The 193516-nt window shown below is 47.8% G+C and carries 179 protein-coding genes, 1 tRNA gene and 1 pseudogene (1 of these 181 running past the window's edge); 86 read left to right on the plus strand and 95 right to left on the minus strand.

What is annotated here, in order from left to right:
* Window positions 1-1384: the 5' portion of a M28 family peptidase gene (locus RIG61_08145; GenBank protein ID MEQ9619128.1), read on the minus strand. The gene continues 425 nt to the left of window position 1, outside the view; the window shows 1384 of its 1809 coding nt (coding positions 1-1384); the start codon lies at window positions 1382-1384; its stop codon lies off the left edge, out of view.
* 215 nt (window positions 1385-1599) lie between these two features.
* Between RIG61_08145 and RIG61_08150 the strand changes: the two genes are divergently transcribed.
* The 7 genes from RIG61_08150 (at window position 1600) to RIG61_08180 (ending at window position 8270) form a co-directional block, all read left to right on the plus strand.
* Window positions 1600-2364 carry a prolipoprotein diacylglyceryl transferase gene (locus RIG61_08150; protein MEQ9619129.1) on the plus strand — a complete coding sequence of 255 codons (765 nt, stop codon included), beginning with the start codon at window positions 1600-1602 and terminating at the stop codon, window positions 2362-2364.
* A gap of 19 nt (window positions 2365-2383) precedes the next feature.
* Window positions 2384-3709 (plus strand): Trk system potassium transporter TrkA, encoded by a 1326-nt coding sequence (trkA, locus tag RIG61_08155; GenBank protein ID MEQ9619130.1) that lies wholly within the window; start codon window positions 2384-2386, stop codon window positions 3707-3709.
* Between the two features lie 56 nt (window positions 3710-3765).
* Window positions 3766-5160, plus strand: coding sequence for a TrkH family potassium uptake protein (locus RIG61_08160; GenBank protein MEQ9619131.1), 1395 nt, complete (start codon window positions 3766-3768; stop codon window positions 5158-5160).
* 282 nt (window positions 5161-5442) lie between these two features.
* A complete protein-coding gene (locus RIG61_08165) occupies window positions 5443-6363 on the plus strand; it encodes a bifunctional riboflavin kinase/FAD synthetase (protein MEQ9619132.1) in 921 nt (306 codons plus the stop codon).
* 39 nt (window positions 6364-6402) lie between these two features.
* Window positions 6403-7251 carry a shikimate dehydrogenase gene (locus RIG61_08170; GenBank protein MEQ9619133.1) on the plus strand — a complete coding sequence of 283 codons (849 nt, stop codon included), beginning with the start codon at window positions 6403-6405 and terminating at the stop codon, window positions 7249-7251.
* A gap of 149 nt (window positions 7252-7400) precedes the next feature.
* The gene (locus RIG61_08175) at window positions 7401-7658 is read left to right on the plus strand and encodes a hypothetical protein (protein MEQ9619134.1); all 258 of its coding nucleotides are present in this window, start codon (window positions 7401-7403) and stop codon (window positions 7656-7658) included.
* 123 nt (window positions 7659-7781) lie between these two features.
* Window positions 7782-8270 (plus strand): hypothetical protein, encoded by a 489-nt coding sequence (locus tag RIG61_08180; GenBank protein ID MEQ9619135.1) that lies wholly within the window; start codon window positions 7782-7784, stop codon window positions 8268-8270.
* Between the two features lie 67 nt (window positions 8271-8337).
* Here the strand turns inward: RIG61_08180 and RIG61_08185 are convergent, their stop codons facing one another.
* Window positions 8338-9309 (minus strand): D-glycerate dehydrogenase, encoded by a 972-nt coding sequence (locus tag RIG61_08185; GenBank protein ID MEQ9619136.1) that lies wholly within the window; start codon window positions 9307-9309, stop codon window positions 8338-8340.
* Window positions 9310-9387: 78 nt separating this feature from the next.
* Window positions 9388-10695 carry a hypothetical protein gene (locus RIG61_08190; protein MEQ9619137.1) on the minus strand — a complete coding sequence of 436 codons (1308 nt, stop codon included), beginning with the start codon at window positions 10693-10695 and terminating at the stop codon, window positions 9388-9390.
* A gap of 209 nt (window positions 10696-10904) precedes the next feature.
* On the opposite strand from RIG61_08190, the gene RIG61_08195 reads away from it, so the two are divergent.
* Window positions 10905-11594 (plus strand): hypothetical protein, encoded by a 690-nt coding sequence (locus RIG61_08195; protein MEQ9619138.1) that lies wholly within the window; start codon window positions 10905-10907, stop codon window positions 11592-11594.
* Between the two features lie 71 nt (window positions 11595-11665).
* Here RIG61_08195 and dnaJ read toward each other — a convergent pair whose 3' ends face one another.
* The 3 genes from dnaJ to RIG61_08210 all read right to left on the minus strand — a co-directional run bounded on the left by dnaJ (window position 11666) and on the right by RIG61_08210 (window position 16477).
* Window positions 11666-12754: a molecular chaperone DnaJ gene (gene dnaJ / locus RIG61_08200; GenBank protein ID MEQ9619139.1), complete on the minus strand. Its 1089-nt coding sequence runs from the start codon at window positions 12752-12754 to the stop codon at window positions 11666-11668.
* Window positions 12755-12954: 200 nt separating this feature from the next.
* A complete protein-coding gene (gene uvrA / locus RIG61_08205; GenBank protein ID MEQ9619140.1) occupies window positions 12955-15687 on the minus strand; it encodes an excinuclease ABC subunit UvrA in 2733 nt (910 codons plus the stop codon).
* 94 nt (window positions 15688-15781) lie between these two features.
* Window positions 15782-16477, minus strand: coding sequence for an HAD family hydrolase (locus tag RIG61_08210; protein MEQ9619141.1), 696 nt, complete (start codon window positions 16475-16477; stop codon window positions 15782-15784).
* A 223-nt stretch (window positions 16478-16700) separates the two neighbouring features.
* On the opposite strand from RIG61_08210, the gene dacB reads away from it, so the two are divergent.
* The 11 genes from dacB to RIG61_08265 all read left to right on the plus strand — a co-directional run bounded on the left by dacB (window position 16701) and on the right by RIG61_08265 (window position 29435).
* Window positions 16701-18143 (plus strand): D-alanyl-D-alanine carboxypeptidase/D-alanyl-D-alanine-endopeptidase, encoded by a 1443-nt coding sequence (gene dacB, locus RIG61_08215; protein MEQ9619142.1) that lies wholly within the window; start codon window positions 16701-16703, stop codon window positions 18141-18143.
* A gap of 289 nt (window positions 18144-18432) precedes the next feature.
* Window positions 18433-19374, plus strand: coding sequence for a type II secretion system protein GspC (gene gspC / locus RIG61_08220; protein MEQ9619143.1), 942 nt, complete (start codon window positions 18433-18435; stop codon window positions 19372-19374).
* Window positions 19375-19487: 113 nt separating this feature from the next.
* Window positions 19488-22181 (plus strand): type II secretion system secretin GspD, encoded by a 2694-nt coding sequence (gene gspD / locus RIG61_08225; GenBank protein MEQ9619144.1) that lies wholly within the window; start codon window positions 19488-19490, stop codon window positions 22179-22181.
* Window positions 22182-22196: 15 nt separating this feature from the next.
* The gene (gene gspE / locus RIG61_08230) at window positions 22197-23885 is read left to right on the plus strand and encodes a type II secretion system ATPase GspE (GenBank protein ID MEQ9619145.1); all 1689 of its coding nucleotides are present in this window, start codon (window positions 22197-22199) and stop codon (window positions 23883-23885) included.
* A 44-nt stretch (window positions 23886-23929) separates the two neighbouring features.
* Window positions 23930-25135 carry a type II secretion system inner membrane protein GspF gene (gspF, locus tag RIG61_08235; GenBank protein ID MEQ9619146.1) on the plus strand — a complete coding sequence of 402 codons (1206 nt, stop codon included), beginning with the start codon at window positions 23930-23932 and terminating at the stop codon, window positions 25133-25135.
* Window positions 25136-25150: 15 nt separating this feature from the next.
* On the plus strand, window positions 25151-25579 hold the full coding sequence (gene gspG, locus RIG61_08240; GenBank protein ID MEQ9619147.1) for a type II secretion system major pseudopilin GspG: 429 nt from the start codon (window positions 25151-25153) through the stop codon (window positions 25577-25579).
* Window positions 25576-26091, plus strand: a complete 516-nt coding sequence (locus RIG61_08245; GenBank protein MEQ9619148.1) for a type II secretion system protein — start codon at window positions 25576-25578, stop codon at window positions 26089-26091. The genes gspG and RIG61_08245 overlap by 4 nt, the downstream gene beginning before the upstream one ends.
* Before the next feature lie 217 nt (window positions 26092-26308).
* Window positions 26309-26518, plus strand: a complete 210-nt coding sequence (locus RIG61_08250; protein MEQ9619149.1) for a hypothetical protein — start codon at window positions 26309-26311, stop codon at window positions 26516-26518.
* Entirely contained in the window at window positions 26478-27149 is a 672-nt protein-coding gene (locus RIG61_08255; protein MEQ9619150.1) for a prepilin-type N-terminal cleavage/methylation domain-containing protein, read from the plus strand. Before RIG61_08250 ends, RIG61_08255 begins: the two co-directional genes overlap by 41 nt.
* 43 nt (window positions 27150-27192) lie before the next feature.
* Entirely contained in the window at window positions 27193-28299 is a 1107-nt protein-coding gene (locus tag RIG61_08260) for a general secretion pathway protein GspK (GenBank protein MEQ9619151.1), read from the plus strand.
* Window positions 28284-29435, plus strand: a complete 1152-nt coding sequence (locus RIG61_08265) for an AAA family ATPase (GenBank protein MEQ9619152.1) — start codon at window positions 28284-28286, stop codon at window positions 29433-29435. Before RIG61_08260 ends, RIG61_08265 begins: the two co-directional genes overlap by 16 nt.
* 76 nt (window positions 29436-29511) lie before the next feature.
* Here RIG61_08265 and RIG61_08270 read toward each other — a convergent pair whose 3' ends face one another.
* A complete protein-coding gene (locus RIG61_08270; protein ID MEQ9619153.1) occupies window positions 29512-30531 on the minus strand; it encodes a zinc-binding dehydrogenase in 1020 nt (339 codons plus the stop codon).
* Between the two features lie 106 nt (window positions 30532-30637).
* On the opposite strand from RIG61_08270, the gene RIG61_08275 reads away from it, so the two are divergent.
* Window positions 30638-30910 carry a hypothetical protein gene (locus RIG61_08275; protein MEQ9619154.1) on the plus strand — a complete coding sequence of 91 codons (273 nt, stop codon included), beginning with the start codon at window positions 30638-30640 and terminating at the stop codon, window positions 30908-30910.
* A 68-nt stretch (window positions 30911-30978) separates the two neighbouring features.
* Here the strand turns inward: RIG61_08275 and RIG61_08280 are convergent, their stop codons facing one another.
* Window positions 30979-31464 (minus strand): acyl-CoA thioesterase, encoded by a 486-nt coding sequence (locus RIG61_08280; GenBank protein MEQ9619155.1) that lies wholly within the window; start codon window positions 31462-31464, stop codon window positions 30979-30981.
* Window positions 31465-31604: 140 nt separating this feature from the next.
* Complete coding sequence (locus RIG61_08285; GenBank protein ID MEQ9619156.1) at window positions 31605-32267, minus strand: class I SAM-dependent methyltransferase; 663 nt, start codon at window positions 32265-32267, stop codon at window positions 31605-31607.
* 73 nt (window positions 32268-32340) lie between these two features.
* Here RIG61_08285 and RIG61_08290 point away from each other — a divergent pair, with 73 nt between their 5' ends.
* Entirely contained in the window at window positions 32341-32565 is a 225-nt protein-coding gene (locus tag RIG61_08290; GenBank protein MEQ9619157.1) for a hypothetical protein, read from the plus strand.
* Window positions 32566-32684: 119 nt separating this feature from the next.
* On the opposite strand, the gene RIG61_08295 is transcribed toward RIG61_08290, so the two are convergent.
* A complete protein-coding gene (locus tag RIG61_08295) occupies window positions 32685-33353 on the minus strand; it encodes an ATP-binding protein (protein ID MEQ9619158.1) in 669 nt (222 codons plus the stop codon).
* A 120-nt stretch (window positions 33354-33473) separates the two neighbouring features.
* Between RIG61_08295 and RIG61_08300 the strand changes: the two are divergent.
* Window positions 33474-34331: pseudogene (locus tag RIG61_08300) on the plus strand (neutral zinc metallopeptidase).
* 34 nt (window positions 34332-34365) lie between these two features.
* On the opposite strand, the gene RIG61_08305 reads toward RIG61_08300, so the two are convergent.
* Window positions 34366-35607 carry a dicarboxylate/amino acid:cation symporter gene (locus RIG61_08305; protein ID MEQ9619159.1) on the minus strand — a complete coding sequence of 414 codons (1242 nt, stop codon included), beginning with the start codon at window positions 35605-35607 and terminating at the stop codon, window positions 34366-34368.
* Window positions 35608-36018: 411 nt separating this feature from the next.
* Between RIG61_08305 and RIG61_08310 the strand changes: the two genes are divergently transcribed.
* From RIG61_08310 to RIG61_08320, 3 genes are all read left to right on the plus strand, one after another.
* Window positions 36019-36747 (plus strand): hypothetical protein, encoded by a 729-nt coding sequence (locus RIG61_08310; GenBank protein ID MEQ9619160.1) that lies wholly within the window; start codon window positions 36019-36021, stop codon window positions 36745-36747.
* A 291-nt stretch (window positions 36748-37038) separates the two neighbouring features.
* Window positions 37039-37437 (plus strand): DUF3568 family protein, encoded by a 399-nt coding sequence (locus tag RIG61_08315; protein MEQ9619161.1) that lies wholly within the window; start codon window positions 37039-37041, stop codon window positions 37435-37437.
* Window positions 37438-37582: 145 nt separating this feature from the next.
* Window positions 37583-37912 (plus strand): nuclear transport factor 2 family protein, encoded by a 330-nt coding sequence (locus RIG61_08320; protein ID MEQ9619162.1) that lies wholly within the window; start codon window positions 37583-37585, stop codon window positions 37910-37912.
* Between the two features lie 40 nt (window positions 37913-37952).
* On the opposite strand, the gene RIG61_08325 is transcribed toward RIG61_08320, so the two are convergent.
* A complete protein-coding gene (locus RIG61_08325; protein MEQ9619163.1) occupies window positions 37953-38576 on the minus strand; it encodes a DUF924 family protein in 624 nt (207 codons plus the stop codon).
* A 406-nt stretch (window positions 38577-38982) separates the two neighbouring features.
* Between RIG61_08325 and RIG61_08330 the strand changes: the two genes are divergently transcribed.
* Together RIG61_08330 and RIG61_08335 are read left to right on the plus strand one after the other, a co-directional pair.
* Window positions 38983-41472 carry an adenosylcobalamin-dependent ribonucleoside-diphosphate reductase gene (locus RIG61_08330; protein ID MEQ9619164.1) on the plus strand — a complete coding sequence of 830 codons (2490 nt, stop codon included), beginning with the start codon at window positions 38983-38985 and terminating at the stop codon, window positions 41470-41472.
* A 140-nt stretch (window positions 41473-41612) separates the two neighbouring features.
* Window positions 41613-41933 (plus strand): hypothetical protein, encoded by a 321-nt coding sequence (locus tag RIG61_08335; GenBank protein MEQ9619165.1) that lies wholly within the window; start codon window positions 41613-41615, stop codon window positions 41931-41933.
* Between the two features lie 204 nt (window positions 41934-42137).
* Here RIG61_08335 and RIG61_08340 read toward each other — a convergent pair whose 3' ends face one another.
* Both RIG61_08340 and RIG61_08345 read right to left on the minus strand, forming a co-directional pair.
* Window positions 42138-43319, minus strand: a complete 1182-nt coding sequence (locus RIG61_08340) for a sigma-70 family RNA polymerase sigma factor (GenBank protein MEQ9619166.1) — start codon at window positions 43317-43319, stop codon at window positions 42138-42140.
* A gap of 270 nt (window positions 43320-43589) precedes the next feature.
* The gene (locus tag RIG61_08345) at window positions 43590-44201 is read right to left on the minus strand and encodes a superoxide dismutase (protein MEQ9619167.1); all 612 of its coding nucleotides are present in this window, start codon (window positions 44199-44201) and stop codon (window positions 43590-43592) included.
* Window positions 44202-44521: 320 nt separating this feature from the next.
* On the opposite strand from RIG61_08345, the gene RIG61_08350 reads away from it, so the two are divergent.
* From RIG61_08350 to RIG61_08380, 7 genes are all read left to right on the plus strand, one after another.
* Window positions 44522-44950, plus strand: coding sequence for an Rrf2 family transcriptional regulator (locus RIG61_08350; protein ID MEQ9619168.1), 429 nt, complete (start codon window positions 44522-44524; stop codon window positions 44948-44950).
* A gap of 10 nt (window positions 44951-44960) precedes the next feature.
* The gene (gene sufB, locus RIG61_08355) at window positions 44961-46397 is read left to right on the plus strand and encodes a Fe-S cluster assembly protein SufB (protein ID MEQ9619169.1); all 1437 of its coding nucleotides are present in this window, start codon (window positions 44961-44963) and stop codon (window positions 46395-46397) included.
* Between the two features lie 55 nt (window positions 46398-46452).
* Window positions 46453-47217, plus strand: a complete 765-nt coding sequence (sufC, locus tag RIG61_08360; protein ID MEQ9619170.1) for a Fe-S cluster assembly ATPase SufC — start codon at window positions 46453-46455, stop codon at window positions 47215-47217.
* Between the two features lie 14 nt (window positions 47218-47231).
* Window positions 47232-48578, plus strand: a complete 1347-nt coding sequence (sufD, locus tag RIG61_08365; GenBank protein ID MEQ9619171.1) for a Fe-S cluster assembly protein SufD — start codon at window positions 47232-47234, stop codon at window positions 48576-48578.
* 43 nt (window positions 48579-48621) lie between these two features.
* Window positions 48622-48936 (plus strand): non-heme iron oxygenase ferredoxin subunit, encoded by a 315-nt coding sequence (locus RIG61_08370; GenBank protein ID MEQ9619172.1) that lies wholly within the window; start codon window positions 48622-48624, stop codon window positions 48934-48936.
* 324 nt (window positions 48937-49260) lie between these two features.
* On the plus strand, window positions 49261-52374 hold the full coding sequence (locus RIG61_08375) for a hypothetical protein (GenBank protein ID MEQ9619173.1): 3114 nt from the start codon (window positions 49261-49263) through the stop codon (window positions 52372-52374).
* Between the two features lie 48 nt (window positions 52375-52422).
* Window positions 52423-52806 carry a DUF488 domain-containing protein gene (locus RIG61_08380; GenBank protein MEQ9619174.1) on the plus strand — a complete coding sequence of 128 codons (384 nt, stop codon included), beginning with the start codon at window positions 52423-52425 and terminating at the stop codon, window positions 52804-52806.
* Between the two features lie 91 nt (window positions 52807-52897).
* On the opposite strand, the gene ilvD is transcribed toward RIG61_08380, so the two are convergent.
* Window positions 52898-54571, minus strand: coding sequence for a dihydroxy-acid dehydratase (ilvD, locus tag RIG61_08385; protein ID MEQ9619175.1), 1674 nt, complete (start codon window positions 54569-54571; stop codon window positions 52898-52900).
* A gap of 223 nt (window positions 54572-54794) precedes the next feature.
* Here ilvD and RIG61_08390 point away from each other — a divergent pair, with 223 nt between their 5' ends.
* Complete coding sequence (locus tag RIG61_08390) at window positions 54795-55250, plus strand: hypothetical protein (protein MEQ9619176.1); 456 nt, start codon at window positions 54795-54797, stop codon at window positions 55248-55250.
* A 109-nt stretch (window positions 55251-55359) separates the two neighbouring features.
* Here RIG61_08390 and RIG61_08395 read toward each other — a convergent pair whose 3' ends face one another.
* From RIG61_08395 to RIG61_08405, 3 genes are all read right to left on the minus strand, one after another.
* Window positions 55360-55878 (minus strand): OmpA family protein, encoded by a 519-nt coding sequence (locus RIG61_08395; protein ID MEQ9619177.1) that lies wholly within the window; start codon window positions 55876-55878, stop codon window positions 55360-55362.
* Window positions 55879-55946: 68 nt separating this feature from the next.
* Entirely contained in the window at window positions 55947-56483 is a 537-nt protein-coding gene (locus tag RIG61_08400) for a hypothetical protein (protein MEQ9619178.1), read from the minus strand.
* 164 nt (window positions 56484-56647) lie between these two features.
* On the minus strand, window positions 56648-57814 hold the full coding sequence (locus RIG61_08405; GenBank protein ID MEQ9619179.1) for an aminotransferase class V-fold PLP-dependent enzyme: 1167 nt from the start codon (window positions 57812-57814) through the stop codon (window positions 56648-56650).
* Window positions 57815-57938: 124 nt separating this feature from the next.
* Here RIG61_08405 and RIG61_08410 point away from each other — a divergent pair, with 124 nt between their 5' ends.
* Both RIG61_08410 and RIG61_08415 read left to right on the plus strand, forming a co-directional pair.
* Window positions 57939-58157, plus strand: a complete 219-nt coding sequence (locus RIG61_08410) for a cold shock domain-containing protein (protein MEQ9619180.1) — start codon at window positions 57939-57941, stop codon at window positions 58155-58157.
* A gap of 156 nt (window positions 58158-58313) precedes the next feature.
* Window positions 58314-59072, plus strand: coding sequence for a DUF4159 domain-containing protein (locus RIG61_08415; GenBank protein ID MEQ9619181.1), 759 nt, complete (start codon window positions 58314-58316; stop codon window positions 59070-59072).
* Between the two features lie 539 nt (window positions 59073-59611).
* Here the strand turns inward: RIG61_08415 and RIG61_08420 are convergent.
* Entirely contained in the window at window positions 59612-60397 is a 786-nt protein-coding gene (locus RIG61_08420) for a VOC family protein (protein MEQ9619182.1), read from the minus strand.
* A gap of 402 nt (window positions 60398-60799) precedes the next feature.
* Between RIG61_08420 and RIG61_08425 the strand changes: the two genes are divergently transcribed.
* Window positions 60800-61216, plus strand: a complete 417-nt coding sequence (locus RIG61_08425) for an EamA family transporter (GenBank protein MEQ9619183.1) — start codon at window positions 60800-60802, stop codon at window positions 61214-61216.
* A gap of 33 nt (window positions 61217-61249) precedes the next feature.
* On the opposite strand, the gene epsC is transcribed toward RIG61_08425, so the two are convergent.
* Both epsC and RIG61_08435 read right to left on the minus strand, forming a co-directional pair.
* Window positions 61250-61954 (minus strand): serine O-acetyltransferase EpsC, encoded by a 705-nt coding sequence (epsC, locus tag RIG61_08430; GenBank protein MEQ9619184.1) that lies wholly within the window; start codon window positions 61952-61954, stop codon window positions 61250-61252.
* 38 nt (window positions 61955-61992) lie between these two features.
* Window positions 61993-62649 (minus strand): glycerophosphodiester phosphodiesterase family protein, encoded by a 657-nt coding sequence (locus RIG61_08435; protein ID MEQ9619185.1) that lies wholly within the window; start codon window positions 62647-62649, stop codon window positions 61993-61995.
* A gap of 145 nt (window positions 62650-62794) precedes the next feature.
* On the opposite strand from RIG61_08435, the gene RIG61_08440 reads away from it, so the two are divergent.
* Window positions 62795-63628, plus strand: coding sequence for a decaprenyl-phosphate phosphoribosyltransferase (locus RIG61_08440; protein MEQ9619186.1), 834 nt, complete (start codon window positions 62795-62797; stop codon window positions 63626-63628).
* Here the strand turns inward: RIG61_08440 and RIG61_08445 are convergent.
* Both RIG61_08445 and cofE read right to left on the minus strand, forming a co-directional pair.
* Window positions 63563-65368, minus strand: a complete 1806-nt coding sequence (locus RIG61_08445; protein MEQ9619187.1) for a tetratricopeptide repeat protein — start codon at window positions 65366-65368, stop codon at window positions 63563-63565. The genes RIG61_08440 and RIG61_08445 overlap by 66 nt on opposite strands.
* A gap of 106 nt (window positions 65369-65474) precedes the next feature.
* Window positions 65475-66254, minus strand: coding sequence for a coenzyme F420-0:L-glutamate ligase (gene cofE, locus RIG61_08450; protein ID MEQ9619188.1), 780 nt, complete (start codon window positions 66252-66254; stop codon window positions 65475-65477).
* A gap of 227 nt (window positions 66255-66481) precedes the next feature.
* On the opposite strand from cofE, the gene RIG61_08455 reads away from it, so the two are divergent.
* Both RIG61_08455 and RIG61_08460 read left to right on the plus strand, forming a co-directional pair.
* Entirely contained in the window at window positions 66482-66913 is a 432-nt protein-coding gene (locus RIG61_08455) for a hypothetical protein (GenBank protein MEQ9619189.1), read from the plus strand.
* A gap of 151 nt (window positions 66914-67064) precedes the next feature.
* The gene (locus tag RIG61_08460; GenBank protein ID MEQ9619190.1) at window positions 67065-67706 is read left to right on the plus strand and encodes a DUF1579 domain-containing protein; all 642 of its coding nucleotides are present in this window, start codon (window positions 67065-67067) and stop codon (window positions 67704-67706) included.
* A 15-nt stretch (window positions 67707-67721) separates the two neighbouring features.
* Here RIG61_08460 and RIG61_08465 read toward each other — a convergent pair whose 3' ends face one another.
* A complete protein-coding gene (locus RIG61_08465) occupies window positions 67722-68597 on the minus strand; it encodes a sterol desaturase family protein (GenBank protein MEQ9619191.1) in 876 nt (291 codons plus the stop codon).
* A 161-nt stretch (window positions 68598-68758) separates the two neighbouring features.
* The gene (locus RIG61_08470) at window positions 68759-69313 is read right to left on the minus strand and encodes a thioredoxin family protein (GenBank protein ID MEQ9619192.1); all 555 of its coding nucleotides are present in this window, start codon (window positions 69311-69313) and stop codon (window positions 68759-68761) included.
* A 313-nt stretch (window positions 69314-69626) separates the two neighbouring features.
* Here RIG61_08470 and RIG61_08475 point away from each other — a divergent pair, with 313 nt between their 5' ends.
* Together RIG61_08475 and RIG61_08480 are read left to right on the plus strand one after the other, a co-directional pair.
* Window positions 69627-70208 carry a TetR/AcrR family transcriptional regulator gene (locus RIG61_08475; GenBank protein MEQ9619193.1) on the plus strand — a complete coding sequence of 194 codons (582 nt, stop codon included), beginning with the start codon at window positions 69627-69629 and terminating at the stop codon, window positions 70206-70208.
* A gap of 65 nt (window positions 70209-70273) precedes the next feature.
* Window positions 70274-71353, plus strand: coding sequence for a methyltransferase domain-containing protein (locus RIG61_08480; protein ID MEQ9619194.1), 1080 nt, complete (start codon window positions 70274-70276; stop codon window positions 71351-71353).
* A 72-nt stretch (window positions 71354-71425) separates the two neighbouring features.
* Here RIG61_08480 and RIG61_08485 read toward each other — a convergent pair whose 3' ends face one another.
* The 12 genes from RIG61_08485 to RIG61_08540 all read right to left on the minus strand — a co-directional run bounded on the left by RIG61_08485 (window position 71426) and on the right by RIG61_08540 (window position 85660).
* Complete coding sequence (locus tag RIG61_08485) at window positions 71426-71692, minus strand: hypothetical protein (GenBank protein ID MEQ9619195.1); 267 nt, start codon at window positions 71690-71692, stop codon at window positions 71426-71428.
* A 27-nt stretch (window positions 71693-71719) separates the two neighbouring features.
* Window positions 71720-72463 carry a prepilin-type N-terminal cleavage/methylation domain-containing protein gene (locus tag RIG61_08490; protein ID MEQ9619196.1) on the minus strand — a complete coding sequence of 248 codons (744 nt, stop codon included), beginning with the start codon at window positions 72461-72463 and terminating at the stop codon, window positions 71720-71722.
* Complete coding sequence (locus RIG61_08495) at window positions 72403-77307, minus strand: PilC/PilY family type IV pilus protein (GenBank protein ID MEQ9619197.1); 4905 nt, start codon at window positions 77305-77307, stop codon at window positions 72403-72405. The genes RIG61_08490 and RIG61_08495 overlap by 61 nt, the downstream gene beginning before the upstream one ends.
* A 51-nt stretch (window positions 77308-77358) precedes the next feature.
* Complete coding sequence (locus tag RIG61_08500) at window positions 77359-77988, minus strand: hypothetical protein (protein ID MEQ9619198.1); 630 nt, start codon at window positions 77986-77988, stop codon at window positions 77359-77361.
* Between the two features lie 28 nt (window positions 77989-78016).
* Complete coding sequence (locus RIG61_08505; protein MEQ9619199.1) at window positions 78017-79246, minus strand: prepilin-type N-terminal cleavage/methylation domain-containing protein; 1230 nt, start codon at window positions 79244-79246, stop codon at window positions 78017-78019.
* Between the two features lie 21 nt (window positions 79247-79267).
* Window positions 79268-79996 (minus strand): prepilin-type N-terminal cleavage/methylation domain-containing protein, encoded by a 729-nt coding sequence (locus RIG61_08510; protein ID MEQ9619200.1) that lies wholly within the window; start codon window positions 79994-79996, stop codon window positions 79268-79270.
* Window positions 79997-80229: 233 nt separating this feature from the next.
* Window positions 80230-81771: a methionine--tRNA ligase gene (metG, locus tag RIG61_08515; GenBank protein ID MEQ9619201.1), complete on the minus strand. Its 1542-nt coding sequence runs from the start codon at window positions 81769-81771 to the stop codon at window positions 80230-80232.
* An 80-nt stretch (window positions 81772-81851) separates the two neighbouring features.
* Window positions 81852-82859, minus strand: coding sequence for a DNA polymerase III subunit delta' (gene holB / locus RIG61_08520; GenBank protein MEQ9619202.1), 1008 nt, complete (start codon window positions 82857-82859; stop codon window positions 81852-81854).
* A 51-nt stretch (window positions 82860-82910) separates the two neighbouring features.
* A complete protein-coding gene (tmk, locus tag RIG61_08525; GenBank protein MEQ9619203.1) occupies window positions 82911-83525 on the minus strand; it encodes a dTMP kinase in 615 nt (204 codons plus the stop codon).
* Between the two features lie 126 nt (window positions 83526-83651).
* A complete protein-coding gene (locus tag RIG61_08530) occupies window positions 83652-84374 on the minus strand; it encodes a pseudouridine synthase (GenBank protein ID MEQ9619204.1) in 723 nt (240 codons plus the stop codon).
* 27 nt (window positions 84375-84401) lie between these two features.
* Window positions 84402-84788: a hypothetical protein gene (locus RIG61_08535; protein ID MEQ9619205.1), complete on the minus strand. Its 387-nt coding sequence runs from the start codon at window positions 84786-84788 to the stop codon at window positions 84402-84404.
* Window positions 84789-84835: 47 nt separating this feature from the next.
* Complete coding sequence (locus RIG61_08540) at window positions 84836-85660, minus strand: hypothetical protein (GenBank protein ID MEQ9619206.1); 825 nt, start codon at window positions 85658-85660, stop codon at window positions 84836-84838.
* A gap of 135 nt (window positions 85661-85795) precedes the next feature.
* On the opposite strand from RIG61_08540, the gene ndhC reads away from it, so the two are divergent.
* Genes ndhC through nuoD form a run of 4 tightly spaced genes read left to right on the plus strand, consistent with a single transcriptional unit; the run spans window position 85796 to window position 88375 of the window.
* Entirely contained in the window at window positions 85796-86152 is a 357-nt protein-coding gene (gene ndhC, locus RIG61_08545; protein MEQ9619207.1) for an NADH-quinone oxidoreductase subunit A, read from the plus strand.
* Entirely contained in the window at window positions 86143-86628 is a 486-nt protein-coding gene (locus RIG61_08550; GenBank protein MEQ9619208.1) for an NADH-quinone oxidoreductase subunit B family protein, read from the plus strand. Before ndhC ends, RIG61_08550 begins: the two co-directional genes overlap by 10 nt.
* Window positions 86625-87146, plus strand: coding sequence for an NADH-quinone oxidoreductase subunit C (locus RIG61_08555; GenBank protein MEQ9619209.1), 522 nt, complete (start codon window positions 86625-86627; stop codon window positions 87144-87146). Before RIG61_08550 ends, RIG61_08555 begins: the two co-directional genes overlap by 4 nt.
* Complete coding sequence (gene nuoD, locus RIG61_08560) at window positions 87146-88375, plus strand: NADH dehydrogenase (quinone) subunit D (GenBank protein ID MEQ9619210.1); 1230 nt, start codon at window positions 87146-87148, stop codon at window positions 88373-88375. The genes RIG61_08555 and nuoD overlap by 1 nt, the downstream gene beginning before the upstream one ends.
* A gap of 123 nt (window positions 88376-88498) precedes the next feature.
* Here nuoD and RIG61_08565 read toward each other — a convergent pair whose 3' ends face one another.
* The 13 genes from RIG61_08565 to RIG61_08625 all read right to left on the minus strand — a co-directional run bounded on the left by RIG61_08565 (window position 88499) and on the right by RIG61_08625 (window position 99936).
* Window positions 88499-88834, minus strand: coding sequence for a hypothetical protein (locus tag RIG61_08565; protein MEQ9619211.1), 336 nt, complete (start codon window positions 88832-88834; stop codon window positions 88499-88501).
* A gap of 25 nt (window positions 88835-88859) precedes the next feature.
* Window positions 88860-89537, minus strand: coding sequence for an outer membrane lipoprotein chaperone LolA (gene lolA / locus RIG61_08570; protein MEQ9619212.1), 678 nt, complete (start codon window positions 89535-89537; stop codon window positions 88860-88862).
* A complete protein-coding gene (locus tag RIG61_08575; GenBank protein ID MEQ9619213.1) occupies window positions 89534-91834 on the minus strand; it encodes a DNA translocase FtsK 4TM domain-containing protein in 2301 nt (766 codons plus the stop codon). The genes lolA and RIG61_08575 overlap by 4 nt, the downstream gene beginning before the upstream one ends.
* A 269-nt stretch (window positions 91835-92103) precedes the next feature.
* Window positions 92104-92829, minus strand: a complete 726-nt coding sequence (locus RIG61_08580) for an MBL fold metallo-hydrolase (protein MEQ9619214.1) — start codon at window positions 92827-92829, stop codon at window positions 92104-92106.
* A 165-nt stretch (window positions 92830-92994) separates the two neighbouring features.
* Window positions 92995-94458: an NADH-quinone oxidoreductase subunit N gene (locus RIG61_08585; protein MEQ9619215.1), complete on the minus strand. Its 1464-nt coding sequence runs from the start codon at window positions 94456-94458 to the stop codon at window positions 92995-92997.
* Window positions 94459-94578: 120 nt separating this feature from the next.
* Complete coding sequence (moeB, locus tag RIG61_08590) at window positions 94579-95382, minus strand: molybdopterin-synthase adenylyltransferase MoeB (protein ID MEQ9619216.1); 804 nt, start codon at window positions 95380-95382, stop codon at window positions 94579-94581.
* A gap of 11 nt (window positions 95383-95393) precedes the next feature.
* Window positions 95394-95810 (minus strand): M67 family metallopeptidase, encoded by a 417-nt coding sequence (locus RIG61_08595; GenBank protein MEQ9619217.1) that lies wholly within the window; start codon window positions 95808-95810, stop codon window positions 95394-95396.
* Complete coding sequence (locus tag RIG61_08600; GenBank protein MEQ9619218.1) at window positions 95801-96748, minus strand: cysteine synthase family protein; 948 nt, start codon at window positions 96746-96748, stop codon at window positions 95801-95803. The genes RIG61_08595 and RIG61_08600 overlap by 10 nt, the downstream gene beginning before the upstream one ends.
* A complete protein-coding gene (locus RIG61_08605) occupies window positions 96748-96984 on the minus strand; it encodes a sulfurtransferase TusA family protein (GenBank protein ID MEQ9619219.1) in 237 nt (78 codons plus the stop codon). Before RIG61_08605 ends, RIG61_08600 begins: the two co-directional genes overlap by 1 nt.
* Before the next feature lie 339 nt (window positions 96985-97323).
* Window positions 97324-98037, minus strand: a complete 714-nt coding sequence (gene purQ / locus RIG61_08610; protein ID MEQ9619220.1) for a phosphoribosylformylglycinamidine synthase I — start codon at window positions 98035-98037, stop codon at window positions 97324-97326.
* 1 nt (window position 98038) lies between these two features.
* Window positions 98039-98290, minus strand: a complete 252-nt coding sequence (purS, locus tag RIG61_08615; protein ID MEQ9619221.1) for a phosphoribosylformylglycinamidine synthase subunit PurS — start codon at window positions 98288-98290, stop codon at window positions 98039-98041.
* 22 nt (window positions 98291-98312) lie between these two features.
* Window positions 98313-99152, minus strand: coding sequence for a ParB/RepB/Spo0J family partition protein (locus RIG61_08620; GenBank protein MEQ9619222.1), 840 nt, complete (start codon window positions 99150-99152; stop codon window positions 98313-98315).
* Complete coding sequence (locus RIG61_08625; protein MEQ9619223.1) at window positions 99130-99936, minus strand: AAA family ATPase; 807 nt, start codon at window positions 99934-99936, stop codon at window positions 99130-99132. Before RIG61_08625 ends, RIG61_08620 begins: the two co-directional genes overlap by 23 nt.
* 395 nt (window positions 99937-100331) lie before the next feature.
* Between RIG61_08625 and RIG61_08630 the strand changes: the two genes are divergently transcribed.
* Both RIG61_08630 and RIG61_08635 read left to right on the plus strand, forming a co-directional pair.
* Window positions 100332-101162, plus strand: a complete 831-nt coding sequence (locus RIG61_08630; GenBank protein MEQ9619224.1) for a M23 family metallopeptidase — start codon at window positions 100332-100334, stop codon at window positions 101160-101162.
* 8 nt (window positions 101163-101170) lie between these two features.
* The gene (locus tag RIG61_08635) at window positions 101171-101617 is read left to right on the plus strand and encodes a polymer-forming cytoskeletal protein (GenBank protein MEQ9619225.1); all 447 of its coding nucleotides are present in this window, start codon (window positions 101171-101173) and stop codon (window positions 101615-101617) included.
* Window positions 101618-101637: 20 nt separating this feature from the next.
* On the opposite strand, the gene RIG61_08640 is transcribed toward RIG61_08635, so the two are convergent.
* Complete coding sequence (locus RIG61_08640) at window positions 101638-102096, minus strand: copper chaperone PCu(A)C (protein MEQ9619226.1); 459 nt, start codon at window positions 102094-102096, stop codon at window positions 101638-101640.
* Window positions 102097-102138: 42 nt separating this feature from the next.
* The gene (locus RIG61_08645; protein ID MEQ9619227.1) at window positions 102139-102747 is read right to left on the minus strand and encodes an SCO family protein; all 609 of its coding nucleotides are present in this window, start codon (window positions 102745-102747) and stop codon (window positions 102139-102141) included.
* Window positions 102748-103333: 586 nt separating this feature from the next.
* Between RIG61_08645 and RIG61_08650 the strand changes: the two genes are divergently transcribed.
* Window positions 103334-103405 (plus strand) — tRNA-Met (locus RIG61_08650).
* Window positions 103406-103455: 50 nt separating this feature from the next.
* Here RIG61_08650 and RIG61_08655 read toward each other — a convergent pair.
* From RIG61_08655 to RIG61_08675, 5 genes are all read right to left on the minus strand, one after another.
* The gene (locus RIG61_08655) at window positions 103456-105735 is read right to left on the minus strand and encodes a Stf0 family sulfotransferase (GenBank protein MEQ9619228.1); all 2280 of its coding nucleotides are present in this window, start codon (window positions 105733-105735) and stop codon (window positions 103456-103458) included.
* A 363-nt stretch (window positions 105736-106098) separates the two neighbouring features.
* Window positions 106099-106500, minus strand: coding sequence for a peptide-methionine (R)-S-oxide reductase MsrB (msrB, locus tag RIG61_08660; protein MEQ9619229.1), 402 nt, complete (start codon window positions 106498-106500; stop codon window positions 106099-106101).
* A gap of 218 nt (window positions 106501-106718) precedes the next feature.
* A complete protein-coding gene (locus RIG61_08665) occupies window positions 106719-108296 on the minus strand; it encodes an MFS transporter (GenBank protein MEQ9619230.1) in 1578 nt (525 codons plus the stop codon).
* A 633-nt stretch (window positions 108297-108929) separates the two neighbouring features.
* The gene (locus RIG61_08670; GenBank protein ID MEQ9619231.1) at window positions 108930-109781 is read right to left on the minus strand and encodes an SDR family NAD(P)-dependent oxidoreductase; all 852 of its coding nucleotides are present in this window, start codon (window positions 109779-109781) and stop codon (window positions 108930-108932) included.
* A 51-nt stretch (window positions 109782-109832) separates the two neighbouring features.
* On the minus strand, window positions 109833-110318 hold the full coding sequence (locus RIG61_08675) for a MarR family winged helix-turn-helix transcriptional regulator (GenBank protein ID MEQ9619232.1): 486 nt from the start codon (window positions 110316-110318) through the stop codon (window positions 109833-109835).
* A 183-nt stretch (window positions 110319-110501) separates the two neighbouring features.
* On the opposite strand from RIG61_08675, the gene coaBC reads away from it, so the two are divergent.
* Entirely contained in the window at window positions 110502-111704 is a 1203-nt protein-coding gene (coaBC, locus tag RIG61_08680; protein ID MEQ9619233.1) for a bifunctional phosphopantothenoylcysteine decarboxylase/phosphopantothenate--cysteine ligase CoaBC, read from the plus strand.
* Here coaBC and RIG61_08685 read toward each other — a convergent pair.
* Both RIG61_08685 and RIG61_08690 read right to left on the minus strand, forming a co-directional pair.
* On the minus strand, window positions 111697-112074 hold the full coding sequence (locus RIG61_08685; GenBank protein ID MEQ9619234.1) for a response regulator: 378 nt from the start codon (window positions 112072-112074) through the stop codon (window positions 111697-111699). The genes coaBC and RIG61_08685 overlap by 8 nt on opposite strands.
* Window positions 112075-112370: 296 nt before the next feature.
* Window positions 112371-112664, minus strand: a complete 294-nt coding sequence (locus RIG61_08690) for an HU family DNA-binding protein (GenBank protein ID MEQ9619235.1) — start codon at window positions 112662-112664, stop codon at window positions 112371-112373.
* A gap of 210 nt (window positions 112665-112874) precedes the next feature.
* On the opposite strand from RIG61_08690, the gene RIG61_08695 reads away from it, so the two are divergent.
* Together RIG61_08695 and RIG61_08700 are read left to right on the plus strand one after the other, a co-directional pair.
* Window positions 112875-114008: an efflux RND transporter periplasmic adaptor subunit gene (locus RIG61_08695; protein ID MEQ9619236.1), complete on the plus strand. Its 1134-nt coding sequence runs from the start codon at window positions 112875-112877 to the stop codon at window positions 114006-114008.
* Between the two features lie 16 nt (window positions 114009-114024).
* Window positions 114025-117150, plus strand: coding sequence for an efflux RND transporter permease subunit (locus tag RIG61_08700; protein MEQ9619237.1), 3126 nt, complete (start codon window positions 114025-114027; stop codon window positions 117148-117150).
* A gap of 60 nt (window positions 117151-117210) precedes the next feature.
* Here RIG61_08700 and RIG61_08705 read toward each other — a convergent pair whose 3' ends face one another.
* Both RIG61_08705 and RIG61_08710 read right to left on the minus strand, forming a co-directional pair.
* Complete coding sequence (locus RIG61_08705) at window positions 117211-117771, minus strand: hypothetical protein (protein MEQ9619238.1); 561 nt, start codon at window positions 117769-117771, stop codon at window positions 117211-117213.
* Window positions 117772-117985: 214 nt separating this feature from the next.
* Window positions 117986-118132 (minus strand): hypothetical protein, encoded by a 147-nt coding sequence (locus RIG61_08710; protein MEQ9619239.1) that lies wholly within the window; start codon window positions 118130-118132, stop codon window positions 117986-117988.
* Between the two features lie 126 nt (window positions 118133-118258).
* Here RIG61_08710 and RIG61_08715 point away from each other — a divergent pair, with 126 nt between their 5' ends.
* The 5 genes from RIG61_08715 (at window position 118259) to RIG61_08735 (ending at window position 122762) form a co-directional block, all read left to right on the plus strand.
* On the plus strand, window positions 118259-119455 hold the full coding sequence (locus RIG61_08715) for an ArsA family ATPase (GenBank protein MEQ9619240.1): 1197 nt from the start codon (window positions 118259-118261) through the stop codon (window positions 119453-119455).
* Between the two features lie 150 nt (window positions 119456-119605).
* The gene (locus RIG61_08720; GenBank protein ID MEQ9619241.1) at window positions 119606-119986 is read left to right on the plus strand and encodes a hypothetical protein; all 381 of its coding nucleotides are present in this window, start codon (window positions 119606-119608) and stop codon (window positions 119984-119986) included.
* 112 nt (window positions 119987-120098) lie between these two features.
* Window positions 120099-120737, plus strand: coding sequence for a phosphatase PAP2 family protein (locus RIG61_08725; protein MEQ9619242.1), 639 nt, complete (start codon window positions 120099-120101; stop codon window positions 120735-120737).
* A gap of 42 nt (window positions 120738-120779) precedes the next feature.
* Window positions 120780-121766, plus strand: coding sequence for a glycosyltransferase family 1 protein (locus tag RIG61_08730; protein ID MEQ9619243.1), 987 nt, complete (start codon window positions 120780-120782; stop codon window positions 121764-121766).
* Window positions 121767-122189: 423 nt separating this feature from the next.
* Window positions 122190-122762: a hypothetical protein gene (locus RIG61_08735; GenBank protein MEQ9619244.1), complete on the plus strand. Its 573-nt coding sequence runs from the start codon at window positions 122190-122192 to the stop codon at window positions 122760-122762.
* Between the two features lie 110 nt (window positions 122763-122872).
* Here RIG61_08735 and RIG61_08740 read toward each other — a convergent pair whose 3' ends face one another.
* On the minus strand, window positions 122873-123901 hold the full coding sequence (locus tag RIG61_08740) for a glycosyltransferase family protein (GenBank protein ID MEQ9619245.1): 1029 nt from the start codon (window positions 123899-123901) through the stop codon (window positions 122873-122875).
* 925 nt (window positions 123902-124826) lie between these two features.
* Between RIG61_08740 and RIG61_08745 the strand changes: the two genes are divergently transcribed.
* Complete coding sequence (locus RIG61_08745) at window positions 124827-125687, plus strand: GNAT family N-acyltransferase (GenBank protein MEQ9619246.1); 861 nt, start codon at window positions 124827-124829, stop codon at window positions 125685-125687.
* A gap of 150 nt (window positions 125688-125837) precedes the next feature.
* Window positions 125838-126452, plus strand: coding sequence for a lysophospholipid acyltransferase family protein (locus RIG61_08750; GenBank protein MEQ9619247.1), 615 nt, complete (start codon window positions 125838-125840; stop codon window positions 126450-126452).
* 195 nt (window positions 126453-126647) lie between these two features.
* Here RIG61_08750 and RIG61_08755 read toward each other — a convergent pair whose 3' ends face one another.
* From RIG61_08755 to RIG61_08785, 7 genes are all read right to left on the minus strand, one after another.
* A complete protein-coding gene (locus RIG61_08755; GenBank protein MEQ9619248.1) occupies window positions 126648-127910 on the minus strand; it encodes a class I SAM-dependent RNA methyltransferase in 1263 nt (420 codons plus the stop codon).
* A 14-nt stretch (window positions 127911-127924) separates the two neighbouring features.
* Entirely contained in the window at window positions 127925-128932 is a 1008-nt protein-coding gene (gene queA / locus RIG61_08760; GenBank protein ID MEQ9619249.1) for a tRNA preQ1(34) S-adenosylmethionine ribosyltransferase-isomerase QueA, read from the minus strand.
* Between the two features lie 10 nt (window positions 128933-128942).
* Window positions 128943-130151, minus strand: coding sequence for an argininosuccinate synthase (locus tag RIG61_08765; protein ID MEQ9619250.1), 1209 nt, complete (start codon window positions 130149-130151; stop codon window positions 128943-128945).
* Window positions 130152-130278: 127 nt separating this feature from the next.
* Window positions 130279-130728 (minus strand): hypothetical protein, encoded by a 450-nt coding sequence (locus tag RIG61_08770; GenBank protein ID MEQ9619251.1) that lies wholly within the window; start codon window positions 130726-130728, stop codon window positions 130279-130281.
* Window positions 130729-130821: 93 nt separating this feature from the next.
* The gene (gene pgeF, locus RIG61_08775) at window positions 130822-131505 is read right to left on the minus strand and encodes a peptidoglycan editing factor PgeF (protein MEQ9619252.1); all 684 of its coding nucleotides are present in this window, start codon (window positions 131503-131505) and stop codon (window positions 130822-130824) included.
* A gap of 3 nt (window positions 131506-131508) precedes the next feature.
* Window positions 131509-132474, minus strand: coding sequence for an RluA family pseudouridine synthase (locus tag RIG61_08780; GenBank protein MEQ9619253.1), 966 nt, complete (start codon window positions 132472-132474; stop codon window positions 131509-131511).
* Between the two features lie 34 nt (window positions 132475-132508).
* The gene (locus RIG61_08785) at window positions 132509-133615 is read right to left on the minus strand and encodes a hypothetical protein (GenBank protein MEQ9619254.1); all 1107 of its coding nucleotides are present in this window, start codon (window positions 133613-133615) and stop codon (window positions 132509-132511) included.
* 202 nt (window positions 133616-133817) lie between these two features.
* Between RIG61_08785 and RIG61_08790 the strand changes: the two genes are divergently transcribed.
* From RIG61_08790 to RIG61_08805, 4 genes are all read left to right on the plus strand, one after another.
* Window positions 133818-135185, plus strand: a complete 1368-nt coding sequence (locus tag RIG61_08790) for a prolyl oligopeptidase family serine peptidase (protein ID MEQ9619255.1) — start codon at window positions 133818-133820, stop codon at window positions 135183-135185.
* Window positions 135186-135188: 3 nt separating this feature from the next.
* Window positions 135189-136130: an alpha/beta fold hydrolase gene (locus RIG61_08795; protein ID MEQ9619256.1), complete on the plus strand. Its 942-nt coding sequence runs from the start codon at window positions 135189-135191 to the stop codon at window positions 136128-136130.
* Window positions 136131-136224: 94 nt separating this feature from the next.
* On the plus strand, window positions 136225-137049 hold the full coding sequence (locus RIG61_08800; protein MEQ9619257.1) for an alpha/beta hydrolase: 825 nt from the start codon (window positions 136225-136227) through the stop codon (window positions 137047-137049).
* Between the two features lie 337 nt (window positions 137050-137386).
* A complete protein-coding gene (locus RIG61_08805; GenBank protein MEQ9619258.1) occupies window positions 137387-137812 on the plus strand; it encodes a hypothetical protein in 426 nt (141 codons plus the stop codon).
* Between the two features lie 76 nt (window positions 137813-137888).
* Here RIG61_08805 and RIG61_08810 read toward each other — a convergent pair whose 3' ends face one another.
* The gene (locus RIG61_08810) at window positions 137889-138656 is read right to left on the minus strand and encodes an SAM-dependent chlorinase/fluorinase (GenBank protein MEQ9619259.1); all 768 of its coding nucleotides are present in this window, start codon (window positions 138654-138656) and stop codon (window positions 137889-137891) included.
* Window positions 138657-138728: 72 nt separating this feature from the next.
* Between RIG61_08810 and RIG61_08815 the strand changes: the two genes are divergently transcribed.
* Window positions 138729-139478 (plus strand): ribonuclease Z, encoded by a 750-nt coding sequence (locus RIG61_08815; GenBank protein MEQ9619260.1) that lies wholly within the window; start codon window positions 138729-138731, stop codon window positions 139476-139478.
* A gap of 81 nt (window positions 139479-139559) precedes the next feature.
* The gene (locus RIG61_08820) at window positions 139560-140441 is read left to right on the plus strand and encodes a nitroreductase family protein (protein ID MEQ9619261.1); all 882 of its coding nucleotides are present in this window, start codon (window positions 139560-139562) and stop codon (window positions 140439-140441) included.
* A 15-nt stretch (window positions 140442-140456) separates the two neighbouring features.
* Here the strand turns inward: RIG61_08820 and RIG61_08825 are convergent, their stop codons facing one another.
* The 4 genes from RIG61_08825 to gap form a co-directional block, all read right to left on the minus strand.
* A complete protein-coding gene (locus RIG61_08825; protein MEQ9619262.1) occupies window positions 140457-141587 on the minus strand; it encodes a glycosyltransferase family 9 protein in 1131 nt (376 codons plus the stop codon).
* A 205-nt stretch (window positions 141588-141792) separates the two neighbouring features.
* Window positions 141793-142878 carry a class I fructose-bisphosphate aldolase gene (locus RIG61_08830; protein ID MEQ9619263.1) on the minus strand — a complete coding sequence of 362 codons (1086 nt, stop codon included), beginning with the start codon at window positions 142876-142878 and terminating at the stop codon, window positions 141793-141795.
* Between the two features lie 126 nt (window positions 142879-143004).
* Entirely contained in the window at window positions 143005-144225 is a 1221-nt protein-coding gene (locus RIG61_08835; protein ID MEQ9619264.1) for a phosphoglycerate kinase, read from the minus strand.
* Window positions 144225-145232 (minus strand): type I glyceraldehyde-3-phosphate dehydrogenase, encoded by a 1008-nt coding sequence (gap, locus tag RIG61_08840; GenBank protein MEQ9619265.1) that lies wholly within the window; start codon window positions 145230-145232, stop codon window positions 144225-144227. Before gap ends, RIG61_08835 begins: the two co-directional genes overlap by 1 nt.
* 187 nt (window positions 145233-145419) lie before the next feature.
* Between gap and argC the strand changes: the two genes are divergently transcribed.
* Entirely contained in the window at window positions 145420-146460 is a 1041-nt protein-coding gene (gene argC / locus RIG61_08845; protein MEQ9619266.1) for an N-acetyl-gamma-glutamyl-phosphate reductase, read from the plus strand.
* A 21-nt stretch (window positions 146461-146481) separates the two neighbouring features.
* On the opposite strand, the gene RIG61_08850 is transcribed toward argC, so the two are convergent.
* On the minus strand, window positions 146482-147663 hold the full coding sequence (locus RIG61_08850) for a cysteine desulfurase family protein (protein ID MEQ9619267.1): 1182 nt from the start codon (window positions 147661-147663) through the stop codon (window positions 146482-146484).
* 63 nt (window positions 147664-147726) lie between these two features.
* Window positions 147727-148662, minus strand: coding sequence for a LysR family transcriptional regulator (locus RIG61_08855; GenBank protein MEQ9619268.1), 936 nt, complete (start codon window positions 148660-148662; stop codon window positions 147727-147729).
* Window positions 148663-148826: 164 nt separating this feature from the next.
* Here RIG61_08855 and katG point away from each other — a divergent pair, with 164 nt between their 5' ends.
* The 5 genes from katG to tilS all read left to right on the plus strand — a co-directional run bounded on the left by katG (window position 148827) and on the right by tilS (window position 156428).
* Window positions 148827-151031, plus strand: a complete 2205-nt coding sequence (katG, locus tag RIG61_08860; protein MEQ9619269.1) for a catalase/peroxidase HPI — start codon at window positions 148827-148829, stop codon at window positions 151029-151031.
* A gap of 646 nt (window positions 151032-151677) precedes the next feature.
* Window positions 151678-154089: a phenylalanine--tRNA ligase subunit beta gene (pheT, locus tag RIG61_08865; GenBank protein ID MEQ9619270.1), complete on the plus strand. Its 2412-nt coding sequence runs from the start codon at window positions 151678-151680 to the stop codon at window positions 154087-154089.
* A 22-nt stretch (window positions 154090-154111) separates the two neighbouring features.
* Window positions 154112-154396: an integration host factor subunit alpha gene (locus tag RIG61_08870; protein MEQ9619271.1), complete on the plus strand. Its 285-nt coding sequence runs from the start codon at window positions 154112-154114 to the stop codon at window positions 154394-154396.
* A gap of 3 nt (window positions 154397-154399) precedes the next feature.
* Window positions 154400-155089: a DUF502 domain-containing protein gene (locus RIG61_08875; GenBank protein ID MEQ9619272.1), complete on the plus strand. Its 690-nt coding sequence runs from the start codon at window positions 154400-154402 to the stop codon at window positions 155087-155089.
* Window positions 155090-155117: 28 nt separating this feature from the next.
* A complete protein-coding gene (gene tilS / locus RIG61_08880) occupies window positions 155118-156428 on the plus strand; it encodes a tRNA lysidine(34) synthetase TilS (protein ID MEQ9619273.1) in 1311 nt (436 codons plus the stop codon).
* On the opposite strand, the gene RIG61_08885 is transcribed toward tilS, so the two are convergent.
* Window positions 156425-157396 carry an ROK family protein gene (locus RIG61_08885; protein ID MEQ9619274.1) on the minus strand — a complete coding sequence of 324 codons (972 nt, stop codon included), beginning with the start codon at window positions 157394-157396 and terminating at the stop codon, window positions 156425-156427. The genes tilS and RIG61_08885 overlap by 4 nt on opposite strands.
* 92 nt (window positions 157397-157488) lie before the next feature.
* On the opposite strand from RIG61_08885, the gene RIG61_08890 reads away from it, so the two are divergent.
* From RIG61_08890 to RIG61_08900, 3 genes are read left to right on the plus strand one after another with little or no spacing between them, the layout of a single operon-like run.
* A complete protein-coding gene (locus RIG61_08890) occupies window positions 157489-158628 on the plus strand; it encodes an acyl-CoA dehydrogenase family protein (GenBank protein MEQ9619275.1) in 1140 nt (379 codons plus the stop codon).
* A gap of 4 nt (window positions 158629-158632) precedes the next feature.
* Complete coding sequence (locus tag RIG61_08895; GenBank protein MEQ9619276.1) at window positions 158633-159787, plus strand: thiolase family protein; 1155 nt, start codon at window positions 158633-158635, stop codon at window positions 159785-159787.
* Window positions 159788-159816: 29 nt separating this feature from the next.
* Window positions 159817-160734, plus strand: coding sequence for a sucrase ferredoxin (locus RIG61_08900; protein ID MEQ9619277.1), 918 nt, complete (start codon window positions 159817-159819; stop codon window positions 160732-160734).
* A 44-nt stretch (window positions 160735-160778) separates the two neighbouring features.
* On the opposite strand, the gene RIG61_08905 is transcribed toward RIG61_08900, so the two are convergent.
* On the minus strand, window positions 160779-161288 hold the full coding sequence (locus RIG61_08905; GenBank protein MEQ9619278.1) for a nitroreductase family protein: 510 nt from the start codon (window positions 161286-161288) through the stop codon (window positions 160779-160781).
* Between the two features lie 139 nt (window positions 161289-161427).
* Between RIG61_08905 and RIG61_08910 the strand changes: the two genes are divergently transcribed.
* The 6 genes from RIG61_08910 to clcA all read left to right on the plus strand — a co-directional run bounded on the left by RIG61_08910 (window position 161428) and on the right by clcA (window position 167578).
* A complete protein-coding gene (locus RIG61_08910; protein MEQ9619279.1) occupies window positions 161428-162090 on the plus strand; it encodes a DUF5752 family protein in 663 nt (220 codons plus the stop codon).
* Window positions 162087-163328: a glycosyltransferase gene (locus tag RIG61_08915; protein ID MEQ9619280.1), complete on the plus strand. Its 1242-nt coding sequence runs from the start codon at window positions 162087-162089 to the stop codon at window positions 163326-163328. The genes RIG61_08910 and RIG61_08915 overlap by 4 nt, the downstream gene beginning before the upstream one ends.
* A 70-nt stretch (window positions 163329-163398) precedes the next feature.
* Window positions 163399-163866: a peroxiredoxin gene (locus RIG61_08920; GenBank protein ID MEQ9619281.1), complete on the plus strand. Its 468-nt coding sequence runs from the start codon at window positions 163399-163401 to the stop codon at window positions 163864-163866.
* A 211-nt stretch (window positions 163867-164077) separates the two neighbouring features.
* A complete protein-coding gene (argH, locus tag RIG61_08925) occupies window positions 164078-165460 on the plus strand; it encodes an argininosuccinate lyase (GenBank protein ID MEQ9619282.1) in 1383 nt (460 codons plus the stop codon).
* 92 nt (window positions 165461-165552) lie between these two features.
* On the plus strand, window positions 165553-165981 hold the full coding sequence (locus tag RIG61_08930) for a PPOX class F420-dependent oxidoreductase (protein ID MEQ9619283.1): 429 nt from the start codon (window positions 165553-165555) through the stop codon (window positions 165979-165981).
* Window positions 165982-166213: 232 nt separating this feature from the next.
* Window positions 166214-167578, plus strand: coding sequence for a H(+)/Cl(-) exchange transporter ClcA (clcA, locus tag RIG61_08935; GenBank protein MEQ9619284.1), 1365 nt, complete (start codon window positions 166214-166216; stop codon window positions 167576-167578).
* Window positions 167579-167706: 128 nt separating this feature from the next.
* On the opposite strand, the gene gshA is transcribed toward clcA, so the two are convergent.
* From gshA to RIG61_08980, 9 genes are all read right to left on the minus strand, one after another.
* Window positions 167707-168969, minus strand: a complete 1263-nt coding sequence (gshA, locus tag RIG61_08940; GenBank protein ID MEQ9619285.1) for a glutamate--cysteine ligase — start codon at window positions 168967-168969, stop codon at window positions 167707-167709.
* A gap of 7 nt (window positions 168970-168976) precedes the next feature.
* Complete coding sequence (locus tag RIG61_08945) at window positions 168977-169732, minus strand: RDD family protein (protein ID MEQ9619286.1); 756 nt, start codon at window positions 169730-169732, stop codon at window positions 168977-168979.
* A 314-nt stretch (window positions 169733-170046) separates the two neighbouring features.
* A complete protein-coding gene (locus RIG61_08950) occupies window positions 170047-171171 on the minus strand; it encodes a thioredoxin domain-containing protein (GenBank protein MEQ9619287.1) in 1125 nt (374 codons plus the stop codon).
* Window positions 171172-171284: 113 nt separating this feature from the next.
* Window positions 171285-172577 (minus strand): adenylosuccinate lyase, encoded by a 1293-nt coding sequence (purB, locus tag RIG61_08955; GenBank protein ID MEQ9619288.1) that lies wholly within the window; start codon window positions 172575-172577, stop codon window positions 171285-171287.
* Window positions 172574-173332, minus strand: a complete 759-nt coding sequence (locus RIG61_08960) for an MBL fold metallo-hydrolase (GenBank protein MEQ9619289.1) — start codon at window positions 173330-173332, stop codon at window positions 172574-172576. The genes purB and RIG61_08960 overlap by 4 nt, the downstream gene beginning before the upstream one ends.
* A 344-nt stretch (window positions 173333-173676) precedes the next feature.
* Window positions 173677-174192, minus strand: coding sequence for a hypothetical protein (locus RIG61_08965; protein ID MEQ9619290.1), 516 nt, complete (start codon window positions 174190-174192; stop codon window positions 173677-173679).
* A gap of 125 nt (window positions 174193-174317) precedes the next feature.
* Complete coding sequence (locus RIG61_08970) at window positions 174318-175859, minus strand: glycosyltransferase family 2 protein (protein ID MEQ9619291.1); 1542 nt, start codon at window positions 175857-175859, stop codon at window positions 174318-174320.
* A gap of 36 nt (window positions 175860-175895) precedes the next feature.
* Window positions 175896-177062, minus strand: a complete 1167-nt coding sequence (locus tag RIG61_08975; GenBank protein ID MEQ9619292.1) for an LL-diaminopimelate aminotransferase — start codon at window positions 177060-177062, stop codon at window positions 175896-175898.
* A gap of 152 nt (window positions 177063-177214) precedes the next feature.
* The gene (locus RIG61_08980) at window positions 177215-178006 is read right to left on the minus strand and encodes a 1-acyl-sn-glycerol-3-phosphate acyltransferase (GenBank protein ID MEQ9619293.1); all 792 of its coding nucleotides are present in this window, start codon (window positions 178004-178006) and stop codon (window positions 177215-177217) included.
* A 96-nt stretch (window positions 178007-178102) separates the two neighbouring features.
* Between RIG61_08980 and RIG61_08985 the strand changes: the two genes are divergently transcribed.
* The 4 genes from RIG61_08985 (at window position 178103) to mnmE (ending at window position 182423) form a co-directional block, all read left to right on the plus strand.
* Entirely contained in the window at window positions 178103-179245 is a 1143-nt protein-coding gene (locus RIG61_08985; protein ID MEQ9619294.1) for an SAM-dependent methyltransferase, read from the plus strand.
* Between the two features lie 212 nt (window positions 179246-179457).
* Window positions 179458-180039: a TetR/AcrR family transcriptional regulator gene (locus RIG61_08990; protein ID MEQ9619295.1), complete on the plus strand. Its 582-nt coding sequence runs from the start codon at window positions 179458-179460 to the stop codon at window positions 180037-180039.
* Window positions 180040-180066: 27 nt separating this feature from the next.
* Window positions 180067-180768 (plus strand): carboxymuconolactone decarboxylase family protein, encoded by a 702-nt coding sequence (locus tag RIG61_08995; protein MEQ9619296.1) that lies wholly within the window; start codon window positions 180067-180069, stop codon window positions 180766-180768.
* Window positions 180769-181016: 248 nt separating this feature from the next.
* Window positions 181017-182423 (plus strand): tRNA uridine-5-carboxymethylaminomethyl(34) synthesis GTPase MnmE, encoded by a 1407-nt coding sequence (mnmE, locus tag RIG61_09000; protein ID MEQ9619297.1) that lies wholly within the window; start codon window positions 181017-181019, stop codon window positions 182421-182423.
* A 243-nt stretch (window positions 182424-182666) separates the two neighbouring features.
* Here mnmE and RIG61_09005 read toward each other — a convergent pair whose 3' ends face one another.
* The 4 genes from RIG61_09005 to RIG61_09020 all read right to left on the minus strand — a co-directional run bounded on the left by RIG61_09005 (window position 182667) and on the right by RIG61_09020 (window position 189105).
* Window positions 182667-183479, minus strand: coding sequence for an aminotransferase class IV (locus RIG61_09005; GenBank protein MEQ9619298.1), 813 nt, complete (start codon window positions 183477-183479; stop codon window positions 182667-182669).
* Between the two features lie 36 nt (window positions 183480-183515).
* Window positions 183516-184766, minus strand: a complete 1251-nt coding sequence (pabB, locus tag RIG61_09010; GenBank protein MEQ9619299.1) for an aminodeoxychorismate synthase component I — start codon at window positions 184764-184766, stop codon at window positions 183516-183518.
* A 169-nt stretch (window positions 184767-184935) separates the two neighbouring features.
* On the minus strand, window positions 184936-186936 hold the full coding sequence (locus RIG61_09015) for a (Fe-S)-binding protein (protein ID MEQ9619300.1): 2001 nt from the start codon (window positions 186934-186936) through the stop codon (window positions 184936-184938).
* A gap of 1041 nt (window positions 186937-187977) precedes the next feature.
* Window positions 187978-189105: a lytic transglycosylase domain-containing protein gene (locus RIG61_09020; protein MEQ9619301.1), complete on the minus strand. Its 1128-nt coding sequence runs from the start codon at window positions 189103-189105 to the stop codon at window positions 187978-187980.
* A 365-nt stretch (window positions 189106-189470) separates the two neighbouring features.
* On the opposite strand from RIG61_09020, the gene RIG61_09025 reads away from it, so the two are divergent.
* Window positions 189471-190217 (plus strand): hypothetical protein, encoded by a 747-nt coding sequence (locus tag RIG61_09025; protein ID MEQ9619302.1) that lies wholly within the window; start codon window positions 189471-189473, stop codon window positions 190215-190217.
* 11 nt (window positions 190218-190228) lie between these two features.
* Here the strand turns inward: RIG61_09025 and RIG61_09030 are convergent, their stop codons facing one another.
* The 4 genes from RIG61_09030 to radC form a co-directional block, all read right to left on the minus strand.
* On the minus strand, window positions 190229-190846 hold the full coding sequence (locus RIG61_09030; protein MEQ9619303.1) for an exosortase H-associated membrane protein: 618 nt from the start codon (window positions 190844-190846) through the stop codon (window positions 190229-190231).
* Window positions 190809-191372 carry an exosortase H gene (gene xrtH / locus RIG61_09035; protein MEQ9619304.1) on the minus strand — a complete coding sequence of 188 codons (564 nt, stop codon included), beginning with the start codon at window positions 191370-191372 and terminating at the stop codon, window positions 190809-190811. Before xrtH ends, RIG61_09030 begins: the two co-directional genes overlap by 38 nt.
* 133 nt (window positions 191373-191505) lie before the next feature.
* A complete protein-coding gene (locus tag RIG61_09040) occupies window positions 191506-192159 on the minus strand; it encodes a cation transporter (GenBank protein ID MEQ9619305.1) in 654 nt (217 codons plus the stop codon).
* Window positions 192160-192182: 23 nt separating this feature from the next.
* On the minus strand, window positions 192183-192869 hold the full coding sequence (gene radC, locus RIG61_09045) for a DNA repair protein RadC (GenBank protein ID MEQ9619306.1): 687 nt from the start codon (window positions 192867-192869) through the stop codon (window positions 192183-192185).
* Window positions 192870-193516: the final 647 nt, after the last annotated feature.

A 193516-nucleotide genomic window follows, 5' to 3' on the forward strand; every position in this document is an offset into this window, starting at 1 on the left:
GGAGACCCGTGAAAAATTGGACGGCCGGTATTTCATGCTCATAAAACGGCAATTGGTCACTCGGTGCGAACACCGAATCCTCTAATGTCAACTCCAGATTCAAGCCTGAACCCGCCTGAGCGATGAGACTTTGCCATTCGGGGGAGGATGAGACTCCGAACACGATCAGTTTATTTTCATTAAGTCTTCCCATCATATCCATATTAATCATGGCGACAGTATTTTCATGTGAGACGGCAGGGTGATCGATATAATAAGTCGAGCCCAGGAGCCCGAGTTCCTCTCCCGAAAACGCTATAAACAGGAGGCTCCTCTTCATGGAATTATCCGCATCTGAAAAGTATTCGCTCAGCTCCAGCAGTCCCGCAACGCCGGAGGCGTTATCGTCCGCGCCGTTAAATATCTCTCCCTCCGCAGCCCTCTCCGGGTCTTTGTACTCCCATATGCCTCTGCCCAGATGATCATAGTGAGCGCCTACGACAATCACCTCATCTTTCAAAGCCGGGTCGTTACCGGGTATAAAACCCAGCACGTTTGCGCTTGCTCTCTTCTCCTCTATCAGCTCCGTGCTGATCTCCGCCTCGGCCCCTCTAATAGCGAAAGGACCACCTTTTTTTCCCGAGAGCGTTTCTTCAAGCTCGCCAAGCTCCTTTCCCGCTGCGGATAATATTTCTTCGGCTATCCCGCTTCTTACTATCACCGCCTGAATCCCCGCTCGCGGCGCCGGGGTTCGAAAAAGAGAAGAACTCAATTCATCCTCCGAATCTTCCGAATCGGGGGTGGTAAATATAACTGCGGCCGCCCCCTTTTCCTCGGCATTGGAAACCTTGTAACGGAGGTCCGCGTAATCGTAAAAGGGGCTCTCGATGTCGAGCCCGTCGGGTGTAAAGCGGAGGACAAGTACAATTTTCCCCTCCACATCGATGCCCCTGTAATCATCGTAATCAAGCTCGGGGGCGGTAATCCCGTATCCGGCGAATATTATCCCGCCCGCGGCCTCGCCGTTTGCCGAAAAGCCGAGAGGAAAGTAATCCTTGCCCGGCTCAAGCTTTTTCTTGTCGCCGCTAATAGTAAGCGCAAGGGAGTTTAACTTCCCGGGCTCAACCCCGCCTGAGAGCGGGAATCCTTGAAAGTACGTTCCGTCATCCCCGAAAGGCAAAAGTCCCGATTCCTTGAAACACCCGGCAATGTAGTGCGCAGCCCTGTCGCCCCCTATGGCGCCGGTCATCCTCCCCTCAAGCTCATCGGAAGCAAGATACTTAATATGCGAGAGGATTTCCCGAGGTGTAATGTCCGTCTCTCTGTAATCCGCACATCGCTCACCGGACAGCGAGTGAATAGGCAGAGCTATCAATAGCAGGATAACGGTCAAACTGATACGCATAGTTAAATAAATTACCACAACACGCGAGCTCAGGTCCGGGAATATTTGAAATATCCGGTACCAATCAGGGACTAACGAAACTTCATTTAAGGGCGCGCCTATGCCCGAACCGAAAATATTCCGATTAACCGGCCTTCCCGGGTTTGTTTTAGTGTTTGCGGATGGGTGCAAACCATGTAAGACTTATCTTCCACAATAACGCAAGGGAGCAAAATATGTACCCCACTCTATTCAGAATAGGAGATATATACGTTTCTTCATTTTCAGTGATGGTTCTGATTGCCTTTCTGGCTGCGTATATACTGGGAGAATCGGAATTCAAGCGAAAAGGCATGAACGGCAATCTGAACGATTTGCTTCTGATAGCATGCGTAGTCGGGGGACTCGGAGGCGCGAAGCTTCTTTTCCTCTACCAGCAGGTGAGCTTTTCAGACTTTATAGGCGACCCCGTAAGATACATGGCATCCGGATTTACATTCCTGGGCGGTCTCCTGGGAGCGTTGATTCTGATATGGCTCGTAACGCAGATGAAGCGCGTCAGCTTTTTGGAAGTAACGGACACTATAGCCCCTTTACTCGTAATCGCATACGCTATAGGGAGAGTCGGCTGTCTCCTGGTCGGAGATGATTACGGAATTCCCTCGAATCTCCCCTGGGCCATATCCTTCCCCGACGGCTCCCCTCCTACATACGAAAGAGTCCACCCTACTCAAGTGTACGACACAATAAGCATGACGATTATATTCATATTCCTCTGGAGCATTCGGAAGAAGAATTATCCGACCGGCTGGCTGTCGGCTGTTACATTTATTATTTTAGGAGTTCAGCGATTTCTTATAGAGTTCATCAGAAGCACCACTCCAAGCTTCATACCGGGATTCTCGCAGGCTCAGCTAATTTCAATCGGGCTTGTGCTGCTGGGCCTTGTAATGCTCTACAAGATAAAATCACGCCCCGCTGAGGCCGGAGAGACTATATGATCGTGAGGTTTGAGCATAAATGCGCATAGTAATAATCGGCGCGGGCCAGGTCGGATCTTTCCTTGCCAGAAATCTCTCGCACGAGCACGATATAGTGATTATAGAAAAGGACTGGGAGACGGCCGACAGGTTCAAGGAATCTCTCGACGTGCTTATCATAGTAGGTGACGGCGATAACCCCAAGGTGCTGAAGGAAGCCAGAATAGAGAAAGCGGACGTTATGCTCGCCGTTTCAGGGGACGACAAGACCAATATACTTGCTTCTACCTATTCGGCATACGTAGGGGTCCCGAAAATTATCGTGCGAATCAGGGATAAGGATTATCTTGAGTATCCGGGTACCCTTGAGAAGTCGGAAGTCGATATAGTCAATCCGGGCTCCATCATATCGGAGAAAATTACGAGCCTTATAAGTTCACCCTTCGCATGGAAATCCGAAACCCTTGCCAGGGGCAGGATTAAACTCTTTAAACTTAAGGTGGAGGAAAATACACCCATAGTGGGACAGAGGCTCGCGGACCTTGGTCCGGCAAGGGCCTGGATATTCGTCGCTATTTCGAGAGACGGCAGAATAACTATCCCGACAGGAGAAACCAGGCTCAGGAGCGATGACTACGTCTTTGCCCTCGGGAATACAGACGTACTCGATAAACTTAAGCAATTGTTCGGCGTGGAAGAGGAATATATAAAATCCGTGGTAATAATGGGCTGCGGGAGGCTGGGGATGGGGGTTGCAAAAACACTTTCGGATAACGGGATAAAGGTAAAGCTAATCGACCACGATCCGAAAAGGGCGCAAAGAGCGGCAGAGGAGCTTCACAAGGTTCTGGTGTTCAAGGGGGACGCCACGGACTCGGAGACTCTAAAAGAGGCGGGAGTCGAGTCGGCGGACTATTTCCTGGCCCTTACTGGCGATGATGAAAAAAACGTCCTCAGCGCGTTACTCGCAAAAAACCTGGGAGTCAAAAGAACAACGGTTCTCTACACGAAACCGGACTATATCGACCTGATTGAGGTCATAGGTGTCGACAGGGCTATAAGCGTGAGGCTTGCTTTAGCTAATGAAATTCTGAGTCTCCTCCATATAGGAGGGGTGGCGCACGTCGCTCTTGTGGAGGAGGGCAGGGCTGAAGTTCTCGAATTCAACATTGACGAGAATACTAAAATTCTTGGGAAAGCGCTAAAGGACGTTCACTTCCCCGAGGGATCGATAGTGGGAATCGCGCTCAGAGACGACGAGATCATCATACCCAAAGGAGACTATATGCCCGAGTTCAATGACAGAGTGATTATATTTGCTCTTCCGGAAGCTATAAAAAAAGTCGAGAATATCCTAGGCCAGTGAACTTAAGATTCACATTGCACATATTCGGGAATATTTTGAAATTTCTGGGGCTATTGATGCTCGTCCCGGCGGTATTTCCGCTATTTTACCGTGAAGACGATCTATGGGCATTCGTGGTCTCGGCTCTCATTACATCTTCTCTGGGCTTTACACTGGAGAAACTGACCAGACCCTCAGACGCAGCAAATGAAATAGAGAGAAAAGACGGTTTTCTCATAGCCACCTTAGCATGGTTCGGTGCGAGTGTTTTCGGCGCCATCCCTTTCATGCTTTACGGGGCATTGACAAATCCTGCGGACGCTTTTTTTGAGTCGGTCGCGGGATTTACCACAACAGGGGCAAGCGTAATCACCGATATAGAGTCCCTACCTCACGGAATCCTCTTCTGGAGAAACTTCAGCCAGTGGCTGGGCGGTATGGGAATAATAGTTCTCGCAATAGCGATTCTTCCGAGGCTCGCGGTGGGCGGCATGCAGCTTATGGGGCTTGAAGCACCCGGTCCTACAACTGAAAAAATCACTCCGAGGGTCACTGAAACGGCAAAAAAACTGTGGGTTGTATATCTGGGATTATCCATGGCGCTTGTTCTGTTTCTCGCACTTGCGGGAATGCCGGTATTCGATTCCGTGCTTCATTCGTTCAGCACAATGTCAACCGGCGGCTTCTCACCGAAAAATCTCAGCATCGCCTCTTACAACAGCTCTCTTATAGATGTAATTATTACTGTTTTCATGTTTATCGCAGGCATAAACTTCGTCCTGCTCTACTGGCTTTTACACGGAAATTTCAGACGGCTGACACAAAACTCCGAATTCAAGTTCTATCTTCTCCTCAACGTAACCGCGATCCTGGTAATCTCCCTTGAGCTCTGGCGGTCGGTTTATATGAGTTTCTTCGAGTCCCTCAGATATGTCGGTTTTCAGGTCCTTTCCATAAGCACGACAACCGGATTCGCAACCGAGAATTTCGACCTATGGCCCTCATTCGCTAAATGGTTTCTTCTGCTCCTGATGTTTTTCGGCGGGTGCGCCGGCTCCACGTCCGGCTCAATAAAAATTATCCGAATGATGGTTCTTGCCAAAAAGGGCTACAACGAGATGCATAAAATTATCTATCCGAGAGCGGTCGTGCCTATCAGAATTGACAAAAAACCTGTCAGTGGAGACGTACTATCAAGTATTACGAGCTTCTTCCTGATATACCTTTTTATATTTTTAGTCGGCACTCTTGTAGTAATGGCGGCCGAGGATCTCCCCATTATTACGGCAATTTCGGCTTGCGCTGCGACTCTTGGGAATGTAGGCCCGGGTCTTGGAGAGGTCGGCCCGGCGGGGAATTACGCCAACCTTAGCAACGTTACCAAGGTTGTCTTTTCATTTCTCATGCTAACCGGAAGGCTCGAGCTGTTCACCGTGCTCGTTCTTATAACGCCCGCGTTCTGGAGAAAGTAAGCGTCCGCTTAAATTACGATGCCTATTAATTCTGAATTTATTCGTCCGGACTAAAACTAATCACAAATTATCCGTGAATATTCCACTTTGAGTACGTTATGGTAATATTTTCCACATTTATAAATCGGCGAAATTTAAATAAATCTGCCGAGTTGAGCATTTCCCCCGCACAAAAAGCTCAGAAAATGGAGATTACGGACTAAGAACCCTCTCACGCAAACCATTTACATAAAGCGTGTATTGATATGAAATGAATCAGTATCTTTTCCGATAATTAACGCTATGAAAGTAATATTCGACCCTGAAGAGCCAATAGACGACCATACATCCGCTACCATAGGAAACTTCGACGGAGTCCATGTCGGGCATAAGAAGATTATAAAATCGATAAAGGATATAGCGGGGAAAAAGGGCCTCAGCACCTGCGTTATAACATTCCATCCTCACCCTCAGAAGGTGCTTCAAAATATCGACGTACCATTATTGGTTCCTATCAGGGAAAGACTCAAGCTGCTTGAAAAAGAAAGTGTGGACTACACCGCGTGTTACACATTCACCAAAGACGTCTCCAAAATACCGGCAAAAGATTTCATAACGGATATACTGGTCGGCAAGCTCAACGTAAAACATCTGATCGTAGGACCCGATTTTTCCTTCGGCAACAAAAGAGAGGGAAACGCCGAGCTTCTTCAGAAATTAGGAAAAGAGAACGGGTTCGAAACAGAGGTCATAGGACCCGTGCTGATAGACAATGAAATAGTGAGCAGCACCGCTATCAGGAATCTCCTTTTGAACGGAGATACAAGAAAGGCGGCCAAGTTTTTGGGCTATGACTTCTACATCGAAGGTCAGGTAAAAGAAGGCGAAAAAAGGGGAAGGAAGATCGGCTTTCCAACAACCAATCTGGAAACGGATTGGGATATACTCCCCAAAACAGGCGTTTACGCGACACACGCGTTTATTGATAATAAGAAATTCGACAGCATAACAAACGTAGGATTCAGGCCCACTTTCGGGGAAAATAAACTCCTTATCGAAACACACATTTTCAATTTCAATTCCGATATTTACGGCAAACGCATCAAGGTCGAGTTCGTGGAGAGGATAAGAGACGAAGAGCGCTTTGAAAGCGTGGACGCGCTGGTGGCTCAAATAAAAAGAGATGTGGAAAGGGTAAAAGCGGCCCTGACGAAATCCGATTAACATATTACGTGTTAATATTAACGGCAGGAATCTCCAACATTGAAAGTAAAAGCAACGACAAACGTATACGGCATATTCGGTCACCCCGTACGACACAGCCTTTCTCCCGTAATGCACAATAGCGCATTCGAGGCGCTGGGACTAGATTGTGTTTATGCAGCTTTCGACGTAAATCCTGAAGACATAGGACAGGCCGCGGAAGCAATAAGAGCCCTGGGAATAAAGGGGATAAACATAACGATTCCCCACAAGGAGAGCATCATTCCCTTTCTCGATGAAATTGCGCCCGACGCAAAACACACAGGCGCGGTAAACACCGTCATGAACAGCGACGGAAAGCTCTCTGGCTTCAACACCGACGTGGGCGGTTTTCTGAGAGCGGCCCGGGAAGACCTCGACTTTAAGCCCGATGGCTCGAATGTTCTGTTGCTTGGGGCGGGCGGCGCGGCGCGGGCCGTGATGTCCGCATTTTGCATGAACGGCGCCAAAAGGATATGTATCGCAAACAGAACGTTAGGAAAGGCGGAAAACCTGGGAGCGGTATTCCGGTCGCATTTTAAAAATGTAGAAATAGAAGCGGTAGCACTGAACGATGAGGAAAAAATAAAATCCCGCGTCTTCGATACGGACATAATAGTAAATTCGACATCCGCCGGGATGGAAGGGGCGGGCGCATTGGAACTGCCTCTGGAATCGCTCAAAGAAAGCGCCGTCGTATATGATCTCGTTTACAAACCCCCGGTGACCAAACTGGTAGAGGAAGCCCGAAAGAATGGACATAAGGCATCCGGAGGACTGAGTATGCTTCTTTATCAGGGAGCGGAGAGTTTCGAGATCTGGACCGGAATGGATGCGCCTGTGGACGTGATGAAAAAGGCAATTCTGTAAACCTCTCTAACAAACACATCAATTATCTCTCCACAATTTAAAACACGCCTCACCGATTTATCCGCGCCGGAATACCTATTGGCAAACAGCAGGGCTTTGTGAGATAATGTAAACAGACTATTCACAGCTTTACTAAAATTGGAGGTGTCATGAAGGTTACAAGCCCGGCAGGTGACTTTGAAATAAAGGTAAACGACTCGTCAGTCGAAGGGGATTTCGTTGTTTTAAGCGGCCAGATGGGCGTGTGGGATTCTAAAATTTACCTTACCCCTTCTGACATGTGGCAGTTTACGTCTATTTTTCTGCGCCCGTCCGTTCTTCTCTTTATACTGAAGATGCCCTTTAAATCATTATTCGGGTCCGGCGCCGGTAAAACGCAAGAGAGAAAGGATAAAAATCAGTCTTAAATCTCAGCCGGTCATAAGGCGTGACAGGAGGTGAGGCGATCGACAAATAAAAAAGGGCTTGAAACTTTAACCGAGAATTCATAGAATTTTAATATATAAACCTTTTAAAGGAGGGTGACCAGGATGATAGATAATTTCAATGATTATGATTCCGATATACCGGTTAACTACCGGGGCTTTGATCTCTCCGATATTGATTATAGCGACCTGCCCGGACTCATGGAGAAAATAGATATTATTCATGAAGACATGAGCAGGATTAAGAGCCTTTCGAACAAGCTGATTACGATATACGAGTCCGCCGGCCCCGATGCGAAAAAGGAGCCCGAATCAACAAATACAGTCTATGAGAAATTTCTCGAGGAGGGCATTAAAGAATACGGCGAGGATAGAGGCAAAGAGCTGATAGAATCGCTTCTGGGCGGCCCGCACGAACCGCCAAAGCTTCAGATTGCAAAGGCAAAAGCGCTCCTGATTTCCTACGAGAGAATTTTCGAGGATGATGAATCGGAACCCATACATCCGTCCCAATTCGAAGAGAGCGATATTTTCAAGACCATAAAAAAACTCACCGGCAACAGGAACATGTTCCCGACCCTGAATTCCCAGTAACGGGGTCTTTTAAGGCAGAAAGGAGATTTATCAAGCCCGTGCAAATTCCCCCACCGGGAGAGTCTAATTACCGTTTCAGCACTTCCGGATTTACAAGATGCACGGGAGCTTTGCCCCCCAGAGCCAGCTCCACGCTCCTGACAGCCATATCGATCATACTCTCCCTCGTCTCCCGGGACGCGCTGCCGATATGCGGCAGCAGAACAGTGTTTTCAAGCCCGAGCAACTCGCTGTTCACCCGAGGCTCATTCTCGTACACGTCGAGACCCGCCCCCCATATGAGCCCGTCCCGGAGGGCTGACGCAAGCTCGTCTTCTTTTATTATCGGCCCTCTGCCGACGTTTACTATAATCGAGGTGGCTTTCATTCTACGGAATTCCTCAAGTCCGAAACGCCCTCTCGTCTCTTCATTTAAAGGGGATGTAATAACAATGAAATCGGATTCTTCGAGCAGCCGGGGAAAATCCGCGTACACCGCCCCCGTCTCTCTCTCGGATTCTTCCTTTCTGCTCCTGCTGTGGTAGATAACGCTAATATTAAAACCCGAAGCCCTTCTCGCCACCGCCGTGCCTATACGCCCCATACCGAATATGCCGAGCGTCTTACCGTGTACGTTGCGCCCCATGAGGAGCGAAGGGTGCCAGCATTTGAACTCGCCCCCTCTGACATGGGCATCCCCCTCGACCACCCTTCTCGCCGCGGACATCAGCAGCGCCCATGCCAGGTCGGCTGTTGTTTCCGTAAGCACGTCCGGGGTGTTGGTGACCATTACTCTCTTTTTAGTCGCGTAATCCACATCTACGTTCTCATAGCCCACGCCGCAGTTGGAGACTATCTTCAGATCGGGGAGCATATCGATAAATTCCTTATCGACCGCATCTGAAACGGTCGTTATTACGGCTGAGGAGCCCCGGGCGCCCTCGAGAAGCTCCTTTCTCGTTGGCAGGCACTCTCCCGAAAACTCGCTGACCTCGTACTTTTTTTTCAGCCGCTCAATCGAGCCTCCCGGATATCGAGCGCTTACATAGATTTTTTTCATTTATCAATTTCACCGGTTATTGCGAGCGTTATCGCAATCGTCCCTTTCATCAACCTGATACCTGCGATTAAGTTAGTCTTATTTTTCAAACGGGTCGGGAATCTCCGGGTGCCACAGTTTGAAATGATTCTTGTGATTCTCGGTATAGGCCCCCGGCGGATAATACTCGTCATAGAAGTCCAGATCCAGGTGGTGAGCCTGTACCATAAACCTGAGGAACATCGGATCCGAAAACGCCGGGAATCGTCCGTAGGTATCGTATACGTAATTGCATATATCCTTTACGACCTGAATTTCCTCCCTGCTCGGCCTCTCGACTTCCTGGAGAATCCCCTCGGGATTTTTGTACGGCATTGTATGGGATTCCCAGTTGGTCCATTTCGCATCGTTAAAGGCCTCTACCGCCTCACCCATATCCTTATAGTAAGGCGGGCAGAACGCCTCGAATAAACCGTCCTTGCCGACAGCCACCGGATTCGGATTGCCCGTCTCACCCTTTATCTCGGGTGTGGTGAACCTGAAACCCAGTCCCCTGTTGAAAGGGGTGCCGCCCAGCATGAACATGCTCGCGAATCCGCTAAAGAGCCATCCCCCGAGCCCAAGAGTCTGAAGGGTGAGCGCCATGTTCTGACCCATGAACGCCTGCTCGGCGATATACCCGTTCGCGAATCTTAGCTCGGCCTCTATGAGCGGCATCCTTTTACCCTCGTCGAGAAATCCCTTTTTAAGCCACTCGGCCGTTCCGGGCGGTCTCAGTCCGTGAAGCTCATCGACGAAGTTGAACCTGTGATCCGGCCTCATATAGAAGAAGTACAGGTTGATTATGCACGCGGAAAGATCGGTCACGGGCATAAACAATGTAGTCCCCGGTTTGTTGACGTTCCAGAGGTTATGGGCTGCGATACCAGGGGGCTTGGAAGGAAGATCGGCCCGTTTGTCTTCAAGCGTTACCCTCGATTCCCTGAAGAGCTCGAGTATACGGTCCACCCTCTCCTCGCGGCTCAGCGCCTCTAGGCCCCTAAAATCATCGGGCTGCTTGTCGTGCAATTTAACCATGTAAGTGCCTTCGTCGTTGGTATAGAAAAGCTCGGTTCTGTGGACATCGCCCAGGGCGGGGATCGTCCTGCTTGTAAACTGCATTTCGAGATCGAGCCCCACGTGGGGCGGGAAATCCGACAGGTTTATGTTTTTTATGCCGAGCCCGTTCCAGACTATAATCGCCTCTTCAAGCTCCGTCAGAGGCACGGGCTCGTGCTTGGATTTATAAGAGAGCGGACCCCTCTCTATCTCCATTCCCATGCCGAACCGTCTCGACCTCCTCTGAAAAACAGCGTCCATGAATTTATAATCGACTGTAACGTCCAAGCCAGGCGGATATTTACCCATCTTCTCCCGATCTCCTTCTGATTTTTGATGGTTATTGTAGCAAATGTGGATGTTTAATCCAAATCAGAAGCGGGTCAGGTAAAAATTTCTCGCAACCCTACTATTCATTCATTATACTTTTTCCAGTGCTCGGTAAAGCAACAAGTGTCAAGTTTTCCAAAATGTTAAAACCATTTATCCGACATCCGGTTTTTTATCTTAGCCTTTTGATGCTGGCAGTACTTTCAACCGGCTGTTATCCGGCGGGGTATTACCGCCCTCAAGAGCCGAAATTCAACCCGACGCCTACTATTCACACGAGCGAGGACGGGGTGAGGGTAACCGTTATCCCGTCATACTGGACGGGCTCGCCGCGCAATCTCGAAAGCTACGTAACGCCTTTCTATATCGAGATTGAGAATTTTTCGGATAAAACGCTCAGCTTCACTTACGAAGATATCGTTCTATTCGACGAATTCAGGACGCAGAGCGCTCCTCTTGGGCCGGAGGCTGTCGCGGGAATTCTTGCTTCATCGGAAAAAGCTTACGCGTACCCCTCTTATCCCAGGGTATCGATCGGCATAGGAGGGGGATATTACGGTGGTTATTACCGCGGCGGACCATGGGGTTATTACGGACCGTATTACAGACCTTACGGATTTTACTCCTACAGCCCTGTCTGGTACTCCCCGCCCGCCCCGTATTACTACTCCAGACCGGTCAGCACAAAGGATGTGGTAACCGAGGCGCTGAGGCCGGGCATAGTCTATCCGAGGGCGGCTGTGAAAGGCTATGTTTACTTCAAGCGGATTCCGGACGAGGTAAATCACGTAACTCTTGACGTCGCATACGGAATCGAGAGAACAGAGGAGTACCGCACGCTTAGTTTTCCATTTTCCGTCGGGTGGGAAAGCTATTAATTAAATACGCCGTCTGCTGATTAGGGGAGGAGTTTGTCAATTTCTCGCGATAGAAATTGACCGTCCTTATATTAATTTACTTTATCGGCGGATAATTCCTTTAGCCGCTCGTATAATTTCTTTTCCTCGGAAGAAGGCTTTTTGGGTATTTCGACCTGAATCCTTATATAAATATCCCCCCTCCTCCCGCTTCTGAAATTCGGAAGGCCCTCATTTGCAAGCCTCATGACCGTGCCGGGCTGTGTGCCGGCGGGTATTTTAAGTTCTACCTCTCCGACCAGAGTGGGAACATCGAGTTTCGTACCCAGGACAGCGTCCGCGACGTGTATCTTTTCCACCTTGTGCAAATGGTCGCCCCTCCGCTCAAACCGGGGGTCATCCTCGGTTCTGATTACGACTATCAGGTCCCCGGGAGGGCCGCCGGGCTCAGGGCTCAGATTCCCGTGTCCCGTTACGCGAAGCGCCATGCCTTCCTCGACTCCCTCCGGAATCTTGATTTTCATCTCACTTTCGCGTTCTACATTCCCCGTTCCTCTGCATTCCGGGCACGGGTCATCTATTATCACTCCCCTTCCGTGGCAGGACGGACAAACAGCCACCTGCTGAAACGTCATACCCTGCTGCTGGGTTGTATAAACCTTTTGTCCCGCGCCGCCGCATTCCTCGCAGCTTCTGGGCTCCGTGCCCTTTCTGGCCCTCGATCCGTCGCACTCGGGACAGGTAACCGACCTGCTATACCTAACGGTTTCCTCCCCTCCGGTGAGAATCCTCTTTAAAGGCACGACTATCTCCACCTCTATATCCCTTCCCTTGGCCGGACCTCTCCTGCGCCCGAAACCGAATATCTCGTCGAATATGCTGCCGCCGAAACCGCCTCCTCCGAAAATATCCCCGAAATTTATACCGCTAAAGATGTCCTCGGCGGACATTCCGTCAAGCCCGGAAAAGCCTCCGCTGTCGTAGCGGGCTCTCTTTTCGGAGTCTGATAAAACCCCGTAGGCCTCGGAGAGCTCTTTGAACTTTTCTTCGGCTTCGGGCTCATTATTGTGGTCCGGGTGGTATTCCATCGCAAGACGGCGGTACGCCTTCTTTATTTCCTGAGGGCTCGCGCCTCTCTCCACCCCCAGCACTTCATAATAGTCCCTTTTTCCGGTAGCCATAGTAAATCACCCCTTTTTAAATCTTAAGTCTTATATATAGATTAATTTCCGGTTTTCAAGTTTTTCAAGGAGACAAATACCTTTTTGAATTTTAAATACAAAACAACTCGGAATAAATTATTTTATACAATAAAACGGTCCATGCCTAAAATTAAGCCCATTTTCATCGGGGAACGAAATACTGGGAAAAAAGAATAATTCTAAGAGGACAGCGCGTCTTTCAGATACCGCCCGGTATATGACTCCGAGGAATTCGCAATACTCTCAGGGGTCCCTTCCGCAATTATTCTGCCCCCGGCCTCCCCGCCTTCGGGTCCGAGGTCTATCACATGGTCAGCGGACTTGATTACATCGAGATTATGCTCCACCACAAGCACGGTGTTACCGGCCAGTACAAGCTTGTTAATCACCGCGAGGAGCTTTTTCACATCCTCCGCATGAAGACCTACGGTCGGTTCGTCCAGGATATAAAGTATATCCTTACCGCCTCTTCTCCCGAGCTCCCTCGCTATCTTTATCCTCTGCGCCTCTCCTCCCGAGAGCGTAGGGGCAGCCTGACCGAGTCTTATGTAACCGAGACCGACGTCCTGAAGTATTTTGAGCTTTCTCCCGAGGGCGGGGACCTCGAAAAAGAAGTTGATTGCCTCATTTACCGTAAGCGTCAGTATCTCGTCGATGTTCCTGCCCTTGTACCTCACGGACAGGACTTCCTTTCTAAATCTCTTTCCGCCGCACTCCTCGCAGGTCACATGCACATCGGCCAGAAAATGCATCTCGATTTCCTGCACCCCCTCTCCCTCACATACCTCGCACCTGCCTCCGGGCACATTGAAGGAAAAATGAGAAGGCGTAAGGCCCGCAGCTTTCGCCTGATAGGTTCCGGCCATGGTCTTCCTTATCTCGTCGTAGGCCTTGATATAGGTGACCGGGTTGGACCTGGAGCTTTTCCCTATTGGGTTCTGGTCGAGCATGATTACATCGGACAGATGCCCGGTGCCCTTGAGCTCGCTGAAAGCTCCCACCCTCTCGACGTCGCCTCTGAATTTACGGGCCAGGGCGGAATAGATAACATCGTTTACAAGCGAGCTCTTGCCCGAGCCCGAGACGCCGGTTACGCAGATAAAGGTCCCGAGCGGGATAGATACGGTGAGATTCTTAAGATTGTTCTCGCTTACTCCGACAATAGTCAGCGTCTTGCCGCTTCCCCTCCTCCGCTTCCCCGGGGTATCGATCCTTGCGTCTCCGGTTATATATTTCCTGGTAAGTGAATCGGAAGAATTCCTCAGAAGTTTTTTGACCGGCCCCTGAAATATTATATCCCCTCCCCTCTCCCCCGCGAGCGGCCCGAGCTCGACTATATGGTCGGCTGATTTGATCATGCCGAAGTCATGCTCTATCACCACGACCGTGTTATCGCGGCTCCTGAGCTCTTTTATAAGGGAAATAAGGCGGTCAACGTCCCTAGGATGAAGGCCGATCGAGGGCTCGTCCATGATGTACAGAGTCTCAGTCAGAGTAGAACCCAGCTGACAGGCGAGGTTTACCCTCTGGGCCTCGCCCCCGGAGAGTGTCCTTGAGAGCCGCGAGAGCGTGAGGTACTCAAGCCCTACCTTAATAAGAAACTCAACCCTTGAATTAATCTGTTTCAATATTTCATTTGCAACGTTCTTTTCGTAAGCGCTCAGGCGAAGTTTACGAAAAAAGTCCCCCACCTTTTCTACAGGCAGGTCCGTAAGCTCGGCTATGTTTCTACCACCGACCCTGACCCACAGCGCCTCTCTCACCAGCCTTGATCCCCCGCAGACATCGCAATTAAAAGCCGACCTGTATTTGCTCAGAAACACCCTTACATGCATCTTGTAGTTCTTACCCTCCAGATACCTGAAAACTCCCTTTACGCCCGGAAATCCGCCGTCGCCCTCGAATACGAGGCTCCTCTCCTTTTCGGTCAGATCCTGGTACGGTTTATCCGTATATATTCCCTTCTCTTCGGCAAAGGTAAGGAGTTTTTTCATATAGTGCCTGAGGGAAGGTTTCGTCAGGGGCTCGACCACCCCTTCTGAAAGACTTTTTTCAGGATTCGGGACAATCAGATCGGGGTCTATTCCCAGGATATTGCCGAACCCCTTGCAGGCGGGACACGCACCCTGAGGGCTGTTAAAGGAAAAGAGAAGAGGGCTCGGTTCGTTAAAACGTCTATGGCAGGAAGGGCATTCGATATCTTTTGAGTATCTTAGTATATCCCCTTCGATAATTCGTGCGTTCACATGCCTGCTTTCAGCCAGCGCGAGCTCAAGGGAATCCACAATTCTGGAAACTGACTTTTTGTTAAGAACGACCCTGTCTAAAACAATTTCGGTCCCTCTGGGCAGCGCGTCTATTTCCTCTACGTCTATTATCTTCTCACCGGACAGTATTCTCGTAAATCCGTTTGAAAGAAGCTCTGCCGGAGTCAGGTTCTGATTTCCGGGGGGGAAGGTGATCAGGGCTCTCTTACCGGCATGATACTTTATTAGCTCATCCGCGATGTCTCCGGGAGATCTGCGTTTTACCTCCGCGTCACAATCAGGGCAATACGTTTTACCGATTTTGGCGTACAGAAGCCTCAGATAATCATATACCTCCGTGGTCGTTCCCACTGTGGAGCGGGAATTCCTGACTGTATTTCTGCTCTCGATGGCGACTGCGGGCGGGAGTCCCGAAATGTCATCCATATCGGGACGGTCTACGCGCTCCAGAAACTGCCTTGCGTAAGTAGAAAGGCACTCTATATATCTCCTGAGACCTTCCGCATAGAGGGTGTCCAGAGCGAGCGAGGATTTACCCGAACCGCTCAAGCCCGTTATGACGGTAAATTTATGCCACGGAATAGAGACGTTTATGTTTTTGAGGTTGTTCTCTCTGGCCCCGAGAATTTTAATCTCGCCTTTCATAGCTCCTACCTTTTATAAAGCCTGTTAATGGAAATATATGAACTGTTCCCGCGGAGGCAATACGGTATTCAGACCCTGTAAAAACCCGCAGCATTCAATCGATGAGATTTATTATTTCAGCCAAATCAGCCACTTCCGTTGCTTCATTCTCGTTTAACCTTTCTATTTTTCTTTGATTAAACCAGATTACATCGAGCCCCGCGTCCGTGCCCCCAAGGACGTCGGTTCCGTACATATCGCCCACGTGCACGGCCTCTTCGGGCGAAATGCCGAATTTTTCCAGAGCGAATTTGAATATGCCGGGGTCGGGTTTAACGAGCCCTAAATTTGTAGAATCGAAGACGTGATCGAAATATTCCCTGATCCCCACCTCCTCGCACTTCTCCTCGGTCCTGCCGTCATTGTTCGATATGACAGCCAGCCTGTAACCCCTCCCCCTGAGATCATCCAGGATTTCCGGCACTCCGGGGAGCGCGGCCCTCGTAAACTCAATTTCGCTCATCGCCGATCTTACCCTCTGACGAAACTTCTCTATTCCGTCCGGAGGCAACAGTGAGTTATATATGATAGGGAAAAACCATTCCCTGTATTTTTCAGGACTGATGCCCCCCATGGATTTATGCTTTAAATAGAGCTCATAATCCGCTTTCAAAAACTCAATCTCAAATTCCCTGTCGGAAATATCCAGACCCGCCTCTCTCATCGCCATAGCAATCCTGAATATGTAAGGCGGGTCAGTCGACGCCAATGTATCGCCGAAATCCAGAAATACCGCTTTTTTGGAAGGCATTTTATCGCTCCTTATACGAAATGAGTCCTTCCGTGAACCCAATTCGAGCATATGAAAAAAGATAGCATAAATGTCAATTTAAGCCATCGGATACCTTTACGGGACAAAAACGCCGCCATATTAGACAAATACGCATATACCCATGAGATTTCAGATTTACTCGTTTCGATGAATAAACTCCTTTGCATTGAATAAATGCAGGTGTTAGAATATTATCCCTGATATGAGACCTTTTTTAGCCCTGATTCCAGCCCTGATCCTGTTTACATTTTCCTATCAAGCCGCATTATCGGTAAACTCCACACACCAGGCGTACACCTCACGAATCGAAACACTCCTCCCGAAAGAGGCCAGGAATAACGGCAAGCTCGGAGTAGTGGTCAAATCGCTTACCTCTGGGGAGACCATTTTTAAACACAACGCCCAGAATCTGTTCATCCCGGCCTCCAACGAAAAAATCATCACTTCCGTAGCCGCTCTTTCCCTTCTTAAGAGAGATTACAGATTCAAAACTGATTTTTATTCAGGGGGCGGGATATCTGACGGCGTACTGCACGGCGGACTATACGTGAAGGGTTACGGAGACCCCACACTGGCAGGACCGCACCTGGGCTACATAGTCTATCAGCTCAAAAAAAGAGGGGTCAAAGAGGTAAAAGACGGAATAACGGTCGACGATTCATTCTTCGGCAATGTCAGACGAGCGCAGGGGTGGAAGGCCGAGTGGGCCGATGATTTTTACAGTCCTCCCATAAGCGCGCTCTCATTCAACTATAATATTATAGAGATCAAGGTTTATTCCTCAAAAACGGGGCAGAAACCCGCCGTCAAAATAGAACCCCCGGGTTCCGGGATCAGTGTGGTAAATAATTCTGTCACCAGTACGAAAAAGGGCGCTCTCACCACCTCCTGGCAGAATGACCGGACAATAGTGCTTGGCGGAAGAATCAGGCCCAAGGCGACCGTCATACTGAAAATTCCGGTTAAAAACCCCGCGCTTCTTACCGGAAATGTATTAAAAAACGCCATTGAAGAGGCAGGCATCAAGGTCTCGGGCCCTGTTGTCGCAGGGGGTGTGCCCAGATGGGCAACAGTATTTTATACCCACTATTCTGACCCCCTATCTTCAATCATTACCGAGTACAATAAAAACAGCGTCAATATAATCGGCGAAAATTTAATAAAAGCGCTCGGAGCGGAATTCAAAGGAGCCCCGGGTACCTGGGAAAACGGTTCTTTGGTTATTTCCCAGTTTCTCAATGAAATCGGCATAAAAGACGGCTTCAGAATCGTTGACGGCTCGGGCCTTTCGCTCATGAATCGTGTATCGCCCGAGACCCTGACCGATGTTCTCAGTTACGCATACCGCACTCGGCTTATATCGACCGACTTCATAGACTCTCTTCCCATAGCCGGCGTGGACGGCACGCTTAAAAAGAGGTTCAGACAATCCGATGTTCAAGGAAGGGTTATCGCAAAGACCGGCTACCTTAACAACGTGAGGGCGCTGTCCGGATATGTTTTTACGAAAAATGGCGATGTTCTTGTTTTCTCGATACTGGACAACGGACTCGGGTGGAAAACGAAGGAGTATCAAAACAATCTGTTGAGTGAACTCGTCGGGTGCTGTGTTGCCGGAATGGGCAACAACACAAATCTAAATTAATACATGCCTGGTAAACCGAAATTGATTTTTAATGAAAAGAAAGTAAAGTGTAAGATTGAGAAATGGATACGTCCCGTAATCCTGTGATTATTTAAACCGGGACGTCATTACACATTTTTGCGGCACGCGAAGTGGTTTCCGAGAAACCGGGATACACCGCACGATGCAGCACAGGGAGATGGCTCTTAATTATTTACATTCTCGGCGGTTTTTCCACACATAGATATTTTGCTTGACAGATAAAGTAAAAAACTTTATTTTTTTAGGTAAATTTAACTATTCTACTTAAATGTTCGTTACGATTCTAAAAAAGTATATCTGGGTTGTGAATCTGTTACTGCTCACGGGGCTTGCCTACCTGGCCGCACTCACCGTAAATCAAAAACTCGAGGGTATGGTTACTTCATCGGGAGCGATAGCGTCACAGCGACTCGCGCCTCCGGAAGATACAGACGCGAGAGTATCCAATGTTCGTCATCCTTTAACTTACTATAATGTAATTCTAAAAAGAAACGTTTTCGGCATTTCCGGCTTATCCGAAGACTCGACACACGGAGGAAAAGGCGAGTCATTGCCGGATACGACTCTCGATGTAGTGCTTCTCGGAACGATAATCAACTCCGACGGCTCATCCAAGGCGATTATCAAGAATCCCGCCAACAATAAAGTAAACGGCTACAGCGGCGGAGAAGAAATCCATATAATAGAAGCCGAGAAAGTGACGCTGGTAGAGGTAATGAATTGCAGCGCGGTGATCCAGCGTCAAAAAAACGGCCGTGAGACTATTAAGTGCAGGAATCTGGGAGAGGAAGTGTCAAAATCGGTCAAGACACCTACGAGCAGAAGAGCGGCGCGATCGAGAAATCCGGCGGGCAAAAGGAATACCCGGGAGGCTGAGGATTCGGAGGGTATAAATAAAATAGGCGAGAGTGAATACGAGATAAGCAGAGAGCTTCTGGAGGATTTACTGAGTGATCCTACGAACATAGTTCAGCAGGCCAGAGTAATTCCTCAGAGTGACGGTCTTAGATTCTTCGGCATCAGGTCTAACAGTATATTCTGGAAGATCGGCATAAAGAACGGCGATACGCTGCACAGAATAAATAACGTCGAACTCAACGATGTAGAAAGAGCGCTTGGGGTATTCGAGGAGCTCAGAGCACAATCTTATTTCACAATAGATTTCACGAGGGCTGGTAAAGAGTACTCATATGAGTACACTGTTAAATAAACCGACATGCGGGCATTACGGGTTATTATCGACTTGCCGATTCGTCCTGGACATGAGCTTCCTATTCCAAATGAGGCTATCAGTGGCGTGCTTAACATAGTGAGGATTACACAATGAAAGGATTGCTGATCAATGTTCTGATTCTCGGTTTTTTACTGACACTCTACGTATACGTTAATACCGACCACGAACAAACGGTTATCAGGGAAAATTCCGCCGAAACAATGGAACTCGAGCGGGAATCCGGAATTAATACCTCGAAGAGCGATGATATAAGCTACAAAATACAGGCAGGGGACACGCTGTCGCAGATCGGCGAGAAATTTCAGATATCCGTGAGTGATATAAAAGAATTAAACGGTTTGACCGGGGACCAGATTGTTGTCGGAGATTATATAGACATACCCCGGAAGGATACGCAAGACCCCGAAGACGGCCGGGACTACGGTTCTTATGATGACTTTGAGAATTCGACTATAATGACTCAATCACTCGAGGAATATGAAACGCAAGCGCAAAACGGCGGCGACTCCGAACAGAGCAGAGAGGAACGCAAGGCGGAGATTGAAAGAAGGCGGCAGGAACTGCTATTACAAAGACAGCAAAAAAGACAGAAGATCAGAAACGGACGCACACAACCAATACAATCTCTCGAGGAAGCTACTGAGCCGGAAGAATCCGAACCCGTTACCGGGGACACCAAGCCTGAAATAGTCATAACCGATGGTGAAATAGTAAACCTTCAGGCTGAAATGGATGTTCAGGACCTGATCCAGACAATAAGCGAAATAACAGGCCAGAACTTCGTACTCGATGAAACTGTCAAGGGAAAGAAGATAACAGTGATAGCGCCCGGCGGATTCAAAAAAGAAAACGCAATGAGACTTTTCGAGACCATCCTGAGCTTAAACGGGTTCTCGGTGGTAAAGAAGAACGGCACAAATATTGTAGTCCCGAAAAGAGATATTAAAATCAGCAGTATTCCAACCGAGGTCGGAACCGATTACGCGGAATCCTCCGACAGATACATAACCAGGCTCATACAGCTCCAGAACGTGAACGCAAGCGAAGTCGCGAATATTCTGAAACCGCTAATATCCCGTGAGGGGGACATAGTGGTTTATCCGGCCATGAATATGCTCATCGTCATAGAAACGGTGGATAATCTGAACCGTGTGCTCAAGATAATCGAAAATCTCGATGTCGAAACCGAAATAGAATTTATAAAAATACATAACGCGGATGCCGCCGAAGTAGCGGCCAAACTAGTAGAGATATTCGGGGGCACGGCTTCATCCGGCTCGAGCGCGCAGCCTCGGACAAACCAGCAAACGCAAAGACAGCAATCAACATCACGCACCAGGCGTAATCTTCCCGGAAGCTCCGAGAGACAGACGCAGGCCGCGATCAGCTCTCAAACAACCGGCCAATCCGCGGCAGTGGGATTCAAGGTGATAACGGACGAAAGGACAAATTCTCTCATTATCATCGCTTACCCCGATGACATGGCGAAGATTAAGGCCGTAATTGAAATACTGGATGTCGAGACAGACGAGCCGGAAGAGGGAATTTTTGTAATTCGCGTGCTCAACGCCGACGCTGAACAGCTCGTCTCCGTCCTGGCCAGTCTTTTCGGAGGCACAGGGGGGGGCGGCTCTCTGGTATCATCGGGAAGAGCGCAGACAACCTCGGGAGTCGGGGCGGGGTCCTCCCCGTTCGGAGGAACTAGCACTACGGGAACATCATCCGCCCTATCACGTCAGGCAATACAGAGGGGAGCCGTTTCGGGATCGAGTGTTGTGGCGGAAACCGACGAGATCCGGGTTACAGCGGACCCGGCTACAAACTCTGTAATCATTATAGGATCCAAGAGAGATTATGAAACTATAAAAAAAGTTATCGAAGAGCTGGACGTTCGAAGAAAACAGGTATTCGTGGAAGCCGCGATACTGGAAGTGAGCCTCGATAAACTCAGATCATTCGGCACCAATCTGAGCATAGGGTTTACGGTCAATGACGATACTCTGGGATTCGGGGGGACTGTGCTGCCGGGCGTACCGAGCCTGCTCGGGGTTGCGGCGGACCCGGAGGCATCCGTCAACCTGCTTGGAAGTCTCTCAGGTCTTTTCCTGGGCGTTGTCGGGGAGGAAGTAGACCCCGACGGTTCGGGCCCGATTCCGCCTATCCCTTCATTCAGCGCGCTGTTCCAGGCACTGACCTCGCTTACCGACGTGAATGTCCTCTCCACACCCAGCATTATTACGACAGACAACGAACCGGCTGAAATTATCGTGGCCGATGTCATACCGTTCCCCACGGGGAGCACTGTCGGGGACAGCGGCGTAACCGTGCAGACAATTCAGAGAGAGCCCGTGGGTATAAGACTTTCGATCACCCCTCAGATAAGCGAAGGGGATTTTCTGAACCTGAATATACTGACCGAGGTGTCGGCGATCAGAGATACACCGGTACAGGGATTAAATACCGCCCAGTTTGGTATCGCAACTACGACCAGAACGGCGGATTCATCCGTGGTTGTTAAAAACGGGCAGACAATCGTAATAGGAGGCTTGGTTCAGGATAGAGAGAGCGTCCTTCAAAACAGGGTGCCGGTTCTGGGAAGGATCCCGGTCCTGGGCAACTTGTTCAAATTCAAGCAGCGACAAAGCACCAAGATTAACCTGATGATTCTGCTTACCCCCAGAATTGTTGAAAACGAGCTGGATATGCAGCGCATACTTGAAGAAAGGCAAAGGCGGAATATGCTTCTACAGGAGAGGGGATTTAACAGAGAGGAAGATAACTGATATTTCCGTACAGTCATGAAGAGCATACAAGAAATAATAAGCGAAAGGAATCCCGAGGCAGTCCTCAAGATAGAGCAAATTTTAGCCAAAAACGGAGAGAGTCTTGAAGAAGCCCTTATAAAATCCAACATTCTGGATGAAGAGGAAACGCTGGAAGTCCTGTCGGAGTTTTACGAGTTCCCTTACACGCTTACGATTCCGGAAAAAGACATCGATTCCGAGCTGATAAAAATCCTTCCAATAAGCTTCGCGAAAAAATTCAGGATAATACCTTTTCAGAAGAAAGACGGCAGGGTCACAATAATTTTTGCCCCTCCCCTGGATCTGTATGCCCTTGATGAGATGAAATCGCTTTTTGAATGTGAACTGGACCCCGTTGTGGCTCTGAATCACGTCGTTCTCGACAGCATCAACCGTGTCTATGAGCGCGGTAAAGAAGTTGAGGAGGGAATAGAAGACGACTCAGCGGGCATCTCGGAATATGACATACAGGAACCGAAGGACCTCCTCGAAGCCGAGGATGAAGCCCCTATTATCAGATTCGTCAATTCGCTTATGTTTCAAGCGGTAAAGGAAAAAGCAAGCGATATTCACCTTGAGTGTTTTGAGAAGGAATTGTCGGTGAGATACAGAAAGGACGGAATACTTCACGAAATCACATCCGTACCTAAAAAGCTTCAGGCATCCATAATTTCCAGGGTAAAAATTATGGCAGAGCTGGATATTGCCGAGAAGAGAAAGCCTCAGGACGGAAGAATACGCGTAAAAGTAGCCGGAAGGGACGTCGATGTGCGTATTTCAACAGTCCCGACCATATGGGGGGAAAGCGTTGTCATGAGGCTTCTGGACAGGTCGTCGGTGCTGCTCAGCCTGGAGGACCTCGGGCTCAAAGGCAAAAAACTGGAGACCATTGAAAGGCTCATTCACCGTCCTCATGGAATAATACTCGTAACAGGGCCTACCGGTAGCGGTAAAACCACGAGCCTCTACGCCAGTCTTGAGAGAATCAATTCGCCGGACAAAAAAATCATTACGGTTGAAGACCCGGTTGAGTATCAGATTCAGGGTATAAATCAGATTCAGGTCAACCCTAAAGTAAACCTTACTTTCGCAAACGGTCTCAGGTCAATCCTCCGTCAGGACCCCGACGTTATTCTCGTGGGTGAGATTAGAGATAAAGAAACCGCCGATATCGCGATTCATGCCTCCCTGACAGGACACCTGGTTTTTTCCACGCTTCACACTAATGACTCCGCAAGCGCAATAACCAGGTTGATAGATATGGAAATCGAGCCTTTCCTCGTCGCCTCGTCCCTAATGGCTGTAATAGCGCAGAGACTTCTACGTTTTTTATGCAGTCACTGCAAAGAACCCTATGAACCCCATGACGATGAACTCTTAAAGATCGGAATAAAACGTGACCACCTGAAGGACGGCATATTGTTCCGCGCCACCGGATGCGAGAAGTGTTTTGATATGGGGTACAGCGGAAGAACCGCAATTTTCGAAATCCTCCTGATAGACGATGATATCAGAAACCTGACATTGGGCCATGTCGATTCAACCAAAATCAAGAGAAAGGCGATGGAGCACGGAATGACAACGCTGAGATCGGACGGTGCAGAGAAGATACTCCAGGGGTTAACCTCGATCGATGAAGTGATGCGCGTAACCGAAGAGGAGAGTACCGTTGATCCGACTTAACGGGTCATGCGCCGGATTAGAGCTTGCCGAATTTTTATTAAGAAATGCCTGTATATAAATATAAAGCTATCGACGAGACAGGAAAGACCGTTCAGGGTATCGTAGATGCGGAATCCCCGAAGGGCGCAACCGACAAACTCAAACGCCAGGGCGTTTTTCTATCGTCTCTAAATGAAGTTAAGGAGGGCAAGTCCAGAATATTTATTCCGTTTAGAGGAATAAATATCGCGGAACTTGCGGTCACTACAAGGCAATTCTCCACTTTAATTTCCGCGGGCTTGCCCCTGGAGGCCTCTCTCGCAGCGCTCTCGGAGCAAACCGAGGATGCGAGACTCAGCCAGGTTCTTACCCAGGTCAAGGATAGGGTGAGCGAAGGAAGCTCTCTCGCAAACGCTTTGAACGAGCACAGAAATATATTCTCCGATCTGTACATAAATATCGTCAGAGCCGGCGAGGCGAGCGGAACGCTCGACATCGTGCTGCTACGGCTCGCCGATTTTCTCGAAAAGCAGGCCGCCCTTACCTCACGGGTAAGGAGCGCGCTCATCTATCCGATATTCATGTTTTTCATCGGCGGCGGCGTACTGTTTTTCACCATGACTTATGTCATACCGCGTATAGCAAAGATTTTTGAGGACAGCGAGAAAGCACTGCCTCTCATGACCGTTATACTTATAAATATAAGCGGATTCTTCAGCAACAATATACTGCTGCTGTTGCTGATTATTCCGATTATCGCATTCGCCGCTTACAGATTCAACGGGACCGAACGGGGGAAGATGTTATTCGACCGCCTGTCATTGAAGCTGCCGGTTTTCGGCAAAATAAACTCTATGGTAGTAGTATCGAGGTTTACGCGGACCCTGGGAACCCTGCTTGCAAGCGGTATCCCCCTTCTGGACGCGCTTAAGATAGGGGAGGCCGTTATGGGAAACCAGGTCTACGGCAAAGCCCTTGAAGAGGTCAGAATAAATGTAAGAGAGGGAAGCAGCCTGGCTCAACCCCTCCGGCAGAGCGGTGTATTTCCCCCTCTTGTAACAAGGATGATCGCGGTCGGTGAACAGACAGGCGAGATGGAACAGATGCTTACAAAGGTAGCGGATATTTACGATCAGCAGGTAGAGACCATGGTGTCTACACTCACATCCCTTCTCGAACCGGTTATGATAGTAATAATCGGCGCCGTCATGGGGTTCATAGTGTTCGCGGTTCTGCTGCCGATATTCAATTTGACACAAACTATAGGCTAAAAGGAGGTATAAGAAATGAGAGCTCAAGGTGGTTTTACGCTAATTGAGATAATGGTTGTACTTCTGATCATCGCGGGGCTTGCGTACATCGTAGGGACCAATGTTATCGGGAGATTCGGAGAGGCCAAAAAAGAGGAGACAAAAATTCAGATCAAAAATCTGGAGTCCGCCCTGAAGCTGTTTAAGCTAGATAACGGTTTTTATCCGGAAACACAGCAGGGTATTAGTGCGCTGATTCAGCCGCCGACTGTGGGCAGAGAGCCCTGCTGCTATGCCAGGGACGGATACCTGGAGGGCAACCAGGTCCCGCTCGACGGCTGGAAAAACGAATACATTTATATAGGCCCTGACCAGACAGGCGACGGCACCTACGAAATAATCTCCATCGGAGAGGACGCGGTTCAACAAACGGAGGACGATATTTCGAGCCGCAATATACAATGAGCCGCAGGAACGGTTTTACGCTTATCGAGCTTCTGGTTGTGATTATTCTCATCGGCGCTCTGGTTTATATTGCCGTTCCCAAAATCAAGAGCGGTACGGAGATAAATATAAAGAGCGCGTCCCGGAACCTGAGCGGCACGATAAGGTATTTATACAACGAGGCGGCTTTTAAGAAAAACATATACAGGCTTGTGTTTGACGTCGAAAACGATGAATACTGGATAGAGTATTTGAACCAGAATGAGTACGTGCAGTCCGCCGATCCGTATCTCAGAAGAAGAAAGCTTCCGAGCGGTGTTCATTTCAGAGACGTAATTACGGAGCGGACTCTCGGCAAGAGTTCGCTCGACGATTCAAAGGAATTCATACTGTTTCTGCCCACGGGCTTTGTAGAGCCCGCTGTTATTCATCTCGCAACCGACAATGAGGACTATTACACACTTGAGACAAAACCCTATACGGGCGGAACGAGGGTATATAACGAGTATGTAGAGCTTCTCAGGAGTAATTAAACTGTATTCAAGTACGAATAACCGATTATCTACAAAATCAGGCCGCCGGGATAAAGCTGCCGGCTGTCGCACGGGATTCACGCTGCTCGAAGTTATTATCGCCGTTGCGATAATAGGCTCAACCCTGGCGATACTTCTGGGGGCCGTTAACAAAAATCTCATACTGGCTTCCCGGTCTAAAAACCTTTCCGCGGCGTCCTTCCTCGCACAGAGAAAAATGGGAGAGATAGAGAGCGAGGGGTTCCCGGAAATCGGCAACAGGGAAGGGGTATTTGAGCAAGACCCCGATTTTAAATGGTATACGTCTGTGCAGCCCTATAATATAGAGCAGCTCGGCACGGATATAAGAATAGTAATTTTAACTATTACCTGGAATGAGGGGAACAATGAATTTACTGTCGCAACGGCTATCTCAGACTACAAATAAAGGCTTTACGCTTATCGAAGTGCTGATCGCGATATTTATCGCTTCAATAGTGCTTACGGTGCTTTATTCCTCTTTCTTTCAGATAATCAAGGCTAAGGAGAATATCGAGGAACAGCTGGAGCTATACCATGAGGCGAGAGTCGTTATGTCGAAACTTACAAAAGACCTGGTTACGGCGTTCCCGAGAGGGCTCGTTAACTCCGACACAACAAACATTGCTGCGCCCTTCTTTTACGCAACAAAAGAGGGCGGGCAAAGCGAATTGAGCTTTACATCCCTGGCGAGAACCCCGACTCAGGGTTCACGGGAATCCGATCAGACGCAAATCAGTTATTTTACGGAACCGATCCCTGATACAGACCTCTACGCGCTCATCAGAAGGGATAATCCTACGATTGAAAACGAGAACGGAGGTACTCAATATCCGATATCGGAGCGCATAGTGGCGCTTAATCTTTCATATTTGTTTACCAGCACGGAGGGAGACGGCGCTCAGGAATTTACGGCTGAATGGAACTCGAACGAAACTCTGGAAATTCCAAGCGCGGTTAATGTGGAGATAGTCATGCGAACCCCGAGGGGGGAAGATCTGGAATTCAGCACACTGGTAATAATACCGGTTGTTAATTAATATTATCAACTTTGAGAGCAAAGTAATGAACCCGAGCAAGATTATGGGAAAAAGTAATTCAACGAGCATAAATAAGCGAGATTCCGAAAAGGGTATAGTTCTTGTAATAGTTATCATCATCTTAGCAATTCTGATGATACTTGTTACTGATCTTATATATTTCACACAAATAGACACCGAGATCTCCGCTAATACGAAAGACGAGATAAAAGCGCGCTATATTGCGAAGTCTGGAATTCATGTCGCAGCAGGGACACTAAAGGCAAGGCCGCTTGAAGAGCTATCGGAAATAACGGCGGCTTTTTCCGGTCAGAACGAGAACTCGGAGGGCTCCTGGGCAATCAGTGTCCCCTATTTCCCGGTAGGTGACGGAAGCGTATCCGTTACTGTCGTCGATGAGAGAGCAAAGATCAACCTTAACTCCCTGGTTAACCCGTCCACAAACCAGGTCGACCAGCAGGTGCTTACCGAGTTAAAAGAGCTTTTCCGATTCCTTGAGGTAGACGGCGCTAAATCCGACAGATTTACCTCCAGCCTTATTAACTGGACGGACGCTCCCATTGAGGGGGCCCCGAATGACCAGGACTCATCCGGCGCGAACGGTGATTTTTACTCCAGCCTCGAAGATCCTTACAGAATAAAAGACGGCCCGCTCGACACTATTCATGAGATACGCATGATCGACGGGATGGACGATGAATTTTTTAATCAGATCAAAGATTACGTTACCGTATATCCGGGTGATAAAAAAATAAATTTCAGCACCGCTCCGAAGGTGGTATTGATGGCAGCGATAAAAGGCTCTGCCGTTTCGGCGATAGGGGGAGAGGAAAACCCGTCGGAAAATGAAGTTGACGATGACGTGGCGGAGCAGATAGCTGATGAAATAATCGCCGCCAGGGAGGACGAGCCGGTTATAGACCAGCGAAAAGCCAGGGAGCTGGCCACGAACATAGACCCGACCGCCCAAATAAGCGCCGGTCTCGTCGGTGTTGCTCTCGGCAGCGGTGAAAGCGAAGTTTTCTCGGTAACGGCCATAGGCAGCCTGGGAGAAGAAAACCCGACAAAGAGAATAATAGAAGCGGTACTGAAGAAAGAAAGACAAAACAGGGAAGAGGTTGTAGATATACTGACATGGAAAGAGCTCTAGAAAAATTAAATCAAATACGGAATGATTTGAAGGCAAGCTACTATGAAAGGGACGAGGTCATAGACGGATCTCTCTGCGCGCTGCTTACAGGGCATCATCTGCTCCTGATAGGTCCCCCGGGCACGGCCAAATCACAGCTGGCAAATGAAATATGCCGCAGAATCGGCGGAGCACGTTATTTCCAGTGGCTTCTTACCAAATTCACCACTCCCGAGGAGCTGTTCGGGGCGGTTAGTCTGAAAGGGCTTGAAAACGATGAATACAGAAGGGTGATATCGGGCAAGCTGCCCGAAGCGCACATCGCTTTTCTGGACGAGGTGTTTAAAGCAAGCTCATCCATTCTGAATACCCTGCTCACTATCATGAATGAAAGGATTTATTATAACGGGACTGAAATATTGAATATACCGCTTATTTCATTGTTCGGCGCCAGCAATGAGCTCCCGTCGGAAGAGGACGAGCTCGAGGCCCTCTATGACCGCTTTCTCCTAAGATACGTGGTCGATTACATAAAAGAGGATTTCAGATTCCTGAAAATGCTGAATACGGAATCGAGAGTCAGCGAGGATATGGCAATAACACCTCAAGAACTCGACTACCTTAAGGTGGAGGCGAATAAAGTCAGCGTTCCATCGAATATATTGAAGCTTATATCACGCATAAGGAAAGAGCTAGGGAAGAAAGGCGTAACCCCGTCCGACAGGAGATACAAGCAGTCAATATCGCTGCTCAAGGCCAGGGCCTACCTCGAAGGAAGAAATGAAATCTCCGAGGATGAGCTCCGTTTTCTGGAAAATGTGCTCTGGAGGGAGCCCGGGGAAAAACCCGAAGTTCAGTCCGTAATCCATCAAGCACTTCACGGATACAGGGACAGGCTCAGGGAGCTTCTCATACAGGCGAAAGAGCTCGACTCATACTCAAAGCGAGACTGGGAAAACGAAGAGATGCTTATAAAAGCCAACATAGAATCCCAGACAAAATTAAAGCAGATAGTCTCGAAGCTCGAAGACCTGGTAGAAGAATGCAGGGAAAGGGGAAAACCCGCCGATGAAATTTATAAAGCGAAAGAAGAGATTGAGGGTATTCAGAGGGAAATTCTCGACAGGCTGGTGTCGGGGAAGGAGGAAATGGCGTAGCAGGCATTGTGATATTTCACCGGCTATTACGGATACGGGCAATATTCATCTTTTCCACGCCTACAATTAATAAACTTCATCCGCCTATTCTCAATAGAACCTTGCCGTAACTCTTTCGGGATTCAACATATTCATGCGCGGCCGCCGCCTGATCGAATGGAAACACCTTGCCGATTACAGGCTTTATATCGTGTTCCGTGACGAACTTTTCCAGCTCGGAATAAATCAGCTCCATCCGCCCGGGCTCCCGGTCCAGCAGATGCCCCAGGTGGAAAGACATTACGGCATGAGACCCCCGAGCGAGCTCGCCCACCCCTACTCTGGGAATATCCCTCCATGTTTTTATCCAGGACAGGGGATTCCGCCTGTTTAGATCCAAGCTTGCAAACCCCGTTACAACAACTCGGCCAAAGGGAGTCAAAACCTGCATGCTTCTTTTAAAGACATTACCCCCGACCACCTCAAGCACCGCGTCCACTCCCCCGCTTACGCCTAGAAGCTCTTTAAAACAGTCAGGATTACGATAATTAAAAGACTCCGCCGCTCCAAGGGATTTGATCAAGTCTAGCTTTTCCCGCGAACCGGCCATACCGTAGACCTCGCACCCTGCCCGGGACGCGAGCTGAGCCGCGGCGGTCCCGACTCCGCCTGCAGCCGCTGTAACGAGCACCTTTTCCCCCGGGCGAATCTTAGCCATTTTGAAAAGCGCAACCCAGGCAGTCATATAATTAACGAGGAAGGAAGCTCCATCCTCCATACCAAAACCGGGGGCAAGGGGCACCGCGCTTTCTTCAGGCACAGCTATTTTCTCCGCATATGCTCCGTGCTTGGCACCGACCATTACACTCCGGCCTACACGTGAAGGATCTACCCCTTCTCCGACCTGCTCGACAATTCCCGAGCACTCCATACCCAATATGTAGGGAAGCTTCGGAGCCCATCCGTAGAGTCCTTTACGAGAAAGAATCTCGGCGTAATTAAGGCCCGCGTAAGCTGTTTTTACGAGCACCTCCCCCCTGCCCGGCACCGGCTCTTTCACCACAGCGGGAGCAAGCACCTCGGGACCGCCGTGTTTTTCAAGCAGAATAGCTCTCATCAGCAAACCCCTTTTTGGAATTGAAAATTCAAATAATGTAGCTTATTATGATTGTTCGAGATTGCAACGGAACAGTGCTGATAATAATTAAAAAGGCGGTGAGTATATGAAACGATTTCTGATAATTCCGGCGGTCATTGCTGGTCTGCTCTCATGCGGAAACCCCTATGAGATTCAAACCCTCCAGGAGCAATCCGTAACCCAGATTCCGTGCCCTCCGGACAGGATCGAAATCATCGAGCATGTAATTCACCAGGACGGGAGCGCCTCGTGGACGGCTCTCTGCCAGGGGAGAACGTACAGCTGCCGGAGGGCGGCGGGAGAGGCATCAAATCCCGAGGTCAGCTGCTCGGAGATGGAATCACAGATGCCGGAGTAACCGAACGGACTTTCAAGGCAGAAAGGGTAAAATCCGAATCGGGCATATTGAGATAAGTACAGCCGATCTCACGAGTGCTCCTCCTCGGCGGCGCGTCTTTCCGCGCTTCTTTTCTTGATATTTTCACCGAGCTTCCAGTATTTCTCGTCCTCTTCCGTGAGGAGCTTGAGCGCGGGGACCGGCCTCGGCTCGCCGTTTGCATCGACTGCGACAAATACGAGATATCCCCGGCACGTGAAATCCTTTCCGGGACTGAACTTGCCGACCCTGAAAACGTCCACTTTTACCACCATTGATGTACGCGCCGAGTAGATCACTTTAGCCTTGAGCTCCACGATGTCGCCCGTTTTTATCGGCTTCTTGAAATCCACGGCCTCGATAGATGCCGTCACAGCATCCTCATTCGCAAACTGCATTGCCGCAAGCGCCCCTGTCATATCCATGAGCTCAAGAACCCTTCCCCCGAATATCGTACCGTAATGGTTGGTATGGGTCGGGAATACGAGCTCTGTATTTATTACTTCCACCGCCTCTTTTATCGACTCTTTTTCCAATTTTCATCCTCCCGCTCAATATCTCGCAAATTGTTCTGTAAGGTTATGAAAATATACCAGAGAAGCTTTCGCCTTTTTCAAGCCGGATTTCTCCTATTATTTTTTCCACTAAGCTTTTTTATTTTTTTCTTTTGTCAGTTTCACATCTCCCCGTAAACGATAAAATGCCTGTCGCTTACCCTCTCCACTTCGAGATGGCTCAAATCTGCACCGGTCAATTGCTCCTTTATTTCATCTGTTTCAAATGCCGAGAGAAGAGAGTTATAAAAGTCCCTTTTCAAAATCTCGGGCTCACTTGAAGAATACAGCTCGACGAGCGACTTCGCCTCATTCACATCCTGAGGCCTGAGAAGGTCCATCACGAATATATAAGTTCCTTCGGAAGAGAGACGCTTTATCATCTCCCAGAAGACTTCAGGCACTTTGAGATGATGAAGGAGACTGTTGCTTATGATAAGGTCGTACTCTCGTTCGCCCCAGAAATCCTGAATCATGCTTTGGAAAAATCGAACTCTCTCATCCGGACCGGGGCTCTCACCGAGCCTCTTTTTCGCGAAATCGATCATCGCCCCGGAGCCGTCAACCGCGTCTATTACAGCTCCTGGTAACGCCCCCGCGATCCTGAATGTTATATCCCCCGCGCCGCATCCCGCGTCGAGGACGGATTTTCTTTGATCCGGGGAAGGACAGCATCTGTGCAGCAGCTTTATGAAATTGGAGTGAGGCTCCTCGAAGTCGGCCCTGCCGTAAGCTAAAACCTGTTCGGGATCAATCATTAATTCAGGTTCCGGTGTCCTTTTCATTTGACTTTATTCCGGGGGCTTTTCTTTTTTCAATTCTTATTCATTATTATTACTCAAAAAGCGGAGCAAAAAAATGAGCGAAAATTCAAAATCTTCAAAAATCATTGAGCTTATGCAGCTGGGGTTCAATGTTTCACTGGATGCGGCGGAATATCAGGACGAAATGGACACGATCCTGGAGACAGCCAGGATGTTTAACTCCACTCTCGTCCTGAGAAATTTTCCCGAATCGATGCTGAGCGAAAAATTTCTAAAAAAATTAAAAAGCCACTCCAATAAGATTATAATTGAAGTCTAGAGCAGCGGATAAATAGATATAATCCGAGGCGAGTAGATCTCGCGTTAATTTCACGAAACAACCTCTAAACTCTATCCACCCGCGTGTAGTATTGAGATTAGTAATTCTAAGAGACTAAATTAAAGCGGAATAAGGTCGCAATAATAAAATCTGCTGTCCCTGAAAACAATATCTCCTTTACTAAAGTCAATTCTTTCATTAAAGACGGGTCCGTCATACACGAAGGTGTGGAATTCCCCGTTTTCACCGCACGGATCTACGCCCTCTGGCAGGTCGGATAAAAAATCATAATCGTAATCTCTTCCGGCGAAACTCCCGTCAAGCGCTTCAGAATCAACGCAAATAGCAACGGCTTTAAAGCCCGAATCTATAAACCTCCGAGCGAGTTTTCGCGTATCCTTTTTCCAGATCGGGAACAGGCACTTAATACCAATACCGCCCAGTTGTTTTTCGCGGTATTCCCTTATGTCTTGAAGAAATATATCTCCGTATATTACCGTTTCCACGCCGAGTCCCCTGTATTTCAATAATACGCTCTTGAAAGCTGCCTCGTATTCGTTATTATCGGCATTTTTAGAAATAAGTACTTTTTCAAGCGGATACCCGAGCGACGTTACCTGCCTATCTAGTAAATCGCATCTGAGCCCGTGCATGCTTACCCTCCCGTAATCGGAAGTGACGGTTGTGATCAATGCGGCAATCTCGTATTCCCCGCCGCTCTTGGCATATTCGAGAGACAGGGCGCTGTCTTTACCCCCGCTCCACGAGAAAAGGGCTTTTTTCTTCATCGGAATATTTATATTACCGGTTTCTCGAAGAAATGTGATTCGCCCCGCTTAAGTTTTTATAGATATGAAAATTAAAATATGTTACTTTTTGAAACTACAATCAGCCTGAGGGATAGATAAATGCGATGGAGAATGGGCCGCAGAAGCTCAAACGTGGAGGACAGGAGGGGAGCGAGAATATCGAGAAGGACCGCTGGCGGCGGAATCGGGCTGCTCGTCATCGTAGTAATCGCAATCCTGCTCGGAGCTGACCCGGGCAAACTTCTTAATGAAGTCACATATACTGGAAGCGAACCAACCTCTCATTACGAACAGACGACATCCTCTGAGGGAGACGGGCAGCTGGCCGACTTTGTATCGGTTGTTCTTGCTGATACCGAGGACACCTGGAATGAATTATTCAGAAACTACGACGGCGGGTACCGGGAACCTACTCTCGTACTTTTCTCAGGCGCGGTCGATTCCGCCTGCGGCTTCGCTCAATCCGCTATAGGCCCGTTTTACTGTCCCCGCGATGAAAAAGTCTACATAGACCTCAGTTTTTACAGAGACCTTAAATATGAACTGAATGCGCCGGGGACTTCGCTCAGGCCTATGTCATCGCCCACGAAGTAGGACATCACGTTCAAAACCTGCCTCGGAATAAGCAACCAGGTATATAACGCACGTCGCGGGTTGAGCGAAGCGGATTCAAACAGGCTGTCGGTAATGCAGGAACTGCAGGCAGATTGTTTTGCCGGTATCTGGGCGCATAAGGCCGACAGAACCAGAAATATACTCGAGCAGGGCGATATAGAAGAGGGTTTAAATGCCGCAAGCGCCATTGGAGATGACCGGCTGCAAAAACAATCGAGGGGATATATCGCTCCCGATTCATTCACACACGGAAGTTCCGAGCAAAGGGTCAGGTGGTTTAAAAAAGGACTGACAACAGGTGACGTTAATTCCTGCAATACATTTGAGGCAGAAAGTTTGTAATCGTCAAATTGGACAGGAAAAGTTAAATGGTTTCCTAAGTCTTTTGAGTGTCGATATCGTCCCTTCCGTCCTCAAAACGGTCAATTACCGCGGCGCCTATGCAATCCCCCCAGACGTTTATAGTGGTCCTGAACCTGTCAAGCAGCCAGTCTATCGCCAGAATAAGCCCTATTCCCTCCATAGGAAGACCGACCGCCTTTAATACAAGTACCATTGTTACAAGCCCCGCCTCCGGTATACCCGCAGCGCCTATGGCGGCAAGCGTGGCGGTAAAAAATATAATCACCATCTGTGCCATTCCAAGCTCGATCCCGTAGCTCTGAGCTATAAATATCACGGCGACGGCCTCATAAAGCGCGGTGCCGTCCATATTGATTGTGGCTCCGAGAGGCAAAACGAATCTGCCCACCTTCGGGCTTACCTTCGCCTCCTCTATCACTCCCTCCATCGTCAGGGGCAGAGTAGCCGAAGACGAGGCGGTAGAGAACGCCGTGAGCAGCGCCTTTCCAAGATGGGAGAGGTATTCGAGGGGATTTCTTCCGGCCAATAATAAAAGTATAAGAGGCAGTACAATAAAACCGTGAACGGCAAGGCCAAGCACGACACTGAGCACGTATTTACCGAGCTCCATCGCAAGGGTTATGACTTCGCTACCCCCTCCGGCCAAGCCGATTCGCTCCGCTATCAGACTGAATATGCCCACGGGTGTGAATATCATTATCCAGTGCACTATCTTCATCACCGCCTTATCGAGCAGGGTGAATATATCGAGAATAAGCTTGCTCTCCTTTCCGAGGCTGGCGAACGCCGCGCCGAAGAGAATGGACGCTATGATGAGGGGCAGTATTTCGAACTCCTCGGCCGCGTCGAAAAGATTCGGGGATATGAATTTCAATACAATAATATCGATGAGACTCATATCCTCCTTCCCTTTTAGAACTTCAGGCATCTGGCCGGAAACAATCGCGCTTCCCTCGCCCGGATGTATCAAATTCACAATCACGATGCCGATGAACACTGCAATCGCGGTCGTGAACAAATAATAAACAAGGGTCTTTAAGCCCAATGACCCCAGATTTCCCACTTTTATTATGCTGAGAGTAATCGAGATAACTATCAGAGGGAGCACTATCATCTTCAACGCGTTCAGGAACAACTCCCCGAGAAAACCGAGCTTGACAGCCGTCTCCGGCAAAAATGAGCCGACGATTCCGCCCAGAACCACGCCTATCAGAATTCCTACAATCAGATAATGTCCTCCGAAAAGCTTTTTCATCTTTTACCCCGGATCTATTATTTTCAGCTCGGCTTCAATCCAACCTACGACAGTGTTAAACAAGAAGTTTTGTATTCTTACCGAAAAAAGCCCAATTGAAAACACCCGCCATGAGTTAGTGCTTAGAGGAAACCAGACATGATTGACACATCCAATCCGAAATACTAGCCCGAATCCGCCGGAAGAACTCTACACAGCGGTCGTCATCAACGATCAATTGATGTGCTATCCTTTTTAGTAAGTTAATAACTTGCACCGGTCTTATGCTCTCTCCGGTAAAGAAAAAGGAGAATAGAAATGCCTCCAATGCTACACAGCCATATTCGAGTGAAACGCAATGGAAAAAATTACCTCCTTATTACGGTTCTAACCCTTGTGTCATTTCTATTTAATCCGTTCCCGGCGCTACCGATGAGCGTTCCTCCACTGAGTAAAAAGGAAGAAGGCTCCTTTGTCACTTTCTATAAAGAAGGGGGCAAAAGATGGGAAGCCAAGTGGGAAATGGAAGAATTCGAAGAGAACGGAGTAAGGATGATAAGGATTACTATGAATGCAGAGGGTCTGACGAGCCCCTTCACGAGGGATATGAAATGGGAGTCCGTGTCCGTGTGGAGAGCAGACGGCAGCTTCACACCGCTTAAAGCCGAGACGGAGATCAGAGATATGGAGGGAAATCCGGTCATGACAGAAGAAAAAACAATTGACACTCAGAACGGGACTGCGACATTTACACGTAAAGATTACGAGGGAGACGGTTCTCTTGAGAAACAATTCGGAGTTTCACCCGATTTATTGATAGTCGAAGGACTGGTAGTCGCCCTTCGTTCCCTCCCCTTTAAATCAGGCGGGACCATCAAGACACAATTCCTGACAAACGAGCCTGAATTGTACAACGTTGAATTCAAGCAAAGCGGGATTGAAAAAGTCAAAACCCATGAAGGCGAAATCGAATGTTTTAAGGTCGAACTCGTGCCGAAACTGGGCATTCTCAATGCGTTTAAGGTATTTTTTCCGAAAACATATTTTTGGTTTACCATTGCGCCCCCTCACAGGTGGGTGAAGTATCAGGGATTTGAAAACGGTCGCGACACACCCGAAGTCGTGATGGAAGTTAAGAGCTTCAAAGAAATCGGCCGATAAGGTTGAATAAGCTTAAAGGAAACCGGCGAAATAAAACCATGGTAAAATATTAATCCTCCAAAAATGAACCTGTGCCGCGATAAAATCTTCCCTCTTTTTTTCATTAGAAACTATAATCCCTGTCTGAATCGAAAATTTAAAATATCGCGAAAATCGAGATCTTGTCGTATATCTCTTTTTTTCAGGGAGATTTTAGCAGTTGCCTTTATCAATCATCACCGGATATAATTGAATGTAGGAACATTGAGAACCTTCTGGCAAAAGATAATGAATCCTCAAGGAGACAGGATAATGAAAAAACAGAAACTACTGATTGTACTGTTGCTCGCTGCAAGTCCGTTCATACTGACCGGATGTCTCGCGGCGGCGGCGGTAGGAGGAGCCGCGGCGGCAGGCGCGGGTACGGTCGCTTATATAAAAGGGGAGCTAAAAGCAACGGAGGAAGCCTCTCTCGAAAAAACATGGGAAGCGACAGTCGGAGCAGTCGATGAGCTGGAGTTCCTAGTTATAAACAAGATTAAAGATGCTGTCTCAGCGGAGCTTGAAGCCAAAACGGCAGACAATAAAACGGTTAAGATAGAGCTGAAGAGGGTTTCCGATAACCTGACCGATATATCAATCAGAGTAGGGACTTTCGGTGACGAATCACTTTCACGCTTCATACTAAGCAAGATAGAAGCAAGGCTGTAATTCATAACCGTTGCTATTATCCGGTTTTAAAATTTCGTCTTGAAAAACAGGAGTCCCGGGGCATTCCAGTAAAAAGGTCCCGGGACACTCTTAAGCAAACAGCAGGAAATCGGAATTTAACTCAAAAACCTTACTCCGTAATTGAATGATTACTAAAGAGGCAGCGGAGCAATTCGCGAAAGAATGGATCGAGTCGTGGAACAGGCATGATATTGACTCTATCCTATCTCATTACGCAGCCGACGTAGAGTTTAGCTCCCCGTTTGTAGTCAAACTCATTGGTGAAACCTCGGGTACCATAGAGGGAAAGGAGGAGCTAAGGAGCTATTTCAAAAAGGGCCTCGAGGCTTATCCGGATCTACAATTCTGGCTTCTCAAAGTACTCGCAGGTGTAAAGAGCGTTACGCTTTACTCCAGGAGCGTAAGGGGAATGCTCGCCGCGGAGATCATGGTCTTCGACGGGCCAGTCACTTAACAAGTTTCCGAATAATCAACCTTTTGGTTGATTATAGCGCTCAAAAAGAAGAACCGGGTTTCGTTAGAAATTCTCTTTCCTCATCAGTGGACCCTCTGCCCAGTATTTCATTCCTGTGCGGGTATCTTCCGAATCTCTCGATAATTTCACAGTGTCTCTCGGCATATTTCCTGTTCCCGGAGAGCATCTCAGCGAGTTTCGGAGGAGAATTAAACGACATTTCAAGATCCCCGAATAACCGGAGAGACTTTCTCTGCATACCCGGATCCTCCGAGTGCATAAACGGCATATAGAAGAAAGTCCTTTCAACGGGGTGCAACTCCTTATCAAAACCCTTTTCGATCCCTTCGAGCGCGATACCCAGCGCCCGCTTGTCCTGCGAGAAGGCCCCGGGAGTGCCCCTGTAAATATTCCGTGAGAACTGATCGAGCAGGATTATTAACGCCAATGCGCCTTTTGGGGTGTTTTCCCAGCCTCTTAATTTCCCGTTTTTGGCCCTGACAAGGTCGGATTCGAAGTTGGACCTGATATATTCATCTGTCTCTTCATCCTTTGTCCACCACATCTTGCGCAATTCACCAGTCGGGACCTCGCCCTCTTTTAATTCGCCAAACCAGAATTTCAGTATCAGTTCCTGTCTTTGCCCGCGCGTTTCAATACCCATAGCCTCTATCAGTATAACAAAATAATTTTGCCATATTTTACTTAAGCCGAGCAGGAATCCCATCAACGGTCAAATTTACTCATGCCTACTTGCAAAAAAATTAAAAAGATGCTATTATGAGCAAACCTTTTACTTAGCCCGCAAGAAAGACCGAGTATAATCCGATTTAATATTCAGAATACAATTGAGCTTTATTCAATTCATGCTTTAAGAATCTCTTTCAACTATCCTTGTATCAACATTTTTTCAATCGCAAAAAATTCTTTTATTGATAAGCCTCTGAATTCATTCGATTTTATTTTTTCTTTAGATTTATAAAAAAATACCCTATTGACAACCACAATATATTGTGGTTCAATCGATTCATAACACAACATGTAATAAAAATTAATAGGAGGATGGCTAGATGGCTTCTGATAAACTCAATCCCACTCAGATAAACGGAAACGGACATGGAAATAATTTGGCAGGAAACGAAACCTTGAAACCCCAAACTGAAGAAACCATTTCTGAAAACACAGAACAGCAGAACGAAACAGTTCCCCAAGTAGAAGGCGTTATGGATCTTCCCCAAAAGACAATAGATGCGTTCGGCGGCGACGAGCTTCGCGCGAGGGTTTTCTACGAAAAATACGCTCTTCGCGACAAAACGGGGAAAATCGTGGAGCTGATACCCGAAGACATGTGGCACCGCGTGGCAAGGGAAATAGCCTCTCCTGAAAAAACAAAAGAGCTAAAGAAGGAATGGGAAGACAATTTCTTCTGGCTGCTTTCGAGTTTTAAATTCATACCCGGCGGAAGAATTCTCTTCGGCGCGGGACAAAACAGAAGGGCTACGCTGCTCAACTGTTATTATATGCCGATAAAAGAGGACTCCATCGAAGGAATATTCGAGTGGTGCAAAGAGGCTGCCAGGACATACTCGTTCGGAGGCGGCGTGGGCACCGATATATCCATACTGAGACCCAAGGGGGCTCCCGTCAATAATTCGGCCATTTACTCAACGGGCGCGGTATCGTTCATGGATCTCCTTTCCACAACGACCGGGACCATTGGCCAGGCCGGGAGGAGGGGCGCTCTGATGATAACCCTTAACGTCAACCACCCGGACATCATAGATTTCATCGACGTGAAAAACGATGAAGAGAGATCGAAAGTCAAATTTGCAAATATTTCAATAAAGATAACGGATGAATTCATGCAGGCTGTCGAAGAAGATACAGATTTCGAGCTCAGGTTCGATAACGAAAAGGTAAAATTCTCCAAGACCATACGCGCAAGAGATCTATGGGAAAAGCTCGTAAAATCGGCCTGGTCTTCCGCCGAACCCGGCGTTATATTCTGGGACGCCGTAAAGAGATACTCCCCCACCGAGTATAACGGTATGGAGGTAAACGGCGTAAATCCGTGCAGCGAGCAGGCGCTTGAAGACTACGGGAACTGCTGCCTCGGAAACATCAACCTGTCGCCTTTCGTAAAGGATCCCTTCACGGATGAAGCGTCTATTGACTGGGAAAACCTCGAAAGGGCTTTCAAATACTCCGTCCGCTTCCTCGACAACGTGCTCGATTACAACAAAAACAAACACCCTCTCGGATTTCAGACAAAAGCCTCCATGCATTCGAGGCGCATTGGAGTGGGTTTCACGGGTTTTGGCGACATGCTGTCAAAACTAAACATAAAATACGACACGGATGAAGGCGTAGAATTCGCGGACAAGATGTTTGAACATATAAAAAACACCGTTTATGAAGCGAGCTCCGACCTTGCGGTAGAAAAAGGGACTTTCCCCGCTTATAACAGGGACAAGCACCTTTCCCGTCCTTTCCTGAACACGATTGATGAGCGTGTGCTAGGCAAGATTAGCGAGCAGGGCGTGAGAAACGCGTGCATACTCACGGTACCGCCTGTCGGCAGCGGCTCCGTACTCGCAGGAACCACTAGCGGTGTTGAGCCCATGTTCGCGCGCTCATACTTCAGACGCTCCAAATCCCTTTCCAAGGGTGAATTCAAGGTATACCACCCGCTCGTCGGCGAATATATAAGCATGTACGGCATTAATAATGAGAATGAGCTGCCTTCGACATTCGTGACATCTCACGAGATAAAGCCCGAAATGAGGGTTCGCATGCAGGCTGCGATTCAGAAACATATTGATTCATGTATTTCGAGCACCGTAAACCTGCCCGCTGACATAACGCTCGACGAAGTGGAGAAAATCTACTTCCTCGCGTGGAAGCTCGGCTGCAAGGGCATAACGGTTTACAGAGAAGGCTCGAGAGAGGGCATTCTGATCACTGAGGATCAGGCCCAAGAAACCAAAGACGCAAAAAAGCTTCCGACCCAGACCCAGGACGAGGGGATGAAAAAAACCCATCACCCCAACCCCATCTCATCCCTTCGTCCTACCCAAATGCCGGAGATAAAACCGATAAAGAGGCCTCCGTTTCTGGAGGGGTTTACAGAGGTTATAAAGACGGGATACGGAAACCTATACGTAACTATCAACACCTATGAGGGCAGGCCGTTTGAGGTCTTCGTTCAGATAGGAAAGTCGGGGTACTCTACGATGGCCGATGCGGAGGCTACGGGGAGACTCGTGTCGCTCGCGCTCAGGTCAGGCATAAGCGTAAAGGACGTAGTCGAGCAGCTCGAGGGCATAGGGGGCTCGTCTCCCGTGTTCTCCGAAGGCAAGCTCGTGATGTCCATACCGGACGCGATAGCCACAGTGTTGAAAAAACACTTCGTATCTACGAACGAGACAGAGACGGAAACGGCGACAAAACGCGCGATGGATCTGAATCTTGAACGCTGTCCTGATTGCGGAGACCGTGCCCTTGCGTTCGAGCAGGGCTGTATGACCTGCAGGAGCTGCGGTTATTCCAAATGCGACTAATGAAAATCATAAAAGCTCTATAAAAAGAGGATGATGGCATAAGGAAAGCCCAATCTCTCATGCGGAGGTTGGGCTTTTTGTCAGTTTAGGATATTTTTATAGTTAAGCACTCAAAAGCAGAGGGGCAAGGACCACAGACAATGAGTAAGAATAAAAAGGGAAGCATTCTGGCCGGGTTATTCTGGATGCTGCTCATATCCATTCTTCTTTTCTGGTTGCCCTCGCTCGGGCCTTTGATTGCGGGAATAGTCGGCGGGAAAAAGGCGGGGGGCGTCGGTAACGCAATAATCGCAGCGCTGCTGCCGGCGATCTTGCTGGGCGTACTATTGTTCGTATTCACCTCGGCCCTTACAGGCGCTCCGCTTATAGGATTCGTGGCGGCGGCGGGGGGCTTTGTACTTGTCGTATCGAACGTCGTGCCTCTACTCATCGGAGCCGTAATAGGCGGAATACTGGATTAAGTGTTCACAATTTTAATTTACAACAAAATCCCGCAAGTCTAAGCGCCGGAAAAAACGCTTCTCAATCGGTGAAAATTTATTTTCACACATTAGCCTCCACGGAGCGAGGCAAGTATTTGGCTATTCAGCTATAATTCGAATTTTGGATTCCCACAGAAGAAAAACAGATACACGGTTTATAGCAGTCCGGGGTGAGGAAATTACCTATTTTAAAAAACTCGCCAAATGATCTTTTATATCAGAGTTGGCAAGTTTTCCCAAAGCAGCTTTTTCAATCTGCCTTATTCTTTCCCGGGTCAGGTTGAATCTCTTTCCTATCTCGTCGAGCGTGTATGTGCTCTGCTGGTCTATTCCGAACCTGAGCCTCAGTATCTCCTCTTCTCTCGGGTTCAATAGTGTAAGAGCCTCTCTCAGCTTGTCCGTCAGGTCGGATTTGGCGACAAGGGAGTCCGGAATAACGGTTTCATTATCCGCGATCGAATCGAGGAGCGTTGTTTTCTCCCCGTCCAGAATAGGGGTATCCAGACTGATCGCGTCCTTTGTTGATCTCAAAATGCGCTTGACCACCTCCACAGATATCCCCGATTTACGGGCTATCTCCTTCGGGGTCGGTTTCCTGCCCAGTTGCTTCGCGAGCACAGCATTGACCTTATATACCCTGTTTGCCTGTTCCAGGAGATAAACCGGTACCTTGATCGTTCTCGTCTGTCCCTGGAGCGCCCTTAAAATTGCCTGATGTATCCACCAGGATGCGTAGGTCGAAAATTTAAAACCCTTTCTGTGATCGAATCTCTCAACGGCGCGCATGAGCCCCATATTGCCTTCCTGAATAAGGTCTGAAAGCGGAAGTCCCCTTCCCATATACTTTCTTGAAATCGTTATAACCAGCCTCAGGTTAGCCTTTACAAATCTCTGCTTGAGCCGTTTGGCATTTTCAGAATAGACTCTGACAAAAGCATTCAGGCTCTTTATTCGCTTCTCTATATTGTTACCGTTCAGTTTCCGGCCGTTTTTATGCCCGTTTCGCCTGACTGGACCAATTTTTCCGTCACTCAGCTTAGTTATAACTCCTGCCAGCTCTCTCGTCCGGGACTCGCATTTTTTAATCTTCGCCGAAATTTCTACTTCTTCCTGCGCAGTGAAAAGCGGCTCGACAGACATATCCTTGAAATAAACATAAAGAAGCCTGAGCTGCTCATCCGGGGTATCATCCGATTTCGACTTTGTCTTGACGGTTCGCGGACTGTATTCACGTTCAACGCCATTTTCCTGATTATAGCTGTCTTTGAACTTTAAGGATTTAACGTCATCGTCATCCTCTCTAACGAAATCTCCGTATTCACTCACGGATACAGTATCTTCGAACTCATTATATTTTGTCTCCATATCGCATTCCTTCTAAAGGAGAATCAGTCGTCAAAAAAATAGTCAAGACAACGCTTGATTCGATTTATTCTAGTTAATTTTTGGAACATTCGAGGGAGGGAAATTATACTACCTCCTAAAATAAACCCTAAACAGCGTAGAGCAGTACTTTTATACAATCGTGCGCCTTACTACTTCTCAATTTTATAAAATAAACAATGTTCCGAAGATCTTAACTGATCTACCTTCCGGTTACCGCCAATTCTATCAAATTCTCGATGTTAATTCAACTTATTTCGCAGAAGAATAATTAGCAGCTACCTGCTCCCAGTTTACGACGTTCCACCATGCTGAAATATAATCGGGTCTTCTGTTCTGATAATTCAGATAATAAGCGTGTTCCCAAACATCCAGTCCGAGCACGGGGATCAGGCCTTCCGACAGAGGGCTGTCCTGATTCGGAGTCGATGTGACAATAAGTTTGCCGCCTCCGTCCACCGACAGCCAGGCCCAGCCGCTTCCGAACCGTCCCGCAGCCGCAGCCGAGAACTGCTCCTTGAAGGACTCAAAACCGTCGAAACTGGAATTTATAGCCTCGGCGATATCGCCCGCAGGCTCTCCTCCTCCGTTCGGTCCCATTACGGGCCAGAACAGACTGTGGTTGGCATGGCCGCCTCCGTTATTCCTGACAGCCGTTCTAATATCTTCCGGTACGGAATTTAAATCTTTAAGCAAATCTTCAACGCTTTTCCCTTGCAGTTCCGGGTGCTTTTCGAGAGCCGCATTCAGCTTGTCCACATAGCCCTGATGGTGTTTTGTATAATGAATTTCCATAGTGCGGGCATCTATGTGAGGCTCTAGAGCATTATAATCATAAGGAAGTTTCGGTAATTCGTGTGGCATAGTTGCTCCTCCCATTTTAAAATTTTTCAAATGGAGAACCGGTTGAACGGGTATTTCGCATTCAAAAATTGAATAAATTTCACTAAATCAAGAAGTTTTATTAATTTATAGATTGTAACCTAAAAACTGTGTTGTGTCAAAGTCTTACCTTTGATTCCAGGATAACATAAAGAATAAAGCGCGAAGCTCGTCTATACTGTCTCCGGATCATGTACATTTCCGTGATTGACAGCTCATATTTTAGCTGGTAATTTTTATAAGTCAGCTATTTGCATATCCTGGAGTCATAAAGTCCATAATATATTGGGACGTTAAGAGCCATGCAGGTAACAAAAACATTAGACTACGCAGTCAGATCCTTAACATATATGGGGAACGAACCTGTAGTCAAACATAGCATGAAAGAGATTTCAGAGCAGCAGCATATACCTGTAAACTACCTGGCCAAAATAATGCGCAGGCTCGTAAAAAAAGGACTGGTAAGGTCGATGGTTGGACCTGACGGAGGCTACACGCTCAGGAGACCTCCCGGGGAGATAAGCCTGAGGGAAATATACGAGGCTATCGAAGGCGAGATAAGGATGGTAGATTGTATGGACAAAGATTCTATATGCTTTCTGCACGAAACATGCCCTCAGCTGCCCGTTTGGGACAGGATTCAGCTATCCATGATCAAGATACTTGAAGAGACGACTCTCGAAGATATGCTGAGCGAAGGAAAACTGGCACGGGTTTCAAAGGCTAATTAAGGAGGCTTTTATGAGTATTGATCTTGAAAAACTGGCGGAACAGGAATACAAATACGGCTTCTTCACCAATATCGAGCAGGAAATTGCGCCGAAAGGATTGAATGAAGATACTATAAGGCTTATTTCGAGCAAAAAGAAAGAGCCGGAATGGCTCCTCGAATGGAGACTTAAAGCCTACGAAAACTGGCTAACAATGAAAGAGCCGAAGTGGCCTCATGTCACCTATCCTCCTATCGATTATCAGAATATTAGCTATTACGCCGCCCCGAAACAAAAAGACAGGCCCAAGAGTCTGGATGACATAGATCCGGAAATAAAAGAAGCATACGACAAGCTCGGCATTCCCCTTGACGAGCAAAAGATGCTGGCCGGGGTGGCCGTAGATGCTGTATTCGACAGCGTATCGGTTATCACTACTTTCAAGGAAAAGCTGGCGGAATCCGGGGTAATCTTCTGCTCAATATCGGAAGCGGTTCAGGAGCATCCCGAGCTGGTAAAAAAATATCTCGGTTTTGTGGTTCCGCACAATGATAACTTCTTCGCGGCTTTAAACTCGGCGGTCTTTACGGACGGATCATTCGTATATATACCGAAGGGAGTCCGGTGCCCGATGGAGCTATCAACCTATTTCAGAATTAATGCCGAAAGTACGGGACAGTTTGAAAGGACCCTCATAATCGCCGAGGAAGGGAGCTACGTAAGCTACCTCGAAGGATGCACGGCGCCCAAGAGAGACGAGAATCAGCTTCACGCGGCTGTCGTAGAGCTAATCGCTCATAAAGACGCTACAATCAAATACTCCACTATTCAGAACTGGTACCCGGGCAACGCGGAGGGCGAGGGCGGAATTTATAATTTCGTGACCAAGCGCGGAAGGTGTCTTGGAAGAAACTCCCACATTTCATGGACGCAGGTAGAGACAGGCTCCGCGATAACCTGGAAATATCCGAGCTGCATACTCGAGGGAGACAATTCGGTCGGCGAGTTTTATTCGGTGGCGCTCACCAACAGGCGACAGCAGGCGGACACGGGCACGAAGATGATTCATATCGGAAAAAACACCAAAAGCACTATAATATCCAAGGGAATATCTGCAGGGCACGGACAAAATACGTACAGGGGTCTTGTACAAATCGGCAAAGACGCCTCAGGATCCAGAAATTATACACAGTGCGATTCCATGCTGATCGGGGACAAGTGCGGGGCGCACACTTTTCCATATATAGAGGTAAAAAATTCAACCGCTCAGATGGAGCATGAGGCATCCACATCAAAAATCGGCGAAGACCAGATTTTCTACTGCCAGCAGCGCGGGCTGTCGGCTGAGGACGCTGTTTCCCTTATAGTGAACGGTTTTTGCAAGGAAGTATTCAGGGAGCTGCCGTTTGAGTTCGCGGTGGAGGCTGAAAAGCTGCTGAGCATTAGCCTTGAGGGAAGCGTCGGATAATATTTGCCGCCCGGATTTTCTCAACAAAAAGATACACTAGCCAAGGAGACTGGACATGCTGGAAATTAAGAATCTGCATGTAAACGTTGCGGATCAGGAAATCATTAAAGGACTGGATTTGAAAGTAAATGCTGGCGAGATGCATTCGATAATGGGTCCGAACGGGTCCGGAAAAAGCACCCTGGCACAGGTGCTCGCCGGCCGCGAGTCGTACGAAGTAACGGAAGGTGAAATCACATTTGAAGGTAAGGATCTCCTGGAGCTCGCCCCTGAGGAAAGGGCAGGCGAGGGTATATTCATGGCGTTTCAGTACCCTGTGGAGATTCCAGGGGTGGCTAATACCTACCTGCTCAGGGAGGCGCTCAACTCGATAAGGAAATACCGCGGACAGGAGCCCTTGAAGCACGTGGAATTCGGAAAATTCGCGAAGGAAAAAATGGAAATGATGGGCATGGGGGATAACCTGCTCAAACGTGCCGTAAACGAGGGATTCTCGGGGGGAGAAAAGAAAAAGAATGAAATCTTCCAGATGCAGATACTTGAGCCGAGGCTCGCGATTCTGGATGAGACGGACTCGGGTCTGGATATCGACGCCCTCAAGGTAGTGGCCGACGGGGTGAATTCACTGAGAAATCCTGAACGAGCTTTCATCGTGATAACACACTATCAGAGATTGCTTGACTACATAGTTCCCGACTTTGTACATGTACTTGTTGACGGAAAGATAGCCAAGTCCGGCGGAAAGGAACTCGCGCTTGAGCTTGAGGACAAAGGATATGGCTGGGTTGAAGAGGAAGCCAGGACAGCTGTTAATAACTAAGGAGAATTACGCATATGAGCGTTACGTTAAGTACCGGCGGGAACGACGGTTTTTTAAAAGTATTTTCAGACTTTAAGGAACACGCATCCGGAAAGGGCATAGGATGGCTCGACTCAATTCGTGAAAAGGGTATTGCAAAATTCTCCGAGCTCGGTTTCCCGACCCCTGATAACGAGGACTGGCGCTTTACGAATGTAACACCGATCGCGAGAACGAATTTCGGCATTGAAATGAACGGCCGTCCCAAAGTTTCCAAGCAAACGGTCAACCGGTTTATCTTTCCGGATTTAACATGCAGTCTCCTGGTTTTCATAGACGGGCGCTACTCTCAGGAATTGTCTTCGATTTCAGAACTGCCCGAGGGAATAAAAGTTCTCAGTCTCTCTGAGGCTTTTGACCGGGAAGAAGAACTATTACAACAAAGTCTTTCGGCTTACGCGGATTTCGAGAACGAGGCTTTTACGGCTCTCAACGCCGCTTTTATGGAGGACGGCGGGTTTATTTATCTTCCCGATAAAACGGTCCTCAAAAACCCTGTACACTTGCTTTTCATTACGACTGAAAAGGAAAAACCGGCAATAACAAATGTACGAAATCTGATTATCGTCGGCGACAACTCGGAGGCAAATATCGTTGAGCACTATGTTTCGCTCAATGACAGCGTATACCTCTCCAATGTTGTCACTGAGCTCGTTCTTGGAGAAAACAGCACCGTGGGCCATTACCTGTTAGAACAGGAGAGCAAAAAGGCATTTAACATATCTACCCTGAGAGTACAGCAGGCGCGCAGCTCCAATCTAAGATCGCACTCCGTACTTCTCGGAGGGGCGCTTGTGCGGAACAATGTTCACCCCGTCCTTGCTGGAGAGGCGTGCGATTCACTCATTAACGGCCTATTCATGCCGACGGGAAGACAGCATATGGATAACTATATGGTAGTCGAACACGCAAGCCCGCACTGCGACAGCAGGCAGTTTTATAACGGAGTTCTTGACGGAAGGTCGAGAGGCGTCTTTCACGGGCGGATAATTGTTCACAAGGACGCGCAGAAAACGGATGCCAAACAGACGAACAGGAATCTTCTCCTTTCAGACAATGCGCAGATCGACACCAAGCCGCAGCTCGAAATTTACGCGGACGACGTTAAATGCACCCACGGAGCCACTATAGGACAGATGGACGAGAACGCAGTCTTCTACCTCCGGTCCCGCGGTATTCCCGACGAGACGGCAAGGGATATATTAATGAGCGCATTCACAAGCGCGACTCTTGAGAGCATCAAAATAGAGCAGATTCGAAGTTATTGCGAAAAACTAGTAGCCGACTGGTTCGTCCAGAGAAAACTGTCAAAGAAAGCTTGAACCTGATTGTATAACTAACTTTAAATATAAAACGACTAATCCAATGTCCGATTTCGAGAAAATAGCTAAAGTATCCGAGGTGCCTCCGGGGGAAGTCAAATCTTTTGTGGTAGGGAACGAAATGGTCGCTGTGTGTAACGTAGACGGTAAATTTTACGCGTTCAGGGATGAATGCACACATCAGGCGCTGCCCCTTTCGGACGGCATTCTTGAAGGCAATAAAATCACCTGTATTTATCACGGGGCCGAATTCGATGTCGAAACAGGCGAAGCCCTATGCCTCCCTGCTACTGACGACGTCGAGACTTACCCAGTGAAAATAGAAGGTGAAGATTTACTTATACTGATTGAAGACTAAATGAATACCTTCCTGATTTAATACCATAAGTAGTACTGGCTAAGAGTCTAAATCCACCATCAAGCCTTTCATATCTTATTAAGAATTAACATTTCATCACCAAATAGTACGGCGAATACAAAATCCATAAAACAGTCCTAGACATATTTTTAGTTACGTCAAATTGTGCTAATATAAAATCATCGTTGTACTTTGTACAGACGCTTTACTTGATATACATTAGTGCTTATCTCAAGTATTAAGTACTTGGAAAAAATCTAAATTTTCTGCGTTTCATTAGATCTGCGTGTCATTAATTTGTCATTAATCCAAGGAGGAAGACACTTGGAATTTGAAAATATTATCTTTTACCCTCTAATTTTTATATTCCTCATATCAATCGGGTGTGATAACTCCGGCTCAGGCGGCGCACCGGACACGGGCCCCTTACCCCCGAATCCGAACGAATGGGTCTGCCCGGGCTCTGTAATAAACCTGAGCCAGCAGGAAATCGACGCCTGGTGCGAAGTCAACATGGATAGAGGAGAGCCGGCACCCCCTGCTTTCAGAAACCCGCCACCGCTTTCTGATTTAGCAATGAAAAATATATTTGACGAACAGTTCAGAGAATTTGTTCGAGAAAGGCGGTACGCAAATGAGCTAGATTGGAACCGTGATTTAAACTGGAGAGTGACCGGACCATACCTGGGAGCAATCGGCTTTGGTTCATTCTTTGGCGTTCATTCCTCGGCAGTACGTATTTTTTACTCACCCGAAGTAGTACAATGGCTATGCGGCGGACGAGTGGGAGAAATCCCCGACGGCGCTATGATAATTAAAGAACAGCACCCGATCAATGAATCACTGGGTATCGTCACAGATGAGCGGGGTTGTATGGAAATACCCGTAAATGTTAACCCCACAAACTGGACCACTTACATAAAAAACAGCAGCGCTTCTTTTGACGGCTGGTACCAGGGCAGCTTCAGGTCCGGATTTGTTTCTATACCCGCCCCCGAATGGCAGTTAGGCAATCCCCCAATACTGGACGCATCAGCAGTAACCAGTCCCGCTTTCTTTGCCAATACAGGAAATCCGCCTTTTGAACGCGACCCCAACTGGTACCCGACGGGTTATTTATTTCTTAACGATGAACAGATCCAGGGCGACAATAAGTTTCCGGACACTATTTGGGCCTATAACCAATACGGAAACTTCTGCATTAACTGCCACGCTTCAGCCACGAGCGAGTCCACTTTCTCAAGCCTTGATAATATAATTACGCCGGGCACCCAATTTCTACAATTCAGCCCTGATCTTTTTACTACTATAGGAATGAACTTTGAAGGAGATCTCCATTTACCTCAAAGGGTTGCTCTCGAGTTTTTACAGTCTGAGAACATTGCGAGCCCCGGAATTCCATTTACCGATCCGCTTTCAGAACCGACTCCCGAATTCATAGAATTTTACGATCAGATTGAACCTGTCTCCTTTGAAAGGGCGTGGGAAGTGAGACTACCGGCCGAGACATACGACCATCAGGTGTCTACGGCTGAGGGGCCTGACCAATTTCTTACCTCGGACCAGTGCATTGGATGCCACGACGCAACTTTCACCAACTTGTTTTTGCCCAATATGATATTTGAAGAATTCGATGAAGAAACTGCCACCGACAAACTATACAACCTCTCTCCTTATGCTGAATGGAAGGCCTCGCCTTTGGGGCAGGCGGGGCGTGACCCGATCTTCTTCGCCCAGGTCGAGGGTGAAACTAATTTCTTCTCGGAGGTGGGACTCGCTGGGCTTCCCGATCCAACAATTTGTTTTCAGACCACCTGTCTTCACTGCCACGGAGTGATGGGGCAGCGCCAGTTTCAGATCGACACCGAGGGTCAGGACGACGAGGGCTGTGCCTCTCTATTCGGAATTCCGCCCCCGCCGGAAGTCCCCATTGGAAAGCCTCTTAGCGCAGAAGCGGTTACTGAGTGGCCTGGTGCGGAAAACAACTCTCTTCAGAGGTACGGAGCTCTGGCGCGGGACGGTATTTCATGCACCGTCTGTCATCATATAGTGAGCGAAGGGTTCGGCGAAGAGGACATTTACACAGGAAACTTCATAACCGGACCCCCTGATGAAATCTACGGACCATATGATCAGGTTGTCGTAAAACCCATGCAGAATTCGCTCGGCATAGACCCACAGTTCGGAGCCCAGACGCTTGACTCTGACTTATGCGGCACTTGCCACAACATACTTCTTCCCGTTGTTACAAACGAGGGTGAGCTTTTGACTTTCAGCTACGAACAGACAACCCATCTTGAGTGGCTTAACAGCGTTTACGCGCCCGGGCGCTCGGAATTCCAATCCTGCCAGGACTGCCATATGCCGACAACATTCCACGGAAAGAATCTGGAATTTAGAATTGCAAATATTGAATCGGATAACCTTCCGCCCGTTCAAAACAGGCTTCCCGACGATGAAATTCAACTGAGAGAGCGTAACCGCTATGCCCGCCACACCCTCCACGGACTCAATGTTTTCCTGAACGAGATGTTTCAGGAGTTCCCTTTAATACTGGGAATAAGACAAATCGATTTTATGAGCGGTCTAGCAACGGAACTGCCTCTTATAACTGCACGCGAATCATTCTTGGATATGGCAAGGAACCAAACTGCATCAATCGAAGTTAAATCTTTAGAGATATCACCTCAAGGACAGCTTAACGCTTTAGTCAGGGTTGAAAATAAGGCAGGTCACTACTTACCTTCTGGCGTATCATTCAGAAGAGTTTTTATCGAGTTTCTGGTACAGGATAGAGATAACAATATTTTATGGGCCTCAGGCCGGACAAACAGTTTGGGAGTTATAATTGAAGGCGTGGACGGGCCTCCGCTTCCAAGTGAGCTTGTGCTTGAAAACCCTCAGGCTTTCCAACCCCATTACCAGCAAATAACGAGTGAAGACCAGGTGCAAATCTACCAGGAGCTTGTTGCCGACTCAGACGGCAACATAACCACAAGCTTTGTAAGGAGAGTATTCGACTTAAAAAATAACAGGCTAAGACCCGAGGGTTTCGATCCCGAGTTTTTCTTCTCGAACTCCTCACCATTTATCCGCGAGCTGGCCGAAATACCGGGTGACGCGAAGTTCGACCCATTCTATACGGACCCCTCACTCACGGGAGCCGACGAGATTGAATACCTAGTAATGTTACCGCCAGAAATACTGGCCCTGGCAGATAACGTTAAGGTCACTCTCTACAACCAATCGATACCGCCGTTCTACCTGCAGCAGAGGTTCGCCGCCGCCAATGTAGGGGTGGCTGAGAGTGAGAATATCGAACGCCTGTACTACATAACCAGCCACTTAAACACATCTGAAGCCGGGGCAGAGAACGGGGATGCTTTCATCAAGGACTGGAAGTTAATGCTCGCAACCGATACAGCCGCCTTCGAATAATCTTGTGATTACACACCGGGGCGTATAACGTGAGCTTGCTATTGCGTCATGTCAAAAAAACCAGGCCGTACTTCGATGCAGATCAAACTAAAACGCGTTTATAATAAAGCCGAAGAAAGCGACGGCGTGCGTATACTTGTCGAGCGGCTCTGGCCGAGAGGATTGTCAAAGAAAGATGCGCAAGTCGATTTGTGGCTGAAAGATGTGGCCCCTTCTGGAGAGCTTCGTAAATGGTTCGGCCACGATCCGTCCAAGTGGGATGAATTCAGAAAACTTTACTTCGCCGAATTGGAAAGCAAAAGCGAAGCACTTGGCGAACTGACCAATGTTTTGAGAAAGGGGGACGTCACATTCGTTTACGCCTCGAAGGAGGAGAATTACAACAATTCGGTTGCGCTCAAAGAATATCTGGAAAAACGCTACAACAATTAATCCGGCTGACTTACAGCAAGGTTAATCCCGTTTTGAATGATCTCGTCGTATTCCGAAAACTTATCTATCAATCAGGAAAGAACGCCGGTAATTAAGACTCTTTATCCGTAACCGCGCCTTCAGAAGCAGAGGAAACAAGCCTCGCGTACTTGGCTAGCACACCTCGCTTTTCCTTCTGTGCCGGTCTTTTCCATCTTGCGAGCCTCTTTTTAATCTCGCTCTTCGAAACCTCGAGATTTATCTCTTTCTTCCCGGCATCGATCCTTATAACATCGCCGTTCTTTACAACGGCGATAACACCTCCGTCATAAGCCTCGGGTGTTATATGACCCACGACGAATCCATGCGTGCCCCCCGAGAATCGTCCGTCCGTTATGAGAGCCACATCATTTCCCAGCCCCTTTCCCATAACCGCGGATGTCGGAGAGAGCATCTCCCTCATTCCGGGCCCGCCTCTGGGGCCTTCGTAGCGGATTACTATAACGTGCCCCTTTTTCACCCTTCCGCCGAGAATTGCTTTCAGGGCCTGTTCCTCGGAGTTAAATACAATGGCCTTTCCGATAAAGGAATGACCTTCTTTGCCTGAGATCTTCGCCACAGCTCCATCAGGCGCGAGGCTGCCTCTCAAAATCACAATATGACTTTCCTTTTTAATCGGCCTGTCAATCGGATATACGATTTCCTGACCTTTCGGGTATGAACCCGCGTTTTTCAGATTCTCCTTTACCGTCTTCCCGGTAACAGTCATGCAGTCTCCATGCAGCAGCCCGGCGTCAAGCAGAATTTTCATAAGCGGAGTAAGTCCACCGATTCTCGAGAAATCGGCCATCATGTATTTACCGCTCGGCTTTAGGTCGGCGAGGACAGGCACCTTTTTGCCGATACGGTTAAAGTCGTCGATCGTGAGCTTCACATTAGCGGCATGCGCTATCGCAAGAAGGTGCAGAACCGCGTTGGTAGACCCGCCAAGCGTGATAACAACCGTAATGGCATTCTCAAATGCCTTCTTAGTCATAATATCGCTCGGGCGTATATTGTTCTTGATAAGGTTGACTACAGCCGCTCCCGCATCAAGGCAGTCCTTATTCTTCTCAGCAGATACGGCGGCCTGGGCAGAGCTGTTGGGAAGGCTCATACCGAGCGCCTCGATAGCTGACGCCATAGTATTCGCAGTATACATACCGCCGCACGATCCGGGGCCCGGTATTGCGCTGGATTCGATTTTTTTCAATTGCGTGTCCGAAATATCCTTGTTAGCGTGAGCACCGACCGCTTCAAATACAGATACTATGTCTACCGGCTTACCGTTATAATTCCCCGGCATTATAGTGCCGCCGTAAACAAACACCGAAGGGCGGTTTAGACGGGACATTGCCATCAGACATCCGGGCATGTTCTTATCGCAGCCCCCTATCGCGACAAAGCCGTCAAAGCCCTCGGCGGCGGCGACAGTTTCTATCGAATCTGCAATCACTTCTCGCGAAACCAGGGAATATCTCATTCCGGGCGTACCCATGGAAATGCCGTCCGAAACAGTGATTGTGTTGAATATGATGGATTTACCTCCCGCCTTGTCGGCGCCGCGCCCGGCTTCAAGCGCAAGCTTGTCAATGTGCATGTTGCACGGCGTGACCATACTCCACGTGGAAGCGATGCCAACGACGGGCTTTTTGAAATCCCTGTCCTTGAACCCCACAGCCCTCAACATCGAGCGGTTTGGGGCCCTGTCGTCTCCCTCCACAACCAGTGAAGAAAATTTCCGCATTTGATCTGATTTAACGTCTGATTTTGATTTCTTTTTCACCGGAATTCCCCCTTCTAAGCTATTATGAAGATTAAATTATTATCAATGCAATCGTTTTTTTGTCAATTTTTTTCGGTAACTAGTGGAAAAAAGTAGTTGTCAGAACCCCCGCCGCTGCGCTATCATCTTAATTATCAGGGTTTTTAAACGCACACCGGCGTTAAATCTCATACAGGGAGGCAATATGATGAACGCGTTCATAATCACAATGCTTGCGGGAATAATCGCCACAGCGGGGATGAGTATCCTCCTGTGGGCTATAACACGTACGGGTATCGCCGACGCGGCGATGATAAGGGCGATAGGAAGTATTTTCACCAAATCATACGCGGAATCATTCGGGCCCGGGCTTACCGTTCACTTCATAGTGGGAATAATTATCGCGTTCTTTTATGTCGCACTTATAAGTCTATTTGAACCAACCTCACTGGCAGGAGCAATAGCTCTCGGGGGAATGGTCGGTGTATTTCATGGCGTGGCTTTCGGTTTTATTCTGGTAATAGCGGTAGCGGAGCACCACCCTCTCGAGCAATTCAGGGAGGCCGGTTTCGAGGTCGCAATCGCTCATTTTTTAGGACATGTTGTTTACGGAATCTTAATCGGACTGGTCGTGGGCCTCTCGGGAGTGAGGTTGTTCTAATCAATTTAAATTTTAAGAATGATGACAATACAAGGCGGTGAACAAAACTCTATTCACGATGCTCTACATAAAAAAAGATTTCCAGACGGAAAAGAGATGAAAATCAAAATTATTTTTCGACAGTTATCTCGACTCTTCTGTTCTTTTGCCTGCCTTCGGGGTTGTCGCTCCCGTCGGAATCGGAGTTGGGGGCTACGGGTTCAGATTCTCCCCGCCCCTCAGTGGTGACTCTGGCTTCATCAACTTCCCCGAATTTCACAAGCCAGCTCTTCACGGAATCCGCGCGCTTCTGAGAAAGCTCCTGATTATACGAATCGGAGCCTTTTGAATCGGTATGGCCTTCTACAATAACCTTGGAATCTCCATATCGGTTTATCACCTCGGCCACATTTCCAAGAGTAGGCTCGGCCTCCTCGCGGATATCCCACTTGTCGAAATCAAACAGAATATCGCCCGAAAGCTCAATTGTTATCTCCGTATCGGTCTCGGTGATTTCAAGGTCCTGTGTTTCTCCCTTGATATCCTCCGTCCGGAACTCCAGATCAACACTCTCGAAAACAAGGTCGAGCGGCTCACTCCTAAGCTCTATTTGCGCCTGCGAATAATCGGAAGCACATATAAAAATCATACAGACTGAGAGTGAGACAATCGCTGCCGTATTTATTAAACGAAATAATCGGAGCATATGAATCCCGCTTATTGAGCTATCGCGACATCTTCGAATGGCGGAGCCCCGGGCAGATATACGGTAATCTTATCAACTCCTTCCGGCGGGGCGGGGAACTTCGCCCAGGCGCTCTTGGACTCACCCGGAGCGAGAACAAAATACTTAAGCTTTGTTCCAAGAGGCTTCCCTTCGGAGTCTTTTACTATCAAATATTTTTTGTTGTTAGACGCATCAACATAATAAACATGTTCTATTACGTCATCGTGACTGTACTGTCCGGCTCGTGAAATATCTATTTCTTCAGACCCGTTATTCGTATATTTGAATTTTACTGTCACGGTATCCCCCGAAGCGCGTTTGACCCCCTTTAATTCCACGCTTACATCGCCCCATTCCGTATCCTCAACGATTGCCTCGGCGCCTCCGTTATCAAACTTTTCTTTTGAATCGGCGGATGAATCCTCCTGCGCGCTCACTTGAGCCGTGTAACCGACACAAAAAACAAGACTTAAAGCAAGAGTTAAAAAACAGCCCGTCAATGTTAAATTTGATTTGACTAATCTCATCGCTTACCTCCTCCTACTTCTATACATCAAATTAATAATTAGACATGAGCCAAGCAGGTTCTATCCGGCTTCTTTTAATTCTAATACGTTTAATATTACAGCTTTTTTGAATTTTTGTGTAGAATTTTGTGTTATTTGAATGCGGTTAATTACGGGACAGGGACCTACAACCCGGGCACCAGCCGGTCAATAGACTTAAACAGTATTAATATTTCTTCTTCGGTGTTATAGAAGTGCGGCGCCACCCTTAAAGCCCCGCCCCTGTAGTTGACAATAATATTCGAGGCCCATAATTTTTCCCTCAATTCCGCGGGGTCAAAACCCCCGGAGAACGAGACTATGCCCCCTCTTTCCTGACGGTTACGGGGAGTTCTTAGACGAAATCCCCTCTTTAGAGCCTCATCCATTATCACATCACCGAGCTCATGTACCTTCTCGCCTATCCGGTCAATGCCTATTTCAAACAAAAGGTCGAGGGAAGCGCCTAAAGCGAATATGCCCATAACGTTAAATGATCCCTCTTCGAACCTTAGAGCGCTGTCTTTCAGAGTAAGGTCTATCTTTTCAAAGTTATTATCCTCCTTAACGCTCTTCCACCCGATCAGATTAGGGCTCAAATTTCCTGCGAGCTCCTTTCTGCAATAGAAGATTCCAGTCCCCTCGGGCGCGAGGAGCCACTTGTGCCCGTCCGCCGCCAGAAAATCCACATTGTATTTTTCCACATCCATAGGGACTACTCCGAGGCTCTGAATAGCGTCGACAAAGAAGAGTATGCCGTTGTGCCTGCATAGAGCGCCTAGCTTACAGAGATCAATCATGAAACCGTTTACGGACTGCACGGAACTCATTGTGATAAGCTTTGTCCGCGAATCTATCAGCTTCTCAATATCCTCGAGTAATATCCGGTCCTTGTTAAAGGGAATGAGCTTGACTTGAACCCCCTTTTTTTCCAAGGCAAGCCACGGGTATATATTGGAAGGGAATTCTCTCTCGAAAACAAGCACATTATCCCCCTCCCTCCAGTCAAGTCCTCCTGCAACTATTGAAATCCCGTGTGATGTGTTTTTAACGAATGCTATTTCTTCCGTATCGGCGCCCACGAGTCTTGCGCAACCGGACCTTACTTCTTCTACTCTATCCATCCAGGAATCATAATTAATTATCGCTTTACCGGCAGCTTCCGTGAGGAATCGCTCGACCTCTTTTTTCACCCTAAGCGACACAGGCACTACTCCCGCATGGTCCAGGTAAACGCTCTGCTCGGTAATCGGGAATTCCCGTCTGTAAAATTCCGGAGACTGTCCTTGATTATTCTTTTTGTTATTGCTCATCGAGGCATAAAACTAACGCAAACCGGTCGCGCTATCAAATTGCCGCACAAAATACAATTTGACAAAATAAAAAAAAAGTGAGATATTTGGTTTTGAAGTATATTTTCAGGAGGAAAGCTTTTTTATGCAGGGTAAAGTGAAGTGGTTTAATAGCTCAAAAGGCTACGGATTTATTCAGTCCGATGAAGTTGGTAAAGATATATTTGTACACTACAGCGTCATTGAGGGCGATGGATATAAAAGCCTTACTGAAGGCGAAACCGTAGAATTCGACATTACAGAGGGGCCAAAAGGACCTCAGGCAACAAAAGTTGTCAAGGTGAGCTCGGAACAGGCTTCTTAGATTTAATTATATTAGAATGGCAATAAGCTCTCTTTCTAGGAAGATTCCAAATATATTGCTGATCAGTATAGTTGTACTCGTCTAAGTTCGCGGGACTACATAGGAGCGTTATATTAACTTGACACCCATTGGTAATACCCGCAATATTTTATTAGAGTGTCCACTAGAAGAGAATTCCTCAGAAACATCCTGGCCTTGAGTGTAGGAGCTATTTCAGCTCCGCTTCTGGGACTTTATGAAGGATCGAAGTTCCGTTTCACCCAGATATCATATTCCGGCGATTGGGACCCGAGACCCAGAGCGTATAAAAGGCTCATGAGCGCAATTGAGCTAAGAACGAGCGTGACGGCTTCCTACGACAGGAAAGTCGTCAACTTAAACGAGGCCGATCTATTTAATTACCCCTTTCTCTATATTGCGGGGGATGAGAGCTTCGAGCCTTTCACGGACGAGGAAAGGAGGAGGCTAAGAAAGTTTTTGAAGCTCGGGGGAACTCTTGTGATCGACGATGTTTCAGGATTAGACGCGTCGCCGTTTGACTCGCAGATAAGGAATGAGCTTGCAAGCATAATCCCCGAAATACCACTCGCCCGGCTTCCACAGGACCACGTGGTTTTCAAATCCTTTTATCTCCTCTACTCCGCAAGCGGCAGAAAAATCGTGAGTCCTTATCTCGAAGGCATAACTTTCAGCGACGAGGATAGAACCGCGGTGTTCTATTCGAGAAACGACCTGGGAGGAGCGTGGTCGGAGGACGAATTCGGAAAGTGGGAGTATGAATGTATTCCGGGCGGGGAATCCCAAAGGGAGCTTGCGTTCAGACTCGGAATCAATATGGTTCTTTACGCGCTTACGGGAAATTACAAAAAGGATCAGATACACATTCCGTTTATTAAACGCAGACAGCTCCTATAGTAAGGAGCCCGTTCATCTTCTCAAATAACATCCGGCCCCGGAGAATTTTTACCTGCTCGACACCGGCTTTCATTATCGATGGGATACTCCGAATAGAACCGGGCAAAGCTCTATTATAATAAAACATGGAAGAAAACGGATACTGCCCGCTTTGCAACCGTCCGCTCCCCGAGAAACCAAGCAGACACCATCTTGTACCGCGAACTTTTCGAGGAAAGAAAACGGTGTTCCTTCACAGAATATGCCACAGGCAAATACACGCCAATTTTACTGAAAGAGAATTGCTAAATTACTACAATACAATAGACCGAATTCTGGAAAACGAAAATATAAAAAAGTTCGTTTCGTGGGTTAAGAACAAGCCTCCCGGATTCCACGTTAGGACAAGACGGTCATCCGGAAGAAAATCCAAATAATCAAACCTGCAAATCTATCGTTTCGTAAACACTAATTAACCCGCCGTACTCAAAATACAGGTAGCAGCAGGGAGCGTTGAAAAAGCACTCGGACTCATCACCCGGAATGAGGCCCGGTCAGACCTACTTTGCAAACATTTTGATCACGGCAAACACCGCTCCCTGAGAATCTTTCAGGACCGCAATACGCCCTATGTCCGGGATATCCATTGGGGAGCTTAAAACCTCCCCACCCAGGGATGAAGTCTTATCCGCCGATTCGTCACAGTCATTTACAGCAAAATAAACAAGCCAGTAAGGGTTCATCTCCCCCAGCTGCTTATCCATTTCCATCATACCGCCGGCAGGCCTTTCGCCGTTCATAAAAACGGTATAGTTAATACCGCCCATATCCTGCTCACTCGCCGTCCAGCCGAAGAGCGCGGCATAGAACTCCCCCGATTTCTTCAAATCGTTAGTGAGAAGCTCATTCCAGCATAATGCTCCGTGTTCGTTAACCAGACGCGCCCCTATATGATTCATAGGCTGCCAGAGAGAGAGCACGGCCCCGGCGGGATCTATCAGCGCGGCCATTCGGCCTGCGTCAAACACGTCCATAGGCCCCACTATAACCTGACCGCCGGATGTCTCGGCTTTTTTTGCCGCCTCGTCAACATCCCTTACGGAAACATAACTCGCCCAGTGTGTCGGCACGTCACCGGTTTCCTGCTCAGGCCACATCTGATACATGGCCCCTACCTCTTTCCCTCCGATTGAGGCCATAGAGTAAACCTGCTCGTCCCCGATCGGAACGTCGGTAATACTCCATCCGAAAAGATTCGAGTAAAATTCCTTTGCCTTTTCCGAGTCTGAGGCCACGAGCTCGGGCCAGCAGAATGTCGAAGGCTCATATTCTTTCATTTCACTCATTTCATATTCCTCCGTCTCAGATCTAAATTATAAATACTCTTAATTTCTAAACACAGCATAACCCGGAAAAACCATTATATCGCAAAAAAATAATCCTTATCACATAAAAGACCGGGAATGATCTTCTGATCATCCCCGGTAGCCAGGAAGGACCCGAGGTGCTAGGGAGGGTTATGGCCCGAATAAAAGGTGGCATTTTTATTACAACACCGGGGCGTTAAGAAGATATTCAGAAAAGGTTAAGGTTATGTTAATGTTTGGGAACAGTGACGGGGCTCTGAAAACCGCATTCCGGGTATAAGTTTATAAAGAAATAATAATGCGGGGCGATTGAATCCGTGATTCGACACAAACTTAGTTATATTTCAAATGTAACTATCCGATAAAAGAGGGAGAAGAGAAATGATCGAAAGATGGTATTTGTTTACACTTCTGGCAGTCCTGTGCTTCGGATTGGGAAGTTTCTTCGGAAAGCTGGCCTCGATGAGAGACATACCCTACCGGGTGTATTTCTTCGAAGGCGTCGGCACGCTTAGCATTTTTACTGCTTTTGTTCTCTATAACAGAAATACGATATTCACTAATTTTTCGCTCAATTTTCCGGGCCTGTTGATGGGACTCACCTGGGGTATAGGGACCGTGCTCTTTATTGTCGCTCTCAAGTACGCAAAACTGTCCGTTATGGTCCCGCTTTCGGCGGTTTATCCCGCCCTTACGATCGTGCTCGCGTTCATATTTCTTGGGGAGCGCCTTGGGCCGCGGGAGATTGCCGGAGTCGGGTTTGCGCTCGTTTCAGCCGCGCTCCTTGCAAAAACCTAAATGAGTATTCAGGAATCTTACACGGGCCACGTATCATTTAACAACATGGTAGGGCTTATTCTCTCTATCGTTCCTTTCCAACTCTTCTTCAAGTAACTTGATACGCGTCTCAAGCTCAATTATTCGCTCTAAAAGAGGTTCGACAGGGTCGGGGAGCATGTTATGTTCGAGTCCCGAATAAATGGGAAATTCATCCCCGGATACAATATTCCCGGGAATACCCACGACTGTGGAGTCGGGCGGCACATCTTTTATAACCGCTGAGTTAGCCCCTATCTTGCTGTTTTGCCCGATAGTAAGAGGGCCCAGGATTTTTGCTCCGGCGCCGATAGTGACATTATCTTTTACAGTAGGATGCCGCTTCCTCCTGGTAAAATCCGTACCCCCCAGGGTAACGCCGTGATAAATAGTCACATTCTCCCCTATTTCGGATGTCTCTCCTATGACCACTCCCATACCGTGATCAATAAAAAAACTATTGCCGATCCGTGCTGCGGGATGTATTTCGATCCCTGTAAAAAAGCGCGAGATATGGGACAGCAGCCTCGCGGGGAATTTAATATTTTTCTTCCACAGGAAGTGAGAAATGCGGTGAAGTACGATCGCCTGAAAACCGGGCGAGACAAAGATGACCTCGAGTGAGTTTCTCGCCGCGGGATCCCTTTCAAACACTGCCCTGAAGTCTGATTTTATATCGCTTAAAATTCCCATTTCCGATTCCGCGACGCTATCGTGAATTCCGCCTTAAAAGCGGGTGCAGCCACAAAATACATTACCTAAATCAGGTCCGGCTTATTGGTAACTATACCCTTTATACCGATGCCCCTCAGCTGCCGTGCTTTCCCGGCCTCATCTACCGTCCATGTAAAGAGATGAAGCCCGTTTCTGCGGGCCCTGTCGGCCATACCTTTAGTAACGAACCAATGGAATGGGGCTGCTGCATCGGCCCCGCACCTTTGTGCAAGCCTTACGGGGTTAGGTGAAGCGAATAATATCAATCCCGTTCTTAAGCGGGGCTCAAGCTTCTTCACCATCCTCAAGCGTACTGATTTAAAGGAAACGATCAAAACATCCTCTATTAATCCGAAGTCCCTGACCAGGTTAACTACTTTTCCCTCTAATCCGTTTTCTTTAAGCTCGATTACAAAGCTCGTCTTTCCCCTTCCAAGCTCTAGCGCTTCTTCCAGAGTGGGAATCTTCTCACCCATCCCCGCATCAAGCTCCCTTAGTTCGGCCAGCGATTTTTGGCCGACAAGTCCCGCGCCGTTAGTAGTCCTGTCCACCCTGGCGTCATGGATAACCACGAGGCTCCCGTCTACCGATTGCCTGACATCGAACTCTATCATATCGGATTTTAACTCGACCGCTCTCTTGAACGAACGGAGTGTATTTTCAGGTTCATAAGCGCTCGCTCCCCGGTGGGCTATTTTCATAAAAGTCGATCCCTCCGATAATGTCATGCAATTAATATACACATTCTTACAAGACCTTTGCTATCTTTGACAAAAATAGTAGAATGCTATCAAAATGGTATCCCTCTTTAAAGATATTATTTATATCCTGAGGCCTCAGCAGTGGGTGAAAAATTTTTTAGTGCTCGCTCCTCCTTTTTTCGGCGGGGTTCTTTTTACAAGCACTGAAATGTTTTTAAAGATGCTTCTCGCATTTATAGCTTTTTCCCTTGCATCTTCAACCGCATATATAACGAACGACATATCGGACATCGAATCCGACCGCATGCACCCCAAGAAAAAACTGAGAGCCGTCGCGGCCGGGAGAATTGGAGTTCCGGGGGCTATTCTAGTCGCCGTAATTACACTAATCTTATCTATAGGGGCTTCACTCGCCATTGGCAAGATTTTTACTTTGATAACAGTGATATATCTTGCACTAAATTTCCTGTACTCATATTACCTCGAAAAAATAGTGATTATAGATGTCTTCACAATCGGGATAGGATTTGTGCTCAGGATAGAGGCGGGGGGCGTAGCATCAGGGATAGAAGTCTCAAACTGGCTCCTTCTCACGACATTTCTCCTATCGCTTCTGCTGGCTTTCGGGAAAAGACGTTATGAGCTTGTTATGTTCAGGAAAAACCCGAATCCCTTCAGGGAGGTCCTCTCTAAATACAGGGAAAACTTTCTGGACACCACGCTTGGTATATTCGCTACGGCAGCCATAGTCACATATTCCATATACACGGTCGAATTGGACTCCAAGGTATTCCTTGCCACTGTTCCGTTCGCATGCTACGGAGTTCTGCGTTATATGTATCTGGTTCAAACGGATACAAGCGGAGATCCGACCGAATCCTTCCTAAAAGACCTGCCGCTTTTCTTGTGCGTCCTATTGTGGTTCCTGATTACTGCCGCCATTATCTATCTCGGCAATTTCACGGGCTTCACCGAGTAAATGTTCGGGAAGACCGCTTTTAATTGCGGCTCGGGCCTCTTCGGCGGCTTTTTTCTTTTCACCTCTCCTTAAATAAATCTTTGCAAGAAGAAGGTTAGCTTTACCGTAGGAATAATAGTAGCCGAGGGCTTTTCTCAAATGTAATTCAGCCTCCCTGAAACTTTCGGCAGAGTTCGCGAGCTCGCCTTTTATGTAGTAGATGAGCCCGAGATGGTAATACGTTCTCCCGTAGTGCGGATCGTATTCACGAGCTTTAACGAACCACTTTTCCGCCTCCCGGTATTCCTCCCTCTCCAGATAGACCAAACCCAGATTGTTGGCGGTAACGGCTTTCCCCCTCGGGCTGTCATTCATTTCCTCGGACAGTGCGATTTGAAATTCCCATACTGCCTCATCGTCCCTCCCCCAATTGGAAAGCGCCAGTCCGTAGTTTGCATGGGGAAGAGGATGGCCGGGAGACTTCAGAGAGGTGTCTCGCCAGAGCTCAAGATCGTTTTTCCAAACCCCCTGCCTCTGATACGCAAAAACGGCGTATATTATTATAAGCACGAGACCCGCGCCCCGGGCAACCTTTCTCAGCCGAGCCACTTTTCCGGCTCTCACTATCCAGTAACCCAGAAGCAGACAAAACCCGGCGGAGGGAATGTACAGGTAACGCTCCGCCGCCGGGGTCGAAGCAATCGAGAAAACGGCTACCAGTACAGAGGGGCCGAGCGTAATCAATACCCATAATATACCGAACACGGTCATATTCTCTTTTTTTCTTATCGATACGACGCTGATTATAAATAAAGCGATCAAAAGTACGGCGGAAGATATAAAATAGGCTATCTCCCTCGGAACCCTGGTTATAAACGCGTTAAAATCAAACGGGAAAATAAGCTTATTAAGGTAAATCAGATACGAGTTAAAGAATACTTTCACAAACTCAATATATCCGGGGAGCTGCGAAATATTCTGATTAGCTGTCGCCGCCTTTTTCGCGCCTTCATCCAGAATTTCCTCAGACATCCCGGGTATGTACACAAATGCCCGGCCCCTTAAATACAGGTAAACAACGATGATGCCTGTATAAACTGCGTATTTAATCAGATTGCCTCTTTTGAAAAGCCTTTTATTGAGCAGATCCAGAACCAATACAAGCAACGGAAAAACTACTGCGACCTCTTTAGAGAAAAGCGCAAGAGAGAAGCTCAGGCCAGCCACTACCAAAAACACCTGCTTTCTCCAAGAAAGTATATGAGAGATGACCGAAAGAAAGAGGAATAGGGCGCAGAGAACATCCGTCCTGCCCGCCACCCACGAAACGGATTCTACATGCATGGGATGGAGGGCGAAAAGAAGCGCCGACAGAAAAGCCGCGCCTTCTTTTCTATCGAACCCCGCCTCTTTTAATATTAGAAGGACCATGAAATAGAACAGAATTACCGAAACCGAATGAAAAACTATATTTGCCAGGTGGAACCCGAATGGGGATAGACCCCAGAGCTCCTTGTCAATCACGACCGACGTATAAAACGCCGGCCTGTAGTACCGGGCCTCTTTATTTTTATTGCTTTCGGGAACAATAGCGCGGATTATGGACGGGGCATCGAATGTCACGTTGCCCTTGGTTATTACCTCGACATCGTCCCACACAAAGTCGTTTTGAAGAGATGGGGAAAATAGCGTAAAAGATACCAGAAACAAAAAAATAGCGGAGAGCAGTCTGCTTCCGATTAATTTAGATATTAATTCCATGGGTTAGCTAATTATATCACCCGGACAACTAATTTTTCATTGGCGGTTTTCTTGCAAATATGACCGGCTACCCTAAGGATTAAGCGCGCGATAACCGTGCCGGCAATTAACGGAATAAATCGTCTTCCGGAGGCCTGATAATTTCCCTTGCTCCGCCCTCTCCCTTTTCATAACCGAGCCCTCTCACGATAACGACAGGTATGGAATCGACTTTTTCCATCACGAGGCCGGCGGCTGAGGCCACTTCATCCGCAACGGCCATTACGGTTGCATTCATGACCAAACCCTTCGGATCCTTCTCCCCCCTGTAATCCTTGAGCGCCTTGATGCCGGAGCAGCCTATAGCTATATCGACGAGCCCGTCGCGCCACGGTCTCCCCACCGTATCGGTTATAATGACAGCCGCCTCAACCCCAAGCTCCGCTTTGATTCCCTCCGCAAGCTTCCCGGCCGATTCATCGGAATCGACGGGTAAAAGCGTTACACTCTCCCCGCCGGAGACGTTTGAAGCATCGACCCCGGCATTTGCCGAAATAACCCCTCCCCGCGTCTCCACGATCAGCCTCCCTTTTTCGGGCTTCCTCTGATCCATTTTGATAATTTTCGTCGTCTCGCTCAGTATCACCTCTACAAGACGCGGGTCCTTGCTCACTTCTCTCGATAGTGTTCGGGCAAACGGTGAAGGTTCTACGTCGTTTAAATTAACGATTCGATTTTCCGCTTTAGAGACTATCTTCTGAGCAACTACAACTATATCGCCGTCCTCGAGTGAAAACCCCTGCTCGGAGACCGAACGGGAAATGATTTTTACAAGGTCGTCTCCGGGCTTAATTTCAGGTATGCCCTTTACCGGTATGATGGAAACGGACTCTGCGGCATGCGTCATAGTATTAGCAGTCCCATTATAGAAATATTTAAGGAAAAATAATAGTCCAGAGGGCGGCTAATGCAAGGATTGATCTCAATTCTTGAAATATTTGAATGGATTGACCGTAGCGAAAGCACAGTTATTTATCCGCTTAATACGCGCATCCAGCCAGTAATGATTATGTACTTGACCCCGTATTTGTTCTATCCTTACACGCAGAGCCGAATAAAGAGGTATTGGATTCGATGAAAGCGCTTAGAATGATGGATGCCATAAAAAGACTTGTAAGTCTGGCAGATAAAGAAGCCTACTACCGCAGAAACGATCTTCAGATGAGATTCGCCTCCGAGGATTCTGTCTATGTTATAGGAACTAGGGAAGACGGGGCGGTTTATCTCTCGGTTTATTTCGGCTTTGAAATGGATTTTAAATTCTATTTTGAAAAAGACGGCACGCTCCTCACGGAGGAAGGCAGCACGCCGAATCTGCTTGAGTACTCGGGACTGGAGCAGGTGCTCAATCTCATCAACAATGCCGGGGATGCGCTTCTGGCGTTCGGAATGGAGGCGATAGAATCGGGCGATTACGAGTTCAACACAATGGAACAGGTAAGAGAAGAATTCGACAAAATACAGAGGGGGGACAGGAAAAAAAATGAAGATCCGGAAACACATTGACAGTGGAGAAGAGATAGTACCGCTCTCAGCCGGCGGCTCCTAGAAATCAGGTTGGCGCTATTCATATTTACGAATTAAAAAAATTCTTTCATCCCGACCGATAAATCGGTTAATATTTCAGAGTACTCAAAATATAAGGAGGGCAATGAAAATGAGCAAATACAATATAAGAACGTTTCTTTTTTCAGTTTTTTTGGTGACTTTTTGTCTGGGGATTACAGCCGTGAACGTGATCGCGCAAGACGAAACAGAACAGCCCGAAGCGGAAGCAATGGACAAAATGCATCAAGAGATGATGGCGAAGTGGAAGGAGTACGCCACTCCTGGAGAGAATCACAAAGCACTCGATCCAATGGCAGGCGAGTGGGAATATACGGCGAAATGGTGGAACACCCCCGATTCCGAGCCCGAGGTGTCAAACGGGACAAGCGAAGCAAAATGGATCATGGGTGATAGGTACCTTAAACAAAAGGTAGAAGGCACTTCAATGGGTCAGGAGTTCAAGGGTATGGGATTACTAGGATATGACAACGCCTCTAAAGAATACGAAAGCGTATGGATTGATAATATGGGGACCGGAATAATGACTGGTTCAGGCACCTACGATCCTGCCGCCAGGACATTTGAATACAAGGGAACCTACTCCTGTCCTATGGAAGACGGCAAAGATAAATCATACCGCTCCGTGACGAAAATCATGAGCGATGATAAATACACCTTTGAAATGTATATGCCGGGCCCCGAAGGTGAAGAATACCGCGCTCTTGAAATCGTATATACCAGAAAGAAATAAATAGAATATCGCAAGCTAAGGCTTTTTCTGGTACTTATTCCATAAGAAGGGGGCAACAAGCTGGTTGAGGAACGCCCTCGGCATATATTCCTTTATACCTATCGTGCCCACATGGCGGTCCCTGGGATAGTAATACGTACCGAAAAGCATATCGAAAATCATCAGGTTCTCGCCATAGTTATTATTTCCCTCTTCTATTTTTCTCGAGTGATGCCACCTGTGGAGATTAGGCGTGTTGAATACGTAGTTTAAAAGTCCTCCGTGCAGGTGCACGTTGCAATGGGTGAGTAAACCTATAAAAGCGGTTATCGAGCTGAAATAAATAAAAATATCGCCCGGCACTCCAAGTATAAAAAGAAGCGGTATGCTGAACAGCAAGCTACAGAAGGTGTCAACGAAATGGAACCTTCCCGTATTGAAGAACCATAGTTTCTCGACACTGTGGTGAACCGAATGAAAACGCCAGAGGAAATTCCACGTATGAGCCAGACGGTGCGCCCAGTAAAGACCGAATTCACTCACTACAAGCGCTATCAGCACCTGGAGTGCGGTGGGAAGACCGGAAGGCCATATGGACTGAGCGGGTTTATCACCCATTGTCTCCATGATACCGCTGATTAACAGGAGAAACAGGGCAAACTGAATGAGCCCCTTGTTGAGAAGCGTATGAGCCAGGTCCGGGAATTCCTGTCCGTCTGATCTTACCCAGTCGGCCCGGTAGGGCATAATTCTTTCCAGCAAGAAAAGAGTGCCCGCAAGTCCCAGGTAAGCCGCGTTAAAGTAAAACGTGGGTCTGCCTTTCTCGAGTCCCAGGAATATAATGTAAACGGGTATTCCCAGAAGCAGGGGCCATAAGGTATAAGCGATCGTCTCCCTGATTGCGCGCGTCACCGGAGTTTAGTCCTCGTTTTCAGAAATTCGTTTCCCCGCCACCTGAACCCTAATAATAAAGCGACTCTGAACTTATTGGCAAAGATTGTAACAAATAGATCTATTTCATACCACAGATTTTTTAAGAAAATCTTAAGACCCGACAGTAAAACGAACCTGCGCTACTTCCATTTTATATTACAGCCTATACTCGGAATCTGATCCTCTGCCACGGGCTCGCCCTTTAAAATGCTGTCCAAAGCACTTCTGATGTGCTCACCGGTAACCGGCTTTCCGTTTCCGGGCCTCGAGTCATCCATCTGCCCCCTGTAAACGCAGTTCAAATCCGAGTCGAATATATAAAAGTCAGGCGTACAGGCGGCGCCGTAAGCTCTGGCAACCTCTTGAGTCTCATCAAAGAGGTATTCAAACGGGTAGCCTAATTTCTCCGCCACTTTTTTCATGTTTGCAGGGGAGTCCTCCGGATATTTCTCCACATCGTTGGAGTTAATCGCGATGAAGGAAATCCCCTTTGGAATATAGTCATTTGCGAGCTCGACCAATCCTTTTTGTACATGCTTTACGTACGGACAGTGATTACATATAAACATTATGACAGTGGCCTCATCGGATTTAAGCTCATCAAGAGAGAGTTCTTTGTCGCCGACCGGATCCCAAAGCTTGAATCCGGGCGCTTTAGTACCTAAAGGAACCATATTAGATGGGGTAAGTGCCATTTATCTTCTTCTTATACGCTAATTCTTTTCATCGGTAAAATTTAACTACGAGAGGAGGCCGACGCAAGAGGGCTTGATGCGCCGCGGTCGTATGGGCAATACGGCCCGTCCGCGAAAAGTTACACCATATACTGAATGAGTGGGACTTTACAAAAAACTAATGACACGAGTCGTCTTTCCCAATACTTTTCTTTTCCTCTCCTGCGCACACGACTCTCCGGCTATAAACCTTTTTTCAGAATATGAACACTCGCGAAAAAAATTTACAAAAACCTCTTGACAGACAAGTCTGTCTATTTTATAATCTCTAGCCATGAATAGATTACATGCTAATTCCGCAAGGGAAAGGATAATAAAAACGGCTAACGGTCTTTTTTATAATCAGGGGTATCATCAAACGGGTATTAATCAGATAATAAAGGAATCGGGTGTCGCAAAAGCAACTTTTTACAACAATTTCAAGTCGAAGGAAGAATTATGTATCGAATACCTGAGGGAACGCGACCGCACCGATACCAACGCCACAAAGGATATGATAAACGGCATAAAAGATCCTTATCAAAAATATATGGCGATTATCAAGGGAATCTTGCAGCACATGAAAGATACTGATTTCAGGGGGTGCGCATTCGGTAATATAGCGGTTGAAATAACCGACCCCGGCCACCCGATACGAAAGGAAGTAAAACACCATGAGGACAGATTCCGTTCAATTCTACGAGATGTCATCCAGGACCTGAAAGATTCAAGCCCGAAACATAAACACATTGATGTGGATCAGCTTGTAGACACTTATCACCTTATTGTGGAAGGGGCTATAGTGGCGAGCAAGAATTATAACGATACATGGCCGATTGAACGCGCAGTAACAGCAGTCGAGAAATTAGTAGAATAATTTTCTGTCGAAAATAGACAGACCGGTCTGTGTAAAACTTAAAATACTCAAGGAGGTATTTGATTATGTGCAGCAGTTGCAACGTCAATATAAACGAGGTCAGATCGGAGCAGTTTGCCGAGAAAATGCTGACCATTCTTAATCACGGCGCCCTTAATGTAATGACTTCAATAGGGCATAGAACCGGCCTGTTCGACGTAATGAGCGAGCTTCCGCCTTCGACAAGCGAAGAGATCGCGGATAGGGCGGGGCTCGACGAGCGTTATGTCCGGGAATGGCTCGGGGCTATGGCAACAGGAGGCATAGTGGAGTACGATGAGCAAAACGGTCGATATAGCCTTCCCCCTGAGCATGCCGCATGGCTCACGCGCAGTGCGTCGCCCAACAATATAGCCGTAACGGCGCAGTGGCTTTCGGTACTGGGCGAAGTCGAAGATAAAATAGTAGAATGCTTCAAAAACGGCGGCGGCGTCCCTTATGAGGCTTACAGCCGTTTTAACGAAGTCATGGCCGAGGAAAGCCATCAGACCGTAATCACTCCTCTGGTCGATCACCTTCTTCCGCTGGTGCCTGGAATCAAGGAGAAGCTTGAGTCAGGCATCGAAGTACTGGACGTCGGATGTGGAAGCGGGTTTGCCCTTGCCGAGATGGCAAAAACCTTTCCAAACAGTAAATTCACAGGCTATGACCTCTTACCCGAGGCTATTGAAAGGGGAAGAGCTCGGGCAAGAGAATACGGCTTAGCAAATGTCACGCTCGAAGCGAAAGACGTTTCCAAATTGGATGACCTGCAGAAATTCGATTTGATAACGACCTTCGATGCCGTTCACGACCAGGCAGACCCGGACCGGGTATTGTCAAATATAAACCGGGCCTTGAAAGACGACGGAGTGTACTTTATGCAGGATATAGCGGGCTCAAGCCACGTGCATAATAACATGGAACATCCCCTGGCGCCGCTTATATACACTATTTCATGCATGCATTGCATGACGGTCTCGCTCGCGCAGGGCGGAAAAGGACTGGGGGCAATGTGGGGAAAGGAGCTGGCCTGCGAAATGTTGAAAGAGGCCGGATTTAATGAAATCGAGGTTAAAGAATTGCCTCATGACCCCATTAACTATTACTACATAGTAAAGAAATGAATAATAAATACAGGAAGGGAGAACCTAATCTCATAGCGAGAGATAATAAGGGTGCGGCTTCTGATGAAGACTCTAACGTTCCTTGGGACGGGTGTCTTCATCGGGAGCTGTTCTCGTTTGGTAGCCTTCTTCCTCCGGTATCACCTCGTTATCGGTGCTCCCACCCGGGTCATCGGTTTCGTAGGCTTCGTCCGGACCGTACCAATCCTCATAATCCAGATACTCTTCGGATTGAATCAATACCGCATCGGACGATTTAAGAGATGCCGCATAACCTGCTTTATAAAAAGAAAAGGACGAGAAAACCAGACACACTGACAGAATACCGTATTTAATCATTCTTCCTCCTGAGCATTAATTTAATTATTAAGGACCCGGAGTCGGGGTAACGACCGCGTCGTCCAGTATCGCACTGCACTGGGAGCCGTCCCATCTACCCTCGATAGCCGCTATTCCTCCCGTCGGACTTACCTCTAACCGACCGCATTTATCCATTTTGGAACCGGCCACAGGCCGTATGGTTATTATTTCGTCGTTTGCATCAGTCAGAAAATCCCTCCGCATTCCCTTGGGCACGAATGTGTAATTAAGAGGGTCGCCCGCCTCCGGAAGATTGGCGGAAGCGACTATTTCGAGGTCGGACTGAAACCTTTTTGTGTGCGTGGACTGAATGCACCATATGGTCGATCCCCTGTTGCTGTCTCCCCGTTCCAGAATCAACGTTAATTCTTCGTCTCCGGTCTGATATTCATCATAATTGGCGGGTGAGTTACATACAGAGCAATCCGGGTCTGATTCGTTAATATTGGTACAATTGGCGAAAACAACCCTGTACTCCACACCATCCCTGACCGATTTGAGTTTGCCCAGATTAAGCATGGACGAGATGTTGTTGGTCACTTCGTCAACAGAGCGTCTGAGAGCGAATTTGCCGGAGAAATAAGACGATCCGGCGGCCAGCACAACTACCATAACGCTTATTACAACCAAAATTTCTATCATGGAAAAACCGCCTTTACTCTGTAAGCTCTTCATCCTCAGGTTCTCCATTACAGAATCTCTTCCCAGAATAGTGTTTGAGTCCTTGTGGGAAGCGGAGGCAGCTCCCATACCAGAAACTGCGAGCCGCCCGCAACAGGGCCTCCGGTAAAGGCAACGGACATCAGCACCGAACCCCTTGCGCCAAAAGTAAGCTGGGCCGGGGTCGGCATGCCTTCAGCCACAGTCGCGCCGGCTGCCGCGTTTTTCTGGTCGCTCGTACCCTTAAGGATTTCGGTTTCATTAACACCCGGGATACGTGTCAGCGCTGCCGCGCCTGTAATAAAATCTATGGCGAAAATCCTTCCCAATCCGGTTCCGCCGATGCACGGGTTAGTCGACCCGAGCTCCGGAGCGAAAGTGGTGAAGATAAGCACCCTGTTAATGACTACCGGAACGCCGAATCCCTTTTCACCCCCCTGGGGGATGGTGAGGTTGCTCGGGAATATAACCAGAAATTCGCCCTGGTCTGAGGTAAAGTTGTTATCGGCGGATGAAATGAACTGCTCGGTCACTCCCGACTGCGCCTGCAGCTCTATGACCTGTCCCGCGGAAATAAGCGTAGTTGCTGTTTTAACCGGCAAGCCGCCTGTCGCGGTCCCGCCGGCCAGGAATGCCGGTATATAGTCGTCTATTAAGTTATAGAGCTTTCCTGATTTCAATACGTTGCTCGGATCTCTTCTGTCACCTGTAGTAAAGATTACATGCCGCCTCCCCAGATCATCGAGCACAATCGTAGGGGCAAAATATATGGCTTCAACATCATTTTGCGGCACGGCGGCGGCGCCTCCGGCGTCAAAACATTCCGCATCCGTATTCGCACAAAATGCCACCGACCCGGTCCAGTCATCGGCTACTATATTCAGACTGCCGCCGGGCCCGCTGTCGGAAATGCTTCCGCTTACCTCAATAGGCATCGAGACATCGAACCTCCACATCCTTCCGCAGGTGTCCCCGAAATAGGCAAGGTCCGTATATCCGTCGGAATTTATATCGACCGCTGTTATACGGCTCGGCACATCACACACCATTTCACTGACATTAGGAAGAGCCGATGCCCCTGACGGTATCGGTCTGTCCGGATGAAATTTGAATATTTCCTTTCCCGTGCTTATATCTACGACCACGAACGCGTTGCCGAAGCTCACTCCGTTTGTCGGATCGGTATCGAGCGGGTCCAGTCCTCCTCCTACGAACATCACCCACCTGTCAACCGTTTTTGTGTCAGCCCCGTCGGTCACTTTAAGTCTTATCCTCCCCATGGAGGGCGTCGACCACGTATTACCGAAATCCCTGTCAAACAAGGCCCACATATGTTTGGGGTACTCAAGAAGATCGGCACCGTTATTGACATGCTCGTGCAGACTGTCGGATGTCCCGCAATCCTCGCCGCAAGCGGGATTCGTAACATCAAGAGCGATATAAGCCCCCCCTCCGTTTCTCGAACCTGCGAGCATTACTGTGTGCCACTCCCTGCCGCAAAGGTCTATTTGTCCGTCAGCCGTGTTGACCAAACCCGGACATAACTGCGCGTCCTCCGGGATACCGTTAGGAAATCCGTCTATGAACACATCCCCGATTACGGGGGAACCGTCCGAAAAAGACCTCTGAGCGAAGTTATCCGTAACAAATGTTTTAAAGTCCCCGGTCCTGTAATCAGGAGGAGGCGGGGTTCCGAAAACTATTTCGGCAGGGGATTCCGCTTCTATTGAAGGGAGCGCAAGCGAGTCCGGCAGATAAGTCGGCATCGCGACTCCGAACAGCTCAAATCCCGTACCCTCGCTAAAAAACGGGAAAATTTCTTCTTTCAGTGTAAACGGATTAATCTTGTCAGCTTGCTGCACTCCCGCCGCGTTCGGATCCCTGAACTCGCCGGCATGGAAAGCATGGAGAAATCCGTCGTTCGCCCCGACGTACACGACCGCCGATCTGTCCTTAAAATTGACCGCAAACTGCTGGAAACCCGCGTCGAAGAATAGCGGAGACGGCGAGCCGACAACAACAGGGTTAGAATGGAACACGTCCCCCAGCCTGACTGAGCACGTGTCCAGACTGCCCAGGTTTGCGTCTCCATTGTCGTCCTCGGGGTCCGGACAATTGTATCCCATCGAAGTAAAAGGGCTCGCTCCGTCCTGCTGAGAGGGCTGCGAGTCCAGCGACGGCGTGCCCATAGGGTCTCCTACAGTGGGAATCTCGGTATTTCCAACCATAAAATCGATTATTTCGTCCCTGATGCACTCCTTCACACAGGTAACGCACGCTGAATCCGTTACTGTGGTGCAATCAACTATTGCCGTGGCTCCTTCACACTGGGTTGTAGGTCCTCCGGGTGGATTACAAAACTCGGGAATGGGATCGGTAACGTCGTCGTTACTTATGCCGAACTGTCCTGGATTGAGCGGATTAGCGTCATCATCAAGGGCTACCAGAGGGCCCGTATACCTGATCGCGTTGCCCGAAGTATCGAAATCATTCCCGCTAAACGGAGGGTCTTCGACACTGTCCCCGTCTATCAAATCCGGCGCTTTAACGGTAAAAAGATTACGGGCTGAAGATACTATATCCCTTTCAGCCAGCTCTTTCCCCGCTTCCCAGAAAAATTGCTTGGCATTGTCATTGAGCGTACCGGTGTTACTGAAAATGGCCAGGCTCTCCACGACAGTCGGGGATGTAAGGTCAGACCCCGGAGGCGGTCTTCGTATTACTTCTTTATTCCCTTCACTTGCGGGCACATCGACGAATCCGAAAAGCGCCACCCTTCCCTGCCAAAGCCTGTCCGTTGTTATTGGGGTAAGTATGGAGAGGAATATTCTGTCTCTGAGCGCGACGGCAGTCGATGACTGAGGAGCCGTGGGCGACACACCCGAAGTACTGAAGACCTTCACGAAGTTTGTGATATCTGTCAATGCCTGCGTCAGCTCTTCGGCGCTGTTTACAAAAAAAGCGAATTTTTGCAGTTTCTTGTCGGTTCCGTTAAAAGGCGTTCCGGTATCAAAAAAGATGTTGTCGAAAATATTCGTTCCCTGAAAAGCGCAAACCCCGGACTCACTCCTGTCCGCAGACTTGCAGCCCTGCAGCTGAGCCGCCGAGGGGCTTGTGTCGATACCCTTCGCTTCGGCCAGGTCTATGAAAACATCAAATGGAGTTCCCTGCGGGAATATCGCCCCGTCATTCATGCTCACAGCACCGATCACATTCTGTCCGTCGGGTCCTACATGCTGTATTATTCCCTGTGTATGCGTCCCTCCGGCAAGCGCCATTGCGTTCAGAGTTCTTCTTGCCACCGGGTCCTGAATACCGAGTCCTATTACAAATGTGAGCACTTCCTTCTTAAAAGTCTGTCCCCTGTTCTGCACGGGGTTTCTCGCATAATAGGTTCTAAGATTGCTTACCGCCTGGATCGAGCTTCTCCTGTTCGCGTTTGTCGTAATACTACCGGTAGTCTGGCCGCTGCCCGAAGGACCGCTCGGTTGCCCTGCACAGGTATCCTCCCCGTCCGTAAGGATAATCACGAATTCGGGACGGCACTCTATGGACGGGTCAGACTGGAGCTCTACCCGGAACGCGCCCAGAGTGTCATCATTAATAACATTACCGCCCTGAGTACCGTTTTCGTTGCTGTCGTCTAGCCCAAGCACCCACGCGAGCGGAGTCCCGCCTGATCCCTCCTGCCTCCGGAAAAAGCTCCAGACGTTTCTGAGATTTGCTTCGCTCGCTCCCGCGAATCCGCCCTGAGCAAGTCTGAAAGTACCCTGATTGGTGCAGCCGGCCCAGTTCCCTTCCCCCGAATAGGTCAGCGGCCGCAGCCTGACGCCCAATTCGTCCCCGTCAGCACTATTTAATTCATTTACCAGGAAAGTATCGCTAGCCCCGGTAATCGGAAGCTTTCTATTGGAAGCTGGCTGTCCGTCCTGCCTCACAATCTGCCTTACGTTTCTGAACGGCGTGGTCATGTAGTCCTGGCAGCTTATAGAGCTGCTGGTGCCGTCAAACAGGTTGCCGGTATCATCACACATCAGGCCCGCAAGCGAATCATCCGCGTCCAGAAAGTCAAAAATAACGCTCAGGAGAGAATCGAGACGGCTTGAGCCGTAAGCGGGCTGACCCCTGCAGTAAGGGGGGTTAGCGGTGCCGCCCGTGCAATTTGCATTCTTGTTTATATCAATCGCCTGAAGATTGAACATGCAGGTTCTGAAAGTTGAATACTCGCCGGAAAGATCGCAGGCATAATCGTCAAAGGGGTCTGTGTCATCGTCGGCGGTACATGACGAGGCGGAGCACTCCGTGAGATTCGCCCTCGCGTCCAGAGCCGCCGCCGCCCCTTCGAATTCAAATATTCCGTCAGGAGCGGTACCGTCATTCACACCGCATATGTCATCCCCGGAGGGCTCATAGAAACCGTCATTGTCCCCGCACCACAGATCCAGAACGTCATCGATTTGAGCTTGCGTTAACGCCCCCGAACCGTTGATACAGGTCATAAAATTATCGAATTGCTCTTGGGTGTCGCAGGATCCGAAACCTCCTATGCAGTTCTTGGCCCCGCATACCGAGACGTTTGCGATATTCTCCGCGCAGTGAGCAGCAACCGCCCTCTCGACAAAGCTTCCGCAGCTACTACCGCAATGAAGCGCCTCACATACATCCAGCGTACCGTTATCGTTACTACCGTCCCAGTTACCAAGCTGCGAATTCCCGAAACTTCTTATCATCGATCCCGACAGATCCGTTATGAAGAGCACGTTCGGCTGTCCGCCCACTATCTGGGAAATTATGACGTTCAGGTCCTCGACCTCATTTTTCTTTATAGGTTCTCCCTTTGCTCCCGTTACAAAGAGTAAAAGAAGCAAGAGGCAGAATATTTTTATTCTCGGTATTAAAATTTTTGCCTTCAAATTAGTGCTGAAAATAAACATGTTTTTCTAATATCTCCCTCGAAAACGCTCATGAGCTGCCCGGCAAGGCTATCATTGCGAATACATCTGATTCGCGTTTCCCGGTATAAATGTCTCGAACCCTACCGATATTTCCGTACCGGTATTTACCTGTAAATTCGTGTCGTCCTTATCTTCGTCCCTGTCATCCTTGCCCGTAACCACGAACGTCACCGGGACAAGCCCCGCGCCGCCCGAGGCGCTTGTGGACATGCTGGTATTTTTCAGGGGCCTCTGAATCGTCTTGGTTATAGGGGGAATCTCAATCAATTCGCCCGGCCCGTCGGCGCTGTTTATTACACGCGGGCCCGACCTGCATCTCGCCCCGCTGTCGAGGTCTTCATCTAAAACAAGCAGATCGTTCGCGCCACCCTGGGCAAGGCTCACAGTATCCTTATTCTGGAGCAGGAAGAAAAGAACCTCTATACCCACTCTCTCAAACCTGTTTCGGCCCTCCTGTATGCACCTCTCGGCCGCCAGAAACGCCTCCTGGCCCCGCTTGAAATTAGACATAGCCTTAAAATCGTTATTAGAATTAAATGCGACTGTGGTCGCCAGAACCGACATAACGAGAAGCATTATGAGCGCCAGTATCAATGCAACGCCGCTCTCGTCAGTGCGAACACCCAGCTTTTTCAAATGCTGTTTTTTCCCGTTTCTCATTCCCTTATACCCTTTAACAAGCCTTTATTTAACCGAACTCCTCCCTTGAATGATTCCTCATATACACTGTGGTCGACAAGACCCTGTACGTGTAGCCTTCCTCGGGCTCATTGGTAGTGGACGAAGGCGAAGTAACGGTTCTCTCCAGTACATCCCCTATAGCGGGTAATGTTTGGACATGTTCCCCGCCTTGAAGCTTTTTCGGCTTCATCTTTGATTTGACAACAAGGTATATCTCTACAGATCTTAGGTCCTGCTCACGGCCGTTCAGCGCGGCATTGGAAAAGTCTGGATACATGTTACTTGCAGCTGCGAGCGGCACTCCTACTTTAGTTATTCCACCGTCAGGATCTTGAAGATTGAACACCAGTTGAATATCCACTATCCCGGGCGCATTCGGACCTCCGGCAATCGGCTGAGGCTGACCGCCGTTTTGTTCCAGAAGCAGTTCATCGGTCGCAAGATCAACCCGCAATGTCTTGGCGTCAACTATGGTTATCTCAGAGGTTTGAGAGGCGAATGTCGGGAAAAAGCCGTAACTCACGCCGTTTACCAACACTCCGTTTACGAAATCGGATATCCCGGCGAAAGAAGAAACCGGGAAGTTGTTCGCTTTTATATCATCGAGCGAATCGATAACCGCCGATTTCTCGGCTCCCAGTACGCTCGCCTTCAGAATCACTGAGCATTCCGTGCATTTTTCCGGTTCGACATTGCAGTTTATGGTGCTATCAGGGTTGCAAAGCGCCGTCCTGGACCTTACACCCAGAAAAATATCCACGTCAGCCTGCGTTTCACCTATGAGCACACCTCCCTCGAACCACTGCGGGGGAAGCAGGAGTTTAAGCGGGCTACTTGTCAGAACCTCGATCACCGCCGGTACAGAGGGTAAGTTCGCCCCGTTTTGCCCGCGAGTTATATCCCATGTATATATGGTTACGCAGTCAGGAGGGGAATTAACCGAGCCGTCGTTGGCCGTATCGGCAGTGCAGGGGTTATTGCCTTCGCTGCCGCCGTTAAAAAACTGCACCGCAAAGGTTTTTCCCTGCCTTGAGCCTGCGTTTCTGATTTCGGTCGCGAGAAAATCCAGCGTCGATCTCCCCGTCTGATCCACCTCAACAGCCTCTTTGGTCAGTCCGAACTGCCTCTGCTGCTGCTGAAGAGCTATTGTCATTCCCGCGATGATAAACGCCAGAATCGAAACGGCAATCATCAGCTCGATCATCGTAAAACCCTTATTATTTTTAATAGTCTCCATTCTGCCGGCCCGATTTTTAATTTATGGTATATGGGGAACCTTTACAGAAGTCCACCCCGGAATAAACTGGCTCCAGTCCTCTTGATGAGCGCTGAATACCATATTCTGTGTCGCGAGCGTATCTTTCGTACTCAAACTGTCAAAATTCGTTTCCAGAAACTGGTTTTTTGATTTTACGCCGTAAGTAACATTGAGAGTTGTTACAGTTGAACTATTGGGATCGTTAATGATTTGAACACACACCTGCTTTACAATAATCAAAGAATCACCCGGAGGATTGTTGCAGTCCGCTTCATTTGTGCTGAAATCCACATCTTCGGGATCGAAATTGTGAATATTTATTACAGCACATGCCGTCTCAGGATTACTACAGTTCTCCCCATCATCCGTGAGATCCGAGGTAACAGCTGTTAACGGGTCGCACGGGCACGCATCGCACAGCCTTGTTGAGCTTCCCGATGTGCAATGCTGCAAATGCGGCTCCGCTGCACTCCCGGGACTCAATCTCCCGGCCTGTGCCTCTATGAAAGCAATTGAATTAAGCAGATGCGTTCGTTTGAGCTCTTCCATATCACGGTCCGCTATGAACTGGATCACGTTAGTAGCGACGGTCCCGGATTCCGCCTGACTCTTCTGTTTCAGAGATAAATACTGCATCTGCGCCATCGCCAGAAACCCGAGCGCCATGATAGAAAGCGCAATCATTATCTCGGTAAAAGTAAATCCCTTTTGGCTATTTAATATCGACATATTATGACCCGAATCGCTTGACGAACAATGATATGTGCAATAAATATGCCAGAGACCACAATTTGCATAAGATGCTGAAATTAAAGAGATAAATTAAGCTGTAGATGGAAGCAAATCAGTATAAATACGCAAAAATTGCCCTCCATGCGCAAAATTCTGCATATATTGGGGAAATTATCGTATTAGTGAATTGTGGAGATTGAGCAAAGACAGCGGGCATCAAGCGGCAAAAATCACTGACTTCCCTCGTATCGCGGAAACAGACTGCTCCCCTTCTCGACCACCGATCCTGGGGCTGTAATCGCCCAGTCTTTCGCCCTGTCGAGCAGGTTTGACTCCACGGGGTCCTTAAAACCGAGCCTCCTCCATATCTCGCCCGCCGATTTAGGCATGAAAGGATAAATCAGGAGTGAAATCACACCGATTGCCTGAGCGACGGTCCACAATACAGAGTTGAGTCTCTCGTCCTCCTTCTCCTTCGCAAGCACCCACGGGGCCTCATCGTCGACATATTTGTTCACGAGGGCAATAAAGTCCCATATAGAGGTTAGCGCCTTGTGAAAAGCCACGTCACCCATGGCGCTTTCAACATGTTCTACCGCAGATAACGCATTGTCTTTAATAAGTTCATCAGCGCCGGTCAATTGACCCGGCTCGGGAATTCTGCCCTCCCGGTATCTCCCGATCATGCCCAGGGTTCGGCTCACGAGATTTCCCAGCCCGTTGGCCAGATCCCCGTTCACTCTCGAAATAATCGCTCCTTTCGAGAAATCCCCGTCCTGCCCGAACGGTATTTCCCTCAAAAGAAAGTACCTGAACACATCGGCTCCGAATTCATCCACAACCTGATAGGGGTCTATGACGTTCCCTACGGATTTTGACATTTTCTCACCTTCCACGGTCCACCAGCCGTGGGCGAAAACAGTCCGCGGCAGAGGAAGTTTTGCAGACATGAGGAACGCCGGCCAGTAGACCGCGTGAAACCTGAGTATATCCTTTCCCACAAGGTGTAAATCAGCAGGCCAGATGCTGTTGAATCTCTCCTGATTATCCGGAAAACCGGCCGCGGTCAGATAGTTCGTAAGCGCATCGAACCAGACATAAATGACGTGCTTCGGGTCGCCCGGCACCGGGATACCCCAGCTGAAAGTCGTGCGGCTGACGCTAAGGTCTTTGAGCCCCCCCTCTACAAAGCGTACGACCTCGTTCATCCTGTAAACGGGCTTAACGAAGTCGGGAAAGTTTTTATAGTACTCGAGAAGGGGTTCCTGGTATTTTGAAAGTCTGAAAAAATAGCTTTCCTCCTTTACCTTCTCTACAGCGGGGCGCCTGTCTTCGGGAAGACTCATTATTTCCTCGTACTGCGTTTCCGTAATAAACGCCTCGTTCCTTACATCGTACCATCCTTCATACTCGCTCAGATAAATATCGCCTGACTCTTCAATCCTCTTAAAAATTTCCACCACGGCTTTTTCATGCCGTTCTTCGGTCGTTCTTATGAAGTCATCGTTTGTAATATTGAGCGCGTCCGAAAGATCCTCGAACCTCGTAACCACGCGGTCGGCAAGCTCTATCGGCTTCTCTCCCCGCGCCTCCGCGGTCCTCTCTATTTTCTGCCCGTGTTCATCCGTTCCCGTCAGAAAAAAAACGCGCTCCCCCTTGAGCCTCCTGAACCTGGCTACGGCATCTGCGGCAATTGTGGTGTAGGCGTGGCCTATATGAGGTACGTCGTTTACATAGTAAATCGGCGTCGTAACATAAAACGATTTCGGCATTCGATTTTATCTCCGCAATTAAAAGCCCCTGTAAGCCCGATTGCAGCAATTCAGCCTCCGATTTCAAAACATTATTGAAATCATAACGCACTCGGTGAAAGGGCTAATTTTATGAACAGGTTTTCCAGAGCGAGTTTCAAGTTCGCGTTTGTACGAAATATATCATACCAAGTTTTCTCGAGTTGTCTTTGCCTGTCCAATAAATCATCCAGTCTCCATTTCCCCGCCGTCCCGGCGATAATCCCGCTTAAATCCGTATTGGTTATCTCGCCGGAGCCGGTTTTCAGTATAACAAGGTCACGGAGCCAGAGGTATATAAACTGAAAGGCCATCTCCAGGCGGCCGGTATCATCGGAGGAAGCGCCGTCCGACACGGTATCGGTCAGATCCGCTACATCAGAAGCCGAATATTTGTTCAGAGCGCTCAGCCTCACTATCAGTTCTTTTCTCCATTCAATTATCTCTTTATCCAGACTGAGCGCCCTCCCCAGGCTTCCGCCCGAGAGCTTCGAGCACAAAAGCGCCTCCTCAGAAGATAGTTCACCCCTCTTTTCGAGCACGTCAACTATAAGTTTTTCACCGAGCGGGTTAAACCCGAGGCTTTGACACCTGGACCTTATTGTCGGAAGCAGGGAATTCGGATGCGAGGTGACAAGAATGATAACGGATTCGGAAGGAGGTTCTTCGAGTGTTTTCAGAAAAGCGTTCTGCGCGCTGTTGTTCATCCTTTCCGAATCATCGACAATAACTACCTTGAACGTGCCCTCAAAAGGCTTAAGAAACAGTTTTTCCTCGACCTCCTCACGGATCTGATCCACCTTTATATTCTTGGCTCCAGCGAACTGCACCGTTATTACGTCCGGATGGATTCCCTTATTTATCTTGCGGCAGGCGCCGCACTCGCACAACCCGCCCTTTTCCGCTCCGGCTCCGACGCAGTTTAACAGCTTGGCGAATTCGATTGCCAGAAGCCTTTTACCAACGCCGCCGGGGCCTGAAAATAAATACGCGTGAGAAACTACGCCATCACGAGCTGCGCGGAGCAGTATATTTTTCTGAAATTCGTGACCAATTATATTTTCAAACATCGACTCGGGTGACCAATGGCCTAAGCCAGATAAATTATGAGAATTATCCACTCAAGATGTCAGCCCTTCAAGGACCAGTTTTCTAATCTCCTCATGTATTTCCAGAGGGTCCCTTTCGGCGTTTATCTTTTTGATTCTAGCGGGGTCCTTCCGGGCAATCAGCATATATCCCTGCCTTATCATTTCATGAAACTCAAGCGGCTCCTCGTCCATCTTTGTTATTGCGCCCCTGTCTTTCAGCCTTGACAGACCCTCTCTGACGGGAAGGTTGAGCAGAAATGTAATATCCGGAGCCGTATCCAGTGCGGACGATTTGGCGGCCTTGCTTACGAACCTCATATCGAGTTTTCTTCCGTACCCCTGATAAACAATCGTCGAGTCGTAGAACCTGTCGCAAATCACCACCTCTCCGCTCCTGAGTCTCGGGGCTATAAAATCCTTCACGTGCTGCGCCCTGTCGGCGCAAAAAAGAAAAAGCTCGGCGAGCGGGTCAAGCTCAAGCTCTCTTTCCTCAAGTATTACAGTTCTGATAAGATTCCCGAGCCGCCCCCAGCCGGGCTCCCGTGTCAGAGTGGCCTTATAGCCCCTTCCTGAAAGAAACTCTTCAAGCAGTTTTGCCTGGGTGCTTTTTCCGCTGCCTTCTATGCCTTCGAATGTTATGAACATAATTGGAAATTTCCCCGCGGATTAGAGAATTCAGAATATCATACAACCGGTTTTGGACCGGATGATATGGATATACCGGAGAATCCTACCATAATATCCTCAATCGATACAAGATCGGGGCGCGTTTCAAGCCCCTGTCGCCTCGTAGAGATTTTTGATTTCGGACTCCGCGAGACTCCTCCACTTCCCTCTGGGCAGGCCTCCCAGGCTCACGGGCCCTATGGAAATTCTTTTTAACTGTCTTACGGGATTATCGAAGCTGTAAAAAAACCTTTTGACCAGATGGTTTCTGCCTTCATGAAAACATATTTCTACAGTCGTAGAATCCTTGCCTCTTTTTATTACTTTAATGGAATCCGGCTTTGCGGGGCCGTCTTCGAGCAGAGCGCCTTTCTTCATCATCTCAAGCGTACTGTCATCTATAGGTTTTTTCACAATAGCCCTGTAAACCTTTTTGATTTCGTACCTGGGATGAAGAACCCTGTTCGCAAGCTCCCCGTCATTCGTGAGTATAATCAACCCTTCAACATCGTAATCGAGCCTTCCGACAGGATAGACCCTTTGAGGTATATCTCTTATCAATTCCTCTATCGTCCTTTTCTCGTCCTGCCCCTCCCCGAGCGCGGTCAGATAGAGCTTGGGTTTATTCAGTATCAAGTACCTCTTAACTTCAGGCTCTATGACGCGCCCCTGAACTTCTATCATGTCCCTGTCCGTATCGACGGTCCTGCCGAGCTCAGCCTCTACCCTGCCGTTAATCTTTACATGGCCGCTCTTAATAAGCTCGTCCGCTTTCCTCCTGGACGATACACCGCACATGGAAAGATATTTATTTAATCTGAGTATCAAAGTTTCGCGCCCTTCATCCGGGCTTTGTTATCTCGCAAAAAGCGCTTCCCTCTTGGCCCAGTACGTCACATCTTTTCCCCTTATGCGGAATTTTACGAAGCCCGAGCCCTTATCCGTCATAAAGGCCTTTTCGTTTCCCCTGAACTTAACGCAGCGTTTGCCGTCGGAAAGAAGATGCTCGGCAAGCTCAATCTCGTCTCTATCCGTAAATTCGTAGTATTTCTGAATATCAATTCTGCTGTAGCACGCCGGGTAACCAGCCTCGGTAAAGCATTCCCTATGCTGAAAATCACAGGTTGATTTTACTGCGCGGGCGAAATCGATTGGCAGCACCGTCAGAATGAGCAGGACAGCCACAGTCAAGAAAGACCCGAACGCTCTCCGGGCAAAATTACCGGTTATATAGATTTTCATGAAAATTGTTCTCTTAGTCTCATCCTCTTCACGAAGCTCTCGTGAGGTTAATTCATGCCCATATCAATACTTTGCAGAGTATAACCCGCGGGCGGAGCCATATCCGCAGCGTTAATGTTTCCCTTTTTCGAGGATTTAAAAGTTGATTCGGCCTCTACGCTTCCCCCTTCATACTCTATTGTTTCTATCGGGAAGCCGTTTAACTTCCGCAATTGATCGAAAACGCTTCTCTCAAACTGCACCTGTGAGCCGACCATACTTCCGCTTTTTGAGAAGGATTTTGTCATCTGATCCATAAAGTCCGCCATCTGGAGCATAACCGACATCATTTCCTCACCGCCCTCTATACCGTTCCAGTTAGCCACACAGTGCTCTCTTATTTTCTCATCCCCTTTATATACATCGTATTTAACGCATGAAATACCGTTTACCTTACCCGACCCCGTTTTCTTAAGTACGGGCTCCACGTAATTCTGCCCTGCCATGCCCGGCATTTTCCTCTTCATCATTTCCTTTATTTGCTCCCTCTGCTCAGGCGGCATATCCTTCATGGCCGCCTCCATCTGACTCATTGCCTCATTCATTTTTTGCGCAAGGGTATCCATCATCGCCTCGTCCATAATCATATATGTCTTATCTTCATGGTTTATTATCATTATTTCTTTCTTATCCCCTATGAATATCATCGACCCTTCGAGCTTCTCACGGTTTTCATAGAAATCCATCCTCAGACTGTTATCCTTGACCTTGCCCTTAATCCGATCGAGCGATTCCGGGTTTATCTCTTTCTGCTCCAATTCAAAAAGCACGTCCGCATAGGAATTCAGAGTGATAAAGATTGTGACCAGTACTGACGCCAATATTTTCAACATCGCTGTCCTCCATTTTTTTGACACTAATTTTAACATATTAAGCGCCTTATTCACCCAAAAATCAACCCGAAATAATTCAGCCCCGGACACACCCCGGATTCTTGACAATTCCCCCATTACACTTAACCTAATGCTGTGATTAATCAGTACATTCCCATACTTATAATATTCATACTCGCTATCGGTCTTGCGGCAGCTATGCTGGGGCTTTCCTCCGTTCTGGGACCGAGACGGGATTCAAGGAGGAAGCTTGCTCCGTACGAGTCCGGGATACCGCCTACAGGGGATACAAGAGGCAAATTTTCCATTAAATATTACCTCATCGGCGCATTATTCATACTGTTTGATGTTGAGGCGGTATTTCTCTTCGCATGGGCTGTGGTATTCAAGGAACTCGGGCTTCTGGCATTTATTGAAATAATGGTGTTTTTTGTAGTTATAATAGGCGGTTACTTTTATATAGTTAAAAAGGGAGCTCTTGAATGGGAGTAAATTCGACACCGCTTCTGGGCGGCGACGGTTTTATAACGACTACTATCGAGTCTTTCGCAAACTGGGGGAGAAAGAACAGCCTCTGGCCGATGCCGTTCGGCACCGCGTGCTGCGCCATTGAAATGATGGGCGTGTTCGCTTCCAGGTTCGATCTGTCGAGGTTCGGCGCCGAGGTCGCGAGATTCTCGCCGAGGCAGGCCGACCTCATGATCGTATCCGGAACAATCACCTACAAAATGGCTTCCGTGTGCAGGAGAATATACGACCAGATGCCGGAGCCCAAGTGGGTAATAGCTATGGGCTCGTGCACCTGCGGCGGAGGGCCCTTCGACAGCTATGCAGTAGTACAGGGGATCGACGAGTTTTTGCCCGTAGATGTATATGTGGGCGGCTGTCCCCCCAGACCCGAAGCCGTCATCGACGCTGTGATGAAAATACAGAAGAAGATCGAGTTGCAAGGGGCCCCTGTTGTATGAGTTTTGATCTTTCCTCACTTACGGATTCCCTAAATACCGAATTTCCCGGCGCAGTGAAGACCATAATCGAATACAGAGGGGAAACAACTCTCGTTGTATTAAAGGAGAAAGTATCAGAGATATGCCGCAGCCTTAAAGACGATTTCGGCTTTACTTTTCTCGCCGATCTTACCGCCGTCGACTACCTTGAGGTTAAGACACCCCGCTACGAAGTCGTATACCACGTGCACAGATTCGGCCCGGAATTTGACGAAAATATAAGGATCAGGTTAAAAGCCGAGGTCGAGGGAAAAGAACCCACAATTGATTCTGTAACCCCTGTATGGAGCGGAGCGGACTGGCTTGAGAGGGAGGTGTACGATATGTTCGGTATAGAGTTCACCGGGCACCCCGATCTGAGAAGAATACTCATGCCGGATGACTACGAGCCCTTTCCGCTCAGAAAGGACTTTGACGTCAGGAACCGCGAGGCCTCAAAAAGATCATTCGAGAAAGAGCTCGAGAGGGGGACGGAATAATGGAACGAGTCGAGTTCATAAGCGAAGAATCGGTGCTGGATACGGAGACCGGCGCCCGAACCGAAACAATGATGCTCAACATGGGCCCGCAGCACCCGGCGACTCACGGAGTGCTTCGCGTGGTACTGCATCTCGACGGAGAAGTCGTCGTAAAGGCAATTCCCCATATCGGCTACCTTCACCGCGGAATAGAAAAATTATGCGAGCACATAACATATCAGATGTGCCTCCCTTACACCGACCGCATGGATTATCTGGCCTCGATTTGCAACAACATAGGCTTTATACTGAGCGTCGAAAAGCTTCTGGGAATAGAGGACGAGATTCCCGAAAGGGCGAAGACAGCCGAAGTAATACTATTCGAGTTAGGGCGCATTGAATCACATCTCGTCGGCATAGGCACGAACGCGCTCGACCTGGGCGCGATGAGTGCGTTCCTCTACTGCTTTAAAGAAAGGGAGAGGATATACGACATCCTGGAGACAGTATGCGGCGCGAGGCTCACAACCTCCTACCCGAGGGTCGGGGGGCTGCCGCTCGACCTCCCGGATGATTTTGAGGAGAAGGTCAGAAATTTTCTCAGGATTTTCCCCAAGACCCTGACGGAAGTGGACAAGCTCCTCACGAGAAACCGCATCTGGATCGAGAGAACAAAAGGAATAGCGTTCATAAGCGCCGAGGACGCGATAGATCTCGGACTCACCGGTCCCGCGCTCAGGGGGAGCGGAGTTCCTTACGATGTCAGAAAAGCTATGCCTTATCTCGGTTATGAAAATTACGACTTCGAGGTCCCGGTCGCAACGGACGGAGACGCCTATTCCCGGTTTCTATGCAGACTCGAAGAGATGAATCAGAGCCTCAAAATTATAGAGCAGGCTCTGGACAACCTGCCTGACGGCCCTTATGCCGCGGACCTTCCTGATGTGGTACTGCCAAAGAAGGAGCTTACCTATACGAAAATGGAGTCTCTTATCAGACACTTCGTACTTGTTTACGAAGGGTTCAAGCCGCCTGCCGGCGAAGTACAGCACGCTGTTGAAAACCCGAAGGGCGAACTCTCCTACTATCTTGTAAGCGACGGCTCCGGAAAACCTTACAGAATGAGGGTGAGGGGACCGTCATTCGTCAATATGCAGGCCCTTCCTCAAATGGTCAAAGGCAGCCTCGTGGCGGATGTTATAGCCGCTATCGGCAGCCTTGATATTGTTCTCGGCGAAATAGACAGATAATCCGAAATAGCATCCGGCGACGCCGGACCCGATAAAACCCGTCGTAAAAGGAACAAGAGCAACCCTCTTCATATCTCCAACCAGATGCAGAATTATATGATCTGACCGGCCACGGGCAGGATTTTAAAGCGACGACCAGCATTTAGTGGCCAGCGGGTTATAGTCGCCGTTATGAATGTGGACGCAAAGGCTCTGGCCAAGCTCGGTTTGCGCGAGCAGTATAACTTTATCGGCTACGGCTTCGGCGTTTTCCTTGCTCACGCCGTCAGCGTACACCCAGAAGTCAACAGGTGACTGCCAGGAGGCCTGTATCACGTTCGGAAGGGATTTGACGGACTCCGTGAAGTTCCGCTGGACCTGAGAAGCACTGAACCCGCTGTCCTGAGCCGGGCTCGAATGAATAAACGCCGTAAGAATCAATGATAAAATTAATCCTGTAGTAAGTAGCGATTTATTCATAGAAGCCTCCTCTCGCAGGTTAATCTCACTCTGTCAGGGCGGATGTCGGGGGTTTTATAACCTCAACGCCCTCGGGCGCCTTAAAACTAAATAAAGAATCCGACACCCCCCCGTCTAATTCAATATCTTCAAGAATGACTTTTGTCAAATTACCGAAGGGATCGTATAGATAGATGATGTTCACGATCATGCTGTTTTTATCTACAGAGACCGTAACTTTATTGTAATCCTCCTCACCCTCTTTAGGCCAAAGATCGATGAGGTAGTTACCGTTCGTCTCAAATTCCCTCGATTCCGAAAAACTCGCCTTGAAAAGCTCCTTTATCTTACCGAGTCCGGAAAGCAGAGTCGTCGTAGTCCCGGTTTCGGATACCTGATTGAGAGGAGACTGCACCACCTGTTTTTCTTCCTCATTGTAGTACCATAGGGTCTTTCCGTCCGATACTATTTCGTCTTTCGCCGGTTGGTAGTAATTCCATCTCATCATCCCGGGCTTTTTGAACCAGACCTCACCCTCCGCCTTCTGAACCTTGTTTAACGCCTTTACATTCGCTTCCTGCGTAAAATCCGCATGGAAGTCCTTTATCTTTTCATATTTATTCTGAATCTTATCGAGAACCGCGTCCAGGTCATCATTTTGCTGTGAAAATGCCGCGGTCGTGAACAAAAACATCCCGAGAACTGCGATAATTACTTTTTTCAATTTGTTTGCCTCTCGCTAATTTGGTTTAAATCTATAAACACTTCTCTGGGCTTACCCGCAACTTCCTGCGGCCCTACAACGCCTTCTTTCTCCATAATCTCCACAATGCGGGCCGCCCTGTTATAACCTATTTTCAGTTTCCTCTGCAGCATCGAAATAGACGCCTGCCCCGTTTCCGCTATAGTCCTCAAAGCTTCCTGATATAGCTCGTCCTTTTCATCGTCAAGCTCTGCCGACCCCTCTTTTTCGTCGATGAATGTAATCTCTTCATTGTATACGGGCTGTCCCTGAGATTTTACGTACTCGGTTATGCCTTCCCTTTCCTCATCCGAAATCAGAGCGCCCTGCACTCTCAGAAGCTTGGATGTGCCCGGCTCCAAAAACAGCATATCCCCTTTGCCGAGCAGTCTTTCAGCTCCTCCCGTGTCCAGGATAATACGCGAGTCGATTTTAGAGGACACGAGGAATGAAATTCTAGCCGGGAAGTTGGCCTTTATCAGCCCGGCTACAATGTCTGCCGAAGGACGCTGCGTTGCCACTATCAGATGTATTCCCGCGGCGCGCGCTTTCTGGGAAAGCCTGGTTATCGACTCCTTTATTTCGCTCGGCGCAATCATCATCAAGTCGGCAAGCTCATCCAGCACAATAACGATGTAGGGCAGGAGCTTGTCCCACTTGTCCTCGGTCTGTAGCCGCTCGACGTGTTTGTTGTGAGTCTCAATGTCCCTCACTCCCTCTTCGGAGAGTATCCTGTATCTCTTGTCCATCTCCTCTACAGCCCATCTAAGCGCGGCCGCTGCTTTCTTCGGTTCCGTTACTACGGGGTGAAGTAAATGAGGTATGTCCTCATATACAGACAGCTCCAGCATCTTGGGGTCTATCATTATGAATTTCAGCTCGTAGGGACTCGCCTTATAGAGCATGCTTGTAATTACCGCGTTTAATAGCACGCTCTTACCCGAGCCCGTCGTCCCCGCAATCATAAGGTGAGGCGCCTTTCTCAGGTCCATATAAAAAGGAAGGCCCGAAATGTCCTTGCCGAGCGCCAGTGTAAGCATGGATTTCCTTTTTGAGAACTCCGGATCCTCAAGGAGCTCCCTCAGAACTACAATCTCTCTCTTAGGGTTCGGAACCTCGATACCGATTACGTCCTTCCCCGGTATCGGGGCAATGATCCTGATGCTGAGCGCGCTCAGGCCCATAGCGAGATCGTTCTCGAGAGAAGCTATTTTGTTAATCTTGATACCGGGCGCAGGCTTATACTCGAACATAGTGATTACTGGACCCGGCCTTATCTCGGTAACCTTGCCGGATACTCCAAAATCCCTCAGCTTCTCTTCAATCAGTCTCGCTTTTTCATAGACCGCTTCCCTGTCTATCTCTATATTTGTCTCCACCTTGGGATCGAGCAGATCGCACGGAGGGATATTATAATCCTTGTGAGACACTTCCAGTTTGGGGGAGAAGTCTTCGAGCCCCTCGAGTTTGGGCTGCTCCAGCACTATTGCCGGCATTTGTTCTTCCAAAGATTCCCCGGAATCAAAGTCTTCCGCCTGAAAATCGTCTGCGGAAATAATAAATTCGTCATCCCGTTCCGGCTTACCGTAAAAGGATATGGAGCCGTTGCCCGAACTGTGTGTGGATCCTGAAACGATGCGTTCTTTCGGTTTAAACAGGGATTCTTTCAGTAACATTAATGATTCACCAATTTTCAAGACTGTATACTTTGACCCGTTATATATATTTTCGGCAGTGAATACCGTGACCCTTCCGAGCGCTCCCAGTAAATCGGAAATTGTGACACTCGATATAATTATTAAACTCACCAGCAGCAATATTGTTACAATCAAATATGAACCGATGTTCCCCGCGACGCTGTCTCTCATCACGGAGGCGAGCGAGTTCCCCACCAGTCCCCCGGCGGGGCTAAATCCGAGCAGTTCCCTGTTTGTGTAGAGAAGTCCCAGAAATACCATCCCGGACACGAAAAATAGAAAAGCCGACGCGGTCTTCCTGTAGAGATTCCCACCCGCTTTATTAAGGAAAACTACGACGGATGTGTAAAACATAACTATCGGCACAACAAAAGCGAATACCCCGAATGTCTTCCCCAGGATTCCTGATACATAGACGCCTATAGCTCCCATGGCCCCTTTAACGTCCGGGCCTGATTCGGAGCTGTAAAAAATGAGGCTAAGGGCCGAAAAAAGCCCCACCGTGAATAAAAATGCGGCTATTATCTCCCTTACAATAGAGTCGGATGGTTCCTGTCTGGTAGCGTTTTTTCTTCTGGCCATAGATTGTTAAAGCTAATTATACAATACACAGGATAACTATTCAAAATTGTTGAGTTTCAAACGCGGCCTACCGATCAATGGCGAAATATCATTATGGTGTTTAATCGGATACCCGCTGGCGCGTGATAAAAGAAAGCTGCGTTATAAAACTGAAATTATTACATGGTCGTCCATTTCGGACTCATCTTTGCCAGACTTCGGCTCATAAAAGGAGTCCGCATCAGAATTGGACCTTTCGCGATACGACTTAAAACTAAATATGAAGACTTTTAGTTGCCGAACGCCTCTTTGAGCACCGGGTCCAGCCCATGTAGCAAACGTTCACAATTGCCATTAAAGCTGGACCCATGCATAATTGCAAGCGTTTTGGGTTTAAGACCGGCAAGCTCGTGCAATAGTCGTTTTGTGTTTGCAGTGTAAGGCAGATAGTCCATCAGCGGTCCCGTCTGATAGTCAGTTATAGCCTTCCGCGTCCGCTCAAGGATTTCATCGGACTCCGTGACAGGCTCCACTTTGCCAGTTTGATGAAAAAGGTCGGAGCAGAACAAAGTGGCGTTTGTTTCTTCAAACAGCGATCCTGCGTCCCACCCATGTGGCAAGTGAGGGGTTGAAATAAATCGGAAGCGATATTTCCCGGTGGTGAGCACATCTTCTTTCTGGAGGCCCCGCGGCGGCCGATTTGCAAAATCGCTAATGTTGACAAGAGCCCCAACCACACTGCAGACCGGTTCTGCCAAAGGTGCTGCCTCCAGCCATTCATTAAGGGCGCCGCACTCGTCAACCTCAAAATGACTCCAGCTTATATAGCGTATAGTTTTTGGATCAAGCAGTTTCGATACAGCCTCGTACAGTTCGGGGAACATCTTTCGCATACCGGTGTGATAAATCAGCGGTTCCTCATCTCTGACAACAAAATGGTTAAATTGCAAGTCAAAGTCCCTAACATATATGGATATGCGATACACATCCGGGGCAATTTCGGTCACTGTAGCCATATTTAACCTCCTGAATTTTTCTAATCAATTTGTTGAAAAGTATTTAAGGATGGTAACATTCCAATTCACCCTCGTCCAATCATTCACAAACACAGTCATTGCTTTCGAAATTATACATTTCGTGGATAAAAATATAGTTCACTATTAGTAAAGGCTTGTGAGAAATCACCCGCCGTGGAAGGCGAGAAGCACGGAGCTTGCCGCCTCTATTGCCAGGTCCCAGGAGTCGAAGGGAAATACTCCCAGCACCAGCGTTCCAACAGATAAAACGATTAACGCAAATGAGGACGCTATCTTGAAAGAAGGGAACGTCCTTGTCTCCTCCTTCATGTAGGCGTAGACGAGAACCCTGAGATAGTAATATGCGGAGATAACGCTGCTCAGTATACCGATTACGGCGAGCCAGTAAAAACCGGCATGCACAGCGGAAAGAAAGACCCTGTACTTGGCGAAAAACCCTATAGTCGGAGGAATGCCGGCAAGGGAGAACATAAATATTCCAAGAGCCAGGGCGACATACGGCCTTCTTCCCCAGAGACCGGCTATATCCTCGAAAGTCTCGCATTCCCTGCCTTCCCTCGAAAGATAGGCCAGCACCCCGAAAGCCCCGAGGTTCATAAACGTATAGGCGAAAAGGTAGTAAATCACGCTTCCTGCGCCGAGCTCCTCTCCGCCGTATGCGGCCACCACGCCTACGAGTGCGTATCCGGCGTGAGCTATGCTCGAGTACGCGAGCATACGCTTGATGCTTTTTTGCGCTATGGCGGCTACGTTTCCGATAATCATTGTAAAAACAGCCACGACCCAGAGAACTGGCATTATGCTTGCCTGCATCTGATAAAACCCCTCGAAAATCACCCTCAGAAGTATTGCGAACGCCGCCGCCTTGACCCCCACCGACATAAAGGCCGTCGCCGTCATCGGCGCTCCTTCATATACGTCAGGCACCCATTGATGAAGGGGAAACGCCCCTATTTTGAAAATAAACCCTACGAGCACAAGCGCGCCCCCGGCAATGAAAAGGGGGCTCGACGGATCGAAGCTTTTTAAGATCTGAGTGAGGTATACAGAGCCCGAAGCCCCGTAAAGAAGCGCAATACCGTAAAGCAATATGGCGGATGAAAATCCTCCCAGAATAAGATATTTGATTCCCGCCTCGGTCGAGCGCGCCGATCTCCGGTTGAAGGCCGAGAGTACATAAACCGATATGGACATGATTTCAAAACCGAGGAAAAGGGACATGAATTCCTGAGCGGAAGCGAGGATCATCATCCCTGAAGTGGAAAACAGTATAAGCGCGTAAAACTCGTTTGAATAATGTATAAATCCCGAAAGGTAGTCTTTCGACAGCAATACAGCGAGGAATGCGCCCAGGAGAAAGATAACGTTGAAGTAGGCGGCGAACTGATCGAGCGCCAGAGCGCCCATAAACGCGGATTCGTCCGCTCCGAACCTCTTCAGGTTAAGTACGAATGCGACCCCGAGCCCGGCGAGCGCAATCAAGAAGAGGTTTCTTTTTGGAGATCCCTTTGTAACGGGGTCGAGAACGATTAATATTAATCCCGCTATAACGAGTGAAATTTCCGGTCCTATCAGAAGAGTGCTCTTAAAAACCTCGCTTAAATCCATTAAGGGATTCTCCGAAATTTAGTGTGTATAAAAATTACCAGACGGCGACTTTGACGAGTTAGTATGAGTGTGCTCAAGGGGGTTGTCAAGTTTAAAAGCGGTTAAGAATGGAGGAGGTTTTCACAATTCACAGTCGTACTGTGTGTATTCCTCTACTTCATTAATTGAGGGGTTCTCACCGCATAGACGGCACCCGGGGTCCCTCTTTACATTTACCGTGTTAAAGGACATATCAAGAGCATTGAATATGAGCAGGCGGTCAACGAGCGGCTCTCCAATCCTGAGTATCTGTTTTAAGGCTTCCACTGCCTGAAGCGTCCCTATAGTCCCCGCGACCGCGCCGAGAATGCCCGCTTCCTGACAGCTCGGCATCATTCCCTCGGGCGGTATCTCCGGATAAAGGCACCTGTAACACGCTCCCCCGGCATAGGGCTTGAAAACTGACACCTGCCCCTCGAACTGAAAAATAGCGCCTGAAACAAGTGTCTTTCTCTCGAAGTAACATACATCGTTTAAGAGATAGCGCGTCGGGAAATTATCCGATCCGTCTATGATAATATCATAGTCCCTGATTATGTTCCTGATGTTGTTCTTTGAAATCGGGTCGTTGTAAACAACGATGTCAACGTCCGGGTTTAATTTTTCGAGTTTTTCCCTTGCCGAATCCGTCTTGGGCTTGCCTATATCCTCCGTATAATGGAGAACCTGCCTGTGGAGGTTTGAAATATCGACTCTGTCGGAGTCGGCTATTCCGATTTTACCGACACCGGCAGCTGCCAGATACAGGGCTATAGGAGAACCCAGACCGCCCACCCCCAGACAGAAAACCCTCGCTCTCAGAAGACGCGCCTGCCCCTCGCCTCCGATCTCAGGGAGAAGAATATGCCTGCTGTATCTGTATATCTGATCTTCTTTTAATTCCACTTCTGTTGTTTTTAATCCTCTATTAATTCTACCGCCGCTTCGTTAAAATGCGAATCGAAATCCTCGAGCACCCAGGCCCTCGCGTCGTTATACTTTCCGCCGTTTATCGAAAAAATCATATACACCCACTCGGGCCATGCCCTTTGACGGTCCGTTTCAGAGGGCAGCGAAGGGTGATCCGGGTGAGAATGGTATATCCCCAGAATTTCCATACCGTTGGCTCTGGCCCACTCGTCCGCTTCCTTGAAAGATTCGGGGTCAAGGTCATATCTATCGTGCGCCCTTTGGGTATTCAGATTTTTGCACTCCCTATAGTCGGTAATTTTCCCGTCGGCGCCGATAAGAACCCCGCAAACCTCGTGAGGGAACCCCGATTCGGCGTGTTTAATTATTCCGCTGTGCGCTGACCGGGCCATTTTTACCACCATATGCCCCCGCTTAAGTACCTGTAACCGCCGTCGGGGAAAACGGTTACAAGTACCCCTTCCTTGAGCTTTTTCGCATATTCCAGAGTCGCATAGGCTACCGCCCCCCCCGAGTGCCCTATGAAAATCCCTTCCTTCTTGAGAAGTCCCTTCATCATATGATAGGCATCTTCCGTTGTAACCCTGACCAATTCATCGGGATATCCCGAATCGTAAATTCCCGGCACGATCGAGGTCGGCATATGTTTCATCCCCTCAAGCCCGTGAAGCGCCTCAGCAGGCTCGACAGCTATGGCCCTTACATCGGGGTTAAGCTCTTTAAGCCTTCTCGAAGTCCCCATGAATGTTCCGCTTGTTCCGAGCCCCGCAATGAAATGCGTCACCCGGCCCTGCGTCTGCTCCCAGATTTCCACGGCGGTCGTTTCATAGTGAGCTCTAGGGTTCTCAGGATTGTTATACTGATCCGGCATAAAGTATTTTTCGGGATTTTCCTTCTTAAGCTTTCTGGCGAGGCGAATAGCGCCGTCCGAGCCCTCCAGAGGGTCTGAATAAATTATTTTCGCCCCGAATGCCTGAAGAGTCTTTTTTCTTTCGATGTTGATATTAAGCGGCGTAACGAGCTCGACCTCGTAACCGAGAGCGGCTCCTATCATTGCGTAGGCAATCGCTGTGTTTCCGGAGGAAGAATCCATCAGTATTTTATCGCGGGTAAGCTCCCCCGAGCGAATGCCGTCCATTATCATCCACAGAGCAGGCCTGTCCTTGACCGACCCCCCAGGATTAAACCACTCGGCTTTGGCGTAAACCCCGACATCAGGACTCAGGCCTTCGGTGATATGGGCTAATTTGATGAGCGGAGTACCACCGACGAGCTCGGTTACCGAGCCCGCCGTTTTTAGCCTGCTATCCAGGGTATTTTTTCTTGCCAGGGATAAATTCATCAGCGGCGCTCAATAAAAAGTTTGTAAAAGTCCCCTTCCTGGCGGATATCGAGTATCTTATGCCCCTCGGCAATTACGCTCTTGGGGACATTCGTAAGAGGCTCTCCTTCTCTCAGAGTCACTTCAAGTACCTGACCCGAAGACATGGTTTCAAGCTTGAGCTTGGTTTTTACGAACGTCATGGGACAAATCTCTTGAGTGATGTCTATCTGATTATCGATTTTCTGTGTTTCCATATATGTTTTACCCCCTACTATCTCCCCTCAATATTGAAAATTTTTCGATTTTAAGAGTACCATACGGGTGAAATATCCACAACCACGCGGGGTGCGTAATGAGGATGGAAAATGCCGGTATTGCGTGCCGGTGAGCGAATTTTTATTATCAGGAAGAAGAGATCATTTATCCTCCGGCTTAATATCAATTACGGAATTATCGCGCTCTAAATTCCTCTTCCGGATTTGCTTATTTTTTCCACCCGCCGACATTTTACAGAGCCAGAAGGCTATGATGATTATCAACATAAGTAACAATAACTTTGTCATTACTGTTTTCCTATTCCAACTCCTTACTACCTATGCCTGGCTCTGTGCTTTCTCGTTTTGCGCGAGCCAGGATATAACGGATTCGAATATCAGTCTTCCGTCCGTACCCGAAAGCAGCTCTTCAGCGCACCTCTCGGGATGAGGCATCATACCCAGCACATTGCCCGCTTTGTTGCAGATTCCCGCAATATTTTGGACGGAACCGTTAGGATTGGACTCAGGTGTCGTTCCGCCTTCTGCGTCGCAGTATTTGAACACGATTTGCGTATTTTCCGTAAGCAGGTCGTCCTCAGTGCAGAAGTAATTTCCTTCCCCGTGAGCGACCGGAACTCTGAGAACGTCTCCAATCTTCAGATTACCCGTAAACACAGTGTCATTATTCTCGACTCTGATATTAACCCATCTGCATACGAACTTGAGCGAAGAGTTTCTCATAAAAGCCCCCGGGAGAAGACCCGCTTCAACAAGGACCTGGAAACCGTTACATATACCTATCACGGGACCTCCGCGTGAAGCGTAATTTTTAACGGATTCCATAATCGGGGACAGGCTTGCTATCGAGCCCGTCCTCAGATAATCGCCGTAGGAAAAACCGCCCGGCAGCACGATGCAGTCGAACCTGCCAAGATCGATATTCTCGTGCCAGACGAATTCACAGCCCTGGCGTAGAACATGCTTCAAAACATGATAGCAGTCGTGATCACAGTTGGACCCGGGGAATACCACGACTCCGAAGTTAAACATTTTACTCCTCAACCTCTATGTCAAATTCCTCGATCACAGGATTTGAAAGGAGCTTCACGCACATATCGTTGACCCGCTCTCTTGCGCCCTCGGCGCTTGTGTCTTTTACTCTTAGCTCAATGAGCTTTCCTATCCTCGCGTCCTCGACTTCGCCGTAACCGAGATTGTTTAAAGCCATAAGTACGGATTTTCCCTGCGGATCAAGTACGACAGGTTTTAATTTTACTTCCACTTTTACTTTGTATTCTTTCATAGATTTTTTCAATTCTGCGCTATTATTTATTTCCGAGCAAATACCCCGCGATTCTCTCAAGCTCATCCTCAGAGTAATACTCTATTTCAATCTTCCCCTTGCCGTTTTTATATATAATTCGGACCTGAGTGCTGAGGGCCTTTTTTATATCATCGCTTAATTGCTTTACGTAAGGGTTTTCTATCCCGGATACGGCTTCCGCCGTTTTCTTTCCGGACATTTTCTGAATCAGGCTTTCAGTGTTTCTTACAGAAAGCTGCCGCTCTCGTATTGCGGCAAGCACGAAGCTCGCGTCGGAAGATGATTCCACACTCAGTATGGCGCGCGCGTGTCCGGCGGTAATCTCTCCGTTTATAAGAGCGCTCTTCGCGTCCTCCGGAAGTTTTAAAAGCCTGAGTTGATTTGTAATAGTCGACCTGTCTTTTCCGATCTGTGAGGAGACCTCTTCGTGAGTCAATCCAAACTCCTCTATAAGATGTTGATAAGCATTGGCTTCTTCTATAGGATTCAAATCTTCACGCTGCAGGTTCTCTATCAGGGCAAGCTCGAGCGCCTCCCTGTCGGATACATCTTTAATAATGACAGGCACTCTTGCCATACCCGCCCTCTGTGCGGCTCTCCACCTCCTCTCTCCCGCTATAATCTCATAGCCGTTGACAGTCTGTCTCACAACGAGAGGCTGAAGAATCCCCTTTTCCTTTATAGAAGCCGATAACTCGGCGATAGATTCATCGTCGAATTCTTTTCTGGGCTGGAGAAAGTTAGGTTTGATTTCGTTTATGCCGACAAGGGTCAAGCCCTGCTGCTTGTTCTCTTTCGGTATCAGAGCGTCCAGCCCTCTACCCAAAGTAGCTTTTTTCAATTCTCTCCCCTCCGTTTTTCACAACTAACTCATGCGCGAGTGAAATATAGCCTTCCGCCCCGGTAGATTTTATATCGTAAAGCAATATCGGTTTCCCGAAGCTCGGTGATTCGGCAAGTTTTACATTTCTGAAGATTACCGTCTCAAACACTTCCTCGTTAAAGTAGGTCCTTAACTCATTAGCTACCATATGGCAGATTTTGTTTCTTGAATCGAACATGGTCAGCAAATAACCCTCAACACCGAGCTCGGGATTTAACCTTTGCCTGATCAGAGAGATCGTTCTTTTCAGCTGGCCCAGACCTTCAAGGGCAAAATACTCGCACTGGACCGGAATCAGAACCGAATCGGCGGCAGTGAGCGCATTCACGGTCAACAGGCTCAGCGAAGGAGGGCAATCTATAAATATATAATCATATTCATGTACCACGTTATTGATCGCCTGCTTGAGTCTCCATTCTCTGTTCTCAAGATGTATCAGCTCGACCTCGGCCCCGGTCAGGTCCGGATTAGCGGGTACAACCGTAAGATAACCTTTCAAGGATTCGGGTTCTACCTCAAGCGCTATATCCTTTATATTCGTATCCCCGATAATCGCATCGTAAATACTTTGCCCGACTTCCTCTTTATCAATGCCCACCCCGCTTGTTGCGTTAGCCTGGGGGTCGAAGTCAATGAACATTGTTCGTTTTTGCGCTGCTGCAAGAGAAGCGGCAAGATTTATAACCGTTGTTGTTTTTCCCACCCCGCCCTTTTGATTTGCGACACAGATTACCTTTCCCATTTCCCACTGCTCGAACTATATCGAGATACAATCCTCAATTAAATTCATTTTAATGTTGTATAAATTAAACGCTCATATTAAGCCGGCCATTTCTAAATTAATACCCCTCGCAACAAGATAAATACTACCATATTATCCATTATAATCTTTCACCGCAAGACTCCGACGACAATTCGGGATTTAAGCGATAAAGGAGTTACAGCTCAATTACATGTTCATATTTGCCGGGTAAAAATAGGGAATTTTAGAAGTTTGCCGGGGACTTCAATTATGGGGTTGAATTTAACTCAGAATAAATGTATGATTGCACTTCTGTATCAATGAGATGACTTAGAAATCTCAGTGTCTGGTTGCCCGATAGAGTCTGGTCGCCCTAATATTTCAAGGAGAGGAATATGGATAAGCATAACCTTACTGTAATGTTGATTACCCCCGGTAGTAAAGGTCCCAAAGCACTTCACTTTAAAAAATCCCATTTGAAAATAGCCCTTTTTACAATAACGATTTTAACAATAGCTTCCTTATCTTCTTTCATCGCCACCTATACGTTCTACAAGGATTCCGAATCCAAGACTCAATCTGTAAAAAAACTTGCGAAAACCATTAACTCGCTGAGTCATAACCTGAGTGAAAACAAGCAAACCGAAGCCAGTCTCAGGGTTAGATTGAAGGATATTGAAACGAAGTTGCTCGAAATGCAGGAAATGCTGGACAAAAAAGGCATTAAGAAAAAATTGGCTGTGGGAGGGGAATTTATCCCCGTGGATAGATTGAGCGTCTCCTATGTAGATTACATGAAAAAGGATATAGACGAATTATTTAACACCATGAAAACCCTCCCTGTGGGCTCCCCGCTACAGGGGAAAATAAACTCCGGCTTCGGGTACAGAAAGGACCCTTTTAAATCACGGGTAGGTTTTCATTCAGGAATTGATATAGACGCGAACCTTGGCGACCCGATTGTAGCTACGGCGGACGGCACGGTAAAAAAGGCCGGCTGGCAGAGTAGTTACGGAAAAACAATAGTAATAAGACATAAAGACGGTTTCGAAACCATATACGCACATTTATCCAAAATCACCGTGGAGGAAGGACAACAAATAAAAGTCGGAGAGGTAATCGGGAAAGCAGGCTCAACAGGGCGCTCAAGCGGCACACATTTGCACTATGAGGTGATCAGAGACGGGAAGAAAGTAAACCCGACCAACTTTCTATCGCTAAAATAATCATGAGTATGTTCGGAAGGCAAAAGGGCGGAAAGCCCTCAAAATCCGACGTCAAACCCATCACGACGTCTATCGGTGAGGAGTGTATATTCGAAGGCAACATCTTAACCACATCACCAACCAGAATAGACGGGACCTTAAAAGGTAAAATATCAGGAGATAACAGCATTATCGTGGGAGAGCGCGGCAATGTTCTCGGCGAAATTAAAGCGCTTGCAACTATAGTGTTCGGAAAGGTAGAGGGTATAATAGAATCCGAAAAACTCGAGATAAAAAGTACGGGCACAGTTACGGGAGACATATTCATAAACACGTTGATAGTTGAGGACGGAGGGACTTATAACGGAAGGTGCGCCATGGAAGCGAGCATTGATAATCTCATGGCAAAATCTAATGTAAATAGCTCAAAAGAATTTCCCGCCGGTACGATAAACCTGGAAGTAAAACAAAAATAAATCAGCTTGTATCCTTCGAATTAGTGATGATTGTGTTTTCCGTGATCGTCATCAATTCCCAGAACCACCGCCTTAATCTCAACATCACCCGCTTTCGCAAAAGTTAAATCAAGATCAATTTCATTTTTATCCGTTAAAGGCTCTTTGAGATCAATCAACATAATATGAGCGCCCCCGGGTTTTAACTCTATGGTCTCACCTTTGGGGATATCGATTTCCTTCTTCATCTCCATTTTTGCTACGCTTTTATCGTCAACCGTTGTAACATGAATTTCAGCACTCCCCGATATTTCAGAAGACACGTCGACGAGCTTATCATCCTCATTCCCCTGATTTTCGATAGTAAAATATACGGCTGTAATGCTTGACGCGGGGGGAACTTCCCTCACCCACGCATCCTTAATGGCTATCCTGTTTTCTGCATGAGAAAAACCCGCGGTCAAGAATACTAACATCATCGATATAAGAACTTTTTCCATAAATGTCTCCTTGAGTAATCTTTCTGCAAATCTATATCGACTTTACAGAATCCTTTTTACATCCTTCGCTATCTCCTCAGGGTCCATCTTGGCCTGAGGGTATCTCAATATTATCATTCCGTTAGGGTCAATCAGATAAATCGATGATGTATGTCCCATGAGGTACCCCGAAGTCGAATCACTTTCCTCTTTCATATAAAATGCGCCGAAGGACTTAGCGACTAGCTCAATTTCCTCGGGTGTGCCCGTAAGCCCGATGAAGCTTTCGTTGAAATAGGGAACATAATTCCTGAGCGCCTCCTGATCATCCCTTTCCGGGTCTATGGTGATAAAAAGAACCTGCACCTCGTCCTTATCCTCACCCAACTGATCCACCATGCTGTTTAAAGTGGACATGGTGACCGGACAGATATCCGGGCAGTGGGTATATCCGAAGAACAGTAAAACAAGCTTCCCTTTGAAATCACTGAGGCTTACTTTCGAGCCGTTCTGATCGGTAAGCGTGAATTCAGGCGCTTCCCGTTCAAAAGAATGGCCGTAGAAATCCGATTTACCCTTTATATCATATATCTTGTAGAGTATGACTCCCCAGCCTATCAATATTAGCAGCAGCACCGTGAGCGAAATTATGAGTATTTTATTTCTTTTCATCTTTCCTTGAGTGAAACGTCAACCCGTCTTTTCAGGATGCCCGTTATAATATACCCGCAAAAACGGCACCCATATCAAGAAAATCCCGCATATTTTATAACGAGATACAACTAAGTCCATTTAATATAGAGACGCACCCAAACTCACGTGCCTTAAAAACAACAAAAGGGAATGCCCGGAGCGTGTCGCGAGCATTCCCTTTTAAAGGAGGATGGAGGATGAATTGTTAAGTTTTGCGTTTAAGATTAGTAATAAAAATAAAGTATTTTACTTAAGATGTCAAGCGGGAATTTGCAATATTTTTTAAATTGTCATAACTCACTTTTATTATTGCAATAATTTCACCTCCGAGCAGCAATTAAATATCATACCCTCGCGTTTAAAACGGTGTTTCTTAACTATTCTGCACTTATTACAGGATGCTATAATTAACGGACGACCTCGCAGGCTTGCAACTTGAAAGTCCCGTGATATATTTTCAGGCTTGAATTTTAGCGGAGTGGTGGTTTCTTATTTTTAAAAGTTACAGGGCGTTAGAGGATTAATACTCGAAGAATCTGAGGCACCTCTCTTTATCCAAAAATCCGGCGGCGTAGCTCAGAGGTAGAGCAGGGCTCTCATAAGGCCTGTGTCGGTGGTTCGATTCCACCCGTCGCCACAATAATTACAATAATTTAAAGCATTGCCCCCCGGTTTTATCATTTCATGTTAGGGGGTTTTCCTCAATAACTTTTTTATAAGCCGGGAATCGGTGCTTGAAGCGATAAAATACATAATTCCTCTGACCCTTATGTAACTCCAATACATGTAATTCAAAAAAGTAATAATCGCTCCCTCGTAAGGTAAATATCGTTCTATCACATGATACGTCTTTTCTCTTAATCGTATTCGTCTCTCCGTTCGTTTTATATTTTTAATCCCGCTGTCGAAATCTTTATCTACCTTACACCGGCCAATATCATCGGCTCTTTTAAGGTTCATGAGCCATTCCCAATAAAAGGCGCTTCTCTCATCCCAGGGTTTGGGATTGAAAATATGAAGTACGTATGCATTTAAATTTTCCGCAAGACCCCATCTCGTATGTGGAGGTACATCATAGGAATCACGATTTACCTGAGCGACAAGGACATTAAAAGTATGATTCAGCTTTCTCCACCTATGGTAAAAGCAAAGATTGAATGATAATTGATCGCCGTGTTTGCTTATCATTTGGTATTTATCCATCGTCTTTTTGAGTTCCATGAACAAGTCATCGGTAATGATATCCGTAGAAAATGCAAAGAATCCTGCACCAAAAGGCTGCGTTGATAAGTCATAGCGAATATTCAAGCCTTTAATTGAATCCATACATTCCTTCCTGTCCAGGTGCCTCTCTTCAATATCCTTGTCATTGACGATCTGATCGAGAAGTGTCGGGCTCCAGTCTTCAACGGCCCAAAAACCTTTTACTTCCTTCAATTCGTGCAGTGTTTCTTTTACGATCACGTCAAGATCGGAATAAACAACAGTCCTCCACTTCTTGAAATAGGGGGTAAACATATGAAACTTATCGGCGAGACAGGCGTGCATGCCCCCCGGCTCTTCTTCATAGAGAGGCGCGGTATGTTTGATGATAATGCCCCTCTCCCTGAACCACGACAGATCCTCTTCCGGAATATCGTGAGCTAGCAGAAGATAATCCCCGTCCCAGCCTCCGTTGAAGTACGCGCTTGAAAACAATTGTTTCGCCATGTCGATGTAGTTTCTGGTAGCCAGTGTTACAAGAACATGTTTTTTTTGTCGGCCTTTTTTTACACTTACATCTTTAACGGGCTCGACCCATTCAAGCCTCTTTACCATGTCTTTTCCGTATTCCTTTTCCAGATCCCTAGTAAATTTTTCGTATATCTCCTCTGTAAACTCATCCGACTGTTTTTCCGTATCCGGTGTAAAATCCGCATGAGCGTGGCTCTCAGACAAATAATTAAGAACTCTATTCACCGCTTCTTCAGGGGTCTTTATCATATCCTCATAAATGATTTCTATGGGCTGGATTTTCTTTTTCTTAAAGAAGCTCCTCCAGTCTTCATCATTTTTAACGAAATTAATCAGATGTCGTTTAAGCCTGGAGTAATCATAGTGTAATTTTTTATTGTGCTGTTTTTTTACGCTGTTTTTGATGTTTCTTCGAATGTGAAAAATCCCGGTGTTTATAGCTCTCCAGTCTGAAATGGCCTGTCTTAACTTGTTTCTTCGAGATAAAAAAACATAGGCGGAATTGTCCAGGAGATCTTTGAACAGCTGTTGCTGGTTTTCGTCAAGCTCTGGATATGTTTTCTGATTGAATTTTTGAAGTGACGACCAGTGCACCTTTATCCCGAAAACACCATTCGGGGTTTGATTAATTTTTAGTACTCCTTCCAGCACATAACCGGGATTAATCATACCTTGTTCCGTCAAAACGCTTAGTCTCTCCGAGATATACTCATCCGGATATCCCAATACTCCCGTCTTCTTAAGAAGCTCGCAAAGCATTGTGCTTCCGGTTCGTCTTGACGACGCAACTATGTAAGTTTTTTCGGGTAGTTTTTTTTCCTTATCAGTTTTTTTTAATTGCTCAAACCTTCCATATGTAATGAGATAACTCTCAAGCAACAAACATAAGGGGATATACTGACTAAGATTTCTTCTGACCCTCATAGAAATTTCATCCTTCTGATGGTGTTCAGCTATAAAGATTAGATCAATTCCTTGCTTGCTTCCGCTCTGCTTAGTCCGAAGCCCCGGCACAAGCTTTTCTATTTGATTCGGAGTTATAACAGTGCTTATTCTTCTTCGCTGTTCGGGGTCGGCAAATTTGACTATGTTTCTTGCCGCTTTTTGGTTCCCTATAACCACTATATCATAGTGTCTATTGTCTATGACGCGCCAAAATTCATTTGAAATTCTTCCAATTACCCTTTCACGTTGAGCACGTTTTCTTACCAATTGTATTAAACCTTCAATCATTTTCTACTCTGAATTTATGTTGCTTTTAATCAAATGCCCGAAATCAACTGAGTGGCCACGAAAATCTTATTTTATTATAAATAAAATAAGTATATATTCCTAAGTTTTAAAAGTAACAATCCGCAGATTCTTACAATTTAACGTGCTCCGTAAAAGTAAACCTGGATATAAGCCGAGGAAAGAACTTAAAAAAGTTATATGATATAGAGCCTACTCAAAAACTGTGAATTAATAGCAATTAAACAAAACCTGCTCCTGAAAATGGTGGAAAATTTATTGGAGTCCGTATAAAGCGCTACGAGAAGCTAATTAATTTAACCCTTTAGCAACTTTTAAGGTTATAAAATTTACACCTTGTGATAACTATTCTTCCTCCTTTTCAAAATCCAGCGCGCAGGAATTTATGCAGTAACGAAGCCCGGTAGGTCTCGGCCCGTCAGGGAATACATGGCCCAGATGAGCCCCGCAGTTACTGCATACGACTTCGGTCCTCGTCATTCCGTAACTGTTATCGGCTTCCTCGGCTATCTTTCCATCCGCGGCAGGCTGCCAGAAGCTCGGCCATCCCGTGCCTGACTCAAATTTAGTATCGGAGCTGAAAATCTCCTCACCACAGCCCACGCATTTGTACATACCCTTATCTTTGTGATCATGGTACTTCCCAGTAAAGGGTCTTTCCGTGCCCTTTTGCCTGGTCACATAGTACTGTTCTTCAGTTAGCTGATCCTTCCACTCCGCATCTGTCTTTTTAACCTTTTCAGACATTGTCATCTCCTTTTAATGTCAAAAAAATATATACAATTAATCCCTTTTTAATAATACAATACGACCTATTCTATTCAAACCGAGTCAGCGGCCAAAAATTATTACTCAGCCACGAGCTATAAGTTATCATACTGTCAAATATAATACGTAATTCATAACAAACCGGATTCAGTCAGAGGGAAGGAATAATTGCTATTCTATCATTTTATTAGTCTTTTCTAACCGGGTTTCATTCTTTCAATCGTGAAAAGCGATACCAGGGCGCCTATAAATACGAGCGCGGCCGAAATCTTCATCATCAGTCTGAAGCTTCCGAGAAATGATAATGAAATAGCGCCTCGCACCTCCCGCTTCGTCGTCTTATCAAGATCAGTCGGCACATCTATCGCCGCGAGCTTGATGCGCTGTGAGTCGATAATCTCGACTGTTTCCTCCGTTAAATCCAGAGACGCGAGTTCCAGGTCCAGATTCTTATTAAAAGTCGACAGAGCAAACACACCTAATATGGCTATTGAAAGCAGACCCGCTACACGGCCGACAGAATTATTAATACCGGACGCCACGCCCGAATTTTCCAGATCGATAGAGGTCATGATCGCCATTGTGAGCGGGGATATGGTTATAGCCATTCCCATGCCAAGTACGGCAATTGCCGGGAAGAATGTTGTCCAGTAACTGCCACCGATACCCGGAAGCGTGAACAGGTAGAACCCCACCGTGGCTAAAAGCATTCCAACTATGATCGGAAGTTTCGCCCCGTAATTAACAACCAATCCTCCCGCCCACCTGGAAAACAGAAAGAGAGCAAGCACAAGGGGGAAAAAAGCGACTCCGACTCCGGCGGCTGAATATCCCTGCAGCTGTATGAGGTTAAACGGAATGAAAAATATCGCTCCGCTCCATGCGGCCCAGAATAAAGCGGAAATAAAATTCGCTCCGCTGAATGTTCTCGATTTAAAAAGGCTGAGCGGCATCATCGGAGAAGGCGCGTAGCCCTCGTATACGATGAATGCGACCAGAGAAATTCCTCCGGCTACAAAAGGAACTATCACCTTCGGGTGACCGAATCCCGAGTTTCCTGACTCGATCAAGGCATATACTATACAGCCCAGACTGATAGTTGCGAAAAACGATCCGAGCAAGTCCAGCTTTCCCTCACCGTTGTCCTTCCTGCTTTCGGAGATCTTCCAGTAAAGGACGCTCAACACGCCAAGCCCTATGGGAACGTTTATAAAAAAGACCAGTCGCCAGGAAATATTTTCGGCGAGCCACCCACCCAGGATAGGTCCTAAAGCAGTGGTAATTGCGGTAAATGCCGACCATGTACCGATTGCTCTTCCACGGTCCTCTTCTCTAAAGGAAATATTTATGATTGCGAGACTCCCGGGAACGAGCAGGGCTCCTCCCACCCCCTGAAATGCTCTTGCCACGATCAACTGACTGGTGTTAGGGGAAAGGCCGCACCAAACCGAAGCCCCTGTGAACAAAATTATTCCTATTGCGAATATGCGCTTCCTGCCGAACTTGTCACCGAGCGCTCCCCCAAGCAACATAAGAGAGGAAAGAAATAAGGCGTACGCCTCGACAATCCATTGGACCTGAGGTATCGTCGCGTTGAGTTCAAGCTGCAGCACCGGCAAGACTACATTCATCGCCGTACTGTCGATGAATGCCATACTCGACCCCAGTATGGTGACTATTAATACCCACTTTCCCGCGCTTTTACTGAGGAAGGTAACATTGGATACAGTATCGATTACGGATTTTTCAGGCGCTTCTTTGATAATCTCGCTCATTTAGAAGATAACAAGGTTTATTAATCACTTTTCTAATGTCAACAGGAATGGTCTTTTGGGATTAGGCAAAGGACAATCCTTTATTTAATCAAACATACATTATCATTAAATCCTGTAAACACCAGGTCCCGATATAAAGTTAAGCACATTGGCCGAAATATCACTCTTATATTACCCGCTTGAGCAGAATTTACTGTTTGTGCCCGGCGGGTCGGTAATATACTAGCTAATCGGAGGAATGTTTTAGATACTCGGCAATCTAAGTCCGGTTGCCGGAACCGGGGATAAAGTTATCAACCCGGGTCGTCTTTTTTTTTGATTTACGGCCAGGGTGTCATCGAACACTTCCCATCCACTGCCAAGGGCTGAGTGGGGTGGACGAGTGTTCCTCCTCGTGCGCCTCTTTGTTACAGCCCGGAAGGAATAAAAATAACGAGCAAAAAATAATCAGCATAAAATGTATGAACGTATTTTTACCGACCATATTAATTTTTATAATAGGAAACATTGTCCGATCCCGGTAGAAGACTCCAATACTTCCGTAAACGTCATTCATTCTCTGCGTTAAATTGCTAAGGCTAATAAAGACCCACTATCTGTCAAAGCACATAATTCAGAAACTCCGTGCTGTGGTTATAAGTTATGCTCATAGACATTACCCCTGTATGTGCCGATCAGAGTGGCAAAGATCCTGTTTTCCAAAAGCCTTACAACGAGGTCTCCCAGCCTTGGGGACAATGCGTCCGCGAGAAGAAGCATGTTAGGCTGAAACGGGACTACTATCCTTTGTTGGTTACTATGAATTCCGTCCAATACGGCTTTTGCCACTCGCTCCGGTGTTATAGGCGTCAACCTTCTGAACGGAGGCGGCATATCCTCCTGACTGACCTCACCGAGAAGCGGAGTCTGCGTTAGCGCGGGATGGATTGTGGAGACATGAATTCCGCTTCCGCGCAGTTCCTGCCTCAAAGAATCGCTGAACGCCGTGATAGCATGCATAGCGGAGGAGTACCCCCCGAAGCGGGGAAACGCCTTTTTTCCCACAACCGACGACATATTCATAATATGCCCCGACTGCTGCCGCCTCATTACCGGCAGCACTTCTTTTGTTACATAAACCGTGCCGAAATAATCGACATCGATCATTCGTTTCGTTTTCTCGATATAGTCATCAGCCTCGACCGCACCAACGGACGAGCTACCCGCGTTATTAAAGAGAACGTCTATCCGCCCGAATGTGGAAAGAACCTTTTTGATCGCCCCTTTAACCTCTTCCGGGACTGAGACATCAGCAGGCACGACAAGTACATCGGAATTTATAGACCTTATCTCATCCGCAACTTCTTCAAGCTTATCTCCTGAGCGTGAAACGAGAACCGTTTTCGCCCCTTCGCGGGCAAACTCAAGAGCGGTGGCTCTTCCTATTCCGCTTGAAGCCCCCGTTACTACGACCACCTTATCTTTAAATCTTTCTTTACGACTCATAATTAAACCTCCCATTTTATGTGTAAATACACTTAATATTTTAAAAAAACTCTATTGCGTTTCTTGTAATTGCTCAACCAATCCGGATACATCGGACATCATGGATTTCCAGTTTTCAATTCCTATCATTTCTTTTATTTCATCCTGAGTTTTTTTCCACAACGGAAAGGCCTCCGCAACTTTGTTTCGGCCCTCATCTGTGATGCTCAGCATACGCGTCCTCCGGTCCTCTCCCTGCTGTACCTCTATAAACCCGTTTTTCTCCAACGGCTCCAGATTTCGGGCCAATGTGGTACGGTCCGTGACCAGGATGTCCGCGAGCTTCGATACCGTAATGGGACCGTGAGCTAAAGTGTGGGCGAGCAAGGTGAACTGTGTGCCCCTCAAACCGATTGACCTCATCGATTCATCGAACAACTGTGTTACCACTCTGGCGGCTTTACGTAAATTAAAGCACGTACACTCCGCGCACTCGGCTAAGCTCTTTAAATCAATCGAGCGTTTCTCCTGTTTTAGATGTCGCTGCTTGTTTGTCATAGTTTGTATATTCCTTTTTGTGTATTGTTGCATTTTCTAAATAGGAGTATATACACGTATTATTATTTTGTCAAGCTCTTTTAAAAAATTTTTACATGAATCTACTGGCGCATATATTTACAGAAGGTTTGCTATCACAGTGCCAGAACATATAATATTGCATAGAGAGGATTTAATAGATTAATGTCCGTAATCAAGGGAAAGAATATAATAATCGGGGTCACAGGCGGAATAGCAGCCTATAAATCCTGCGAGCTTGTAAGGGCTCTCGTAAGGGAAGGGGCGGCCGTGCGGGTGATACTTACTCAGAATGCGATGGAGTTCGTAACCCCGCTTACGCTTCAAACGCTATCGGGAAACAGGGTGGCCACGAAAACCTTCGACCTCGCGTGGGAATCGGAGATCGGTCATATAAGCCTGGCTGACAGCGCCGAGCTTATTGTCGTCGCACCCGCCACGGCCAGCTTCATAGGTAAACTGTCCTCGGGTATAGCCGATTCACTTCTATCGACAGTCATCCTCGCCACGCTATCACCCGTGATCGTGTGCCCGGCAATGAATGTAAATATGTATAAGAACCCTGCGGTTCAGGAAAATCTAACCAGGCTCGGAAACCGTGGATACACAATAGTCGAGCCCGCCGAAGGAGACCTCGCGTGCGGCTGGGAGGGGAAGGGAAGGCTTCCCGAAATAAAGGATATAATGGAGGAAATAGAAAGAACCTTCACCACCAAGGACCTGAGCAACGAAAGGGTGCTGGTGACAGGGGGAGCGACAAGAGAGTATATAGACTCCGTAAGGTACATCTCAAACCCGTCAAGCGGCAAAATGGGTTATGCTCTCGCCAGAGAGGCCCGTATGCGGGGAGCCGACGTAGTTCTTATTTCTGGAAAGACCTCTCTGATCCCGCCGCCGGGTGTAAGGTTCATAGAAGCGGTAACGTCCGGTGATATGTATGAATCGGTAATGAAATTTCTGGACTGGTCAACAATAGTAATAAAGGCCGCGGCCGTGGGCGACTATACTCCCTCCCGGAAAGTTAACGGAAAAATCAAAAAGGACGACGGAGAAAGAGTGCTGAAACTTAAACGCACGGAGGACATTCTCAAAAAGGTCGGAGAAAACAAAAACGGAAGATTTATAGTCGGATTTGCAGCGGAAACGGATAATCTGATAGCAAACGCCAGGGATAAATTAATCAAGAAAAATGTGGATTTTATAGTAGCCAACGATGTATCAAAGGAAGGGTCCGGTTTTGAATCGGATACCAATCAGGTGCATTTCGTTTACGGCAAAGGCGATACCGAAGAACTGCCGTCAATGCCAAAGTCGGACACTGCCCGCAGGATTTTCGACAAAATTTTAGAGTTAAAGAATCTTAATTAAAACGAAAAGAGTCAAGCACCAGATTTAATTTCTGAACTATCTCATCAACGGCACTTTCTTTGGTAATATAACCAACAGCACCCATATCGAGGCATTCTCTTATCTTTGTAATTTCACTAACAGCCGAAAGCATAAGCACGGGAACTACCTTCAGCTCCTCATTATTTTTCAGAATCTTGAGAAACTCCATTCCGTTATAGCCGGGCATCACTATATCGAGAACTATAAGGTCGGGCCTAAATTCATTCAGCTTCATCAACGCTTCCTGTCCGTTCTCAGCGGTTTCGACAATGTAATTTCTGGATGCGAGAATTCGCGAATAGAGTGTTCTCAAAGATTCTTCATCTTCGATTAACAGTATTTTTGCCATTGCCAGGCTCCTTTGATACACAAATTGCTCAATATCAATTTGTATTTTATAAAATTACATGCCATTAAGCAGTTCCGTATTTTTCAATAATTTAGCGCTAACTACTCTCTACCTGACAATTATACAGCTCAAAAAAACAATTTGTGATTTCTTTAAACCTCGAATTGAAAAACGTAAAAAATCTGCGTCAACAGATAAAAGCATCCACTGACATCATTACCCGCATTAGACAATGCAAGTTAGGGACGACTATATTGTAAACACAAATAAATCTTTAAGTTGAGGGAATACTAAGATTATCCCAAAACGGCGTCTTTACACGCTTTGGCAACCCTGAACTTGACGACTTTTTTGGCCGGTATTTTAATTTCAGCTCCGGTAGCAGGGTTTCTTCCCATCCTGGCTTTACGTCTGTCCAGCACCAGCTTGCCAATGCCCGGAATCGTGAACTGTTTGTTTTTTTTGGCTTCCTTGTAGGCAACCGCGGCTATCTCATCCAGTATTTCGGTGGCGGTTTTTTTTGTAATTCCGGCCGCCTCAGCAATGTGGGTCGACAATTGAGATTTTGTCATAGGTTTTTTATCTGCCATCTTCCTCTCCTTCTTAACGAGTTTTTTGTCAATACTACTGAAAAGTTCTATAAAAATCAATATGTTCGGAGAAAAAAATAAAATTTACTTTAAAACAGCGATTCAACCTGCCGTGCGCATTAAATTGTTTCGCTTACGAGAGAGGCATCTGTATAATTAATACGAAATAATGTGTTAAAATTATAGACCAACTCAAAACGGAAATAACAAATGTCATTTGAACGGCGATCTTCCAGAAATAAAAAACAGTGGCTGTGGTTCTTCGGATTTTTAGCAGCTTTTCTGATTCTCCTCATCGGCCTATACATACGGATGATTTCGGTCCGCTCGTCCGCTTTCGAAGCCGAGAATTCAAAGAAATTATCACCGGTTCGTGTGCAGGAGCCCAGCTCCACGGAGGTATGGCGCACTACAAGCTTTCTGGCCCGGATTGAAGGCGGACAGTCAATCGACGTAATGGCCAATACGGGCGGATGGGTTCAGGAGCGTGAAGCGGTTATAGGGGAGTCGGTTGAAAAAGACCAGCCCCTTTTGATATTGCGTGATGAGAGAAAAGTATTAAAACTCAAAGAAGCCGACGCCAGATTAAAATCAGCGCGCGCTAATCTAAACGAGCTGAAACGAAAATACGATCAAACCCTCACCCTGGTTGAAAAGGGAATAGTGGCGCGGGACACGCTTCAATCGCTTTCAAACCAGGTGTCTTCCGAGGCTTCGAATGTTGATGCGCTTGAAGCGGCGTATAACCTGATGGAGTGGGACGTGGATCATCTTGTAATACGCGCCCCGATCTCAGGCAAAGTCGTGGACACCGTCCCCGATGTCGGGCAGGAGGTAAAAGCAGGCGAGCTGGTAGCTAAAATGGTAAGCACATCAAATGAGCGTGTAGTAGCGGGGTTGGAGCCCCGTTGGGCACGCGTCATTAAGCCGGGGATGACCGTTAACTTCAGCACAACATTAAACGGCAGACTGGAAAAAACCGAAGGGGAAATAATAGGGGTAAGTCCCGACATGGATTCCGCTTCCGGGACTTACAAAGTTGAAGCACGGCTGATAAAAAACGAGTACAACTGGTGGCCGGGGGAAATCGTAAATATGGAAGTACCGGTTGAATTGCTTACCGATGTAATTTTAGTCCCCAGAACAGCGGTGCTTTCGGATAACAGGGAATTCTTTATCTTCGTTTACAAGCAAGGCAAGGCGCTTAAGGTTCCCGTATCTGTTACATGGGTAAATGAAAACGAGGGCAGCATCCCTTCAGATATGATTCCGGAAGGCAGTAAAATAATCGTCGAAGGTCATGTCGGTTTAGCCGGCGGTCAGCTTGTTCGCTTAATGCAGTAACCACGGCGCTCTTCACATGCACATAGCTGAATTTTCCGTAAAAAATCCCGTACTGGTCAATCTTCTCATGGTGGCAATCCTGGTCATAGGGATTCTGTCCGCTTTGACTCTGCCGCTCGAGTTATTCCCTTCAATAAAGCTGGAAATGGTCACAGTGACCACTGTTTTCCCGGGAGCCTCCGCGGAAGATGTGGAAAAGCTCGTCAGCATACCTATCGAGGACGAGATCAGCGATATTGGCGGCATAAAGGTCGTACGCTCGACGTCATCCGAGGGAAGGTCCTTCGTGGTGGCCGAGATAGAAACGGGAGAAGACAGCAACAAACTGGTGCAGGACATAAGATCGGAGATCGCCAGGATCGAAGACAAGCTTCCCGAGGACGCAGAAGATCCTGTTATTGAAGAGTTCAACGCCAGTTTCCCGCTCATAAGCGTAGCCATAGCGGGAGACGTCCCGAGGGAGACTCTCAGAAGCTACGGACTTCTTCTCGAAGACGAGCTGAAGCTCGTAAGGGGTGTTGACAGCATTGTCACATCGGGACTCGGGGACCCGGTATTCTGGATATATATAGACCCCGACAAGCTCAGGCAGTACGGTCTCTCCCTGGAACAAATCGAGTCCGTCATCAATCAAAAAAACCTGGATCTTCCGGGCGGGGCTGTGGAGCAGGGTGACGCCGAATATCTGGTAAGGGTCACAGGGCGCGTGCAGCAGGTGGATGACCTGCTGAATCTCCCTGTGCGGAGAAGCGCCGAGGGAAGGCACGTACTCTTAAAAGATATCGGCCGCGCTGAAAAGGGCGAGCAAAAAAGAACGACCACCGCGCGTTTGAACGGCCTCCCTGCTATCAATTTCTGGATTAATAAACAGAAGAACGTCGATTCGATTACAACCGTCGAAGAAGTGGAAAAGACGGTCGAGGGATTCAGAAAGCGTGTACCCGAAGATATCAAGATTTTCATAACGAACGATTCATCATACTGGGTACAACAGAGATTCGAGACAATGGTATCGAGCGGGCTTATAGGACTCGTCGTGGTGCTTGTCATACTAGCGCTCTTTCTTGACCTGAGAGCCGCGTTTATGGCGGCAATCGGACTGCCGGTAGCCTTTTTCGGGGCATTTATCCTCATGCAGTTCTCAGGAGTCACACTGAACATCCTGTCGATGTTCGGCTTGATTTTAGTGCTGGGAATAATAGTAGACGACGCAATCATTGTGGCCGAGAACATACAGCGTTATCTTCAGACGGGATATAGCCCGCGTGAGGCCGCGATAAGAGGAACCAAGGAAGTAGCCCTCCCGGTAATAGCCACAATTTTGACCAATATAGCCTCTTTTATTCCCCTTCTTATAGCGACCGGCCTCATAGGCAAATTTATGTCCATCATACCCAAAGTAGCCATATATGCACTGCTCGTATCTCTTATCGAAGCCCTTGTCATTCTCCCGTCGCACTGCGCCGATTTCCTGAAGCCCCACCCCCCCAAAAAACCCGTCAGAAAATGGGTCTCTAAAATACGTTACAGATATCTCCTGGCCCTGGTCTTTCTGATACGCAAGCGGTACATCACAGTCGCCACATTCGTCATCATACTGGTTCTAACCCTTTTTATATTCGCAAATGTCCCTCAGGTCCTCTTCTACACCAGGGACATCGCCCAATTCAATATCAGGGTTGAAAATCCTACCTGGTCAAATATCAAGTCCACCGAAGAATCCGTCGCGAAAATCGAAAACATGATAAATACGGTCGCGCCCGATCATGTTCTCAAGGACACGGTCTCGATGATCGGCATTGATCTGTCCAAGCAGGAGCCCGAGTTCGGTGATCACCTGGCAACTATAATAGTGGAATACGAAGACTTCGAAAAACGCAAGGAAAACGGTAAAGAGATTTTAAGGGATATAAGGAAAAAGGTCGAAAGCGAGATTGTCGGACCGGTCAGGGTGGATTTTGTCGAAACCGGGGGGCCGCCTACGGGAAAACCGGTCGACCTGCGTATTCAGGGCAAAAACTTCGAAACCCTGAAAGAGATTGCCCGTGAAACTGAAAAGAAGCTGGAAACGATACCGGGGGTATTCGGGGTCAGCGATGATCTGATATGGGGAAAACCTGAAATAAGGATAATCGTCGATGAACAAAGGGCCGCAATATACGGCCTCGACACCAGAACGGTCGCGAAGGCCATACGCGCAGCGGCGGATGGACTCACGGTATCGCAGACGCGTCTTGGAACCGAGGAAGCGGACATAATAATCAAATACGAGCTGCCGTCAGGAAACCTTTTATCGCTGCTGGAATCCTATCAGATTCCGACACCACAAGGAGGGTGGGTGCCGCTTAACAGCGTCGTTACGATGACGACCGAGCCCAGTATGCTGAATATCTCAAGATACGATATGGAGAGGTCCGTAAGGGTGACCGCGGAGATAGACGAGCAAGGAACGACAGCTCGGGAAGTAAACGCAGGGATATCGGATTTCTTGGACGGAATGCTAAGGGATTATCCGGGCTACACGTTTGTGTTCGGAGGCGAGGAAGAACAGACGAGAGAATCCTTGGACAGTATTTTCAGAGCTGCCATCATAGCCATTCTGCTGATCTACCTTATACTGGCCAGCATGCTGAAATCATACACACAGCCGTTCATCATAATGGTAATACTGCCCTTCGGGCTAATCGGCGTTATGGTCGGAGTGCTGCTAAGAGGCGAGCCTTTGACGCTTCCGGCGCTGATCGGAACCGTAGCGCTCCTGGGAATAGTCATAAATGACAGTCTCGTGCTCATGACCTTTATCAACAAAAGATTCAAAAAGATGAACAGGATATTTGCGGTGGTATTCTCCGCCAAACACAGATTCAGACCTATAATCCTGACGACAGTTACCACCTTCGGGGGTCTTGCGTCATTGATGATCAAATTCAGAGGCGAAGCGGCGTTTTTGGCTCCGATGGCAATAGCGCTCGGATTCGGCCTCCTTTTCGCTACATTCATAACATTGATACTCATTCCGTGTCTGTTTCTGATCCTGGACGACGCAGGCATACATATCAGAAAAAAGTGGGCCCTGTGGCGGGGGAAAAGTGGCGCGGCCTCCGACTTGCCCGAAGCCTCCCATCCCGCTAACCCCGGCTGAACCCGGCGTTCAGGCTCGCTTACGAGCCGTAGAAAACTCGGCAGGATAGGGCGAGCTTTGTTATATTGCGCGCTTCCACCAGAAGATTATCAGCCCGACCGCTACCAGAATAGGAATCGCTATCATCCACAAAAATTCCTCAACGAACGCCGCCCCGGCAACCGCGATACCGAGCACTATACCTACAAGCATGAAACGCCAGTCGAAATGAACGCCCGCAAGGAAAGTAGTGAGCGCCAGTGCAATAAGAGAGATAAGGGCGAGCTGATTGTTATTGATACGGCCCGCGGGATCAAACAATAGATAAATCAGGACAATGGCGGCAAAAAGACCCAGCCAATGAAGAAGCTGCACACTTATTATCCTCGAGAAACCCTCCCCCCTCTGCCGCGCCTTCGACCAGCCCAAATATATGCTGACCGCCCCGAATACGGGGGCCATAGCAACCCAGAACCAGAAACTCCTGACCGGCATAAAATTTGTAACCCCTATACCTATCGCGGACAATGCCATAAGGGTTATCAGTATTGCTTCGGCAACTCCCATCTTTTTTGCAAAGCTTTTATCGGAGGAGGGAGCCTCCGTACTCGAACCAGCTTGAAAAGGGTTTTGTTCACTCATTTAGATTCCTCCCCTACCCATTATATCACTTGAAACGTTCCCGAACAAAAGAGCACAAGTTATATCAGGGACCGAAGTCCCTCTAATAGGAGGACTTTTACGGTTTATGCCTAATTACCGCTGAACGGATCAGAAATCTTCTGGAATCTGACTTTAATGGCGAGTTACACAAGCTCCTTCAGCTTCGAGGAAGCAGCCGAATATCCGGGAGCAATTAAAATGCCGGATTAATGAAGTTATAGTAAACACCGCCTATTGCAACCAGTACGGTCGCGGCGAGAATAAGGAATGCAAGAACCGCGAATATTCCTTCATAAGAATTCGGGCTCCCGTTATTTTCAGGATTGGTATTTTCAGCCATGACAGTTTCCTCGCTCAAATAGTTTGGGATAATTATCTTAAGCAGAGAGCGAATTATGTCAATAGGGAGAGTTGGGTAATATTATAAATCGTAAGAAAATATCCTGTTGCGTAGAGAGATGAACACATGACCAGAATCATTCTGTATACAGGCAAGGGCGGCGTAGGAAAAACAACCACGGCTGCGGCTACGGCGCTCGAAGCAGCTAAACGGGGACACAGGGCGCTTGTCGTTTCCACTGACCCCGCCCACAGCCTGCGCGACGCGTTTGACCAGGAAATAGGGCCCGAGCCCAGGGAAATCATGAAAAATCTCGACGCCCAGGAAATAGACGTTTTTTATTCAGTCGATAAATACTGGGGCAAGCTCACGGGCTATATTCAGTCCCTTTTCAACTGGATGAACGTGGATGAGATTCTGGCCGAAGAATTCAGCATATTTCCGGGCATGGAAGAGGTGTCATGCTTTCTCTGGGTCTACAGCCATTATCAGGAAAAAAAATATGACGTGATTATTGTTGACAGCGCGCCGACCGGTGAGACGCTCAGGCTTCTTTCCCTGCCCGATGTTGCCAGGTGGTGGATTGTCAAGGTATTCCCGATAGAGAGAAAGGTCTTAAAAGTAGTAAGACCGGCCGTAAAAGTGGTATCCGACATGCCTCTGCCCGAAGAGGATACATACGTCGCCATAGAGGACCTGTTCGACAAGCTGAATTCAATCCACAAAATATTCTCGAATCCCGAAATCACATCCATCAGACTTGTGCTCAATCTCGAAAAAATGGTGATAAAGGAGACACAGCGGGCTTATACCTACCTTAATCTCTACGGATACAACGTAGATTCCGCCATAGTAAACAGAACTATGCCCGAGAAACTGGATCATCCTTATTTCAAGGAGTGGAAGAAATTCCAGGAAATATACAGAAAAGAGGTAACGGAATTATTCAGCCCTATCCCCCTGTATGAGGCGCCTCTGTTTTCCAAGGAAATACTGGGAATGGAGGCTCTTTCGGAATTCGGGAGCACGCTCTTTTCCGAAAGAGATCCGGTCGATATTCTCTATAAGGGAAAGCCGTACGAGATAGTGAAAGAAAGGGGTGTCTACAGTATTGTGATGCAACTTCCCTTTGTAAGCAAGGAAGAAGTCAAGCTCCATCAGTTTGGGGAAGAACTCATGATCCAGATCGAGAACCAGAGACGAAACATATTCCTGCCCAACTTTCTGGCCAAACTTAACGTTGATAAGGCAAACCTCGAAAACGGCCTGCTGAAAGTAAGTTTTGAGAAGGGCGGCGCGGACCGGGCAGGCAAAAAGCGATAATTGAACCGGCTGCTCCAGAAACGCGGTGAGTCGCGCTGTGATTAGGATACAAATCTTATGACCTGACTCGAAGCTTATATTTTTGATTAACGGTAAGTTAACAGAAAATTCAACACCCCTTAACAATGAGAAACTAGAATTACCATCGTAATGGCGATAGGACTTGATGATATAACGGTAATTCTTCCTGCAAGGAATCAATCGCGTAAAACCACACGGTTTCTTAAATCCCCGCCCGAGAATATAGAACTCATATTGATAGAGGCGAGCGAGGATTCAACCCACGATATTGTTAAATCAACCGGACCGCATTATACTACCGTTATACGACGCAGGGGGGCGGTTACGGAAGCCCGGAGCCTTGGAGTTGAAACGGCTACGACACCTTGGCCTCTCTTTACTGATGTGGGTGTTGAGTTTTCGGAAGGATATTTCAAAAAGCTTGCAGATCGAAAACCGCGACCTGACTCACGGACCGAAGCTCTCGCTCGATCACTTTACGACCTGTTACAAAGGGTTTGCGTACGGTAAATATCTGATTCAATTGCTTGGAGTTCCCGCGGGAGCGCATAATCAGCCGAAAGGCTTATGAGAAAGCGTGAGGGTATCGAGCCTAATTAGGAGAAGAACCGGAACTTGAAAAATGCAAACTGATAAAAATTTATATCAACATACGGCAGAAACTGTTTTAATACCTCTTGACAGGCGGGACAAATCGGCAAGAATAATCTCACACCTGCTAAGCCCGCCTCTTATAGCACTGGCCAGCATAATAATAACCGCTCAGGTGACTGAAAATAACTCGGCGCTTTTATGGATATTTATCTTTATCGGGCTGCTTGTACTTCCTCCGACGCTATACGTTCTTTGGCTCGTTCACAGAGGCATAGTCAGTGATTTCCACCTGAATAACAGGGAGGAGCGGGCTTTCCCTTTACTGGTCATCCTTGCCAATACGGCTCTTGTGTCTCTTGCTATGTACGTATCGGGCGCTCCCAGGCTGATGCTGATTGCTACAGCAGCGGCTCTTATACAATTGATTTTCGTCCTTATTATTACCCTTCGATGGAAAATCAGCGGACACTGCACAGCCGCGGCAAGTCTTTCTGTTCTGGCGGTAGCACTTTACGGCGAAAGTCTTATACCACTGACTTTAATAATACCGCTCACAGCATGGTCAAGAATCAGGCTCGGCAGGCACACCTTCACACAGACAGTGGCAGGCGGTTTTCTGGGAGCGGTTACAGTAGTTGTAATTCTTTACACAACCAGTGCTATTTGACCAACTTAATCAATCTAAATATGTTCCGGGTAAAGCATAGAGATGAAAATAATGCTCGTAACCGACGCATGGCATCCTCAGGTCAACGGTGTCACCTACACCTGGAGCTATATCACAAATTTAATCAGAAAAGAGCACGATGTATTCATTCTGAATCCGTATGTCGAGGGCGCCGAGCATTTACCCCTAAAGCTGCAGGGGAATATCCCGATATTAAAAAATGCTTCGTATATAGTTGAAAAGTATTTCAACAAGCTTAAGCCTGACCGAGTCCATATAGCCACCGAGGGAAGTCTTGGCCTTGCCATGAGACAGTACTGTAGAAAAAACAAAATGAATTATAACACCTCTTATCACACGAGGCTTGCGGACTACGGATGGATACTTTACGGCGTGCCCGCGTTTCTCACCTGGCTGTATGTGAGATGGTTTCACAAATGCAGCGGAAAGGTTCTGGTAACGACAAAAAGCATAGCGAAACAAGTGGGTCTCAATAACTGCATTGTATGGGGCCGGGGTGTGGATACCGATCTATTCAGTCCGGACGGAAAACAAAAAAAACCGGAAGAGAAAACAATAATTACGGTAGGGAGAGTAAGCAAAGATAAAAATTTGGATGACTTCTGCAAAATTCCCGGCTATAGAAAAATACTGGCGGGTGACGGACCTTATCTGAGCACACTTGAATTGAAATATCCCGACGTCCAATTTACGGGATACATACCCCATAATGAACTTAAAAACATTTATAACAGGGCCCATGTATTCGTCTTTCCGAGTAAGTTCGACACGTTCGGACTCGTTATCCTGGAGGCCATGGCATGCGGCCTGCCCGTTGTGGCTTATGACGTGCCGAGTCCGAGCGATATAGTAGAGGACGGCGTTACCGGATATCTCGGTGAGAGTCTAGAGGAAAACTTAGAAAAAGCCTTTCGTAATCTGGATGCCTTATCCGGAAATGCTCTCCAATATGCGGAGTCTAAAAGCTGGAACTCAATCGCCGACCAATTCATAAGCCATCTGGCCTGAGTACCGAAAATAATTCAACATGAATTTTCATCTACGACTCACTGACGCAAAAGTTAAAGCGGAACTCCGACTCTTGTGGTGAAAAACCTCCAATATATTATTGAACAAACGAAATTAATAGTTTGTAAGTATTGCGATAACCCTTCTTTAACATTGAGGATATCTGCCATTTGATTGCCCGCCCCATCCCCGGGCGCCTGCGAAAACCCGGTAAGAGTCCGACCCCCCAGGACTCTTACACTTTTCTTCAAGATACGTTAATCAACTGACTGATGAGCCGTGTTATTGAAAGAAAAAAGCATCAGCTGTAATAATTGAAATGATTTACGATTTGAAAATCTTAACGCTATCTTAACACTATCTTAACAAAACCCATATACAATTACCTCCGGAATTCAGAATCCATAACATACGAGGTGACCAATGAGTACGGAACCACTTGATAGAAATTCAATAGAGAGCGAACTCGAGACGCTCGTATCAAAATCCAAGGACTATATGAACACCAGAAACGAGGGTGAGCTGGTTTCACTTAGAAATGACATGATACACCTCAAGCTAAAGCTCGAAAGCGCAATGGAAAATAAAAATAATCATAATGCAAATTACATCACGGCACTCAAGCTGATGCTCTCGATTATCCATAAATTTACCTATTCGGTCAGCTTGATGGACAAACTTAAATCAAAAAAACCGATGTGTATGGAATTTGATACCCACCAGATGCTGGACACACTACTCCCTCACATCAAAACGCTCGCAGAATACGATAACTGGATAGATAAACTCGATACGAAAAAGCTTGAGGAAGACTATCTGTTTATAGAATCTCTCGAAGACCAGCACAAGAGAGTGCTGCTTACCTATCTCATCCAGGATTGGCGCAATATTGACGAAGTTTACACATTATTGAAAATCGGGGAAACGTATAAGAATATATCCGAAAAACTGGTCAGCCTTTCACTCGTATCAAGTTATATGAAAAATGGTCAATGATCGGATGGATGGAGAGTGATGTAGTCAAGCTTCATTCATAATCCCCGAACCTGTCGGCCGAGCTTGCCCGGTTCTCTTTAGTCACATTCCACTTCAACCACATCCGCCCTTCAAGAAATTTCTCCCTCAAGAAATTCATTAACATGGTCTGCGCTTTCCATACTGTCAAGAATCCTGCTCACTATCGCGGGAAGATTGTTTTTATAATTCGCATCGTAGTAAAAAGACGAATCTATCCACTCGGACAGTATGCGCTCGGATTCTATTCTCAAATCTCTCACGACCGGTATTCCCAGTCTTTCGAGAGCCTCCGCATTACACTGCTGTTCGTACTGTCTCTTCATCGGGATAACCATGAGCTTTTTACCTAAAAATAACGCTTCCGCCGGGGTTTCGAATCCGGCATTGCACAAAATGCCCTCGCAGCTCGAGAGACTCCTGACAAATTCTTCATTATTAACGGGGAAAACCGTTATATTTTTCTCGCGGAAAGGCTCTCCCTTGTGATGTTTTGAAAAAACTTCCCAGCTTACATCTACATTCCTTAGTATCCCGGATAAAAACCTGCCGTCGTAGGAAGGCAAGTACGCTGTATAGTGCCCGTTGTTCGCCGGTTCGGAATTCCTGATCTCCTCCCTTATTATGGGGGTAAAAATGAAATCGTCATACTCCTTAAAATGCAATCCTATGAGGGAAGATGAAGGCGCGTACCATTTGAGAATGAGCTCGGCGAAAAGATTCTTGCCCGGCGGCCTGGGAATCTTGGGTGAAAGAAATGAGGCCTGGTGCGAAATAGATATGCACGGCACCCTCCTGAACCTGGCAGCCCAGGCTGTTACAGGCTCAAAGTCGCTTAAAACCAGATCGTATTTCTCTACAGGAATTTTGTAAATGTCCGACAGCAATTTACGGGGGCTGAAATTCTTCAGTGAATTCCAGTAATCTATGCCCCCGCGTTTACCGAAGGTAAAACCCAGCCCGGGTAGTCTGTATTTTGTATCAAATCCTATATCTATCTCATGATGGTAGCCGCTCAACAGCACGTCAACATCGACGTGTCTTAAAAGATACTTCAAGATCTCCCTTGAACGGGAGATATGCCCGTTTCCGGTACCCTGAATCCCGAATAAAACTTTCATTTTGTATTCTTTAGATATTTCCCTTTATATCATATATAGTATGGAAAGATCTATCTGTCCAGCAAACAAAATAACCGCCCCTTTCCGCTTAACAATCAAAACAGCTCCCCGGCGGGGCAGCAAACAATGCGCCTGACAACCTTGGCTTAATCATAAACCAAAGCGTCTCCGCAAACCAGTAATTCAAAATCCATAAGCCAAAAAACTCTCTTGAGGGAGACGGTCAAATATAATTTCTGCAAAGACTATCCGCCATAATATTTTCAAAAATTTGACCATATCTTCTGTGTTGTCCTGATTACTGAGGAGAAATGGCTCATGGAAAATTATGCTAAATAGATTAAAGTTCGAATATTATTACATAGACCCATATTCCAAAAAAAGAGAGCCGGGCAGTTTAAAGACAAGCGCCGCAGTTTCGTTTTAACTCTAATCTATTTTGTTTTGATAGCGTATTAACCGTGAATAGAATACATATATAACTATTTAAGTTTCATTCCGCATCCGATTCGGCCAGCTCGCAGGGAACCGGCAAACGACTGTGTTTGCAACCGCAAACCCGGGGCAGCCGTGTCCCCTCCGTCGTGAAATCAAAATCGCGCTCGCCATAGGACGTAAAGCCTTTCGGTTCCAGGCCGCTACGGCCCGTGCCGTTTCTCAACGAAGTTGTCTCTCCACAGAGCTTTAATTTTCGCGCATCGAAATACATTATGACTATTGTATTTCTTCAGTATTAAGGGAATATTAAGGAAGAATTAACAGAAGCAGAAAAGCAGGATATTCCCGGATTGTCCGTTACACCTGGACTTCACGCTCATTTCTTTGATATAATGGAGACATTTTATAAACATAAAATTCATATTCGCTTAATACGTATTAAACACTCAAGAGGTATTAAACACTTAGCCCTAAATCGGAGAGAAGCATGATAACAAAGAAAGTAATGTCAATTAAAGATACGGTTTCCACTTCAAATATGCTGAGAAAGGCTTTCCGTTGGAAGCTAAGACAGTTTCGACCAAAAATTCCCATTTTAATCGAAAGCAGCAGGTTCCTTATCAAGACCGTCGAAAACGCATTTGAACTGGATAAGGCGTTAAACCTCAGATACGAAGTATTTTATAAAGAAACCCTTAACAAGGATAATTTCACAAGGACCGACTTGGATAAATTCGACCTGCTCTGCGACCACTTGCTAATTCTGGATAAAAAACAGAACTGTGTAGTAGGCACGTATAGATTAATCTCGTCCACCTTTTCGGATAAATTCTATTCTGAAACCGAATTTTCCATGGATCAGATCAAGGAGGCGAAGGGAATAAAACTCGAGCTCGGAAGGGCATGCGTCCACAGAAATTACAGGAACGGCACGGGGATTGCGCTTCTGTGGAAGGGATTGTCGGAGTATTACAGGAAAATCGGAGCGAAATACCTGTTCGGATGCTCGAGTATCGGTACTACCAATATCATCGAAATAAGTCTTATTTATAAATACATAAAAGAGTTATATTTGTCTCCCGAGAACTTCAGGGTGTTTCCCAACGAGAAGCATAAAATCAAAGAGCTCGAAACCTATATGCCCGCGTTCGACAAATTCGATATCAAGACCGAGTCTATAGAGAATTTCATACCTCCGCTGCTAAAGAGCTACCTGAAAGCGGGATCGGTCATTTGCGGGGAGCCGGCGCTCGACAAAAAATTTAAATGCGCGGACTTCTTCACCGTCCTCGATCTTGAGCTTCTTTCCAAATCATTCGAAAAAAGATACAAGGTCGCAAATGGTTAGGAAATTCTGGAAACTAATCTTTTTTTTTGCATTGTAGTTTCTTTTATAGCGGTAACGACGATCCTTAACGCACTTACAAGAGACCGGAAGGAGAGGCTTCACAGATCCACGAAAATCACCTCTTTTTTCAACGGGGTTCTGATCAAATCATTGGGCATTAACGTGCGGCTCACAAACCGCGGGAGCGCGCCCAACGAGAAGAAAAACTACCTTATCCTCTGTAACCACCTTTCCTACCTCGACATATTCATAATCTCCTCCTTTTTCCCCGCTTCTTTTATAGCCAGCGTCGATGAGGTAAGGAATACTTTCCTGCTGGGAAAAGTCACAGAGCTGAGCGGCGGATTCTTCGTCGAAAGGAGAAAGCGGTCGGGCCTTCGAGCCGAAATCGAATCCATATCCGAGTTGTTAAAGATGGGTATTAATGTGGCACTGTTCCCCGAGGGTACGACCTCCAACGGGGAGCGGGTTCTCCCCTTCAAAACGCCGCTCATAAGCATCGCTCAAAAAGCGGGAACGGACATTCTACCCCTCTGTATAAAGTACCGGAGAATAAACGGAGAGGAGATTAACGCCCGCAATAGAGACCTCGTTTACTACTACGGGGATATGAAGTTCTTTGACCATTTCTTCGACTTTCTATCTGTAGGCTCGGTGGATGTCGAACTCACGATGCTCGAAAGCATCGACCCCCTGTCAGGCGCTTCCAGAAAGGAGCTTGCGGCATCTGCATTTAACTCTATAAACTCAGCGTACATGAAATAAATGCGCGCATTCAATCCACGAAAAACCCATGAGTGACGTAATTGCTTTTCGTCCACAATTAACCATTACGCATAAGAGGAAATAATTAACGGATCAACGGGTCTTAAAGAGACAGGGCAGGTTTACTATGACGGCGTACCATGACTCGAGCGGGAGAACTATTCAGCGCGCCAACTGCTTGTACTCGGCACGTTACTATCTTCTTACCTTTGTCAGAAGCGAAACGGATTCAATATGATATGTCTGGGGGAACATATCGAAGGGCTTTACACTTATAGGCTCAAAGCCCGATTCCCCAAACTTCTTTAAATCACGGGCCAGAGTCGAAGGGTCGCAGGATACATATATGATTTTTTCTGGTGACAGGTCGGCTATGGCGCTTATTATTTTCTTTGCGCCCTCCCTGGGAGGGTCCAGTACCACCAGTTGAAAATTCCCCCCTTCCGAATCAAGCCCGCGTAAAAACTCCTCGCATGAGGCGTTTTCGAAAACTATATTGCTGATACCGTTAACCGTCGCATTCTTTTTCGCGAAAGCGACGGCTTTTTTGTTTACCTCGACTGAAACCACCTTTTCCGCAAGCCGTGCGAGTGGGATGGAGAAATTACCTGTGCCTGAATATAGATCGAGAACAGCCTCCTCCCCTGATAGCTCCGCCCGCTTTAGAACGGTCTCTATCATCGCTTCGTTCACCGAAGGGTTGGACTGTGCAAAAACCGACGGGGCAGTAAAAAGACTGAAACCGGAAACACCGGCTTCAAAGCCGGCTTCGTCCTTACCCGTAACGGAAACATTTTCCGTCTCCGGGAATCTCTTAAGGTGTTTGACCAGTGCTCCGAGGGAGCCCGGCTTTCTCGCGTAACGGGGCACGAGGCTTATATAAGCGCTCGAGCCGTTTGAGGAAATATGCACTTTATCCAGAGGGTAATTGGGATCGCCCACCGAGGAGAGAACCTGAGAAAGACGAGCTATCGCTTCATTAATGATTTCGTCTGATACCGGGCAGGATTCGATTTTGACCTTCCGGCTGCTTCTCTCCTGACTATATCCGATATGCCACTGCCCGGCATAAAACCAGGCGGACAAGAGAACCCTCGTTCTGTATCCGTATTCTTTTGAGGAGGAGAATATCTCCTCGACTTCAGCGTTTTGAATTCCGCCAATTCTTTGTATCGTCTCCCTGAGTATGTCCCGCTTCTCCCTGAGCTGGGCGGGGTATGATAAATTCTGAAGCTGGCAGCCTCCGCATATGCCGAATACAGGGCAAGGGGGCTCCACCCTGTCCGGGGAAGGTGTAATTATTTGATGGATCACCGCCTCACCGTAGCTCCCCTTATCTTTAATGATTTTCACATCCAGGATGTCACGGGGGAGTCCGCCCTCAACGAAAAGCACCTTCCCGTCCTCTCTGGCTATTCCCTTCCCGCCGAATGCTAGCCTCTCTATCTCTACCCGCAATATTTTTCTCCTTGCTATATTATGAACATGGCGTCCCCGTAGCTGAGGAACCTGTACCCCGAGCTCATGGCTGAATCGTATGCTTTAAATATAAATTCGCGGCCCGCGAACGCTGAAACTAGCATCAGGAGTGTAGAGCGGGGAAGGTGAAAATTGGTAATCAATCCGTTGACCGCTTTAAACTTGAAACCGGGACGGATATAGAGGTCTGTCCGGCCCTTAAGCGGCTCGACCGACCCCTCTTCGTCGACTGATGACTCGAGTGTCCTTACGACCGTAGTACCCACGGCGATCACCCTTCTTCCATCGGCTCTGGCACGATTTACAGCCGCGGCCGTTTCAATCGGGATTTCCCTCTGTTCCGCGTGCATTTCATGCTCTTCGATGTTCTCGGCCTGTACGGGTTTGAAGGTTCCGATACCCACATGGAGAGTTACATATCTAATCTCCACCCCTTTTCTCTTCAGCCGCCCGAGGAGTTCAGGCGTAAAATGAAGACCCGCCGTGGGAGCCGCAATAGCTCCCTCCTTTTCGGCAAAGACGGTTTGATAGGAACTTCTGTCGCTTTCATCAGGCGCGCGCTTTATATAGGGAGGGAGAGGCATTTTGCCTATTCTATCGAGAAAGAGAGGGGATTTTTCGTTAAATTCTATTATCCATTCGCTCCTGCCGTTTCTGTGAAGCGTGGCATTTACATCGCTTCCGAACTTAATTTCGAGGTTCTCTTTCGGATTTCTGACAAGACATGTCCATCTCCGCCCGTCCTGCTTCTCTAGGAGAAGAACTTCGATCTCTCTACCGGATTTCCTGTTTCCGAAAAGCCTCGCAGGAAGAACCCGTGTATTATTCAGCACCAGCAGATCGCCTGCGTTCAATAAATCGGGAAGCTCAAAGAACCTTTTGTGATTTATCCCCCCATGCTCTCTGTCGAGCACCATAAGCCTGGAGTTATGCCTTTCCGCGACCGGACGGTACGCGATCATCTCCTCGGGCAGACGGTAATCGAAATCGGAAGTTTTCATTATGAGAAGTTTACTTTCCTTTCTTTTCAAGGAGCTTTCCGACAGAAAGCCTGAGAGCGTTTAGTTTTATAAACCCCGTCGCGTCAGACTGGTCATAGATGCTGTCTTCTTCGAAAGTCGCAAGATCCTCCTGATATAACGAATATGGCGACTTTCTTCCGGCCAGTATTACGTTGCCCTTGTATATCTTCAAACGCACAGTCCCGGTTACATTTTTCTGAGATTCCTCCACGGCCGCCCTGAGCATCTCCATCTCCGGGGAATACCAGAATCCGTAGTAAATGAGCTCCGAAATTTTAGGAATGAAAGAATCCCTCAGGTGCATCACCTCCCTGTCCATGGTTATGGACTCGAGCGCCCTGTGAGCCGCGTGGAGTATCGTGCCACCCGGGGTCTCGTACACCCCCCTCGATTTCATGCCCACAAACCTGTTCTCCACCAGATCGACCCTGCCCACCCCGTTCGCCCCGCCTGTCTTATTGAGCGTGTCAAGCAGCTCCGCCGGTTGGAGCCCCTTTCCATCCACCCGCACGGGAACGCCTTTCTCAAAATCTATATCCAGGTATTGAGGTTCGTCCGGTGCTCTCTCCGGTGATACGGTCATCTCAAACATATCCTCAGGGGGCTCTGACCAGGGGTCCTCCAGCATTCCTCCCTCATAACTGATATGGAGAAGATTCCTGTCGCAGCTGTAGGGCTTCTCTGAAGTAACAGGAACGGGTATGCCGTTTTTCCTGGCATATTCTATCAGGGAGCTTCTGGAATTCAGATCCCACTCCCTCCAGGGCGCGATAACCCTGATTTCAGGATCGAGCGCGTAATATGTAAGCTCGAAGCGTACCTGGTCGTTGCCCTTCCCGGTCGATCCGTGTGATACGGCAAAGGCGTTTTCCTTCTCCGCGATCTCGATCTGCCTTTTCGCGATGAGCGGACGGGCGAGCGAGGTCCCGAGTAAATATGTTCCTTCATACACCGCGCTTGCCTTTATAGCCGTAAAAACGAAATCATTTACGAACTCTTCCTTCAGGTCCTCTATATATACCTTGCTTGCCCCTGTTTTTATCGCTTTTTCCCTGACTTCCTCCAGATCCTCCCCCTGTCCGACGTCGGCGACATACGCTATTATCTCAGCCTCATATTTCTCGGCGAGCCACTTGAGAATCACCGAAGTATCAAGCCCGCCTGAGTAAGCCAGAACGATCTTATTTGTTTTACTCATTATCGTTTACCCCTCAAAATCCCGATTGCAGGATACAGTAATATTATATTTCGCTTGGAATTTAATTTACTTGGGAATATATGATAGTTAAAGACTCGGGAATCCGGAACGCGAATATAACGTGTGTTTACGGCTGCCCCTGTTGTCCCGGCTGCTCGCTCGGCGGCCTTAAGTCATGCAGATAAAACTTGGCGTTATTACCTTCATAAAATTTTTCAAGAGTGAAACCTATATATTCGATCTTCTCCTGATCATCGCCCATGTATGACGCGCGCTTGACCTCATCCGACAGCTTGCACTCAACGGGTATATCCTTTGAAGCACTCTCGTGTGATATGAACCTAAGCCTTAAATCTCTGTCCTCAAGCTTTAAATTTTTAGGTAGAACAAACCCGACAGCCATTTTCGCGCTGATGAATTCCACAATAATAAGTCTTACGGTACTTGCGCCTATGCCTTCTGTTCCGCCTTCCACTTCGAATGTATATGCGTAATAATCAACGGACTGTCCGCTTTCATTCATAGAATCCAGATACCCATAGTCCTCCGAATCAAGCCAGCACATTATCTGAAGCATGATCGCCTCCAATCAAATTTAATTTATCGTTATGAATTTGTTCGGATATTATACCCTCTAAAAAATATAACACTTTTTTCCCGGACTCTGACTCTAAACGAGACCGATCACGCTGAGCTGGCTTCCGACACCTTTGCCTTCCCTACGGTAGGAGTAAAAATTATCGTTACATATCGTGCAAATATCCATAATTTCTATATTTTTAACGCCGGATCTCTCGAGCGCCGATTCATTGGCTAAAGCCAGATCGAGAATGAATTTGGAATCAGCTTTTTCTCTTAAATATTGACTGTTGTCACGATACTTTTCTCTAAACTGAAAGGCAACGTCCTCACCAACTTCGTAACAGCAGTTCCTCGCGGAAGGGCCGATTACGGCAATCATCCGTTCGGGAGTAATACCGAAACTGTCTTTAATCACACCTAGTGTTTTATCAACAATTTGCGAGAGAGTGCCGCGCCATCCCGCGTGTACGGCAGCGGCCACTTCTCCTCTGTCGTCAGCAAGTAGAACAGGAACACAGTCGGCGGTAGAGACGCCTATTCCGACACCTCTCAGCCGGGTAACAAGGGCATCCCCGGTCATATATGCTTCCGCGACACTATTGTCATTTATCACTTTGACCTCACTGCTGTGTATTTGCCTGAGGCGGGTTATCCCCCCTGACAAACCCAGGCTCACGGCCAAATCAGACTCCGCACCCTTAACAGTTCTGTCCGCAAATCCGTGCACAATCCCCGGAACCGTGGATAGTATGCTCGATTTAGTCCAGTTCATTGTCTATAAATTATTCTCCCCGGATTCCTCAAGAATGTTAAGGGCCTCTTTCATATCTTCCGGCACAGGAGCGGTAAATTCCATATATTCCTTCGTGGCGGGATGCGCAAAGCCGAGTTTAAAGGCATGCAGCGCCTGCCTCCCTATCTTTTTCGCAGCGGCTGCGACAGCGCCCGATTTTAGCTTTTTATAGCCGTATACTTCATCAGCCAGAACCGGGTGACCGTTCTCCGAGAAATGAACCCTTATCTGATGAGTACGGCCTGTTTTGGGCTCGGCCTCGACGAGCGTGGCGTTTTTATATCTCTTTACCACCTTCCACAATGTAAGCGCTTCTCTGCCAGAGGCGGTTTTAGAGGACATTTTGATTCTGTTTGTGGGATGTCTCCCTATTCCGGATGAAAACGATCCCGAATCCTTTTTCAATACACCTTCCACTACCGCCATGTATTTCTTACGGACGGTTCTCTCTTTGAACTGTCCGACGAGCGAGTTGTGGGACAAATCGTTTTTAGCCACTACCATAATCCCCGACGTATTTTTGTCCAGCCTGTGTACTATACCCGGCCTTATCTTCCCCCCGATACCGGACAGGTCCTTACACCTGTGGAGAAGCGCATTTACAAGAGTCCCTCTTTTTACACCCGCTCCGGGATGGACGGTCATGCCGGGAGGCTTGTTGACTACCGCTATGCAATCATCCTCAAAAATGACCTCAATCGGAATATCCTCGGGCTCCGCATCTATGGATTCCGGCGCGGGTATCGTTACATGCACAACTTCACCGACGTCGAATTTCCTCGAAGGCTTAATTGGCTCTCCCCCGACCAGCACGTGCTTCTCGTCAATCAGTTTTTTAATCTGAGAACGCGTCAGCCCCGGGAGAAAATGAGAAAGCACAATATCGGCTCTCTTGTCCGCGAATTCCGGTGAGATTCGAAATTTTTCAGTCCTTTGCCCGTTAATCATTACTTTCAACTAAAGGGGAAGTGACGAGGGGATACTATTTTCTATCCCTTTTATCCTGAATTATCTGTCTTACGGCGGTTGTGAGTACCCCGGGAAGATTTTTACTCCACCTCAGATTTTTCAGATCGACATCCCTCAAGTGCCTTATCAGGTTTACTGAAATATGCGGAGGTGTTTTGGGGTTATTAACCAGGGCCAGCTTAACCTGATATAACCTCATCCACTTACGGCCGTCCGAAATCTCACGAAGTATGTCCTCACTAACGATCTTTGATTGAGATATCGACACGATTTCACTGTCGGTAAGCCTCGGGTTCTTGAGAACGGCTTTCGATACAATCCTGTTCGGGTCCTTAATCAGCACAGTCCTTGCTTCCCTGTTTCCGAGGATCGCGAGCTTTATTTTCTGACCGATATTTAACATGCTTATTTGAATCTGATAATTCTGATGTCTTATTTCAGAGGGTTCCCCGTCTTCATCGTTTTCCTCGACAAGCTCTTCGTCAATGTCAACGTCATCCAGAAACGATTCCTGAACCTCATAGTCTGCTTCTCCTTCATGAGCATCTTCCGATTCGGGGTTTTGCGAAACCGGAGCATCTTCCGGATGAACCAGATCGGGAATATCGTACTTCTTTCCCATGTAGAGTTTTAAATAATCTATTACCGCATCCAGCGTCGAGCGCGTAATCACGGGATTTTTGCTCAGGGACTCCACAATATCCGCGGAACGTACAATCCTCTCATGGTTGTTCGCTATCAGCTCTATAAGGTTTTGGGCGTGTACCGCCCCCGCCAGATAAGCGATGGTATCGTCTCTCGCGGAGTTATTTAATATGATCTTCTGTAGCTGTTTTTCATCGCTGATCGTGCGCGCGAAATAATCCAGAAGCCCGGAATTAGTTCCCGGATCGCCAAGGACGGACGAAACCACATCGGCGGGTATCTCCGAGAGAGACTTACGGGCATGCTCCGAGACCTCCCCGTCATTATCTGAAATGAGCAGGTAAAGAACAAGCGTAATATCTTTGGGGATAAGCGGAACAAGCCCTCGGGCCGCCATTAAACGTAGTTCTTTGGGACGAGAAGGATCGGCAAACTTTCTTACAGGCTCCGGTAGGCTTTCAGAATAATCTTTCATTGCTAGTTCTAATTGTATAAAAAAACCCGACCGCTCGCAATGTTTGTAAAAAATGACGGCAAAAGAAGTATCGCATATCTTTTGACGGAAGAACACAGACGAAACTTGATATATATTTATTTCTATACATTATTTTTGGCTGCCATATAATTAAACTTCGGGAACCGGGATTAAACCCCGATTAGAACTTAGGGAAGATATAGTGACGATAAATCAGAAATCGGCGGTAAAGGTATACGAAGGCAGATGGGCGACAAAACCCGAAAAAGTCAAAGAGGGAATATTGTTCAGTTACTATTCACCGTACGCACGGGAAGTATATATTTCCGGTGATTTCAACGGATGGAAACAGGGCGCTACACCTTTAATAAAAGGTAATGACGATGTCTGGCGTCTGATTATGACGCTTCCGTCAGGCCGGTGGTATGACTATAAGTTCATCGTTGACGGAAAGTGGATAACCGACCCCAATAATCCCGACCTTAACCCCGACACCGCAGGAGATGCCAATTCGGTGATTTACCTCGGGAAGAGCGGCGAGCTGCTGGCGGGGGACGATCCCGGGAGGCATGTATTCTCTCCGGAGGGAAGAAATATCCGACGCGGCCGTTTCGAGTCGCCGAAATACAGCAGGAGCTTTGAGTTTTTTTACATTCTTCCCGAGGGCCAGGATAAGAGCAATCTGCCCGTCATAATATGTCTCAACAACTACATAAAGTCTCAGCGGATACACGAATACTGCAAAAAATACGGATATATCGGCATAATGCCCTCCCCTGAGCTCGGCCGAGATTATTTAAGACTGGGAAAGGTTGATACCTTTTCCGAACTTCTCGATTACCTGAAGAATAGTTTCAAAATAGACGACGACAGAATCTACGTGACCGGCATGTCAAACGGCGGGCTCGAAGCAATGCTCGTATCAATGTACTATCCCGACCTGATTGCGGCCTCGGGACTTGTATTCGGCCCGTACAGGCTTAGGTATTATAAGAAGCGAATAAAAGATATGAACCCTCCGGAGCTAAGGAATTTTATTAACAGTCTCGATTTCCCGGAGAAGATGATAGCGAATCTGGAGAATCTGCCGTTGTACATTTCACACGGAGGGGATGACGAAGCCGTTCCCGTCGACGATGCAATCGTTCTCCACGAAATGACCGAAAAGCTCGGGGGCCCCGCGAAATTTAAATATTACCCTGAAGAGGGGCATACATGGCTCATGGTGGACAAGGACCTGCCGGAGATATTCGACTGGTTCGGCAGGCACACGCGTGTCCGGTTTCCGAAGTATATTCACTATACCGCGCCTTCCGGTATTTTTAAAAATACGATTTATTGGGCGGAGTTCACCGCAGCCGACATCCGGGGTCCGGTTAAAGTCTTTGTGGAACCGGCCGGAAAATACATACTGAAGGTCGAAATAGAAAACATCAGCAAGTTAATACTCAAACCGCTCCGGGAATTTGTGAAAATTTCGGACAAATTAAAAATAGAAACAAATATCGAGGCTTCTAACATAGATTTCGATAAGGTTGCAAATGAAGCTGTAATAACCTTCGGGTGCTGATTCATGACGTCAACTGACAAAACAAAATATATGGAACAGGAGCTTTTATCCATTCCGTTCGGAAATAGCAAGATAGATGCCCTTTTCTACAGAAGCCTTCTCAGGGCTGACGAATCCGAGAAAGAGCCCGTGATGATTCATGTGCACGGATTTCTGGGCAATTTTCTCGAAGGAAGCCAGCGTTTTTTACCCCCTATTCTGGCGAAGTCCGGCTATTCGTCTCTTTCAATCAACACAAGAATGGCGACCTTCGGCCTCTTTTTCGGATACGGAATCATAGACGACACCATCCCTCAAATAGATACGGTCGTTGTGTATCTGAAGAACCTGGGATATAAGAAAATCATTTTATCCGGATACAGCGTCGGAAGCAGTATTGTTATGAGATACGCCTCGCTCAGAAACGATCCTTCCAGGTATCAGAGCTTAAGAGGAGTAGTGGGCATTTCCACTTCATATTCCACCCCTGAAACCATACGTATGAAATGGAACGGATGGAGAAGCGTCCCTTCGTATGACGAGATTTACAGAAGGGTAAAAGAGGCTCTTAAGCCCGACCCTTACAGCTCGGCGGAAGACCGCACTGTCATAATATACAGGGCAAGCGGAGACACGCTAAACCCGGAACATTCGGAGCTGTACACATTTAAAACATGGTGGCACCTGGCGAGCCCTGAGGCCGAGTCGGCAATGTGTTTCAGACAAATCGAAAAGGTAAAAATACCGGTCCTCCTGATTCAGGGGCGAAATGACGATACCCTGAAATCTGATGAAGCTATCGAGCTTGCAAAGATTGCGAAGAAGGCCGGCAATCGTGATGTATCCAGCATATACATGGACGCCGGTCACGGATTCGAGGGCAAAGAAAAAGAATTGGGAGAAGAGATTATAAAATGGCTCGACGCAAGGTTCGGCAACCAGCGACTTCCAGATCGGCATGATTAAAAGACAGCGACAACTAATCAGCTTCAGATCAAAAGACGACTTTTTAATACACTCCCTCTTGGTTACCGGCGAATACCCAAAGCGGGAAGACCTGATGAAATCCCCGATTATCATTTTAGTTCACGGCGTATTGGGACATTTTTTGGCGCGCGGAACACCGAGACAGCTGCCGGGAGCCCTGGCCGAAAACGGGATAAACTCCTTTTCGATAAACACCAGAATGGCCTATCTGGGTCAGATAAATGGAAATGCGATATTCGACAAGACGGTTTATGACATAGATGCGGCACTGGACTATCTTCGCGAGGAGGGTTTTTTAAATATATTTATACTGGGATTCAGCCTCGGAGCCAATCTGGCGGCTTACCATAATTCAATAAGAACATATAGTGAATTAAAGGGAATTATTCTCGAAGGATGCGCGTATTCACTTCCCGACTCTCAAAAAAGAAGATGGGACAAGTGGAAAAGCATACCATCTTACGGAGAGGTCTATGAAAAGGCGATCGAGCTTTTAGCCCCCGACCCGATATCAAGTAGAAATGACCGGATTTTCCTAGTCAACAGGGCATGGGGGGACACGCTCAATCCTTTTCATAATGAAATATTTACATACAAGACCTGGTGGTTTATGAGGAGCCCGGAGGCAGAGAATGCCAAAACATATAAAATCATTCCAGAGATGAAAACACCCCTTCTGTTGCTGCAGGGGGAGCATGACGACATCCTGGATGATTGGGAGTGTCGGGAACTTGCCCGATCGGCCCGGGAATCAGGAAACGGTGCGGTCGAATTCAATTATATTCCGGGGGCAAAGCACGACTGCATGGAAAATGCCGAGGCCACTGTTAACGCCATATCGGTCTGGGTCAAAACAGTATTGAAGCGGCAGAAATTAAAGGGAGAAAGTACAGGTTAAGCGGATTATCCGGAAAAGAATAATACACTCATTTCATTATACCTCTCAAAAATAAACGGCTGATTACCGCCCCCTGCCGCAGGCATATTCACTATTACTAATAGTCAGATTAAAACTCCCCCCATATCGATATACCCTGATTTGCATAACTACCTGACGAAAATTGTAAAAATGCGGCAAAGAAATAATCCCCTCATAAAAAAAAGCAAGCATTGCAGCAAGTTACAAGTCAGGCGCCTTATGGCATGGATTTTGCTCAATATATTTTTGTGCTGACCGGAATCGGTCATTTGCCCTGATGACTCCAAAAGCGAATATCGGATCAGGAGAGACATTTATGGATAACAGGCAGACAATAAATCTGGCCAATGATGAGCAGGGCCGTTCGAAGGTTGTAACCCTGAAATGGAGCGATATACTCGAGAGCGCTTTCGATTACTATTACAGCGAATACATGCCGGCATGGACTCTCAATCAGACCCGGCTGAACAACTCGGGCGATAAATTGTTCATATCCAAAAAAAGTACGGAATGGGTCAGCTGGGAAAAAATAAATAAACCGGATAGACCAGATATTGCGACCCTTTTTGACTTGCTCCCGGACCTCCCCGAGGATGAGAATTTTTGGAAGCTTATTAAGAAACTCGAGAATGAGGGAATAAAAGATCCCGAAGATCATTTTTGGGAAAATATTTTTTCATACGAAGCGGCTAAAGAAATAAGCGTAAACGAGAAAAAATATCATATAGAGTGGGAAGCCTGAATATTAATAAACCGGGGCCCTGAGCGCACTCAAAAAAACATCACTCCATTCTGATTGAAAGCAATAGGTGACCCGGCTAACTCAAAACACGTATAACGGGCCGGTTAGTCCCTATCATTTTCGACGCGCTACCCTGATTCACGGAAATTTCCAACAGCTCCGAGCTGCCCGTAATAGCGAGGAGTTCTCCTTTCCCCGCCTCGCCGTATGAGCTGACTATACCCTCAATCCTGACTTGATCGACATATACAATCGAGTCTGCCTTGATCATCTCGGCAGGAATGTTAGTAACGAGATTGCCAAAAGAATCCTCGTAAATTACCACGCCCTGAATTTCTCCGGACCTGACCTCGGGTTCAGGAATGTCGAGCGCTTCAGGTGAAGAAACACCCTCTCCGAGCTCGTCTATTCCCACACCCAGACCGAGATGCGCAGCAGCCGGGGCGAATATATCCCTGCCGTGAAAAGTGCTGCTCACGGCCTCAAGCATATAACTCCGGTTCGTTATTTCAACAGCTTTACACTCATCCTTGAGAGCGGGTATCAAAGAAAATACCCCGTTATCCGGGCCGACAAAATAATACCCGTGAGCTTCTACGGCTATTGGTTTTCTCGGCCCCCCGACGCCCGGGTCCACTACGACTACATGCACCGTTCCTTTCGGGAAATAACTGTAAAAGCTCCTCAGCTTAAAAGCCGCCTCGATAATGTTAAATTTTTCAATCCCGTGCGTAATATCCGTAATCACCGCCCCGGGGTTTATACCCAGAATAACCCCTTTCATCGCGCCCGCGTAATGATCTTTTAAGCCGAAATCGGTAGTCAGTGTAATGATCCTGTTCAATATATTTGCCTTTTTCCGAACCGGTGCTAAATTGCTCGATATTACAATAACTCAATTAAAAGGGATTGAAAAATGAAGCTCTATGTACTGGGGTCGGGCACATGCATTCCCTACGCCAAACGGGGTTCATCGGGATACGCTCTCGAACTTTCGGGAAATAAACTCCTTCTCGACTGCGGAAGCGGAACAACGGGAAAGCTGGCCAAAGCAGGGGTAAGCTACTTGAATATAGACCATATTCTTCTATCCCATCTCCACCCCGACCACACGGGGGACCTGGTCCCGTTCCTCTTTGCGACAAAATACGCCTACGGCTCAAAAAGGGAAAAGCCCCTTTCTCTGTGGGGAGGCGAAGGCTTCATAAACTTCTTCGACGCCCTCAAAAACGCATATGATGACTGGATTCTCCCGGACAATATGACGGTAAACGAGCTTGAAACCGGCAAAACGGAATTCGACGGATTTAACATCATTTCGTCCCCTACACCCCACATGGAAGGGAGCCTCGCTTTCAGAGTGGAAGAGAATGACAAATCAGTTGTTTACTCAGGCGACACCGACTACTCGGACGAGCTTATAGAACTGGCAGCGGACACCGACCTTCTCATCATCGAATGCTCCCTGCCCGATGAGGCCTCAAAAAGGAAAGGCCACCTTACTCCGGGAGAGGTAGCCGCAATAATAAACAAATCAGGGGCCAAAAAAATTGTTGTTACACACCTCTATCCCATATGCGATGAAGCACGTGTCGTGGAAACTATCAGGAAGAATGTAAGCGCGGAGGTAATTGAGGCTCAGGACCTGCTGGAAATGGAGATTTGAATCTGCGCTAAGTAGAATATAAATAATATCGGTTGACATCAAATAAGCTTAGAGCTTTAATGAAAACAGGAGGCAAAAAAAATGGAATTAATGGAAGCCATCGGCACCAGAAGGAGTATAAGATTTTTTAAGCCCTGGAAAGAGGTGGAGGACTGGAAGATACAGAGAATGCTGCAGGCCGCGAGGCACGCGTCATGCCAGGGCAACTGCGGATCTACAGAGGCGATAGTTATTGACAAGAAGACTTATCCCGAAGAAAAATTCGAACAATTAATCGAGTGCGCGTCAACATTCAACGAGATACAACTACGAACGGCTCCTGTAGTGATAGCGTGGCTCATAAACATGGACGCCTGGTACAAGGAGCTGGTCGAATCCTTTGCGGTGCTCTTTCCCGCAAGGGCTATCACGGCGGCGCACGGGTGGACATATAAAATCCTTACGGAAACCACTTATCCGCGCTTGATGAGTTTCCCGAGGGAGAGAGCCGAGGACCTCCTCAGAATAGAAGCGGGACAGGCAATCGCGAATTCTCTACTGGCGGCGACAGAGCTCGGCCTCGGATGCTGCCTTCTCGCGACAGGAAGGAAACCGGCCGAATTTCCCAAGGTGCTCGGAGTCCCTGAAAACATAGTTCCAATCTGGCTCATGGCGGTAGGGTACGCGGCCGAGTCCCCGGGACAGAGACCGAGAAAACGCTTTGACAGGCTTTACCACTACAATGAGTACGGTAATCCTCTGAAGGAAGACCAGGGAGTCAAGGAGGAGCTGAGACAGAAGAAGATGCTTCAGCCTATGGATCCCCTTCCGGGGAGGGAAGAGGAGCTAAGGCACATTTGCAGAATGTTCGGACTCAAGGAAGACATGCCTGACATGCCTAAGGACAAGATAAAAGCCCTTTACGAAGAGGACTCCATCTATTACGGAGAGGTTCCGCCGGGGCTTGAGGAAAAGGGCGTTTGATAAACCGGAAATGGACTAATTTGACTTGACCGGGGAGTAGGAAAGCAGTTCGATAACGGACTCTCTCACTTCCTCGACCGTTATTTCAGAAAGGCATCTCACGTGATAGGGACACGGGGGAGTATATCCGAATTTTGTACAGGGACTGCAGGGAACGCGCTTGTTAATCGCAATATGGTTATCCCCGGGGGGAGCCCACTTCCCCTGTATTCCTGCGCCGAAAAGCGACACCGTAGGCGTTCCGACACCGTACGCCACGTGCATCAAACCCGTGTCCCCGGTGACAAACAGGTTCAACAGGGAGATTATAGACGCGGTTTCCATGAGTGAGGTTTTACCGGTAAAATCGAGAACATGTTCATTGCCGGCTATTTCTTTAAACCTTAATGCATCGCGTTCGTCCGCTCCCCCGCCCACTATGACCGTTCCGATTCCCTCTGCTGATAATTCCCCCGACAGCCGGGCGAATTTCTCCACTCCCCACCTCCTTTCCCTTATCGTAGCCCCCGTAAACATCCCTGCGACAGCCTTTTTAGATTTTCCGAATTCCGAGATCGATTGAGCGAGCGCATTATCTCCGCCCGCGTCCACGGGAATAAACGGCTCATTTTCATCGAATTCATGGTTCTTCCCCGTAACGGCTGATATTAAATTCAAAAAACTGAGAACCTCATAGTCGCTCTCGGAATATTTGACCGGCAGGGTGAAAAGCTCCGCCCTCTCATTTGTCTCGAACCCAGCCCTCACTGAAGCGCCGGTCAGATAGGATAGCGCCGCTGTGAGCCTGTGCCACTGCTCCGTATCTATTACTATGTCATAATGCCGCTTCATTACCCCGTACAGGGTCTCGTGCGGCCTGTAATCATAGAGGATGAGATCGCTTATAAAAGGGCACCCTTCGAGAATTCCCCCGTTCCTCTTCTCGGCGAGAACATCTATCCGGGAGCCGGGGAAATTCTTCCTGAGTTCCGATAACGCCGGATACAGAAGCGCCGCGTCTCCAATCCCCCCGGGCCTGATGACAAGTATTCTCGGGTCGCCGTTATGAGACTCCTTTCTCGGATTGACCATCAGTTTCGCGACCAAACACCCGAGTCTCCCGAAAATACTATCGAACCTCTTAAGCCCTTCTGTCTTCCAGTTCATATAATATGTCCGATCCGGCCCTGCCCGGGCCCGCCGATAGATATATTATCGGTTGCCGTTTAGTATAAATCCGGTTGAAAAAAATAAGTAGGATGTAATAACAGGAAGCGAAAAAAAGACAAGACCCCCTTTGAGCAAGGCCAGAAAAATTACTAATTAAATCTCAACCGGTTATCAAGCCTGACAGGAAATGTTAATAAGCCCGTCACGCAACGGTAACATCATTGTTCAGATAAACGTCCTGAACCGCATTTAGTATCTGAACCCCCCCCTTCATGGATTTCTGGAAGGATTTCCTGCCGGTTATCAAACCCATCCCGCCGGCCCTTTTGTTAATTACCGCCGTCCTGACCGCCTGCGCGAGATCGTCCTCACCCTTCCCCGTTGACGCTCCGCCCGAGTTTATCAGACCCGCCCTGCCCATATAGCAATTTAAGACTTGATAGCGCGTGAGGTCTATCGGATGATCGGAGCTCAGCTTGGAGTAAACCCTCGGATCTGTCTTGCCAAAGTTGAGCGCAAGAAAGCCGCCGTTATTTTCAGCCTGTTTCTGCTTTACTATGTCCGCTTCTATCGTTGCCGCCAGATGATTGGCCTGTCCGGTTAAATCGGCGGAAAGATGGTAATCGACCTTTTCGGTCTTGAAGGCCGGATTCCTGAGATAGGCCCACAATACCGTAACCAGTCCGAGCGAGTGCGCGTAGCTGAACGCTTCCGATATTTCCTGAATCTGACGCGTGCTTTCATCGGAGCCGAAGTATATGGTGGCTCCTACGGATACCGCCCCCATCTGAAAAGCCTGGTCAACATTGGCAAACAGTATCTGATCGTACTTGTTTGGATACGTGAGTAGTTCGTTATGATTAATCTTTACTATGAACGGAATTTTATGAGCGTACTTACGGGATACTGCGCCCAGAACGCCGAGCGTCGAGGCAACGGCGTTACAACCCCCTTCGATAGCCAGTTTGACGATGTTCTCCGGGTCGAAATAAATAGGGTTAGGAGCAAATGATGCGCCGGCCGAATGCTCGATTCCCTGATCCACGGGCAGAATCGACAGGTACCCCGTACCCGCAAGTCTTCCGGTGTTATACATGAGCTGCAAATTTCTGAGCACTGAATTAGGTCGGTCAGACGGAATGAAAATCCGGTCTACAAAATCCGAACCCGGCAGGTGGAGGTTATTTTTGGAAACGGTTTTACATTTGTGATTTAAGAGATCGTCGGCCTCTTTCCCCAGGAGTTTTACTAAAGAATCCGTACCGCCCTTTATCTTAAGCTTTGCCATTCGCTCGCTCCGTTTTATTTTAATAGACTCGTGAATAAATCCTTGTTAGAGATTAACATGGTTTAGGATTCAAGGGTAGATACAACTACACGTACCCGGGGATATTTTCTGAAAATTCTGTGGAAACTAGTTCACAGCCATAGACACATGCTCTTTTCTTTCAGTCAGAATCGAGATTCCCGGAAGCTCGTCGCCGCCCAGGAATTCAAGAAGCGCCCCGCCGCCCGTGGAAATGTGTGTAATTTCCGAATCCAGCACCTCGGCTTTTCTTATTGAGGCAATCGTTTCTCCCCCTCCGACCACTGTCGTCGCTCCCCTCCACGTGGCAAGCGCCACGGCCCTTGCGACCTGTGTGGTGCCGGCAGCAAAATCCCCGACTTCGAAAACCCCCATAGGTCCGCTCCAGAATATCGACCCGGTACCCTTTATCTGATGGTTATATTCGGCTGCTGTTTTAGGCCCGATATCGAATCCCTGAAGGTCTTCCGGAATCCCCTCGTCTACAACCATGCAGTTCTTTCTTCTTTCGAAACTTCCGGCAACTACATGATCCACCGGAAGATATATCTTTTTCCTGTATTTTCTAAGCGCTTCTCCGGCCCATTCCACCAGTTCGTCCTCGACTATTGAGTTCCCTATATTAACCCCCTCCGCCTTGAGAAATGTATAAGCCACGCCTCCGCCCAAAAGCACTTTATCGGCTTTATCTATCAGATTTTTTAAAGCGTTTATTTTATCTTTGATTTTACCCCCTCCCACTATGACTACAAACGGGCGGTCAGGGTCTTCACGAAGCCGTGTGAGGAATCTGAGTTCCCTGCTTACTAAAAACCCGGCGACCTTTATATCGAAATAAGAGGCCATGCCGTAGGTAGAGGCGTGCTTTCTGTGCGAGGTTCCGAATGCGTCATTCACGTATATATCCGCGAACGAAGCGAGCTCCTTTGCAAATTCGGGGTCATTATCTGTCTCTTCCTTGTGAAATCTGAGGTTTTCAAGAAGCATTACCTCCCCGCCCGTCAGGCTTTCAATCGATTCCTTTACATCGGGACCTATAACCTTCCCTGTAAATTTTACGGATTTGCCCAGAAGCTCCGACAGGCGTGTTGCTATGGGTTTTATGGAAAGGTCTGCGATTGCTATTCCCTTCGGTCTCCCGAGATGCGATCCCAGGATTACCTTCGCCCCCCTTTCCACAAGATAATCGATGGTAGGGATGGCCCGCCTGATTCTGTAGTCCTCGCTGATTTTTCCGTCTCTGATCGGAACATTAAAATCCACCCTCACGAAAACCCTTTTCCCCTCAAGCTCAGAGTCGGGCAGGTCGGAAATAACGAGCTTGCTCATTAGAGTTTATCTCCTATGAACTCTATTAAATCAACAACCCTGGATGAGTATCCGTATTCATTATCATACCATCCGATTACTTTGACAAGATTACCCCCGATTACAGAGGTAAGCGCCGAATCGAGGACGGCCGAATGCGGATCTCCAATGAAGTCGGACGATACGAGCTCCTCGTCGACGTATCGAAGGTATTCCTTTAGCTCGCCTGAGGAGGCCTCTTTGAATTTTTCGTTCACTTCCTCGACTGTGGTGTCCTTTCCGACTTCGCATGTAAAATCTATAACCGAAACGTCCGCCGTAGGCACTCTCATGGCTACAGCCATTAACTTGCCCTTTAGTTCGGGGAAGATAATCTGTATCGCGTTTGCGGCCCCTGTGCTTGTAGGGATTATCGAAAGCGCTGCCGCTCTTGCCCTTCTCAGGTCCTTATGGGGCGCGTCCAGTATTTTCTGATCGTTCGTATATGAGTGAATCGTTGTCAGCTCGCCCCTTTCAATGCCGAAATTTTCATGGAGCACCTTTACAATCATCGCGAAGCAGTTTGTGGTACATGAGGCGTTTGAAATAATATTGTGCTTTTCAGTATCGTATTTATCGTGGTTTGCGCCAAGTACAGTTGTAAAATCCACATCGCCCTTGGCGGGGGCGGTAATCACTACCTTTTTGACCGTATTTCCGAGGTGTCTGGAAGCCTCCTCTTTGGACCTGAATACACCGCTCGCTTCGGCAACGATCTCGGCGCCGACATCATCCCAAGGTATATTAGAAGGTTCTCTCTCTGAAAAGACCCTGATGGGTTTTCCGTCTATTACGATGTGTCCGTTTTCGGACTTCACTTCGCCCTTGTAGGGCCCGAAAATCGAATCGTATTTAAATAGATGAGCAAGCGTATTTGAGTCTGAAATGTCGTTAATTCCGACGAATTCGAGGTCCTTCCTACCAAGTCCGATACGCAGAACGTGCCTTCCGATTCTTCCGAACCCGTTAATACCTACCTTGGTTGACATCAAAAATCCCTCCAGAAAAATATAATGTTAATATTATGTTAAGCTCAAACCGATTTAAAATTACCTTTTGAAACTATTGGAGTCAAGGTATCGCGCGCAGCATGAAATCTGCCAAAACCAACGCATTCCAGCCTTATTATTAGCAAAAACTTGTATTTGATACTTTTCCCTGATATTTTCAATCCTTATGCAAAGAAAAAAGGCCGCGATACTGGGAGCTAGCGGGTACACCGGAAGCGAGCTCATCAGACTTCTTCTCACGCACCCAGAAGTCGAAATCGCTCACTTAACAGCTGAAAAACACGCGGGCAGGAATATATCCGAAGTATTCCCGCATCTGAGAGGCTTTCTAAACACGGAGCTCAAACCCCTTGACCCGGGTTCAGTTCCCGAAGATATGGATATGGTGTTTCTGGCGCTCCCTCACGGCACCTCGGCCGCTGTAGTAAAAGAATTATTCAAAAGAGACATAAAAATAATCGATCTGGGAGCCGATTTCAGGCTCAGCCGTGATATGTACCGGAAATGGTACGGGGAGCATCCCTGCCCCGAGCTTATTTCGGAAGCGGTGTACGGAATACCCGAGCTCAACAGGAAGCGCATAAAAAACGCCAAACTCGTGGCTAATCCGGGATGCTACCCTACGTCCGCGATACTGGGGCTAGCGCCCCTCGTTAAGAATGATTTGATAGAGCCGGGGCACGTAATCGTCGACTCCAAATCGGGAGTGTCGGGAGCGGGGAGGTCCCCTTCCCTCGACTACCATTTCTCGGAGGTCAACGAAGGTGTAAAGGCGTACATGGTCGGTGAGCACCGCCACATGCCCGAGATCGAAGAGGTGCTCTCGAACTACTCCGGCTCTAAAGTAGAGGTCTCTTTCACTCCTCATCTCATCCCGATGGACAGAGGAATCCTCTCTACTATTTATGTAAGACTAAGGGAAGAGAAAAGCGTCCGGGAGCTTATCGACTTATATGAAGAGTACTATAAGGATGAGAGATTCGTTCGTATATCCCCCGAAAAGGTATATCCATCTACCTCGCAGGTCAGAGGGTCGAATTACTGCGATATAGGAATGACGGCGAACCCGGCCAATAAAACAGCCGTAATAGTCTCCGTAATAGACAACCTTGTAAAGGGAGCTTCGGGGGCCGCGGTTCAGAATATGAACCTGATGATGGGGTTCGACGAACCGGCGGGCATCGATACACCGCCCGTATTTCCTTAGACTCGTAATATATCCTCCCGACTATATTACAGAAGTATCGGCAGCCGCTACCCTTCTTATTCTCTCCACAGCCCTGGGCAGAATTTCGGACACTACGTCTATATCCTCTTTCGTCGTGAATCTTCCCAAACTGATTCGGACCGATGAGGATGCTTCCTGCTTCGACATCCCCATTGCCAGCAGGACATGAGAAGGATCGACTTTCCCCTCGGAACACGCTGAGCCCGTGGATACCGCGACTCCTTCAAGATCGAGGCTCATGGAAAGCGAGCCTCCGTCCACTCCGGCAATACTCAGATTAAGGGTATTCCAGAGCGTATTTTCTTTAAGCCCGTTAAGAGTTACATTATCCGTACGCCGTAGTATTTCACTGTACAATCTGTCCCTTAATTCCTTTACCCGTGCTTCATCTTCCTTCATTTCGGTCTTTGCGAGAGCGGCGGCCGTTCCCAACCCCACAATTCCGGGAACACTTTCAGTACCCGATCTTACCCCTCTCTCCTGCCCGCCGCCGTGAATAAGTGTTGCAATCTCAAGCTCCCTTAATAATCCGTCCCTTATGAACAAAGCCCCCGAGCCTTTGGGGCCGTAAAATTTATGCGCTGAAACGGTGAGCAGATCGGCGGGTATTTTCTTAACGTCTATCTCCAGTTTGCCCGAGGCCTGCACTGCGTCAGTATGGAATATAGCCCCCCTTTGCTTTACGATTTCGGCAATTTCCGTAACGGGCATGACCGTTCCCGTCTCATTGTTGGCGTACATGCACGAAACAAGCAAGGTTTCATCGGTGACGGCCTTTTTAAACGCTTCGGTATCTGGAAGACCGTACCCGTCGACCTCAAGGTAAGTAACTTTGAATCCGCGCGCCTCAAGGTATTTGAAAACCTCGAGCACCGACTCGTGCTCGACCCTCGTAGTTACCAGATGATTCCGTTCTTTCCCGAGCTTTCCGAACACCGTCCCTTTAATGGCGAAATTGTTGCTTTCGCTCCCGCCGGATGTAAAAAATATTTCCCGGGGACTCGCGTTTATGAAATCCGCGACCTCTTCCCTCGATTTGTCAAGGGCCGCCCTCGCCCTGCTTCCAAACGAATGTATACTCGACGGATTCCCGAAATCGTCTTTCAGGTAAGGCATCATAGACTCAAGAACCCTCGGGTCTAAAGGCGTCGTAGCGTTGTTGTCGAGATATATCTTTCTCATGGAATCACATGCGAAGTCAGTTTTTGAGCACGAATTCGTAGTTTACATCAGGAAGCCGCCATTCTAAATAACCGGCGCATTTAAATCAAATCCGGATGTTCGTCGGATTTTAAGAAGGGACTCGTATTCCTGTTTTACTATTTCGATAAATTCCAGTGCCAGTTTTGAGGGCTTTCGGTCCCTGTGCCATGCGGCGACAACCGTTCGCTTTGGAAACTGGCCTTTAATTTTTCTGTACACGCAGCTCCCGGACGAATCCGTCATGACCAGCATCTTCGGCACAAGAGAAATCCCGTTTCCAAAAGAAACACAGTGCTGTATTGTGGACAGATTCCACGTGCGGCAGATAATTTCCGGATTTATCTGTTTCTCGTAGCAGAAGTTATTGACCTGCTCGCCCAGGCAGTGCTCCTCGTCAAGCGCGATGAACGGGATATTAACCAGGTCTTTGATTCTGATGTCCTGCAAGTCGTTTAGGGGATGTCCATCCGAGAGAGCCAGAACCAATGGGTCTTCGAATAGAGGCTCCGTTTTGATGAGCTTGCTGTCGATAGGAAGACTCATAATCGCAAGGTCTAGCTCCAGATTTATCAAGCTCTTCACCAGCCTGTCCGTAAGATTCTCGGTGATCGAAATCTGCGCCTTCGGATATTCCTCGCTGAACATATTCAGGGTGCCCGGAAGTAGGTACGGAGCTATTGTGGGAATCATGCCTACGGAAAGAGTCCCGATACCGGAATGAACATCCCCCAGAATTCCGGATTTGATTCCGTTTGCTTCTTTTAGGATCAGCCTGGCGCGGGGCAGTAAAGACCTTCCGGCTTCCGTTAAAGCCACACTGCGCCCGAGCCTTTCGAACAGCTCCTGGCCGAGTTCGTGCTCAAGTTTTATGATCTGCTGGCTAAGTGAAGGCTGAGCGACATAACACCTTTTGGCTGCTTTACTAAAACCCCCGGTCTCGGCTACTGCAACAAAGTATCTCAATTGATGAAGTTCCATAGCTCAACACGCATCCATAGGAAATAACTATACAATACATAGACAAATAATATTAGACAACTATAGCCAATAAGTTTATTCTACAGATGGGCTAAATAGTAGGGAGGTCTAAAATGACTAAGAAAAAAACGCTTAATACAGCTCACGACAGTATTGTAGGAGATATGAATACTAACGGTGAAACCAAGTGCCCGTTTACAGGTGGAATGTCAAAGCACAGCGCTGGTGGTGGCACTTCAAACCGAGACTGGTGGCCGAATCTGTTGAAATTGAACATCCTCCGCCAACACTCTTCTTTATCCAATCCTATGGGCGACGCGTTCAACTACGCCGAAGAGTTCAAGACCCTCGACCTGGATGCAGTAAAGAAAGACATCTTCGATCTTATGACCACATCCCAGGACTGGTGGCCAGCCGACTATGGTCACTATGGGCCGCTCTTCATTCGGATGGCGTGGCACAGCGCCGGTACTTACCGCATCGCCGACGGCCGTGGTGGCGGAGGCTCCGGCAGCCAGCGCTTTGCGCCGCTAAACAGTTGGCCTGACAATGCGAACCTCGATAAGGCACGCTTGCTGCTCTGGCCGGTCAAACAGAAATACGGCAAGAAAATCTCTTGGGCCGATCTGATGATCCTCGCCGGCAACTGCGCCCTCGAGTCAATGGGCTTCAAGACATTCGGTTTCGCTGGCGGACGTGAGGATGTTTGGGAGTCTGAGGAAGACATCTATTGGGGTTCTGAAGCCGAGTGGCTTGGAGACAAGCGTTACACCGGCGACCGGGAACTCGAGAATCCCCTCGGCGCCGTTCAGATGGGACTGATCTACGTGAATCCGGAAGGTCCAAACGGAAATCCTGATCCTCTCGCGGCAGCCCGTGATATTCGCGAGACCTTCGGACGCATGGCTATGAATGACGAAGAGACTGTCGCGCTTATTGCCGGCGGACACACATTCGGCAAAACCCATGGTGCCGGCGATCCAACCCGGTATGTTGGCCCGGAACCCGCAGCCGCGGGCATTGAGGAGCAAGGACTAGGCTGGAAAAACACGTTCGGCAGCGGCAATGCAGGCAACTCTATTACCAGCGGCCTCGAGGGCGCATGGACTACAACGCCGACAAAGTGGAGCCACAACTACTTCGAGAACCTGTTCGGCTACGAATGGGAGCTATCGAAGAGCCCAGCCGGTGCGCATCAGTGGAAACCGAAGGATGGAGCAGGCGCCGGTACGGTGCCGGATGCACACGACCCGTCGAAGAGTCACGCACCATTCATGCTTACGACGGACCTTTCCTTGCGGATGGACCCTATCTATGAGCCGATTTCAAGACGCTTTTACGAGAATCCGGATGAGTTCAAAGACGCCTTCGCCCGGGCGTGGTTCAAGCTTACGCACCGCGATATGGGTCCACGCACACGCTATCTCGGCCCGGAGGTGCCAGCGGAAGAGCTGATCTGGCAAGACCCTATCCCAACCGTTACGCATGAGCTGATTGGCGATCAGGACATCGCTGCACTGAAGGGTAATATCCTTGCCTCAGGACTGTCAGTGTCTCAACTGGTATCAACCGCTTGGGCGTCAGCATCAACGTTCCGTGGCTCCGATAAACGCGGCGGCGCGAATGGTGCACGTATTCGCCTTGCGCCGCAGAAGGATTGGGAAGTCAACGATCCAGCTCAATTACAGGCAGTGCTGAAGACGCTTGAGGGCATCCAAAAAGAGTTCAACGACGCCCAGACCGGGGGTAAGATGGTTTCACTCGCCGACTTGATCGTTCTGGGCGGATGCGCAGGCATCGAGCAGGCGGCGAAGAATGCCGGTCACGAAGTGACAGTGCCCTTTACACCGGGACGTGCCGATGCGTCGCAAGAACAAACCGATGTGGAATCCTTCACCTACCTCGAGCCGGCTGCAGACGGATTCAGCAACTACTTGAAGACAGAGTACACCGTATCGGCAGAGGAAATGTTGGTTGACCGGGCGCAACTGTTGACGCTGACCGCTCCTGAGATGACGGTTCTCGTTGGCGGCATGCGTGTACTTAACACTAACTTCGGTCAGTCCCAACATGGCGTCTTCACTAAACGCCCGGAGGTGCTCACCAATGACTTCTTCGTCAACCTGCTCGATTTGGGCACGACGTGGAAGGCGACTTCGGAGGCCGAGGAAGTGTTTGAAGGCCGTGATCGTACGACAGGCGAACTCAAGTGGACCGGTACCCGTATCGATCTCATCTTCGGTTCGAACTCAGAGCTCCGGGCTCTCGCTGAAGTCTACGGATGTGAGAACTCTCAAGAGCGGTTTACGCAGGACTTTGTGGCGGCGTGGACTAAGGTGATGAACCTTGACCGCTTCGACCTGACCTGATTTCAGTGCTGTTTGGCTGGCCGAAAGGCTAATCATTTTCTGTTGCTGGGCTCGGCAATACTTGAAGGTCCAGTCATTCTGAGTCCATCGATTCACTCGGAATAAACTTGGCTGAAGATAATTTCTAAAGCAAACAAAAGAGAGGGACTTAGGTCTCCCTCTCTTTTAATCCCATAATCCTGAACCCAGTCAAAAGATGTATCCTTTTATCCTTACCCTTTCCCGACATTACAGAACGATTTCGATCAAGTGAGGAATCGGATGCCCTTGCCTACCGGGGAGGAATTAAAATATTTTAGACGTAGTAATTTATTTTTAGCTATTTCTGTTTAGTCGGTGATTTTTGCTTCTTTTCATCCAGGAAAAGAAGTATTTCTAACGCGTTGTCAATGCCCGACTCCGAAGGAGCCACTGCAATCTCATCTCTTGCACTCTATCTCGAATCCTGAATCGTGCATCTTTCTTCATTTCAGCCCGCTCGTCCTGAGTCCAATCGAAGGACGTTAACTTTTCGAAAAACACATAAGGTGGTCTTTTCGGGAAACACACGGATTTTTTCAGAAAACACACTACGTGTGTGCCTATGGGACCACTATTGACCCGGCTATAAGAATATGTGATTATTTAATTTTGTCCGCGCTATAACATGATACTTACATTAAGCTGGCTTAGAGAATACGTCGATTTTGATATTTCGCCTGATGACTTGGCCGAGAGGCTCACCATGGCCGGGCTCGAGGTGGAATCGGTCGAGCACAGGGGTAAAGGGCTTGAAAATGTGGTAGTGGCGGAAATCCTTGATATTAAACCACACCCGGACGCTACAAAACTCTCACTCTGCGACGTTTCAGACGGCGAGAACCGCTATAACATAGTCTGCGGAGCAACTAACATGAAAGCGGGCGATAAGGTTGCGCTTGCGAAAATCGGCACCACTCTGCCCCCGGGACCGAAATTCCCCGACGGACTCAAAATAAAGAAAGCAAAGATAAGGGGCGAAGTATCGGAAGGGATGCTGTGCGCCGAAAATGAGCTCGGCTTGGGAGAGGAAGGGGATGGAATCATGATTCTTCCCGAATCGGCAGAGACGGGAAAAAGGCTTGTGGATGAGTACGGGCTTGAAGATGTTTTATTCGAGATTGGAATTACCCCCAACCGTCCCGACTGCCTGAGCGTCGTAGGAGTTGCGAGAGAGGCGGCTGCAATATTGGGGGGCAAAGTAAAATTCCCCGATTTAACCGTATCCGAATCCGGAGAAGGCATTCAGAACCTCGTAAAGGTAGAGCTTCTTGACCGTGAGAAGTGCCCGCGGTACTCCTGCCGGATAATAAAGAACGCCCGGATCGGGCCTTCCCCGCTCTGGCTTAAAACGAGGCTCGAATCCTCGGGGATCAGACCTATCAATACTGTGGTGGATGTAACGAACTACGTCCTGCTCGAGCTCGGTCAGCCCCTCCACGCTTTTGACTATGACCTCATTGAAGACAGAAAGATCGTGGTGAGGTCGGCTGGAGAGGGAGAGGTAATCGAGACGCTTGACGGCGCCGAAAGAAAACTCACTCCGGACGACCTTCTTATTTGCGACGGGAAGAAACCGGTTGCTCTTGCGGGCGTAATGGGCGGCGCCAACACGGAGGTATCAGAAAGCACGAAAAACATCTTACTCGAAAGCGCTTATTTCGAGCCTCTCTACGTGAGAAAAACATCGAGAAAAACAGGGCTCAGGTCCGAATCCTCTTATAGGTTCGAAAGGGGCGTCGACCCGAACGGCATAACGGACGCGCTGGACAGGGCCGCAGAGCTGATAAGAAAACTCGCGGGCGGGGAGATAGCCAGGGGCAGAGTGGATGAATACCCGGCTATAATCAAACCCGCCGAAGTCAAGCTGTCTTTAAAGCGCGTGAATTCCCTTTTGGGAACAGACATAGACTCAAAAAAAATAATTCAAATAACCCGGGGACTGGGACTGGAAAGCACCGATTCCTCGGACGGAGAGTTCACCTTCAGGATACCCACGTACAGGGTGGACCTGACAAGAGAAATAGACTTAATAGAAGAAATCGCCAGGCTCCACGGGTATGACAATATTTCAACGACTCTGCCTTCGGTACTGATGAGATCAGAGGGGGTCGGCAAAGACAAACTTACTCGGGACAGGATCAAACAAATCCTCATGTCGGACGGTTTTTATGAAGTGATTAATTACAGTTTCGACGACAACGAGCTTTTGAGCCTTTTCAGCAAAAGTGAGTCGCTCGGAATCCTCAACCCTCTGACGAGGGAAAGCTCGGCTATGAGGACAAGCCTGCTGCCCGGCCTAATACGTAATACCGTTTTGAACCTGAACCGCCAGGAACAGGATGTAAGACTGTTCGAGTCAGGAAAGGTCTTTTTCCCGACGGAAGAGGGTAATCTGCCGAAAGAAATTACAAAATTAGCTGCGGCTGCAACCGGAAGGAGACAGCCGGAATTCTGGGATAAGGAGGAATTTGATTTCTTCGACCTAAAGAGCGTTCTTGAAAAATGCTTTGATGCGCTGTCTGTTCGGGAAAGCGTAAATTTCAGACGCACTCCGGAAATCGGATTTCTCCACCCGGGAAAATCAGCTGTAATAATGATTGGAGATGAGGAAGCGGGCTTCATCGGAGAGCTGCATCCCGACCTGAGTGAAAAACTCGAAATCTCAAAAAAATTATATGTTTTCGAAATCGACCTCGATAAAGCCGCAACCAAATCGAAGGACAGGAAAAGGTTATTTAAAGGGCTTCCGAAATTCCCTTCGGTCAGGAGAGACATTGCTCTTATCGTGAATGATGAAATCCCTGTCAGCAGTATTCTCGAAGAGATAGACAGGGTAGGCTCGGAGTTAATCGAAGACGCTCAGGTATTCGACGTGTTCACCGGCGGCCCTGTAGAGAAAGGAAAAAAGAGCGTTGCCGTGTCACTTCAGCTCAGAGCCTCGGACAAAACACTGACCGATGAAGACATTAACGAAGTGCAGAAGAAAACCCTTAAAAACCTTCAATTGGCTATCGGAGCCGAATTGCGTACAATATAGCTAAGAGAGGAGAGTAAGAATAATGACAAAAAAAGAACTCGCAGATGTTATTCATACAAAAATAGGCTTATCCAAAAGAGAATCGGCCGAGATAGTAGAGTTCTTCTTTGAAATCGCCAAAGACAGGCTCGGCAACGGCGAGGGAATAAAACTGCCCAGATTCGGAAGCTTCCGTGTCCAGAACCGGAAGGCAAGAAAAGGCAGAAACCCCGCCACCGGGGAGACGATCGAAATAGCCGAGAGAAAAGCGGTTGTATTTAAACCCAGCAGATTCCTCCGCGATGCTATAGACAAACAAACCGCTTGATGAATGAGCAAGATCTATAGTAACTTCAAGAGCCATTTCAAGCAAAACATTCTAACGGGTGTTCTGGTTACAGTACCATTCGGTCTTACCATTTGGATATTATACATACTTGGCTCGTGGATCGTATCCCTTGTAAGCGCACCCCCATCAAAACTGTTCGGAAGCCCACTCGGAGAACTACCCCGGGGAATCCATGAAATAGTAGCATTCTTGATAGGCCTTATAGGAACACTTTTAATAGTCCTCGTCATCGGTGCGGTAGCCAGAAATCTGGTGGGCAGAAGGCTTGTCAACTTCGGAGAGGGCATAATATCGAAGATTCCCCTGGCAAGAACCATATATATAGCCACCAAACAGGTTATCGAGACGCTGTTCATGGGCACGGGAATGAAAAAGCTGAAAAGGGTAGCCCTGTTCCAGTATCCCAGAAAGGGAATTTACTCGATCGGATTTATAACAGGGACTCTTGAGCCTGGAATGCATCATAACCAGACGGAGAAGAGACTCGTCAGCATCTTTGTGCCTACAACTCCCAACCCTACCAGCGGGTATTATATAATGGTTCCCGAAGAGGACGTCAAGGAGCTTTCCATAACCATAGAGGACGCGTTCAGGATAATAATGTCCGCGGGACTTGCCGCCAATAATATAGATAATGCTGGCCCGGGTAAGAAAAACTATCCAAAAATATGACATGCTCCTTCCCGGAGAAAAGGTAGTAATGGGTGTCTCAGGGGGGGCGGATTCCATCGCGCTCCTTCATATTCTTAATGAGCTGAGCGACTACCGTCCCAGAATTATAGTCGCACACCTGAATCATGGAATAAGGGGAAATGAAGCAGAGAGGGACTCGGAATTCGTCGGCAGGATTGCGGACTCGTTAAATCTCCAGTTTGAGTACGGGGAAGCAGACACACCCGTATACAAGGAGAAATCAAAATTAAGCCTAGAAGAGGCGGCGAGAGCGCTCAGATACGAGTTCTTCCATAAGGTCAGGGAAAAACACCGCGCCTCTAAAATTGCGACCGCCCATACGCTCGACGATCAGGCCGAGACCGTATTGATGAGGCTTATAAGGGGAAGCGGGCGTCCCGGGCTTTCCGGCATCCCTCCCGTCTCGAAACCTCATATAATAAGACCACTGATTGACACGAGCCGCTCCATGGTAGAGGAATATCTTCGATCAAGAGGCATCCCCTGGATCGAGGACTCGACAAACGAGCTGCGAACACTCCTCAGAAACAGGATAAGACTTGACCTTATTCCCGAGCTAAAGAACTATAACCCCCAAATAAAAGAGACGCTCGCGCGGACATCCGACATCCTGAGGCTTGAAGACGACTACATAAAACGGGAGGGGGAAAAACATTTCAAACGCATATTCAGCAAAGACGAAAAAGAACTGACAGGCAAGTTAGAAAAATATAAGCGCCTTCACGCAGCTCTCAGAATGTCGGTCCTGAGACTGGCGCTCGACCACACGGCGAGCCTCAAAAACGTATCATCGGTTCACCTGATCTCGGCGGATGAATTCCTTACTTCAGCCGCTCCGTCAGGCGAAGTCTCTTTCCCCGGAGGCATCGCCGTCGCCAAGGGATACGACTATTTTCTCGTCACCTCGCAATCCGGGCTTAAACGGGAATTCTCGCATACCATACCGTCAACAGGAAAATGGAGCTTCCCGGAACTCGAAGTCGAAATAGAAAAGGCAAGAGCGGAATCCTTAGCGGAGGAAAGCGAAAATCTTGTTTATCTGGCTCGGGAAGCGGTTGAGTTCCCGATTGAGGTAAGAAGCTTTAAACCCGGTGACAGGTTTATCCCCCTTGGAATGAAGAACCGTAAAAAGCTGAAGAATTATTTTATAGATTGCAAAATCCCGCGTTTTTTGAGGTATAGAATTCCGGTTTTTACAAGCAACGGGGAGATTATGTGGCTCGGAGGGCTCAGGATCGACGAGAGATTCAAGTTGAAGAATAAGGGTAAAGAGGCGCTCAGATTCAAACTTACGAGACCCCGGCTTTTCCCCGGTTAGCCCCCATTACTATCCCCGGCGTTCAAAACCAAGTAGGCCGCGCCTATGATCCCCTCGTCGTCCCCGAGCACGCTTCTCATAATCCTTACCCTCTCCGCGGGAGCCTTGAGTCCCCTCTTCTTAAGTTCCGACCTTGTACGGTCTATGAACATCTCCCATCCCTGAGATACGCCCCCTCCTATCACTACCATCTCCACATTTAGAATATTAACCACATTCGCAATACCTATCCCGAGCGCCTTCCCGAACTCATCCCATATTCCGAGCGAGGCTTCGTCCCCTCCCAGGGCAGCTTTGGAAACCACTTCGGGTATCCTGCCCGGGTCAATGCCTTTGACCTCCTCCGTGAGTACGGTTTCAACTTTAGGGTCTTCGAGTATATCTCCGACCATCCTTCTGATAGCCGAAGCGGAGGAATAAATTTCAAGGCACCCGTAATTCTCGCAATTGCATTTTGCCCCGTCCGGATAAATCTTGGTATGCCCGATTTCCCCTCCCATGCCGTCAGCGCCCCTCCACAATTTTCCGTCGAGAATTATTCCGCCCCCGACGCCCGTGCCGAGCGTCAGCATTACGAGCGAGCCCACCTCTTTTCCCGCCCCCAGCCACCATTCCCCCACGGCTGCGCAATTGGCGTCGTTTTCCACTATCACAAGGGGACCCTCTCCCAGCTTCCGCTTTAATACATCCCTTATCGGATAATTTTCCGCTTTGGAAATATTAGGGGCCTGAGTAATTACGCCGTTCTTTGAATCGATTATTGCCGGAATGCCGAATCCCACTCCCGCGGGGCTCTCGCCTTCGCTGAGCTTGTTGATCAGGCCGACAAGGTTTTCCACAACGGCCTCTATACCGTCGTGGGCCTCCGAGGCAATTTTCTCCCGTCTCAGTATTTTCCCGTTTTGATCAACCAGGGCGCCCCTGAGGTTGGTGCCGCCTACATCTATACCGATTACTCTCTTTTCCATAACCTCTTCCTTTCGTGCTGAAAATTTCACTCTATACTGTACAATATGAATGACGGACCGAAAATATTACGGAAAGGGAACCTGAAAAACAAATGGACTTCGACTTTACCGAAGAACAAAAGATGATAAGAGGCGTTGCGAGGGAGTTCGCGAGGAAGGAAATAGCCCCCGCTGCCGACTATTGCGATAGAAAAGCGGAATTCCCGCATGAAATTCAGGAAAAGGCCCGCAAGCTCGGCCTCATAAATGTCGTAATCCCGGAAGAGTACGGAGGCTCGGGACTCTCGGCAATCGAGATGATAATAGTAGCCGAGGAGCTCGCATGGGGATGCGCCGGGATCACAGTAGGCGGAATCGCAGTCAACACCCTCACGGCCCAGCCGATCATCATAGCCGGTGACGACGGTCAAAAGAAAAAATATCTCGGGCTTCTGGCGGAAGCCTACGGCTCTTACTGCGTAACCGAGCCCAACGCCGGCTCGGACGTAATTTCAATGAGAACTACCGCGCTAAAGAAAAAAGACAGATACATACTAAACGGGCAGAAAACCTGGATATCAAACGCCCGGGAAGCCCGGTTCTTCGTGGTTTTCGCCAAAACCGACCCTGAAGAAGCGAGCCACAGAGGGATCAGCGCATTTCTCGTAGACCGCGATCTACCGGGGGTAGAGGTATCGAAGAAGCTCGCTAAAATGGGCCAGAAGGCAAGTGACGCGTGCGAAGTTGTTTTTAATGAGGTCGAGCTTGGAGCGGAATCCCTTTTGGGCGGCGAAGGCCAGGGGTTTAAACTGGCTATGGAGGTATTCGACCATAGCCGCCCCGTGATAGCCGCCATGGGTGTCGGAATTTCCCGGCGCGCGCTCGATGAATGTATAAGCTACTCTAAAGAAAGGCAGGCTTTCGGTCGTCCCATACTCGACTTCCAGGGGGTCAGCTTCAAAATAGCGGACATGGGTATGAGGACTCAGGCGGCGAGACTGCTGGCATATAACGCCGCTTGGAAAACGGTCAAGGGAGAGCGCAATACGCTCGAAGCATCCTACGCCAAGACCTTTGCCTCGGATACCGCCATGTGGGCCGCGACGGAAGCCGTCCAGATACACGGCGGCTATGGCTACTCCGAAGAATATCCGCTCGAAAAGCTAATGCGCGACGCGAAGGTGCTTCAGATATACGAAGGCACAAACGAAATACAGCGCGTTGTAATGGTAAAGGAGCTGACAAAGGACTGAACCTATGGGAGAGCCAGTCATCATAGACGCGCTCCGCACCCCTGCGGGGCGTAACCGCGGGGCGCTCAGATATATCAGGCCAGACGAGTTATACGCGCAATTAATCAATCGTCTATTGAGCCGGACAGGGATAGACGGCCGGAAAATAGACGACGTTATTACGGGGTGCGTAACGGAGGTAGAAGAACAGGGCGCCAATATCGGAAGACTGTCCGTGCTCCTCTCCGAGCTCCCCGCATCTGTTCCCGCCACGACACTCAACCGCCTGTGCGGCTCAAGCCAGCAGGCAGTCCATTTCGGAGCGCAGTCAATCGCTTCAGGGGACGCGGATTACGTCATAGCCGGAGGCGTCGAGTCCATGACCCGTGTGCCGATGTTCTCCGATATCAGAGGGGGTTTTGAGAATCTTAACCCCGTTATCGGCAAGAAATACGAACTCATTCATCAGGGCGAATCGGCGGAAAGAATCGCCGAGAAATACGGACTCAAAAGGCAGGATTTGGATAAATTCGCGTATCAGAGTCATCTGAGAGCCGCGTTCGCCACAAAATCGGGCTATTTCAAAGAACAGATCATGCCCGTAAACGGCGTTGACGCGGATGGCAAACCCTTTTTACTGGATTACGACGAGGGCATAAGATTCAAACCTGATCTCGACAGAATGTCGGCCCTCTCCCCGGTTTTCAGAGAAAACGGCGTCATCACCGCCGCAAATGCGAGCCAGATATCCGACGGGGCTGCCGCGGTCCTGATCGCCGACAGCGAAACCGCCCGGGCGGACGGTCTGAAACCCCGCGCCCGATTCCGCGCCAGAGTCGTTTTAGGGGGCGATCCCACAATGCAGCTCCTGGAGGTAATCCCCGCGACAGAGAAAGTCCTTGACAGAGCCGGACTCGGCCTGGAAGATATGGATGTTATCGAAATAAACGAGGCTTTTGCCTCCGTAGTACTCGCGTGGGCAAGTGAGCTAAAACCCGATATGAGCAGGGTAAATCCGAACGGGGGAGCAATAGCTCACGGCCACCCGCTTGGCGCTACAGGGACCCTCCTCATGACGAAGCTCCTCCACGAGCTCGAACGATCAGGAGGTCAATTCGGACTTCAGTTAATGTGTATAGGACACGGAATGGCGACTGCCACGATAATCGAACGGATATAATTTTTTCACGCTGAGCCGGTGAACCTCAATTGAGCGAAAGAAATAAACATAAACATCCGTGCAGTATATTCTCTCTCGAATCAGACGAGGAGATGTTCGGTACTGCCCCCAGAGTGGAAACATGGTTCCTGCTGGAGTACGGAGGGCACTGGACCGGAGACGCTTTCAAGGACAGTAAAATTCCCGGGAAGGTCAAAAAACGAATCAAGCGTTATCTTAAAACCTATAAGAACTCCCGTCTCCAGCTCATTAAACAACAAAAGGCCACAGAAGAGGGCATCAAGCTTTTTATCGCGCTTTCCACGGAATCCCGTCCCCGCCTGTATGAACTGACGCTTGAAGGCTATGAAGACCTCCTTCGACTGGATATAAAATCGTTGTTGAAAGGTGATTCAAATCTGAGAAAGGAGCCCCTGTTCCTCATATGCACAAACGGTGAATACGACACCTGCTGCGGTAAATTCGGCATGCCGGTTTATCTGGACATCGCCGAAGGCGTGCACGGCCCTGATACCTGGCAGACCATACACATCGGAGGGCACAGATTTGCGTCCACCTTCATATGCTTCCCTCACGGTTTATATTACGGGGGCATCAGAGAGGGTAGAAGGGCCGAGGAGTTAATCGAAGAATATAAAAAAGGGCATATCAATATTCGGAATTACAGGGGACGCACATGCTATGAACAGGAAGTTCAGGCAGCGGAATATTTCCTCAGAAAGGAAACCGGAATAAGTGAGATAGCCATATGTCCGCTAAAAAAACACAAGAAAACCAAGCGTGGATTAAGTGTTGAATTCATTTACAAAGACGAAAAAACTAAATACAAGATGAAAATCAGAAAACTTGCAGATCAAATAAGGGTCTTTAAAAACTGCGGAGACAAGAAAACATCATACGTAACTCAATACAGACTTAAAGACTTCAAAACAGGCCCGGCGGATTAAACCCCCGTCTTCTCAATTATCTGATAATTAAATAAGCGATGCAGCTAATCCATCCTGCCTCCGTACATATTGAGATGAAATACCTCCCTAGGCGCCTTCCTGAATTTTGTACCGCTGATCATTCTCTCATCGAAATACCCGAAGGGAAGAACCGTCAACACATGAAGCTCTTTCGGAATATTGAGATACTCCGCAAGCCCTTTTCTATCCAGCCTTCCTATCCAGCAGGACCCGAGTCTATGCCCCCAGGCGGTTAAAACCATATTCTGCACGGCGCGCGTGCCGTCTATCTCGTGCCATTTGGACGAAGGGTCGGTCAACACAACAACCGCGAAATCGACCTCGGATACAAACCTCCCGCTTATACAGAATTCCTCCAAGCCCTTCAGCTTCTTCTTATCCCTGACCAGTATAAATTCCCAGGGCTGATCGTTGTGAGCGCTCGGAGCGAGCCGTCCGGCCTCCAGGATCTCTCCGACTATTTCCTCCGGCACATCCTTTTTAACATAACTCCTCACCGAGCTAAGTGTTTTCACGCATTCGAACACATCCATTTTCGCACCTCTATTATCATCTTTTGTAGTGAAAGTATCTCTGACCGTACCAGAACAAATATATCATTAAACCTGGATTCCCCATTGAGTATTTCTAAAAACTCTCTATACTAACCCTCCAACTATGACTCCAAATAAGATGGAAATAAACCCTTTTCACGTAAAAGACTGCGCCCTTTTACGTATAGCGACGGGAGAGCACGCGCAGAATTTGAACGAGCTCCGGGATAAACTTTTAACCGTTCACCCGGAATCTATTTATTATCACTACTGGGGCAGAAAATTCCGCCCCCGTTTTACGGACCCGGAATACAATAACGACTTCGCTGAGTGGGCCTATCAAAATCTTCACGACGCCGAGCTTGCGGAGCGCCTGAGCGTTATAGATCCTTCGCATGCAAGCAGTCCGGAGGAACTCAGGGCCGAACTGATCGACGTAATAGAGAAATGCCTGTATGAGCGCGAAACAGCCCCGGCCTCAAGGCAGGACGAGCAGTTTTACTTCGTCCGGGCCCAGGTAGTCGTATTCGATACCGACTGCGTTATAAACAAACCCGAGGAATTACCCGGCCTGATAGACAAGCTATCCGACGGAAGCGTATTCTATCATTTCATAAATGCCGCGAGACGCACAGAAAACAGGACGAACGATTTCAGTGCCTGGCTTTCGGATATAGGCGACGGCTATGGGGAGCTTTCGGCGCTGGTCTCCGCTATTGAGCCTTATTTTCTGAATATGACCGACATACGAGAGCGTCTCAAAACAACACTGAACGGATATTTAAAAAGACAGGGCAAATGAGCGATTTACTGGAATCTTACGCGAAAGCGGGCGGGAAAGACGTTATCGAGCACCTGAGTCAGCTTTCCGCACCTCTTAAGGGAAGCAGAATAGTGCACGTGAATTCCACCCGCATCGGAGGCGGAGTTGCCGAGATACTGATGAAGCTCGTTCCGTTAATGAATGAGTTAGGCATTGATACGAGCTGGGAAGTCATAACGGGCGAAAACGAATTCTATCAATGTACAAAAAGTATGCACAACGCCCTTCAGGGGAATCCTGTGGACATCCCGGACAACCTTCTCAGAGCCTATGAGGCGACAAACGAAGCCAATGCGGAGGAGCTTCGCGGCAAGCTTCAGGACGCTGACTTTGTAATAATCCACGATCCCCAGCCCGCGCCCCTTCTAACGCTCTGCCCCGAACGAAAGGGGAAATGGATATGGAGGTGTCATATTGACGCGAGCAATCCTTACCCCCCGGTCTGGAATTATTTAAGTGAATACGTCCAGGGCTATAACGCCAGTATCTTCTCTCTTGCGGACTATGCCCAGCCCCTTCCGCATAACCAGTATCTGATACCGCCCAGCATTGATCCGCTTAGCGAAAAAAACACGGAGCTCGAAAAAAGTGAAATAGAATCAAAATACGGAGAGTTCTCCATCGATCCCGAGAGGCCCGTAATGCTTCAGGTATCCAGATACGACAGGTTTAAAGACCCGGTGGGGGTAATCGAAGCCTACAGGATTACAAAGAAACTGAACCCTTCACTTCAGCTCGTCCTTGCAGGAGGGGGAGCGACGGACGACCCCGAAGGAGAAGAGGTACTGAGAGAAGTCTACGATACCGCCGGGAAAGACCCGGATATCCACGTCCTGCTCCTGCCCCCGGACGCGCACCGTGTAATCAATGCGCTACAGAGACTCTCGGATATAGTACTTCAAAAATCGACGAAAGAAGGATTCGGCCTGACTGTCTCGGAGGCAATGTGGAAGGGAAAACCCGTAATCGGCGGAAACACGGGCGGTATTCGCCTTCAGGTGATTAATAATCACACGGGCTTTCTTGTAAGCACGCCCGAAGGAGCGGCCCTAAGGACCCAATACCTCCTTAAACACCCGGATGAACGAGGGGAAATGGGAAAAAAGGCGAAAGAGTTTGTCCGCAGGAATTTTCTGATAACAAGGCAGCTCCGGGAGTATTTATCTCTTATAATAGGACTCCATAAAGGAAACCCTGACACCATCGAGTTAAGCTGAGCTTTTTGTACACTAAGGAAATCTGATCTCTGTGTATTCTAATCCATACTAAAACGGAGACTGTGAATAATTGGCCAGGGCAATAAAAACAGGTGACCGCGCCCCGCTGTTCACCCTTCCATCGGGGAACGGAGACTCGGTGGACCTTGAAGACTATATCGGCAAAAAGCCTGTGGTCCTGTATTTTTATCCAAAGGACAATACGAAGGTATGCACAAAAGAAGCCTGCGCTTTCAGGGACAGCTACGAGGAATTCAAGAAAACAGACGGCGCCGAGATATTCGGAATAAGCTCCGATTCCGCAAGCTCCCACAAAAATTTCTCTTCCGAGCACAACCTCCCGTTCAAACTGCTTAGCGATGAGGCAGGTTCCGTGAGAGAGCTCTACGGGGTTCCTAAAACGCTCGGCATACTTCCCGGCAGAGTTACTTACGTAATCGACAGTGAGGGAATAGTAAGGCACATATTTTCATCCCAGCTCAACTACCGCAAACACGTCGAAGAGGCGCTCGACGCCCTTAAAAAACTTAAGAAATAAGAGTCGCCAGATAGTAATTCTTGTAAGCCTGGCCTGAAATCAATTGCGCTTCCGGGCTGGTCATACGCCGCTACCGCCGGCAAATCCCTGTCTGCCCCTGTTTTAATTCCGCCCTTATATTAACATGCCCCTCATGATATAGTTTCAGAATCCTTGGGTTCAATGACGGCAAAATTCACGGTAATATAATGAGATATAGAGGAGGAACGGCGTGCTGAAAAAACCATGGGCTGGCAGGTTTAAAAAAGGAACGCACAAGATAGCGGAGAAATTTTCGGCTTCGATCGATTTCGACAGAAGACTCTATAGAGAAGACATAGAGGGAAGCATCGCACACGCCAGAATGCTCGCCGAAAAGGGGATTATACTGAAAAAGGATTCCGAAAAAATCATCAAGGGACTCAAGCAGATAGAAAAAGAGATAGAATCGGGCAAGTTTCCTTTCAGAGAGGAGTACGAGGACATTCACCTCAATATCGAAAAACGCCTTATCGATAAGATCGGCGAGACGGGCGGGAAAATTCATACCGGAAGGAGCAGAAACGATCAGATTGCGCTCGATATGAGGCTTTATTTGAGAGGCGAAATCAATGAAATAACCCTGCTCTTAAAAGTTATCGCAGAGACCATACTCGACCTGGCGGATAGAAATATCGACGCCGTGCTTCCATTGTATACGCATCTTCAAAGAGGGCAGCCGGTGCTGCTATCCCATCAGCTGTTGGCCTTCTACGAAATGATAAAGCGGGACAGGGAACGCTATCTTGACTGCCTGGAAAGAGTAAACGTAATGCCGCTAGGTGCGGGGGCGGGCGCGGGAACCACCTTCCCGATAGACAGAGAATTCATAGCCAGGGCGCTCAATTTCCCCAAGGTCACCCAAAACAGCATAGACACTGTTAGCGACAGGGATTTTATTGTTGAATTCATATCCGTATCGGCGAATCTGATGATGCACCTGAGCAGGTTATCGGAGGAGTTCGTCCTGTGGTCGAGCAAGGAATTTGACTTTGTCGATCTGGGCGATGAATTCACCACCGGCTCGAGCATCATGCCCCAGAAGCGAAATCCTGATATGGCGGAGCTGATCCGTGGAAAGACCGGCAGGGTTTACGGGAACCTCGTATCGATATTGACCGTCATGAAAGGGCTGCCCTTTTCTTACAACCGTGACATGCAGGAGGATAAGGAGCCGATGTTCGACACTGCGGACACCGTAAAATCATCCCTTGAAGTCCTGGGAGAAATGCTGGGCAACATAGAGTTCAAGCACGGGAATATGAGAAAAGCGCTCGAAGCCGGTTTTATTACCGCAACGGACCTCGCCGATTATCTGACCCGGAAGGGTATGCCTTTCAGGCAGTCGCACGAGGTTACGGGCAGGATAGTCGGATATGCCGAGGAGAAGGGAAGGGAGCTTGTAAAATTGCACGTCTCGGAGTACCGCATGTTCTCGAACCTTTTTGAGGAAGACCTCTTCGAATACATAACTCTCGAAGGATCAATCAAGAACAGAAATTCCCACGGCGGAACCGCCCGGGAGAATGTCGTTAAAATGATCGCGCAAGGAAAAAAAGAGACAGCGAAGTGGTAAGAGCAAAAAAATCCTGACGAACTGCCTCCCTCATCGGTTGTTCTATCAATTCCAGTAGTTTTATCAAATTTCGGTAATCAGGAGGTTCCCGTATGAAAGAAATGACCGAAAATGAATATAGAGAATTTCTTTTGACAGGCACAAAGACCGGGAAACTTGCGACCGTGAGAAAGGACGGACGTCCCCATGTCGTACCCATCTGGTACGACCTCGACGGAGAGACATTAATCTTTAGCACTGGCGGGGACTCCGTTAAGGCCGACAACATGCGGCGAGACCCGAGGGTATGCCTGACTGTAGACGACCAGACGCCCCCCTACTCGTATGTAATGATCGAGGGAACGGTCTCTTTTTCCGAAGACCCCGACGAGCTTCTCAAGTGGGCCACCCGCATCGGAGGCCGTTATATGGGAGAAGAGCAGGCGGAAGCATACGGAAAACGAAATTCGTCCGAAGGGGAAATCCTGGTCAGAATCTACCCGACAAAAATACTGGCCCATAAAGACGTAGCCAGCTGGTAGATCCTTTAGAGACACGGGACTCCACATAAACGGAAAATGGAATGACGAGTGGTACGATACAGAATCCACAGCCTAGCGTTTCGTCAGGGGCCAAGACCTTCCCCGTCAAATTTTACTATTGCTTTAAAATCGTATAAGAAACATAATTATTAACAATTCCGATTAGTTGATGATCCGTCTGTCGAGGGAAGTTCGATAGATTTTCAAACCGTACCAGTCCGTGGAGGCAGCAATGAAGTTTCATTCCGAGCGAGAACCTAAGAAATCCTCATACATAAGCAGAATCATGTCCAGATTCCTCTCGGCGGAGAAGAGGAGCAGTCCCGTTTTGTTTTGGGCCCTCATCGTAGGAGCCCTGACAGGCTTAATCGGAGCCGTATTTCAGATTGTGCTTGATCAGATCGCCGGATTCAGGGAAATGCTTATGAGCCATGTCTCGGATACGCCCGGGCTCCCGCTACTGACCTCTGTAGTGCTGTCGGCAGTGATGGTATTCCTGGCATTTTTGCTGGTTCGCAGGATAGCGCCCGAAACAGGTGGGAGCGGGGTTCAGGAAATTGAGGGCGCGCTCGACGACGTAAGGCCTGTCAGGTGGAAAAGGGTTCTGCCGGTCAAGTTTTTCGCCGGAATTCTGTCCCTCGGAGGCGGCCTGGTGCTGGGAAGAGAAGGGCCTACAATACAGATGGGGGGCAATATCGGCAAGATGATCGCGGACTTCTTTAAAGCGGCCAAAGATGAGACTCACGCGCTTATAGCCGCGGGGGCAGGGGGAGGGCTCTCGGCGGCATTCAATGCGCCGCTTGCCGGGATTTTATTCGTCTTCGAGGAGATGAGACCGGAATTCAAATACAATTTTCTCTCCGTCCAGGCCGTAATTATCGCCTGCGCAGCTTCAGACATTGCGCTCCGCTCCCTGATGGGACAAAGCCCGGATATCAGCATGGCAATGCTGCAAGTGCCTCCACTGGCATCGCTCTGGCTTTTTCTTATATTCGGTTTCGTATTCGGGATATTCGGAGTCGTCTTCAATAAAGTTCTGATAGAAACCCTTAACTTCTTCACTAATTTAAAGGGTTGGTCTTTTAAGCTTACCGGCCTTTACGTGGGCGCCTTCATAGGACTTCTAGCATGGCTCTATCCCGACACTATAGGCGGCGGTTATGACGTTATACCCAGAGCGCTCTCGGGCTCTATACCCGTAATGATACTTCTCGTACTTTTCGCCGCCCGTTTCGGCACGACGATGGTAAGCTACGGCTCCGGGGCCCCGGGCGGCATTTTCGCCCCCATGCTGGCGCTCGGCACACTGTTCGGCATGTGGTTCGGCCACTTCGCGCATTTCTGGCTTCCCGATCTCGTTGTTCGTCCCGAGTTATTTGCGGTAGCCGGTATGGCCGCCCTTTTTTGCGCAACGGTGAGGGCCCCTCTCACCGGAATAACCCTGACGATCGAAATGACCGGGAATTACGATATGATTTTACCCCTGATCCTAACCTGTCTTACGGCAACACTCGTGGCCGAGGCGTTGGGCGGAAAGCCCATATATACTGTGCTCCTGAAAAGAACCTTAAATCTGGCGAAAAACAAGATATTGTGAATGGTCTCCGGACGCTGGCGGACCATAGAAAAATTTTTTTAAGGAAAGAGCCTTCAGGTTTGAATCGGGACGAATCGATAACCACACATATCAGCTTGTTGACTAATTAAAGAATGGAAACGCGCGTTTTAAGATACCTCCTCCTTGCACCCACCCTCCTCCAGTATCTTCTCAATCTCATACCCAGCCGCCATACTCGCAATACACGAAACCAGTTCCTGCGCCGGAGAGAAGACCGCGTTCTTATCAATGCCTTTTACGAGCTCATTTCCATTGTAGATAGGTGAAAATTCCATACCCCTGGAATTAAGATTTTCAAGTTCGGATTTTCCTCTGTTAAGCCTTAGAAACGCACCGGCTACCCTATCCTCTATCATATAGAATACAGGCTCTCCGACCACTTCGGAGTCAACCCTTAAAGCGGTAGGAATACCTTCCTGAATAACTATGTCCCTCACGGGTTTTCCGCCCTTGCTGACCCTCATACGCTTCCTACTCTCCGAATTGAGAGAACGTATTTCGTCCCCGCTCGAAACACTGATAACAGCCATTCCATACGTGCCCGAGTCGCTCTTGAGGAACAGGTAAGGCTCCTCGGAAACCCCCCTCTGTCTGTATTCCCCCCTCAGCTTTTCAAGCATTTCATCCGCGATACGTGCCACCCTTTCACGGTCTCCGGGATCATCAAAATCCACGCCCTCTGCGGATAAAGTTTCGATCGTGATAATCCACGGGTCTATACCCAAAACCTCGGACGCCTCCCCCGCAAGCTTGTTATAGAACTCAAAATGCACACTCTTTCTCCGTGTGTGCCAGCCTATTTCAATCGGCGGTTCTACCGGCTGCCGTATATCCCTCAGAGTCTTCGGACACTTTTCGGAAAAGTCGTTATTAATTAGCAGTAAGTCCGGGACCGTTTTAGAAGTAAAGACCTTATGGTCTTCTTTCATTACCTTACCGGCATATACTTCTTTTCCCCCTTGAGCCTTGAAAACGATCTCATCCTGACCGAAGTCGTCGCTCACGATCCCCACTTCAACACTGTAATTCACCTTCTCAAGGATCGATTTGAGTACCGATATATTCTCCCAGTAGTACGTATTTCTTGTATGAAGCTCGGGAACGATCAGAATGGATTTAACCTTCGGGTGCTTCCGTTCGAAATAATTCTTGAACAACATTGACGTCCTGTCTCTGAAGGTCTCCGAAAGGTTATTGAAACCCGCGGGGAAAATGTTCGTATCAACAGGGGAGACCTTATAATCCGACACCCTGAGGTCTACCGATGAATAAAGCGGTATGAACAATTCTTCGGTTTTACTCTCTAACCAGGATTCAAGTTTGTCCTTATTGCGGGAAATTTTATCGTTCAGTTCAATAATCTGTTTCATGAGTAAATCAATCTTTCACAACATAAGTCCCTGCGATCTTATCATGCCAGGTCTGAGACTCCCGATCGAATAGCGACCAGAAAAATCCGGCAAACAGAAATGAGGCAGACACATAATAGCCCACCCACCTGACGAAAGAATCCCATAAACCTACGTTATCTCCTTCGTTATTTATCAATTTAATACCCATCAGCATCTTTCCTATCGTGGTTCCGGTGAGTCCGTGAAGGAAAACAAAGTATGTGGATGCCAGAATTAAAAGAGCTAAATAGAGCGGGGTAAGGACTCTGTCCGAGCCGTAGATTTCCGCACCAAATCCTCCGGCAAAATAAAGACCCGCCCGCGCCGAAATAAACGCCGTAAGCGTGATAATAATAATATCAACTATAAAAGCCGCTCCTCGTGTCATAACACCTGCAAGATTGAAAACCTGGGTCTCGAGAGCGTAACTTTCCCTCGGTTTTCCTAAATCATCCCTTCTGTAACCCTCGTTGTCTTCGTCCAGCAAGAAGGGGTCCGATATTATGCTGGGATACTCCTCCTCATCGTTGGATGAATTCTCCCCGGGTGCCATATCTGCTGAATGATATCCTTTCCCCGAGCCGGCTGATACATCCTCCTCCTTTTCTTTAGAGAACTCTTTAGACTCAGGGGATTCAACTCCGGCTCCGGTTTCATATCCGGCAGCAGTTCTCTTTTCCACAAAAGGACTTTCATCATTATACGGGTCGTTTCCCGCGGCGGGCTTTATAGGAATATCCAATAATTCCCCGAATGCTTGTTCAGAACCGGCGTCTGAGCGGTATTCGGGACTTTCGCCCTTTTCCGTTCTTTTATTCCGTCCTGCTGATTTATAATTCGAATCCCCCCTGAGCGGTGAGCCGCATTTCTTGCAGGATTCAAGATAATCGAAACTATTATATCCGCAGGATGGACATTTCATACCGGTTTGTTAAAGAATAAAAATAGAATCGAAATTCTGTCAAAAAAAACTGCGCCTTACCCTGACAAATCATCAATAGAATTAATTGAGATATATATCAAAATAAGGCGCAGCAGGACATTTATAAAACTTTATCAGGAATCTTCAGACAATTGAATCTCAATTGCTGATTTGAGTCCTTCCGGATTCGCCCCGGGGACTATCATTCCGTTTACCACAAAAGTCGGAGTTGAGGACACCCCTATAGAAGAGGCCTCTTTCATCTGAGTTTCTACCTTTGCCTTAACCTCTTTGGAATCCAGGCAGGCATCGAATTTTTTGGTGTCCAGACCCAGCTCCTTGGCGTATTCATTGAACTTTTCTTCAGAATTTTCCAGTTTTATATCTTTTTGATTATCGAACAGCATATCGTGGAATTTCCAGAATTTATCATTACCCTGCTCATAAGCGCAAAGTGAGGCGATTGCGGCGGGCATGGCCCAGTTATGATTCTGTAAAGGCAGCTGCTTATAGGAAATCTTCACCTTGCCGTCGTATTCCTTGAGGATAGACGGAATCATGTCTTTCCCTCTCTTGCAGAACGGACATTGAAAATCGGAATACTCTACAATCGTAACCTTGGCGTCCTTCGCGCCCTTGGTAGGTATATCTTTAAGCGATATTTTTTCCATTACCTCTTGATGAGGGTCCACGGTTGAGTCATAAAGCTCGCTTCCCAGTACAATGTATTGACCGTTAGCGCTTATAAAAACCGGAACCTCCTGACGCCCACCCATAAGGAATGAGCCTTCTTTAATACCTTTTAACTTGGACTCCTTGAATTTACCCGTATCCACTATCTCGCTGTTTATGATGAGGAATTTACCGTCCGATGTCATGAGCAGCGGAAATTCTCCGCGAGCTACCGGAATTGAGCCTTTTTTGATTCCCTCTATAGGTGTCTCTTCAAATGTTTTCGTATCCACCATGTTACCCATCATCACGTACTTCCCGTCCGGGCCGATCATGAACGTAACATCCTGTGCGCCCGTCGGGGTTTGGATAATGAATTTCCCCTGTTTCAGTCCCTTTACAGGGCTCTCTTCGAAGCCCTCTACTTTTACGGTTGTGTCCGGGCCTATGTTTGCGCCGAATCTTTTCTTGAAAAACGATTCGAGCCTCGCAGATTCATCCTTCGATATTTGATCGGCTAACGCCAGATTCCCTACCAGGATAAAATTCATAATAAGTATTGCCAATGATAAAAATCTAAATCTCATACTTGCCTCCTTGGTTTTGATTAGCTAAAACTATACCACTGAATGTTGAGAAAGCAACAAAAATCGGATGGGTTAGAAATAGCGGTAATAGCTAAAAATTATTGAATTTTAAGCTATGAAAACACCCTATCAAAGATACGATCGACATTTTTCAGATCGGCCTTTACATCGAAGCATTCCTCGATTTCCTCCTTGCTCAAGGAACCGGAAACAGTGCTGTCTTTTAACAACAGCTGCTTGAAATCTTCCTTATTTTTCCATGTTTTCATGGCGTTTTGCTGAACCAGCTTGTAAGCTTCTTCTCTGGAGAATCCCTTTTCGATGAGTTTGAGCAAAACCTTCTGGGAAAACACAAGACCGCGCGTGAGCCAGATATTCTTTTCCATGTTCTCGGGATATACCTCAAGTCCGTCCAGAAGGTAACAAAGCCTGTCCAGCATAAAGTCGAGGAGAATGGTGCTGTCGGGACCTATTACCCTTTCAACCGATGAATGGCTTATATCGCGTTCGTGCCAGAGCGCGATATTCTCAAGCGCCGGTATGGAGTAAGAGCGAACCAGACGCGAAAGTCCGCACAGGTTTTCGGAAAGCACGGGATTCCTCTTATGAGGCATTGCAGAGGAGCCCTTCTGACCCTCGGTGAACGGCTCTTCGAGCTCAAGCACCTCCGTTCTCTGAAAATGCCTTATCTCCACGGCTATTTTTTCGATTGTGGATGCTATTATAGACAGAGTGAGAAAAAATTCCGCGTGTACGTCCCTCTGAACTATCTGTGTCGATATCGGAGCAGGCCTCAAACCCAGACGCTCGCAGGCATATTCCTCAACCTCGGGGCGGACATTCGCAAATGTGCCGACTGCGCCCGAAATCTTGCCCACGCTTATAATATCCCGCGCCCTTTTCATGCGCTCGAGATTCCTTTTCATCTCGTCGTACCACAGGGCGAAAACAAGCCCCATGGTCCTGGGCTCTGCGTGAATACCGTGGGTTCTGCCAATCATAGGGGTGTCTTTATATTTAAACGCCTGCTTCTTCAGCACCTCAAGCGCCCTGTTTAAATCTTCTATAAGTAAATCGGACGCGTCCCGTAGCTGAAGAGCGAATGCGGTATCGAGCACATCGGACGACGTCAGGCCGAGGTGAATAAATCTCGAGTTCTCTCCCACATGCTCGGCAACGGACGTAAGAAAGGATATAACATCGTGCTTTAGTTCCTTTTCGAGTCCGTTTATTCTTTCCACATCGAAACCCGCTTTCTCTTTTATCTCGTCAACGGCCTCCCCGGGAATCCTGCCGTGCTCAGCCCACGCCTCGCAAACGGCGATTTCGACGCGAAGCCAGTTCCCGTACTTTGCCTCATCAGTCCAAATTGCCGACATTTCAGGCCTTGAATATCTTGGTATCAAATCCCGAGCACCTCCCCGATTGTTTTCCTAGGAGCAAGAGAAACCCGCACTTCCGTTTCAGCGCCCTTTCTTTTTACAACATTTGAAGCGGAGTTGAAAGCGACTTCGGGTCTGTTGTTAACCTGGCTCAGATGTGCCAGCACGACGTGTTTTAATTCACAGTCAATAAGCTCGTCCAGAAGCTCCGATGCCTGGAGATTGGAAAGGTGTCCGAGACGGCCCTTGATCCTCTGTTTAAGGTCCCACGGATAATGGCTGTAAAGAAGGATGTCGTTGTCGTGGTTGAATTCCATTACAAGCACATTTGATCCCCTGAGTCTCTCTTTTACCAGCTGAGTGACGGAGCCTATGTCCGTCACGACACCGACTTTCTCGCCTCTTTGAGACTCGACCGTAAAACCTACCGGGTCAAGCGCATCGTGAGGCACGGAAAACGGAGTAATAAAAAGATCCTTTATCGCAAAAGGGGAGTCGCTGTCAAATTCCCGGAGGCGGTTCACCTTGTTCCGCCAGAGATGGGCCGTCGCCGAAGCGACATGGACCGGGACATTTATCCTCGGAATCGCAGCCGTATGGTCCGAGTGCTCGTGAGTTACAACAACGGCGTCCAGATCGGAAAGCTCCACACCGATCTTCTTGAGCCTAATGGTAATCTGCCTCAGGCTTATCCCTGCGTCGACGAGTACCCTGGCGTCCCGGGACTCAATATAAAGAGAGTTTCCCGAACTTCCGCTTGCGAGTGTACATACTCTCATTTCTTATCTATTACCGGTTATTAGAATTTGAACTCATAGTATTGATTTTATCTCTCCGCCCCTTGGCACCGAATTCCTTATAAATCGTCCGGCTATAACTAATGAGACATCATACATTCATTTAACCATTCAATAAATACCGGAGCACGCGGATGGCGCCGAAACCACTTAATCCCGCCTTAACCCGGGACTAACAAATCATTCATAATAGTCTTTCACAATATCTGTCACACCTATCTATTCTATATCTCCGTGCTCTCAAGGGATGAGTCCGAACGCGGCTCACCCTTGTTTTCTACCCTTAAAGCGCGAACAACCACAAACTCTTCTGTAATCTATTGATATTACTTAGTATTTGCCAACTTATATTGCTCAATAAAGCTATCAACCAGTATTTTAACATATTTCCCTACGTCAGAATCGAGGTCCTCGGGGAGCGAAGCCCCGGTCCCGATAATAGACCATGTGGGAGCCTCGAGTTTAATATCCAGATTCCGCGCCAGAAATACAACCTGCTCAAGGCCAATGTTCACGGTAAAACTATATACACCCCCTGAGTGCTTTATTGTATTAATGTTTACAAACAGCGAGGGGGCGCCCACGGAGCCGTTTAACTCGGCCTTTGACAGTACCTTGATACCCGCTCCGCCGAGGGATTCAGTCACGGTGCTCGCGAGCTCATCTCCGTTTAAACCGTCCTTTTGCGCATCAGGGTCTATTTCCTCTATCTCCACCCCGACTCCGTCAATGCCCTTTAAGCTTATTATCTCCTTAGGTAAATCCTGAGCTGCAACACTTGCGGAAATGATGAATACGGAAACAATCAGAAAAATAGAGACGAAGAAATTTCTTCCGAACACTTTAGTTACACTCCTCTATCTACTATTCCTAAATTAAACGCGGTTAAACCCTCGCGCGCCTGCCGTCCGCAAAAATGAAAACAGACGTGAAAACCGGTCCGTACGCAATTCCCATTCCCGGGACCTCAGTATTCTTTTTCCCTCTGAAGCGCGGGTTCGGGGATTATAGACCCTATCCCGGCGGCAGCCCCTTTTTTCCCCGATCCGTGAAAAATCGAAAGGAGACCTGTATAAAAAAATCCGAACTGTATAAAGATTAAAAAGGGAACCCAGCCGAAGTAACCCAAATAGATCGCCAAAAAGGTCTCCAAAAGAAATACCGCTCCTATGGCGAGCTCGATCACGGCTGTGGCATCCTTGGACGTTATATAACTGCTGGAACGCCAACTTTCTCCCTTTAACGTGACTGCAAACTTGGGTGTCCTCCTGAATTCGGAATTTTTGGCCATTAAAGCCTCCAGCACAGCCTTTGAATTATTAACCGCCATGCCCGCCCCGATCGAGATAGCAAGCGGGACGTATTTTATATACGCGCGCCAGCTTTTGCCGCGCGCTTCCCTTACCGTCAATATATAGAAAAGAACGAAGCTTAAAGTGCCGGCGGCCAAAGCGAATATGCTCAGCACCACTCCGCTTTCCCAGACCAGATCGTTCCAGAACAAACCCACCGGAAACATCAATAGAAACAAAATAAGGAGAAGCAAATATGAAATATTGCCGAAAAGGTGAAAGAACGCTTCCGACTTTATCTTCAAGGGCAGATTTTTCCTCCGGAATATTTGAGGCAGTATCTTTAAGGCGGTCTGCACGCCGCCCTTGGCCCATCTGTGCTGCTGTGACTTAAACGCATTCATATCTACGGGCAGCTCGGCGTCGGCAATGAGGTCCTTCAAATATATGAGCTTCCATCCCGCAAGTTGCGCACGGTAGCTAAGGTCCAGATCCTCCGTCAGTGTGTCGTGCTGCCAGCCTCCAGAGGTCTCTATGCATTCTTTTCTAAGCACCCCGGCGGTTCCGTTAAAATTAAAGAACATCCCGCTGTTGAACCGGGAGGTCTGCTCGATCATAAAATGCCCGTCGAGCAGAATGGACTGAGCTTTAGTAAGTGTTGAAAAATCCAGATTAACATGCCCCCACCTAACCTGCACCATTCCGATCTCGGGATCGGAAAAATAGTCCACTGTTTTTTTCAGAAAATCCTCAGGCGGTATAAAGTCAGCGTCAAACACGGCTATTAGTTCGCCCCCGACCGTCTTAAGACCTTCCCTCAAAGCGCCCGCCTTGAAGCCCTCCCTGTTGCCCCTGTGAATATAATGGATGTTTAAACCCTGCTCTTTGTAGCCCCTGACACATCTGGCGGCAATTTCAGTGGTATTGTCCGTTGAATCATCGAGTACCTGAATTTCAAGTAAATCCCCGGGGTAGTCTATTCTGCAGACCGAGGAGATAAGCCTCTCGACCACATACATCTCGTTATAAATAGGGAGCTGTACCGTAACGGCAGGTAATGTTTTGTATTTCTCTTTGGGAGAAGGTTTCTTGTCTTTATTTTTTGTGTATAAATACGATAGATAGTATCGGTGCAACCCAAATACGCAGAGAAATATCAGCGTTACGGCATAAACCGATGTTAATATTATTTTAGAAGTTAGAATAAAATATTCCACGCGCCCTTTCCTGCAGCCATTTCCTCCCCGCCAGAATCAGAACTTCGCCTCTTTGATCCTCTCCACCGCTTCGACGATTCTTTCAGTTGCGAATGTAGTCGAGACACGAGCGTAACCCTCGCCGTACTCACCAAATCCGGTGCCGGGCGTAACGACGACTCCCGCTTCCGTAAGAAGTTTCGATGAAAATTCCTTGGACGACACACCTTCCGGCACTTCAAACCACACGTAAAATGTCGCCTTGGGTTTATGATATTTGAGACCCGCCTCATCGAGCCCCTTACAAAAAATGTCCCTTCTCTCCTCGAATATTTTGATTCTGTCATCAAGGCCGAGTCTGTAATTTTTGAGAGCCTCTATGCCCGCGACCTGTATTGCCTGAAATGCGCCCGAATCTATATTGGTTTTAATCTTTCCGAGTCCCCCGATAGCCTTTTTGTTTCCCACTGCAAATCCAATTCTCCATCCGGTCATATTGAAAGTCTTCGACAGAGAATGGAACTCAATACCCACATCCTTGGCGCCGTCGATCTCGAGAAAGCTGAGCGGCTTATAGCCGTCGTACGCTATTTCAGTGTAAGCCGCATCGTGACATATAAGGATATTGTATCTGGCGGCAAATTCTATTACCTCCCTGTAGAAGTCCTCTCCGGCCACGGCCGTTGTCGGATTGTTCGGATAGTTTATGAACATTATCTTCGATTTCTGCCTCACATCCTCGGGTATCAAACCAAGGTCGGGCAGAAAATCATTTTCCTTTAGAAGCGGCATTGCATAGGGCGTGCCTCCCGCAAAGCTGATCGAAGTAGGGTAGACAGGATAACCCGGGTCTGAATAGAGTCCGTAATCACCGGGATCCACAAAGGCAAGAGGCGTGTGAGCAATGCCTTCCTTGGAGCCTATAAGAGCCACGACCTCTGTTTTCGGATCAAGATCAACGTCGAATCTTTCCTTGTACCAGTCGGCTACTGCCGCTCTGTATGAGAGCATTCCCTCGTATGAAGGGTATCTGTGATTCCGGGGATCATGAGCGGCTTTATCCAGAGCATCGATTATTCGATCAGGCGTAGGGATATCCGGGTCTCCTACTCCCAGATCTATTATATCTACCCCCTTTGCCCTCATTTCATTTTTTTTCGCGTCGATTTCAGCAAACAGGTAAGGCGGAAGCTCCGCAATTCTTTTCGCCCATTTCACATCCATTAATGGTTCTCCTCAATTTTATATCTTACGAATTTTATACCTTTCGAGTTTTCTATCATAACTAACCTGATATCTTAGAGCAAGGCGCTGTATTTCAATATTTCACCGGGAGAATAACCCACCGGGATCGGCTCAAACCCACGTGTTTTTTATTATCCGTCCTCACATTTTTCATTATATGCATCACTTATTCTCGAGAAGGCTTGTTCCGTCAACTCCTTCCTGGTCACTCCGGACCGGGACTCGATAACCTCGAGCTCTCTGAGCTCGACAGTAATAGACCTCAGATTGAGCAGTCTGAAAAAATGCTCGAAAAACGTAATATTCTCGTAAAAGTAGACAAGATGTCCGTTTTCCTTGTCCACGCTCCGGCCGTTTATTTCTCTGTATCGGATACATATTGGCAGTACATCGGCCCCGGTTTCAGCCGCGGCTCCCAAGAAGGAAGTCTTAAACGGCATTACCCTTTCCCCGTTCGATGTCGTACCCTCGGGGAATATTACTACATTTATACCCATATTAAGAATATTGGTTATATTAGTTATATCCGTAAGCAATTTAGCCCTGCTTCTCCTCTCTACGAACACTCCGCCGGAGTATCTCACAATAGAGCCGAGCAAAAAAGACTCCTCCAGTTCCGAGTTGGCTACGAAAAGCGAGGGGCTTACCGAATATATAGCGAATATGTCAATGTAAGAGAGATGGTTTGATATAATGAAATAGTTTTTCTTTCTGTCTTTCAACCTGGAGGCGTTTTTGACCCTCACCCGAACCCCCAGCACGGCGAGAGCGACACGAAGATAAAAAGACGAGATTCTCGAAAAGAGATAAAGTTTTGTCCGCTTTTTAAATATGAACAGATCGACCAAAAACAATACCGGGAGAAAGGTTATAACCAGAACCAGAAAGGCAGCTATTTTAAGGGGTTTTCTTAGAAGCGTCATAGTATTCTGAAGAGCGTCCGATTTCATCCGGGAGCCTTGACGGGCGAACGCTCAGATATAATTTACTTTAATTCAAGAAAAGTAAAACTATTTAAAATGAACCAGCTCGCGGAATCAATTAAATCGGAAATACGAAAAAGGGGCCCTCTCACATTCGCCCACTTCATGGAACTCGCCCTCTATCACCCTGAGCTTGGATATTACTCTCCCGGAATTGAGCGGATAGGGAAAGAGGGTGATTACTATACAAGTCCCTATGTACATCAGGCGTTCGGCGAGATTCTGGCAAGGTTTATTGTAAAAGGAGCAGGCCATTTCGGGGGTGCCGATTTCGACATAATCGAATTCGGCGGCGGAAAGGGCTTGCTCGCCTCCGACATACTGAAATACATGAAAAGAGACCATCCTGACGTATACGATAGAGTGCGTTACCATATAGTCGAACATAACCCGCACCAGAGAAAAGAAGCGGAAAAGGGTCTTGAAAAGCATAGACATAAACTGAGCCTCCTCTCGTCACTTTCGGAATTGGGCGAAAGAAACATCGACGGGGTTATAATCTCAAATGAATTCGTGGACGCTCTCCCCTTTCACAGGGCCAAATTCTCGCGTGGCGAACTGCTTGAAATCTACGTGGCGCTTAAAGAAAACGAATTCGTAGAACTTAAAGGCAAGCCGTCTTCAAAAGAGATCGCAAGCTATCTTGAAGACTACGGCCTGCAGTTAGAGGAAGGGCAGGAGCTTGAAATAAACCTGAATGCGGGCAGGTGGATCAAGGAAACAGAACGGATACTGGATAGAGGATTAATACTTACGATAGACTACGGCTATCTCGCGCCTGAATTATTCAGCCCCCATAGAATGAAGGGAACCTACAAGTGCCTTCACAAGCATCAAATAAACGAGAACCCTTACGTAAATATAGGAGAGCAGGATATAACCGCCCACGTCGATTTCAGCAACCTGATTAGAGTCGGTGAGCACGCGGGCCTAAACGAAATCATATACACCACTCAGGGTCAGTTCCTGCTCGATTGGGGGATACTCGATATTATAGAAGACGGAGAATCAGGGGCCGGGACCGCGTCAGGAAAAGATACAATCGCAGCCGGGACTTTATTTTTGCCGCAGCTTATGGGAGATAAATTCAAAGTACTCGTACAGGGAAAAAATATTGAGGATGAAACACGGAACTTCTATCCCGAATCCCCTCTCAAAATCAGTTTTGGTGTTTTGTAGGTTCCGCTTCCGATAATTCCACCGGGAATTATTACTCCGGCTATAAGACATGAAGCCTGCCCGCCTGTAGCTTCCAAATACGCGGAATATTCACCTTGACAAAGGCTTAAAAATACCCTATAATTAGGACTGACTGGTCAGAGCTAATTGCGCAGGTATTAAATTGATTCAAAGCGGCGCAGGGTGAGAAAATAAAAGGAGGGAGCAAATAATTGAGGAAGAGCAAAGATAAAATACTTGAAAGCGCAAAGAAGTTGTTTCATCTCAAAGGTTTTTACCAGACATCAATAGACGAGATTCTCAGTGACAGCGGCGTTACAAAAAGCAATTTTTACTACCATTTTAAGAGCAAGGAGGAACTGGGGCTTATATATCTGGATAGACGCATTAAACAATATGAAACCGAGGTGCTCTCAACCACACTGGAGAACAATTCGGAAAGTCCCGCTTCGCGAATTGACAAATTCTACAAAAAAGTGAAAACATTTCATACGGATTTGAGTTGTGTGAAAGGCTGCCCATTCGGAAACCTTGCCATAGAAATGAGTGGTGCCAACGAGAATTTTAGAGAAAGATTATCGACATTTTTCCGCAGGTGGGAGAAATCGATTGAAGAATGCATTGAAGAAGGAATGAGCAACGGGGAATTCAGGAGTGATATTTCGCCAAAAATAATGTCCCGGCTCATATTGTCCCACCTGGAAGGCGCCGTAATGATGGTCAAAACCCACAGATCCATCGATCCGCTCTCTTCCGGGAGCGAAACGATGATAAAATTGCTAAAAGCTGCTTGAAAATAAAAAGAATAAGGAGGCATTAGAATGTCGGAATATTTGTTTAAAAGCGATATAGGGAAGGAGATGGGGCTTCTCAGGGAGATAAATCCCGAGCTGCACGGGGCGTGGATGGACTTTCATAACGGGGTTTTCAAAGACGGCGCCCTCAGCCAGAAAGACAAACAGCTTATCGCCGTTGCGGGTGCTCATATTACCAGGTGTCCATACTGCATCAGGTCAAGGGTCAGACTGGCGAAGAACCAGGGTGCTTCGGACCAGGAAATAGTCGAGGCCATATACGTCGCACTGCGCTTCTCCATGGGAGCGCCTTTCGCCTATTCGAGCATTGCTTTCGAGGCTCATGACGCGCTTGAGAACGACATACCGCTTACGGACGGCCATTTCTTCAAAAAGGATATAACAAAGGAGATAAACGAATTCCATCAGTGCAGCGGAGACAACTCAGATAATTTCAAAGCGTTCACCAAGAAGGTTTTTGCGGACGGCGCTATCAGCAAGGACATGAAAAGGGGCATAATAGGCCTCGCCTGCGCCCAGATGACCAGATGCCCATACTGCATTAGGGGCTGCGTTAAAGACGCCAGAAGCGCGGGAATTTCGAAAGAGCAGATCGCCGAGGCGATAAATGTGGCTATGGTAATGGCCGCAGGCGCGTGTTTCGCGCATACAAGCCTGGCCATGGAGACCATTGAAGCGTTAAACCAAAAGGAAAGATCGCGGGCTTAATCTTCCCTTTGAGGCTCATTAGTTTATTTTGGTTTGTAAAGACATTAGTGCATTCTGGCGGAATACGGAATACTTAGTTAAGTTGCCGAGCCAAACCAAATTATTTCCATAGAAGGGGTTAAAACCCCCTTCTATGGGCAATTAAAGGGTCTTTACACTAAATTAATATGCAAAATCTCTTCCAAACAGACCGGTTAGATATACCTGCATTAGAAACCATAGCGCGATTATGGTAATTTATCCCTGAGATGAGCCGGGCTTCCATTCCTGATCAAGATACAATCGCGGCAATTGCTACAGCGGAGGGGGACGGAGGGATCGCCGTAATTAGAATAAGCGGCCCGAAATCGCTCGACACAGTAAGCCGACTATTCCGAAGAGTCGGCAAGGGCGGAAACGCTCCCCGGATGGAATCCCACAAGCTCTACCACGGCCGAATTATAGACCCTGAGTCGGATGAACTTATAGACGACGTACTTTGCGTTTTTATGGGGTCTCCGAATTCATACACCGGGGAGGACATGGCTGAAATACACTCTCACGGGGGATATCTTGTCCCGAAAAGCATACTCAAACTGCTCTTTTCACTCGATATCAGACCCGCGAACCCAGGGGAATTCTCCCTCAGGGCCTTTTTAAACGGTAAAATGGACCTCACACAGGCAGAAGCCGTAGCCGATATCGTAAATGCCCAGACTCGGGAAGGCCTGAAACAGGCGGAATTACAGCTTGATGGGCATCTTTCGTCTAAAACGAGTGATTTTAAGGAAACCGTTCTTGACGTACTGGCCGAAGTTGAGGCGCAGGTCGATTTTCCGGAGGAAGACATAGATCCTATCGTAAAAAACGAGCTAACGAGGCGGATAACAGGGCTCATCCGTAATCTAGAGTCTTTATTGTCTACATACGACGAAGGCAGAATTATCAAGTACGGGGTAAAAACGGCTATTCTGGGCAAACCAAATGTCGGCAAATCGAGTCTGTTGAACATGCTAATCATGAAAGACAGGGCTATTGTAAGCCCTGAGCCCGGCACCACAAGGGATTTTATCGAAGAATCCATGGATATTCGCGGCATACCCCTCAAGCTGGTTGACACTGCGGGGATAAGGGCGACGTCAGATAAGATAGAGAAGACTGGGGTGGAGCTTGCAAGGAAAAAAGCGCTTGAGGCCGAGCTTTTAATAGTGGTTTTGGACGGAAGCGCTGTACTCGATAACGATGACATGGAGGTTTTAAATGAGGCAAAACATAAAAAAGCGCTTTTAATATTGAACAAATCGGACATTGGAACGAAGATAAGGTATGTCGACCTGTCAGGTTATGCAGATGAAGAAAGGATGATTCACACATCGGCCAAGCTCGGAACGGGCATAGAAGAGCTCAAGGACAAAATACGAGAACTTTTAACGGGAGAATCCCAAGCCACTGAAGCAAGCGAAATAGTATTGACCGAATTAAGGCATAAGCTCGCGATTGAAAAGGCAAGAGACAGTCTCATTTCCTTCCTTGAAGTCCTGGACAAAGGAGAATCCCCGGAATTCCTCGCTCTCGATTTGAGGGTCGCTCTAGACTCACTCGGAGAAATTACCGGTGAAGTTACCACCGAAGACATACTGGGAAGAATTTTCAGCAAGTTCTGCGTAGGCAAGTAATGCGCGGCGTGATGTTTCACGTGAAACATCCACAATTGTGGATAGATTTTTTCACATTTACCAAGGGGGGATTAAGATATTATATTTAATGATTACAGGAAGTTAGGACGACTAATCGCAATTCGTCGAAAAATTTATCCACAATCCTTCCACTTTTTAAATTTTCTTTAATTACAGGGACTTGAGAATTTAAAGGAAAATTACAGGATAAAAAAGCACTCTAAAACTGTATTTTTCGGAGCGTTAGGACCATTTAAGCTTCTCAATAAGCAACTCTTTTAAATCTCCGTACCGTCTTTGATCAACGGATATATTGCAATCATTTATCCGGGAAATAAGCGAGCACCCCGTTATGGAATTCGTAAAAAAGGCGAAGTCTGAATCAATAATATCGCTCGGAAAATACCGCCCTTCTCTGACCTCTATCCCAAGCTCCGGGATATTATTTAATAAAATATCCCTTGTTATACCCGGTAAAAGGCCGCACTCAAGAGAAGGCGTAAAGATCACACCGTCTTTGAACCAGAATACGTTACTTGCGCTACCTTCGGTAATCTCATCCCTGTGATTTAAAAAAAGCGCTTCGTCGAACCCCTTTTCAATCGCCTCTCTCCGGGCGGCGATGTTCTCCAGGTAATTCATGCTCTTGATCCGGAGAAGCGGTGATTCCGAGTACCTTTTAACCGGGTGAACCAGAGTTTTAACAGGTTCTTTGGTTGCCGAGTACTCCTTGATAATTACGAGAATTGCCTCTTTTTCAGGGTTATCGTAAAAACGAGAGCTCCCCTGGGACAGAAGACAAACCTTAACATACGCGTCCGAATACCCGGCTTCCTCAACCGCGTTTCGTACCTGCATTGATAAACCGGAGATCTCCGGGATGGGTATTCTTAAAAGCTCCGCCCCACGCTTCATACGCTGATAGTGAACCGGGAAAAAAACAGGTAAGCGGGACTTGTAACGAAAGGTCTCAAAAACCCCCTCTCCGTAAAATAAGGTCCTCAACGGCAGTAGGCTTTCTGCTCTTTCGCCATCTATAAACACCTGTTCTGACACAATATTTTCCGTTTTTCTGACTATAACCGGATAGACTCACTCTATCAGACCGAAGGCCTTTCTCACAGCCAGGGATTTCAGCAATGATTCCTCGTATTCCTTCTCTGGATCAGAGTCCCATACTATTCCTCCCCCCGCCCAGAATGAACATCTCCCGGCCTCCGCCGCCAAAACCCTTATTCCCACACTCAGCGTAAAGTCCCCGTCAGGATAAAATACTCCGATCGCGCCGCAATAAGGTCCCCTGTAATGCGGCTCGAGTTCATCGATGATTTCCAAGGTTCTCTTTTTCGGCGCTCCGGTAACCGATCCCGGAGGAAATACATTTCTCACGATCTCCCCTATGCCTGCATCAGCCTTAATTTCACCCTGTACCTCGGAAACCATCTGATGGAGTGTCGCGTAACTTTCTATCTCGAATAATCCGTTCACCTTGACGGAGCCGGGCCTGCACACACGTGAGAGATCATTTCTCATGAGATCTACAATCATCAGGTTTTCTGCCCTCTCCTTCTCGCTGCTTACAAGCTCCGCTTTCTTAATAGTATCGGCCTGCTCGGAGAGCCCCCTCCTCCTCGTTCCCTTGATTGGTTTTGTAAGCAGTTTTCTCCCTTTTTTTCTTAAAAAAAGCTCCATTGACCCGCTCAAAAGCTGAAAATCACCAAAATCCATATAGCTTGCGAACGGCACATGTTGCACGTGAAACATTCTCATAAAATAAGGCAAAGGATTAATCGTGAAGTCCAGCATGAACCGCTGAGAAAGATTTATCTGATATAAGTCCCCGTATTCAATGTATTTTTTCGCCTTTAACACCATATCTATATATTCGGCTTTACTCATATTCGAAATTATGGAATGGTTGCCTTTATCGATCCCGCAGGGGTTTTCCTCATTGACCGGCAAGTTGAACCTGTAAGCCAGCTCTCTGATACTTCCTCTCTCGATGTCCTCCATGCGGTACAGGTGAAAAAACAGCTCGGGGAATTTTGTGCCGTCCTTCCGGCGAACAGGAGTGAAGCCGGTGTCAGTGAGCCCGGAATATTCATATCCCAGATATCCCGCTGCAACGTAACCTTCGCTTAGATACCCTTCCAGAACCATTACAGGGTCGCGCTTTGACTGAATTATTTTATTTCCGGTATTAATCCTGGTCAGCTCGCCCTGAAATGACATGGATAAAACGGGTCTTTTGAAAAGCATGAATGAATCGGTATCGGTTATGTCGTCCAGCCACCCTCCTCCGGAGTCCAGGAGCAGTGACGAGCAGGTTATTTCAGGCTCCATAGATAAGAATCATAACCCCGGGGACTTAATTTACAACCGGAATTTGAAATACCCGTGAATCTTCCACTACTAATCCTACATAACCGACTGTAATTTATAGAAATATTGAGTCAGGTAATTGACAGGCAAAGGCTCATAAAGAGTCCCTAACGCAGACGCGGATAAGCTGCTAAGCCTTCTTATCAGTTTCTATAGACTCCCTCAGAATCATAGAAATATCCTTTATCTGCAGCTTATCATTTCCGGCATGCTTCGCAGCGTCCTCAAACATAGTATCGCAGAAGTAACATGCAACCGCAAGTGTATCCGGATTTTTCGATTCCACCTCCTCGAAACGGTTCCAGTTTACCCTCGGCGCGTCCTCTTCCATCCATATCTTGCCGCCGCCCGCGCCGCAGCAGAAGCTCCTCTCCCGCTTACGGTCCAATTCCACGAGATTTAATCCCGGAATCGACTGAAGTATCTCACGAGGGGCATCGAATATCCTGTTGTACCTCCCCAGATAGCAGGGGTCGTGATAGGCGACATCCTCTTTTATCTCCTTGGTCGGCCTTAACTTCCCCTCTTTTACAAGATCATTCAGCAGTTCAGTGTGGTTGACAACCTCGTAGTTTCCGCCGAACTGCGGGTATTCATTCTTAATCGTGTTAAAACAGTGCGGGCAGTTCGCAATAACCTTTTTAACCTTGAGTTCATTGAGGTTCTCGATATTCTGGGTCGCCAGCATCTGATACAAGGCTTCCTCGCCCAGCCTTCTTGCCGGATCCCCCGTACAGCTTTCCATCGGCCCCAGTACGGCGAAGTTAACCCCGGCCTGAGTTAAAAGGCTTACTATAGACTGTGCGATCTTCTGCCCCCTGGGGTCGTACCCTCCGTAACATCCCATCCAGTATATGTAGTCAAACGTGCTTGCGTCATCCTTGCCATCCTCGCCGATTACATTGACGTCCTCATAGTTAGAAAGCCATTTCGCCCGGTCCCCTTCGCTGAATCCCCACGGATTACCCTGGGTCTGAAGTTTTTGGAGCGTCTTTACTGCGGTTCCGGTCAGCCTCCCCTCAAGTGTGAGAAAGCGCCTCATCTCCATTATCATTCCCATCTGGTCTATAAACAGCGGGCACTGCTCGACACATGCGTTACAGCTGGTGCAGGCCCAGAGTTCATCCTCCGTGACCCATTCGGGACCCGGAATTATGGCATGGCCATTTCCGTTTACGGAGTCTCCGTCTAACATCACTTTCCCCTCGCTTGAGGCGTAATGCCTTAATTTAACTACAATTTCTCTTGGGGAAAGGGGTTTTTCCGTGTGCCAGGCAGGGCAGTTATCCGTGCATCTTCCGCACTCTGTGCATGTGTAGGCGTCGAGGATGTTTTTCCAGGTGAAATCCTCTATTGTTCCGGCGCCGAAGTGGTCTATATCGTCCGGCACATTCTCGAAATCGATGGGTTTCATGGCTCCTCTCGGTTTAAGGTTCTGAAAAAATACATTCGGCACTGCAGTGAAAACATGGCTGTGCTTCGAATAAGGAAGATAGTTAAGGAATCCGAGAACTATCAGGACATGAAACCACCAGAAAAATTCATGGGAGAACCTGAGCCCTCCTTCACTCATACCGCTAAAGAAAACATTTGCAAATACGCTCGAAACCGGAAGCCACTTCGATTCGGTTTCCCCCAGTGCTATATTTGTCCCAGTAGCCCCGAACGCCGTAACCATAAGTCCGAATATCAACCCCAAAACGACGACCGCGTCGAGTCCGTTGACTTCCCTTCTTTTGGCAATGGTCGTCCTGTTGATTATTCCCATGACGATGGCCACCAGTACAAGGAGCTGTACTATATCAAGTATGAATTCATAGACATTATGCGCTGATCCGGGGACCAATTTGAAACCCGGGAAAACCCCTCCCACCAGCATCTCAGTGGTTCCTATAGTGATTATCACGAAACCCCAGAAAATCATGAAGTGTTCGACACCGGCGAATGTGTAATTCTTCACAAGCCTCTTCTGGCCGAATACATATACGAGAACGCGTTTTATTCTCTCGCCTATGTTGTCGAATCTTGGCTCGTATTTGCCGATTCGCAGAATCTTTATCAGGTTGTAAATGTTGTAGAGGAAAAACCCGAAAGCGGCTATTATCAGAATTGCCATTATAATCGGTTTCATAAAATTGTCTCCTTGGTTGGTAAAACGGCTAATCGTCGACCATCTAGTATCTTAAAAAAAAGCTATATGATAGTCAAGCTAAAAATCCCCTGTATCAAGCCGTTATTGAATAATTTTTGGACTACGCCCGTGTATACTCATCCCCGGCAAGCGTTGCCGTGATAATGTCGTATATATTCACTATAAGCAATATAATATATATATAATTGTATCATGGAAATTCCAGCCCGATAGTGCGGGCGCTTTTTGCTCAGTTCCGTCCCGGGGGGCCTTGTATAAAAACCGGCGCTTCCGTCTATACCTCGTTATTCAGGAGTAAATATCAGAGAGCGGCAATCACGTCTTTGTCTTTTTATTTCCCTATCCCCGGTACAGGAGAACGGTTCTGAGTAAGGATTGCGTACAAGTGCGCAGTTGGACGCTCCCGGCTAACTGCAAATTAACCATTCCGTCTTCGCACCGAAGTCGTGAAACCGGATCCAAGAACCCGGCGCCCTTGTTTAAAGGCAGAGTAGCCTGTTAATTTCCGGCACTGAACGCATTGATTCAAATTAAAGGTGAATCTCCTCCGCACATCCCCTGTGGGTGCAATCCACCCCCCTCATCCTTGAGCGCACACGTAGTGTGCAGTCGAAGGATGTCGTTCCTTTTTCCGCCTATCCTTGGACTAAACTAGATATTTCCTTCCCCCTAACAGGGGGAAGGTTAGAACGGAGGTGTCATGTCGACCAACACGAGAAATCTATTATTTGTCATTCTGAATTTATTTCAGAATCTCGTCTTTTGCCATTTCTTTTCCGACATTACAGAAATTGCGTTAAAAAATAAATACACAATCGTTAAAATATTTTAGGTCTGCAGGTTTTTTGTTAAGTCGGTGATTTTTGCTTCTTTTCATCAAGGAAAAGAAGAAATTATTAATGTTGTCATTGCCGTAAATGTCAAGTAATTCGGGGCGGTTTTTAAGGAATTCAGCAGGCGCCATACCCCCTAGCTCGCTGCGGCCGTTTGTGGGGCCCTTGATTAATGAATTCTAGTGGCTTAATTTAAGGTTACAAGGATCGAGTCCACTTCGGGCTCATCTGTCTGAATATCCCTTCCGTACCGACTCGCTTCCTCTTTTGTGGTAAATTTCCCCACTCTTACCCTGTACCAGGTTCCCCTGCCGGGCAAATCGGCCTTCTCTATATACGCGGGATAGGTCTTTGACAGAAGCGCCTGCTCCATTTTCCTCGCGATATCCAGATCAGGGTAGGAGGCAATCTGAACCGTATAACTCCCGTTTGAGTCACTTGCTACGAGTGCGTCGGTTACTTGAGGCGAATCAGCTTTTACCGCCGATGCGGTCTGCTTCTTTTCGCCGGCCTCTTTATTAGCCCCTGATTCGGACTTCCGGGGAGATTTCCCCTTGTTATTTACTATAGTCTCTGTCTTAAGGGTCTCCACGTATACGAATGATTTAACTTTTTTCTTCGGAGAGTTATTCTTGTCCTTCCTGTCGGCAACTCTGGCCTTAATATTTCTCGCCGTTGGTGTCTGCTTTAGATAATCATAATGAGCGTAGACTTTTTCCACATATTCTATCGTTTCCGAATAGGGCGGTATCTTGTAGCCGTATTTTTTCACGGCGTTCTCTCCGGCATTGTACCCCGCGATCGCAAGCGTTACATCATTGAACATATTCAGCAGTTTGTTGAAATACCTGACCCCGCCCTCTATGTTCTCCGACGGGTTAAACGGGTCGGCCACTCCGACGCGCTCGGCCGTGCCGGGCATGAGCTGCATGATTCCCATAGCGCCCTTGGGCGAAACTGCGTCAGCATTGAAATTGGACTCCACCTTTATCATCGCCTTTATTAGCAGCGGGTCTATTCCGTACCACCGGGCTGTAGTGGTGATGTTCTCATCGAACTTGTCAGAATATTTAAACTTATTCAGATACCCCCTCTTACTTTTCGGCGTCCCCCTGAAAGTGCCCCAGGGATTTACTACGCGTTTGTAGCTGCTGCTTTTCGGATCAATATTCGTGTAATAGACAACGCCGTTACTTTCCTTTTTGTAATAGTAGGAATTGGCCTGTGTATAGGCCGGGGAAAATAGAAAAAATACGGGGAAGAATAATATAGAAAGAATCAGATAAGCTTCTTTATGCAGAGTCGCTCCTCTCACGGGGGCATTCTTACGGCACATAGTCAAAAAGGCAGAGTACGACCGCCTTAAATTCAACTGAGAAGAGCGGAATATGTACAAAGATTCATCCTCCATCACTCAGGCGTCACTGCCGCCCCGGGCTTGCTCAAGCGCCCGAAGGCCGGCGGCATTACTCTATCCTTTCGAATAGTGTGCCCTTTTTGAATAAATCACTCGACCTCCAATCCATCAAGATTCTATAACCAAGAACTAATTTTGTCAATGACCTTTGGAGGTTATGATTGCTTCTTAATGTTAACTTGGATTCCACTTAATAAATGACTCAAGGAGCAAACAGTTATTTACAATATCGTAATCCCTGTATAAGATGAAGGAACTCTAGTATGACTTCAAGACTCAGATTTATTCTCCTCTATCCGTTTGAGGATTTTCTGTCAGGGCTGGAAAAGAGCCTCAAAAAGGCCTCAGCTTTTAATATAGGGCTTATATTCATTTCGTTCGGTGTATCCTGGTGGATATACGTCCCTATTCACGAATTGGGACACGCCTACGGATGTATTCTCGGCGGAGGAAGTGTGAGCAGGCTTGAGATAAGCCCTCTATACGGGGCGGATATATTAAAGGAAGTTTTCCCTTTTGTTTCATCCGGCTCCGAGTACGCGGGACAGCTGACCGGATTCGATACCGGCGGCAGCGACCTCATATATCTCTTGACTGTATTTTTCCCCTTCCTGCTGACAATTTTCATAGGCGTCCCGCTACTCAAGTCGGCAGCGCGCTCCTCGCCGCTCTCAGCGAGCGTAAAACTCGGCTTCGGCATCCCTATGGCGTTTGCGCCTTTTATATCCTTCAGCGGAGATTACTATGAAATGGGCTCGATTATATTTACCCGGCTCGCAAGCTTCCTCTTTCCGGGCTTTAATGCTGACCGCTTGAGGAGCGACGATGTTTTCAGGCTCACGGATGAGCTGTTTTTCAAGGGCAATCCATATGGAATGACTGACGTTACAGGTGTAATCGTATCATTTATTCTCGGGATAATACTTATATATGTTACCTATTTTACGGGCGTTCTCTGGAACAGGGCATTATTTAGAATCCTTCACTACAAGCGCCCGGCGCAAACATAATTATTTCATATCTACTTCTTTTTTTTCTTAACCGGCCTTATCTCCTCGGATTTTTTATTTCTGAAGAAATAGAGATAAGCCCCTATTAAAAAGGGCTCGAATCTCACGACCATGTTATCCACAAATCCCCACAGGAACTCCCAGAATATATGCGCCGCCGCTCCCGATTTCTCATAACCCTGAGCTTCCAGGGCAGCCGTCAGCTTCTGACCCTCAAGCGAGAACACAAAGAGAAAATGCACGGCGACCAGGATCAAAACGGCCTCCAGATATATCCACCGCCTTTTCAAAAACGGATAAAAAGCGGCCATGATGGCAAAGGTGAGCGGCGCGTTGAAGGTGTAATTGGAAATAGGTATATCTATTCCTGTCTTCAAAATCGTAACCCCGTACTTCTTAGGGATAAAACCTACGGTTATTATGTCCTTGTTCCTTACAAACTCCACTATATCGACATTTTTTATAAATGTGATTGCGTAAGAGGCCGTACCCGTAATCGCCATGCCGTAGTACCCTTTCACTACCAGCCATACAGCCAGGAAAATCAGGTAGGATACGACGAATATGAGGGCGGCCTTGAGTAAGGCGGGATTAAGCAGCTTCCGCTTCTTGTTTTCTTTCTCGTCCATGACTGAGGTAGTTCAAATAGAGTACGAATGTCCCGAGAGCCACCGCTATCATTACGCCCTGGGCCACGTAAAGGTGTATCAAATCGAATAAATCCCGGTGATAAACGCCGGCATAGGCGAGCGCCACGATTCTCACCAGGTTCAGCACCTGAATAACAAGAAAACCCGCTATTATGCCGATAATCCTGTCTCTCCACGATGCCGGAAACGTCAGTACCGCAACTGCGTATATCATGACGGCCTCAAGACCGTTACATCCGAACTCCACATCGAGTGAAATTGAAGGCAGATGTATAATCGACCCCTGGAGCGTGGAGGACACTCCCAGCACGCCCAGGATCTTCGCCGTGAAATATACAATGGCGTTTGAATACCCGCCGTTTATGTCGATTATATCCTGAACAGGCTTAAGTCCGATAAGCAGGAAGAAGGCCCCCATCAGGAGCACGTATGTCAGTATGAAACGGAGAACGGTTACCGGGCTCGATTGTGACTTTGATTCAGAATCCCTATTTTTATCTTTCATTCAGCTTTTTCTCCGACAAATGAATGCCGGAAATGTAATAAAGTCAAATCTTCTAGATTTCTAATATACATTGCGGTATTCACATATACAAAGGGGACTGCCCGCCTCTCCGTTCTTTTAAACATTTATGTAACTAGCAGGCGCAAACCTGCTCTTCTCTCAATGTTTCATAACCTTCCCTTACCAGGAAGAGCACAATGAGTAACCCAGCTGCGGGATCCGCCCACCACAATCCGAACAGGTAATTGAGCCCGAGACCAGTAAGGAGGGCTACGGATAAATACACGCACGCAAGTGTCTGCTTCGAATCCGCAACGAGTCCCCTGCTCCCGATAGATTTTCCAATTCGATTTTTCAAATAAAACAATACCGGCATAACCACGAGAGAAACTATCGCTATTACTATTCCTAGAAGACTCGGCTCGGGTATATCACGATAAATAAGTTTTTTAAGCGATTCGAACAACACGTAAGCCCCGAAGACAAAAAATGTGTAGGCTACGAATCTCGCCGCCTTGGCCTCGGCCTTCTCTTCCTCCTCTTCCGAAATTTTCCCGTGCTTCTCGAATCTCCAGATCATTACCCCGCCGGAGAGAGACTCGACGAAGCTGTCTAGGCCGAACCCCACGAGTGCAACGCTCCCTGCCAGGTATCCGGCGATAATCGATACTATCCCCTCAAGAATGTTATAGCCGACCGTAAATATCGACAGATAGAGGGCTTTTCGGTGCAGCGAGCCGGAATTTCTCTTGTAAGTTCCCTGGGTGCTGTGAGAGAAGTTTTCCACCATCATCTCCTTATAATTTATTTCTAAGCATTGAGCAAGCCACTTTCCACAAAGCTGAAGTAGCCGCCTTTTCCGACAATTATATGGTCGAGCATCCTTATATCAATCGTATTTACCGCCTCTCTAATATCCCGTGTCAGAATTTTATCCTCTCTCGAGGGCGCAGGGTTCCCGCTTGGATGATTATGAACGAGTATAATTCCGGAGGCGTTATGGGAAATAGCGGACTCTATTATCCGCCTCGGATAAACCGCCACATTATCTACGGTGCCCTCATGAAGTATTGAATAATCGATTACCTCGTTCTTTACGTTTAAGAAAATCACCATGAAAGCCTCGTTCACAAGGCCGGAAAGCCTGACCCGCACGAACTTCAGTACGGCCTCCGGTGAAGAGAGAATATCGCCCTTCTTCATATTCTCGGCCAAATAAGAGCCGTATAATTCCTTTACAAGACGTATTAGGGTGGCGGACACAGACCCTACGCCGCTCAATGCTTCAAGCTTCTTCTGATCCGCGTCTAAAACCCCTGACAGGCTTCCGAATTCGGACAAAAGCTTTTTAGCCACGGGTTTCACGTCTCTTCTCGGGATCGAATAAGTCAGAAGTAGCTCAAGCAGCTCATAGTCGTGCATCCCGTCGGCTCCTGTTTTATGAAACCGTTCCCTGAGCCTCTTTCTGTGGTTTAGATAATGAGGTTTATCGGCCATTGTGTATAGAGTTAAATTTAAACTATAAACGGATTGTTTTTAAATTTAAAATAAAGACCGAGCCCGGTATTATCGGTATCCGACTAAGAGGAACTGCTGAAGTGTTAATTCTAATTGTCCCATAACTGACTTTAATTTATAAAGCTCTACAAAATAATCTCACAGAACCGGGATTTAACGGGATGAAAAAGTGATTTATGCGAAGTAATTTCTCCGCTACCCCATAAATAATCTAACAGAGGGTATTAAGAGTCAGTGGAAAGGCTCCTGTCAGCGTTGACATCGATGCCATCTGTATGGTTCTCTTGCAGATAAGGGGGAAAGCGTCCGACTTGCAGGATTCTTAAATGTCCGCGTTTTCGGTTTGCCTGATAAAGCGCTTAGGCAAAACGCAAAGGAATGGAGAGGGTTTCACAGGCGTTATCTTTTTGCTTTTAAGCCTGCCTGGCAAGCTGCGGATCAACCGAGCTTTAAACAAATATAAATTCTAATATTAACTTAATAATAAAGAGCGGGCAATCCTATATGAGGAGAGCCCGCTCTTTTACTTTTACAAGCTTTATTTTCTTTTCTATCCTTACATCATTCCGCCCATACCGCCCATGCCGGCCATCGAAGGCGGCATACCGCCTCCTCCTCCCATCTCC

The sequence above is a fragment of the Deltaproteobacteria bacterium genome (assembly GCA_040223695.1).
Lineage (GTDB): Bacteria > Desulfobacterota_D > UBA1144 > Nemesobacterales > UBA2774 > JAVKFU01.

Excerpts from the sequence above, each read along its gene's own strand:
- RIG61_08150 (MEQ9619129.1), top strand. The coding sequence starts at position 1,600 with ATGTACCCCACTCTATTCAGAATAGGAGATATATACGTTTCTTCATTT.
- trkA (MEQ9619130.1), top strand. The coding sequence starts at position 2,384 with ATGCGCATAGTAATAATCGGCGCGGGCCAGGTCGGATCTTTCCTTGCC.
- RIG61_08160 (MEQ9619131.1), top strand. The coding sequence starts at position 3,766 with ATGCTCGTCCCGGCGGTATTTCCGCTATTTTACCGTGAAGACGATCTA.
- RIG61_08165 (MEQ9619132.1), top strand. The coding sequence starts at position 5,443 with ATGAAAGTAATATTCGACCCTGAAGAGCCAATAGACGACCATACATCC.
- RIG61_08175 (MEQ9619134.1), top strand. The coding sequence starts at position 7,401 with ATGAAGGTTACAAGCCCGGCAGGTGACTTTGAAATAAAGGTAAACGAC.
- RIG61_08180 (MEQ9619135.1), top strand. The coding sequence starts at position 7,782 with ATGATAGATAATTTCAATGATTATGATTCCGATATACCGGTTAACTAC.
- RIG61_08185 (MEQ9619136.1), bottom strand. The coding sequence starts at position 9,309 with ATGAAAAAAATCTATGTAAGCGCTCGATATCCGGGAGGCTCGATTGAG.
- RIG61_08190 (MEQ9619137.1), bottom strand. The coding sequence starts at position 10,695 with ATGGGTAAATATCCGCCTGGCTTGGACGTTACAGTCGATTATAAATTC.
- RIG61_08195 (MEQ9619138.1), top strand. The coding sequence starts at position 10,905 with ATGCTGGCAGTACTTTCAACCGGCTGTTATCCGGCGGGGTATTACCGC.
- dnaJ (MEQ9619139.1), bottom strand. The coding sequence starts at position 12,754 with ATGGCTACCGGAAAAAGGGACTATTATGAAGTGCTGGGGGTGGAGAGA.
- uvrA (MEQ9619140.1), bottom strand. The coding sequence starts at position 15,687 with ATGAAAGGCGAGATTAAAATTCTCGGGGCCAGAGAGAACAACCTCAAA.
- RIG61_08210 (MEQ9619141.1), bottom strand. The coding sequence starts at position 16,477 with ATGCCTTCCAAAAAAGCGGTATTTCTGGATTTCGGCGATACATTGGCG.
- dacB (MEQ9619142.1), top strand. The coding sequence starts at position 16,701 with ATGAGACCTTTTTTAGCCCTGATTCCAGCCCTGATCCTGTTTACATTT.
- gspC (MEQ9619143.1), top strand. The coding sequence starts at position 18,433 with ATGTTCGTTACGATTCTAAAAAAGTATATCTGGGTTGTGAATCTGTTA.
- gspD (MEQ9619144.1), top strand. The coding sequence starts at position 19,488 with ATGAAAGGATTGCTGATCAATGTTCTGATTCTCGGTTTTTTACTGACA.
- gspE (MEQ9619145.1), top strand. The coding sequence starts at position 22,197 with ATGAAGAGCATACAAGAAATAATAAGCGAAAGGAATCCCGAGGCAGTC.
- gspF (MEQ9619146.1), top strand. The coding sequence starts at position 23,930 with ATGCCTGTATATAAATATAAAGCTATCGACGAGACAGGAAAGACCGTT.
- gspG (MEQ9619147.1), top strand. The coding sequence starts at position 25,151 with ATGAGAGCTCAAGGTGGTTTTACGCTAATTGAGATAATGGTTGTACTT.
- RIG61_08245 (MEQ9619148.1), top strand. The coding sequence starts at position 25,576 with ATGAGCCGCAGGAACGGTTTTACGCTTATCGAGCTTCTGGTTGTGATT.
- RIG61_08250 (MEQ9619149.1), top strand. The coding sequence starts at position 26,309 with ATGGGAGAGATAGAGAGCGAGGGGTTCCCGGAAATCGGCAACAGGGAA.
- RIG61_08255 (MEQ9619150.1), top strand. The coding sequence starts at position 26,478 with ATGAATTTACTGTCGCAACGGCTATCTCAGACTACAAATAAAGGCTTT.
- RIG61_08260 (MEQ9619151.1), top strand. The coding sequence starts at position 27,193 with ATGGGAAAAAGTAATTCAACGAGCATAAATAAGCGAGATTCCGAAAAG.
- RIG61_08265 (MEQ9619152.1), top strand. The coding sequence starts at position 28,284 with ATGGAAAGAGCTCTAGAAAAATTAAATCAAATACGGAATGATTTGAAG.
- RIG61_08270 (MEQ9619153.1), bottom strand. The coding sequence starts at position 30,531 with ATGAGAGCTATTCTGCTTGAAAAACACGGCGGTCCCGAGGTGCTTGCT.
- RIG61_08275 (MEQ9619154.1), top strand. The coding sequence starts at position 30,638 with ATGAAACGATTTCTGATAATTCCGGCGGTCATTGCTGGTCTGCTCTCA.
- RIG61_08285 (MEQ9619156.1), bottom strand. The coding sequence starts at position 32,267 with ATGAAAAGGACACCGGAACCTGAATTAATGATTGATCCCGAACAGGTT.
- RIG61_08290 (MEQ9619157.1), top strand. The coding sequence starts at position 32,341 with ATGAGCGAAAATTCAAAATCTTCAAAAATCATTGAGCTTATGCAGCTG.
- RIG61_08295 (MEQ9619158.1), bottom strand. The coding sequence starts at position 33,353 with ATGAAGAAAAAAGCCCTTTTCTCGTGGAGCGGGGGTAAAGACAGCGCC.
- RIG61_08305 (MEQ9619159.1), bottom strand. The coding sequence starts at position 35,607 with ATGAAAAAGCTTTTCGGAGGACATTATCTGATTGTAGGAATTCTGATA.
- RIG61_08310 (MEQ9619160.1), top strand. The coding sequence starts at position 36,019 with ATGAGCGTTCCTCCACTGAGTAAAAAGGAAGAAGGCTCCTTTGTCACT.
- RIG61_08315 (MEQ9619161.1), top strand. The coding sequence starts at position 37,039 with ATGAAAAAACAGAAACTACTGATTGTACTGTTGCTCGCTGCAAGTCCG.
- RIG61_08320 (MEQ9619162.1), top strand. The coding sequence starts at position 37,583 with ATGATTACTAAAGAGGCAGCGGAGCAATTCGCGAAAGAATGGATCGAG.
- RIG61_08325 (MEQ9619163.1), bottom strand. The coding sequence starts at position 38,576 with ATGGGTATTGAAACGCGCGGGCAAAGACAGGAACTGATACTGAAATTC.
- RIG61_08330 (MEQ9619164.1), top strand. The coding sequence starts at position 38,983 with ATGGCTTCTGATAAACTCAATCCCACTCAGATAAACGGAAACGGACAT.
- RIG61_08335 (MEQ9619165.1), top strand. The coding sequence starts at position 41,613 with ATGAGTAAGAATAAAAAGGGAAGCATTCTGGCCGGGTTATTCTGGATG.
- RIG61_08340 (MEQ9619166.1), bottom strand. The coding sequence starts at position 43,319 with ATGGAGACAAAATATAATGAGTTCGAAGATACTGTATCCGTGAGTGAA.
- RIG61_08345 (MEQ9619167.1), bottom strand. The coding sequence starts at position 44,201 with ATGCCACACGAATTACCGAAACTTCCTTATGATTATAATGCTCTAGAG.
- RIG61_08350 (MEQ9619168.1), top strand. The coding sequence starts at position 44,522 with ATGCAGGTAACAAAAACATTAGACTACGCAGTCAGATCCTTAACATAT.
- sufB (MEQ9619169.1), top strand. The coding sequence starts at position 44,961 with ATGAGTATTGATCTTGAAAAACTGGCGGAACAGGAATACAAATACGGC.
- sufC (MEQ9619170.1), top strand. The coding sequence starts at position 46,453 with ATGCTGGAAATTAAGAATCTGCATGTAAACGTTGCGGATCAGGAAATC.
- sufD (MEQ9619171.1), top strand. The coding sequence starts at position 47,232 with ATGAGCGTTACGTTAAGTACCGGCGGGAACGACGGTTTTTTAAAAGTA.
- RIG61_08370 (MEQ9619172.1), top strand. The coding sequence starts at position 48,622 with ATGTCCGATTTCGAGAAAATAGCTAAAGTATCCGAGGTGCCTCCGGGG.
- RIG61_08380 (MEQ9619174.1), top strand. The coding sequence starts at position 52,423 with ATGTCAAAAAAACCAGGCCGTACTTCGATGCAGATCAAACTAAAACGC.
- ilvD (MEQ9619175.1), bottom strand. The coding sequence starts at position 54,571 with ATGCGGAAATTTTCTTCACTGGTTGTGGAGGGAGACGACAGGGCCCCA.
- RIG61_08390 (MEQ9619176.1), top strand. The coding sequence starts at position 54,795 with ATGATGAACGCGTTCATAATCACAATGCTTGCGGGAATAATCGCCACA.
- RIG61_08395 (MEQ9619177.1), bottom strand. The coding sequence starts at position 55,878 with ATGATTTTTATATGTGCTTCCGATTATTCGCAGGCGCAAATAGAGCTT.
- RIG61_08400 (MEQ9619178.1), bottom strand. The coding sequence starts at position 56,483 with ATGAGATTAGTCAAATCAAATTTAACATTGACGGGCTGTTTTTTAACT.
- RIG61_08405 (MEQ9619179.1), bottom strand. The coding sequence starts at position 57,814 with ATGAGCAATAACAAAAAGAATAATCAAGGACAGTCTCCGGAATTTTAC.
- RIG61_08410 (MEQ9619180.1), top strand. The coding sequence starts at position 57,939 with ATGCAGGGTAAAGTGAAGTGGTTTAATAGCTCAAAAGGCTACGGATTT.
- RIG61_08420 (MEQ9619182.1), bottom strand. The coding sequence starts at position 60,397 with ATGAGTGAAATGAAAGAATATGAGCCTTCGACATTCTGCTGGCCCGAG.
- RIG61_08425 (MEQ9619183.1), top strand. The coding sequence starts at position 60,800 with ATGATCGAAAGATGGTATTTGTTTACACTTCTGGCAGTCCTGTGCTTC.
- RIG61_08435 (MEQ9619185.1), bottom strand. The coding sequence starts at position 62,649 with ATGAAAATAGCCCACCGGGGAGCGAGCGCTTATGAACCTGAAAATACA.
- RIG61_08445 (MEQ9619187.1), bottom strand. The coding sequence starts at position 65,368 with ATGGAATTAATATCTAAATTAATCGGAAGCAGACTGCTCTCCGCTATT.
- cofE (MEQ9619188.1), bottom strand. The coding sequence starts at position 66,254 with ATGACGCATGCCGCAGAGTCCGTTTCCATCATACCGGTAAAGGGCATA.
- RIG61_08455 (MEQ9619189.1), top strand. The coding sequence starts at position 66,482 with ATGAAAGCGCTTAGAATGATGGATGCCATAAAAAGACTTGTAAGTCTG.
- RIG61_08460 (MEQ9619190.1), top strand. The coding sequence starts at position 67,065 with ATGAGCAAATACAATATAAGAACGTTTCTTTTTTCAGTTTTTTTGGTG.
- RIG61_08470 (MEQ9619192.1), bottom strand. The coding sequence starts at position 69,313 with ATGGCACTTACCCCATCTAATATGGTTCCTTTAGGTACTAAAGCGCCC.
- RIG61_08475 (MEQ9619193.1), top strand. The coding sequence starts at position 69,627 with ATGAATAGATTACATGCTAATTCCGCAAGGGAAAGGATAATAAAAACG.
- RIG61_08480 (MEQ9619194.1), top strand. The coding sequence starts at position 70,274 with ATGTGCAGCAGTTGCAACGTCAATATAAACGAGGTCAGATCGGAGCAG.
- RIG61_08485 (MEQ9619195.1), bottom strand. The coding sequence starts at position 71,692 with ATGATTAAATACGGTATTCTGTCAGTGTGTCTGGTTTTCTCGTCCTTT.
- RIG61_08490 (MEQ9619196.1), bottom strand. The coding sequence starts at position 72,463 with ATGGGAGCTGCCTCCGCTTCCCACAAGGACTCAAACACTATTCTGGGA.
- RIG61_08495 (MEQ9619197.1), bottom strand. The coding sequence starts at position 77,307 with ATGTTTATTTTCAGCACTAATTTGAAGGCAAAAATTTTAATACCGAGA.
- RIG61_08500 (MEQ9619198.1), bottom strand. The coding sequence starts at position 77,988 with ATGAGAAACGGGAAAAAACAGCATTTGAAAAAGCTGGGTGTTCGCACT.
- RIG61_08505 (MEQ9619199.1), bottom strand. The coding sequence starts at position 79,246 with ATGGAGACTATTAAAAATAATAAGGGTTTTACGATGATCGAGCTGATG.
- RIG61_08510 (MEQ9619200.1), bottom strand. The coding sequence starts at position 79,996 with ATGTCGATATTAAATAGCCAAAAGGGATTTACTTTTACCGAGATAATG.
- metG (MEQ9619201.1), bottom strand. The coding sequence starts at position 81,771 with ATGCCGAAATCGTTTTATGTTACGACGCCGATTTACTATGTAAACGAC.
- holB (MEQ9619202.1), bottom strand. The coding sequence starts at position 82,859 with ATGTTTGAAAATATAATTGGTCACGAATTTCAGAAAAATATACTGCTC.
- tmk (MEQ9619203.1), bottom strand. The coding sequence starts at position 83,525 with ATGTTCATAACATTCGAAGGCATAGAAGGCAGCGGAAAAAGCACCCAG.
- RIG61_08535 (MEQ9619205.1), bottom strand. The coding sequence starts at position 84,788 with ATGAAAATCTATATAACCGGTAATTTTGCCCGGAGAGCGTTCGGGTCT.
- RIG61_08540 (MEQ9619206.1), bottom strand. The coding sequence starts at position 85,660 with ATGTTGAAAATATTGGCGTCAGTACTGGTCACAATCTTTATCACTCTG.
- RIG61_08550 (MEQ9619208.1), top strand. The coding sequence starts at position 86,143 with ATGGGAGTAAATTCGACACCGCTTCTGGGCGGCGACGGTTTTATAACG.
- RIG61_08555 (MEQ9619209.1), top strand. The coding sequence starts at position 86,625 with ATGAGTTTTGATCTTTCCTCACTTACGGATTCCCTAAATACCGAATTT.
- nuoD (MEQ9619210.1), top strand. The coding sequence starts at position 87,146 with ATGGAACGAGTCGAGTTCATAAGCGAAGAATCGGTGCTGGATACGGAG.
- RIG61_08565 (MEQ9619211.1), bottom strand. The coding sequence starts at position 88,834 with ATGAATAAATCGCTACTTACTACAGGATTAATTTTATCATTGATTCTT.
- RIG61_08575 (MEQ9619213.1), bottom strand. The coding sequence starts at position 91,834 with ATGGCCAGAAGAAAAAACGCTACCAGACAGGAACCATCCGACTCTATT.
- RIG61_08580 (MEQ9619214.1), bottom strand. The coding sequence starts at position 92,829 with ATGGCTACAGTGACCGAAATTGCCCCGGATGTGTATCGCATATCCATA.
- RIG61_08585 (MEQ9619215.1), bottom strand. The coding sequence starts at position 94,458 with ATGGATTTAAGCGAGGTTTTTAAGAGCACTCTTCTGATAGGACCGGAA.
- RIG61_08595 (MEQ9619217.1), bottom strand. The coding sequence starts at position 95,810 with ATGGTGGTAAAAATGGCCCGGTCAGCGCACAGCGGAATAATTAAACAC.
- RIG61_08600 (MEQ9619218.1), bottom strand. The coding sequence starts at position 96,748 with ATGAATTTATCCCTGGCAAGAAAAAATACCCTGGATAGCAGGCTAAAA.
- RIG61_08605 (MEQ9619219.1), bottom strand. The coding sequence starts at position 96,984 with ATGGAAACACAGAAAATCGATAATCAGATAGACATCACTCAAGAGATT.
- purQ (MEQ9619220.1), bottom strand. The coding sequence starts at position 98,037 with ATGTTTAACTTCGGAGTCGTGGTATTCCCCGGGTCCAACTGTGATCAC.
- purS (MEQ9619221.1), bottom strand. The coding sequence starts at position 98,290 with ATGAAAGAATACAAAGTAAAAGTGGAAGTAAAATTAAAACCTGTCGTA.
- RIG61_08625 (MEQ9619223.1), bottom strand. The coding sequence starts at position 99,936 with ATGGGAAAGGTAATCTGTGTCGCAAATCAAAAGGGCGGGGTGGGAAAA.
- RIG61_08630 (MEQ9619224.1), top strand. The coding sequence starts at position 100,332 with ATGGATAAGCATAACCTTACTGTAATGTTGATTACCCCCGGTAGTAAA.
- RIG61_08635 (MEQ9619225.1), top strand. The coding sequence starts at position 101,171 with ATGTTCGGAAGGCAAAAGGGCGGAAAGCCCTCAAAATCCGACGTCAAA.
- RIG61_08640 (MEQ9619226.1), bottom strand. The coding sequence starts at position 102,096 with ATGGAAAAAGTTCTTATATCGATGATGTTAGTATTCTTGACCGCGGGT.
- RIG61_08645 (MEQ9619227.1), bottom strand. The coding sequence starts at position 102,747 with ATGAAAAGAAATAAAATACTCATAATTTCGCTCACGGTGCTGCTGCTA.
- RIG61_08655 (MEQ9619228.1), bottom strand. The coding sequence starts at position 105,735 with ATGATTGAAGGTTTAATACAATTGGTAAGAAAACGTGCTCAACGTGAA.
- msrB (MEQ9619229.1), bottom strand. The coding sequence starts at position 106,500 with ATGTCTGAAAAGGTTAAAAAGACAGATGCGGAGTGGAAGGATCAGCTA.
- RIG61_08665 (MEQ9619230.1), bottom strand. The coding sequence starts at position 108,296 with ATGAGCGAGATTATCAAAGAAGCGCCTGAAAAATCCGTAATCGATACT.
- RIG61_08670 (MEQ9619231.1), bottom strand. The coding sequence starts at position 109,781 with ATGAGTCGTAAAGAAAGATTTAAAGATAAGGTGGTCGTAGTAACGGGG.
- RIG61_08675 (MEQ9619232.1), bottom strand. The coding sequence starts at position 110,318 with ATGACAAACAAGCAGCGACATCTAAAACAGGAGAAACGCTCGATTGAT.
- coaBC (MEQ9619233.1), top strand. The coding sequence starts at position 110,502 with ATGTCCGTAATCAAGGGAAAGAATATAATAATCGGGGTCACAGGCGGA.
- RIG61_08685 (MEQ9619234.1), bottom strand. The coding sequence starts at position 112,074 with ATGGCAAAAATACTGTTAATCGAAGATGAAGAATCTTTGAGAACACTC.
- RIG61_08690 (MEQ9619235.1), bottom strand. The coding sequence starts at position 112,664 with ATGGCAGATAAAAAACCTATGACAAAATCTCAATTGTCGACCCACATT.
- RIG61_08695 (MEQ9619236.1), top strand. The coding sequence starts at position 112,875 with ATGTCATTTGAACGGCGATCTTCCAGAAATAAAAAACAGTGGCTGTGG.
- RIG61_08700 (MEQ9619237.1), top strand. The coding sequence starts at position 114,025 with ATGCACATAGCTGAATTTTCCGTAAAAAATCCCGTACTGGTCAATCTT.
- RIG61_08705 (MEQ9619238.1), bottom strand. The coding sequence starts at position 117,771 with ATGAGTGAACAAAACCCTTTTCAAGCTGGTTCGAGTACGGAGGCTCCC.
- RIG61_08710 (MEQ9619239.1), bottom strand. The coding sequence starts at position 118,132 with ATGGCTGAAAATACCAATCCTGAAAATAACGGGAGCCCGAATTCTTAT.
- RIG61_08715 (MEQ9619240.1), top strand. The coding sequence starts at position 118,259 with ATGACCAGAATCATTCTGTATACAGGCAAGGGCGGCGTAGGAAAAACA.
- RIG61_08720 (MEQ9619241.1), top strand. The coding sequence starts at position 119,606 with ATGGCGATAGGACTTGATGATATAACGGTAATTCTTCCTGCAAGGAAT.
- RIG61_08725 (MEQ9619242.1), top strand. The coding sequence starts at position 120,099 with ATGCAAACTGATAAAAATTTATATCAACATACGGCAGAAACTGTTTTA.
- RIG61_08730 (MEQ9619243.1), top strand. The coding sequence starts at position 120,780 with ATGAAAATAATGCTCGTAACCGACGCATGGCATCCTCAGGTCAACGGT.
- RIG61_08735 (MEQ9619244.1), top strand. The coding sequence starts at position 122,190 with ATGAGTACGGAACCACTTGATAGAAATTCAATAGAGAGCGAACTCGAG.
- RIG61_08740 (MEQ9619245.1), bottom strand. The coding sequence starts at position 123,901 with ATGAAAGTTTTATTCGGGATTCAGGGTACCGGAAACGGGCATATCTCC.
- RIG61_08745 (MEQ9619246.1), top strand. The coding sequence starts at position 124,827 with ATGATAACAAAGAAAGTAATGTCAATTAAAGATACGGTTTCCACTTCA.
- queA (MEQ9619249.1), bottom strand. The coding sequence starts at position 128,932 with ATGAAAACTTCCGATTTCGATTACCGTCTGCCCGAGGAGATGATCGCG.
- RIG61_08765 (MEQ9619250.1), bottom strand. The coding sequence starts at position 130,151 with ATGAGTAAAACAAATAAGATCGTTCTGGCTTACTCAGGCGGGCTTGAT.
- RIG61_08770 (MEQ9619251.1), bottom strand. The coding sequence starts at position 130,728 with ATGCTTCAGATAATGTGCTGGCTTGATTCGGAGGACTATGGGTATCTG.
- pgeF (MEQ9619252.1), bottom strand. The coding sequence starts at position 131,505 with ATGAACTGGACTAAATCGAGCATACTATCCACGGTTCCGGGGATTGTG.
- RIG61_08780 (MEQ9619253.1), bottom strand. The coding sequence starts at position 132,474 with ATGATTAACGGGCAAAGGACTGAAAAATTTCGAATCTCACCGGAATTC.
- RIG61_08785 (MEQ9619254.1), bottom strand. The coding sequence starts at position 133,615 with ATGAAAGATTATTCTGAAAGCCTACCGGAGCCTGTAAGAAAGTTTGCC.
- RIG61_08795 (MEQ9619256.1), top strand. The coding sequence starts at position 135,189 with ATGACGTCAACTGACAAAACAAAATATATGGAACAGGAGCTTTTATCC.
- RIG61_08800 (MEQ9619257.1), top strand. The coding sequence starts at position 136,225 with ATGAAATCCCCGATTATCATTTTAGTTCACGGCGTATTGGGACATTTT.
- RIG61_08805 (MEQ9619258.1), top strand. The coding sequence starts at position 137,387 with ATGGATAACAGGCAGACAATAAATCTGGCCAATGATGAGCAGGGCCGT.
- RIG61_08815 (MEQ9619260.1), top strand. The coding sequence starts at position 138,729 with ATGAAGCTCTATGTACTGGGGTCGGGCACATGCATTCCCTACGCCAAA.
- RIG61_08820 (MEQ9619261.1), top strand. The coding sequence starts at position 139,560 with ATGGAATTAATGGAAGCCATCGGCACCAGAAGGAGTATAAGATTTTTT.
- RIG61_08825 (MEQ9619262.1), bottom strand. The coding sequence starts at position 141,587 with ATGAACTGGAAGACAGAAGGGCTTAAGAGGTTCGATAGTATTTTCGGG.
- RIG61_08830 (MEQ9619263.1), bottom strand. The coding sequence starts at position 142,878 with ATGGCAAAGCTTAAGATAAAGGGCGGTACGGATTCTTTAGTAAAACTC.
- RIG61_08835 (MEQ9619264.1), bottom strand. The coding sequence starts at position 144,225 with ATGAGCAAGCTCGTTATTTCCGACCTGCCCGACTCTGAGCTTGAGGGG.
- gap (MEQ9619265.1), bottom strand. The coding sequence starts at position 145,232 with ATGTCAACCAAGGTAGGTATTAACGGGTTCGGAAGAATCGGAAGGCAC.
- argC (MEQ9619266.1), top strand. The coding sequence starts at position 145,420 with ATGCAAAGAAAAAAGGCCGCGATACTGGGAGCTAGCGGGTACACCGGA.
- RIG61_08850 (MEQ9619267.1), bottom strand. The coding sequence starts at position 147,663 with ATGAGAAAGATATATCTCGACAACAACGCTACGACGCCTTTAGACCCG.
- RIG61_08855 (MEQ9619268.1), bottom strand. The coding sequence starts at position 148,662 with ATGGAACTTCATCAATTGAGATACTTTGTTGCAGTAGCCGAGACCGGG.
- katG (MEQ9619269.1), top strand. The coding sequence starts at position 148,827 with ATGAATACTAACGGTGAAACCAAGTGCCCGTTTACAGGTGGAATGTCA.
- pheT (MEQ9619270.1), top strand. The coding sequence starts at position 151,678 with ATGATACTTACATTAAGCTGGCTTAGAGAATACGTCGATTTTGATATT.
- RIG61_08870 (MEQ9619271.1), top strand. The coding sequence starts at position 154,112 with ATGACAAAAAAAGAACTCGCAGATGTTATTCATACAAAAATAGGCTTA.
- RIG61_08875 (MEQ9619272.1), top strand. The coding sequence starts at position 154,400 with ATGAGCAAGATCTATAGTAACTTCAAGAGCCATTTCAAGCAAAACATT.
- tilS (MEQ9619273.1), top strand. The coding sequence starts at position 155,118 with ATGGGTGTCTCAGGGGGGGCGGATTCCATCGCGCTCCTTCATATTCTT.
- RIG61_08885 (MEQ9619274.1), bottom strand. The coding sequence starts at position 157,396 with ATGGAAAAGAGAGTAATCGGTATAGATGTAGGCGGCACCAACCTCAGG.
- RIG61_08890 (MEQ9619275.1), top strand. The coding sequence starts at position 157,489 with ATGGACTTCGACTTTACCGAAGAACAAAAGATGATAAGAGGCGTTGCG.
- RIG61_08895 (MEQ9619276.1), top strand. The coding sequence starts at position 158,633 with ATGGGAGAGCCAGTCATCATAGACGCGCTCCGCACCCCTGCGGGGCGT.
- RIG61_08905 (MEQ9619278.1), bottom strand. The coding sequence starts at position 161,288 with ATGGATGTGTTCGAATGCGTGAAAACACTTAGCTCGGTGAGGAGTTAT.
- RIG61_08910 (MEQ9619279.1), top strand. The coding sequence starts at position 161,428 with ATGGAAATAAACCCTTTTCACGTAAAAGACTGCGCCCTTTTACGTATA.
- RIG61_08915 (MEQ9619280.1), top strand. The coding sequence starts at position 162,087 with ATGAGCGATTTACTGGAATCTTACGCGAAAGCGGGCGGGAAAGACGTT.
- RIG61_08930 (MEQ9619283.1), top strand. The coding sequence starts at position 165,553 with ATGAAAGAAATGACCGAAAATGAATATAGAGAATTTCTTTTGACAGGC.
- clcA (MEQ9619284.1), top strand. The coding sequence starts at position 166,214 with ATGAAGTTTCATTCCGAGCGAGAACCTAAGAAATCCTCATACATAAGC.
- gshA (MEQ9619285.1), bottom strand. The coding sequence starts at position 168,969 with ATGAAACAGATTATTGAACTGAACGATAAAATTTCCCGCAATAAGGAC.
- RIG61_08950 (MEQ9619287.1), bottom strand. The coding sequence starts at position 171,171 with ATGAGATTTAGATTTTTATCATTGGCAATACTTATTATGAATTTTATC.
- RIG61_08960 (MEQ9619289.1), bottom strand. The coding sequence starts at position 173,332 with ATGAGAGTATGTACACTCGCAAGCGGAAGTTCGGGAAACTCTCTTTAT.
- RIG61_08975 (MEQ9619292.1), bottom strand. The coding sequence starts at position 177,062 with ATGGATGTGAAATGGGCGAAAAGAATTGCGGAGCTTCCGCCTTACCTG.
- RIG61_08980 (MEQ9619293.1), bottom strand. The coding sequence starts at position 178,006 with ATGACGCTTCTAAGAAAACCCCTTAAAATAGCTGCCTTTCTGGTTCTG.
- RIG61_08985 (MEQ9619294.1), top strand. The coding sequence starts at position 178,103 with ATGAACCAGCTCGCGGAATCAATTAAATCGGAAATACGAAAAAGGGGC.
- RIG61_08995 (MEQ9619296.1), top strand. The coding sequence starts at position 180,067 with ATGTCGGAATATTTGTTTAAAAGCGATATAGGGAAGGAGATGGGGCTT.
- mnmE (MEQ9619297.1), top strand. The coding sequence starts at position 181,017 with ATGAGCCGGGCTTCCATTCCTGATCAAGATACAATCGCGGCAATTGCT.
- pabB (MEQ9619299.1), bottom strand. The coding sequence starts at position 184,766 with ATGGAGCCTGAAATAACCTGCTCGTCACTGCTCCTGGACTCCGGAGGA.
- RIG61_09015 (MEQ9619300.1), bottom strand. The coding sequence starts at position 186,936 with ATGAAACCGATTATAATGGCAATTCTGATAATAGCCGCTTTCGGGTTT.
- RIG61_09025 (MEQ9619302.1), top strand. The coding sequence starts at position 189,471 with ATGACTTCAAGACTCAGATTTATTCTCCTCTATCCGTTTGAGGATTTT.
- RIG61_09030 (MEQ9619303.1), bottom strand. The coding sequence starts at position 190,846 with ATGGACGAGAAAGAAAACAAGAAGCGGAAGCTGCTTAATCCCGCCTTA.
- xrtH (MEQ9619304.1), bottom strand. The coding sequence starts at position 191,372 with ATGAAAGATAAAAATAGGGATTCTGAATCAAAGTCACAATCGAGCCCG.
- radC (MEQ9619306.1), bottom strand. The coding sequence starts at position 192,869 with ATGGCCGATAAACCTCATTATCTAAACCACAGAAAGAGGCTCAGGGAA.